Annotated in this window: 184 protein-coding genes, 1 tRNA gene, 2 pseudogenes and 2 riboswitches (2 of these 189 cut by a window edge); of the genes and pseudogenes, 65 read left to right on the top strand and 122 right to left on the bottom strand. The window is 59.2% G+C overall.

The features are described 5' to 3' along the window. Both FFV09_RS12490 and FFV09_RS12485 read right to left on the bottom strand, forming a co-directional pair. Nucleotides 1-186 carry the 5' portion of a hypothetical protein gene (locus FFV09_RS12490; RefSeq protein WP_141448132.1) on the bottom strand. The gene continues 429 nt to the left of window position 1, outside the view, so 186 of the gene's 615 nt are visible here — the first part of the coding sequence; it begins with the start codon at nucleotides 184-186; its stop codon lies off the left edge, out of view. After that, a complete protein-coding gene (locus tag FFV09_RS12485) occupies nucleotides 183-1,112 on the bottom strand; it encodes a hypothetical protein (protein WP_141448131.1) in 930 nt (309 codons plus the stop codon). Before FFV09_RS12485 ends, FFV09_RS12490 begins: the two co-directional genes overlap by 4 nt. A 469-nt stretch (nucleotides 1,113-1,581) precedes the next feature. Here FFV09_RS12485 and FFV09_RS23765 point away from each other — a divergent pair, with 469 nt between their 5' ends. After that, the gene (locus FFV09_RS23765; RefSeq protein WP_170315013.1) at nucleotides 1,582-1,731 is read left to right on the top strand and encodes a hypothetical protein; all 150 of its coding nucleotides are present in this window, start codon (nucleotides 1,582-1,584) and stop codon (nucleotides 1,729-1,731) included. 206 nt (nucleotides 1,732-1,937) lie between these two features. On the opposite strand, the gene add is transcribed toward FFV09_RS23765, so the two are convergent. Next, nucleotides 1,938-3,023, bottom strand: a complete 1,086-nt coding sequence (add, locus tag FFV09_RS12480; protein ID WP_141448130.1) for an adenosine deaminase — start codon at nucleotides 3,021-3,023, stop codon at nucleotides 1,938-1,940. A gap of 250 nt (nucleotides 3,024-3,273) precedes the next feature. Next, nucleotides 3,274-3,837, bottom strand: a complete 564-nt coding sequence (locus tag FFV09_RS12475; protein ID WP_141448129.1) for a DUF420 domain-containing protein — start codon at nucleotides 3,835-3,837, stop codon at nucleotides 3,274-3,276. A 169-nt stretch (nucleotides 3,838-4,006) separates the two neighbouring features. On the opposite strand from FFV09_RS12475, the gene FFV09_RS12470 reads away from it, so the two are divergent. After that, entirely contained in the window at nucleotides 4,007-4,954 is a 948-nt protein-coding gene (locus FFV09_RS12470; protein WP_141448128.1) for a DUF6612 family protein, read from the top strand. A 146-nt stretch (nucleotides 4,955-5,100) separates the two neighbouring features. Here the strand turns inward: FFV09_RS12470 and FFV09_RS12465 are convergent, their stop codons facing one another. The 7 genes from FFV09_RS12465 to FFV09_RS12435 form a co-directional block, all read right to left on the bottom strand. Next, entirely contained in the window at nucleotides 5,101-5,715 is a 615-nt protein-coding gene (locus tag FFV09_RS12465; protein ID WP_141448127.1) for a C39 family peptidase, read from the bottom strand. Between the two features lie 136 nt (nucleotides 5,716-5,851). After that, nucleotides 5,852-6,274, bottom strand: coding sequence for an organic hydroperoxide resistance protein (locus FFV09_RS12460; protein WP_141448126.1), 423 nt, complete (start codon nucleotides 6,272-6,274; stop codon nucleotides 5,852-5,854). Nucleotides 6,275-6,483: 209 nt separating this feature from the next. Continuing rightward, a complete protein-coding gene (locus FFV09_RS12455) occupies nucleotides 6,484-6,762 on the bottom strand; it encodes a GNAT family N-acetyltransferase (RefSeq protein WP_141448125.1) in 279 nt (92 codons plus the stop codon). Between the two features lie 30 nt (nucleotides 6,763-6,792). After that, the gene (locus tag FFV09_RS12450; protein ID WP_141448124.1) at nucleotides 6,793-8,232 is read right to left on the bottom strand and encodes a S1C family serine protease; all 1,440 of its coding nucleotides are present in this window, start codon (nucleotides 8,230-8,232) and stop codon (nucleotides 6,793-6,795) included. Nucleotides 8,233-8,246: 14 nt separating this feature from the next. Beyond that, the gene (locus FFV09_RS12445) at nucleotides 8,247-9,872 is read right to left on the bottom strand and encodes an FxLYD domain-containing protein (RefSeq protein WP_141448123.1); all 1,626 of its coding nucleotides are present in this window, start codon (nucleotides 9,870-9,872) and stop codon (nucleotides 8,247-8,249) included. 25 nt (nucleotides 9,873-9,897) lie between these two features. Beyond that, nucleotides 9,898-10,680, bottom strand: coding sequence for an NAD-dependent epimerase/dehydratase family protein (locus FFV09_RS12440; RefSeq protein ID WP_141448122.1), 783 nt, complete (start codon nucleotides 10,678-10,680; stop codon nucleotides 9,898-9,900). Between the two features lie 196 nt (nucleotides 10,681-10,876). Then, on the bottom strand, nucleotides 10,877-13,996 hold the full coding sequence (locus tag FFV09_RS12435; protein WP_141448121.1) for a PAS domain S-box protein: 3,120 nt from the start codon (nucleotides 13,994-13,996) through the stop codon (nucleotides 10,877-10,879). A 237-nt stretch (nucleotides 13,997-14,233) separates the two neighbouring features. Here FFV09_RS12435 and FFV09_RS12430 point away from each other — a divergent pair, with 237 nt between their 5' ends. After that, nucleotides 14,234-16,645, top strand: a complete 2,412-nt coding sequence (locus FFV09_RS12430; RefSeq protein ID WP_141448120.1) for a putative bifunctional diguanylate cyclase/phosphodiesterase — start codon at nucleotides 14,234-14,236, stop codon at nucleotides 16,643-16,645. 158 nt (nucleotides 16,646-16,803) lie between these two features. Here the strand turns inward: FFV09_RS12430 and FFV09_RS12425 are convergent, their stop codons facing one another. The 9 genes and pseudogenes from FFV09_RS12425 to FFV09_RS12385 form a co-directional block, all read right to left on the bottom strand. Beyond that, nucleotides 16,804-17,562 (bottom strand): DeoR/GlpR family DNA-binding transcription regulator, encoded by a 759-nt coding sequence (locus FFV09_RS12425; protein ID WP_141448119.1) that lies wholly within the window; start codon nucleotides 17,560-17,562, stop codon nucleotides 16,804-16,806. 512 nt (nucleotides 17,563-18,074) lie between these two features. Continuing rightward, nucleotides 18,075-19,007 (bottom strand): manganese-dependent inorganic pyrophosphatase, encoded by a 933-nt coding sequence (locus FFV09_RS12420; protein WP_141448118.1) that lies wholly within the window; start codon nucleotides 19,005-19,007, stop codon nucleotides 18,075-18,077. Between the two features lie 276 nt (nucleotides 19,008-19,283). Next, entirely contained in the window at nucleotides 19,284-21,692 is a 2,409-nt protein-coding gene (locus tag FFV09_RS12415) for a DUF6055 domain-containing protein (protein ID WP_141448117.1), read from the bottom strand. 261 nt (nucleotides 21,693-21,953) lie between these two features. After that, nucleotides 21,954-23,684: pseudogene (locus tag FFV09_RS12410) on the bottom strand (glycoside hydrolase family 13 protein). Between the two features lie 467 nt (nucleotides 23,685-24,151). Beyond that, nucleotides 24,152-25,453, bottom strand: a complete 1,302-nt coding sequence (locus tag FFV09_RS12405; protein WP_141448116.1) for a glycoside hydrolase family 27 protein — start codon at nucleotides 25,451-25,453, stop codon at nucleotides 24,152-24,154. Nucleotides 25,454-25,515: 62 nt separating this feature from the next. Then, entirely contained in the window at nucleotides 25,516-27,000 is a 1,485-nt protein-coding gene (locus FFV09_RS12400; RefSeq protein WP_141448115.1) for an alpha-N-arabinofuranosidase, read from the bottom strand. Between the two features lie 780 nt (nucleotides 27,001-27,780). After that, nucleotides 27,781-29,313, bottom strand: a complete 1,533-nt coding sequence (arfA, locus tag FFV09_RS12395) for an arabinosylfuranosidase ArfA (protein WP_141448114.1) — start codon at nucleotides 29,311-29,313, stop codon at nucleotides 27,781-27,783. Between the two features lie 582 nt (nucleotides 29,314-29,895). Next, nucleotides 29,896-31,584, bottom strand: a complete 1,689-nt coding sequence (locus FFV09_RS12390; RefSeq protein WP_141448113.1) for a glycoside hydrolase family 13 protein — start codon at nucleotides 31,582-31,584, stop codon at nucleotides 29,896-29,898. A gap of 104 nt (nucleotides 31,585-31,688) precedes the next feature. After that, nucleotides 31,689-32,474, bottom strand: coding sequence for a glucose-1-dehydrogenase (locus tag FFV09_RS12385; protein ID WP_141450450.1), 786 nt, complete (start codon nucleotides 32,472-32,474; stop codon nucleotides 31,689-31,691). 328 nt (nucleotides 32,475-32,802) lie between these two features. On the opposite strand from FFV09_RS12385, the gene FFV09_RS12380 reads away from it, so the two are divergent. Beyond that, nucleotides 32,803-33,303: a hypothetical protein gene (locus FFV09_RS12380; protein WP_141448112.1), complete on the top strand. Its 501-nt coding sequence runs from the start codon at nucleotides 32,803-32,805 to the stop codon at nucleotides 33,301-33,303. A gap of 423 nt (nucleotides 33,304-33,726) precedes the next feature. Here FFV09_RS12380 and FFV09_RS12375 read toward each other — a convergent pair whose 3' ends face one another. Together FFV09_RS12375 and FFV09_RS23760 are read right to left on the bottom strand one after the other, a co-directional pair. Continuing rightward, complete coding sequence (locus FFV09_RS12375; protein ID WP_141448111.1) at nucleotides 33,727-34,206, bottom strand: SRPBCC family protein; 480 nt, start codon at nucleotides 34,204-34,206, stop codon at nucleotides 33,727-33,729. A 98-nt stretch (nucleotides 34,207-34,304) separates the two neighbouring features. Further along, complete coding sequence (locus tag FFV09_RS23760; protein ID WP_170315012.1) at nucleotides 34,305-34,475, bottom strand: hypothetical protein; 171 nt, start codon at nucleotides 34,473-34,475, stop codon at nucleotides 34,305-34,307. Nucleotides 34,476-35,163: 688 nt separating this feature from the next. On the opposite strand from FFV09_RS23760, the gene FFV09_RS12370 reads away from it, so the two are divergent. Further along, nucleotides 35,164-35,397: a COG3415 family protein gene (locus FFV09_RS12370; protein WP_141448110.1), complete on the top strand. Its 234-nt coding sequence runs from the start codon at nucleotides 35,164-35,166 to the stop codon at nucleotides 35,395-35,397. Nucleotides 35,398-35,659: 262 nt separating this feature from the next. On the opposite strand, the gene FFV09_RS12365 is transcribed toward FFV09_RS12370, so the two are convergent. Then, nucleotides 35,660-36,883, bottom strand: coding sequence for a GTP-binding protein (locus FFV09_RS12365; protein ID WP_141448109.1), 1,224 nt, complete (start codon nucleotides 36,881-36,883; stop codon nucleotides 35,660-35,662). A gap of 391 nt (nucleotides 36,884-37,274) precedes the next feature. Between FFV09_RS12365 and FFV09_RS12360 the strand changes: the two genes are divergently transcribed. Then, nucleotides 37,275-37,469, top strand: coding sequence for a hypothetical protein (locus FFV09_RS12360; protein ID WP_141448108.1), 195 nt, complete (start codon nucleotides 37,275-37,277; stop codon nucleotides 37,467-37,469). Nucleotides 37,470-37,585: 116 nt separating this feature from the next. Here the strand turns inward: FFV09_RS12360 and FFV09_RS12355 are convergent, their stop codons facing one another. Then, entirely contained in the window at nucleotides 37,586-38,737 is a 1,152-nt protein-coding gene (locus FFV09_RS12355) for an MFS transporter (protein ID WP_141448107.1), read from the bottom strand. A 156-nt stretch (nucleotides 38,738-38,893) separates the two neighbouring features. Here FFV09_RS12355 and FFV09_RS12350 point away from each other — a divergent pair, with 156 nt between their 5' ends. Beyond that, on the top strand, nucleotides 38,894-39,793 hold the full coding sequence (locus FFV09_RS12350) for a LysR family transcriptional regulator (RefSeq protein ID WP_141448106.1): 900 nt from the start codon (nucleotides 38,894-38,896) through the stop codon (nucleotides 39,791-39,793). Nucleotides 39,794-39,877: 84 nt separating this feature from the next. Here FFV09_RS12350 and FFV09_RS12345 read toward each other — a convergent pair whose 3' ends face one another. The 3 genes from FFV09_RS12345 to FFV09_RS12335 form a co-directional block, all read right to left on the bottom strand. Beyond that, nucleotides 39,878-41,215 carry an ABC transporter substrate-binding protein gene (locus tag FFV09_RS12345; RefSeq protein ID WP_141448105.1) on the bottom strand — a complete coding sequence of 446 codons (1,338 nt, stop codon included), beginning with the start codon at nucleotides 41,213-41,215 and terminating at the stop codon, nucleotides 39,878-39,880. Between the two features lie 151 nt (nucleotides 41,216-41,366). Then, entirely contained in the window at nucleotides 41,367-42,206 is an 840-nt protein-coding gene (locus tag FFV09_RS12340) for a carbohydrate ABC transporter permease (protein WP_141448104.1), read from the bottom strand. Beyond that, complete coding sequence (locus FFV09_RS12335; protein WP_141448103.1) at nucleotides 42,207-43,067, bottom strand: carbohydrate ABC transporter permease; 861 nt, start codon at nucleotides 43,065-43,067, stop codon at nucleotides 42,207-42,209. Between the two features lie 169 nt (nucleotides 43,068-43,236). Between FFV09_RS12335 and FFV09_RS12330 the strand changes: the two genes are divergently transcribed. Then, nucleotides 43,237-45,111, top strand: a complete 1,875-nt coding sequence (locus tag FFV09_RS12330; RefSeq protein ID WP_170315011.1) for a cache domain-containing sensor histidine kinase — start codon at nucleotides 43,237-43,239, stop codon at nucleotides 45,109-45,111. Nucleotides 45,112-45,159: 48 nt separating this feature from the next. Then, the gene (locus FFV09_RS12325) at nucleotides 45,160-46,491 is read left to right on the top strand and encodes a response regulator transcription factor (protein ID WP_141448101.1); all 1,332 of its coding nucleotides are present in this window, start codon (nucleotides 45,160-45,162) and stop codon (nucleotides 46,489-46,491) included. Nucleotides 46,492-46,811: 320 nt separating this feature from the next. Here the strand turns inward: FFV09_RS12325 and FFV09_RS12320 are convergent, their stop codons facing one another. After that, on the bottom strand, nucleotides 46,812-48,503 hold the full coding sequence (locus tag FFV09_RS12320; RefSeq protein WP_170315010.1) for a methyl-accepting chemotaxis protein: 1,692 nt from the start codon (nucleotides 48,501-48,503) through the stop codon (nucleotides 46,812-46,814). A gap of 516 nt (nucleotides 48,504-49,019) precedes the next feature. Here FFV09_RS12320 and FFV09_RS12315 point away from each other — a divergent pair. Together FFV09_RS12315 and FFV09_RS12310 are read left to right on the top strand one after the other, a co-directional pair. Continuing rightward, a complete protein-coding gene (locus FFV09_RS12315; RefSeq protein WP_141448099.1) occupies nucleotides 49,020-49,538 on the top strand; it encodes an antibiotic biosynthesis monooxygenase family protein in 519 nt (172 codons plus the stop codon). Between the two features lie 378 nt (nucleotides 49,539-49,916). Then, nucleotides 49,917-52,271: a UvrD-helicase domain-containing protein gene (locus FFV09_RS12310; protein ID WP_141448098.1), complete on the top strand. Its 2,355-nt coding sequence runs from the start codon at nucleotides 49,917-49,919 to the stop codon at nucleotides 52,269-52,271. A gap of 211 nt (nucleotides 52,272-52,482) precedes the next feature. On the opposite strand, the gene FFV09_RS12300 is transcribed toward FFV09_RS12310, so the two are convergent. The 14 genes from FFV09_RS12300 to FFV09_RS12230 form a co-directional block, all read right to left on the bottom strand. Next, complete coding sequence (locus FFV09_RS12300) at nucleotides 52,483-55,641, bottom strand: alpha-mannosidase (protein ID WP_141448096.1); 3,159 nt, start codon at nucleotides 55,639-55,641, stop codon at nucleotides 52,483-52,485. A 32-nt stretch (nucleotides 55,642-55,673) separates the two neighbouring features. Continuing rightward, entirely contained in the window at nucleotides 55,674-56,426 is a 753-nt protein-coding gene (locus FFV09_RS12295) for a sugar phosphate isomerase/epimerase family protein (protein ID WP_246098326.1), read from the bottom strand. After that, entirely contained in the window at nucleotides 56,423-57,364 is a 942-nt protein-coding gene (locus FFV09_RS12290) for an aldo/keto reductase (RefSeq protein WP_141448095.1), read from the bottom strand. Before FFV09_RS12290 ends, FFV09_RS12295 begins: the two co-directional genes overlap by 4 nt. A 63-nt stretch (nucleotides 57,365-57,427) precedes the next feature. Next, nucleotides 57,428-60,676: a glycoside hydrolase family 2 TIM barrel-domain containing protein gene (locus FFV09_RS12280; protein ID WP_342782049.1), complete on the bottom strand. Its 3,249-nt coding sequence runs from the start codon at nucleotides 60,674-60,676 to the stop codon at nucleotides 57,428-57,430. Next, nucleotides 60,676-61,977 (bottom strand): glycoside hydrolase family 125 protein, encoded by a 1,302-nt coding sequence (locus FFV09_RS12275; RefSeq protein ID WP_141448094.1) that lies wholly within the window; start codon nucleotides 61,975-61,977, stop codon nucleotides 60,676-60,678. Before FFV09_RS12275 ends, FFV09_RS12280 begins: the two co-directional genes overlap by 1 nt. After that, nucleotides 61,974-62,939 (bottom strand): carbohydrate kinase family protein, encoded by a 966-nt coding sequence (locus FFV09_RS12270; protein ID WP_246098325.1) that lies wholly within the window; start codon nucleotides 62,937-62,939, stop codon nucleotides 61,974-61,976. The genes FFV09_RS12275 and FFV09_RS12270 overlap by 4 nt, the downstream gene beginning before the upstream one ends. A gap of 41 nt (nucleotides 62,940-62,980) precedes the next feature. Then, on the bottom strand, nucleotides 62,981-63,982 hold the full coding sequence (locus FFV09_RS12265) for a LacI family DNA-binding transcriptional regulator (RefSeq protein ID WP_141448093.1): 1,002 nt from the start codon (nucleotides 63,980-63,982) through the stop codon (nucleotides 62,981-62,983). Nucleotides 63,983-64,044: 62 nt separating this feature from the next. Further along, nucleotides 64,045-64,881, bottom strand: coding sequence for a carbohydrate ABC transporter permease (locus tag FFV09_RS12260; protein WP_141448092.1), 837 nt, complete (start codon nucleotides 64,879-64,881; stop codon nucleotides 64,045-64,047). Nucleotides 64,882-64,901: 20 nt separating this feature from the next. Continuing rightward, nucleotides 64,902-65,786 (bottom strand): carbohydrate ABC transporter permease, encoded by an 885-nt coding sequence (locus tag FFV09_RS12255; RefSeq protein WP_141448091.1) that lies wholly within the window; start codon nucleotides 65,784-65,786, stop codon nucleotides 64,902-64,904. A gap of 88 nt (nucleotides 65,787-65,874) precedes the next feature. Next, on the bottom strand, nucleotides 65,875-67,164 hold the full coding sequence (locus FFV09_RS12250) for an ABC transporter substrate-binding protein (RefSeq protein ID WP_141448090.1): 1,290 nt from the start codon (nucleotides 67,162-67,164) through the stop codon (nucleotides 65,875-65,877). 633 nt (nucleotides 67,165-67,797) lie between these two features. Continuing rightward, on the bottom strand, nucleotides 67,798-68,469 hold the full coding sequence (gene bshB2 / locus FFV09_RS12245; protein WP_141448089.1) for a bacillithiol biosynthesis deacetylase BshB2: 672 nt from the start codon (nucleotides 68,467-68,469) through the stop codon (nucleotides 67,798-67,800). A gap of 115 nt (nucleotides 68,470-68,584) precedes the next feature. Beyond that, a complete protein-coding gene (locus FFV09_RS12240; RefSeq protein ID WP_141448088.1) occupies nucleotides 68,585-68,929 on the bottom strand; it encodes a YojF family protein in 345 nt (114 codons plus the stop codon). Nucleotides 68,930-69,485: 556 nt separating this feature from the next. Continuing rightward, nucleotides 69,486-72,164, bottom strand: coding sequence for a copper amine oxidase N-terminal domain-containing protein (locus FFV09_RS12235; protein WP_170315009.1), 2,679 nt, complete (start codon nucleotides 72,162-72,164; stop codon nucleotides 69,486-69,488). Between the two features lie 255 nt (nucleotides 72,165-72,419). After that, nucleotides 72,420-73,661, bottom strand: coding sequence for a DUF445 domain-containing protein (locus FFV09_RS12230; protein ID WP_141448086.1), 1,242 nt, complete (start codon nucleotides 73,659-73,661; stop codon nucleotides 72,420-72,422). Nucleotides 73,662-73,849: 188 nt separating this feature from the next. On the opposite strand from FFV09_RS12230, the gene FFV09_RS12225 reads away from it, so the two are divergent. From FFV09_RS12225 to FFV09_RS12210, 4 genes are all read left to right on the top strand, one after another. Further along, complete coding sequence (locus FFV09_RS12225) at nucleotides 73,850-74,548, top strand: hypothetical protein (protein WP_141448085.1); 699 nt, start codon at nucleotides 73,850-73,852, stop codon at nucleotides 74,546-74,548. A gap of 76 nt (nucleotides 74,549-74,624) precedes the next feature. Beyond that, on the top strand, nucleotides 74,625-75,164 hold the full coding sequence (locus FFV09_RS12220) for a hypothetical protein (protein WP_141448084.1): 540 nt from the start codon (nucleotides 74,625-74,627) through the stop codon (nucleotides 75,162-75,164). Nucleotides 75,165-75,495: 331 nt separating this feature from the next. Continuing rightward, complete coding sequence (locus FFV09_RS12215) at nucleotides 75,496-75,846, top strand: MarR family winged helix-turn-helix transcriptional regulator (RefSeq protein ID WP_337190048.1); 351 nt, start codon at nucleotides 75,496-75,498, stop codon at nucleotides 75,844-75,846. A gap of 151 nt (nucleotides 75,847-75,997) precedes the next feature. Further along, the gene (locus FFV09_RS12210; RefSeq protein WP_141448083.1) at nucleotides 75,998-77,524 is read left to right on the top strand and encodes an HD domain-containing phosphohydrolase; all 1,527 of its coding nucleotides are present in this window, start codon (nucleotides 75,998-76,000) and stop codon (nucleotides 77,522-77,524) included. A 40-nt stretch (nucleotides 77,525-77,564) separates the two neighbouring features. On the opposite strand, the gene FFV09_RS12205 is transcribed toward FFV09_RS12210, so the two are convergent. Continuing rightward, on the bottom strand, nucleotides 77,565-78,119 hold the full coding sequence (locus FFV09_RS12205; RefSeq protein ID WP_141448082.1) for a TetR/AcrR family transcriptional regulator: 555 nt from the start codon (nucleotides 78,117-78,119) through the stop codon (nucleotides 77,565-77,567). A gap of 100 nt (nucleotides 78,120-78,219) precedes the next feature. Continuing rightward, a complete protein-coding gene (locus FFV09_RS12200; protein ID WP_141448081.1) occupies nucleotides 78,220-80,952 on the bottom strand; it encodes a YhgE/Pip domain-containing protein in 2,733 nt (910 codons plus the stop codon). A 317-nt stretch (nucleotides 80,953-81,269) separates the two neighbouring features. Here FFV09_RS12200 and FFV09_RS12195 point away from each other — a divergent pair, with 317 nt between their 5' ends. Beyond that, on the top strand, nucleotides 81,270-82,862 hold the full coding sequence (locus FFV09_RS12195; protein WP_141448080.1) for an ATP-binding protein: 1,593 nt from the start codon (nucleotides 81,270-81,272) through the stop codon (nucleotides 82,860-82,862). Nucleotides 82,863-83,026: 164 nt separating this feature from the next. On the opposite strand, the gene FFV09_RS12190 is transcribed toward FFV09_RS12195, so the two are convergent. Both FFV09_RS12190 and FFV09_RS12185 read right to left on the bottom strand, forming a co-directional pair. Beyond that, nucleotides 83,027-83,284 carry a DUF6953 family protein gene (locus tag FFV09_RS12190; protein ID WP_170315008.1) on the bottom strand — a complete coding sequence of 86 codons (258 nt, stop codon included), beginning with the start codon at nucleotides 83,282-83,284 and terminating at the stop codon, nucleotides 83,027-83,029. Between the two features lie 82 nt (nucleotides 83,285-83,366). Continuing rightward, nucleotides 83,367-83,702: a DUF4870 domain-containing protein gene (locus tag FFV09_RS12185; protein WP_141448079.1), complete on the bottom strand. Its 336-nt coding sequence runs from the start codon at nucleotides 83,700-83,702 to the stop codon at nucleotides 83,367-83,369. Nucleotides 83,703-83,927: 225 nt separating this feature from the next. Here FFV09_RS12185 and FFV09_RS12180 point away from each other — a divergent pair, with 225 nt between their 5' ends. From FFV09_RS12180 to FFV09_RS12170, 3 genes are all read left to right on the top strand, one after another. Beyond that, nucleotides 83,928-84,353, top strand: coding sequence for a MarR family transcriptional regulator (locus FFV09_RS12180; RefSeq protein WP_141448078.1), 426 nt, complete (start codon nucleotides 83,928-83,930; stop codon nucleotides 84,351-84,353). Nucleotides 84,354-84,500: 147 nt separating this feature from the next. Then, complete coding sequence (locus tag FFV09_RS12175; RefSeq protein WP_141448077.1) at nucleotides 84,501-85,139, top strand: nitroreductase family protein; 639 nt, start codon at nucleotides 84,501-84,503, stop codon at nucleotides 85,137-85,139. A gap of 36 nt (nucleotides 85,140-85,175) precedes the next feature. After that, nucleotides 85,176-85,469: a putative quinol monooxygenase gene (locus tag FFV09_RS12170; RefSeq protein ID WP_141448076.1), complete on the top strand. Its 294-nt coding sequence runs from the start codon at nucleotides 85,176-85,178 to the stop codon at nucleotides 85,467-85,469. Between the two features lie 105 nt (nucleotides 85,470-85,574). Here the strand turns inward: FFV09_RS12170 and FFV09_RS12165 are convergent, their stop codons facing one another. From FFV09_RS12165 to melA, 3 genes are all read right to left on the bottom strand, one after another. Next, nucleotides 85,575-85,913, bottom strand: coding sequence for a hypothetical protein (locus tag FFV09_RS12165; protein ID WP_141448075.1), 339 nt, complete (start codon nucleotides 85,911-85,913; stop codon nucleotides 85,575-85,577). Between the two features lie 123 nt (nucleotides 85,914-86,036). Beyond that, nucleotides 86,037-87,095 (bottom strand): C40 family peptidase, encoded by a 1,059-nt coding sequence (locus FFV09_RS12160; protein WP_141448074.1) that lies wholly within the window; start codon nucleotides 87,093-87,095, stop codon nucleotides 86,037-86,039. Between the two features lie 308 nt (nucleotides 87,096-87,403). Continuing rightward, on the bottom strand, nucleotides 87,404-88,735 hold the full coding sequence (melA, locus tag FFV09_RS12155; protein WP_141448073.1) for an alpha-glucosidase/alpha-galactosidase: 1,332 nt from the start codon (nucleotides 88,733-88,735) through the stop codon (nucleotides 87,404-87,406). Between the two features lie 1,177 nt (nucleotides 88,736-89,912). Here melA and FFV09_RS12150 point away from each other — a divergent pair. Further along, nucleotides 89,913-90,752: an AraC family transcriptional regulator gene (locus FFV09_RS12150; RefSeq protein ID WP_141448072.1), complete on the top strand. Its 840-nt coding sequence runs from the start codon at nucleotides 89,913-89,915 to the stop codon at nucleotides 90,750-90,752. Between the two features lie 146 nt (nucleotides 90,753-90,898). On the opposite strand, the gene FFV09_RS12145 is transcribed toward FFV09_RS12150, so the two are convergent. Further along, nucleotides 90,899-91,684, bottom strand: coding sequence for a helix-turn-helix domain-containing protein (locus FFV09_RS12145; RefSeq protein ID WP_141448071.1), 786 nt, complete (start codon nucleotides 91,682-91,684; stop codon nucleotides 90,899-90,901). Nucleotides 91,685-91,980: 296 nt separating this feature from the next. On the opposite strand from FFV09_RS12145, the gene pyk reads away from it, so the two are divergent. After that, complete coding sequence (pyk, locus tag FFV09_RS12140) at nucleotides 91,981-93,396, top strand: pyruvate kinase (RefSeq protein WP_141448070.1); 1,416 nt, start codon at nucleotides 91,981-91,983, stop codon at nucleotides 93,394-93,396. Between the two features lie 172 nt (nucleotides 93,397-93,568). On the opposite strand, the gene FFV09_RS12135 is transcribed toward pyk, so the two are convergent. After that, on the bottom strand, nucleotides 93,569-93,898 hold the full coding sequence (locus tag FFV09_RS12135; protein ID WP_141448069.1) for a hypothetical protein: 330 nt from the start codon (nucleotides 93,896-93,898) through the stop codon (nucleotides 93,569-93,571). A gap of 548 nt (nucleotides 93,899-94,446) precedes the next feature. Here FFV09_RS12135 and FFV09_RS12130 point away from each other — a divergent pair. Next, nucleotides 94,447-95,772, top strand: coding sequence for an N-acetylmuramoyl-L-alanine amidase family protein (locus FFV09_RS12130; protein ID WP_141448068.1), 1,326 nt, complete (start codon nucleotides 94,447-94,449; stop codon nucleotides 95,770-95,772). 202 nt (nucleotides 95,773-95,974) lie between these two features. On the opposite strand, the gene FFV09_RS12125 is transcribed toward FFV09_RS12130, so the two are convergent. After that, nucleotides 95,975-97,627 (bottom strand): ATP-binding response regulator, encoded by a 1,653-nt coding sequence (locus tag FFV09_RS12125; protein ID WP_141448067.1) that lies wholly within the window; start codon nucleotides 97,625-97,627, stop codon nucleotides 95,975-95,977. A 260-nt stretch (nucleotides 97,628-97,887) separates the two neighbouring features. After that, nucleotides 97,888-99,399 (bottom strand): methyl-accepting chemotaxis protein, encoded by a 1,512-nt coding sequence (locus FFV09_RS24350; RefSeq protein WP_141448066.1) that lies wholly within the window; start codon nucleotides 99,397-99,399, stop codon nucleotides 97,888-97,890. Nucleotides 99,400-99,753: 354 nt separating this feature from the next. On the opposite strand from FFV09_RS24350, the gene FFV09_RS12115 reads away from it, so the two are divergent. Next, nucleotides 99,754-101,418 (top strand): DEAD/DEAH box helicase, encoded by a 1,665-nt coding sequence (locus FFV09_RS12115; protein ID WP_141448065.1) that lies wholly within the window; start codon nucleotides 99,754-99,756, stop codon nucleotides 101,416-101,418. Between the two features lie 736 nt (nucleotides 101,419-102,154). Here the strand turns inward: FFV09_RS12115 and FFV09_RS12110 are convergent. From FFV09_RS12110 to nirB, 5 genes are all read right to left on the bottom strand, one after another. Next, nucleotides 102,155-102,643: a DinB family protein gene (locus tag FFV09_RS12110; RefSeq protein ID WP_141448064.1), complete on the bottom strand. Its 489-nt coding sequence runs from the start codon at nucleotides 102,641-102,643 to the stop codon at nucleotides 102,155-102,157. Between the two features lie 164 nt (nucleotides 102,644-102,807). Beyond that, nucleotides 102,808-103,572, bottom strand: a complete 765-nt coding sequence (cobA, locus tag FFV09_RS12105) for a uroporphyrinogen-III C-methyltransferase (RefSeq protein ID WP_141448063.1) — start codon at nucleotides 103,570-103,572, stop codon at nucleotides 102,808-102,810. After that, nucleotides 103,569-104,540 (bottom strand): formate/nitrite transporter family protein, encoded by a 972-nt coding sequence (locus FFV09_RS12100; protein ID WP_141448062.1) that lies wholly within the window; start codon nucleotides 104,538-104,540, stop codon nucleotides 103,569-103,571. Before FFV09_RS12100 ends, cobA begins: the two co-directional genes overlap by 4 nt. A 68-nt stretch (nucleotides 104,541-104,608) precedes the next feature. Further along, nucleotides 104,609-104,971 (bottom strand): nitrite reductase small subunit NirD, encoded by a 363-nt coding sequence (nirD, locus tag FFV09_RS12095; protein ID WP_141448061.1) that lies wholly within the window; start codon nucleotides 104,969-104,971, stop codon nucleotides 104,609-104,611. Further along, nucleotides 104,968-107,472, bottom strand: coding sequence for a nitrite reductase large subunit NirB (gene nirB / locus FFV09_RS12090; protein WP_141448060.1), 2,505 nt, complete (start codon nucleotides 107,470-107,472; stop codon nucleotides 104,968-104,970). Before nirB ends, nirD begins: the two co-directional genes overlap by 4 nt. A gap of 356 nt (nucleotides 107,473-107,828) precedes the next feature. Here nirB and FFV09_RS12085 point away from each other — a divergent pair, with 356 nt between their 5' ends. From FFV09_RS12085 to FFV09_RS12065, 5 genes are all read left to right on the top strand, one after another. Beyond that, nucleotides 107,829-108,422, top strand: a complete 594-nt coding sequence (locus FFV09_RS12085) for an ANTAR domain-containing response regulator (protein ID WP_141448059.1) — start codon at nucleotides 107,829-107,831, stop codon at nucleotides 108,420-108,422. 12 nt (nucleotides 108,423-108,434) lie between these two features. Next, on the top strand, nucleotides 108,435-109,511 hold the full coding sequence (locus tag FFV09_RS12080) for an anthranilate phosphoribosyltransferase (RefSeq protein WP_141448058.1): 1,077 nt from the start codon (nucleotides 108,435-108,437) through the stop codon (nucleotides 109,509-109,511). A gap of 93 nt (nucleotides 109,512-109,604) precedes the next feature. Further along, nucleotides 109,605-109,919, top strand: coding sequence for an ArsR/SmtB family transcription factor (locus FFV09_RS12075; protein ID WP_141448057.1), 315 nt, complete (start codon nucleotides 109,605-109,607; stop codon nucleotides 109,917-109,919). A gap of 81 nt (nucleotides 109,920-110,000) precedes the next feature. Next, nucleotides 110,001-110,429: a DMT family transporter gene (locus FFV09_RS12070; RefSeq protein ID WP_141448056.1), complete on the top strand. Its 429-nt coding sequence runs from the start codon at nucleotides 110,001-110,003 to the stop codon at nucleotides 110,427-110,429. Between the two features lie 37 nt (nucleotides 110,430-110,466). Next, entirely contained in the window at nucleotides 110,467-110,952 is a 486-nt protein-coding gene (locus FFV09_RS12065; RefSeq protein ID WP_141448055.1) for a DMT family transporter, read from the top strand. A gap of 96 nt (nucleotides 110,953-111,048) precedes the next feature. Here FFV09_RS12065 and FFV09_RS12060 read toward each other — a convergent pair whose 3' ends face one another. The 3 genes from FFV09_RS12060 to FFV09_RS12050 all read right to left on the bottom strand — a co-directional run bounded on the left by FFV09_RS12060 (nucleotide 111,049) and on the right by FFV09_RS12050 (nucleotide 113,970). Beyond that, the gene (locus tag FFV09_RS12060) at nucleotides 111,049-112,230 is read right to left on the bottom strand and encodes an AbrB family transcriptional regulator (RefSeq protein WP_141448054.1); all 1,182 of its coding nucleotides are present in this window, start codon (nucleotides 112,228-112,230) and stop codon (nucleotides 111,049-111,051) included. Nucleotides 112,231-112,737: 507 nt separating this feature from the next. After that, on the bottom strand, nucleotides 112,738-113,460 hold the full coding sequence (locus FFV09_RS12055) for an SDR family oxidoreductase (protein ID WP_141448053.1): 723 nt from the start codon (nucleotides 113,458-113,460) through the stop codon (nucleotides 112,738-112,740). A gap of 60 nt (nucleotides 113,461-113,520) precedes the next feature. Continuing rightward, nucleotides 113,521-113,970 carry an SRPBCC family protein gene (locus tag FFV09_RS12050; protein WP_141448052.1) on the bottom strand — a complete coding sequence of 150 codons (450 nt, stop codon included), beginning with the start codon at nucleotides 113,968-113,970 and terminating at the stop codon, nucleotides 113,521-113,523. Nucleotides 113,971-114,142: 172 nt separating this feature from the next. Between FFV09_RS12050 and FFV09_RS12045 the strand changes: the two genes are divergently transcribed. Continuing rightward, a complete protein-coding gene (locus FFV09_RS12045; RefSeq protein WP_141448051.1) occupies nucleotides 114,143-115,042 on the top strand; it encodes a DUF6597 domain-containing transcriptional factor in 900 nt (299 codons plus the stop codon). 163 nt (nucleotides 115,043-115,205) lie between these two features. Continuing rightward, nucleotides 115,206-115,829 carry a PH domain-containing protein gene (locus FFV09_RS12040; protein ID WP_141448050.1) on the top strand — a complete coding sequence of 208 codons (624 nt, stop codon included), beginning with the start codon at nucleotides 115,206-115,208 and terminating at the stop codon, nucleotides 115,827-115,829. A 397-nt stretch (nucleotides 115,830-116,226) separates the two neighbouring features. Here the strand turns inward: FFV09_RS12040 and FFV09_RS12035 are convergent, their stop codons facing one another. Then, nucleotides 116,227-116,769 (bottom strand): DUF3238 domain-containing protein, encoded by a 543-nt coding sequence (locus FFV09_RS12035; protein WP_141448049.1) that lies wholly within the window; start codon nucleotides 116,767-116,769, stop codon nucleotides 116,227-116,229. Nucleotides 116,770-117,034: 265 nt separating this feature from the next. Here FFV09_RS12035 and FFV09_RS12030 point away from each other — a divergent pair, with 265 nt between their 5' ends. Beyond that, nucleotides 117,035-117,469 carry a hypothetical protein gene (locus FFV09_RS12030; protein ID WP_141448048.1) on the top strand — a complete coding sequence of 145 codons (435 nt, stop codon included), beginning with the start codon at nucleotides 117,035-117,037 and terminating at the stop codon, nucleotides 117,467-117,469. A gap of 72 nt (nucleotides 117,470-117,541) precedes the next feature. On the opposite strand, the gene FFV09_RS12025 is transcribed toward FFV09_RS12030, so the two are convergent. Together FFV09_RS12025 and FFV09_RS12020 are read right to left on the bottom strand one after the other, a co-directional pair. Continuing rightward, entirely contained in the window at nucleotides 117,542-120,034 is a 2,493-nt protein-coding gene (locus FFV09_RS12025) for an MMPL family transporter (protein ID WP_141448047.1), read from the bottom strand. 43 nt (nucleotides 120,035-120,077) lie between these two features. Next, the gene (locus FFV09_RS12020) at nucleotides 120,078-120,689 is read right to left on the bottom strand and encodes a TetR/AcrR family transcriptional regulator (RefSeq protein WP_141448046.1); all 612 of its coding nucleotides are present in this window, start codon (nucleotides 120,687-120,689) and stop codon (nucleotides 120,078-120,080) included. Nucleotides 120,690-120,873: 184 nt separating this feature from the next. Here FFV09_RS12020 and FFV09_RS12015 point away from each other — a divergent pair, with 184 nt between their 5' ends. Then, the gene (locus tag FFV09_RS12015; protein WP_141448045.1) at nucleotides 120,874-121,419 is read left to right on the top strand and encodes a GNAT family N-acetyltransferase; all 546 of its coding nucleotides are present in this window, start codon (nucleotides 120,874-120,876) and stop codon (nucleotides 121,417-121,419) included. Between the two features lie 142 nt (nucleotides 121,420-121,561). Here the strand turns inward: FFV09_RS12015 and brnQ are convergent, their stop codons facing one another. The 4 genes from brnQ to FFV09_RS11995 all read right to left on the bottom strand — a co-directional run bounded on the left by brnQ (nucleotide 121,562) and on the right by FFV09_RS11995 (nucleotide 125,918). Next, complete coding sequence (gene brnQ / locus FFV09_RS12010) at nucleotides 121,562-122,974, bottom strand: branched-chain amino acid transport system II carrier protein (protein ID WP_141448044.1); 1,413 nt, start codon at nucleotides 122,972-122,974, stop codon at nucleotides 121,562-121,564. A gap of 180 nt (nucleotides 122,975-123,154) precedes the next feature. After that, nucleotides 123,155-123,826, bottom strand: coding sequence for a GntR family transcriptional regulator (locus tag FFV09_RS12005; RefSeq protein WP_141448043.1), 672 nt, complete (start codon nucleotides 123,824-123,826; stop codon nucleotides 123,155-123,157). 168 nt (nucleotides 123,827-123,994) lie between these two features. Next, nucleotides 123,995-124,552, bottom strand: a complete 558-nt coding sequence (locus FFV09_RS12000) for a hypothetical protein (protein ID WP_141448042.1) — start codon at nucleotides 124,550-124,552, stop codon at nucleotides 123,995-123,997. Next, nucleotides 124,536-125,918, bottom strand: a complete 1,383-nt coding sequence (locus tag FFV09_RS11995) for an AAA family ATPase (protein WP_246098561.1) — start codon at nucleotides 125,916-125,918, stop codon at nucleotides 124,536-124,538. The genes FFV09_RS12000 and FFV09_RS11995 overlap by 17 nt, the downstream gene beginning before the upstream one ends. Before the next feature lie 174 nt (nucleotides 125,919-126,092). On the opposite strand from FFV09_RS11995, the gene FFV09_RS11990 reads away from it, so the two are divergent. The 3 genes from FFV09_RS11990 to FFV09_RS11980 all read left to right on the top strand — a co-directional run bounded on the left by FFV09_RS11990 (nucleotide 126,093) and on the right by FFV09_RS11980 (nucleotide 132,351). Further along, nucleotides 126,093-128,138 (top strand): hypothetical protein, encoded by a 2,046-nt coding sequence (locus FFV09_RS11990; RefSeq protein ID WP_141448040.1) that lies wholly within the window; start codon nucleotides 126,093-126,095, stop codon nucleotides 128,136-128,138. Beyond that, a complete protein-coding gene (locus tag FFV09_RS11985) occupies nucleotides 128,135-131,416 on the top strand; it encodes a DEAD/DEAH box helicase (RefSeq protein ID WP_141448039.1) in 3,282 nt (1,093 codons plus the stop codon). The genes FFV09_RS11990 and FFV09_RS11985 overlap by 4 nt, the downstream gene beginning before the upstream one ends. 497 nt (nucleotides 131,417-131,913) lie before the next feature. Continuing rightward, nucleotides 131,914-132,351 carry a GNAT family N-acetyltransferase gene (locus tag FFV09_RS11980; RefSeq protein WP_141448038.1) on the top strand — a complete coding sequence of 146 codons (438 nt, stop codon included), beginning with the start codon at nucleotides 131,914-131,916 and terminating at the stop codon, nucleotides 132,349-132,351. A 255-nt stretch (nucleotides 132,352-132,606) separates the two neighbouring features. Here the strand turns inward: FFV09_RS11980 and FFV09_RS11975 are convergent, their stop codons facing one another. The 5 genes from FFV09_RS11975 to FFV09_RS11955 all read right to left on the bottom strand — a co-directional run bounded on the left by FFV09_RS11975 (nucleotide 132,607) and on the right by FFV09_RS11955 (nucleotide 137,928). Next, nucleotides 132,607-133,443, bottom strand: a complete 837-nt coding sequence (locus FFV09_RS11975) for an endonuclease/exonuclease/phosphatase family protein (protein ID WP_141448037.1) — start codon at nucleotides 133,441-133,443, stop codon at nucleotides 132,607-132,609. A gap of 177 nt (nucleotides 133,444-133,620) precedes the next feature. Further along, nucleotides 133,621-134,088, bottom strand: a complete 468-nt coding sequence (locus FFV09_RS11970) for an Lrp/AsnC family transcriptional regulator (RefSeq protein WP_141448036.1) — start codon at nucleotides 134,086-134,088, stop codon at nucleotides 133,621-133,623. Between the two features lie 57 nt (nucleotides 134,089-134,145). Then, nucleotides 134,146-134,850: a response regulator gene (locus FFV09_RS11965; protein WP_141448035.1), complete on the bottom strand. Its 705-nt coding sequence runs from the start codon at nucleotides 134,848-134,850 to the stop codon at nucleotides 134,146-134,148. Beyond that, the gene (locus tag FFV09_RS11960; protein WP_141448034.1) at nucleotides 134,840-137,533 is read right to left on the bottom strand and encodes an ATP-binding protein; all 2,694 of its coding nucleotides are present in this window, start codon (nucleotides 137,531-137,533) and stop codon (nucleotides 134,840-134,842) included. The genes FFV09_RS11965 and FFV09_RS11960 overlap by 11 nt, the downstream gene beginning before the upstream one ends. Before the next feature lie 161 nt (nucleotides 137,534-137,694). Next, nucleotides 137,695-137,928 carry a hypothetical protein gene (locus FFV09_RS11955; protein WP_141448033.1) on the bottom strand — a complete coding sequence of 78 codons (234 nt, stop codon included), beginning with the start codon at nucleotides 137,926-137,928 and terminating at the stop codon, nucleotides 137,695-137,697. A 93-nt stretch (nucleotides 137,929-138,021) separates the two neighbouring features. Between FFV09_RS11955 and FFV09_RS24555 the strand changes: the two genes are divergently transcribed. The 6 genes from FFV09_RS24555 to FFV09_RS11925 all read left to right on the top strand — a co-directional run bounded on the left by FFV09_RS24555 (nucleotide 138,022) and on the right by FFV09_RS11925 (nucleotide 146,034). Next, a complete protein-coding gene (locus FFV09_RS24555; protein ID WP_141450444.1) occupies nucleotides 138,022-138,102 on the top strand; it encodes a potassium-transporting ATPase subunit F in 81 nt (26 codons plus the stop codon). Between the two features lie 73 nt (nucleotides 138,103-138,175). Next, on the top strand, nucleotides 138,176-139,861 hold the full coding sequence (gene kdpA / locus FFV09_RS11945) for a potassium-transporting ATPase subunit KdpA (RefSeq protein WP_202111897.1): 1,686 nt from the start codon (nucleotides 138,176-138,178) through the stop codon (nucleotides 139,859-139,861). 31 nt (nucleotides 139,862-139,892) lie between these two features. Continuing rightward, nucleotides 139,893-141,923 (top strand): potassium-transporting ATPase subunit KdpB, encoded by a 2,031-nt coding sequence (gene kdpB / locus FFV09_RS11940; RefSeq protein WP_141448032.1) that lies wholly within the window; start codon nucleotides 139,893-139,895, stop codon nucleotides 141,921-141,923. A 235-nt stretch (nucleotides 141,924-142,158) separates the two neighbouring features. Next, on the top strand, nucleotides 142,159-142,725 hold the full coding sequence (gene kdpC / locus FFV09_RS11935) for a K(+)-transporting ATPase subunit C (RefSeq protein ID WP_141448031.1): 567 nt from the start codon (nucleotides 142,159-142,161) through the stop codon (nucleotides 142,723-142,725). A 69-nt stretch (nucleotides 142,726-142,794) separates the two neighbouring features. Beyond that, entirely contained in the window at nucleotides 142,795-145,140 is a 2,346-nt protein-coding gene (locus FFV09_RS11930) for a universal stress protein (protein WP_141448030.1), read from the top strand. 129 nt (nucleotides 145,141-145,269) lie between these two features. Beyond that, nucleotides 145,270-146,034, top strand: a complete 765-nt coding sequence (locus tag FFV09_RS11925; RefSeq protein ID WP_141448029.1) for a hypothetical protein — start codon at nucleotides 145,270-145,272, stop codon at nucleotides 146,032-146,034. Between the two features lie 382 nt (nucleotides 146,035-146,416). Here FFV09_RS11925 and FFV09_RS11920 read toward each other — a convergent pair whose 3' ends face one another. Beyond that, nucleotides 146,417-147,724: a hypothetical protein gene (locus FFV09_RS11920; RefSeq protein ID WP_141448028.1), complete on the bottom strand. Its 1,308-nt coding sequence runs from the start codon at nucleotides 147,722-147,724 to the stop codon at nucleotides 146,417-146,419. A 306-nt stretch (nucleotides 147,725-148,030) separates the two neighbouring features. Beyond that, the gene (locus FFV09_RS11915; protein ID WP_141448027.1) at nucleotides 148,031-148,876 is read right to left on the bottom strand and encodes an AraC family transcriptional regulator; all 846 of its coding nucleotides are present in this window, start codon (nucleotides 148,874-148,876) and stop codon (nucleotides 148,031-148,033) included. Between the two features lie 162 nt (nucleotides 148,877-149,038). Between FFV09_RS11915 and FFV09_RS11910 the strand changes: the two genes are divergently transcribed. Beyond that, nucleotides 149,039-149,698, top strand: a complete 660-nt coding sequence (locus FFV09_RS11910) for a ThuA domain-containing protein (RefSeq protein ID WP_141448026.1) — start codon at nucleotides 149,039-149,041, stop codon at nucleotides 149,696-149,698. Nucleotides 149,699-149,738: 40 nt separating this feature from the next. Continuing rightward, nucleotides 149,739-150,842 (top strand): Gfo/Idh/MocA family protein, encoded by a 1,104-nt coding sequence (locus FFV09_RS11905; RefSeq protein ID WP_141448025.1) that lies wholly within the window; start codon nucleotides 149,739-149,741, stop codon nucleotides 150,840-150,842. A gap of 278 nt (nucleotides 150,843-151,120) precedes the next feature. Here the strand turns inward: FFV09_RS11905 and FFV09_RS11900 are convergent, their stop codons facing one another. From FFV09_RS11900 to FFV09_RS11890, 3 genes are all read right to left on the bottom strand, one after another. Continuing rightward, nucleotides 151,121-151,711 (bottom strand): GNAT family N-acetyltransferase, encoded by a 591-nt coding sequence (locus tag FFV09_RS11900; protein ID WP_141448024.1) that lies wholly within the window; start codon nucleotides 151,709-151,711, stop codon nucleotides 151,121-151,123. A gap of 118 nt (nucleotides 151,712-151,829) precedes the next feature. After that, entirely contained in the window at nucleotides 151,830-152,591 is a 762-nt protein-coding gene (locus FFV09_RS11895; protein ID WP_141448023.1) for a tetratricopeptide repeat protein, read from the bottom strand. Nucleotides 152,592-152,762: 171 nt separating this feature from the next. Then, entirely contained in the window at nucleotides 152,763-153,383 is a 621-nt protein-coding gene (locus FFV09_RS11890) for a peptide-methionine (S)-S-oxide reductase MsrA (protein ID WP_141448022.1), read from the bottom strand. A gap of 404 nt (nucleotides 153,384-153,787) precedes the next feature. Here FFV09_RS11890 and FFV09_RS11885 point away from each other — a divergent pair, with 404 nt between their 5' ends. Beyond that, a complete protein-coding gene (locus tag FFV09_RS11885) occupies nucleotides 153,788-154,663 on the top strand; it encodes an aldose 1-epimerase family protein (protein WP_141448021.1) in 876 nt (291 codons plus the stop codon). 110 nt (nucleotides 154,664-154,773) lie between these two features. Here the strand turns inward: FFV09_RS11885 and FFV09_RS11880 are convergent, their stop codons facing one another. Then, nucleotides 154,774-155,238: a MerR family transcriptional regulator gene (locus FFV09_RS11880; protein WP_246098324.1), complete on the bottom strand. Its 465-nt coding sequence runs from the start codon at nucleotides 155,236-155,238 to the stop codon at nucleotides 154,774-154,776. A gap of 248 nt (nucleotides 155,239-155,486) precedes the next feature. Between FFV09_RS11880 and FFV09_RS11875 the strand changes: the two genes are divergently transcribed. Next, nucleotides 155,487-156,392 carry an SDR family NAD(P)-dependent oxidoreductase gene (locus FFV09_RS11875; RefSeq protein WP_141448020.1) on the top strand — a complete coding sequence of 302 codons (906 nt, stop codon included), beginning with the start codon at nucleotides 155,487-155,489 and terminating at the stop codon, nucleotides 156,390-156,392. Between the two features lie 204 nt (nucleotides 156,393-156,596). On the opposite strand, the gene FFV09_RS11870 is transcribed toward FFV09_RS11875, so the two are convergent. Then, entirely contained in the window at nucleotides 156,597-157,694 is a 1,098-nt protein-coding gene (locus FFV09_RS11870) for a threonine aldolase family protein (RefSeq protein WP_141448019.1), read from the bottom strand. 150 nt (nucleotides 157,695-157,844) lie between these two features. On the opposite strand from FFV09_RS11870, the gene nudC reads away from it, so the two are divergent. Continuing rightward, nucleotides 157,845-158,702, top strand: coding sequence for an NAD(+) diphosphatase (gene nudC, locus FFV09_RS11865; protein ID WP_246098323.1), 858 nt, complete (start codon nucleotides 157,845-157,847; stop codon nucleotides 158,700-158,702). A gap of 467 nt (nucleotides 158,703-159,169) precedes the next feature. After that, nucleotides 159,170-160,102: a cation diffusion facilitator family transporter gene (locus FFV09_RS11860; protein ID WP_150233991.1), complete on the top strand. Its 933-nt coding sequence runs from the start codon at nucleotides 159,170-159,172 to the stop codon at nucleotides 160,100-160,102. Nucleotides 160,103-160,811: 709 nt separating this feature from the next. Here the strand turns inward: FFV09_RS11860 and ribD are convergent. From ribD to FFV09_RS11845, 3 genes are all read right to left on the bottom strand, one after another. Beyond that, a complete protein-coding gene (gene ribD / locus FFV09_RS11855; protein ID WP_141448017.1) occupies nucleotides 160,812-161,909 on the bottom strand; it encodes a bifunctional diaminohydroxyphosphoribosylaminopyrimidine deaminase/5-amino-6-(5-phosphoribosylamino)uracil reductase RibD in 1,098 nt (365 codons plus the stop codon). Between the two features lie 6 nt (nucleotides 161,910-161,915). Further along, the gene (locus FFV09_RS11850; RefSeq protein ID WP_141448016.1) at nucleotides 161,916-162,704 is read right to left on the bottom strand and encodes a GTP cyclohydrolase II; all 789 of its coding nucleotides are present in this window, start codon (nucleotides 162,702-162,704) and stop codon (nucleotides 161,916-161,918) included. A gap of 277 nt (nucleotides 162,705-162,981) precedes the next feature. Beyond that, nucleotides 162,982-164,073 (bottom strand): FAD-dependent monooxygenase, encoded by a 1,092-nt coding sequence (locus FFV09_RS11845; protein ID WP_141448015.1) that lies wholly within the window; start codon nucleotides 164,071-164,073, stop codon nucleotides 162,982-162,984. Between the two features lie 308 nt (nucleotides 164,074-164,381). On the opposite strand from FFV09_RS11845, the gene FFV09_RS11840 reads away from it, so the two are divergent. Continuing rightward, a complete protein-coding gene (locus tag FFV09_RS11840) occupies nucleotides 164,382-164,705 on the top strand; it encodes a winged helix-turn-helix transcriptional regulator (RefSeq protein ID WP_141450440.1) in 324 nt (107 codons plus the stop codon). Between the two features lie 837 nt (nucleotides 164,706-165,542). On the opposite strand, the gene FFV09_RS11835 is transcribed toward FFV09_RS11840, so the two are convergent. The 3 genes from FFV09_RS11835 to FFV09_RS11825 form a co-directional block, all read right to left on the bottom strand. Continuing rightward, nucleotides 165,543-165,860 (bottom strand): DMT family transporter, encoded by a 318-nt coding sequence (locus FFV09_RS11835; protein ID WP_141448014.1) that lies wholly within the window; start codon nucleotides 165,858-165,860, stop codon nucleotides 165,543-165,545. Beyond that, a complete protein-coding gene (locus FFV09_RS11830) occupies nucleotides 165,857-166,213 on the bottom strand; it encodes a DMT family transporter (protein ID WP_141448013.1) in 357 nt (118 codons plus the stop codon). Before FFV09_RS11830 ends, FFV09_RS11835 begins: the two co-directional genes overlap by 4 nt. 71 nt (nucleotides 166,214-166,284) lie before the next feature. Further along, nucleotides 166,285-166,419: riboswitch (guanidine-I (ykkC/yxkD leader) on the bottom strand. Between the two features lie 182 nt (nucleotides 166,420-166,601). Further along, entirely contained in the window at nucleotides 166,602-167,357 is a 756-nt protein-coding gene (locus tag FFV09_RS11825; RefSeq protein WP_170315007.1) for a thermonuclease family protein, read from the bottom strand. A gap of 230 nt (nucleotides 167,358-167,587) precedes the next feature. On the opposite strand from FFV09_RS11825, the gene FFV09_RS11820 reads away from it, so the two are divergent. Continuing rightward, nucleotides 167,588-168,160 carry a 5' nucleotidase, NT5C type gene (locus FFV09_RS11820; RefSeq protein WP_141448011.1) on the top strand — a complete coding sequence of 191 codons (573 nt, stop codon included), beginning with the start codon at nucleotides 167,588-167,590 and terminating at the stop codon, nucleotides 168,158-168,160. A gap of 228 nt (nucleotides 168,161-168,388) precedes the next feature. On the opposite strand, the gene FFV09_RS11815 is transcribed toward FFV09_RS11820, so the two are convergent. Both FFV09_RS11815 and FFV09_RS11810 read right to left on the bottom strand, forming a co-directional pair. Then, entirely contained in the window at nucleotides 168,389-169,210 is an 822-nt protein-coding gene (locus tag FFV09_RS11815; RefSeq protein ID WP_141448010.1) for a methyl-accepting chemotaxis protein, read from the bottom strand. A gap of 235 nt (nucleotides 169,211-169,445) precedes the next feature. After that, nucleotides 169,446-170,810, bottom strand: coding sequence for a right-handed parallel beta-helix repeat-containing protein (locus FFV09_RS11810; protein ID WP_141448009.1), 1,365 nt, complete (start codon nucleotides 170,808-170,810; stop codon nucleotides 169,446-169,448). A 184-nt stretch (nucleotides 170,811-170,994) separates the two neighbouring features. Here FFV09_RS11810 and FFV09_RS11805 point away from each other — a divergent pair, with 184 nt between their 5' ends. Further along, entirely contained in the window at nucleotides 170,995-171,384 is a 390-nt protein-coding gene (locus FFV09_RS11805) for a hypothetical protein (protein ID WP_141448008.1), read from the top strand. Between the two features lie 208 nt (nucleotides 171,385-171,592). Here FFV09_RS11805 and pxpB read toward each other — a convergent pair whose 3' ends face one another. The 6 genes from pxpB to FFV09_RS11775 all read right to left on the bottom strand — a co-directional run bounded on the left by pxpB (nucleotide 171,593) and on the right by FFV09_RS11775 (nucleotide 182,366). After that, on the bottom strand, nucleotides 171,593-174,187 hold the full coding sequence (pxpB, locus tag FFV09_RS24490) for a 5-oxoprolinase subunit PxpB (RefSeq protein ID WP_342782112.1): 2,595 nt from the start codon (nucleotides 174,185-174,187) through the stop codon (nucleotides 171,593-171,595). A 933-nt stretch (nucleotides 174,188-175,120) separates the two neighbouring features. Then, entirely contained in the window at nucleotides 175,121-176,014 is an 894-nt protein-coding gene (locus tag FFV09_RS11795) for a LamB/YcsF family protein (protein WP_141448007.1), read from the bottom strand. Nucleotides 176,015-176,259: 245 nt separating this feature from the next. Next, nucleotides 176,260-177,882 (bottom strand): extracellular solute-binding protein, encoded by a 1,623-nt coding sequence (locus tag FFV09_RS11790; RefSeq protein ID WP_141448006.1) that lies wholly within the window; start codon nucleotides 177,880-177,882, stop codon nucleotides 176,260-176,262. Between the two features lie 75 nt (nucleotides 177,883-177,957). Next, nucleotides 177,958-178,854, bottom strand: coding sequence for a carbohydrate ABC transporter permease (locus FFV09_RS11785; RefSeq protein WP_141448005.1), 897 nt, complete (start codon nucleotides 178,852-178,854; stop codon nucleotides 177,958-177,960). Nucleotides 178,855-178,887: 33 nt separating this feature from the next. Beyond that, nucleotides 178,888-179,784, bottom strand: coding sequence for an ABC transporter permease (locus tag FFV09_RS11780; protein WP_237401769.1), 897 nt, complete (start codon nucleotides 179,782-179,784; stop codon nucleotides 178,888-178,890). Nucleotides 179,785-180,095: 311 nt separating this feature from the next. Next, nucleotides 180,096-182,366 carry an AraC family transcriptional regulator gene (locus FFV09_RS11775; RefSeq protein WP_141448003.1) on the bottom strand — a complete coding sequence of 757 codons (2,271 nt, stop codon included), beginning with the start codon at nucleotides 182,364-182,366 and terminating at the stop codon, nucleotides 180,096-180,098. Nucleotides 182,367-182,959: 593 nt separating this feature from the next. On the opposite strand from FFV09_RS11775, the gene FFV09_RS11770 reads away from it, so the two are divergent. Then, the gene (locus FFV09_RS11770; protein WP_141448002.1) at nucleotides 182,960-183,556 is read left to right on the top strand and encodes a hypothetical protein; all 597 of its coding nucleotides are present in this window, start codon (nucleotides 182,960-182,962) and stop codon (nucleotides 183,554-183,556) included. A gap of 52 nt (nucleotides 183,557-183,608) precedes the next feature. On the opposite strand, the gene FFV09_RS11765 is transcribed toward FFV09_RS11770, so the two are convergent. Together FFV09_RS11765 and FFV09_RS11760 are read right to left on the bottom strand one after the other, a co-directional pair. Continuing rightward, the gene (locus tag FFV09_RS11765) at nucleotides 183,609-184,211 is read right to left on the bottom strand and encodes a lysozyme (protein ID WP_141448001.1); all 603 of its coding nucleotides are present in this window, start codon (nucleotides 184,209-184,211) and stop codon (nucleotides 183,609-183,611) included. Between the two features lie 481 nt (nucleotides 184,212-184,692). Next, nucleotides 184,693-185,034 carry a sigma-70 RNA polymerase sigma factor region 4 domain-containing protein gene (locus FFV09_RS11760; RefSeq protein ID WP_141448000.1) on the bottom strand — a complete coding sequence of 114 codons (342 nt, stop codon included), beginning with the start codon at nucleotides 185,032-185,034 and terminating at the stop codon, nucleotides 184,693-184,695. Between the two features lie 136 nt (nucleotides 185,035-185,170). Between FFV09_RS11760 and FFV09_RS11755 the strand changes: the two genes are divergently transcribed. Beyond that, a complete protein-coding gene (locus FFV09_RS11755; RefSeq protein ID WP_170315006.1) occupies nucleotides 185,171-185,350 on the top strand; it encodes a hypothetical protein in 180 nt (59 codons plus the stop codon). A 104-nt stretch (nucleotides 185,351-185,454) separates the two neighbouring features. On the opposite strand, the gene FFV09_RS11750 is transcribed toward FFV09_RS11755, so the two are convergent. The 6 genes from FFV09_RS11750 to FFV09_RS11725 form a co-directional block, all read right to left on the bottom strand. Beyond that, nucleotides 185,455-185,784, bottom strand: a complete 330-nt coding sequence (locus tag FFV09_RS11750; protein WP_141447998.1) for an iron-sulfur cluster biosynthesis family protein — start codon at nucleotides 185,782-185,784, stop codon at nucleotides 185,455-185,457. 23 nt (nucleotides 185,785-185,807) lie between these two features. Beyond that, on the bottom strand, nucleotides 185,808-186,575 hold the full coding sequence (locus FFV09_RS11745; protein ID WP_141447997.1) for a hypothetical protein: 768 nt from the start codon (nucleotides 186,573-186,575) through the stop codon (nucleotides 185,808-185,810). A gap of 434 nt (nucleotides 186,576-187,009) precedes the next feature. Then, the gene (locus FFV09_RS11740) at nucleotides 187,010-187,540 is read right to left on the bottom strand and encodes a hypothetical protein (RefSeq protein WP_141447996.1); all 531 of its coding nucleotides are present in this window, start codon (nucleotides 187,538-187,540) and stop codon (nucleotides 187,010-187,012) included. Between the two features lie 34 nt (nucleotides 187,541-187,574). Continuing rightward, entirely contained in the window at nucleotides 187,575-188,102 is a 528-nt protein-coding gene (locus tag FFV09_RS11735) for a hypothetical protein (protein ID WP_141447995.1), read from the bottom strand. Between the two features lie 236 nt (nucleotides 188,103-188,338). Beyond that, nucleotides 188,339-190,657, bottom strand: a complete 2,319-nt coding sequence (locus tag FFV09_RS11730) for an S-layer homology domain-containing protein (protein ID WP_141447994.1) — start codon at nucleotides 190,655-190,657, stop codon at nucleotides 188,339-188,341. Between the two features lie 253 nt (nucleotides 190,658-190,910). Beyond that, nucleotides 190,911-191,360 (bottom strand): hypothetical protein, encoded by a 450-nt coding sequence (locus FFV09_RS11725; protein WP_141447993.1) that lies wholly within the window; start codon nucleotides 191,358-191,360, stop codon nucleotides 190,911-190,913. 523 nt (nucleotides 191,361-191,883) lie between these two features. Here FFV09_RS11725 and FFV09_RS11720 point away from each other — a divergent pair. Further along, nucleotides 191,884-192,108: a hypothetical protein gene (locus FFV09_RS11720; protein WP_141447992.1), complete on the top strand. Its 225-nt coding sequence runs from the start codon at nucleotides 191,884-191,886 to the stop codon at nucleotides 192,106-192,108. Between the two features lie 145 nt (nucleotides 192,109-192,253). On the opposite strand, the gene FFV09_RS23750 is transcribed toward FFV09_RS11720, so the two are convergent. Together FFV09_RS23750 and FFV09_RS11715 are read right to left on the bottom strand one after the other, a co-directional pair. Beyond that, a complete protein-coding gene (locus FFV09_RS23750) occupies nucleotides 192,254-192,409 on the bottom strand; it encodes a hypothetical protein (protein WP_160441776.1) in 156 nt (51 codons plus the stop codon). Nucleotides 192,410-193,106: 697 nt separating this feature from the next. Further along, nucleotides 193,107-193,367, bottom strand: a complete 261-nt coding sequence (locus FFV09_RS11715; protein ID WP_141447991.1) for a M23 family metallopeptidase — start codon at nucleotides 193,365-193,367, stop codon at nucleotides 193,107-193,109. Nucleotides 193,368-194,267: 900 nt separating this feature from the next. Here FFV09_RS11715 and FFV09_RS24610 point away from each other — a divergent pair. Beyond that, nucleotides 194,268-194,507: pseudogene (locus FFV09_RS24610) on the top strand (YhfM domain-containing protein); the annotation flags it as partial. Nucleotides 194,508-195,162: 655 nt separating this feature from the next. Then, nucleotides 195,163-196,443 (top strand): MFS transporter, encoded by a 1,281-nt coding sequence (locus FFV09_RS11705; RefSeq protein ID WP_141447989.1) that lies wholly within the window; start codon nucleotides 195,163-195,165, stop codon nucleotides 196,441-196,443. 54 nt (nucleotides 196,444-196,497) lie between these two features. Here FFV09_RS11705 and FFV09_RS11700 read toward each other — a convergent pair whose 3' ends face one another. The 6 genes from FFV09_RS11700 to FFV09_RS11675 all read right to left on the bottom strand — a co-directional run bounded on the left by FFV09_RS11700 (nucleotide 196,498) and on the right by FFV09_RS11675 (nucleotide 202,753). After that, nucleotides 196,498-197,289, bottom strand: coding sequence for a carbohydrate ABC transporter permease (locus FFV09_RS11700; protein ID WP_170315005.1), 792 nt, complete (start codon nucleotides 197,287-197,289; stop codon nucleotides 196,498-196,500). 17 nt (nucleotides 197,290-197,306) lie between these two features. Beyond that, nucleotides 197,307-198,179 carry a carbohydrate ABC transporter permease gene (locus tag FFV09_RS11695; RefSeq protein WP_141447987.1) on the bottom strand — a complete coding sequence of 291 codons (873 nt, stop codon included), beginning with the start codon at nucleotides 198,177-198,179 and terminating at the stop codon, nucleotides 197,307-197,309. Between the two features lie 87 nt (nucleotides 198,180-198,266). Then, entirely contained in the window at nucleotides 198,267-199,529 is a 1,263-nt protein-coding gene (locus tag FFV09_RS11690; protein WP_170315004.1) for an ABC transporter substrate-binding protein, read from the bottom strand. Between the two features lie 4 nt (nucleotides 199,530-199,533). Continuing rightward, nucleotides 199,534-200,247: a DUF1868 domain-containing protein gene (locus FFV09_RS11685; RefSeq protein ID WP_170315003.1), complete on the bottom strand. Its 714-nt coding sequence runs from the start codon at nucleotides 200,245-200,247 to the stop codon at nucleotides 199,534-199,536. Nucleotides 200,248-200,475: 228 nt separating this feature from the next. Further along, a complete protein-coding gene (locus tag FFV09_RS11680) occupies nucleotides 200,476-201,468 on the bottom strand; it encodes a LacI family DNA-binding transcriptional regulator (RefSeq protein ID WP_141447984.1) in 993 nt (330 codons plus the stop codon). A gap of 442 nt (nucleotides 201,469-201,910) precedes the next feature. Beyond that, complete coding sequence (locus FFV09_RS11675; protein WP_141447983.1) at nucleotides 201,911-202,753, bottom strand: AraC family transcriptional regulator; 843 nt, start codon at nucleotides 202,751-202,753, stop codon at nucleotides 201,911-201,913. A gap of 115 nt (nucleotides 202,754-202,868) precedes the next feature. Here FFV09_RS11675 and FFV09_RS11670 point away from each other — a divergent pair, with 115 nt between their 5' ends. Next, nucleotides 202,869-204,851, top strand: a complete 1,983-nt coding sequence (locus FFV09_RS11670) for a beta-galactosidase (RefSeq protein WP_141447982.1) — start codon at nucleotides 202,869-202,871, stop codon at nucleotides 204,849-204,851. Between the two features lie 50 nt (nucleotides 204,852-204,901). On the opposite strand, the gene FFV09_RS11665 is transcribed toward FFV09_RS11670, so the two are convergent. Further along, a complete protein-coding gene (locus FFV09_RS11665; RefSeq protein ID WP_141447981.1) occupies nucleotides 204,902-205,228 on the bottom strand; it encodes a winged helix-turn-helix transcriptional regulator in 327 nt (108 codons plus the stop codon). Nucleotides 205,229-205,405: 177 nt separating this feature from the next. Between FFV09_RS11665 and FFV09_RS11660 the strand changes: the two genes are divergently transcribed. Next, nucleotides 205,406-206,314 carry a DsbA family protein gene (locus tag FFV09_RS11660; RefSeq protein WP_141447980.1) on the top strand — a complete coding sequence of 303 codons (909 nt, stop codon included), beginning with the start codon at nucleotides 205,406-205,408 and terminating at the stop codon, nucleotides 206,312-206,314. A 42-nt stretch (nucleotides 206,315-206,356) separates the two neighbouring features. Continuing rightward, the gene (locus FFV09_RS11655) at nucleotides 206,357-206,659 is read left to right on the top strand and encodes a monooxygenase (RefSeq protein WP_141447979.1); all 303 of its coding nucleotides are present in this window, start codon (nucleotides 206,357-206,359) and stop codon (nucleotides 206,657-206,659) included. Between the two features lie 137 nt (nucleotides 206,660-206,796). Here the strand turns inward: FFV09_RS11655 and FFV09_RS11650 are convergent, their stop codons facing one another. After that, on the bottom strand, nucleotides 206,797-208,131 hold the full coding sequence (locus FFV09_RS11650) for an APC family permease (protein WP_141447978.1): 1,335 nt from the start codon (nucleotides 208,129-208,131) through the stop codon (nucleotides 206,797-206,799). A gap of 246 nt (nucleotides 208,132-208,377) precedes the next feature. After that, nucleotides 208,378-208,486, top strand: a riboswitch (guanidine-I (ykkC/yxkD leader). 95 nt (nucleotides 208,487-208,581) lie between these two features. Between FFV09_RS11650 and FFV09_RS11645 the strand changes: the two genes are divergently transcribed. The 4 genes from FFV09_RS11645 to atzF are packed head-to-tail and all read left to right on the top strand — an operon-like array spanning nucleotide 208,582 to nucleotide 215,318. Continuing rightward, complete coding sequence (locus tag FFV09_RS11645; RefSeq protein ID WP_141447977.1) at nucleotides 208,582-209,301, top strand: urea amidolyase associated protein UAAP1; 720 nt, start codon at nucleotides 208,582-208,584, stop codon at nucleotides 209,299-209,301. Then, on the top strand, nucleotides 209,298-209,972 hold the full coding sequence (locus tag FFV09_RS11640) for an urea amidolyase associated protein UAAP2 (RefSeq protein WP_141447976.1): 675 nt from the start codon (nucleotides 209,298-209,300) through the stop codon (nucleotides 209,970-209,972). The genes FFV09_RS11645 and FFV09_RS11640 overlap by 4 nt, the downstream gene beginning before the upstream one ends. Further along, nucleotides 209,965-213,576, top strand: a complete 3,612-nt coding sequence (gene uca / locus FFV09_RS11635; protein WP_141447975.1) for an urea carboxylase — start codon at nucleotides 209,965-209,967, stop codon at nucleotides 213,574-213,576. The genes FFV09_RS11640 and uca overlap by 8 nt, the downstream gene beginning before the upstream one ends. Then, nucleotides 213,573-215,318 (top strand): allophanate hydrolase, encoded by a 1,746-nt coding sequence (gene atzF, locus FFV09_RS11630; protein WP_141447974.1) that lies wholly within the window; start codon nucleotides 213,573-213,575, stop codon nucleotides 215,316-215,318. Before uca ends, atzF begins: the two co-directional genes overlap by 4 nt. A gap of 243 nt (nucleotides 215,319-215,561) precedes the next feature. Here atzF and FFV09_RS11625 read toward each other — a convergent pair whose 3' ends face one another. After that, nucleotides 215,562-216,401 (bottom strand): AraC family transcriptional regulator, encoded by an 840-nt coding sequence (locus tag FFV09_RS11625; protein ID WP_141447973.1) that lies wholly within the window; start codon nucleotides 216,399-216,401, stop codon nucleotides 215,562-215,564. 186 nt (nucleotides 216,402-216,587) lie between these two features. Here FFV09_RS11625 and FFV09_RS11620 point away from each other — a divergent pair, with 186 nt between their 5' ends. Next, nucleotides 216,588-217,712 carry a glycoside hydrolase family 88/105 protein gene (locus FFV09_RS11620; protein ID WP_246098534.1) on the top strand — a complete coding sequence of 375 codons (1,125 nt, stop codon included), beginning with the start codon at nucleotides 216,588-216,590 and terminating at the stop codon, nucleotides 217,710-217,712. Between the two features lie 609 nt (nucleotides 217,713-218,321). Here FFV09_RS11620 and FFV09_RS11615 read toward each other — a convergent pair. From FFV09_RS11615 to FFV09_RS11580, 8 genes are all read right to left on the bottom strand, one after another. Then, entirely contained in the window at nucleotides 218,322-219,050 is a 729-nt protein-coding gene (locus FFV09_RS11615; RefSeq protein WP_141447972.1) for an HAD family hydrolase, read from the bottom strand. Nucleotides 219,051-219,149: 99 nt separating this feature from the next. Beyond that, on the bottom strand, nucleotides 219,150-219,509 hold the full coding sequence (locus tag FFV09_RS11610) for a hypothetical protein (RefSeq protein WP_141447971.1): 360 nt from the start codon (nucleotides 219,507-219,509) through the stop codon (nucleotides 219,150-219,152). A gap of 65 nt (nucleotides 219,510-219,574) precedes the next feature. Then, nucleotides 219,575-220,210 carry a pentapeptide repeat-containing protein gene (locus tag FFV09_RS11605; RefSeq protein WP_141447970.1) on the bottom strand — a complete coding sequence of 212 codons (636 nt, stop codon included), beginning with the start codon at nucleotides 220,208-220,210 and terminating at the stop codon, nucleotides 219,575-219,577. 211 nt (nucleotides 220,211-220,421) lie between these two features. Beyond that, nucleotides 220,422-221,813: an MATE family efflux transporter gene (locus tag FFV09_RS11600; protein ID WP_141447969.1), complete on the bottom strand. Its 1,392-nt coding sequence runs from the start codon at nucleotides 221,811-221,813 to the stop codon at nucleotides 220,422-220,424. 272 nt (nucleotides 221,814-222,085) lie between these two features. Next, nucleotides 222,086-222,730: a MarR family winged helix-turn-helix transcriptional regulator gene (locus tag FFV09_RS24130; protein ID WP_246098533.1), complete on the bottom strand. Its 645-nt coding sequence runs from the start codon at nucleotides 222,728-222,730 to the stop codon at nucleotides 222,086-222,088. A 194-nt stretch (nucleotides 222,731-222,924) separates the two neighbouring features. Beyond that, a tRNA-Leu gene (locus FFV09_RS11590) sits at nucleotides 222,925-223,008 on the bottom strand. A 78-nt stretch (nucleotides 223,009-223,086) separates the two neighbouring features. Then, the gene (locus FFV09_RS11585) at nucleotides 223,087-223,314 is read right to left on the bottom strand and encodes a helix-turn-helix domain-containing protein (RefSeq protein ID WP_141447968.1); all 228 of its coding nucleotides are present in this window, start codon (nucleotides 223,312-223,314) and stop codon (nucleotides 223,087-223,089) included. Nucleotides 223,315-223,506: 192 nt separating this feature from the next. Then, nucleotides 223,507-226,044, bottom strand: a complete 2,538-nt coding sequence (locus FFV09_RS11580) for a LamG-like jellyroll fold domain-containing protein (protein WP_141447967.1) — start codon at nucleotides 226,042-226,044, stop codon at nucleotides 223,507-223,509. A gap of 357 nt (nucleotides 226,045-226,401) precedes the next feature. On the opposite strand from FFV09_RS11580, the gene FFV09_RS11575 reads away from it, so the two are divergent. Further along, nucleotides 226,402-227,127, top strand: coding sequence for a hypothetical protein (locus tag FFV09_RS11575; RefSeq protein ID WP_246098532.1), 726 nt, complete (start codon nucleotides 226,402-226,404; stop codon nucleotides 227,125-227,127). Continuing rightward, nucleotides 227,124-227,273, top strand: coding sequence for a hypothetical protein (locus tag FFV09_RS23745; protein ID WP_170315002.1), 150 nt, complete (start codon nucleotides 227,124-227,126; stop codon nucleotides 227,271-227,273). Before FFV09_RS11575 ends, FFV09_RS23745 begins: the two co-directional genes overlap by 4 nt. Nucleotides 227,274-227,617: 344 nt before the next feature. Here FFV09_RS23745 and FFV09_RS11570 read toward each other — a convergent pair whose 3' ends face one another. Then, nucleotides 227,618-230,686 carry the 3' portion of an alpha-L-arabinofuranosidase C-terminal domain-containing protein gene (locus FFV09_RS11570; RefSeq protein ID WP_141447966.1) on the bottom strand. The gene runs 879 nt beyond the window's last position, so 3,069 of the gene's 3,948 nt are visible here — the last part of the coding sequence; its start codon lies off the right edge, out of view; it ends in the stop codon at nucleotides 227,618-227,620.

Raw genomic sequence — 230,686 nt, 5'->3', positions numbered from 1 at the left:
CAGCAGCGCCAGCAGCAGGGCCACCCATTTACCGAAGCCAAACAGCGGCATCGCCTTGTCCAGTCTGGACAAACCGTAAGCGATGAGCAGATAGCCGACCGGGTCCAGCAGCAGATCGAAGCCGATCTCGATATCCATCAGCACGATCAAAAGGCCGACAAAAATATTACGAAAAGCCGGTTTCACGGGCGATCCCTCCTTGCAAGCACGAACTGGCGTACCTGACGTTCGTCGGGCTGCGGCATGGTTTCCGCGAACAGCGGCAGGGAGCCGGACGTCCCGGGTCCGTTTCGGGTCCCGGCTTGGGCTGCAACTTCGATTTCGACGCGCGGCATGATCGCGTACACCGTCGCCCAATCTTCGTCGCCGCGTTCGAGCAAGGCATAACTCAGCACGGCCTGCTCCCCTGTCCGCAGCACCGCCGGAAATTTCGCCTGTTCGAGAGGAACGCCGTTTGCCGACTCGCCTTCGGACGCTGCCGGCTGACTCGCCGCGCTTCCCGTGCTCCAATACAGCTGCAGCTGTCCGCCGCCTGCCGCCCGGGCGCCACGGTCGACGCCCGTGACGCGCAGGTCGGTCTCGGCCCGGATCGTCGACTGTCCGGCTCGTTCGCCCGATCCGCGCGTCTCCGGCACCGACAAAGCCTCGGTCGCCTCCGTGTACGGATACACATACAGCTCTCCGATCGGTTCGGTCGAGCGGCTTCCGTCCAGATGCCTTACCTCGACCGTGTCGAACTTGATCGGCTTGTCGTCTTCCTCCCATGCCCCGAACCGAATATCGCTGGCCGATTCCCGTTCGAACCGGACCGCATACTGGACCAGTTCCTGATTCCGGTACGTGCCGCGCCACGAGACGCTGACCTCCGCCTGCTCCAGCCCCGGCAGGCTCACCTCGACGATACTACCCGGATCGTCCTCCTGCCGGTTTTGCAGCGCGTACAGATGGATAATCGCTCCTTCCCGGTTCTCCGCTTCGATATAATGCGTAAGAAACACCGGCTTCTCCAGCTGTCCTTCCCGGTAATACGCGAGGTTGAATGCCCAACAGGCCGTCAAGGCCACGGCAAGCCCGGCAAATATCCAATAAAATGTTGTGCGATTGCGCAGCAAGAAATTCCCCTCTCCGGAAGCTCCGCTTCCCTCTGTTATCTCGATAGACGTGCCGGGACGGCGGTTCGTTACGCGGTCCGGGGCGGCGGGCGGCGAGCCGGGCAGCGGCAGCGCCGCTTTGGTTCGCTGCGGCTTTTTTCGGCTGACTCCGGTCCTGCGCTTTGATCTGCGCCAGTTCGGCTCGGTCCTTTAGGTTCACTTTGATCTGCGCCAGTCCGCTCCGACGCTCGTGGTTCGCTTCTGTTCATGCAGCCTCGCTCCAGTCCACGCACACGCTTTCCAGTCCGCCACGCTCCGCCTTACTCCGACGCATTTTCGTCAAATTTGAACGATCTCTGTCGGTTTTCTCTTTTTTTTGCTAGATCGCTCGTTGCATTTTGTTAAAAAGTATGGATAATAGGGAATAGAAGATGTGATAATGATTATCATTCCTGCACGGCGACTTTATTTCAAAGGAGCACACAATCGTATGCAACCATCGACTTCCAGAATGAATCTCACCCTCGACGATTACCTGGTTCTGCTCAATGTGGCCGTTCAGGTGGGCGACAAGAAATGGCAGAAAGAAATCACGCGCAAACTTGAACGCATCATGCGTTTTGAAGCGGCGAAAGCCTAATAAGCAGCACCCCAAGAAGCGGACCCATGCCCCGCATCGCGAAGAACCGGAACCTCCCGCGGGAGATTCCGGTTCTTTTTTTTGCGCGGCCTTGGCCGGCGCTTGCAGCGCGGGACGCCGGCTGTTGGAGCGGGGCATCGGCTCTCGCGGCGCTTGGCGTGCGCTTCTTGGGAAGCGGCAGGCGCTTCCCGCCGCGCCCCCCCGGATCAACCGGCCGCGGAGACGGAAGAAGACGCAGGCGCCTGCGACGGCTCGATGCCAAGCTGCGCGAAGCCGTCGAGGACGTCCGCGCGCAGGCGGGCTTTCTCTTCGGGCGGCAGGAACGCCGCGTCGACCCCGTTCAGGATAAGCGCGGCGATCTCCGGCAGCGTGAAACCGAACTTCTCGATCAGCACCGTATATTCTTTGACGAGCGACGTATCGGAGACGGTCAGGTTGTCCGTGTTGATCGTCAGCTTCAGCCCGGCGTCGAAATAGTCGCGGATCGGGTAAGTCTCCCAGCTCTCCATCGCTTTGGTCTGATAATTGCTGACCGGGCACATCTCCAGCACGATCCCGAGCTCGCGTACGCGCTCCAGCAGCGCGGCGTCTTCCCGCAGCCGTACGCCGTGCCCGATCCGCTTGGCACCGAGCCGCAGGATCGCTTCGCGGATATTGTCCGCGCCGCCCGCTTCGCCCGCGTGGATCGTCACCGGCACGTCCAGCAGCTGCGCGTATTCGAACACGGCCCGGTGCAGATGGGCGGGGAACGCCGCTTCCGGCCCGGCCAGATCGACGGCCACCAGTCCCTCGTCCTTAAAAGCAGCCGCCGCTTCGATCACTTCCAGGTTGACGTGCGGCGAATGATGGCGCAGGCAGGCCGCGATCCCGCGCGAGACGACGCCGAATTCGGCTTCGCCGCGCCGGAGCCCGCGCAGCACGGCCGCGATCACGTCCCCGCAGCTCAGCCCTTCCGAGCGGTGCAGCTGGGGGCCGAACCGCACTTCGATATAACGGCAGTTCTGCTCGGCGGCCTGTTCGACCACTTCGTAGGCAATCCGTTCCAACACGTCCGCTTTATGGAGAAAACCTGCCACAAAATCGAATTTTTCCAAATATTCAAGCAAACTCCCGCATTCTCCCGTCACTTTCATGAAAGGAGTCAGCTGTTCAAAACCGGCGACAGGCAGCGGGATGCCTTGTTCCGAAGCGATTTCCCATAACGTGGATTCTTTGATACTTCCGTCCAAATGCAGGTGCAGATCGACTTTCGGCAGCTGACGGAGTTGTTCCGGCAATTGGTTGTGCAGCATGACACTTCCTCCTTTTCGGTTCGGCGCTTTGGATCGGCATACAGGGTCGGCGGTAGAATGGAGTCAAAGATATTGTCATGTTTTATATCATAACGAAGCTGACATCGGCAACTCCCTTTTTTTTCGCAAAAAGAAAACCGTCTGCCGGTTCGCCCCAACCGGAGCCCCGCCGAATTTTTGACCGTTTAACAAAAAGGCGCACCCGCGAGAAGCGGATGCGCCTTGCTGCGGTCCCTGCGGACCTTGTGCGTCAATAATACGGAGCCATGAACAGATACACGATGACGCCCGTCGAGCTGACGTACAGCCAGATCGGCATCGTCCAGCGGGCGATTTTGCGGTGTTTCTCCACCTGCATCGTCCAGCCGAACACGAGCGTGAACAGCGCCAGAGGAACGATCAGCGCCGCCAGAATGCTGTGCGAGATCAGGATGAAGAAGTAAATCGGACGCAGGATGCCTTCTCCGCCGTATTTCGCCGTCTCCGGGGAAATATAGTGGAACGTGAGATAAGTCACGAGGAACAGCAGCGTCGAGGCAAAAGCGGCGAGAATAAAAGCTTTGTGAATCGGCACGTTCTTGCGGATGATGGCGATCAGCGCCGACACCAGGAAGATGAACGTAAAGCTGTTGAAGATGGCATTCAGACGCGGGAAAATGGAGAGGTCGAAGTGTACGCTTCCCTGGTAGCCGATCGGTGAAAAGAACAGCAGCAGGATGATAATGTTCGCAACGACGGAAACGGTAATGATCAGTCCGGCAAAGCTGCGATTCGTGGTCGGACGGTATTTCTCGTTTTCCTTGGGTGAGCTCATAAGGTTGCATTCTCCTTCGGATTTGTCGTTAACCATTATATCGCGTCAAAGCTTTAATGTTAAGTGACAACAATTTGAAATGTTTGCGACAAAAAAGTCATCCACTTTTTACTTCACGAGCCTAAAATGGTAAGGTAAGAAGTAACGCACAAGTCGAAAGGGGATCATCATGTACTCGGCAAAACCTAACCGCAATCGGCACTACCTGGTCAACACGCTCAAAATGAGCGCTTTGTCGCTGCTTCTGTTCTCGGCAGCCTGCACGGCGGACAGCGAAGCGACCGATCCGGGAAAAGAAAGCAAACCGTCCGGCGAAACGACGCAGACGGCCGCCTCGGTCTACGACCTGGCGTTGAAGCAAGCGCAGGAACTCGAGAGCTACACCGTCGATTCCAAGACGAACTACAAGGTCGAACAGACCGCGGCGGAAGGCGCCAAAGCGCCCGATCCGATCGAGACGGCTATCGAAATCGCCGGCGACGTGATCGCCAAGCCGGAGACGCAATACGGGCTGAAGATCAACACCCTGTCGCAAGGTCAGCAGGGCACGACCGAGATCTACGCGGCCGGCAGCGAACTGCACGCCAAAGACTCGGCCGGAACGTGGAGCACCCAGAAGCTCGAAGGTTCGGAAGAAGAGCTGTCCGTCACGACGGAAATGCTCGATCCGGCTCCGCTGATCGAAGAACTGGGCGAGTACAAAGACAGCCTCAAGCTGACGGAAGACGACGCCTCGTACACGCTCGCGCTCGAAGCGAGCGGCGAACAAGCCGGCGCGCTGATGCAAACGGCGCTCGGACGCCAGCTCGGCGATTCCGAACAGTCCGCCCCGACCGCGGATCTGTTCAAGAGCGGAGCGGAAGGCACGGTCAGCTACAGCCTGGTCGTCGACAAAAAGTCGAACCAGCTGACCTCGTCCAGCGTCAAAGTCGATACGACGCTGCTCGTGAACAAGCAGGACCTGCATATCGTGGCCAATTCGGACGGCGCGTACTCCGCGCAGAACGAAGTCGGCGAAATCGCCGTTCCGGCCGAAGCGACCGCGGATGCCGCGGCTTCGGGCACGGATGCCGCGACGGACTCCGCTGCCGAAGAGACGGAGACATCGGGCAAATAACCGATGCCGCGCCCGCTTCTCCCACGGGAGAACGCGGAGCCTTCGCAGCCGAATCACACATAAGGCACCAACCATCAGGCACCATGGAAAAGGGACTGTCCCCGCCGGGTTTACGGCTTCGGGGACAGTCCCTTTTTGCTGCGGGCTTACCGCTGCGCCTCGTCCCCGCCTTCGATCGCAAGCGCCACCATCGTCAGCACTTTGCGATGCGCGGCATAAGGAACCTGCCGTTCGCGGCTGGCGGCGTGCGTGCCGTTCGAGTAGCGGGTGCCCGCATCGTGCACGAGGAGATGCTCCGTCCCGTCGTCTTCGATGCGGTAGCCGCAGCCGACCGTCCAATGGTAATCGAACAGCGGCCGGTCCCGCCAGCGCAGCGCAAACCACTTGTCGAACTTGACCGCGACGGGGCGGCCCGCGTCGATCTCCGCCCGGTAAGCGGCGAAGCCGCTCAGACGCCGCGTCACGGCGCGCCCGGGGCGGCCGCTCTCCCGCAGTCTGGCGTTCAACTGCCGGCGCAGGCCGAGCGCGAGCACCGACGCCCCCATGCCGAGCGGCGTGCCGAAGCAGGCGGCGTACATGGCGTTGACCGCCTCGGCCGGGTCGGCGGGCAGACGCCGAATAGCCGCGCCGCCCGCGGGCAGGCGGCTTTCCCAGAAGCGGATCAGGCCCGCGATCGCCGCCGGACCGCACGCCGAAGCGGGAGACCGGATTCCGGTCTCCCACTGGGTATAAGGCTGGATGATGACTTTGTTCTGCCGCATGCCTCGTCCTCCCGCGGGACCGCAAGGCTGCCGGGTCCCCCGCTTCCGCTTCGATAGGCGCCGACGCTCCGCTGCATGCCCGGAGCGCCGGCGGTTCGGCCCGAAGCTTGAGCCGTGTCTGACCGATGCCTATAGATTAAACGATATTCAGAGTCACATCAATGTTGCCGCGAGTCGCTTTGGAGTACGGGCACACTTGGTGAGCCGCTTCCACGAGCTTGTGAGCCGTTTCGGAATCGACGCCCTGGATGCTGACATTCAGCGTAACTTCGAGCTTGAAACCGTTGTCCGCCGCGTCTTTGAGGATCGACACGTCGCCGGTTACGCTCGTACCCGTCACTTCTTTCATGCGCTGCATGCGAATGACCATGTTCAGGGCGCTGTCGAAGCAGGCCGTGTAGCCGGCAGCGAACAGCTGCTCGGGGTTGGTTCCGTCGCCGCCCGGGCCGCCAAGGCCTTTCGGCGTCTTCAAGCTGATGTCGATGATGCCGTCCGAAGAAGTAACTTTGCCGTCGCGGCCCCCTACTGCTGTTGCTGTTGCGGTATACAATGCGCTCATGTGAATGATCTCCTTTTTCGTTTCGAATTTTGGTGTGATGCCGATTTCCGATTTAAGTTGTTTACAATCTAATTGTATTCTATTTATATAACGATGTCAACGTGTTTTGCCTTTTTGTTCCCTTCTTTTTTTGTATAAAAAAAAGCCCCGGCATCCGCTTAGGCGAATGTCGAAGCCGGAAGTTCTGCGGCCCGAACCGGATCAGCGGCTCAATCCCGCTGCCAGACGTCGTTGTACTCTTCTTTGCGTTCGAACAGGGCGGCCGCGAACGGGCAGACCGGATCGATCTTGACCCCGTTCTCCCGCGCCGCTTCCACGACTTTCCCGACCAGCTTTTCGCCCGCATGCTGTCCGCGCATCGATTCCGCCACAAACGTATGGTCGATCATCCAGACTCCGTCTTCCCGCGGCATGTAGGTGACTTTGCCCACTTCCTTGCCGTCTTCGGTCATTACAAAAGATTGTTCCTGCTGTTCGATGTTTGCCATTTCGCATTCTCCTTCGTTGGGCGGTTCCCGTTATTGGGACTCTCCGCTGATGATTTGCAGTTCGTCCGCCGCGTCGCCTTGTCTGTAGCCGACCTGGTACACCAGATCGTACGCCACCGAAGTCGCGCCGTCTCCTTCGCGCTCGTCCGCCGTGATCGACACGTACACGGTGACGGTCTCGTCCGTGTTCTCCACGCCGACGCAGTAGTCGAGGTAGACGCCGAGCGTATCCGCGTAGCCGGCTTCGAAATCTTCGAACGACTGTTTCTTCTGCCAGGTCGGCCCGAGCAGGTCGTACGCGGTCCGGTAATCTTCCAGCGAGACCGCGTCGTAGAACGCGTACAGCACGTCTTCCGCCGCGTATTCCAGATCCGTGCTGTCATAGACAGGATCTTCGCCTTCGAGGCCGTAATCTTCGCCGATTCCGGCATCCTCGCCGCTGCCGCCGCTCTCGCTTTCCGGCGTCGGCAGCGTGTCCATCGGATCGTCGGACCAGCCGCGCGCCGACTCGACGATGCTGACGACGGGAATGCTGAAGCCGATGCCGCCTTCGTCCGTTACGGCCGAATTGATGCCCAGTACCTGTCCGGTCGTCCGGTCGACGAGCGGGCCTCCGCTGTTGCCCGGCGCGATCGGGGCGGAGATCTGGTACAGCCCTTCGTAATAGTACGGCGCGATATCGAATGTGCGATCGACGCCGCTAACGATCCCCGTCGTGACGGTGTTCTGCAAGCCCAGCGGGCTGCCGAGCGCCAGCACTTCGTCGCCGATCTCCGCTTCGGCTTCAAGCTTGAGTTCAAGCGGCTCCACGCCGGCCAGGTCGGCTACGCGCACGACCGCCACGTCCGTCTCTTCGCCGATGCCGATCACCGTGCCCGACATTTCTTCGGAGCCGGACGTCGTGACCGTCACGTCCGTAAAGCCGGACACGACATGGGCATTCGTCAGGATGTCGCCCCGGTCATTGTACAAAAAGCCGGAGCCGATCGAGCCGTCGGACGTTTCGATCATCACGACCTTTTCGCCGACGGAAGAGATGATTTCCTTGAGCGTCGGTTCGCCGGGCTCGCCGCCCTGCCCGGCAAGATCGCTGCCCTGCCCGCTGCCGGAAGACGCCTCGCCGCCCTGCGACCCGCTGCCGCCCTCGCCGGGTACGGCAGGTTCGGCGCCGGCCTCGCTGCCCGCGTCCGTGCCCGTATCCTGGCCTGTATCTTGACCCGCGTCTTGGCCGGAGTCCTTGTCCGTTCCGGACTCCGGCGGCTGCTCTGTCGCGTCTGTCGCGGGCGCATTCGACGCCGAGGTGCCCCCGCTGCCGGGCGAAGAAGCCGCCGCCGAAGCGGAAGTCGCAGCCAGCAGCGCGCCTTCCCCGCCGTGCGCCGAATAGTTCCGGTGAATGGCGTAAGAACCGGCGGAACCGGCCAGCACGATGGACGCGCTGACGATCAAGCTGATTAACGTTTGCTTTTTCAACGCCGCTTCCCCCTCTACTCTCTATACCAGCTCACGGAATCGATGACGATGATCGCGTCTTCGCCCGCGGATTTCACTTCGTCCGCAAAAGACGCCGTTTCGCCCGGCTTCAGTCCGCCCGGGCGCACTTCCGTCCAGTCCTCACCGAGAAACGTCCCCTGCGCGTCGTAAGCCCGGAACTCGACCAGCAGGTCGGACATCGAAGTGTTCGACACATTGGTCAGCGTGCCCGAGAAAGCTACCTTGCCGCCTTGCGCCCGCTGCCCGAAATCGCTCAGCTTCAGTTCGCCCGTTCCGGCCTGCAGCTCGGAACCGAGCAGCTCGATCAGTTCCCCGGCCGAGCCGCCGCCGCTGTCGGACGCAAGCGACGAGATCTCTTTGTCCAGTTCGATCAGCCGCTCGGCTTCCGGCACGTAACTGCGGGCTTCGTCGACGACCGCGGCCGCCTCGTAATAGCTGCCGCTCGCGATAGCCTGCTCGGCCTCGTCCCCGCCGATCTTCACGATCCGGTCGGTGATCAGTTCGAGCACGGGCGCTTTGTCCCGCGCCGGATAATCGGCCGCCGTGCGCATCAGCCCGCCCAGTTCGGCCAGGCTGTCCGCGCGCTCCGCGTCGCTGCGGATGCCGACCAGCTCCATCTTCTCGCGCAGCTTGTCGAGCTGCACCCGCAGCCGGTCGTAGGCGCTGCCGTTTAAGCCGGCAAGCTCGCGCTGCACTTCGTCCAGCACGGCCGAAGCGCCGGCCGCGTCCTTCTTGCCGATCAGCCGCTGGGCGTCGGTCAGCCGGTCGTCGAGCCGGCGGATCGTCCGGACCGTGTCCAGGTCGGAACGGATGCCCGAATCGTTCGGCCGCTTCGCAAGCGCCAGGCTCAGCTTCGATTCGGCGATCTCGTAATTGCCGCCGAGCGCGGCATCGGCCGCCGAACGCTGGATTTGCGTCGTCTCGGCGCTCACGTCGCGCTCGTAGCCCGTCTGCCAGACCAGCGCGCCGGCCGCGCAGACGGCCAGCAGCGTCGGCGCGACCCAGGCCGCGGCTTTGCGCCCGCCGCTTGGGCGGGCAGAGCCGCTGCGCCCGGCCGAACCCGACCGGTCCCGGTCGGCCGGAGCCGCGTACGCGCTTCGGGCCGGCCGGGCGTCCGGCGAGACCGGACGCATCTGCGGCGGTTCTTCTTCGCCTGCGCCTGCACTGTAGCGGCCCGGCGCCGGGGCGTCCGGCTTCGCTCCGCTCTGGGTCAGCCGGACGGCGATCGGCTCTTCCGCCACCGGCGGCGGAACGGCTGCCGCGCCGAAGTCCCTGCCTCGTCGGTCGAACGGGTCCCGGGCGGACTCCGTTCCTGCCGCTGCGGGCCGCGCTTCCGGCCGGTCGGCCATGCTTCCCGCGCCTGCCGCTTGCGGCGGTTCGCCCGCGCCTCCGGCTTCCCGCCAGTCGCCCTGGCTCCCTGCTTGCGGCCGTTCGGCTACGTCTTCCGCCTGCGGCCGTTCGCCCACACTTCCCGCTCTGGCCGCATCTCCGGCTTCCCGCCGCTCGTCCGCAATTCCGGCTTCCACCGGCCGGCCTACCGCTTCCGGCTGCTTCGCGCCGCAGCTGCTGCAAAACCGGCTGCCTGCCGGCAGCTCCGCCCCGCATTGTATGCATCGCATCCCGCTTACCCCCTCGCTTCGCCGGTTACCGGCGCGTGATTCCGCCGCCCTGGAGCGGCAGTTCGTCGTCTTTCAATTCGCCGTACAGCCGCTCCGCTTCTTCGCGCAGCGCTTCCGCGTCGTCCTGCGGCTCGTAGCCGATCAATTCTTTGAGATAACCGATGTCGTAATAATTGTGCGCATTGGCCGACGTGCCGTACAGGCTCAAAAAATCGAAGGAAGGGTCCGCGTCGACGCAGCAGGCGAACAGGGAAGCCAGATCCCGTTCGGAAATCCAGATCTTCAACGCCCGCTTCGACGCCGGCGGCCGGTTGCCCGGGTAGTTGCCGATCCGGACGTTGATCGAGGAGATGCCGTGCTTGTCGGCGTACAGCCGTCCCAGCAGCTCGATGTAGCATTTGCTCAATCCGTAGAAGCTGTCCGGCCGGTACGGATCTTCCGGCTCCACCCGCTCTTCCGCCGAATAGAAGCCGGTCGCATGGTTGGAACTTGCGAACACGACCCGGCTCACGCCGCATTCCCGCGCCGCTTCATAAATATGGTAAGCGCCCGTCACGTTGACGGGCAGCACTTTGCCCAGAAAATCTTCGTCGTCTTCGGCCCAGCCGATATGCAGAATCGCGTCCATGCCGCGCGCCGCTGCCCGGACCGCGTCGGGGTCCGTCATGTCGAGCGCCGCGATGCCGCGCCCGGCGTCCGCTTCCAGGTCGGTCGCGGCAATCTCGTACCGGCCGGTCTCGCGCAGCTTGGACGTGAGGCTCCATCCGACTTTGCCGGATGCTCCGGTAATCAGCAGTTTTTTGTTCAACGGACCTTCCTCCCTTGCACGTTGCAGATTAAGCATCATTACCCACAAACCGGGCGCTTGGCGACGCTCCCGGCAAACTTTATGCGCCCCTTGCATGCCGCCTTGCGGACGCGGGAGTCATCGGCCGGTCCCCGAACGCAAAAAGCCGCTCCGAACACGCCCGGGACGGGCGTTCGGAGCGGCTTGGCCGCCAGGTTCAGACGCCCGTGCGGGCGATCCGGATCTTCCATTTTTCGACGAGCGATTCCACTTCGGCCGCGAACAGCGGCTTGCCGACGAAGTCCTGCATGCCCGCGTCCTGGCACCGCTTGCGGTTCTCCCGATCCGTAAAAGCGGTAACCGCCACGATCGGCGGCTTCTGGCTGCCCCGCATCTCGCGGATTCGCCGGGTCGCGGCGACGCCGTCCATCTCCGGCATCTGCACGTCCATAAATACCAGATCGTACGCATGGCTGGACACCGCTTCGACGGCTTCGCGGCCGTTCACCGCCAGATCGCAGACGCAGCCGAACTTGATCAGCATCTCTTCGAGCAGGCGCCGGTTGACCGGATGGTCTTCGGCGATCAGCACGCGCAGCGTCTCTTCCGCAGCCGCGAACGACGCCAATTGTTCCGGCGCGTCGTTGTCCGAGACCCGAAGCGGCAGAGCCAGTTCTTCCTTGCCGCCGATCGCGTCGGGCAGTTCTTCTTCCGGCACGTTGAGCGGAAGCGTGAAGTGGAAGTTCGAGCCTTCCCCTTCCCGGCTCTGCACGCCGATGAATCCGTTCATCAGCTCGACCAGCTTTTTGCAGATGGCGAGCCCGAGACCCGTGCCGCCGTATCTCCGGTTGATCGAAGGATCGATCTGGGAGAACGACTGGAACAGCAGGCCCTGCTTCTCCGGCGCGATGCCGATGCCCGTGTCGCGCACCGACACTTCCAGCGTCAACCCGTTCGGATGATGGAAAAATCCAGGCTCGATCGTGATCGACACGCCGCCCGCTTCGGTGAACTTGATCGCGTTGCTGACGAGGTTCACCAACACCTGGCGGAACTTGGCCGGATCGCCGATCAGCACTTCCGGCACGGAAGGCGCGACTTCCGCGTTCAGGATCAGCCCTTTCTCCAACGCCCGCGGCGAGAACAGGTCGATCGCCTGCTCCAGCAGATGGCGGACCTGCATCGGCTCTTCTTCGAGCGTCATTTTGCCGGCTTCGATTTTGCTGAAATCCAGAATCTCGTTCAGGATATGCATCAGGCTCTCGCTGCTCTGGGCGATGATCTCGACGTACGAGCGCTGCGAATCGTCGAGTTCCGTCTCGCCGAGCAGCGTCGTCATGCCGATCACGCCGTTCATCGGCGTGCGCAGCTCGTGGCTCATGATCGCGAGGAACTCCGATTTGGCCCGGTCCGCGCGCTCCGCCGATTCCTTGGCGCGAATGATCTCTTTCTCGCCGGTAATGTCGGTGAAGACGACGACCGCGCCTTTGCGTTCGCCCTGATCGTACAGCGGAGTCACGCGGTACGACGCGAGGAAGCTCGACCCGTCGCTACGCCAGAACACCGAATCGATGTCCTGATGCGATTCCCCCGTTCGCAGCGCGCGCATAAGCGGCGAATCGTACGGATCGTATTCGATGCCGTCCGGGCTCGTCTGCTGGATCGTCGCCAGATTCAGCCCCTTGATCGCTTCGTTCGGACGCGAACCGAGCATCTCCGCGCCCGCCGGATTGATAAATACGAGTCCCCCTTCCAGATCCGTCCCGAAGATGCCTTCGGAGACGGAATTCAGGATCAGCGTATGCTCGTAGCTCAGCTTCTCGATCTGCGCCAGATGCCGCTTGCGTTCGGTAATATCGCTTGCGATGCCGTAAGCGCCGACGATGCGGCCGTCGACGATGATCGGCGTGTTCGTGATGCTGACATCGATCAGACTCTCGTCTTTGCGCGTGAGGCGGGCTTCGTACGTCTGCGCTTCGCCGCGCTTGACGCTGTCGAAGCCCGCTTCGACGCGGCCGCGATGCTCGGGCACGGCCAGGTCGGCGATCGGGACGCCGATCAGTTCGCCTTCCGCGTAGCCGGTCAGCTTCTCCTGGCTGGCGTTCACGGTCACGTACCGCCCTTCCAGATCATAGGCGTATACGCCGGACGGGTTGTAGTCGAACAACGACTTGTAGCGCTGCTCGCTCTCGCGAATCAGGTTCTCGATGGTCGCCTGCTGCGTGATGTCCTGGGTCATGCCGACTAGGCGCAGCGCTTCTCCGCCCGGCCCGCGCCACAGCTCGTACTGGCTGCGAATCGTCTTGACCGTGCGGTCGGACAGGATAACCCGGTACGTCACGAAAGGTTCGGCTTCTCCGCGCAGCATGCGCTCCGTATAATCGAGCAGCTTCGCCTGATCGGACGGATGCAAAATACGCAGCAGCGACTTCGGATAGCTCTCGTCCTGTTCCAATTCCCCTTCGAAAATGCGCATCGTTTCTTCCGAGTAATGGATGCGTTCTTCCGCCAGGTTCCATTCCCACGAGCCGATATGCGCGATCCGCTGCACTTCGTCGAGCATGTCCTCGAACATTTTGCGTGTGGTTACGTCGCGGCCGATGCCCATGATCGTGTCGGGTTCGCCGGCGCGTCCCTTGAGGATGCGGAACATCGTCTCGAACCACAGGTACCGGCCGTCTTTGTGCTTGATGCGGCGCATGAAGATCTGCCCCTGCGCATCCCGGGTCTTCAGGTTGGAGACGGGATTGACATCGTCGGCATGGTAAAATTCCGATCGGTGCCGGCCGACCATTTCTTCCGGGTCGTAGCCGATCAGCGTCTTCACCGAAGGCGACGCGTACAGCAGGAAGCCTTCCATCGAAGTCTGGGTAACCAATTCCCGCGTGCCCTGCATCAGCACCTGGTAAGCTTCGCTGTTCTCCATCAGTTTCTGCCGGTCCTGATGCTCGGTCGTCACGTCGAGCGCATGCACGACGAGGCAGCGTGTGCCCGGCTCGCGGGCGATATCCAACTCGGACACGTGAAAAGAGATCCAGACGAAGCTGCCGTCGCTTCGGCGGCATCTGCGCTCGAATTCGCGGGGCTGCTGCGGATCGGCCAACGTTTCGAGTATTTCCGCATCGATCTTTTTCGATTCCGGCGTATCGCCGCCGAGCAGATGATCCGCGCATTCGAGACCCTTCAGCGCGTCGGCCTCGCAGCCGAAAATCCGGCCGAACTTGGCGTTGGCGTACAGAACCCGCCCCCTGCCGACGGCCAGAACGGCGATGCCGACCGGAGACTGCTCGTAAATTCGTTCAAAAATCGGGTCTTCCCGTTCCGGCTGCTTGCTCATTGCATTCCCCTCGTTCTGCCGCAGATTCGGCCCCGGCTGACCGGATTCTCCCGCCGCCGGCTTTCCGCGCACGGTCGTTTTACCAATAGTATACAATTATTTTTTTCAAATCCAAACCCTTTTTCATTGTCGAATTACGTCGAAGAGTTTGAAGAATCGACTCGTTTCATCTATCCGTTTGCCCGCTTCCCGTCGATATAAGAACAAGGACCTTAACACGAAACGAGCTGAAAAAGGATGAGCAACTACTCCAAGATGATTATATTGAACGAATACTTTGCCGCAGCGGGACTTCTCTGCTCGATCATTGCCTGCGTGATGATTGCCGTGGTGACGGTCGGCGGCGTTCATTCCCTCAAGGATTTGTCGACGCGCGAACGCCTGCCCCAACTGCTTGCGATGGCCGCCTGCTTCGGCGGAACGGTGCTGTTCGGGACTTTGTCCGTGCTGCCCGTTCCGGCCGCTTCCTACGAACCGGTCTATTTGCTGTTTCCTCCCGCGGCCGGCCTGCTCATCTGCCTGCTGGCCCTTCGGCTGACCGGCGACGCGGAAGGCTGGAAAGGCGCCGTGCACTTTGTCAGTACCTCGGCGATCCTGACTCTCTCGATTATGGCATTCAATTACTCGAATGTATTCATTATTTTCGGACGGGTCGATCTTCGGCCCGAAGTGCTGCTGACGGCGGCGATCGGCCTGTTCTCGGCCCTGTTCCCGCTCGTGCGCCTGGCGCTGCTCGTCTCGCGGCGAACGGGACGCATTCTCGAACGGTTCCCGCCGGCCGGCCTGCTGTTCTCGGCCGTCGGCATCACGATCACCCCGGCCGTCATGACGCTGTCGGCGCTGCCCCCGGACATCGATACGTCCATGGCCGGCGCGACCGACCATCTGGTGCCTTACATTCTGCTGTTTGCGGTAGCGGCCGGACTTATGATTCTGACCGACCGCTACCGGGAAGAAGACGCGGAACGCAAATACCGGGAGCTGCAGGCGACCGAGACGCATTATATGTCGCTGTTCGCCCATAATCCCGACGCCGTGTTCGCGCTGGACGACGGCGGGCGCATCGTGGACATGAACGGGCGGGCCCGGGAGATGCTCAGCCGCCTGCCCGAAGGCACGGACCTGCATATGCTGACGGAATGGACGACGCCCGACCAGCAGGACAAAATTCTCGATCATTACGAGAAGGTGATGCGGGGACTGTCCGACGAAATCGACATCAGGCTGCATGTCGAAGGCCGCGAATCGGAGACGTACCTGAATCTGACGTCGCTGCCGATCCTGATCGAACGCCGCTTCACCGGCGCTTACAGTATCGCCAAAAACATAACGGACAGCAAGAAAACCGAAGAAAAGATTCGCCATCTCGCTTACCACGACGAGTTGACCGGCTTGAACAACCGCAAGTATATGCGCGAACATGTCGATCGGTTGACGCTGGACATTTCGGCTTCGCCGTTCCATCTGTTCTTTATCGATTTCGATCGCTTCAAGAAGATCAACGATCTGTTCGGCCACGAATTCGGCGACAAAGTTATCGCCCATGCGGCCCGGATTCTGGCCCGGGAACTGCCGGAAGGCACGCTGCTGTCCCGCTCGACGGCGGACGAGTTCATCGCCGCGCTGCCGGCCGGCCTCGATCCGCTCGGCGCGGCCCGGCGGATCAGCGAACAATTCTCGCTGCCGTTCCGGATCGGCCAGCAGATGGTCAGCCTGACGGCGAGCATCGGCATCGCCCGCTTCCCCGAGGACGGAGCGGACAGCGACACGCTGTTCAAGCATGCCGATCTGGCGCGCTTCGACGCCCAGAGCCGCGGCGGCGGACGCTTCGCGTTTTTCGACCGCAGCCGCGCGCTCGAAAATCACGAGCGGCTGATCCTCGAACGCGACCTGCAGGCCGCGATCGAATACGGCGACCTGGTTCTGTTCTACCAGCCCAAAGTGGATATCCGCACCGGCGAGCTGGTCGGCCTCGAAGCGCTCGTGCGCTGGAAGCATCCGAAGCTCGGCATGGTCCCTCCGCTCAAATTCATCTCGATCGCCGAGGAGACCGGCCTGATCGTGCCGCTTGAGCGCTGGGTGCTGCGCACCGCCTGCCTGCAGATGCAGCAGTGGATGCGGGAAGGGCACCCGCCCGTTCCCGTAGCGGTCAACCTGTCGCAGATCCATCTTATGCAGACCGATATCGTCGAGAGCATCCTGTCGACGCTGGCCGAGTTGAACTACGATACGAAGCTGCTGGAACTCGAAGTGACCGAGAGCGCGATGATGAACAACGAAGAACAGGTCATCGAGATTCTAGGCCGCCTCAAGCAGGCCGGCATCTCGATCAGCCTGGACGATTTCGGCACCGGTTACAGCTCGCTGAGCTATTTGCAGATGCTGCCGATCGACTGCCTGAAGATCGACCGCTCGTTCATCAAAGGCATCGCCACGCACGCCAACAGCCTCGCCATCGTCGAGATGATTCTCAGCATGGCCCGGCAGCTCGACCTTCGCATCATCGCCGAAGGCATCGAGCACGAAGAACAGGTGCAGCTGCTGCGCGGACTGCGCTGCTTTACGGCCCAGGGCTTCTATTACGGCAAGCCGGTCGCGGCCGAAGACTTCTACGCGCTCGGCTTCGATCAGCGCAAGCTCGGTTCCTGAGCCGGCTTGCACAAGCCGCTCTCCCGCACGACCCTGCTGCATCAAAAGGCCGCCCGGCGTCAATCGACGACGCGGGCGGCCTTTTTGCCGCGCGGCGCCGAACGGTTCTCCATCCGCTCTCCGCGACGCCACAGCTCTGCAAAAAAAAGAAAAATCGCTCAATACAGCACTTCGACGCCGCCAAGCTCCAGCCGCTCCATCCATTCGTCCGACGGACGGCGATCCGTGACCACATAATCGACGGCGCCCAGATCGAACAGCTTGACGAACGCCACCTGGTCGAATTTGGTATGGTCTGCCAGCAGCACCGTTTTGCGTGCCTGCTTCAGCATCACTTTTTTCAGTTCGCTCTCGGGCTCGTTCGAATCGGTCACGCCGTATTCGGCCGACAGTCCTTTGCAGCTGAACAGCGCCGTATCGACGACGTACTTCGACGCCGTCTCGTTCGCGACCGCGCCGACCAGCGAGTTGGAATGCGGGCGCAGCGTGCCTCCCGTCGAGATCACCGTATGGCCAAGCTTGGCATACTCGGTGAAAATAATGCTGGAATTGGTAATGACGGTGAGATTTTTTTTCGTATTCCCCAATTCCCGCAGCGCTTCGAACACGGTCGAGCTCGGATCGGCCATCAGCGTATCGCCGTCGGACACGAGCCGGGCCAGCTTGCGGGCAATCTCGTTTTTCTCCGGCAGGTTGGTCGTGTGGCGGGTCTGATAAGACAAATCTTCGTTCGTATGAATATTCAGCACAGCCCCGCCGTACGTGCGCGTGACCATGCCTTCCTTTTCCAGCTTCTCCAGATCGCGGCGAATCGTCTCTTCCGTCACCTCGAACAGCGAGCTCAGCGCCGCCACGAATACTTTTTGGTCCCGGCGCAAAAATTCGATAATTTTCTCCCGGCGTTCAAATCCCAGCATATGCAATCTCCTCGCTTCTTTCGTTCGTCTCTTGCGTGGATCGACCGTTTGGCGGATACGCCCGGCCCGTTTCTGCGCGTTGTTCGTTCTGTTTTCAGTATAGGGGATGAAAGGTTGCGGGAAAAGCGCAATCGGCGCGGGCAGAAGAAGACAGAGTCCGAATTAGCTGCGTGAGCGCACTTGTTTTGAGACGTTTGCCGGGGAGGCTTCGAATAACTGCGCAGCAGCCGTGATTTGGCGTAAAAAAACACGATCCGGCGCGCATAACGGTCGATGAGTTGTCGTCAGGCCGTTATTTGAGCAAAATCGGCCGATCGGGCGAAAATAAGTGGATCTGTGCCGTTATTTTCGAGTAGGGCGATGCGGCTGCCTCGTTCCAACAAAACGCAAAAAGCGGCGTGTGGCACGCCGCTCCTTGCTTGATCGAATATTTAATTGCGGCGGTAACCGCCTGCCACCTGCTGCCCCGGTTGCACGCGGGCAGCCGAAGCGCTCAAATCCTCAAGCGAAGCTTACGCTTCTTCGAAAGCTTTCGTCAGAACCGGTACGATCTGCGATTTGCGGGAGACGACGCCTTTGAGCAGCGCTTTGTTGTTCTCAAGCGTCACGCCGTAGGCGCGTTCCACGGCATCGGTCTTGCTGCCGATCGCGATCGCGACGGAGTCGTTGTTAAGGATGTCCGTAATCGCCAGAACGAACAGGGACAGTCCTTTGTCGACGATCTTTGCTTTGAGCGCTTCTTCGAGCTCGGCCTGCTGCAGCAGAACTTCGTCCACGTCGACCGCATTGATCTGCGCGATTTCGACTTTGCTGCCGCCCATCGTGAATTCTTTGGCATCGATGGAGATGAGGTCCTGCGCCGTCTTGCCGCTCAGGTCGGCGCCGGCTTTGAGCATGTCGAGGCCGTATACGTCGACGTCCACGCCCGCGATTGCCGCCAGTTCCTTGGCTGCCGCCACGTCCTGCTCGGTGCAGGTCGGCGATTTGAACAGCAGGGAGTCCGACACGATCGCGGACAGCATGAGGCCCGCGATTTCTTTGCGGATCTCGACGCCGTTCTCTTTGTACAATTTGTTCAGGATCGTCGCGGTGCAGCCCACAGGCTCGGCGCGATAGTACAGCGGGTGAGCCGTCTCGAAGTTCGCGATGCGGTGATGGTCGATGACTTCAAGCACATGCGCGTCCGTGATGTCCGCCGCGCTCTGCTGGCTTTCGTTATGGTCGACGAGAATGACGCCTTCGGACTGGTCTGCCACCGTCTCCACGAGACGCGGAGCTTCGATACCGAAATGCTTCAGCGCGTACGCCGTTTCGCCGTTAACTTCGCCCAGACGGACCGCTTCCGCGTCCACGCCCAGCTGCTTTTTCAATTCCGCGTACGCGATTGCCGAAGCGATCGTGTCCGTATCCGGATTCTTGTGACCGAAAACCAATACCTTTGCCATGGTTTAACGCCTCCTCTGAACTTATCTCCTGAATTCCGATGCTAATTATATCATTAATTCCCGCACCGTAACACGTCGATTGTCGGCGTTTCACAAAAAAGGAACGTCGAGCGCGCAGAACCGTCGGTTTCTCCGATTAAAAACCGACCTGTTCGGCGCTCGTCCGGTATCCGGTCAGCGTCCGTCAGCGCTCGCAGGTATCCGGTCAGCGCCCGCTGCTCCGCGCTTCCGACCGCCACGATCCGCCAATCTCCGGCCGATCACTCCGTCACTTCGTCAATTCGTTCCTCGCTCATAGCCGCCGTCGCTTTTTTTCGCGTATCCGTCTTTGAACGTGTTCACGGAAGCCTGCACGCTTTGGTAGCCCGAGAATGCTCCGCTGGTGAGCGTGTAGCCTTGATCGTCGAAAAAGTCTCCGTACGTCACGGCATCGCCCTGCGCTCCGCCGTGGGCGCTCCGGCTCCCGCCTCTAACGAGCGAGAGGCCTTTCACGACGGCATTCCCGCCGATCTCGTAGTAGCCCGAGGCTTGGGCGCTTTCCAGAACCTGCCCGCTGCCGGATACGACCGCTTCGCCGCGGACGATTGCCTGGCCGCCCACGCGCGCCTGGTCCTTGACCAACGCCGACTCGTCGACGATCGCGTACCCGCTCACGACGGCGGACCCTTCGACCCGGGCGCCGCCCTGCACGAGCGCGTGGTTCGTGATGCGGGCGCTGCCGCCGACCTTCGCTTCGCCGCGCACGACGGCTCTATCTTCGATGCGCGCCGTGCCTTTTACGACTGCCCGGTCAAGCACCCGGGCGTTCGGACCGACGTAGACACTCTCGTCCACGCTTGCGCCGTTGGCGACGAAGCCTCCGCCGTTCGGATGCGCAGATCCCCCATCCTCCGCGAACCTATCTTCTGCGTCCTCCGTGAACGTATCTTCCTCGTCCTCCGCGAACGTATCTTCCCCGTCCTCCGTGAACGTATCTTCCCCGTCCTCCGTAAACGCATCTTCCCCGTCCACCGTGAATCTATCCTCCGCGTCCTCCGCGAACGTATCTTCCCCGTCCTCCGCGAATCTATACTCCGCGTCCTCCGTGAACGTATCCTCTGCGTCCTCCGCGAACGTATTCTTCACGACCGGATTCTTCGCGACCGTATGCTCCGCGCCTCCCTCGATCCCGCGCGTTTGCGGCTGCGCCCCATCAAGCTTGAGCGTATACGGATACTGGGGCTTGGACTCGAACGGTACCTTTTTTTCGGAAAAGGCTCCGTTCCAGCTTGCGATCCCGATCTTGACAGCGCTCATGCTCTCAAGCGTAGGCGTGGCCGCCACGCTGACGTACGCTTTCTCCCCGGCGTGCACCGTCAGTTCGGCCGAGCCGCCGCTTTCGAAGGACTCGCTGTAGCGGCTGACCCCGCTTGCGTTCTCGGCGACCAGATACGCCGTCCAGCCTGCGCCGGGCGTCTGGGTCGATCCGTTCAGCGTCGCTTGGACCGAGACCGAAGTCTGGCCCGCCGGTATCGTCGCGTCGAGCGGAATGACGTTGTAGCCGGCGGCCTGCGGGGCGCGTTCGGCCGGAACGGCATACGTGTTCGGCTCCCCGCTTACGGCGTTCAGCATCGTGTACAGCTGCTGCCAGTAGATGCCGCCATGCTGCAGCTGCTGCTTCACCTCGTTGTTGTACACTTTTTTCTCGCGAAAATCGAACGTGGCCATATGCGCGGCATAACGTCCGATCGCGGTTTGGATATCGGTCTTGGAATTGGTGCGCGCGAGCAGTTCGTAGAACGATTCCTGCAAATTGTCCGGATTGCCCGAAGCCAGCAGTTGGGCGACGAAGCCGGTGCCGTACCCGGCCAGGTCGTCCGGATTCTCTTCCAGATATTTCAGGATCGGCCACGCTTCGTAGTAGGCGCGTCCGTTGACCGGAGTGAGCGAAGACGCGGCCAAATACGGGAACGTCAATTCCGGTCGGCCCGTCGATCCGCCGCGCTTGTACAGCTGGCTGACGACGTATTCTTCGCGGAACCAGTTGGCGACAGGTTCGTACCACGGACCGAGGTACCCACTGTGTCTCCAGCTGTTCTGACCGTGCGCGAACTGGATCGCATGGCCGAGTTCGTGCGGCAGGACGGAATCGCCGCGCAGCGCACCCGGCGCCGCCATGATGTACGGATAGCCGTCGGAATCGATACCGGCGAACGCCCAGCCTTGTTCGTACTTCGGAAGCCCGGTCTCCATAACGATCACGTTCATCTTGTACGTTCGGGCCGGATCGGCTGCCCCGTTGACCGAAGCCAAAGACGGCCGCATCTTCAGGACGTCCACATAGACTTCCCAGCAGGCTTCCAGCGTTCGCCCGCTTTCTTGGAGCAGCTCCGGCGTGACCTGTTCATGCTTCCCGCCGTTTCCCCACAGAATTTGAAAATGTTCCGTCTCGTAATGGTTCGCGTTCGCGGCCGACACAGTCTGCCCGTCGTTGCGTACGCCGCGCACGGCGTGGGCGGCTGCGGACGTACCCGCGTCCGCTTGGGCCGCGATCTGCCGCGCGCCGGATACCGGCACACCCTCGGCCCGGGCCGGAACGGCTGCCAGACTCCCTGTCACGGCCAGCAGCGCGGTCAAAGCCGCTACCCCGCTTCTCCTCCATTTTTGTTCGACTTTTCGATCCGTGCGGAAATTTCTGCTGTCCATGATTTCATCCTCCTCTGTAATAACGACAATTTTCTTCTATTATTATCATAATTCGACATGAATATCATCGAATTCTTCCTATATATCGTCACGATTCGACATAACGGTAATAGAATAATAAAAGAAAATTAGAGGAAAAATATAGGTGTAAACGACTGGTAATTTTATTGCATACAGACGGGACGGACCGGACCCCTCCGTTACGCTCCGATTCGTTCGATCAGGGAAGCCCGATGCCCGCGCGGCGCCGCCTTTGCACGTTTATTTGCCCGGAGCAGGCTTCAGTCCCCCGAAGATCAACGCTTCGTACGGACGCAGCGTGCGCGGAACGCCTCCGGCCGCGCCGCTGCCCGCTTCCGCTCCGTCGTCCGCCGCATAATTGCCGAGCAGCCGATACGCCGAATCGAGGCAGACGCCGATATCGTCCGGCAGTTCGAACTCCGCTTCCCGGTCCGAAAAATTCAGCAGCACCAAGCCCTGGCTTGTCTCGTTCCGGCGCACGTAAGCGAACACCTGCTCATGTTCTTCCAGCAGCGACGCGTATTCGCCGTGGACGATCACGTCCGCATGTTCGCGGCGCAGGGCGATCAGGCTGCGGTAATAGTTGAGGACGGAATCCGGATCGTTCTCCTGCGCCTGCACGTTGATCTCGCGATGGTTGGGATTGACCGGCATCCACGGCTCGCCGCCGTCCGTAAAGCCCGCCTGCTCGCCGTCGGTCCACTGCATCGGCGTGCGCGCGTGGTCGCGCGTACCTTCCAGCACGCGTCGCTCCACTTCCTTCGGATCTTCGCCCTGCGCCGTGCGGGATTCGTAATAATGCCGCGCCATCTGGTCGTCCAGCTGATCGACCGACTCGAACGGATAATTCGTCATGCCGATCTCTTCGCCCTGATAGATAAACGGCGTGCCCCACAGCGTATGCACGAGCGTGGCGAGCATCTTGGCCGATTCGACGCGGTACTGCCCGTCGTGGCCGAAGCTGGACACCATGCGCGGATGATCGTGGTTGCTCGCGAACAGGCCGAACCAGCCGCGGTTCAGCAGTTCTTTTTCCCATCTCGCCACGATCTCCTTGAGCTCCGGCAGCTTCCAGTCCCGTTCCTTGAACGAGTCGTTCGGATCGGTCCCGATGCTCGGCGATTCCATCATGAAGATCATGCTCAGCTCCTGCCGGTCGGGGTCGGTATAACGCGCCACGTCGTCCATCGAGACCATTGAAGCTTCGCCTACCGTGACCGTGCCTTCTTTGTGCGAAAAGCCTTTCTCGTTCAGCTCCCGCAAATACTCGTGCACGTGGGGACCGTTCTTGAAATGCTTGTAGCCGCTGCCTTCGAGCTTGCTCTCGTCCGTGTCGGGCAGCCGGTGGTCTTTGGAGACGACGTTGATCGCGTCCAGCCGGAAGCCGTCCACGCCTTTGTCCAGCCAGTAGCGGACCAGAGCCTGAATCTCTTCGCGCACTTTGGGGTTGTCCCAGTTGAGGTCGGGCTGCCGCTTGTTGTACAGATGCAAATAATATTCGCCGCTCGCTTCGTCGTATTCCCAGGCGCTGCCGCCGAGGTAGGACGTCCAGTTGTTCGGCGGTCCGCCGTCCGCTTCACCCGGACGCCAGATGTAGTAATCGCGGTACGGATTGTCTTTGGAAGCGATGGACTGCTTGAACTAGCGATGCTGGTCGGACGTGTGGTTCAGAACGAGGTCCATCCACAGGTCCATGCCGCGCGCATGTGTCTCCCGCAGCAGCTCTTCCCAGTCTTCCATCGTGCCCATCAGGGGATCGATTTCGCGGTGGTTGCGAATATCGTAGCCCTGATCGACGCGCGGCGACTCGTAGACCGGACTCAGCCAGATCGTATCGACCCCGATCGAGCGAATATAGTCCAGCCGCGACACGATGCCCGGCAGATCGCCGCTGCCGTCTCCGTTCGAATCCTGAAAACTGCGAGGAAATACCTGATAAACGACTTTTTCTTTCCATGATTCGTGCTGCATGTAGGGGCTTCCCCTTTCTGAAGGTGGAGTGAATGGATAGAGATCGATCGGTGCAGGAACGGGCTGCGAAAAAAAGGACGGCGTCAAATGAAATACACGTTGAATGAAAGTTGAATGAAAATTGAATGAGAGTAGAAGGAAAATCGAATATTATGAAGCGGCTTCCGAAAAGAAAGTCCTATCGTGTGTAAGATATACCCGCTATAGAGCAAGCTTAAAAGGGAGATCGCTAAAATTCGAACAAAAAATCGGAGCGAATATCGGGCAATAGAATATCGGTATGAAAAAAAATGAGAAAAAGCCTCCCGTCCGCCGGGGGCGGAATGGGAGGCTGGCCGCTTGGAGGCGGCGGTGTGGGCGCCGAAGGGGCGGGAAGGGCGATGCGGGGCGCCTGCTTCGGCGCGCGGGCAAGGGCGGGGCGCTTGCTTCGGCGCGCGGGCAAGAGCAGCCGCGGCCGGTCGGCGGCGTTACTCCGCCGCCGACACCGCGAACAGGCGGCTGCCGTGCGGCGGGAGCTGCGCCCGAAGCATGCCTTCCGGCGCGGCTTCGCTTTGCCGCGCCCAGAGATCGCGGACGCGCGCATCCGGCGCGGACGCAATCTCGCCAAGGGCCAATGCGATCTCGGCGGGTTCGTCGCCGAGATTGAACAGGCCCACGTTCAAGCCGCCGTCCGGGCGGCGCGAAGTCCAGATCCGGACACTGTCCGGATCGCCGGCGCGCCGCGGCAGCGGGCGCGGTTCATGGCCGTCCCGCGAGACGGCCAGCACTTCGTCGTTGGTGAGCAGCGACAGGGTCCACTCGTCGTTGCTGCGCAGTTCGCCGCCGAACATGAGCGGCGAGCGGAACAGGCTCCACAAGGTCATCATCGTGACCTGCTCATCGCGGGTAAAGCGCGTCAGGCGGTCTTCGTCCCCGCCGTCGACGCTGCGAATGCCGATCCGACCGAGCGGCAGCATGTCGCAGTCCGGGAAATGCCCCGGACCGACGTGCGGCGCCCAGGCTTCGCAGCGTTCGAACATGCCGCGCAGCAGGAACCAATGGTCCCAATAATCGTCGGTCATGCGCCACAGATTGGCATGCCCGATCAAATGCTCGGCCCGGTCGACGTGCGCCGGCCCCGGCGACAGGCTCAGCACCATGTCGCGGCCGCAGCCGTCGATCGCGCGGCGGATCAGTTCGACTTCGCCTTCGTGGTAGCCGTACAGGCGCGAATCGGCGATATCGTCGACTTTGACGTAGTCGACGCCCCACTGCGCGTACAGCTCGAACAGCGAATCGTAGTACGCCTGGGCGCCTTCCTGCGCCGGATCGACGCCGTACATGTCCGTGTTCCACGGACAGATCGAATTGGGATGCGCGATCTGCCGGGCGGTGACGTCCGTGCCGAGAATCTTCGTATCGGCATGTACCGCCTGCCGCGGGATGCCGCGCATGATATGGATACCGAACTTGAGCCCCAGCCCGTGCACGTAATCCGCCAGTTCCCGGAATCCGCCGCCGCCTTCCGCCGAAGGAAACCGGTTCGTCGCCGGCATCAGGCGGGAATATTCATCCATCTCCAGCGGCACGAACGGCCGGTAGCGCGAAGAATACGCGCCCGGTTCGTACCATTGAATATCGACGACGACGTATTCCCAGCCGTGGGCTTTGAGATGTTCCGCCATATAGTCCGCGTTGCCGCGCACCTCTTCTTCCGTAACGCTTGCGCCGTAGCAGTCCCAGCTGTTCCAGCCGAGCGGCGGCGTCTGCGCGTAAGCATGATGCTTCATTGCGAGGTCTCCTCCTTTGCGTGCTGCTTGTTGGCCTGTCCTCTTGCCCTGCCGTCTTGCGCTTAACCCTGAATCGTCAGGACTGTCACCGACATCGGCGGCAGCTCCACGTTGAGACTGCTGCCTTCGCGCTTGAAGTTCTCGAACGGCTGCGGCGCGATCGTGTCCGGCTGCTCGAACGTATTGTGCGCGTCCATGCGGCCTGCTGTCAGAACGCGTCCGCTTACCGCGCCTTCGGCTCCGATGCCGCGCAAGTCAAGCGTCAGGCTGCTGCCTGCCGTCGGGCTGACGTTGCACAGGCTGATATGCACGGCGCCGTTTTTGCGCGAAGCGGAGACGCTGACCTGCGGGATCGAATCGCCGTTCAGTTCGTAATTGGGCGTCTCCACGGCCATTTGCAGCACGTCTGCATCCTGGTGCACCTTGAACATTTCGAACACGTGATACGTCGGCGTAAGCAGCATTTTGTCGCCTTGGGTCAGAATCATCGCCTGCAGCACGTTGACCATCTGCGCGATATTCGTCATTTTGACGCGTTCGTGATGGTTGTGGAAAATATGCAGGTGCAGCCCGGCGACCAGCGCGTCGCGCAGCGAATTTTGCTGGTACAGGAAGCCCGGATTGGTGCCCGGCTCGCTCAGGAACCACGTGCCCCACTCGTCCACGATCAGCGCCACTCTTTTCTCCGGATCGTACTTGTCCATGATCGTCGTGTGGCGGGTAATGAGCTCATCCATGTGCAGCGACTTTTTCATCACTTCGAACCAGCCGTTCTCGTCGAAGCCGAGCGCCGATTTTTTCTCTTCCCAGCTGCCTTCCATCGTGTAATAATGCAGGCTGAGCCCGTCCATGTGGCGGCCCGCTTCGCGCATCAGCACTTCCGTCCAATGGTAATCGTCGACGTTCGGTCCGCCCGCGATCTTGAACAGCTTGTTGTCGCCGTAATTGCGCGAATACGTCTGGTAGCGGCGATATTCGTCGGCGTAATACTCCGCGCGCATGTTGCCGCCGCAGCCCCAGTTTTCGTTGCCGACGCCGAAATATTTCAGTTTCCACGGCTTGTCCTGCCCGTTCTCCTGACGCCATTTCGCCATCGGCGATTCGCCGTCGAACGTCATGTACTCGACCCATTCGGACATCTCCTGCACCGATCCGCTGCCCACGTTGCCGCAAATATACGGTTCGGTCTCCAGCAGCTCGCACAGCCGGAAAAACTCATGCGTGCCAAAATGATTGTTCTCCACCACGCCACCCCAATGCGTATTGACCATCCGGGCGCGTCCTTCGCGCGGGCCTACGCCGTCTTTCCAATGATATTCGTCGGCAAAACAGCCTCCCGGCCAGCGCAGAACCGGAATGCTGAGGTTTTTGAGCGCCTGCAGCACGTCTTTGCGGATACCGTCGATATTCGGCGTCTCCGAATCTTCCCCGACCCACATGCCTTCGTAGATGCAGCGCCCCAGATGCTCCGCGAACTGTCCGTAGATATTGCGGTCGATCTTGCCGAGCGTCACGTCCGCGTTAACGATTACCGATGCCTTTGTCATGAAAAATGCCTCCCTGGCGATCCCCTGCGGGATATTATGTTAACTTGTACGTACCTTTGATCGTCTGATGAGAGCAAACGTCCGAGCCGTGCGCCTGAGTGTTCCGCTATGTGCCTTTTTGTACTTCTTTGTGCCTCTTTGTGTTTCTTTTTGCCTCTTTGTGCTTCTTTGTGCCTTTTTGCGAAAAGAGTTCAGCCGTTCCTGCCGAGCCAAATAAGCGGGCGGCTGAAAATGTAGTCTTTTCGTCAACATTTCCTCCAAAACCGCAGCCTTTTCCGCAAAATGTGAGCATTCAGTCAACATTTTAAGCCAAATACGCTGTTTGAGCGGCTTTTGGTCCGAAAATGTGATCATTACAGCAACATTTCTGCCAAAACCGTCGTTTTCCCTGCAAAATGTGAGCATTAGGTCAACATTTCGCGCCGAGCATGCTGTTTGAGCCATTTTGGCTGAAAATATGGTCCTTACATCAACATTTCGCGCCGAGCCGGATACGCCATCTGAGCGGCTGCTCGGTTTTACCGGCGCAGAACAACGGGAATATGCCCGCAGCGCTTCGCGTGATCCGAAACGATTGCCGGCCTGTTCCCTGTTCCTGCCCTGCCTTGCCGCGCAGGGATACGGTTTCCCGATCCGGAAAACCGTATCCCGCGCGATCTTACCCGCTGCCGGCTCGGCCTTACCCGATCCTTGCAGCTATTCCTGCCTTGCCTTGCCCTGCCTTGCCCTGCCTTGCCTTGCCCTGCCTTGCCCTGCCTTGCCCTGCCTTGCCGGGCGCGATCAGCCGCGCTTGCGCAGGCGAATCACGTTCCACGACGCTTTGGCCAGACGGCCGCTTACGATGCCGTCTTTGAGCTCGGAAGCGCCGCGGTTATGCGGAGCGACTTTCTCGCTGTCGGCCGTGTTGACGGCTTTGAGGTCGTCGTTCTCCAGCACGATATGTTCTTCGATCGCATAACCTTCAAAGCTGCGCACGTCGCACGTCAGGTCGAGCGCTTCGGTCAGGTGACGGTTGAGCGCGAAGATCGTCAGCGTGTCTTCTTCTTCGTTATGCACGACGGCGGTATCGAGGTACGGCACGTCGGTATAGTCTTTGGCGTCGTACTTCGGCGAGTCGACGACCGGCTTGAGCGAGACGCCGCGTCCGTAGATGGAAGCGTGCAGGTACGGATAGTAGATGGTCTGCTTCCACGAACGTCCGCCGTTCTCCGTCATGATCGGCGCGATAACGTTGACGAGCTGCGCGAGGCAGGCCGACTTGACGCGGTCCGCGCGGCGCAGGAACGTCATCAGCATGCTGCCGACGAGCAGCGCGTCTTCGAAGTTGTAGACGTCTTCGAGCTGCGGCGGCGCCACGCTCCACGGATTGCGGTCGATCTGCGCGTCCGCTTCGTTGGAGTGGTACCAGACGTTCCATTCGTCGAAGCTGAGCTTCATCGTTTTTTTGCTGCGTTTCTTCGCCTTGATAAAGTCCGTCGTCGAGATAACCGTATGGATAAAGTGGTCCATGTCCATCCCGCGCGCCAGATAGTTCGCCGAGTCGTCGTCGCGGTTGCCGTAATACTGGTGCAGCGAGACGAAATCGGCCACTTCGTACGTATGGTCCAGCGTGTCCGCTTCCCACGAAGGGAACGTCGGCATGCCGGTGCTGGAGCTGCCGCAGGAGACGAGTTCGATATCCGGATCGATCAGGCGCATCGCTTTGCCCGTCTCCAGCGCGAGACGTCCGTACTCTTCCGCCGTCTTGTGCCCGATCTGCCACGGTCCGTCCATTTCGTTGCCGAGGCACCACATCTTGATCTTGTGCGGCTCCGCGAATCCGTGGCTTTTGCGCAGGTCGCTGTAGCGGCTTCCGCCCGGATGGTTGCAGTATTCGACCAGATTGCGCGCGGCGTCGATGCCCCGCGTCCCGAGGTTGACGGCCATCATGACGTCGGTGCCGGCGTCTTTGGCCCAGCGCATGAACTCGTTCGTTCCGACGTAGTTCGGCTCAAGCGTGCGCCAGGCGAGTTCGAGGCGTTTCGGGCGGTCTGCGACCGGTCCCACGCCGTCTTCCCAATCGTAGCCCGAGACGAAGTTGCCGCCCGGATAACGGACGATCGGCACTCGCAGGTCGCGGATCAACTGCTTCACGTCGCCGCGGAAACCGTGCTCGTCGGCGGTCGGATGGTCCGGCTCGTAAATGCCTCCGTACACGGCACGGCCCAGGTGTTCGATAAACGATCCATAGATGCGCTCGTCAATCTCGGAAATGCGGAACGCCTTATCGACGATCATTCTGGCTTTCAGGTTAGATGCTGCCAATCTGCTCATCCTTTCCATCTGCAATTTAATGAAGGCTCCCTGCGATTGAAACGCTTACAATTCATGTCGAACCGCTAATCCGGATGAGCCTTTTCCGTGCTCCGATGCCGTCTTCGCGGGCGGAAGAACCTTTACGCACCCAATGTATCACGCATGTCCGTACAAGTCAATTCTTATATGAATCATTAATATTTGTATTAATAATCGAGTGATGAGCGCTGCCTGAACAGTTAACGAATCGTACAAACGCTATTTCACGATTTTGGCTTATTTTTAAAAACCAACGAATCCTCAGCACGCTATTTCGGCACACAAGCCTTCTTTTCCACTCAAACGGCAGAATAGCGCTTCGACGATTCGTTAGAACTTCTATTGGATCAAAAATAGGCATTTAGCGATGTGACGATTCGTTAGAACCGGACAAGACGATCCAACTCCGCAAAAAAAGGCCGCGTCCGCAGGGTACTCCTGCTGCCGCAGCCTTTTCGCTGTTACCGACTTGCGTTTATCTGATTTTCCCGGTCTTTCCGGTCTTTCCGGTCTTTCCGGTCTTTCCGGTCTCGCAAAGGATTGCTGTTCACTCGTAATCCCTTAACCCAACCGATACACCGCCGCCTCATAAGGCCGCATCTCGAACGTGTGCGCCTGCACTTCGCCGGGTTCGTAGTTGCTGAGGATCAGCTCGCGCGGGCGTTCGCACAGCCGCTCCGGGCAGTGGAACGTCGGCGTGCCGCCGAAAAAGTTCAGCACGATCATCAGCGTCTCGTCTTCGAACGTGCGCGTGTACGCGTAGATGTCTTTGTCGAGCGGCAGCAGCAGGCGGTATTCGCCGTAGAGCAGCGTCCGGCTGACTTTGCGCAGCTCGATCAGCTTCTTGTAGTAGTGGAAGACCGAATTCGGGTCGGCTACGGCCGAAGCGGCGTTGATCGCCTCGTAATCCGGCGCGACGCCGATCCACGGCTCGCCGGTCGTGAAGCCCGCTCCCGGCGAAGATGCCCACTGCATCGGCGTACGGCCGGCATCGCGGGTATTGCGCCTCGCGATCTTGAGCGCTTCTTCTTCGACCATGCCGCTTTTGCGCGCATGGTCGAGGAAGTTCAGCGTCTCTTCGTCGCGGAAATCGGCCGCCGTTCGGAACACGCCGCCGACCATGCCGAGTTCTTCGCCCTGATAGATGGACGGCGTGCCTTCGAGCGTCATGAGCAGCGTCGCCAGCATCTTGGCCGACAATTCGCGGTATTCGCCCGTATGGCCGAACCGGCAGACCGAACGCGGCTGGTCGTGGTCGGCGAGGTAGTTGGCGTTCCAGCCCTGATCGTGCAGCACGGTCTGCCAATGGCTGATGGCGTTCTTGATATCGAGCAGCGTCCAGGACTGCGTCGTCCAGCGCGCGATGCCCTGGGACGCATGGCTGAGCAGCATATGGTCGGAGTTGAGCACCATGTTCGCCTGGCCCGGCTCGTCGCCGATCGAATCGAGCGTCTGCGACGGATCGAGGCCCGCCGCTTCCCCGATCGCCACGATATCGTAGTCCGCGCCGAGTTCGTCATGCAGTCTTTTTACAATTCCGTTTACCTTGTCCAGACTTGAGAACATCTGATACGCCCGCTCAACCGGCAGATGCTGCGAATTCCCGGTCTCTTCGTCGTCGTGGCCTTCGGTCTTGACGACGTGGGCGATCGAGTTGAAATGGAAGCCGTCCACGCCTTTGTCCGCCCACCATTTGACGATTTGGTACGCTTCTTCGCGCACCTGTTCGTTCTGCCAGTTCAGGTTTGGCTGCCGGTGGCTGTACAGATGCATATAATATTCTTCGGTATCGGCGTCGAACTCCCACACCGAACCGCCGAAATACGAACCCCAGTTGTTCGGAAAGCCCGACCCGCGGCCTTCGCGCCAAATATAATAATTGCGTTTGTCGCTTTGCTTGGAAGAGCGCGATTGCTCGAACCACGGATGTTCGTTCGACGTATGGTTCAGCGGCATCTCCAGCATGATCTTCATGCTGCGGCCGTGCGCTTCTTCCAGCAGCCGGTCGAAATCGTCCATCGTGCCGAACTTGTCCATGATTTTCCGGTAATCCCGAATATCGTAACCGCCTTCATGGTCGGGCGAATCGAATACGGGCGTCAGCCACAGCACGTCTATGCCGAGTTCCTGCAAATAATCCAGCTTCGAGAGCACGCCGGCCAGATCGCCGACCCCGTCTCCGTTTGCGTCCATGAAGCTTTTGATATAGATCTCGTAAACGACGCTTTCTTTCCACCATTTCGGATTCATCGGGTGTTCCTCCTTCCGGTTTGCGAAGCAAAAAAAGCGAAAGGGCTGCCCTGTATATGCCAGACGCCTTCCGCTTCCTTTCATTTACATAGATCGTACGCCAATTATCCTTTTCCGCCTTGGAACGAAGGATATTTGGTCATGCCTCCGTCGGCAAACAGCGTGATACCCGTCACGTAGCTGGATTCCGACGACGAGAGCCAGGCCGCGACCGCGGCAATTTCCTCGGGTTCGCCTACGTAACCCATCGGAATCATGCTCTCGACCTGTTTTTTCTGCTCGGGATCTTCGAATTTCTTCTTGTTGATCGGCGTATTGATCGCACCGGGACCGATCGAGTTGACCCGGATGCCTTTCGGCGCGTACTCCAGCGCAAGCGTCTCGGTCATCATCTTGACCCCGCCTTTGCTCGCCGCGTAATGCACGAAGTGAGGCCATGGAATGATCTCGTGCACGCTGGACATGTTGATGACCGTACCTTTGATGTTATGTTCCAGCATGTACGCGATCGCTTCGCGGCTGCCGAGGAAATAGCCGGTCAGATTGAGATTGATGACCTGATTCCAGTCTTCGAGCGACAGCTTGTGCGATTCGACTTCGTTCTCCTTGCCGGCGTTGTTGATCATGATGTCGAGTCCGCCGAACGTATCGTGCGCGGCCTGGATCAGCTTTTTGACGCCGTCTTCTTCCGAAGAACTGGCCTGCACGTCGATCGCTTTGCCTCCGGCTGCCTCGATTTCCTTGATCATGTCTTCGACCCCGTCGTGATTGCTGTGGTAATTGATGACGACGTTCGCTTTCTCGCGGCCGAGCCGCAGAGCGATCGATTTGCCGAGGCCCGATGCGGCTCCGGTGACGATCACCGTTTTTCCTTCCAGATCCGGATACATAACCATCCCTCCTCTTCTCCTTATTAGTACCCCGCTGTCCGCCGCAGAAACTTTCTTTTTTTTGCTATCGCTTTTATCCGAAAAATTACCCCGGGTTAAGCTTGGGTTAATATTCGGCGGTTATAGTAAGGGTAGAGAGAAGCTTCAAACACCTCCCACAACGCACATAGACGGACGACCTCCATATAGCGATAGCGACATCGCAGCGGCATTCAAGCACGATCAGGCAGTCCCGACGGATTGAACGGTCAAGACAGATCGAACAGCCAAGACAGAGGAACGAACAAGCACGAATCCATGAACCTATTCCGGAAAGCGAGGCACCTCGATGAAAACCATGAAAAAACCCGGCACGAAAAGCGCCGAATCGCGCAGCGCCAAGCTCTTGATCAAAAAGGCCGACCTGCCCGCCAGACCCCGCATCAATCTCAAAAGAATCTGGATCGTCGGCACGCTCGCGCTCGGCATCACGCTCGGCAGCAGTCTCGGCGGCGGCAAAGTCGAAGCGGAAGCGGTCTACCGCGATACGCCTCCTTCTTCGAGCGACGAGACGACCGGCGGCAAAGAAGCTTTCCTGTACGCGCTCGGCGCCCAGGACGAACAGCAGGTGTACGACCTGATGTACGAAGGCTTGTCGCTGCGCGAAATCGCCGCGCTCCGCGGCGGCAGCGAACAGCAGCTGATCGCCCTGCAGGTGCGGGAACTTGCGCAGCAGCTTGAGCAGCGCCTGGCCGACGGCCAGATCGACCAGGAAGCTTACATAGCGTACAGAGCCGAACTGCCGGAGATCGTGGCAGCGAGCTTGTCGTCGAGCATGGCGGGGGCTTGAGGGGTAGAACCGCCGGCGGGCCGGCGGCGGTGAGGCGGATTGAAGCCGCGGCAGCGGGGCGGAGTGAGCCGCGGTAGTGCGGGGCAATGGCCGGCGGGCGGCAGCTCGGCGGGTTGAAGCCACAGTAGCGTGATCAGGGAGCCCGCAGAGGCGGGACCGGGGAACGGCAGGCCGCATGAAGCGGCTCCTTCGCGACAAAATCGAAAAAGAGCCGAAATAAGTGCTTAACTACACTTATTTCGGCTCTTTTTTGGCTTTTTTCACAATTAACGTCCTGGCGACACTTAATCGGCTGCTTTTGCCCGCGTCCCACTATTTTTCCGCAAAATAAGTGTACTTACGCACTTATTCCAAAAACAGGCCATGCGCGCGCAAAATTAACGACGTTTTCGCAGTTATTTCCACGACTCGCCCGCACCCGCCTCACTCTGCCATGCCCGGCTGAACGAGCCGCACGCCGAGGCGGCGGGTCAATCCTTCGATACAGTCGGCCATCACCCGGTTGTGGTTCCACACGAACGCGGGACGGAAAAAGGGCGCCCACAGGTTCATCCAGCGCTTCTTCGTCCGCACTTCCCACGTATAGCGGACGCGGGTGCAGTCGCCGACCTGTTCGAACTCCAGCCGTCCGCTGCCTTCGAGGTGGCCGTCGGCGCGCAGTTCGATCAGGTTCGGGCTGCGCTTCTCCACGATGCGTGCGGTAAAAGCCAGCTTATACAGCATCCGGCTCCGAATCACGGTCAAATATTCGTCGCCGATCCCGTCGCCGGAAGGGCCCGATTTGATTTTGCGAATGCAACAGCCGCGCCACCAATCCGCCTGTTCCGGTTCTTCGATCAGTCTCCACAAAGCTTCCGCGCTCGTCTCCAACATCCAGTCGCTGACGAATCGGTATCCGTTCATGGCTTGTCGCCTCCCGACGCTTGAGTCTCTTCCCTTCATTAACACCAAGCGAGGAAATTGAACATCCGGGAGCCAACGCTTTCTGCTTCTGACCAGTTCTAACCATTAAGCCAAAAGACGGCTGTAATAAAAACAAGTAGTACAATTGCAAAGCTCAAACTTGCTAAGAAGATATCTGCTTTCGGCGCAGCCTTGTTAATTATTTTGAGCGACTTCCATACAAAAACAAAGCCAAAAATGCTCACTAAAATCATCGAAATAATATCCATTTTAGGCATCATCCTTTATTTCAAATAATCCGTCTGTGTCCAACTCCATGTATCTGAGCTTGGAATCGCATTTTCATAACCATATTCTACACTTAAACTAATAGAAGGTTCTTTTGCAAAAGAGAATTCTCCTGAAGGGTTTACACGAAGACGTTTGTGGAAATAATTAGAAACCATTGAGCTTGTGACAACATTTCCACTATAATCATGTCCACGTTGTAGAGTAACTGTTGCCCATCCTTTATGTTCCTGAGGTCTACCGTTACTAACTAGATTAGCTACCCATCCAATACCTGTGCCTGGTTGAATATCTTCGAATCCGCTTTGTTGGACAAGTAATTTTTAATTTTTTCATTTACTTACTCCCATTTTTTTAATTAAAAATTACTATTACTATATTAGCCCAATTCAAAAAAATAATCATTGATAAATCAATTACAAAATGTTTTGAAGAACCAAACTTTAAATAAAATAATTCCTTTTCTTCGAAAAATTTATATGACAATATGCCCTTTTTTCTGGAGTTATTCGTACGTATACTCGCATCTAACCATTCAAAGGTCAGTTCTTAATCAAATTAGGCGCGTATTCGAGTGATTCGAGTGATGAATCGATCACTTTAGTAAAATCGTGAAGTTACAATGAAGAAAAAATCCGAGAACATGGAAGTGAGCAGATTTTAGCTGTTTTGCTGCATCTGGAAGGGAGAGCGTTACAAGAAATTGCGGACATTTTGCACCAGACTCGCCAGACGATTGGCGAATATGTATGCCGCTACCCAAACGGTGGCTTAAGCAAGCTTAAGTTGTATCATTCTCCGGGCAAACCACTTTTACACACACCCCAAAAGAAAAAACAATTAGCCGAAGCCCTAAAAAACCAAATTGCAGATGATCTGGGTTTTGAAGTAAAAGGCACTTAGACGTTAAAACTTGTCAACGCTTACGTAGAGATGAATTTTGGCCAAGTATTCACCGGAGATGAAGCTGGTGGAAGGCTTGTAGAAATGGCTGAAAGGCGATATGATCCACAATGTTTTTTATCCTAAAACCCACAAAATCCGTCTAGCTGTACGTCGGTTTATGAAGCAGGTCAACCAGAATGCGCAAGAAGTGATCGATCTGCTTTGTTTGAATGTCTAATTATTTAATTCAATTTATATGGATTGAAATTGAAGACATGCTCTAAGCCCTAACCGGTTTGAACGGATTCGGGAACGTCTGCCAATCCTGCTCCAGCTCCGCATCGGTCAGCAGCGCCGCATCCAGCGACCGTTCGATCGCTTCCCGGTCCATGCCGATGCCGATCAGTACAAGCTTCGTCACGCGGTCGCCCCAGCGGTCGTCCCAATCCGGGGAATTCTCCAGCGATTCGCCTTCGCCGAAATAGAACTCCCGCTCTTCCGGCGTCAGCGCCGAGACCCACATGCCTGCGCTCGTGAATTCTTTCGAGCGGCCGGCCTGGCTGAACGAATACGCTTTGCGGTTGTCGAACGCCATCCAGACGATGCCTTTGGAACGCACGACCGCTTCCGGCCAGCGCGCCAACCAGCGGCCGAAGCGTTCGGGATGGAACGGCACTTTTCTTTTATACACAAAAGAATGAATCCCGTACTCTTCCGTCTCCGGCGCATGTTCTTCCCGCTCCAGCTCCTGAATCCAGCCCGCCGAGACGCTGGCGCGTTCGAAATCGAACTTGCCGGTGTTGAGAATCTCCGCCGCATCGACCTGCCCGTTGATGGAGCGAATAAAGGTCGCCGTCGGCTGAAGGCTGCGCAGCACCTGTTCCAGACGGTCCAGCTCGGCCGGTTCCACCAGATCGCATTTGTTCAAAATGAGCACGTCGCAGAACTCCACCTGTTCGACCAGCAGGTCGACGATGCTCCGTTCGTCTTCCGCCTCGACTTCCTGCCCGCGATCCCGCAGCTTCTCGCGCGATTGGTAATCGGTCCAGAATTCCGCCGCGTTCACGACCGTCACCATCGTATCGAGCCGCGTCAGCTGCGTCAGGTCGATGCCGTTCTCCTCGTCCACGTAGCTGAACGTCTGCGCTACCGGCACCGGCTCGCCGATACCCGTCGATTCGATCAGGATATAGTCGAAGCGTCCTTCTTCCGCCAGCCGCTCCACTTCCGTCAGCAGGTCTTCGCGCAGCGTGCAGCAGATGCAGCCGTTCGACATCTCGACCAGCTTCTCGTCGATCCGCGACAGTCCGCCGCCGCCCCGGATCAGGTCCGCGTCGATATTCACTTCGCTCATGTCGTTGACGATCACGGCGACCCGGAGTCCGGTCCGGTTGTTGAGCACATGGTTGAGCAGCGTCGTCTTGCCGGAACCCAGATAGCCGCTGAGAACGGTAACGGGGATGCGCCGGTCTTCGCCTGCCGGTTGTGCGTAAGATTGGTTCATGGAGAGTTCACGCTCGCTTTCAAAAAAGAATGGGTGGAAAAAGAAGCTGGGCCGCAGGCTTGTATCTTGGGAGTGCGAGTTGGCTACTCGATATTAATCGTAATTATTACGATTAATATCGTTACCATCTTAACCACTTCCCCGCCGGCTTGTCAACGGAAGGTCGGAGAACGGGAGTTGAATAAGGGTTGAGTGATGGAGCGCCCGAATCGAATAACGGCGAACGGGAGTGAAAAGATTGGAGAACGACGATCCGCGATAGGGGTAAAAGAATTAGGAAGACGAAACTTGCCCCTGCTGCCGTAACGAAAAGGCACGGACTATCGTTCAATCGGAAACGGCTGCCTTGAGATTGGCCGATCAAAATTCGTTCGAAATAAGGAGGATTTCCATGAAACTGCCCGAACATTTCCGTCTGCTCGACTATATCGTATTTTTCGTTGTCGTTGCGGGTCTCGGCATCCTCAACATCATGTCTCCCGGCCCGTGGCTCGCTCCCGTGATTCTATCGATTGCGGCCGGGATTGGTGCCAGCCTCGTACTGGGCACGTTTACGAACGTGGTGTTTAGACGGCATCGCAAGTAGACGGTGCCGTTAGAATCCCCGACATCCCGACATCCGCAAACAGCCAAAAAGCGCACGCAAAGCGTACGCTTCTCCGGGGCTCTCCCGGGCTGCCCCAGTCCCTGCCCTCTCCCGATTCAATCCGCCCGGCGGGCGTTCGCGCCGCCGGTCATCTTCCATTGAACTCCCATCATCGCCGCAATCATGACGAGCAGCAGCGACAGCGGCGCGGCAAATGTGCCGGCGGCATCGTGCAGCAGCCCGATCGCGAGCGGGCCCAGCGCGCCGATCACGTAGCCGCCGCCCTGGGTCATCGCCGCCCAGCCGCCGGCTTCTTCCGGCGACTTCGCTTCCGCGATCGGCAGCATCAGCGCAAGCGGGAACAGTCCGCCGGCGCCGAGGCCGAGGCTGACGGCGGCCAGCAGCGCGGGAGCGCCGGCCAGCAGCAGGACGATCCCGGCCAATTCGAACGTGCTGCACAGCAGCAGGACGATTCTTGTCTGCCCGAACTTCGCTACGATTCCGGGCACGATCAGCGATACCGGAATCTGGATCAAGGCGAACACGGTCAGACATACGGCGGCTTCGCCCGGCGTATAGCCGAGACTGACCGCGATCGGCGCGATCCACGCCGTCACCGAATAGAAGATGCCGGCCATAAGGCCGAAGAACAGCGTCAGCCGCCTCGCCTGCCGGCTGCGCAAAGGCAGCGCGTACGGCATCCGCGCGGCCGATTCGCTGCGGCGGCGGGCCAGCGCCGCCCAGATCAGCAGCGCCGCCAGGCCCGGCAGCGCCCAGATGGCCAAAGCGAACGGCAGATGCTGCCCGCTGCGCTCGTACAGCGGCACGGACAGACCGGACGAGAGTGCCGCTCCGGCTGTCATCGCCGCGGAATAGACGCTGACGACCGCGGGATGGGCGGGGAAATATTTCTTGATAAAAGCGGACAGCAGCGGACCGGCCAGGCTGATGCCGATTCCGCCGGCGACGGCTGTCATAATCAGCAGCGATACCGATTCGCCGATGCCGCGGAGCGCCGTCATGCCCGTAATGAGCAGCAGCGCTGCCCAGATCGTGCGTTCCAGGCCGATCCGGCCGCTGATACCCGCCGCAAGCGGCGCGAACAAGCCCATGCACAGCACCGGCAGCGTCGTCAGCAGGCTCGCGGCGGTGCCGCTCATGCCGAGATGGCTCTGGATCGTGGCGAGCAAAGGCGCAGCCGAAGTCATCAGCGGACGCAGGTTCAACGCCGCGACCACAATCGCCAGGATCAAATAAATTTTTCTCATCTTCCACGCCTCCTTTGTACTCCATCGAATTTATGCCGAATCGACAAGATGCCGAATCGACTTCGACCTCAGTATAGGCACCGCATAATGATTGATCAATCCTATTATTTTTATTATTATGATAGTAAAAAACTATGATTGGAGCGAAACCGACGTATGGATACGCGCAATATCCGGTATTTTCTCGCCGTATACGAGCATCTGCATTTTACGCGGGCCGCCGAGCAGCTCGGCATCTCCCAGCCGACGTTAAGCCAGCAGATCCGCGCGCTCGAAGCGGAAGTCGGCATTCCGCTGTTCGATCGGATCGGCAAAAAAGTCGTCGTTACCGAAGCGGGCAAAATGCTGAAACATTACGGCACCAAGATGCTGCAGGCGGAAATGGACATCCAAACGGCCGCGACGGAACTCCGCTCGGGCAGTCAGGGCGAGATTCGCCTCGCGGCGCTGCCTTCGGATCTCGATTTTCGCCTCGTGCCGCTGTTCGTCCGGTTCAAGACCAAATACCCCGACACGCGCCTGCAGGTGATCTCGACCATTTTCGCGTACGAGGAAGTGCTCGGGCACAAGGTCGATCTGGGCATCGGGCTGCAGGGTCCGGCAGACGACCGGCTCACCCGTATTCCGCTCTGCTCGGAGCCGTACGGCCTGCTCGTTCGCGCAGGCAGCAAGCTGGCCGGCCGCAAACGGATCACGCTTGCGGACCTGCGCAGCCATCCGCTCGTCATGTATCCCAAAGGCTACGTGGGCCGCGACCTCGTCGACGAGACCTGCCGCAGGCAGGGCTTCGAATTGACGACGGCGATGGAGACCGATTCGGCCGTCTCGCTGCTCCAGCTCGTGTCCGCCGGGATCGGCGCGGCGGTGCAGCCGGTCGGACTGATCGGGCAGAACGGCGGCGCTTACCCGGATATCGTCGCCGTGCCGCTCTCCGGAGAAGTGCCGGTGCGGCATCTGGAACTGACCTATTACACGGATCGGTTCCTGACCGGCGCGCAGCGGGAACTGATCCGCTGGTTGACCGACTTTTTTGCGCCAATGAGACCTTTGCCCTGATTGCTCCGCCGCCTCTTCTGCATAGAAAAAAGCTCCCGAGACCTGGGGTCCGGGAGCTTTTCGGCGTGCGCGGTGTCGTTTCGCTTACTTTTTAGCCAATTTCAGAACCGTTTCGTCCATCTGTTTGAACAGTTCTTCCTTCGTGATCTTCTTCGCTACATAGGCTTGCATCAGGGCGCCGAATTCCTGGCTTGTGCCGTCCGGCAGCTTAGGCCACTGCCAACCGAGCGTCTTGTCGGCCTGTACGTATTCCTGGATGCCTGCGGCAATGTCGCCGAGCTGTTCCGGTTCGTACGTGATCGTCTTGAGCGCCGGGATGAATTTGAATTCTTCGACCGTGTAGCGTTTGCCTGTCTCGGATGTCACCATCCAGTTGAGGAACTTTTTCGCTTCTTCTTTGTTCGCCGAGTCTTTGTTCACGACCCAGTTGTTCGGCACGCCGACGAAGATGTTGTCGTTCAGCGCGACGTCGTCGTTGATCGGCATCGGCAGGATGCCGATTTCGACTTCCGGATCGATTCCGTCGATCTGGACCTGCGTCCAGTTGCCCTGCTGCGTCATCGCTGCCATGCCGGAAGCGAATTCGGTCATTTGCGTGTTGTAGTCGGTCGTCAGAGGACGATCGTTGCTGAATTCCATCGTCAGATCGACGAGGTCGATCCACTGGTTGAAGATTTCGTTGTCCGCTACGGACGTCTTGCCTTCTCTCCAGTCGGCGATGAACTTGTCCGGATCGGCCTGCTTGGCATACGCGTCATTGACCAAATGCTGGCCGATGACCCACCATTCCTGGTAGCCGTTCTCGAACGGCACGATGCCGGCGTCTTTGAGCTTCTGGGCCGCTTCGCGCAGGGCGGTAAGCGTCGTCGGAATTTCGGTGATGCCCGCCTGTTCGAACAGCGCTTTGTTGTACAGGAAGCCGTACCCTTCGATGTTCATCGGCAGGCCGTACAGCTTGCCGTCCATCGTCATCGGATCTTTGACGTTGTCGGTCAGATCGGCTACCCACGGCTGATCGGACAGATCTTCCATACGGTCTTTCCACAGCTGCGCTTCGTTGTAGCCGCCGTTGTTGAAAATGTCCGGCTCGTCGCCCGAAGCGAACTTCGCTTTGAGGGCCGCGCCGTAATCCGCGCCGCCGCCGACCGTTTCGATCGTGATGTTGACGCCGGTTTCTTTTTTGTATTCGGCCAGCAGTTTCTCCATCGCGTCGGCGATTTCGACTTTGAACTGGAACATCTTGAGCGTAACGTCGGAAGCCGGCGCGTCGCCGTCTCCGCCCGAATCCGTCGTCCCTGCCGTCGTGCCGGTTCCTCCGGTCGCGCCGGTCTCCGGATTCGGCATGGCGCCTCCGCCTCCGCAGGCGGCGAGCAGCGAAACCATCAGCAGCAGCGCCATGGTGAGAAAGCTCGTTTTTTTCATGTGTACAGCCTCCCTTTTGTGTGTGTTGAAGCTTTTTTGTGCAATTCGTGCCAGATCTGACCCGCTCTTCCCATTCGTGCGGCGAGCGATTACAATAAGATTGCTTTTATGTGATATTGCGACTTGCCAGGGTATAGGGGGTACGGTTGGATCAACCTTTGACCGCGCCTGCCGCGATGCCGGCAATGATATGCTTTTGCAGCGCGAGGAAGAAGATGATGATCGGCGCGATGCCCATCAACAGTCCCGCGAGCGCCAGATCCCACTGCTTCGTATACTGCGAGAAGAACGCGTTCGTGGCCAGCGGAATCGTGCGCAGATCCGCGTTGCCCCCGACGATCAGGAGCGGCAGCAGGAAGTCGTTCCAGATCCAGAGCGTGTTCAGGATGAACACGGTGACGATCATCGGCTTGAGCAGCGGCACGACGATTCGGAAAAAGACGCCGAACGGTGAGCAGCCGTCCATGATGCCCGCTTCCTCGACTTCGATCGGTACCGATTTTACGAAGCCGTGGAACAGGAAAATGGTCAATGAAGCGCCGAAGCCGAGGTAACAGATGATGAGTCCCGGCAGGTTGCCGGTCAGATTCAGGTTGGCCGCGACGCGGACCAGCGGAATCATGATCGACTGGAACGGAATGACCATCGCGGCGACGAACGCCATGAACACGATGTTGTTGAAGCGGCTCGGGTGCCGGACCAGCCGGTACGCGGCCATCGAACAAAACAGCGCCAGCAGCACGTTCGCCAGAATCGTAATGACGAGCGAGTTGGTGAAAGCTTTTGGAAACTCGAGGATTTCCCAGGCCCGCGTAAAGTTGTCGAAGGTGACCGCTTTGGGAAGCGCGGCCGAGTCCTTGAGAATGTCGGCGAACTTCTTGAGCGAATTGACGACGACGAAGTAGAACGGAACGAGGAACAGCAGCGCCAGCAGGACGGCGATCACTTCAAGCAGCAGCGTTCGTCCGGAATATTTGCGACCCGTCTCCATTTAGGACTGTACCTCCCTTCTCTTCGTGAACCAGACTTGCAGCGACGAGACGGCGGCGACGATGACGAAGAACAGAAGCGCTTTCGCCGTGCCCAGTCCGTAGTTGCTGTTCGTGAACGCCTCGGTGTAGATGTTGAGCGCCAGCGATTCGGTCGAACCGAACGGCCCGCCTCTCGTCAGCGACAAGTTGAGGTCGAACATTTTGAAAGCGTTGGACATCGACAGGAACAGGCAGACCGTGATAGCCGGCATGATCAGCGGGAACGTGATGAAGCGCAGTTTTTGCATATACCCCGCTCCGTCGATCTCCGCCGCTTCGATCAGCGAACGGTCGACGTTCATCAGTCCGGCGATGTAGATGATCATCATGTAGCCGGCCGCCTGCCAGACGAACACGATGACGATGCCCCAGAAGCCGGTCGCTTCCGTGCCGAGCCATTCAAGGTTGAAAAAGCCGATGCCGGTCGCTCTGCCGACGGCCGCGAAGCCGCGGATGAAGATGAACTGCCAGATGAAGCCGAGCAGCAGGCCGCCGATGACGTTCGGGATGAAGAAGAGCGTCCGCAGCAGGTTGCGCATCTTGAGCGGCTGCACGAGCAGCAGGGCGAGCAGGAACGCGATCACGTTGGTCAGGATAACGACCGCCAACGTAAATCGAATGGTGAACCAGAAGGAAGCCCAAAATTTCGTATCCGCGAACATCGCGGTAAAGTTGCGTGCCCCTACCCAGTTCACCGTAACCGCGACTCCGTTCCAGTCCGTGAACGAGTAATACATGCCCAGGAAAAACGGGATGACGACGATAACGACGAAGAAAAGCAGCGACGGACCCAGAAATACGCTCTGCATCAGTAAATTCATCCAGCGCTTGCGTCCTGCCAAAGTGGTGCACCTCCCGTTTCGGTCTTTATTTAAGCTGTGCGTTTATTATATGCTGAAGAAGAAAGCGCTAACATGGAAAGAAATGACGAATACAGTGGACTATATTGACCTGCTCCGTCATTCGGGGTCCGGGAGAAAGGAGAGCCGTATGTTCCGCCATTCCATCCGCAGCAAATTGATCGCCTTTTTGGTCTTCGCCACCGCTCTGCCCATCCTGCTCTCCGCTCTGGTCGCCTACAATTTGACGAAGGAAAACGTCAAGCGCAGCGCGATCGAGGACAACGCCAGCCTGCTCTACCAGGGGCAGACGAATATCGTCAATTATCTCGATACGGTCAACAAGCTGTCCCTGCAAATTTACGACGAGTCGGTCTACGGCGACACGCTGATCGACATTATGCTGTCCGGCTCGGACGAGCTGGAAGCCGGCCTCGACCGCAACGACGTCATGGGCGCGCTGCGGCGAACGTATTATTCGATCGACGGGATCTATCAAGTGTTTTTGCATATCGACAAAAGCAGCAATTCGTATCTGTATTACGCGGGCAAACCGTACGGGCCGACCCGGCAGGACCAACTTCCGGAGTATCGCAAATGGAAATCCCAGGCGTTCGCCGACGTGACGCACCGGGCCGGCACCTACCGGCTGCGCCCGGAGAACGAAGAACGCTCGACGGACGTGTTCACGTTCAACCGCGTCGTGTACAATATTCCGCGCAAAGAAAAAGCCGGGCTGCTGGCGATCGACGTGCGGATCGATTTCCTCCGCTCGCTGACCCAGCGCCTGGCGGCGGAAGGCGAGCAGGTGTACATCGTCGACCGCGAAGGACGGCTGATCGTCGGCCCGCCCGACCGGATCGGCCAGAAGCCCGAGCTGAACGGGCTGGACGAGGTGCTGGCGGCGAGCGGCGAATCGGGCTATACGGTGCAAAAAGACGGCAAGGACACGTTCCTGTTCTACGAGCGGGTCCGAAGTCCTCTGGCCGACTGGCTGATCGTCAAAAGCGTCGATACGGACACGCTGTACCGGCGCGAGCGCCAGATTCTGCTGCTGAACGCGGCGGTCGGCGCCCTGTCGCTGATCGTGGTCGTCGTGGCGACGGCGTTCATCTCGCTCAAGTTCACCCGGCCGATCCGCAAGCTGATCCGCGGCATGCAGCAGGTGGAGTCGGGCGGCCAGCCGCTGGAGCTGGAGACGGAGCGCACCGACGAATTCGGCGTGCTGTCGCGGCGGTTCGAAGGCATGGTGCGGCGGCTGAACGATTCGATCCTCAAGCAGTACCGCCTGGAGATCATGAACAAGACGAACCAGCTCCGGGCGCTGGAAGCGCAGGTCAATCCGCATTTTCTCAACAATGCCCTCCAGTCGATCGCGACGCTCGCGCTCAAAAAAGGCGACCGCGACGTCTACGGGCTGATTACTTCGCTCGGGCGCATGATGCACTATAATATGCATGTCGGCGACGCTTTCGTGCCGCTGAGCCGCGAGATCGAATACGTGCAGGATTATTTGGGCCTTCAGCGCCACCGGTTCCAGGGCAGCTTCCGGTTCTCGCTCGAAATCGAGCCGGAAGCGCGAAACGTGCAGGTGCCGCGCATGATTCTCCAACCGCTGGCGGAAAATTATTTCAAGCACGCGGGCGAGACGTTCGAGCGCGAAGGCGTGCTGCGCATCCGCGCTTTCCTGCGCCGGAGCGGCGAGGAACTGCCGCTGCCGGACTGGACGGAAGCCGAAGCGGCCGCGAACGGCCGGACGCCAGGCGAGCTGATCGTGATCGTGGCCGACAACGGCCCGGGTATCGAACCCGAACTTCGGCGCGAGCTGCAGGCGATGCTCGACCGGCCGCTCGTGTTCGGACAGAACACGGAGTCGGCGCATATCGGACTGCGCAGCGTCGGCGACCGGCTCCGGCTCTATTTCGGCGACTCCGCCGCCGTCTTCCTCAGCCAGGCGCTCGACGGCGGCCTGCAGGTCACGCTGCGCATCCCCCTGTTCGCCGAAGGCGAATTCCGCAAGCCCTGAGTCGATACGACCGTTAACGATTATGCACAGAAGGAGAAGCGATCACCTATGAAAGTACTTATCGTGGACGACGAGACCCATGTCAGGGAAGCCATTCGCCTGTTGATCGATTGGGATCGCTATGAACCGGCCGAAGTGCTGGAAGCTTCAAGCGGCCGCGAAGCGGTCGCCCTGATCGAGAGGCACGCGCCGCATATCGTGCTGACCGATATGATCATGCCCGCCGGAGGCGGCATTGACCTGCTGGAGTGGATCAGCCGCAGCGCGCCGGATACGAAGACGCTCGTCATCAGCGGGCACGGCGATTTCGATTTTGCCCGCCAGACGCTGCGCTACGGCGGCATGGATTACCTGCTGAAGCCGATCGACGCCGACCAGCTCAACGACTCGTTCTCGCGGGCCGTCCAGAGCTGGATGGCGAGCGAGTCCAGCCGGCGGCAGATGCTGGCGCAGACGATGGAAGTGAATCGGTTCAAGCCGCTCTACCGGGACAAGCTGTGTTCCGATATTCTCGGCGGCCCCGCGGCCCGCGAGAGCGCGGAGCGGGAATTCAGCGGCGAATTCGAGCTGCTCCAGCCTGCCGGCACGGTGCGCAGCGCCGTGATCCGGATGGACGAGGACTCCCCGCTGCTGATCAAGTACGCGGGACGTACGGAGCTGCTCTATTTCACGCTGGTCAACGTGGCGAACGAAGTGCTCGGCCGCGGCCACGACGGCTATGCGTTTCGCAATCTGGGCCGCGAGCGCGAAGTCGCGATCTTCTTCTGGAACGGCGCCGCGCACGCGGGCGAGCGGCTGCTGCGGACGAACGCGGGGCTCGAAGCCGTACTCGGCGAACCGCTGCATTTCGGGCTCGGCGGCTGCGCCGACGGGCTGTGCGACGGGCTGCGCGCGTCGTATCTCCAGGCCGAGGAAGCGCTGAAGAAGCGCCGCACGGCCGCCTCGGAGAAGATCGCGCCGGGCGCCGGTGCCGGCAGCGGCGCGGAACCCGACCTGCAGGGCGACCGCTACATTCACGCGTTCGAAGGCGCTTCGGCCGGCGGGCCCGGCGTCATGGAAGAGATCGCGGCGCATATTCGCGAACATTACCGCGAAGAGCTGTCGCTGCAGGACCTGGCGGACCGTTTCTTTTTGAGCCGCGAATACATCTCGCGCCGGTTCAAGCGGGAATTCGGCGAGAACGTCTTCGACTATTTGGCCAACGTGCGCCTCGAACGCGCCAAACGGCTGCTGCTCGACTCGGAGATGACGGTCGTGCGGATCGCCGATCTGGTCGGCTACCAGGACGAGAAATATTTCAGCCGTGTGTTCAAAAAATCGACCGGCTTCGCGCCGAACGAGTTCCGGCGCGAAGCCGGCACGCCAAAAGGCAGAGGGTAACCTTCTCCTTCTCTGCGCAGGCGCGTGCGTCCGAACCTAGAGAAGGCAAACTCAAGAAGGCAAACCTAAGAAGGTAAAAGCAAAAAAGCCGCGGCGCTCCGGTCTTCGTCCGCGTTCCTCTGAGGGAACGCGGACGAAAATCGATAGCGTGCGGCTTTTTGCGCTGTGCGGCAAGGCATTCTTCATACGGAATATAAGTGCGAAGAACAGCCTTCCTCGCTGTTGAAGAGCGGCCTTCCGTCCTGTTGAAGAAGGGCTTTTCTTCGTGTTGGTGTTGGTGTTGCTATGGCTGTCGCCGTTCCTGTCCGCAACGTCAGGCGTCAGACGCGGAACTGGCCGATCTCGCCCTGCAGTTCGCCGGACAGGCGGCTCAGCACTTCCGCCGAAGCCGATACTTCCTGCATCGAAGCGAGCTGCTGCTGCGAAGCGGCGGCCACGCCCTGCGAACGGGCCGAGATGTCCCGCGACAGTTCGGTCATGTCCCGCTCGGAGATCAGCGTCTGCTCCATGCCGGCCGATACCTGCTCGACGGCAGCGGCGGCTTCCTGCATGCGGCCGGTGATCTGCTGCAGCGAATCGTAGATACGGTAGAACGACTCGCCGGCCTGATTGGCCGTCTGCGCGCCGCCTTCGACTTCGCGCGATCCGTCCTCGATCGCCCGCACCGCTCCCTGAAGCTTGTCGGCGATGCCGCCGAGAATGGATTCCACCTCGGCCGCGGCCGTGCGGGACTGCTCGGCCAGCTTCTTCACTTCTTCGGCGACGACGCCGAAGCCCCGGCCGTGTTCGCCGGCTCTTGCCGCTTCGATCGAAGCGTTGAGCGCGAGCAGATTGGTCTGCCCGGCAATGCCGCCGATCGTCTGCACGATCTCCGAGATCCGCTTCGATTCGCGTTCCAGTTCGTTGACCGCTTCCGAAGACCGGCCCACGGTCTCCTGGGCGAGGCGCATCCGCTCCATCGTCTCGCCGATCAGCTTGGTGCCTTCCTGCGCGCCTTCGAGCGCCAGAATGGAAGCGCGCGAGACGTCCGACGTCGTGTCGGCGACGCGGCGCAGATTATGCCCGCCGTCTTCGAGCGCCAGCTTGTTCTCGTCCATGCCGGACATTTGGCGTTCCGCTCCGCTTGCGACGTTCATGATCGCGGCGGTGACGTGGTCGGCCGCTTCCGCCGCCTGTCCCGAATTTTTGAGCAGCATGTTCGAAGCGCCGGACACCTGCTCCGAACTGCTGCCGATTTTGACGATCAGGCCGCGCAAATTATTTTTCATCAGATTGAACGCGTCCGCCATCTCGCCGATCTCGTCGCGGTTCGACACTTTGAGGTCTTCTCCGCGCAGATCGCCTTCCGAAATCCTTTTCGCTTCGGCTGCGATCCGCGATACCGGACGCGCGATTTTGCGGCCGATCAGGAAAGCGATCAGCGAGCCCAGCAGCAGTCCCGCCGCGACGAGAACGATGATGATCGTCTCGATGCTTCTGACGTCCGCCGCGGTGTCCGCGATCGACGCTTCCAGCTGCGCGCGCTGCACGTCTTCCAACTGCTGCGAACGTTCGGCCAAGGCATCGGCCAGCGGCACGCATTCCGCTTCGACGACGCGCGTATATTCCGCCAGGTTGTTCGCCTGCTTGAGTGCGATCAATCGGCTGCCGACTTCGTCGTACTGCGTCTCAAGTGCGCCGATCTCGCTCAGCAGAGCCTGCGACTGCACATCGACCAGCAGCGTGTCCAACCGGTCGAGCTTGGACAGCATGTTGGCTTTGTTTTGCTGGAACGAATCCACATGGTCTTCATTACCCGTAATGAGGTAGCCGCGCAAATTTTTGGCCTGAGCGGTCGCTTCGTATTTGACGTCGGCGATCGTCTGAATCTCTTCCACGCGCCGGTCGATAAGGTCGTTGTAATTCCGGTGTACCTGTTCGACTTCGTAGAAACTGAAAGAAGCCAGGAAAAGCGTAATCAGCAGCACTCCGGCAAAACCCGCGTACAATGTCCGTCCGATTGTCATTTTCATTCTTTTTTCCCGCCTTGTCCGTGAATTTGGTCGTTCGTTCATTCGTCGGCAGGCGGTAAGAAAAAAGATCTTAGAGCCTGCTGTTGGTGCGTTGGCCGTTGCGTTGACCGTATGGAATGCGAGGCTGCCGACTTCCTGCCCGGCCGAATCCGCCAAGGGAAAGGCCGTTCGAACAACGAATCGGACTCGCTTATGTACTAGGACATTTGGTGTCTTCCCGTCTCCGTTATCTATGGTTATTTAGACTCAATATTTAAATTTGAAACAAAAGAATGCGGCAAAGCATAATTCACAGAAATGGTTCCTTGTACCTAATTTATGCCTGAATTATTCATTTATTCTCTCCGCGCGCTTACTCTGCGTTCGATCCGTATGCGCGCCCACGGAACCCGCTCCGGGGCCCGGCGCTTCCCTGCTGCCCGTTGCGGGTATTATGATAGAGAGAAGTCATAAGGCTGCACATTGCTAAAAGATCCGATCTCGACTATATTCCGATGCAAAGGCAGGTTGATCGTTATGTTTCTGTATCTGTTCCACGGCACGCTGCCGGAAGATCCGCAGCTCGATAACGTCTATACGCTGAACGGCGAAGACGAACCCGTTTATCTGTTCGAAGCGGCCCATCCGTTGGAGACTTCGGTCGATTCGCGCTCCGCTTACCAGGCGATCGACAGCGCCGGCTCGTTGAACGGCGGCTTTGCCGTCCTCAACAACATTCCTGTCAGCGAAGACGGAAGAAGCGCTTTTGAAGAACGGTTCCTCGGCCGTGCCCGCCGCGTCGAAGACATGCCGGGCTTCGCCGGCATCCGGGTGCTGCGTCCGCTGCAGGGCGACACGTACGTGATCCTGACGATCTGGCAGGACGAAGACAGCTTCAAGAGCTGGCAAAGTTCCGAGTCCTACAACCACGCCCACAAAAAGCGCGATACGTCCGAAGGCATCACGCAGCAGCGGCCGGAAATTTTCGCCCGCCCGTCGTTCGTGACCACGTACCGGATCGCGCCTTCGGAACCGGGCCGCGCGGCGGAATGCTGATCGGCGGCACGCCGGCGGCTTCGAGCATACGCTTTTTCTGAATACGGACTCAAACGAAAGTTCGGCCAAAAGCTCCCATAAAAGTTCGGCAAAAAAACCTTCGCGGCTGGCTGCGAAGGTTTTTTTTGCGGGCTTCGGCGCGGAAGCCGAAGTCCGAGTGTTTCCGTTGGATACCGGAGAGGAAGCCGAAGCCCACGCAGCCCGGTTCCGGCCGGCAGACAGCAGCCTCGGCCGCAGCCGCGCGAAAACGGCAAAAAAACGACCGATTCCTTTGACGCTTTCGAAGGGCGCGTGATACATTTATAGAATCGGAATTTTGACGGAAACGGACGCCGGATCAACAAAACGGAGCGAGGAGAACGAACAGTGGAGAAAGCGATGACATCGAGATTTGAGAACAAGCCGTTCGGCGTATCCTCGGGGAAAGTGCCCCGCGCCGAGATCGCCGCGCCGGGCGGGCGCGAGCCGAACCGGCCGGGCGGAGACCGCGGCGAGCGGGACGCCGCCTATTTCCGGCTGCTGGAGCAGTCGGGTATCCGCCTCAACCCGGCGCAGGCCGCGGCGGTGCGCTGCACCGACGGACCGCTGCTGACGCTTGCGGGCGCAGGGTCCGGCAAGACGAGCACGCTCGTCTGCCGGACCGGCTACCTGCTCGACGTCTGCGGCGTCGATCCGTCCGGCATCCTGCTGCTGACCTTCTCCAGCAAGGCCGCGGCGGAGATGCGCGAGCGGATCGCCGGGCTGCCCGGCATCGACGCCTATGCGGCCGGACGCATCCAGGCCCGCACGTTCCATTCGTTCTGCCTGTGGCTGCTGTTCAGCCAGGGCATGCAAAAAGAAATTTTCGGCGATACGCGCCGCCAGCATATCCAACTGCAGCAGCTCATGCGCGAGCTGAGCCTGCAGGATGCCTATCCGCCGGAAAATCTGCTGGCGCTGCTGTCTTCCTACAAAGTCAACCTGATGACGGCCGACGACCTGCCGGACAAAAGCGATACCGACCGCCAGATGAAACGCATCCTGCTGCGCTACGAAGCGTGGAAAGAAGAGACGGGCCGGATCGACTTCGACGACGTGCTGACCGGCGCCCACGCGCTGCTCAAGCAGCGCCCGGAACTGCTCGACCGGCTGCGCCGCCGCTTCACCCACCTGATGATCGACGAGTTCCAGGACACGAACCTGCTCCAGTACGAAGTGGTCAAGATGATCGCCGCGCCGCGCAACAACCTGATGGTCGTCGGCGACGACGACCAGACGATCTATTCGTTCAACGGCGCCCGCAGCGAATTCATTCTGGAATTCGAGAAGCTGTATCCACGGGCGCGCATCGTGACGCTCGATATCAATTACCGCTCCGTGCCATCGATCGTCGGCCTCGGCAACGAAGTGATCCGGCACAACAAGATGCGCCGCAGCAAGACGCTGCGCGCCGCGAACGGCGGCGCCCTGCTGCCGGCTTATATGCGGCCGGAGTCGGCCGACGACGAAGCGACGGCCATCGTCGACCATATCAACCGCGAAGTAGCGGCGGGACGCCGGAACTACGGCGATTTCGCCGTGCTGTACCGCTCTTCGAGCAGCAACCGCGCGGTGCTGGAGCAGCTCGTCATTCGCGATATTCCGCATATCGATTACGGCGACGGGCGGCTGCTGTACGAGCACTGGCTCGTCAAGCCCGTGCTCGACCATATGCGGCTGTCGATCAACCGCCGCGATTTCGACGCGATGCCGAGCGTGCTGCCCACGCTGTACATCGCCCGCGACAAAGGCATGGCGCATATTCGCCAGACGGACGAGGCGCGGCCCAAAAAAGGGCCGCTCGTCCATCTGCTGACGCTGCCCGGGCTGAAAGAATTCCAGCTCGACAAGATCCGCCAGCGGCTCGAAGTGATCCGCTCGCTCAAAGGGCTGGTCCCGGCCGCCGCGGTGACCCAGATCCGCCAAAGCTTCTACGACGCCTATATCCAGGCGGGCGAGCACAGCGAGCAGACCTCGCACCGCGAGATGCTCAAGGAGATGCTCGACGAACTGGAGACGTCGGCCGGACGCTTCGATTCCATCGTCTCGTTCCTCGCCTTCGTCGACGACATGCTACTGCGCAACCAGCAGACCGCGGCCGTCAAATCGCAGGCGCAGGGCAACCGGGTCGCCCTCATGACCATTCACAAGTCCAAAGGCCTGGAATTCCCGGCTGTCTTCCTGATCGGCGCGTCCGAAGGCACGCTGCCGCATGCCTCCGCGCTCGGCGCCGATTCACTGCGCGATACGCGCGTCGGCCTCGAAGGCGAAGCCAGCTACGCCGAGGCGCTCGAAGAGGAGCGCCGGCTGGCTTATGTCGCCGTGACCCGGGCGAAAGAGCAGCTGTTCGTCAGTTCGCCCGCCGTGCAGCGGGGCAAGAAAGCCGCCGTGTCGCGCTTTCTCCTGTCCGCTTTCGGACAGGAGACCGCGGCTTCGGACGCTGCGGTCCGCGCCGAATACGGCGGCCGGCGGGGCGGAGCGCCCGACCCGGGCCGGTTCGGCAAGGTCCGCGCCGACCGCTTCGGCCGCAGCGGCACCTCGTCCGCGGCCGAGGCGCCGGTCCGGACGCAGAGCGTGCCGGCGTGGCTGTGCACGTCCGGCTCCTGCGTCGCCTGGACGCGGATCATGCACAGCAAAGACATGAACGCGGCGCACAAGCCGTGCCCGCTGTGCGGATCGCCGATGAGAAAAGGACGCAAAGACGTCCCCGTCTGAATGCCGGCTTCGATTTCGACCCCGAACTCGGGTTCCGCATCCGCTTCGGCTTCAGGCTCCGCCCCGAATTCGGGTTCCGCTTCGGCTTCGATTTCACGCCGCAGTTCAACCGACGCATACAAAAGCCCGCAGCCGCCGATTCCGCGGCCTGCGGGCTTTTCTCATGCTATCGAGATTCGGAGCAGGCGACTCTCTAGCCCGGCACCGGGCATCAAGATCCGAACTGCACGAGGAACGTTCTGATCTCGTAAGGCTGCAGGTCGAATACCGTGTCCGGCGCGACCTCTTCCCCGATCGGGCGTTCCATCAGGTCGCATTCGCGCAGCGACAGCACGGCGTAATCGCTGAGCAGCCGCAGCGGGGCGCGCACGCCGCCGAACTCGTGCAGGCGCACCACGACGCCGTCGTGGTCTTCCGCTTTTTTGACCGCGTCGATCATGACGTTCGGCGCCGACGGACGCAGCAGCGACCGCGGCGGCTGGGCCGGCAGGCCCGGGCGGGCGGAGAGCGGGTTGTTGAGCGCCCACGCTTCCTGCACGGTGCCGCCGGCATACCAGTCGCCTTCGTGCGGATACAGCGCATAGACAAAAGCATGTTCGCCGATATCGGCGTTCGGGTCCGGGTTGACCGCGGATTTGATCAGCGACAGCCGCATGACGTTGTCCTTGATGTCATAGCCGTATTTGCAATCGTTCAGCAGGCTCACCCCGTAGCCGCGTTCGGACAGATCGGCCCATTGGTGCCCGACCGATTCGAAGCGCGCCCAGTCCCAGCTGGTGTTCCAATGCGTCGGCCGCTTGACGTTGCCGAACTGGATATCGTAAGTGGCTTCCGTGGACCGGACGTCGACCGGGAACGCGACTTTCAACAGCTGCTGATGTTCCTGCCAGTCGATCCGGGTATCGAAATCGATTCTGCGGCTGTCGGCGTACACGGTCATCCGCTGTTTGACGGTAGACTGCCCGTACTGCCAGTTGAATTCGACGACGGCGGCCAGCGGACCGGTCTCGATCAGCTCCGCGGAACGCAGATCGGAAATTTCGCGCATTTTTTCCTTGTAAAAAATATCGATGTCCCATGCGTCGAACTGCATCGGCTTGTCTTCGAACACCTGCAGTACGTTGCCGCGGCTGTCTCTGGCCAGCACTTCGCGGCGGTGGTCCCGGTCGAACAGGCGGATCAGCTGCCCGGAATCGTTCCATTCGATCTCGTAGTGCGGCGTGCCCAGCACGCGGCCGGACAGGCTGAACGGAAGGTCGGCCTGCGCTTCCTGATCGTGCTCCGGCGCCTGCGCATCCGGTTGGCCCGCGTACAGCACGGCGGCCATCCCGAGCGCCGGCACGCCGGGCGATTCCACGATCCAGCGTTCCGGCGAACGCTGCGAACGCAGCCCGCGGCCTTCCGAATCGGTCCATACGCTGCCGGCCGGAGCGGCTTCGGCGTCCAGCACGATACGGTCTTCGCGCGTCCACGTCGAACTGTTAAAGATCGTCAGCGCTCCCGCCGCGTCGCGATTTCCCGTTTTGCCGGCGGCTTCGTTCCAGACTTCCGTGGCGATCGCCAGCGCTTCGGCGTATTCCGCGCGGCTGTCTGCGTACACTTCCGCGATCGAAGAACCGGGAATGATGTCGTGGAATTGGTTGCGCAGCAGAATCGTCCAGCCTTCGTTCAGCTTGCCCTGCGCGTACAGCTCCCAATCCCGGCCGGCGAGAGCGGCCAATACGCTCAACCATTCCGTTTCCCGGTACAGCAGTTCCAGCTTGCGGTTCATTTTTTTGTTATGCGCCTGGCTCGTGTACGTGCCGCGGTGGTATTCGAGATACAGCTCCCCGTCCCACACATGTACGTACCGGTCCGTTTCTTCCACCGTTTGAGACAGCCGCCGGAAATATTCGTCGGCACGGCCCGTTTTGACATTCGGCAGTCCCGGCATCCGGTCGAGGCGTCGGCGCATCTCCAGCATCTCCCGGTTGACGCCGCCGCCTCCGTCTCCGTAGCCGTAGGACAGCAGCAGTTCCTGATTCACTTCTTTGTCCTGATACGCGTCCCACGCGCCTTTGACCGTCCGGGGCGTAATCAAGCCGTTATACGTGTAGAAAAACGAGTTGGCGTCTTCCCAGTCGTCGGGCGTCGTAATAAAATGCGTTAGCACTTCGGAACCGTCGATCCCTCTCCATTTGAAGCTGTCGTGCGGCATCCGGTTGAACTGGTTCCAGCTGATCTTCGTCGTCATGAACGTGTCGAAGCCCGACTTTTTCAAAATTTGCGGCAGTGCCCAGCTGTAGCCGAACACGTCGGGCAGCCAGAGATACGTGCTCTCCGCGCCGAATTCCTCGCGCATGAAGCGGGTGCCGAACAGGAACTGCCGGACGAGCGATTCCCCGGACGTCAGGTTGCAGTCGGCTTCCAGCCACATGCCGCCGCCGATCTCCCAGCGCCCTTCGCGGATCCGTTCGCGGATCTGCTCGTAGATTTCGGGATAATCTTCTTTGATGTAGGCGTACAGCTGAGGCTGCGTCTGCAAAAAGACGTAATCCGGAAAACGCTCCATCAGCCGCAGCACGGTAGAGAATGAGCGGGCGCATTTCTCGCGGGTATGCTTCAGCCTCCACAGCCAAGCCACGTCGATATGGGTATGCCCGATGCAGGTGACCGTAACCGGATGGTGCTTGTGCATTCCATTCAGCTCCGCATCCAGCAGTTCCCCGGCCCGGTAGACCGACTCGCAGTACGCGTCCGAACCCGGCCGCGACCAATCCACGAGCAGGAAAGCGCGGTCCAGCGCTTTGAGCAGCGCGATACGGTCCGGACTGCCGGCTTCCAGCGTCTGAACCGTCTCCAGCACGGCACGGCCGCTGTAATAGAAATCGTCGATCCGTTCGTCGATCCAGCACACTTCGGCCCGTTTGATCGCATGAATCTTGTCGCGCGGCGGACCGCCGCCTTCGAGTCCCGACCACAGCCGAATATCCATCCGGCCGGTCGTCCCGGGCGAATCTTCCGGCAGAAACACCTCTTGGTGATTCGAATCGACGCCTTGATACGGCGCGCCGTTCCAATAGAAGAGCGACTCGAATCCGTCGTTGTTGCCGCCGCCCGTCTCGCCGAAATCGAAGCGGCCGACGATCGTTCTGCCTGCCCACTGCGCGGGAATATCTACGCTGCGGCTCAACCAGATATAACGGTCGCGGCCGGTCCACGTCTCGCCGGTGCCCAGTTCGAACGAAGGGGCATCCCCCGGCGGACGGGCGCCAATCGTTCCGTCTGCGTCTTCGGCGGCGGAGAAGCGTTCTAACGGCAGGGCATCGCGGTAACGCGTCTCGCTTACTTCGCGCAGCCTGGCTTCAAGCTTGGATTCCGTAAAAAACATAGTCAGCCTCACCTTCATTCGTGGATTTGGACTTACAGCTGTTCTTCCAGTTTCAACAGATTTTCCAGGCTGAGCGCCAGGCTGTCCAGCGGACGGCCCGGGCAGTAATCCTGCTCGACGGCGAACCATTCCACGCCGCTTTGAAGTCCCCAGCGCAGAATCGGAGCGAAGTCGATCACGCCCGTGCCGATCTCGGCGAACGTTTGCCGGTCGTCGTCGGTCATGTCTTTCAAATGCAGGATCGGCATGCGGAATGCGTACTTTTGAATGAAGGACAGCGGGTCCTGACCGCCTTTGAGCACCCAATACGTATCGATTTCCGCATGGATGGCAGGATCGTCGAGCAGATAGTCAAGCGCGAACTTGCCGTCGATCGACGTATGGAATTCGAAATCGTGATTGTGGTAGCCGACCCGGTACCCCGTGCCCGCTACCCGCTCGGCCACTTCCAGCAGATCTTTTTTCACACTGCGGTAGCCTTCCGGATTTTGCAGCCCGTCCGGCAGCGAATGGCAGATGAAGTCGCGCGTTCCGAACAGATCGGCTTCTTCCAGCACGGCGTCCAGATCGTTTTTCATCCGCTCCAGCCCGACGTGCATGCCCGCGGTCTTCAACCCCAACTCCCGCATGAGCGCCGAGATGTCCCGGGCGGAGTTGCCGTGCAGCCCGTCGATCTGCACCGCTGCCCAGCCCATGCGGCTCAACTCTTTGAGCACGCTTTCGAAGTCCGCTTTCAATTCGTTTCGCACCGTATACAGCTGGGCGGCCAGTTGATGTTTGATCACGATTCGATCGCCTCCTTTTTGAGATCCAGCCATTCGACTTCCGCGGCGGTCAACGGCAGGTTCATCGCTTCTACCGAAGAATCCAGCTCGCTTTTGCTTCTCGGGCCGATGATCGCCGCCGTCGGAAACGGCTGATGCAGCACGTAGGACAGCGCGATTTGGATCGGCGTGACGTTTTTGCGTGTCGCCAGTTCCACCGCGCGCCGGTAACGTTCCCAGTTCGGCTCGCTGTAATAGACGTCGACCATTTCCGCGTCCGACCGATCGTCCGGCTTGAACTGTCCCGAGAAAAAGCCTCCGGCCTGGGCCGACCACGACAACAGCGGCAGCTGGCTGCCTGTATGCCAGTCGCAGGTGCGTTCGTCGGCCGAGACGCAGCCTTCCCAGCGCGGCCGGTTCGGCTTGGCCAGGCTCAGGTTCGGGCTGCTGAACGCAAAGCCGGTCAGGCCGTGCGATTCCGCGTACCGGTTCGCTTCGCGGATTCGGTCATGCGACCAGTTGGAAGCGCCGATCGCGCGAACCCGCTTCGCTTCCAGATGCGCGTTCAGCTCTTCGACGATCGGTCCGACCTCGACGGTCGGATCGTCGCGGTGCAGCGCATACAGGTCGACGTAGTCGGTGCCCAGTCGCTCCAGACTTTCCAGCAGGTCTTTGCGGATCGCTTCGGGATTGACCCGCGGACCCGGGCTTCCGTCGTCGTGATGGGCGCCTTTGGACAAAATGACGACGTGTTCCCGCAGCTTTTTTTCCGCCAGCCACTGTCCGAGCAGCTGCTCTCTGCCCCTGTACTGATGGGCCGTATCGAACGCATTGCCGCCGGCTTCGATATACGCTTCCAGCATCGTCCGCTCCGCTTCTTCCAGCTTTCTCAAATCGCCCGTGCCCATCATCAACCGCGAAATCTCCTTGTCCACTCCCTGAATGCGCATGCCCTTCATTCCGAACCCTCCTTCTGATTGGAAACTTCCGCTTGCGACGTGCCTGCCGCTCCGTCTGCCGTCCTATTCGTCTTCCCGGAACACCGGGATCAGCCGCACTTCGAAGCGGAACGCTTTGTCGTTCAAGCGGTACGCTTCCGCAAGTTCCGGTCCGCACGAGTTCGAACCGACCCCGCTCATCTTGTAATCCAGATGGACGATCGTTTCTTGTCTGCGCTTCAATTCCCACGTATGCGAAGCGGCGGTCAGGTCTTCCGGCGCGTAATGGGACGCATTGAACGAAAACGGCGCTTCCGCCGCAAATCGCAGTCCCATACCCTGTTCGTTCGATACGACCGCCCATTCCGTCCCGTACCGCGATCCGTTCTCCTGCGGCATGATATACGATTCGAACATGCCGTCGACCGTCGACGCAAACCGGCCTTTCCTGACGCTCTGCCGTTTGTCGACGTAGCTCTCGTGCGGTCCGAATCCCCGGTACTCCACCTGCTCCATGCCTGCGGGCAGCGCAAGCCGCAGCCCGAATCTCGGCAGGTAAGGCAGCGTCCCCCGCTCGTCGAACTTCATATCGGCCCGCAGCACAATCTCGCCGGCCCCGTTCACCGTCCAGACCGCTTCCCCGGTGAGCAGCGGATACCGCGAAACGGCGGTCAGCGCAAACGAAGTGCGGATCTTCACTTCGCTCTCGCCCGTCTGCTCCCACCCGCACGCGTAGACCTTGGTGACGGCCCGGTCGTAGCCTTCTTCGATCCATTTCTCCTTGACGTGCATGTCGTTGTCGATCGGCGCCCGCCAAATCGCGAATCGCGCCGGGCTGTCCAGCAGCTCTACGCCGTGTCTGGACATCCGGCTGACGCTGCCCTGCCGCAGATCGAAGGCATGCGCGAAATCGAAGCCTTCGATCGTCAGCACCTGCCCTTCCTGCTGCGCTCGAACGGCCGGTATCGGCGCGAAGGCCGGCGGCCGTTCGGCGCTGCGTTCCCCCTGCGGAGCAGCGTCCGATTCGGGCGCCGATCCGAGCGTCGTTTCGGGCGTCGTTTCGGCCGTCGATTCGAGCATCGTTTCGGACGAGGATTGGGGCGTCGATCCGAACGCCGAAGACGGCTCCGTCTCCCATTCGAACTGCGCAAAAGCCAGTTCGTAGCCCGCTTCCGCCCAGCCGGTATCCGCGTTCAGCCGGCACGACAAGGTCAACAGCCGGCGTCCGGCCGGGCCGCCCGGCAGATCGTTCTTCGCTGCCGGTTCCCGCGCCGGCAGACCGTTCGACGCCGCGTCGCTGCGCGGAGTCTCCGCTGTCTCCGCCGGCTGCGCGGACAGTCCGTACGGCAGCCGGACAGACTCGGTGCTCCCCGGCGCGGCACTCAGGCCCAGCCGGCCTTGATCGACGAGGCGGTCGCCCTGCCGGATCTGCCAGAACAGCTCCAGATGCGACAGGTCGACGAAGTCGTACCGGTTGGTCACTTCCAGTTCGCCGCGTTCGGGATGCGCAGCCTCGATCGCAATCGGGGCCATAACCTGCTTCAGCTCCAGCAATCCCGTATGCGGCAGGCGATCGGGCGTGACCAGACCGTCTATGCAGAAATTCCCGTCGTTCGGCCGATCTCCGAAATCGCCGCCGTAAGCGAAGAACGGCACGCCTTCCGGCGTTTGCGTCCGAATTCCGTGGTCGCACCATTCCCAGACGCAGCCGCCCATCAGCTTGGGATGACGGTAGAATACGTCCCAGTATTGGCGCAGGTCGCCCGGTCCGTTGCCCATCGCGTGGCTGTATTCGCACAGGAACATCGGCTTGGTCTTCTCCGGGTCGAGCGCGTAGGCTTCGATCTCCTGCGGCGACGTATACATGCGGCTCTCCACGTCCAGACTTGCGGTATCCGGATCGCCTTCGTAATGCGGCGCCGCGCCTTCGTAATGGATCGGAATCGAAGGGTCCCGGCTTCGAATCCATTCGGCCATCGCAATAGGGTTCGGCCCGTACCCGGATTCGTTGCCGAGCGACCACAAGACGACGCAGGCATGGTTCTTGTCCCGTTCCACCATGCGGACAGCCCGGTCGACGAAAGCGTCCCGCCAGGCGGGATCGCGCGCCAGCGCGTGAAACCCGCCGCCTTCGAAGCCGCCCGCGCTGCCGATGCCGTGGCATTCCAGATCGGCTTCGTCGATCAGGTAGAAGCCGTATTCGTCGCACAGCTGCAGGAAGCGCGAATCGTTCGGATAATGCGCGGCGCGGATCGTGTTGATATTATGCCGCTTCATCAGCTCCAGATCGCGGATCATATGCGGCACGGGAATCGTCTGCCCGAGCTCCGGGTGGGCGTCGTGCCGATTGACGCCTTTGAGCTTCACGGCTTGCCCGTTGATCCGGAAGACGCCGTCCGTGATCGCGATCTGCCGGAATCCGACCGCAAAGCGCAGCACTTCTTCGCCGCCGTACACGCAGAGCGTGTACAGATAAGGCCGTTCCGCGTTCCAGAGCGTCGGGTTCGGCACTTCGAAGCGCAGGCTGCCCTGCCCGTCGATGCGGGCGCGGTCGGTCGCGACCGCGCGGCCGGAGGCGTCCCGGAGCACGGCCCGGGCGTCCAGCGGCCCCGTCGCGTCGATCCCGGTCGTCAAAAAGGCCGTGCCGAACCCTTCCGCGAACGCCTGCTTGTTGAACACGTCCCGAATATGCACGGGATCGCGGGCAAGCAGATAGACGTCGCGGAAAATGCCCGAATACCGCCAGGCATCCTGATCTTCCAGATAAGAGCCGTCGCACCATTTGAGGACCATGACCGCGATCCGGTTGCTTCCGCCCTTCAGCAGCGAAGTCACGTCGAATTCGGCCGGCATCCGGCTGCCCTGGCTGTAGCCCGCGAAGACGCCGTTGACCCACAGATAGAAGCAGGCGTTCACGCCTTCGAACACGAGATGTTGGGCTGTGCCGTTCCATTCGTTCGGCACGTTGAACGTGCGCAGATACAGTCCGGCGGGATTGTCGTCCGGCACGTAAGGCGGGTCGCACGGAAACGGATAGTTCACATTCGTGTATTGAAGCCGGTCATAGCCGTGCATCTGCCAGCAGGACGGAACGATCAGCTCGTCCCAACTGCCGTCGTCTCCCGATTCCGCGTAAAAATCGTCGGGCACGTCCGAGACGCGCCCGTAATAGCGGAATTTCCAGTTTCCGTTGAGCGTCCGGTAGCGCGAAGAACGGCTACGCCTGCCGGAATCCGCCGATCGGTCGTCCCCGTAAGGGATATAGAACGACCGGGGTCTTGCCCGGTTCACTTCAAGCACGTTCGGATCTTCCCAATAGCGCGGGATCGGCATCAGTGCTTCTCCTCCTTTTTCGGCTCGAAAAAGCCTTTTGCGATCAGGCGCAGCATGAATTCGCCGAACAGGCTGTTGGCCCAGGCGAACCAGGGACGGGTGTACTCGGCCGGATTGTCCGCATGGAATCCTTCGTGCATGAATCCGGTATCCGCGTCCGTCCGCTGGAGCTGCTCCAGCACTTCACGCACTTCCGCTTCGCTGTCTGTCGTAAGCCCCTGCATGATCAGGCTGATCGGCCAGATATAACCGGCCGGCGTATGCGGGCTTCCGATCCCTTTGGCGGATTGGCCGGCGTAATAGTAAGGATTGTCTTCGCTCAGCAGAAAAGCGCGGGTGTTGACGTAGACCGGGTCTGAGGCGTCGGCGTAGCCGAGATACGGAATCGACAGCAGGCTGGGCACGTTGGCATCGTCCATCAGGTTGAAGTTGCCGAAGCCGTCCGTCTCGTAGGCATAGATCCTGCCATACTTCGGATGCAGCACCGTGCCGTACGTCCGAATGCCGAATTCGATCTCTTCGCGCAGTTCCGCCGCGAGCAGCGCGCCTTCCGGATCGTTCCATACGTCGCGCGTGATCTCTTCGACGTAGCGAAGCACGACGACCGCGAACATGTTGGACGGGATCAGGTAGCCGAACGTGCACGCATCGTCGCTCGGACGGAAGCCCGACCAGGTCATGCCCGTGTAATTGACCGGCATGCCCATCCGGTTGTTGCGCAGCGTATCGCTCGGCGGGCAGTCGGTGCGGGCGAACCGGTACGGCGAATCCTGCCCGTGCCTCTGCTCCGTTTTCCACAGCTCGATCGTCGTATGCACGGCCGAGCGGAAAGCGTCGTCGAAAATTTCCGTGCGGCCGGTTTCTTTCCAATAGAGATAAGCCAACTGCAGCGGATAGCAGAGCGAATCGATCTCGTATTTGCGTTCCCAGACCCACGGACTCAGTTCGGTCAGGTCCTGATCGTACCGCTGATCGTTGGCCGCCTCGTTGAACGCGTTGGCGTACGGATCGAGCAGCACGCAGCGGATCTGGGAGCGGATCGCGCCTTCGAACACGCCCTGCAGCTCTGCGTCTTCGGCCGCAAGCGGCAGGTAGGGCCGCAGCTGCGCGCTGGAATCCCGCAGCCACATCGCCGGAATATCGCCCGTAATGACGAAGACGGACCGGTCGTCCAACGTCCGGGTCGTCGTCTCCAGCGTATTCGGGTAACACTTTTTGAACATATCCAGCAGCTTCGGATACGCCGCAAGTTCGGTCTCTGCCGCTTGCAGCCGCGCGGTTACGGAATCGGGCAGTCTCATGCCAAGCCTCCTCTCTTCTCCGCAAAGGCAGGTTCGTGCTTGCGGATAAACTGCTCCAGTCCCGCCAAATCCGGCAGCCCCGTGCTGCCTCCGTACGCTTCGACCGACAGCGCCCCGCAGGCGTTGCCGTACTTCAGGCTCGTCTCGGCGTCCATGCCCGACAGATAGCCGAACAGATAGCCGGCATTGAAGCAGTCTCCGGCGCCCGTCGTATCGACGGCCCGCACCGGATAAGCCGGACGGCGGAACGACGTGCCGTCCTGCATCGCGGCCGCTCCCCGGGAGCCGAGCTTGATGACCGCGTGGCCGCAGTATTGCGAGAACAGCCGCAGGCTGTCTTCGACCGCTTCGAATCCTGTATAATGAAACGCTTCGGTCTCGTTCATCAGGAAGATGTCGAACTGCCGCATCAATTCGAAGATGCTTTTGTCCCATTCGCCGGATTCGTCCCAGCCGACGTCGCAGGACAGCGTCACCCCTTCGGCTTTGAGCTTTTTGGCGGCGGCCATGAACGGTTCGTGATTGCTTCTGCCGCGGTATCCGGTCATATGGACATGCCGGCCGGCCGACACTTGTTCGAGGTTCAGATCTTCCATGCGCAGTTCCTTGTTCGTGCCCGCGTACGTAATGAACGAACGGTCCGTCTCCGGATTGAAAGCGATCGAGATGCCGGTCCGCTGGGTGGTACTCGTCCGAATCTGTCTGGTATCGATACCAGATTGCGAGAATTGTTCCCGGATATGACGACCGTACAGGTCGTCTCCCAAAATGCCGTTAAACGCGACGCGCAGCCCGAGCTTGGCCAGAGCGAGCGTGAATATCGCCGCTCCTCCGCCCACGTTCATCGTGACGTCGTCCACGTACACTTCCTGTCCCGGCAGCGGAACCTCGCTGCCGCCCACGACCGCAAGATCGATATTGGCATCCCCGATCACCACCGCGTCGAATTTCCTCAACGTCATCCCCCTCTTCCCGTCCGCTTTTCTCTAGGCTTTGGAGCGGGTCAGCGTGCTTTGCAGCTGTCGCGAACGACCAACCGGTGCCGGAGCACGGCATCTTCCCGCGAAGTTTGGCCCGCGATCAGATCAAGCAGCTTCTCGATCGTCACCTGGCCCATTTCCCGAATCGGCTGCTCCATGGAAGTGAGGCGCGGGCGCACGAGTTCCGTCAGCTGACTGCCGTCGAACCCGATCACCGACACGTCTTCCGGAACTTTCAAGCCTTTGTCGTGCAGGCAGTTCATCGCGCCGACCGCCATATCGTCGCTGGCCGCGAACACCGCCGTAGGCAGTTCCCCGCCGCCGCACATATCTGCCATAAGTTCGTATCCGCTCTGCGTCTTGTAATCGCCGAACCGGACGTGCCCCTGCTCGATCGCGATGCCGTTGTCGTGCATCGCCTGCATGTAGCCGGCGTAACGGCCCTGGCCCGAAGTGACGTCGCGCATGTCGCCTCCGATAAACGCGATGCGCCGATGGCCCAGCCCGATCAGATAGCCGGTCGCTTCGTAAGCGGCGGCGCGGTCGTCGATGATAACGGAGCCGAACTTTTGATCGTTCGGTTTGACGCTCGAAAAAATAAGCGGAATGTCCATTTTATCGATGAATTCCCGAATTTCGTCGTTCAATTTCTCGTGCATGACGATCACGCCTTCTACGCGCATCTCCTTGAACACCTGCAAATATTTGTACTCTTTGTCGATGTCTTCGATGATGTTGCAGACGATCAGGTTATAGTCGTTGAGGCTGGCCGTTTTTTCGATATTGCTCAAAATGGTGGCGTAGAAACTCGAAGTCACGTCGGGCACGATGACCCCGATCAGATTCGTTTTTTTGCGAACGAGGCTTCTCGCGATATGGCTGGGCGTGTAGCCGAGCTCGTCGATCGCTTTTTTGACCCGCGCTTTCAGGTCGTCTTTTACGTATTTCTCGCCGTTCAACACTCGGGAGACGGTAGTCACGGATACGCCCGCTTTTTGGGCCACGTCTTTGATTTTCGGCGCCATCTTCGTGTTCCCTCTCCTTTCCGGATGTGGGGCCTAAGCCCGTAAAATGTGTGGAGCCGCGTTCAGCTTTTGACGGCGCCTTCCATGATTCCCGCGATGAACTGCCGGCTGACGAGCAGGAAGAAAATGATCAACGGAACGGTCGCGAGCAGCGTGCCGGTCATGACCATCGAATAATCGGCCGTATGCACCGACTTCAACTGCTGCAAAGCGAGCATGAGCGTAAATTTGGACGTGTCCGTCAGCACGATCAGCGGCCACAAGTAATCTTCCCATACGCCCATAAACGTCGTGATCGCGAGGAAAGCCAGCGCCGGTCTCAGAATCGGCAGCGCGATATGCCAGTACAGGCCGAATTTGTTGCAGCCGTCGATTCTGGCCGATTCCAGCAGATCGTCGTGGATCGCCAGCGCGTACTGCCGAATCCAGAAGATGCCGAAAGCGGTCGCGATACTCGGCACGATCAGCGCTTTGTAGCTGCCCAACCAGCCGAGTTCCTTGATGATGATAAACTGCGGAACGAGCAGCATCTGCGCCGGAATCATCATCGTCCCGATCATGAGGAAGAACAGGAAGCGCGAACCGGGAAACTTGAATTTGGCAAAAGTAAAACCCGTCAAGGAATTGAAAAACAGCTGCAGCGTCGTGCTCAGCACCGCGATGAACACGGTATTGGCGAACGCTCGCATGAAATCCATGTTCTCCATAACCTGATTATAGTTGGTCATAAAATAACTGCCAAATGTCAGTTTCGGAGGAAAAGCGAAAATCGCGCTCGTTTGGTTCGTCGACATTACGACCAGCCAATAAAACGGGAAGATGGATACCAGCACGCCCAACATCAGAAACGTATAGAAAAACGCTTTTTGTATCTTTTTCGACCCGGTTGCACCGTTCATTTTTCCTGCACCTCTTTTCCTCAGTCGTCGGCTCTGTTAAAGAACTTCCAATTCATCAGCGACAACAACCCGATGATGACGAACAAGACCCATGAGACCGCCGCCGCGTATCCGTAATGCTGGTAGGTGAACCCTTCCCGGAACATGTACAGCACGATCGTGTCGGAGCCGGGATACGGAGATTGGGTGCCGGCCAGAACCTGCGGTTCGGTGAAGATCTGGAATCCGCCGATCGTCGACATCATGACGGAGAACAGAATGATCGGCCGAAGCATCGGCAGCGTGATTTTGGTAAAGCTCTGGAACAGGGTCGCTCCGTCAAGCTCGGCCGCTTCGTAGAGGTCTTTCGGAATTTTTTGCAGCCCCGAGAGAAAGATGATCGCGTTGTAGCCCATATATCTCCAACTGATCATGGACGCGATGACGACCCGGACGCCGAAGCTCGAATTGAACCATTCCACTTTGTTCAACCCCAGTTCCTGCAGCAAAAAGTTGATCAGTCCGTATTCGTTGCCGAACAGCGATTGGAAGATGATGACGACCGCCACCATCGCCGTGATATTGGGCAGGAAGAACGCGATCCGGAAAAAAGATTTGAACTTGATGATCGACAAGTTGATGACGTAAGCGACGACCAGCGCGCAGACCAGCATCGGACCGTTGCCGAGAATCCACAAAACGATATTGTTGACGAGCGCCTGCCAGAACGTCGGATCTTTGAACATGTAAACGAAGTTGCTGAATCCCACGTAATTCATCGTCCCGATTCCGTCCCAATCATGCACCGCCAGGTACATGGAAAAGAAGATGGGAAACACGGAGAAGATCAGGAACAGAATGTAGAACGGAGAGATAAACAGGTACAAGGTTCTGCTTTTGTAGATTTCCTTGAAAAGGTTCCCCACTTTGACCCCTCCCGTAATTCAATGAGGCGGGGAATATACATTCCCTCGCCCCATCGCCGATTAGATTGGTATGCCTCCCTGCATCGAATTAACGGGAAAGCTGGCGTTTGATCGTAGCCTGCGCTTCTTCCCACGCCTGCTCGGGATCTTTCTTCTGGGTGTCGACCGAGCCAAGCGCGTCAACGATCGTCGTGCCGACCATGTTGTCCTGCGGATCGGTATGGGCCACTTTGACGTCTTTGGCGGCTTCGCCGAACACGGTGCTGAGATCCTGGCCGCCGAAAAATTCGTTTTTGTTGACCATGTCCGGGCTGTCGTAGATGGACGGCGTGGACGGATAGTTGCCGAATTCTTTGTAAGCGGTCAGCAGGTTCTCGGGACTGACGAGGAAGCGGATCACTTCATACGCTTCTTTCGGGTATTTGGACGTCTGCAGGATGCCGAAGAACGAACCGCCCTGGTTGCCTACGCCGCCCGGCGGATACGCGATATTCCATTTGCCTTTCGTGTCCGGCGCGGCGCTGACGAGATCGCCGACGGCCCACGAAGCTCCGGTGAAGGAAGAGACTTTGCCGCTGTTGATCGCCGCGTTTTTCTCGGAATCGTTCGAGTACGGGAACGTCAGGCCGGCCTGGTAAGCTTTGACGGAATCGTCCCACGCTTTTTTGATATGGGCCTGATCGCCGATATAGTTGCCTTCCGCGTCGAAATAATTGTCGCTGCTTTGGCCGATGATCGACCGGTACATGTCGGCGATCGTGCCGGCCTGCGAGCCGGTGGCGTCTTTCACTTTTTGCAGCGTCGCGAAATAGTCGTCCCACGTTTTCACTTCGTTTTTGATATCGTCCGGCGTGCTCGGCACGCCCGCTTTCTCGAACAGGTCGGTCCGGTAATACAGCACGACCGGAGCTACGTCGATCGGCAGGCCGATCAGGTATTTATTGTCCGCGCTTGCGGCCATGTTCCATTTCCAGTCGAGGTAGTCGGGCTGAATGTCTTTGGCTCCCTGGTCGTACAGGTTCACGAACTTTTCTTTGTACGTCACCATTGACGAGACCCAGCTGTCCATCGCCACGATGTCCGGGCCGTCTCCGCCGCCGGCGATCGTCGTTTTGAGCTTCGTCAGGTAGTCGTCGCCGGAAGGCAGCTTCTCGGCCTGCAGATCGACGTTCGGGAACTTTTTGCGTGCGGCTTCGATCGTGGAATCGGAGATGGCCCCGTTCCAGTACCACAATTTCAACGTCACCTTCTGGCCGGATGCGTCTGTGCCCCCGCCGCTTGAAGCGGTCGAGCCGGAAGTCGCGGACCCTCCGCAGGCACTGATGACGAACATGAAGCAAAGCGACAGCATGAGCATGGAAAAAGTTCTGAGTTTCATCGTTTGATTCCCCCTGTTCTTCTGTGTTCGAGACGGAATGACATGTGCGACGGATTTGGCCGGTTCAGCATGCGGGAGAGGATGGAGATCGATTGCGCTTGCCCGGGGTTTAATACGGCATCACCACCTTTTTGGCGTAAAAAACGATGGAAAACATCGGCGAGAACATATTCTGGTATCGATTCCAGATTGGCGTGCAAAAGGTTTGAAAAAGATCGGCAGCAGATGGAAAGTACGATTTGCGAGGATAATAACAGGACGTTAACCCGGCGGTAAAAGAACGGTAAGGAGGCGATAAGAGAACGATAAGAAGACACTAAGAGGACGGAGAGAATTTTCTGAAACCGATACCAGAAACGGATGCCGTTTGTGTTACCGCTTTCATTTTGAGTTCAGTATAATCCGTCTTTCCGCGTTTTACAACCTGTTTTTATTTAAAATTTTAGAAGCGCCAATCGGGCTTGGCCGCGGCCGGGAAAAGACCCGGGGCAAGACCTGAACCTTATAGGCATGTATGCAAAAAAACCTCCGGCACCGCTGCGTACACGGCGTCGGAGGTCGGACGAACCCGTTGTGCGAACGACATCTTTGCCAGACGGCAGGACGCTTTTCGTTTGCGGGAACGAACCTTTTTTAACTTTGCGGATGCGGGTCGAACTTGTACGTCCAGAACTTCTCGGTCGCAAAACGTTCGCGCAGCACCGGGTCGTGAATCGAGTGTCCTTCGAACACCGGATCGGTATGGAACTGCGATTTGTGCGCCTTGATCGAACCGACTTTCTGTTCGAGGAACAGCGTGATGTCCACGTGGACGTCGGCCGGTCCGAGCGCGCGTTCATGCCCTTTGGCAAAAGCGACCACATGCACTTTCGGCCGGTCTTTGGGCTTCATCGCCTGGACGACGCGCACGACGGCTTCGCCGCAGGCGTCATGGTCCGGATGCACGCTGTATTTCGGGTGGAACGTGAGGATCAGCGACGGATTGAGTTCCTCGATCAGCTCGCGCAGCTTGCCGTCGAGCAGGTCGCGATCTTCGAATTCGATCATTTTATCGTGAAAACCGAGCGTGCGCAGATCGGTGATGCCGATCGCCGCGCAGGAAGCGTCGAGCTCCGCCCGGCGGATCGCCGGCAGCGTTATGCGGTTGGCGAACGGCGGATTGCCGAGGTTACGGCCAAGCTGGCCCATCGTGAGGCAGGCGTACGTAACGGGCGTCCCGTTTTGCAGGTGATAGGCGGCCGTGCCCGAGACGGTGAAAGATTCGTCGTCGGGGTGGGGAAATACGATCAAAACATGGCGTTCCACGGGATGTACCCGCTCCTTTCCGAATGCGGCGCAAGCCGCTTTGATGGAATGACAGTGTGAACGTGAAGCGTAAAGGTCGCAGCGGACGAGGCGGCCCGGAGCCGCCGAATCATGCTTAGAAAGGTTCCGGGCTCAGCATGAGGCTGACGACCAGTTTGCCGTCGCGGTCGTTGCCGGCGAGAACGGCCCGTTCCGTCTCGCTTTCTTCGTAATGCGTCAGTCCTTCGGCGTAGATCCAGCCTTCCGGCATCTTCAGGCCAACCCGGTAAGGACCGGTTCCGGAGATCGAGCCGTTCGAGTAGCTGACTTTGACGTTGCGGATCATGTTCGAAGCGACGAGCTTCGAACGGTCTTGCTCGAACGTATAGGCGCCGTTGGTGAGCTCAAGATGCAGGTAGAGCTCGCGGTTTTTCAATTTGTCCAACAGCTCTTGGACGGCTTGCGGTTGAATCGGCAGCATCGGAGTCTTCCCTTCGGTTTAGAGTCGTGAACGATGAAATACGATGAAAATCGAACCGACTTTCATTATAATATAGCCGGCCAGACGTGACAAACGGCAAAAGCCGGACGACCCGCTGTCGGGACCGTCCGGCTTCGGCTTCCAAGCTTACACGGTCCGGTCCGGTTCGCCGACTTTGAACCGGTCGACCATTCGCTCCGGCTCCGCAGCGGAACCGCGCATGCGATCGATCGGGGCGTCAGGTCGCGGCTCTCGACGCCCCGCCTCTCGCGCGTCAGCTTGGTCAGCGGCGCCACGATCCGATCATGCGGAGACGAAGTACACGACCGAACGAGAGCGAAAATAAGTTCAAAAGCGGGTCTGCCGGTTGCCGACGGGATTTCCGATGTGACCAGTTTAGGACATCGCCTGCTTGCTTACAATCCTTTTTTTTGGGCGCCGGGCGCTGCCGCTGCGATTCGATACGCAAAAAAAAGAAGCTTCCGGACTATATCCGGAAGCTTCCTGGCGAAGCGGGAGACCGCCTTCTGCGCGGTCTGCGCTTCCTCCGCGCCTGTTAGTTCGTCAGGGAGAAATCGTTGTTGACGTTCTCGGACAGCGCGTTGCCGGTGGCGCGAACGCCGTCGGCGACCGAGAGGACGAACGCGCGATACTGCACGCCGGCCTGCAGCGGATTGTTGAACGCGTCACGGTCGGCGTTGACCGTGAAGGTCACGTTGCCGCCGCTCGAATATTTGGCGCTCGACGCCGGTACGGCGTTCGCCTGGCCTACGGTGAAGTTGGCCGCGCTGGTCGTCGGTACGAGCATCACGTTGTAGTAAGCCGTGCCTGCCGCGTTGGTCGGAGGCGTGAAGCTTACCGTTACCGCAGGGCCGCTGGCGGACGTTCTGACGTTCGTCGCCGCCGGCACGCCGGCTTCGCTCAGCGAGACTTCGTTCGAACGGTCGGACAGCACGTTGGCGCCGGTCTTGGACACGGTCAGGACGAAGAAGCGGTAAGAGCCGTTGTTCGAGATAACGCCGCCGTTCACGTCGCGGCTGCCGGCGTTAAGCGCCTGGCGGATCGGACCTGTGCCCGTCGTCGCGACCGGCGTATAAGACGTGGCCGCATTGGCATTGGCCAGGTTATATGAACCGGATTGGTTCGAAGGCACGGCCAGGATGCGGTATTCGTTCACGTCCGCCTCGTTCGCGGAGCGGTTGAACGTCACTTCCACGTCGCTCGCGTTGCCCGTCGAGCTGTTGACGGCAGCGGCGACGTTCGTCGCGCCCGCCACGGCGGAACCGTTCGACAGCGTCACGGCGTTCGAAGCGCCCGACAAAGCGAAGTTGGCGCTGGAGTTCGAGGCGCCGCTGCCGACCGACAGCACGAGCACGCGGTAAGCGACGCCGTTGCGGATCGGTTCGCCGTTCACGTCGCGGGTCGCCGCGTTCAGGAACGTGCTTTGGTTCGAACCGGTGCGCGGCAGCACGGTGTAGTTGGCGGCCGGCACGCTTACGGCCGAAGCCAGATTGAAGTTCGAAGCGCTGGCCGATTTCACGACCAGAACGCGGTATTCCGAAATGCTGCTCTCGTCGGAAGCGCGGCCGAACGTCACGAGCAGGTCGCGGCCGTCTCCGGAGTTGCCGGAATCGCTAAGCGACGGAGTCAACGCCGTGCCGACGTTGTTGCCGCCGAGCGTAATCGGCTGCGAGACGCCCGACAGCACGTTCGTGCTGGTCGACGTGCCCGAACCTACCGTCAGGACGAACACGCGGTAAGCAGTGCCGTTGCGGATCGCGTCCCCGTCGCTGTCGCGGGCGGAAGCGTTCAGCGTCTGGGCCAGGTTGCCGCCGGTCTTGTTGATGGCGGTATAGTTGGCGCTGGTAGTCGCGTTGGCCGAGTTGATGTTGAACGAAGCCGCTTTGGCATCCTTCACGACCATCACGCGGTACTGGCTGACGTTGGCTTCGTTCGCGGCGCGGTCAAACGCTACGCGAAGATCGCGTCCGTCCCCGTAATCGCTCACGTCGCTCAAGGCTACGTTCGACGCGGATACGTCGGAACCGGACGTCGCGAGCGTCACCGAAGCCGATCCGCCGGACAGCGTGTTGTTCGCCGCCGTGTTCGAAGCGCTCACGCCCATGACAAAGGTCGTGTACGGCACGCCGTTCTGAAGCGGATTGCCCGCGGTATCGCGGCTCTGCGCGGTCAGCGTTACGCTCGGCGAAGCCGGTCCCTTCGCGACCGTCGTATAGTTCTGCGCCGGCACGGCATTCGCCGCCGCCAGGTTGAACGAGGCCGCGTCGGACGTTCTTACGACGAAGACGCGGTAGCCGGACAGGCCCGTCTCGTCCTGGGCTTTGGCGAAGCTGACCGTCAGGTCGCGTCCGTCGCGGTAGTCGCCGACGTCGGCCGCTTTGACGGCGGTCGCCGTACCGACGGCCGTGCCGCCGCTCAGCGTGACGGCCGAAGAAGCCGAAGAGAGTTCAACTTGTCCGCCGGCATAGTTGTTGCCGATGGCTGCCGCGTAGACCTGGTAGGCCTGACCGGCTTTGAGCGTCTCGCCCGTGCTGTCCGTCGTTCTCGACGTGAGCGTCACGTTCTGGTTGGCGCCCGTAGGCAGCACGGTCGTGTAGTTGTTCGCGGCCGATTTGGCCTGCGCCGCCGTGAACGGCGTGCCCGACTTCACCACGAACAGGCGGTAATGGTCGACGTAGGCTTCGTCCGCGGACTTCGTGAACGAGACCTGCAGGTCGCGTCCGTCGCCGTACTGGCCGAGGCTGCGGGCCGTGACGGAAGACGGAGCCGTCAGCTCGGCCGTCGTCGTGATGATGACGCTCTGCGAAGCGGCGTTCCAGCGAACGTCCTGGCCGAGCGATTCGCCGATGAAGCGCAGCGGCACGACCGTGTTGCCCTTGATCGCTTTGGCCGGCACGTCGAGCGTGACGCTCCGTCCGTTGACCGTGGCGGCTTTGGAGCCGATCTTGAGCACGATCGTGTTGCTGCCTTTGTAGGCGGTGATCGTCTGGGTCTTCTGGTTCCAGTTCACCTGCGCGTTCAATCCCTGGAAAATGCTGCGCAGGGGAGCGAGCGTCCGGCTGCCCTGGGCAATCGGAGGCTGGGCCGATTTCAGTTCGACCCCGTCAATGAAAATTTTGATATTGGTTGCCGCGTCTGCAGGATGAGGAAGCGCCGCAGGCATGAGCAGAGCCCCCGCAAGCAAAGCTGCACTGATTTTTTTCTTCTTGTTCATTGTCATTCATTCTCCCTTCCGAAAGCTCGGTTGGATTTTTTGGATCTCTTTTTTCTTTAATCTTAGTAACTGACGCATGAAACAAGAGAAAAGTTGCCAAAGTCTCCGAATTTCTGCCAAGCAAATTGATAACCGGGCTCCAATCCCGCGTCCCGCCTTCGCCGGCGCCTTTCTGCCGAAGCAGCGCGCCAACGCCAAAAAAAAGCTTGCCGGGTACGCCGAGGCGTACGTCCGACAAGCTTTTCGGGCGTGGAATCAGAACAATTGAATAACGGACAGCACGATCCCGACGAGGAAACCGCACACCGCGCCGTTGACGCGAATCCACTGCAAATCTTTGCCGATCTTGTCTTCGAGCATCTCCACGAGCTGCGCATCGTCCATCCGGTCCACGTTGTCGCGCACCAGCTGGCCGATCCGGTAATGGTTGCTCTCGGCGAGCTGCACGATCGCGCCGCGCGTCTTCTCTTCCCACATTTCGATCCGCTCCGGATCGGATGCGATGCCGCGAACGGCAGCCGCGTACAGGCGGAACACGATCCGCCCGCCGTTGACGCGCTCTTCCTCCGTTTTGGCCAGCGCGAATTCGCGCAGCTTCTCCAGATTCTCGCGGATGAAGGCGGCGGTCGCTTCTTCGTGCAGCACTTCCAGCACCTGACCGCGCACGTATTCCAGCTTCTCTTCGTCGCCGACCGCTTCGAACAGCTTCACGCGCACTTCGCGCAAAATCGCCAGCCGCTGTTCGCCGTAAGGATCAAGCAGCGAATCGATGCCCGCCACGAGCATCGTCTGGATCATGGAGCCAAGCTTGTCTTCGTTCACCATGCCCGCGAACGCCTGGAAAGCGAACCCGGTAAATCCGCCGACTTTCGCGTTGGACAGCTGCTCCATCGCGAGCGTGCCCATCGTGTCCTTCGTCTCCGGACGCGCCGCCCACGCTCTCGCTTCGCCGAGCGCGTAATCGAACAGCTTGATCTCGTAGCTGTCGTTCAGCACTTTGGTAAGCGCGCGGTCGGCAAGACCCGCCGCGTCCATGCCGCGGATGTAATTCTCCGCCGCTTCCCGCACCGGCTCGACCGCTTTGTCGAGCGGCAGCTTGGCGATCGCTTCCGCCGCGTAATCGAGCACCTGCAGCCGGGTGCGCTTGCGGGCCATCAGGCGGGTCAGCATGCGCGAAGCGCTGTGAATGAGGTTGAGCTTGCGCAGCTGCCGGATGATGCTCTCTTTATTGAGCAGCTGCGTCTCCATCGCGGAGACGAGCGACTCCACGATGCGGCTCTTATTCTTGAGCAGCAGAGACGTATGCGGGATCGGAATGCCCAGCGGATGCCGGAACAATGCCGTCACGGCGAACCAGTCCGCCAGGCCCCCGACGAGACCGGCTTCGAAGCCGCCGATCAGCAGGAACGTCCATACGTTCTCGGGCAGGAACAAGCTGATCACGAAGCCTGCGGCCATCACGATCAGCGAGATTCCGGCCAAATTTTTAGATCCCATTGTCATCCCCCTGCTTCCTTGAAATCTTATGCCTGTTTTCCAAACCTTGTCCTCGCGCACGCGATCGACGCGATTCCTTATTCATTTTAGTACAGCCGCTGATTGAAACGCAAAAAAGAACTTTATAAAAGAGTAGGGAAGTCCGGATACCGACAGGCCCGGTCACGACGAAAGGATGGGATTTCGCCATGGATCATATCGTATTCACGACTTTCAAGCAGGAGGAGCCTTTGGCCGCGGTGCTCGAACGCTTCCGGGAACACCCGGTGACGGACGACTACTCGGTGCTTCAGGCTGCCGTCCTGCGCAAGACGTCCGGCCGGATCGGACGGGAACGCGATGAACGCTTCGCGGAAGACGAGACCGGGCCGGACCATCTCACGAACGATCTGATCGATTCGATCGTGTCCGTCATGGGCGGACCGATCGGCACGCTGATCGGCGGTTATGCCGGTCCGCTGCTGGACGCCGACCTGAACGCGGCCCGAATCGTCGACGAATTCGGGATGCTGGGCGCGATCGCCGCGAAGCTCAACGAGAACGAATGGTCGCTGCTTGCGCTTGTACGCGAACATAACGAGATCAGCCTCAGCAGCCGGCTGAACGCGCTCGGAGCGAGCGCCGTCGTGCGCAAAGACGCCGCGCTGGTCGCCTACGAGGTGATGAACGCGCGCGCCATTCGCAGCGAATGGGAAGAACGCCACGGCGCGTTCGAGACCGAATCGGCGGACGACGCGCTGCGCGAGAGTATCCGCAGCGAACTGCGCGAGCGCGCCAACCGCGGCTCGTTCGAGGAAGAACAGTCCGTGCGCGACCGGCTGCGCGGAGATTTCGACTATTTGCAGAGCAAAGTCGACAGCCGCCAGACCCGTCCCGGCAGACCGTAAGCGCCGGAACCCGCCGCACAAGCTTTGCCCGAATCGCCCAATCCCAATCGCCTATCCCACAGGAGGTCGTTCACTGATGAAAAAATGGGGATCGCTGTTTCTCTCCCTTGCCCTGCTGAGCTCCGCGGCTCTGCCGGCTTCGGCTTTCGCGGCTCCGGCTGCTCCGGCCGCTTCTACCGCCCCTGCGCCGCAGGAACAAACGGAAGCCAGTCCCGAGCAGATCGAAGCGCGCGATTATATGGATCGCATGGACGCGATCGTACAGTACGAAGACAAGGCGGCGGACGCGTTCAACGCGGTCGGCTACGTATCGGCGGCCAATCGCAAAGACGTGTACACAGCCATGAACAACGTCATCATCCCGAACTACAGCAAGTTCTATTACCAGTTGAAGCAGATCAAGCCGGCGGGCAAGACCTTGTCCGACCTCCACGCTTATTACCTCCAGGGCGCTTCGCTCCAGCTTCAGGGCATGCAGCTGATGAAGAAATCGCTGTACGGGGCGAAGATCAACTGGACCACGTACAAGCAGGGACAAGCGAAGCTCAAATCGGGCAAAGCGAAGCTGGACGTCTTCACCACCCGCTTCCAGACTTACGTGAACAACCTTAAATAACGCGCCGATCCCGATTTGTACCGGGTCGGCCGTTACCGGCAGACCGCCGCGGCGGTCTGTTTTTTCGCGCGTCGGCTTTTTTCTTTCGTCCCTGCACTCTTCAATTTTTGTCGAACTTTACCGAAATATAGCGATATATTGGATTTTTTTCGATTCTGGCGTATAGTTTATTGCAATTATGTTGTTCGAAATATAAAATGCTAAAGAATCTATCAATTTGATGAACGAAAGGATCGGTTACGTTATGGATCAACAACGGCTCGCGCTCGACTCCCACCTCTGTTTTTCGCTTTACGCTTGTTCCCGGGCCATTTTCCGGATGTACCGGCCTTTGCTCGACGATCTGAATCTGACTTACCCCCAATATCTGGTCCTGCTCGTCCTCTGGGATTGCGAAGAGAGCAGCATCAAGGAACTGAGCCAGGTGCTCAGCCTCGATTCGGGTACGCTCACGCCGATGCTCAAGCGAATGGAAGCGTCCGGTCTGCTTGAACGCAGCCGCTCGCTGGAAGACGAACGGATCGTTACCGTGCGCATTACCGACAAAGGCCGCGAACTCCAAGACCGCGCAAGCTGCATCCCCACTTCCATGATCGAATCGAGCGGGCTTGACCTGCAGCAGATCAACACGCTCAACGAAACGATTCGAACGCTGATGGCAAGCGTCGACAACTACCGGTAATCCCCTTTTTCGACGCCGACGCGCCGCCCGATTCCTCCGCCCCGTTCATTCTTGTCGATCTCTACCCTCTTTGCTGTAACGGACGCGGCACCTCCGGCCGATAACAAGAGTGAACTTTGTTTTCAGCTTTTTTTAGAAAAGAGGAATCTCAATGACCGAATACCGGCGCTTTTTACGCCGGCTTGTGCGGAACTACATCGTCGGGTCGGTGCTGGCCGTTCTCTGCGTCGGAGGGGCCGTGATTTCGTCCGCGCTCAAACTGCCGATCGGCGGATTTGACCGCATCTTTATCGTGCTGCTCGTCTCCTTCCTGGTAATGATCTCGCTCGAGCTGCTGACGTTCGCCCGGCAGGTGCGCCCGATCCGCGGGCTGTTCCTCAAGGAGCATCCGTCGCTCGACGAAATCCGGGACGCCTACGTCCAGATCCACCGGCTGCCCGCGCTGTCCGTCCTGCGCATCATGGGACCGCATATGCTCGGCTTGTCCGTTCCCGCCATCCTGCTTACCCTATGGTTTATCCGCATCGGCTGGATCGAACTTCCGGTCTATTACATCGGCATTGCCGCTTCCGGCGCCGTCCTCGTGGCGGGCATGCACGCGCTGATCGAATATTTCCTGACCGACCAGGCGATCCGTCCCCTGCTCCAGCTCGTCAGCGAGACCGGCGAGCGCCTGCACGGCGAACGGGTATCGCTGGACGGCCGGGTTATCGTCTCGACGCAGCGCAAGTTCCAGCTCAGCGCGTTTTCGATCGGCGCTTTTCCGCTGTTCTTTTTCGTGCTGGCCACGCAGATCCGCCTGACCGTTACCGGCTCGCCCCTCGTCGAAGATTACTGGCAGTGGGCGTCGCTCATTCTCGTATTCGGCATCTTCTTCTCTTCGCTCGGGGCCTGGCTGCTCAGCCGGAGCGTCCGCCAACCGATCGCCAATCTCGAACAATCGCTGCGCGCGGTCCGAACCGGCGATCTCGACGTACGCGCGTCGGACCTGTATTCGGACGAGTTCTCGCGGCTCGTATCCGGCTTCAACCACATGGTGCAGGGCCTGTCGCAGCGCCAGCGGATCAACGAACAGCTGCTGCAAAGTTACTTCTCGACGCTGGCCGCGGCGCTTGACGCCCGCGACACGTACACGGCCGGCCACTCGCAGCGCGTCGCGGAATATTCGATGCTGATCGGGCGCGGAGCCGGACTCGGGCGCGAAGAGCTCGACCTGCTGAACAAGACGGCGCTGCTGCACGATATCGGCAAGATCGGCGTGCGCGACAACGTGCTGCTCAAGGACGGCCGGCTGACCGACGAAGAGTTCGAGCAGATCAAGAAGCATCCGGCGCTCGGCGAAGAGATCCTCAAACGCGTCGAGCCGCTGGAGATGATGGCACCCCTGCTGCCCGGCGTGCGTTCGCACCACGAGCGTTACGACGGGCACGGCTATCCCGACGGGCTGGCCGGCACCGACATTCCGAAGTTCGGCCGCATCATCGCGGTCGCCGACGCTTTCGACGCGATGACGTCCGATCGGCCGTACCGCAGCGGCATGCCGCTGGAGAAAGCCATCTCGATCATCTCCGAAGGCAAAGGCACGCAGTGGGACCCGTATTACGCCCAGATTTTCGTCGACGCTTTTTATCAGGAAAAAGAAAAACCGGAAGCGCCGCCTTATCGGGCGGAAGCTTGACCGCACGCCGCCGCTTCGCAAAAACGCGCCGGACGCCGCCCTATAGGGCGAAAGCGTTCAGCGCGTTTTTGATTTGGGCCGGCGTCAGCGGCTCGTACAGGTCTTCCCAATCGCGGATCAGCTGCAAATACGTCCGGTACACGAGAAAAGCGATCATTTTCGGTTCCAGCCGAAAGGTCTCGCCTTCGTCCGCATGCCGCCGCACGAGCTGCTCGATATAGCGGACGATGCCTTCTTCGAGCGCGGTTCGCATATCCAGCAGACCGTGCGCGCCCGACTGCCGGGCTTCCCGGTAGATGCCGACCAGCAGCCGATGCCGCTCCCTGAGCGCGATCACGGTGTCGAACATCCGGTCGATGTCTTCGCTCAGCGGCTGCCCCGGCAGACAGGCCCGGTCCGACTCCGCCAATAGATCTTCCAAAATGTCTTCGACGATGGCCAGCAGCAGCGCTTCCTTGTTCGCAAAACAGTCGTAGATCGCGCTTTTGCTCACATGCGCCGCTTTGGCCACGCTCCCGATCGTCGTTCCGCGGAATCCGAAGCGTTCGAAACACAGTATGGCCGCTTCCAGAATCCGGCGTCTTTTCACTTCCATCCCGGCCCCTCCTCTTTGTCTGTTCCTATAAAAAAACTTCCCGCGAAGACGATTTCTCGTTCGCGGGAAGTTTGGCGTGCAGCGGCCTTTCGCTTCTCCGTTACACGGTCGAAGGCGTCAGGCCCTGCTCTTCTTCGATCCCCGTCTTGATCCGTTTGCTGCTGAATAGGAACACCAGCAGAGCCAATACGAGGAAGACGGCTCCGAATGCGCCCACATGCGCCAGCTGCGTCCAGAAGTAGCCCCAGTCGTTGCCCAGCGATACCGCTTCGCGCAGGGCGCGAATGCCGTAAGTCGCCGGCAGGTACGGATTGATCGCCTGGAAGAACGCCGGCGTCAGCACTTTCGGGAACGTGCCCGCGCTGCCGCCGATCTGCGCCAGCAGAATCAGGAAGGCGATAAACTGGCCGACCTTGCCAAGCGCCGCGAACAGCAGGAACAGCAGCGACAGGAACGTCAGGCTGAGCACGAACGTGATCGCGTAGAAATGCCACAGGCTCTGCACATGCAGCCCGACGATCCCGATCAGCACCGCGTCGAGAATCGCCGCTTGCAGCACGGCCATGAACAAGATGACGCTGAATTTGCTCAGGAACCAGGCCCAGCCGGAACGCGGCCGGATCTGCGGCGTCTTGAGCGGGTAGACCGACGAGAACATAAGCGCGCCGGCAAACAGCGCAATTGTCATCATGTAAGGCGCAAGCCCTTCGCCGTACTCCGTAATGTCATGGTTCACGTCGACGTGCTTCACTTCGGTCGGCTCCGCGAACATGTCGTACGTCTTGTCGTCCGAGCTGACGTCGCCGGCTTCCTTGACGCCGTCGGCCAGCGACGTGTACAGCTCGTTCGTGCCTTCCTTAAGGTCGCCGACGCCGTTGTCCAGCGTCACCGAGCCGTCCGCCAGTTGATCGGCTCCGTCTCTAAGCTCGCCGGTCGCGCCGCCGAGCTTGCCCAGGCCGCTGACCAGTTGGCCGCCGCCGGTCTTGAGTTGGCCGAGGCCGCCGACGAGGCTTTGCGAGCCGTCCTTGAGCCGGTCCGTACCGCTGACCAGCGTGGACGAACCGGCTTTGAGCTGGTCCGCCCCGCTGACCAGGGTCGAAGCCCCGCTCTTGAGCTGGTCCGCTCCGCCGACCAGCGTCGACGAGCCGTTCTTCAACTGCTCGGCTCCGCTTACGAGGCTGGCCGAGCCGTCTTTCAGTTGGCCCGCTCCGCCGGCAAGCGTCGCGGCGCCTTCGGCCAGCTGCTTCGAGCCGGCTTCGGCTTCGCCGAGCTTGCCCGACAGCGTGCCGAGCCCCGCGGTCAGCTCTTTCTGCCCGTCAAGCAGATCGGAAGAGCCCTGCACGAGCCGGCTCTGTCCTTCGGCCAGCTGACCGACCGCGGACTGGATCCGCTGCGAGCCTTCGTTCAGCTGCGCCACGCTCGAAGCCAGCTTGTCCAGCTGGCCGAGCGATTGTTCCAGCTGCGAAGGCGAAGCGCCTTCTGCGGCTGCGGCCGCTTCGCCGGAACCGCCGGCGCCTGCCGCCATCAGCGACAGCAGCTGCTGCTTGTCGGCATCCGGGATGGTCGCGCTGCCCTGGATATAGGAAGCGACCGCTTCCTGCTGCTGCTTGATCCCGGCCGCTTTCTGCTGAAGCTGCTGCTGCGCGGCGCCCAACTGTTCGGCGGCGGCAGAAGCCTGTCCGCCGAGTCCCTGCACCGCTTCGTTCAGCTGCTCCATGCCCGCCGTGAACGGCGTCAGCTGCTCCTGCAGCTGCTGCAGTCCGGCGTTGGACTGGCCGAGCCCCTGATTGAGCTGCTCCGCCCCGCTCTCCAACTTCTGCGAACCGCCGGACAGCGTATCCGCGCCGGTCTTCAACTGCGTCAGCCCCTGATCGAGCTTCGCCGCGCCGGTCTGCAGACCGCCCGCTCCGGTCTGGAGCGTGCCGAGACCGTCGTCGAGCTTGCGTGCTCCGCCCGACAGACTGCCGAGGCCGTCGTCGAGCTTCTGCGCTCCGCCCGACAGCGTGCCAAGCCCGTCGTCGAGCTTCTGCGCTCCGCCCGACAGCGTGCCGAGACCGTCGTCAAGCTTCTGCGCCCCGCCCGACAGCGTGCCGAGCCCGTTGTTGAGCTGCGCCGCGCCGGACGCCGCGCTGACGATGCCCGCGCTCAGCGTGCCGGCACCGGTCTTGAGGTCGCCGACGCCTTCCTGGAACGTCACGCTGCTTGCGGCGAGCTTCTTCAGATTGTCCTTGAGTTTCTGCGAACCTTCCGCCAGGTCGGCGGCGCCGTCGTCCAGCTTCTTGGCGCCGTCGTCGGCATCCTTCAGCCCGTCGACCAGCTCGCTCAGGCTGCTGAACACGGTCGTGGCGTATTCCTGCGTCACCTGCTTGGCGATTTCTTCGTTCACTTCCTTGATTGCCGATTTGGCGATCTGCGCCGAAGAATAACCCATGCCCGCGTTCGTGTAGTAGTCGAGGTTCATCTTCTTCGGATCGGCGTTCAACAGCGTGGAAGCATTCTCGGAAAAATCCTTCGGCAGCTCGATCACCATAATATAGTCGCCGGCGCTCAATCCGTTCATGGCGGCGGCTTTGTCGGACACGACCCATTTGAACGAATCGTTATCTTTCAACCCCTCGACGAAGTCCTTGCCCACGTCGAGCCGTTTGCCTTCGTAATCCGTGCCGGCATCGCTGTTGACGACGGCCACGGACAAGCGGTCCGTATGGCCGTAGGGATTCCAGTACGCCGACAGGAAAAAGAGGCCGTACAAGCCCGGAACGAGCAGCATCGCGGCTACGGTAAGCATCGTCATCCGATGCTTCAAAATATTTTTCCATTCCGATTTAAACATTGCGGGGTCCTGCTCCTTTCCTTAGCTGATTGACTAAAAAAACATTTCGGTCATTCGGTACTGAAGAGAAGTATATCACATTTTACATAGAATACAATTAGTTTTTTTCAGTTTTTTTCAAAAATCTTTCATCATTTTCGCCTTCTTTTTTATCGGAAAATAACGGGTCAACGCTTCGCTCTTTTTTACATTAATAAGTATTTTTTCATTTTTTTGATTTTTTTCAATTAACCTTGCTTATTCCTGTCTACTTTTCCTCTAATTCCGGTGCTATAATTGCCGTATGTGGAAAGTATGATCAAATGAGGTGAGTTCCGTTGAACCCGGAGACCGAACAGGAACTAAAATATAAAGTACTGGCTGAACTGCTGCCGGGAATGTTGTCCAGCGAGACTCCCGCCCAGCTTATCGAGCACGTCTTCGCCTGCGTAAGCAAACATTTCAATCTGGACCTGCTGCTGAACTATTGGGTGGAAGAACGTTTTCCCTACCGGCTGCAGCTGATCCATCACCGCGGCGTGACGAACGGGGAAGCCGAAGCGCTGCTCTCGCTCGACCAGGGACAGACGATCTGCGGCACGGTCATCAAGTCGCACAACCCTTATATCTGCGAACGGATGCAGGACACGACGGACTTCCAGGGGCGCATTCTGCGTCAGATGGGGCTTCAGCGTTATGCCTGCTTCCCGCTCGTCGTACTCGATACAGACCGTCCGTTCGCGCTGGGCTTCGGTTCCCGCAGCGGCGACCGTTTCGATCCCGTCGAACTGGAAGTGCTGCATCTGATCGCTTCGCAGCTCGTGCTCGCTTTCGGGCGGATCGGACGGTTCGAAGAACTGGAACGGCAGAACGCCGTGCTGGCCGACACGAACCGCTTCCTGTCTTCGTCGGAGAACCGCTTTGCCGCGATCTTCGCCGCAAGTCCCCATCCGATGCTCATCACGACGCTTGCCGAGCGCGAGATCATCGAAGCCAACGACGCGTTTTTGCTGCTGCTCGGCATTACGCGCCTGGACATGGACACCCGCTACGGCGAGCTGATTCGCGGCAGCGACCTCATGCGGCAGATTCCGGAACCGGACGAATCTTCGACCGTGCCGGAAGGCATCAGCCGCGAAGTGACGTTCACCAACCATACCGGCGAAGAGAAAGTGTGCATCCTGCGCACCGTCAGACTCGACTTCAACGGCGAACTGCTGCTGCTCACCATGATCAGCGACTTGACCGAGCACAAGCAGTACGAGCATGAGCTTCAGCGGCTGTCCCAGCTGCATCTGGTCGGCGAAGTGGCGGCCGGCATCGGGCACGAAGTGCGCAATCCGATGACGACCGTGCGCGGCTTCCTTCAACTGATGCTGATGCAGGGCAAGAATACGCTCGAACCGGCGTATCTTCAGGTCATGATCGAAGAACTCGACCGCGCCAATCAGATCATCACCGAATTTTTGTCGCTCGCCAAAGACCATATGGTCCAGCTCAAGCGCGAAAATCTCAACGATCTCATTCGAAAAATCCTGCCCCTGATCGAAGCCGACGCTTCCGTGACGGGCAAGATGATCACGACCCATCTGACGCCGGTGGAATCGATCGAGATGGACAACAAGCAGATCACCCAGCTCATTCTCAATTTCGTGCGCAACGCGCTCGAAGCGACCGGCGAAAACGGCTGGATTCAGCTCAAGACGTATATGCAGGAAGACCGCGCCGTTCTCGTCATCGAAGACAACGGCCCCGGCATCCCGCCCGACGTCGTGGAGCAGATCTGGAAGCCGTTCTACACGACCAAAGAAAACGGCTCCGGCCTCGGCCTCGCGATCTGCTTCAGCATCGCCAACAAGCACGGCGCGTCGATCGACTTGTCGACCGGCAAGGAAGGCACCGCGTTCTACGTCCGTTTCCGGACGACCTGACGACGCCGCGACGCGACTGCGGCAAGGCATTCCTCAAGGCATGCCTCGCCGCAGTCGGAACGCTGCGCTTCCGGGCGTCCCGTCCCGCTCCACACCAAAAAGCCGCCGGAATCCCGGCGGCTTTTTGGTGTCCGATTGCTATTCGACTGCGCGGATCTGCTCCGCTATCCGATCCAGGCCCACATGAATCCGTCCCGGTCCCAGGCGATCTGTCCGCGATGCAGCTTGCGGAATTCTTTCTTCACTTCTTTTTCCAGCGATGCGTTGCCGTTCTCGTTGACAAAAATGAAGCTTTCGCCAAAGTGTTCGCGAACATGCGCGATCGCTTCTTCCTGCCTCAGAATGCCGCGAAAACGAATCTCTTCGACCATCCATTCGGCGACTTGACGGGCTGTCATGCCCGCCTGCTGTTCCTCGCTCATGCGTATCCTCCTGCTTGCGCCAAGTGCTCCCGCATAGCGGGAAACGACCGGCTTTTCCTCTTACTATACCCGATCTTCGTCCTTATTTCAGGATTTCGATGTTGGGCATAAGCGGAAGCGGCTGCATCTTGCCGTTCACCGCGTTCAGCACGCCGATGACCAGGTAAGCGATAGCGGCGAAGCCGAAGATCGGCATCAGAATCCAGCCGATAAACGGAATGAGACCGAGCACGAGGTTGCCGGCTATGACGACCAGCAGCAGAAGAAGGCCCTGATTGGCGTGATACATGGCGAAGCGGGAATTGCGCGCGGCGAGAAGCGGCAGGAAGAACAGGATGTACGACAAGGCCGCGATCACCTTGTTGTCTTCGAAATCCTGCGAGCTTCCTTGCCGTTCGTGCGGATGTGGGGTTTGCATGGTTAATCTCCTCTCGAATGGGGAATGCGGGATGTGGGGTGGCCTGAAAGTCGAAGGAAGCGCCGCCTGTTGTCTTAGCCGATATACGCCTTCGGAAACATAGGGTTTCATTTTCTTTATGTAAATTTTTAATTATAAGCTTGCTTTTTCTCAGTGGACGTTTTATATTAGTTGACGGGTCAAACATTGATGGATCAAGCATCACCGAGAAAGGGGAGGATACGCATGTGTCCGACCACGCCCGAATCTTGCATTCTGGAGAAGCTCCAGCTGCTTAACACCCGGGTCAGTACCGCATTCTCCGGCTGCGCGGGCATCAGCGCTTCCCGCTTCCGGCTGCTGCAGGAGCTGTTCACGGCCGAAGAGATCGGCCAGAGCGCGCTGCAGAAGCTGCTCGGGATCGACGGAGCCGCCGTCACGCGCCATCTCAAGCAGCTTGAGACGAACGGCTTCGTCACCCGGCGCAGTTCGCCGGAAGACAACCGGATCACGCTCGTCCGGCTCACCGAGCACGGACGGGCGCATATCGACGGATTTTTGCAGGAGAAGTCGCTGCTGACCGAGAAGCTGCTGGCCGGCTTCGACGCGGACGAACGCCTGCTCCTTGCGAATATGCTGGAGCGGATGCACCGCAACGCCGAGAGCCTGTAACCGATACCGGATCGGGCCGCGAACCCCGTTCCCGCCTCCGATTCGGCCGGACCGAAAGTTCTTTTTTACAGGAAGTTCTTTTTACCGTTCAAACCTATAAACGATCGGCGTACGCGCCGCAAACTTAACCCAAAGGAGCTGTCTCCCATGAGCAGTGTACAAAAAACCCAAGATTTCCTCGAAGTTCTCAAAAGCCGCCGTTCCGTTCGTTACTATGATTCCTCCGTCAAGATCAGCCGCGAGGAAATGACGCAGATGCTCGAAGAAGCGACGCTCGCGCCTTCGTCCGTCAACATGCAGCCGTGGCGCTTCGTCGTCATCGAGAGCCCGGAAGCCAAAGCCCAACTGCTGCCGCTCGCCAAATTCAACGGCAACCAGGTTGAGACGTCCGCAGCCGTCGTCGCCGTGTTCGGCGATCTGAACTTCACCGATTATGCCGAAGAAATTTTCGCCAAAGCCGTATCGCTCGGTTATATGCCGGAAGACGTAAAAAACCAGCAGCTCGCCGCTTATCTGCCGCTGTTCGACGCGATGCCGCTTGAAATGAAACGCGATTCCGTCCTGATCGACGCCGGCCTGGTCTCCATGCAGTTCATGCTGGTTGCCCGCGCGCACGGTTACGACACCAACCCGATCGGCGGTTACGAGAAAGAACAAGTCGCCGAAGCTTTCGGCATGGACCCGAAACGCCATGTACCGATCATGCTGATCTCGATCGGCAAAGCGGCCAAAGAAGGTCATTCTTCGGCCCGTCTGGACATCGCCCGCACAACGGAATGGCGCTAAGCCGTTCCTCTCAATAGACCCGAGGAGGAATTCACAATGATTATCGTTCATGCCACATTCCACGTTAACCCGGCCAAAGAAGCCGAGTTCGTCAGCAGCCTCACTCCGCTTATCGCCGCTTCGCAGGCCGAAGAAGGCAACATCTCGTACGATCTGCACAAAGCGGTCGGCCGCGAGCACGTCTACACGATGGTCGAAGTCTGGCGCGACCAGGAAGCGACCGCGATCCATAACAAAAGCGAACACTTCACCGCTTTTGCCGCTACGGCAGCCGAGTACCTGACTGCTCCGCTGGATATTCAGGCTTTTGAAGGACAAGCACTGTCCTAAGCGCCTCTTCCAGCCTTTCGCATACCAAAAAAGCTTCGACCGCCTTGGCGGTCGAAGCTTTTTTGTATGTCCGGAAGCAACTGATCTCGGCGTCCGGCGCTGCGCTTAGTAGAACCGGCGTCCGGCTTCGGAACGGCCGGCGTCGCGGCGCTGCTGCTGTTGTCCCTGGAAAGCGTTGACCAGCAGCGCGATGCCGCTTGCGAGGTGCATCGCCCAGCCGAGGAACGGGACCCAACCCAGCGCGGAAGTGACGAGGCCGACGATCGGGCCGTAATACGGCACGCGTTCGCGCACGGCCAGTACGAGCGTGACCAGATGGAGCAGGAACATGAATCCGAGCGCGCCCCAACCGGTTGCCAGTACGAACCAGCCGCCGAGAACGGGAATCGCCAGCAGCAGTTCGCAGGCCGCCGCGACCAACATCAAGATTCTCGATACTTTCATTTGTTTTCTCTCCTGTTCGATTGTGGGATAAAAGCCTGTTGAAAGCTTCTCATGCCCTCTTTTACGAGGGCTTTGACAATCGGTTTCTTTTTTTTGATCTCTCTTTTTGACCGTTCCGGATTTTTAATCGTTCAGGTAGCGGCGGGCCGCGGAAAACTCGTTCGCGTACCCGGCCGTGGCGATCGGAATGATCTCCACCGTTTTGCCTGCCTTGGGCGAATGCATCATTTTGCCGTCTCCGACATACATCGCGACGTGGTGCACTTTGCCTTTGCCGTTATTGTGGGCAAAAAACATCAGGTCGCCCGGCTGCAAATTCGCCTTTGTTACGGCTTTACCCGCCAGAGCCTGCTCCGAAGCGTCGCGCGGCAGCGCAATGCCGGCGTAGGCGTAGATCGCGCCCGTGAAGCCCGAGCAGTCGAAGCCGTACGCGGACGTCCCGGCCCAGAGGTAAGGCAGGCCGAGGAACGCTTTGCCGGTGTCGACGAGCTGCTGCCCGGTCGGCCGGTCTTCCGGCCGGCCGGCGGCGACGAGCTTCGCGTCAGCCGCGGACAAGCGCGCCGTGCCGTGCTGCGGCGTGCGCACTTCGATCCACGGACCGGAGGCCGAGACGACCGGCAGCCGGGTGCCGAAGCTGACGTCCAGCAGCCGGCTGCGGCCGTCCGCTTTGTACAGCGCCGCCGTCTTCGCGCTCACGACCGCTTCCGAACCGGACGTGCCGCTCCATTCGCCGGCCGGGACCGCCTGCAGCTGCGCGGTCGGCAGCCAGCCGGGATAGCCGTAGCGGCTTTTGGAAGTCGCCTGATCCGTGACGACGACCTGCGACCAGCTTCCTCTGGCCTGCACGATCTTCACTTCGCTTCCGTACAGCGCCTGCGTCTCCGTCTTGCCGGTCAGCCATCTGCGCTTGGACGCCGTGTTCATCGCGTTCGTCCACGTCTTCATGTCGACCGGCGCCGCAAGCGAAGGAGCGTCGATCGAACGCGCGAGGCCCGGAGACTTCCACAACGTGGCGACGGATACGCCGATCACCGTCTTGGTGCGGCCCGCTGCGCCGCTCGCGGCGGCCGCCTGGGCGGAATTCGCTGCGGGCAGCGCCAGCAGAGGCAGTACAAGCAGCAGCGCGAACAGCGCGAGCAGCCCTTTTTTGCCGAAATTCGTACGTATTTTGCCGGGATTCATAGGTGTAAAAGCCCTCTTTTCTGTATGGATATGGAATAAGCCGACGATGGATTTGACCCCAGTGTACCAGAACCTCCGCGGAAAAACAGGTCAAAACGGCAAATAAGCCTGCACAAGATGTGCGGGCTTATCGCGGGTTTGCGGCTGGAGCGCAGGTACGCACGGCTCGGTGCTCGCTTGGGCCGTTCGGGAAAGGCGCCCGAAGGTGTTTGAACGAAGACGTCCGAGCCTTCGGAGCCGCCGGGATTCGGCGGATTCCGGGCCGCGCTTGTTCGCGGACTTCTTCGCGGCCCGGCGATCCGCGCTTCCTAGACGACGCTCTGCGAAGCGGTGCGCCGCTCTCCGGCGAACGCCGGCAGCCACTCGCCGTGCGCTTCGATCAGGTCGTCGCACAGCGATACGATATCGTCGATCGACAGCTCGGCCGCCGTATGCGGATCAAGCAGCGCCGCGTGGTACACATGCTCTCTTTGCCCCGTCAAAGCCGCTTCGATCGTCAACCGCTGCGTGTTGAGGTTGGTCTGGTTCAGCGCCGCGAGCTGCGGAGGCAGCGCGCCGACATAGGTCGGGTTCACGCCCGAAGCGTCGACCAGGCACGGCACCTCGACGCACGCATCCTGCGGCAGATTCGGGATCAATCCATTGTTCATGACGTTGCCGGCGATCTTGAACGGCTTGTCCGTCTCCATCGCTTCGAGAATGTACGAGGCGTATTCGACGCTGCGCTCGTGGGTCAGCGATTCGCTCTGCATGAGGCCGTCGCGCACCTCGCCCCATTCGCGGATCTGGTTCACGCAGCGGCGCGGATATTCGTCCAGCGGAATGTTGAAGCGTTCGATCAGCTCGGGATAGTTCTTTTTGATAAAGTACGGGTGGTATTCCGCATTGTGCTCGGACGACTCCGTCACGTAATAGCCGAACCGGTTCATCAGCTCGAACCGCACCATGTCGCCGTGCTTCTCCTGCTGCTTCTCGGCGGCGAGCCGCTTGATTTCGGGATACAGGTCCTCGCCGCCTCGTGTCACTTCGAGCAGCCAGGCCATATGGTTGATGCCGGCGATCTTCGCGCGCACATTCGTCTGATCAATGCCCAGATTCTCGAACAGCGACGGGATGCAGTGCTGGACGCTGTGGCACAGCCCGACCGTCTTGATGCCGCCCGCCGTGTTCATGACGCTCGTCAGCACCGCCATCGGGTTCGTGTAGTTCAGGAACCAGGCGTCGGGACATACTTCGCGCATATCCGCGGCGATGTCCAGCATGACCGGGATCGTGCGCAGATTGCGGAAAAGACCTCCGATTCCCAGCGTATCCGCGATCGTCTGGCGCAGCCCGTACTTCTTAGGCACCTCGAAATCCGTGATCGTGCACGGATCGTAGCCGCCGACCTGAATCGCGTTGATGACGTATTTGGCTCCTCGCAGCGCTTCTTTGCGATCCGTGTACGCTTTGATCCCGCACTGGCTGCCTGCCGTGTTCTTCATGGCACGAAGCAAGGTCTCCGACTCGCCCAATCGCTGCGGGTCGATGTCGAACAAAGCCAGCTCGAACCCTTGAAGCGCCGGCGTCATCATGATGTCTCCCAGTACGTTCCGTACGAAAACTGTACTCCCCGCGCCGATAAACGTAATTTTCTGCATGTGGGTAACCTCCTGTTTTTGGCTTCCGTTTCTGCTTTTACTATAACGTTAGCGCTTACAGGAGGACATGGAGTAATGGCAGGTTTGTTTGTTATAATGTATGAAGAAACATCGTCGCCTTCATCAGCGACTTCCAATCAAAGGATCGAAAGACGGAACGCTCCACCCGACTTTCGATCCTCTCCCGGGAGCGATTCCGATCAGACGATGTTTCGTGGCTTCGTTGCGGGGTTTTGCCAAACTCCTCAAGCGACCAGGATTAGGTCCACTGGAGCGATTCCAATCGAATTTGGCAAAAGCGGCTACATCGTCGCCTCTATCAGCGACTTCCAATCAAAGGATCGAAAGACGGAACGCTCCACCCGACTTTCGATCCTCTCCCGGGAGCGATTCCGATCAGACGATGTTTCGTGGCTTCGTTGCGGGGGTTTTGCCAAAATCCTCAAGCGACTACGATTAGGGGAAAGAAAGACGGACGCTTCAACCGACTTTCCTTCCCTTCCACTGGAGCGATTCCAATCGAATTTGGCAAAAGCAGTTACATCGTCGCCTTCATCAGCGACTTCCCATCAAAGGATCGAAAGACGGAACGCCCCACCCGACTTTCGATCCTCTCCCGGGAGCGATTCCGATCAGACGATGTTTCGCAGCTTCGTTGCGGGGGTTTTGCCAAACTCTTTTAAAAAGGGCGCCATCTTGGACCGGCTATAAATCGTTCCGCCGTCCAGGCCACTCCGGCCGCCTAGTCGGCCCGCTCGACCCTGACCTTGGGTTGTCCCGCCGCAACCCCGAGCTCGCCGCCAAGCCGCCCGCTCCTCCAAAATGTGATCATTTCATTCACATTTCGTATCAAAAACAAGCCGAATCCCATAAATGTTGACTTTATGCTCACATTTTCTCGCCAATCCGTCTCATTCCGGCGATTTTCGGCAAAAATGTGTTCATTTGGTCAACAAATCGCTTTTCTCAGGGCAAAAAAGCCGGAAATGTTGACTTTATGACCACATTTCAAATCGACAGCCGCATGGCCGCATCTTGCATCCCACATTCTGCGTCCTGCGTCCCAAACCCTGAGTCCTGCATCACCCGTCTCACATCCTGCATCCCAATCCTGCATCCTATACCTGCATCACCCATCCCAATTCCCGATCCCGCCATTCCCGAAAGGAGATCGCTCATGCCCGCCGAACAATTCACCCATACGTCCGAAGAAAACCGCATGCAGGGCGAAGTGTCGCTGCTGTTCTACGGCCGCGAAATCTGCGCGCCCAACCATTCCTGGGGCCCCGGGCTGCGGGACGCCTACATCCTGCATTACATTCATCGCGGGCGGGGCGTCTTCCGCTCGGAAGGCCGCGAGTACGCGCTCGGCCCCGGCCAGGGCTTCCTGATCCTGCCCGATACGCTCGTGCACTACGAGGCGGACCCCGACGATCCGTGGGTCTACGTCTGGTTCGGGCTGCGCGGTCTGCATGTCCGCGCGCTGTTGGAGCGGGCCGGGCTGACGGCCGGCTCGCCCGTGTATACGGCGGCGGACGGGTCGCCGCTCGAGAGTCTCTACGCCGGGCTGCTCGAGGTACGCGAGCGGCCCGGCGGCGACCTGCTGGCGCAGGCGGAGATCTACCGCCTGCTGGCCGCGCTGGTCGCAGGCGCGCCGGCTTCGACGGCGCGCCCGCTCGCGCCTCCGCGCGCGAGGGAGGCGCATCTGTCACGGGCGGCGGCCGTGATCGAGAACGGCTACAGCCGCAAGCTCGGCGCCGAAGACATCGCAAGCGCCGTCGGGCTCGACCGGACGTATCTGTCGAGCCTGTTCAAGGACGCGTACGGCGTTCCGCTGCAGACGTTCGTGCTGCAGTACCGCATGCGCCGCGCGCGCGAACTGCTGCGCAACCATTCGCTGTCGGTGAGCGACGTGGCCCGGTCGGTCGGCTATCCCGATCCGTTCCTGTTCTCCAAAATGTTCAAGCGCGTCTGCGGCGTGTCCCCTACCGCCTACCGCGAACAGCCGGAAGCCTGAAGGCCGGCGGTCCGGGCGCATATCCGCCGGTACGCGCATTCGCCGGTGCACGCATTCGCCGGTACGCGCATTTACCGGTACGCATATCCGCCGGTGCGCGCATCCACCGGTACGCCGGGGCTGTTCGAGCCGTTCGGGGCCGCATTCTACCCGTCCCGCCGCCGGTCTTTGAGCAGTTCGGACGGCGAACGTCCCGTAATCTTCTTGAACATGCGGTAAAAGTACGAAGCGTCTTTGTAGCCGAGAAACTCGGCGATCTCGGCTGCGTTCAGCCGCGATTCTTCCAGCATGTAGACGGCCCGCTTCATCCGCTGCCGGTGCACGCATTCGCTGATCGTGCGGCCGGAAATTTCCTTGAACAGCGAAGCGGCGTAGTTGGGCGTGCGGTCGATGGTTTCGCCCAGCACTTCTTTGGTAATCTTTTCGCGATAATGGCGCTCGATGTACCGCTTCATCTGTTCGACGTGCCGCTGCTTCTCGCCATGGATCTGTCCGCGGTCGTATTCCCGGCTGATGTCGATCAGCAGTTCCGTCAGGATGGACTGCGCCATCAGTTCGTAATACGACGGCCGTTCGTTCCACTGCTCGCGCAGCACGCGAATCCGGTCGTGCACCGATTCGTAGCGCCCGAGACGCCGCTTGTACGGATGTTCGCGCCGCAGCAGCGGCAGCACGCCTGCGTCTTCGGCCGACACCGTAAAACCGACGACCGTTTTGGTATGCGACAGCGTCGGCACGCTTTTTCCGTAATAGGGCGTGTGCGCCGGTATGAGCAGCACGTCGCCTCTCTCCATCAGATGGCGCTCCCCGTCCACCCAGTAGATACATTTTCCATAGGTGGCGAGCGTAAGCATATGACAATCCCGACCGTTCTCCGCCTGTTCGTACCATTGCGCTCCGTTGTCCTGATAGACGTGTTCCACTCTCGGCATAAGGACTTCCTTTCTACCGTACTATGTTTCCTACATTGTACTATATGTCATTTCATCCTGCCTGCCGCAGCGGTACAATACAGACAAAAGGTTGTTGAAAGCGCCAATCAATCCGCCCAAAGCGGGTAAACAATAAAGAATGGCCCGGTCCGCCGACCGATTGTACGCACCGAAGACCCTGTGCGAAACGACCGGCTGACCGAAATCTGCCCGACGCCAAACCGGTGATCATCCTTGAGCTTCGGGGCGGACAACAACCCCTGAAGCTCAAGAAAACGAGGAGGCTTTTTCCGAAAATGAAAACGAAAATTGTATGTACGATGGGACCTGCTTGCGATACGGTCGAGATGCTCAAAGAAATGATCCAATCCGGCATGACGGTGGCCCGCCTGAACATGGCGCACGGCGAACCGGCCGACCACAGCGAACGCATTCGCAAAGTGCGCCAGGCCGCGGCCGAGCTGAACACGTTCGTTCCGATCATGATGGACATCAAAGGTCCGGAAGTGCGTATCGGCAAACTGCTGGAAGAATACGTGCAGCTCGAAGCGGGCGCCGAACTGATCCTGACGACCGAACCGGAAGTGCTTGGCACGGCGGAGCGTATCGGCGTCAACTATCCGAAGCTGAACGAAGACGTGCATGTGGGCGACCGCATCCTGATCGACGACGGCCTGATCGCCCTCGACGTATTCAAGATCGAAGGCGGCGAGATCTACTGCCGCATCCTGAACGGCGGACGTCTCAAACCGCGCAAAGGCGTCAACCTGCCGGGTGTCAAAACGAGCCTGCCGGGCGTCACCGAGCGCGACGTGATGCATATCAACTACGGTCTGAGCGAAAACGTTGAAATTATCGCCGCTTCGTTTGTCCGCAAAGGCGAAGACATCATGGAAATCCGCCGCATTCTGGCCGAGCAAGGCGCAGAGCATGTGCAGATCATCTCCAAGATCGAGAACCAGGAAGGCATGGACAACCTCGACGCGATCATCGAAGCGTCCGACGGCATCATGGTCGCCCGCGGCGATCTCGGCGTGGAAGTTCCGGTCCAGGACGTGCCGGCTGCCCAGAAGCTCATGATCGACAAGTGCAACCTGGCCGGCAAACCGGTCATCGTGGCGACGCATATGCTGGAGTCGATGCAGGTGAACCCGCGTCCGACCCGTTCCGAAGTCAGCGACGTGGCGAATGCCGTACTTCAGGGCGCGGACTGCGTCATGCTCTCCGGCGAATCCGCGGCGGGCAAATACCCGCTCGAATCGATCCGCACGATGGCGGCCGTCGCGGCCAAAGCCGAAACGATGATCGACTACGACGTGCAGTTCAACAGCAAACGCGCGCTGCACCTGAACGACATCACCGAAGTGGTGAGCCAGAGTTCGGTGAACGCTTCGCTCGTACTCGACGCGGCGGCGCTAATCATTTCGACCGAATCGGGCTTCACGGCCCGCATGATCTCGAAATACCGCCCGAAAGCTCCAATCATCGCGGTGAGCCAGAATGCCAAAACGCTGCCGAAAATGAGCCTGCTGTACGGCGTCGTGCCGATGCAAGGTCAAGCCGTCACGAGCACCGACGAAATGTTCGAAGTCGCGACCAAAAACGCGCTCGAAGCCGGTTACATCAAGTCGGGCGATACCGTCGTCCTGTCGGCGGGCATCCCGATCGGCCAGGCCGGCAACACGAACGTCATGAAAGTTCAGCAGGTCTAACCCGGTCCCTCATTATAGAAAATAGAAAAAACCCCGCTTTCCGTATAGACGGAAAGCGGGGTTTTTAGGTATCCGGCGGCTGTGCCGCCTGTAAAGGGTGACGCGACCTCCGCGCCGGGCGAACCCGAAGCGAAAGCTGGATACCGGCCCGGCGGAATCGCCGGAGAAGGATTTATTTGGTTGTGGCGGCCTTTTTGCGGCTCGGCTTTTTGCGTGCGGCGACTTTCTCCGCGGCCAGGCGTTCGATTTCGTCGACGCGATCCTGTTCTTCGACGCGCTTGCCTTCGACGATCTGGGCTTTTTTCTCCCGGATTTCTTCGGTCACGAGTTCCTGCTTGCTCGAATCGCTGATCGTCAGGTAATGTTCGAACGCTTCGGGATACATGAACGTTTTCTCTCCGGTTTCATCGGCGAATTTGACGGTAACTTTTCCTTCGCCGTTTTCCGTTACCGTCCCTGGTCCAAAGCTGTTATGCAGAACCTTTTCATTCGTCAAATCCATTAAAGTCCATCTCCTCTTGTCTTTTCCATTTGGCAAAAAGCATGTTTCGTTCGCACCCGACGCCTCGGACACGATCGAAGCGGTTCATTCGGGTTAGGCTGCTGCCGGTTATTGTTGCTCCTGCCGGTTTGAGTTTTTAGATTTGGATTCTGCTTGCTTGACGTCTTATCCGCTTCGCCTTGCAACCGTCGGCCAAAGGCCGAATAGTCCGGGAGAAATGGATAAAGCTTTTCTTTTAACCTTACCCTATTTTCGGTCCAGTTGAAACAGCTGTGCCTTTTATTGCGAACAAACTTTCGTTTTCTCAAGGTTTTCTCGAAACTTTTCGTCTCTTTTCTGAGTCTATAGGACCCTTTTTCAAAAAAAGTGCATCTTTTTGCTCCGGGATGGGTAAAATAAGACGAAACTCTGGACAAACGGAAACTATTTTTAGCCTTTTCGATTTTTTGCTATCATTTCTTCCGTCACCTGTGGGCAACACCCGATAACAACCGGACCCCAACATCCAGACGCATTCTAGAAAACAGAAACAATTCGGAGGTACATACATGAGCGGATTATCCAGGCAAGACCTTGCGCACGATCGCGCCATTCCACAAGACGCAGACGCACGCGCTGCCGACACGAACGCCCGTCGCGCCGCGCGCCTCGGCGGCCTCGCTTCGCTGACGGTGGCTGCGGGCATCGGCGGCATGCTCCTGCTTCCGCCGGAATCGGCCCATGCGGCAGGCGCTTCGTATCAGGCCAAAGTCCACACCGACTCGCTCAACGTACGCAGCACGGCAGGGCCCGACACCCCGGTCATCGGATCGCTGCGCAGCGGCGACGTCGTTACCGTCACGGACGAGCGCCTCGGCTGGCTCAAGGTCGAGAACGCTTCGACGTCCGGCTGGGTCGCCGGCTATTACCTCAAGCGGGAAAACGGCAGCGCCGCTTCGGCGGTCGTCACGACCGGTTCGCGTTCGTTTTCGGCGAAAACGGCTTCCGCGCCGTCGGCTTCCTCGTCCGCGGGCGGCTCCGCCGTCTCGTCCGGTGACAAAGCGCTCGTGACCGCGAATTCGGTCATTATCCGCAGCGGTCCCGGCCGAAGCCACGACCTGCTCGGCTCGGCCAACCGCAACGACGCGGTCACCGTAATGGAGAGCCGCGGCGGCTGGTCGCGTATCAAGACGTCTTACGGCGCTTACGGCTGGATCTCGACCGACTATCTTCAGGGCGGAGGACGGGCCGTCGTCAAAGCGGCCGTCCAGACGCAGAAAGCGGTCAAGGTCAGCACGGCTGCCGCGCGCAGTCCCAAAGCGGATACGTCCGATATTCAATCGGGCAGCCTGCAGGGCAAACTGATCGTGCTCGATCCGGGCCACGGCGGCAACGATCCCGGCACGGTCGGCACGACGTACGGCCTCGTCGAACAGGAGCTGAACCTGCAGACGGCGCTCTACGTGCGCGATTACCTCGTCTCGCGCGGCGCCCGCGTCGAGATGACGCGTACCGACAGCGGCCAGCGGCCTTCGCTCGCTTCGCGCTCGCAGCTCGCGCCTTCGCTGGGCGCCGACGCTTTTGTGAGCATCCATTACAATTCGGCGCTCAGCGCCTCGGCCAACGGCACACTGGTCTGCTTCTATTCCGAAGCCAAAGATTTGAAGCTGGCCCGCGCCCTCGAAGCGCCGCTCAAAAGCGGCAGCGGCATTCGCAGCAACGGCCTCGCGTTCGGCAACTTCAAAGTCATCCGCGAAAACAGCGTGCCGGCCGTCCTGCTCGAAATGGGCTTCCTGTCGAACGCGTCCGACGAAGCGACGATCTCGAGCTCGGACTACCAGCGCAGCGCGGCCAAGTCGATCGCCGACGGCCTGCAGCTCTACTTCTCCAACTGATTCGCGGCGTCTCCGTTCGAAGCGACCGAACCGGCCGGGACGCGGCTCCACCGGGGTTCGCTCGGTTCACTCGGTGCGGGTACGCCCTGCTTTCCACTGTCAGCCTGCGTTCATGACAAAACCCGCCTCTCTTTCGCAGAGAGGCGGGTTTTTCGGCTTTTTATGCGGTTGGGGCTGCCGGGTTCGGATTCAGGTTCCACCTTCAGCCCTGCGGCTTCACCGCGGCAAGCGCGCTGTAGAGCTGAAGCCGGCGCAGCGGCTTGAACACCGTAAAGCGCACGCTGTCGAGATCCGGCAGCTCCGGCACCGTGCCGAGCGGCGCCAGCAGCGCGATCGGCGGAGCATCCGGCAGGGAGGCGATCCGCTCCAGCAGTTCCGGAAAGTGCATGTCGAGCAGCACGAGATCGAACGATTCGCGTTCCAGCAGCGCCAGCGCTTCGCCGGCGGAGCGCGCGCCCGAAGCCGAAGCCTGCCAGCCGTCCAGCAGCCGCTCCAGTACCGCCAGCGCCGACAGATTGTCGTCGACGATCAGAACGCGCAGCCCCTGCAGGCGAAGCGGAGCGGCCAAGCCCAGGTCAAAATCGGTGTACGGCATAAAAGAAAGCACGACGATGAATTCCGTTCCGAGACCCGGCTCGCTCACCACGTCGATATGTCCGTCCATCAATTCGATCAGGTTGCGCGTAATGGCCAGGCCGAGGCCCGTTCCGCCGTAATGCCGGCCGCTCTCCGGGCCGTGCACCTGATGATACGTCTGGAACAGTCCGTTCAGCTTGTCCGCGGACATGCCGATTCCCGTATCCCGCACGGAAATCCGGAGGCATACTTCGCCGTCCGTGCACGCTTCGGCCTGACGGACGGTCACGAGAATCTGTCCGGCATGCGTGAACTTGACGGCGTTGCCCAGCAGATTGAGCAGGATCTGCCGCAGCTTGCCCGCGTCGCCCTGCACGAACATCGGCAGTCCGTCTTCCACGTCGAGAATCAGCTCCACCTTTTTCTCGATCGCCCTCGGCGCCATGAGCGAAGCGACGTCTTCGATCGTCGACGCGGGATCGAACAGCGACACTTCGACGCTCTGCTTGCCCGCTTCCAGCTTGCTGTAGTCCAAAATATTGTTGGCCAGCGTCGACAGGAAATCGTTGCTGGAGCGGATCATTTCGAGAAAATGCTGCTGTTCCTGCGTCAGTTCGGTCATCGCCATCAGCTCCGACATCGCGATGCTGCCGTTAAGCGAATTGCGGATCTCGTGGGTCATGAACGCCAGAAAGTCGGCTTTTTGCTGCGTCGACTGCCGCGCGGCCTGCGCTTCGCCCCGATACGATTCGGCCAGTTCCTCGATACGCTTCTTGTCTTCGGCGAGCCGGTTCAAATGCTCCACGTCCACGGCGACTCTCCGCTCCAGTTCGACGATATACGACAGGAACAGCGCCATCGAAGTCAGCAGTTCCAGATCTTTTTCGGAAAAAGCACCCGGAACGCCGAGCGCCGCCAATCCGCCGAAGTTACGGCCGTCGGGATACGAGATCGGAAATCCGATCAGCGAATAATCGCCGAACGTGCGCGTCGCGTATTGGTTATGGGTGAGAGGGTGGCGGGACGTTTGGGGGATGACGAGGGGGAGGTTCCAGTTGTTGTCGGTCCACTTCTCAAAATAGGCTGGGTCGAATCGGATTTCCTGTCCTTCGCGAACCAGTTCCCTTCTGTTGTTGAACGCTTTGACGACGGTGCTGACGGGTCCTTCGTTCGATACGACCATGACCGATTCGGCCGCAAGGCTCCAACTGAGCAGGCTTACGACATGTTCGGCGGCCTCGACGAAATTTTCGAAAAATTTATGTTTGCCGATTGCCATTCTGTCACCTCCGACCGATCGAACTCAATGTGCATGCAGCAGCAGCCGGCGCAAAAGAATGAATCCATCAATGATTTGCGTACAGACTGTAAGTAACTGTATTTCTTAAACTATAACCTAAAATGGGACCAAAAAAAACGCCCCAAGCCGCGCGAAAAAAATTATTTCGGCGGATTTGGGGCGCTGCTTCACTTGTCGGAGTCGGCACCGGAGTTTCCAGCGCGGCAGGGATTTGGGAGTCCCTGCCGCTGCTTCGCGTTCTAGCGCAGAGACTCGGCAAACTCGACCAATTCGCCGGCCTGCGCCCGAATCTCGACCACGGCGGCATTGACCTGCTGCGTCATCGCGGCCTGGGCGCCGGTCAGTTCGGCCATCGCCCCGATATTGTTCAGGATGCGGTCGATCTGCTCCTTCATCTCGTTCAGGCTGCTGCCGATATTCCCGGTCGCTTCGGCGCTGTTGACCGCAAGCTTGCGCACTTCGTCGGCGACGACCGAGAAGCCGCGGCCGAATTCGCCCGCCCGCGCCGCTTCGATCGCCGCGTTCAGGCCGAGCAGGTTGGTCTGTTCGGCCACTTCCTTGATAAAGCTCGAAATGTTCTGCGTTTCTTCCGCGCTGTTCTTCGCCCGGTTGGCCGCTTTGGTCGATTTGTTCTGCATCTGGACGAGCGCCTGGGCGCCTTCGGAGATCGAATCGACGCTTGCGACCACTTCCCCGATCGAACGGGACAGCAGGTCCAGCTTCTCGCTGACGCGGTCGATCAACATCTCCTGATTGCGCTCGAACGTCACTTCGCGCAGCGTGCCCGCAAGGCGCAGCGGGACGCCCGATTCGCTGCGAATCGTCGCTCCGTTCGCGCGGTACCACCGGTACTGCCCGTCCTTGTGGCGCAGCCGGTACTGCTGGTCGAGCTGCGACCGGCCGCTGTAATCGTTCAGGTAATCGGCCAGGCCCTGACGGGCCGAGGCGGCATCTTCCGGGTGCAGGCGCGAAGCCCAGCTGTCGAGCACGTTGGGCAGCTCCTGCTCGCTTGCATAGCCGAGCATTTTGCGGAACTGCTCGGAGAACCAGATCTCGTTCTTCGGGTTCACCGGATCGCCGGCGATGACCGTCATGTCCCAGGGCGCTTCGGTCAGCGCCCGGTTGATCAGGTCGTAGCGGGTGACGAGGCTGTTCAACTCGTTCTCGCGCAGCGTCTTCTCGTGAATATCGAACAAAGCGCCGGCGATCCGCAGCGGCACGCCGCTCTCGCCGCGCGTCGTCGTGCCCGTGGCGCGGAACCATCTATATTCGCCGCTCTTGAGCTTCAGGCGGTACTGGACGTCGTAAGGCGTTCGGCCGGTCCGGTCGACGAGGTGATCCGCCAGCGCGGCGACGACCCACTCCTGCTCTTCCGGGTGCAGCCGGGAAGCCCAACTGTCCAAAATGTTCGGGAAATCGCTCTCGTTCGCGTAGCCGAGCATCCGGCGGAATTCCGGGCTCCAGATAAAGGTATTGTTCGGATTGACCGGATCTCCGGCTACTACCGTCATGTCCCACAATCCGACCTCGATCGCTTTGGAGACGAGGTTGAGCCGGAGTTCGGAATCGGCGGCCCGGGCGGACGACAAATCCAGCACGGCGTTGAGATTTTCGGCAATTTCCAGCACTTCCGCGGAAGCTTGCCCCGGTTCCAACTTGTCGCCAAGTCTGCCCTGCTCCGCCCATTTTCTTAGTTCCCTGCTCGCCTCTAGCAGCGAGTCGACGCGACCGGTTGCAGCTGTTTTAAACAATTTCCGTTTCCCCCTTTGATGTTCCGGCACGCGGCGGATCGATTCCCGCTTTGCACGATAGCCGTTCGGCCATAAGCGGCCGTCAAGCCGGCAGCCAAGCCAGTAGACTCAAGTATACCTCACAATGGTGTCCAAAAGATTATCCAGCATTCCGAAATTTGTCGAAAATTTGGTTGAAATGTAGGTCCGCGCAAAAAGAAAGAGGCGATTCGCAAGTGTTTGCGTCAACGTACTGTTTATATGGAGCATTCTGTGCTAGACTTGTAAGTTGCATCACTTCGTATTTTTTTGTGATATTCTCCGCTGCAAGCCAGCGGCATCCCATAGATTTTTCTCATATAAAAAGGAGCCATCATGACATTTAACGATTTGAACCTGATTCCTTCCATTCTCAAAGCCCTGCAAAAAGAAAACTACACCACTCCGACGCCGATCCAGCAGCAGGCGATTCCTGCCGCCCTGGAAGGACGCGACGTGCTGGGCTGCGCCCAGACCGGTACCGGCAAGACGGCGGCTTTCTCGCTGCCGATCATCCAGCGTCTGTCGGCCAAAGCGCCTGCCGGCAACAAACGTCCGATCCGTTCGCTGATCCTGACGCCGACGCGCGAGCTGGCGATTCAGATCTACGACAATATCCGGGCTTACAGCCTGTATACCGAGCTGCGCAGCCAGGTTATCGTCGGCGGCGTCTCGCAGACTCCGCAGGAGCGCGAACTGCAGCGCGGCACCGATATTCTCATCGCGACCCCGGGCCGCCTGCTCGACCTGATCAACCAGAAGCACGTCAACCTGGATTCGGTCGAAATCCTCGTGCTCGACGAAGCCGACCGGATGCTCGACATGGGCTTTATCCGCGACGTGCAGAAGATCATCGCGAGAATTCCGGCCAAAAAGCAGACGTTGTTCTTCTCGGCCACGATGCCGCGCGAGATCGCCGATCTCGTCAATTCGCTGCTCGTCAATCCGCTCAAGGTCGAAATTACGCCGGTCTCTTCGACGGTGGACCGGATTCGCCAAGCCCTATACCGGGTCGACAAGCCGAACAAGCAGAAGCTGCTGACCGACATCCTGAAGGACACGTCGATCGAGTCCGCCCTCGTGTTCACACGCACGAAACACGGCGCCAACCGCGTCGCGCGCCTGCTTGACCGCTCCGGCATCTCGGCGCAGGCGATTCACGGCGACAAGTCGCAGAACGCCCGCCAGGCCGCGCTGAGCAACTTCAAGAACGGCGCGACGCGCGTGCTGGTCGCGACCGACATCGCCGCCCGCGGCATCGACATCGACGAGCTGTCGCACGTCATCAACTTCAACCTGCCGAACATTCCGGAGACTTACGTGCACCGGATTGGCCGTACCGGCCGCGCCGGACGGGACGGCATCTCCATTTCGTTCTGCGAAACGGAAGAACTGCCATACCTCAAAGACATCCAGAAGCTGATCGGCAAAACCATTCCGGAAATCAAGGATCATCCTTATCCGATGACAGGCGCCACCGCTTCCGACGACGAGCCTGCCCCGCAGGGCGGACAAGGCGGCGGACGCGGTCGCGCCAAAGGCGGCGCGCAGCCTGCCGGCGCCAAGAACGCGGCCCGCGGCGGCTCGCAGCCGGCCGGTGCCAAAAGCCCGGCCCGCCCTTCCGCGAAGCAGCCGGCGGCTAAAGCGCCGGCCAAAAACGGCGGCCAGCCGGCTGCCGCCAAGCCTGCGGCCAAGGCCGACGCGCAGCCAAGCGCGCCGAAAAGCCGCCCGGCCGGCTCCGGCCAGCCGGTCCGCGCGAACGGCAAGCCTGCCGGCGCTGCGCAAGCCGGCGGCGAAGCGAACCGCAGCCGCCCGGCGAGCAAGCCGCACAGCGGCCCTCGCGCAGGCGCGGACGGCAAGCGCCCCCGCACGGGCGGACGCCCGCAGCCGGGCACCGCAGCTTCCGCGCGTTCCACGAGCAACCAGAAGTGGAAAGACGGCCAATGGGCGGCCGAGACCCTGTACCGCTCCAGCTTCGGCCTGTCGGGCGACAAAGCGTAAACGCGCAGCCTGATTCGGCTATGGCGTAACCTTCGGAGCGGCGGAGGCTCTTAACATCGACAGCCGTCCGCCTCCGTCCGATTGCTGCCCGAACGAACTTTTTCAAAAGCGCGTCTTTCGGACGCGCTTTTTGCCGTACCCTTTTTCGAGCCTTCCGTCTCTAATACGGCCGTTTATTTCCGCAGAATAAAAGAATCAGACCATGGGCCTCTCAACGAGGCTCCATGTGTCTGATTCTTTTTTGCGTCAACGGCCGGGGCTTGAACGATGATGTTGGTTCAAAGTTCTCCAAGTCCCGGCTTTCTCTTCCTGTACCCGATCCAAAAGTCATGAAGAGAATCATAGAGGAGATCGCTCCTTTTTTCCAAACCGGGCATGATTGCAGTTCAACGAGCAGACTCCGAGTTTTTGCATAGATCTCATTTACGAGTCGCTAAAAAGCATATAGAGCCGTATCCCAATCCGGAGTTTGATCAAGTGCTCGCTTTCTTAAAAGAATGCTTTTTGAGTCAGGATCATCAAATTGTACTCGTCCCTCACAATTGGAGTTATCACGAAAACCTTCACCGGGAAAAAGCGCTTCAATACTTTTCGGCTTTTTTTGACCATGTCCTTTTATCTGTAGTCGATGAGACCGCAGAAGTTACATTTTTGACCGTATATTAACACACCCAAAAGGCTCCGCCCCCAAGGGCGAAGCCTTTTTGCCAGGCCATGCTGCCGGCCAAGCCGCCGCTTACATGTACAGCATCGAAAAATGCAGCTCGTGACCGCGCTGCTTCAAGTAATTGTAGAGCTGCGAGCGGTGGTGGAACAGATGGGTCAGCGTCTCGATCTGCCACTGGATCTGCGTATGCCCCTGATCGGCGTAGAACGCTTTGGTCGAGCGGGTCATCCACTCGTGCAGATCGAGCGACAGCAGATACGCTTTGTACTGCTCGAAGCTGTCGCGCAGGGCGGAGGCCAGAAGTTCGGGATCGAACTCGTCGTTCAGGCTCTCTTCGACGGCGCCCACTTCTTCGGCTCCGGCTTCGCGCATGATCGCCAGATCGCTGCGCGGCACGAGCGCCAGATGGCGCACCAGTTCGGACAGCGAACGCATATTGTCTTGCGGGCGGTAGCTCCAGTCTTCGGGGCGGATCAGGCGGATCAGGGCTTCGCCGGTGCGGACTCCCGTCTCCAATTCATCCAGCAGGTGATCGCGGATTTGCAGCGCCTCGTTCATCTTATCGTCTCCTTTTGTCCGTAAACGCACGGTTGTTTGTCCTACTCTGTCTTTTCTCTACTATAAAAGAAAAAGCGGATACGAACAAGTGTTTGTTACCGTGCGCCGCAAAATACGGCAAAAAGGACCCCGCCGCAGCCGGGTCCCCGCCATACTTCGCCTTCTTATACGATCCGCTGCCGGCCAAGTTCCGCCGGATACAGCAGATCCCGCACGCCGACCGTGTCGCCCACGATCAGCATCGCCGGATTGCTGACTTTCATCGCCGCGGCCAACCGGGCGATACTGCCGAGCGTGCCGGTCACGACCCGCTCCGACGAGGTCGTCGCGTTCTCGATCAGCGCGGCCGGCGTGTCCGGCCCGCGCCCGTGGCGGATCAGCTCGCCGCTGATCTCGTTCAGCTTCGAGACGCCCATGTAGATCGCCAGCGTATCGGCGCCGCAGGCGAGCAGGTCCCAGCGGATCGGCGTATCCGCTTCGCCGCAGCGGCTGCCGGTCACGACGGCGAACGAGGCGGCCGTGCCGCGATGCGTCAGCGGGATGCCGGCCGAAGCCGACGCGCCGGCGGCGGAAGTGACGCCCGGCACGACTTCGAACTCGATGCCCGCTCTCGCCGCGGCCAGCGCTTCTTCGCCGCCCCGGCCGAACACGAACGGATCGCCGCCTTTGAGCCGGACGACGCGGTGCCCGACTTTGGCGTAATCGACGATCAGGCGGTCGATCTCTTCCTGCGTCAGCGCGTGGCGGCCGGGCGCTTTGCCGCAGTAGATCTTGAGCGTGCCGGGCGGGCAGTAATCCAGCAGCTCGTCGCTGACGAGGCGGTCGTACAGCACGACGTCGGCCCGTTCCAGGCGGCGCAGCGCTTTGACGGTAATCAGCTCCGGATCGCCGGGTCCCGCCCCGACGATCGAAATCAGCCCCCGGCTCATCGTCTGTCCTCCAGCGAGGCGGCGCGGAGCGGTTCGGCGTAGACGAATGTGCCCGCCGCGGCCGGTAAGGCAGGGCGGACTGCGGCGGCCGCGGAGATCGGCGTACCCGGCGCCGCGGACGCTGCGTGTGTCAGGCTGCCCGCAGACGGGGATTGCTCCGGTTCCGCCGCCGGGCTGCCGGTTCCGCCCGATTTTTGCCCCCAATAGAGCAGCAGTCCGGTCAGCAGCGCACCGCCGACGAAGTTGCCGAGCAGCACGGGAATGCCGTTCCAGACGAGCCATTCCATGCCGCTTACGTTCGCGCCGAGCAGCATGCCCGCCGGAATCACGAACATATTGACGACGGTGTGCTCGAAGCCCTGTCCGAAGAAGATGAGGATCGGCAGCCACATCGCCGCTATTTTGCCACCTGTCGATTTGGACGTCATCGCCATGACCGCGCCGAGCGTCACCATCCAGTTGCAGAGGATCGCTTTGACGAAGACGAGCAGCATGCCGCCTGCGCCGAGCGCTTGATAGGCGGTCGTCTTGGCTTCGCTGGCGCCGACGATCGTCGCGATCAGCGGGTTGGACAAGTCGCTTCCCGCTTTCGTGGCCACGAACACGTAGGCGAGCGCGTACAGGCCGCAGCCGATCAGATGGCCGATGATGACCCAGCCGTAATTTTTGAGCATCGCTTTGACCGTCGTTTTTCTCTCCAGCACGGCCAGCGGGATCAGGGCAAAACTGCCGGTGACCAGCTCCAGTCCCAATAAGACGATGATGACGAAGCCGACGGGAAACAGCAGCGCGCCGACCATCGGTATGCCCGTCTGCGCCGATGCCGTCATGGCAAGCGTCGTCGCGCAGGCCAGAATCGCCCCCGCCAATCCGCTTCGAATCAACAGCTGCGACGTCGTCAATTCCGCTTTGGCCTTGCCTGTGTCGATCATCGTTTGCCGCACTTCGGCCGGTTTGACGTAATCCATCGGTATCCCTCGCTTTCGGCTATGAAAAGGCTAGATTGTGAACAGATTCGGCTGCGAAAAAACCGGATTTACGCGATATGGCTGTCTCGTCCTTCGTCTTCGGTCTCTCCGTTCAGGGTGAGCAGAATCGTGCCGTCGGCTTCGACTTCGGTCCGGAACGTCGTGACGCAGCCTTTGTCGGGATCGAGCGCTTCGCCGCTGCGCAGGTCGATGCGCCAGTCGTGCAGCGGACAATGGACGACCGGCCCGCAGACCATGCCTTCCGACAGCACCCCGCCTTTGTGCGGGCAGCGGTTCTCCACCGCCAGCACTTCGCCGTCCGAGAGCCGGAACAGCGCGATCTCCAGTCCGTTGATATTCAGGCGGCGCGATCCCTGCGGATCGATGTCGCTCAATCGGCCTACCCGTACTTGTTCCGCTGCGTGGCTCATGCCGATTCCTCCTTGTCCGATGCGTTCCGGCTGTCCGATTTCCCTTGCGTACTTCCTTCGCCCTGCGCCGAAATGGCCGCGGCTACCGGGAGACGCTCGAAATTTTTGCGCAGTTCCGGCTCGCTGACGATCTGTTTCCACGGATCGACCGTCCGGTCCAGCGTTTCGCGCAGTCGGGCATGCAGCGCTTTGCGCTCGCCTTCGTCGCTCAGCACCTGCTTGACGTGCTCCAGGCCGACGCGCTCTACCCACGGCGCGGTGCGCTCGTTCCACGTCGCGTTTTCCCGATAATATTGAAGGAACGCGCTCGCCCACTCTTCGACCTCGTCGTCCGTTTTCACGAAGCCGAGCAGGTCGGTCGCCCGGACGTGGATGCCGGCATTGCCGCCGACATGCAGCTCCCAGCCGCCGTCGACCGCCACGACGCCGAAGTCTTTGACCGTCGCTTCCGCGCAGTTGCGCGGGCAGCCGGAGACGGCGAGCTTCACTTTGGCCGGTGCGTTCATACGCTCGAACGCTTTCTCGAGCCGGACGCCCATACCCATCGCGTCCTGCGTGCCGAAGCGGCAGAAGGTCGAGCCGACGCACGTCTTGACGGTGCGCAGCGCCTTGCCGTAGCCGTGGCCCGAAGGCATGTCCAGCGCTTCCCAGACGCCCGGCAGGTCTTCCTTCTTCACGCCGAGCAGATCGAGGCGCTGTCCGCCCGTGAACTTGACGAGCGGCACGTCGAACTTCTCCGCGACTTCGGCGATCCGCTTCAGCTCGGTCGGCGACGTGACGCCGCCGTAGATGCGCGGGATGACCGAATACGTGCCGTCTTTTTGAATATTGGCGTGATACCGTTCGTTGGCGAAGCGGGATTCCTTCTCGTCCTTGTATTCCGTCGGCCACAGCATGCCCAGATAATAATTGAGCGACGGCCGGCACTTGGAGCAGCCTTCGTCGTTGTTCCATTCCAGCACGTTCATGACTTCCTTGACCGTCTTGAGGCCCATGCGCTTGATCTCGGCCACGATCTCGTCGCGGCTGTGCGTCGTGCAGCCGCAGATGCCTTCCTTCACCGTCACCGCGGCGTCGCCGGCGTATAATTGAAGCAGTCCTTCCACGAGCGGCTTGCAGCCGCCGCAGGAAGCGGACGCTTTGGTGCAGCCTTTGATCTGGCCGAGGCTGTTGCAGCCTCCGTCGATCGCGGCGACGATATCGCCTTTGGAGACGCCGTTGCAGCCGCAGACGATCTCGTCGGTCGGCATGGCTTCGAGCCGCGCCGCCGCACCGCCTCCGGCAGCAAGCGCATCCGCGGGCAGGCCGAGCAGCAGTTCCTTTTCCCGTCCGGCGATGCTCTCTCCGCTCTTGATGAGCGAGAACAGCGCGGCGCCTTCGCCCGTCTCGCCGAACAAGACGGCGCCGATCAGCCGGTTGTCGAGAATGACGAGCTTTTTGTACACGCCTTCGATCTCGTCCTGGTACCGGAGCGCCCGAGCGCCTTCCGGCTCGGTGAAGATGCCTCCGGAGAAGACGTCGACGCCCGACACTTTGAGCTTCGTCGAAGTGACCGATCCGGCGTAGCCTTCGACCGGCACGCCGGCCAGGTTCTTGGCCAGCACCGCGCCCTGTTCGTACAGCGGCGCGACGAGTCCGTAGGCGATGCCCCGGTGCTGCGCGCATTCGCCGACGGCGTACACGCCCGGCAGATTGGTGCGCATATGGTCGTCGACGACGATGCCGCGCTCTACGGCAAGGCCGCTGCGCTGCGCCAAAGACACGTTCGGGCGTATGCCGACCGCCATGACGACGAGGTCCGCTTCGAGCATGCTTCCGTCCTTGAACAGCAGTCCCTTCGCCCGCTGCTTGCCGAGCACCGACTCCGTCTGCTTCTTGAGCAGGAACTTCATGCCCTGCGCTTCAAGCTCCTGCTGGAGCATGATCGAAGCGGGACGGTCGAGCTGGCGTTCCATCAGGTATTCGTTGATATGGATGACGGTCACATCCATGCCGAGGTTCAGCAGGCCGCGCGCCGCTTCGAGGCCGAGCAGGCCGCCGCCGATCACGGCCGCCTTCCGGTGCTTGCGGGACGCTTCCTGCATCGCCTGGCAGTCCTTGATGTCGCGGAAGCCGATGACGCCTTCCTTGTCGGCGCCGGGAACCGGCAGGATGAACGCGTTGGAGCCGGTCGCCAAGATAAGTTCGTCGTAGTCCGCTTCGATGCCGCCTTCGGCGTACACCCGGCGGCGTTCGCCGTCGATCCGCGAGATCGCCTGTCCCATATGGAGCGTAATGCCGTTCTCCCGGTACCAGTCGAGGTCGTTGATGACGATCTCTTCCAGGCTTGCGCCGCCGGCCAGTACCGAAGAGAGCATGATGCGGTTATAGTTCGGATGCGGCTCCGCACCGAATATGGTAATGTCGTATAAGTCCGGCGCCAATTTGAGCAGATGTTCGATCGTGCGGACGCCTGCCATTCCGTTGCCGACCAGCACCAGCTTTTTGCGTTCGTTTGTCATATGGAATCGCTCCTTCCAGAGAGGGAAATCGGGATTGGACGAGATAGGCTTGCGAGACGGATGTATCGGACGGAAAAACGCAAACAGCCCGCTCCACCCGCTTCGGAAAACATACGTTTCCCGTTGCTTGTTCAGGTGAGAGCAGGCGCCATTGCCGCTTCAATCGGACACATCGTTGTATCCGTATCATTTCTTGAGTCCGACTATACCGGAAGATGATTTACATGTCAACAACTTTGACATTAAAAAATTGATTAAGTAAAATTGTCGACAAAACGCCATTTTTCATGTTATATAAAGTCACACACGCAGCTTAGACCTGACGGAAAGGATTCTGAATATAAGGAGAGTCGTCCATGCACAGCCTATTGATCGTGCACCATTCTTCCGCGGCCGCCGATTCCGGCAGGGACGAAGCGGGGCCTGCCCGCCTGCTCGGCGGATGCGGCTATTTGATCGAATCGGCGGGCACGCGCGAAGAAGCATTCGACCGCGTCGGCGCAACGGATGCCGCCGTGCTCGCGCTGCCCCTGACGGAAATGAACGGCTGGGCCGATCTGTTAATGTCCCGCAAGACCGTGCCTGTCCTCTGGTGGTGCACATCCGCAACAGCCGACCTGTCCGTCTCCGCCTGCGAAGACGACGTGCGAATCGACGGCATCCTCTCTCCTTCCATGCAGCCGTCCGAAATGCACTGGATTTTGCATTTCAGCGCCAGGCGATGCTACGAGCGGGCCCAATGGGCCAAAGAGCGGGAGAAGCTGCTCGCCCGGCTCGAAGAACGCAAATGGATCGATATGGCAAAAGGCATTCTGTCCAAGACCAAAAACATTTCCGAATCCGAAGCCTACGACGTGCTGCGCAAGCAGGCCATGAACGAACGCAAACGAATGGTGGACGTCGCCACCTCCATCGTCAAAGTCTATCAACTTCTCCACGAACCGTCCTAAGGAGGCGCAGCGATGATCGATCTGTTAAAAGAAGTGGCCCGCGGCAAGCGCGGCGCGCGGGATCTGAACTACGGCGAATCGCTGGAAGCGGCGGAAGCGATCCTCGGCGGCCGGTCGACCCCGGCCCAGACCGGCGCTTTCCTGATCGCCGAACGGCTGAAGCTCGAAAGCGTCGAAGAGCTGGAAGCTTTCGTGTCCGTCTGCCGTACACAGGCTTACCGCGAATGCCGCAAGCCCGGCATCGACTTCGCGGGGCCGTACGACGGCCGGCAAAAAACGTTCTGGGCGTCGCTGCCGACCGCGTTCGTGACGGCCGCCGCCGGCGTGCCGGTGACGCTGCACGGCTCCGCGCCGCTGCCGCCCAAATACGGCGTCGTGCTGCACGACATTCTCGGCGCGGCGGGCGTCGATCCGCTTGCGCTGAGCCGCGCGGACGCGATTGCGGCCGCGGACCGGAGCGGCGTCCTGTTCGCCGACTCCGCCAAATGGTGCCCGCCGCTCGGGCAGCTGCACGGCATCCGTCAGGAACTCGGTATGCGCACGCTGCTGAACACGGCGGAGAAATTGGTCGATTACGCCTGCTCGCCGTATCTCGTGCTGAGCGTGTTCCATAATACGGTCATCGACCGGCTGGCCCGGCTCGTGAGCCGGCTCGGCTACCGCAAAGCGCTGATCGTCCAGGGCGTCGAAGGCTCGGAAGACGTGTTCATCCATCGTCCGACGCGTATTCATACGGTAGAAGACGGCCGGTGCGAGCTGGATCTGCTCGATCCCGAGACGTACGGGCTCGATACGGAAATGCCCGAAGAAGAAGGCGAATGGACGGCCCGCCGCCAATTCGAGACGCTCGAAGCGGTGCTGCAGGGCGGCGGCCATATGGCGTATTACAATCAGACGCTGCTGAACGCGGCGGTGCGGCTACATCTGGCCGGAGCGGTCGGCTCGGTCGAAGAAGGCGTGTATACCGCCAAGCCGCTGCTCGACGACGGTTCGGCGTGGCGGGCCTACGACACGTGGAAAACGGCGCTGCGCGAAGCGGCTCCGGCCGGTCGTCCGTCCGCGCGGCAGGCCGGAGTCCGCAACGGCTGACGGCGAGGCTGGCGGCGAGACTAACGACAAGAGTGGCAGCGAAGCGGAGGTCCGACTTGACTTATCGCGAAATCTCGATATATAATTTCCGGTATGAAAACTATCGATATTTTCAAAGCTTTATCCAATGAGACCCGGTTGAGCATGCTCGGTTGGCTGAAAGAGCCTGAGAAACATTTCCCCGCGCAGGGCGCGCATATTCCCAAAGGCGTGAACTTTGCGGGCGGCGTCTGCGTCGGCGATATTCAGGAAAAAGCCGGCCTGTCGCAGTCCACCGTGTCCAGCTATCTGAACATGATGCAAAAAGCGGGTCTGCTGGAGTCTTTCCGGTACGGACAGTGGACGTATTACCGGCGCAACGAATCGGCGATCCGCGAGTTGGCCGAACATATCCGAACGGAGCTCTGAGCCGCGAAGAGTCCGTTCTTTTTTCGGACCTCACATATCGAATTTTCTAGATATTTAATTATTGGAAAAAGGAGAACTATTATGCGCCCCATTTACTATCTGCTGGCTCTTCTCGCCGGCGCGGCCCTCAGCTTCGAAGGGGCGATCTACGCCGAACTCGGCAAATCGATCGGACAGGTCGAAACGAGCTTTTACAACTTTGCGATGGGCACGATCATCGTCGGCCTGCTGTGGCTCTTTTTCGGAAAAGGCGATATTACCCATGTGCGCCGCGCGCCCAAATGGTCGCTGCTCGGCGGTCTGCTCGGCGTCGTCTACCTCACTTCGATCGTCGTCAGCGTCCCGTTCGTCGGCGTCGGCGTCACGATGGTCGCGGTCATTATCGGCCAGCTCATCATGAGCATGGTCATCGAACATTACGGCTGGCTCGGCAGCGAACCGACGCGCGTCAACAAGGAGAAAATCTTCGCCGTGCTCGCCATGACCGTCTCGCTGCTGCTCATTCAATAAGAACGTCGACCGACACGAATTCCGGGAGGATCCACCTATGGGAATATTTATGATTTTGTTCACGCTGCTCGGCGGCATTACGCTGAGCGCGCAGTCTTCGATCAACGGGGCGCTCAGCCGCAAGGCGGGCACCCTGGAGACGACTTTGCTTACGTTCATTACCGGCACGCTGTTTCTCGCGATCTTCATCCTGTTCTTCGGACAGGGACATCTGCTCGCCCTGCTGAACGCGCCGAAATGGCAGTTGAGCGCCGCTTTTCTGGGCACGCTCTATCTGCTGCTGACCGTCATGGCCGTGCCGAAGATCGGCGTCATCGCGGCCAACATTGCCGGCATCGCCGGTCAGCTGCTCGCGGGCATGCTGATCGACCATTTCGGCTGGTTCAACAGTCTGGAGATTCATCTCGACGGCAAAAGAATACTGGCGCTGGTCTTCATGGTCCTGGCTCTGTACCTGATCTACCGGGGCAACAAGCGCTCGGCGGCGGAAAAAGAACTTCGTTCGCGGACGAACCCCGCCTGAAGCCGGCGGAGAGCAGCGGGCGCCGCTTAATCGGCGATCCGCAGCCCGATTCGACAACCAAAAGCACCTTCGGAATCCGAAGGTGCTTTTGGTCGTTCAATCGTCGAACTCCTGCCTTGCGCGGCGGGCCGTTTCCGGTTCCGGCGGAAGTTCGGCCGGCGCAGACGGTTCGTCAACGCCGTCCGCTCCGCTTCTGCGGTCCGTATACCGGAACAGCATCCGCAGCAGCGGCGGAACGGCGAAGAAGATGAAGAACGTCCGGAACAGCTGGTACCCGGTCACGGTCGACAGTTCCGCGCCGATCGAATGGGCGATGACGCCCATCTGGTCCATGCCGCCCGGCGCCAGGCTGAGGAGCGCGGTCGCCGGCGTGACCGGCTGCAGCTTTGTCAGCAGCACGGTCAGGCCGAACGAACCGGCGATCAGCAGCAGCCCGCTGAGCAGGCAGAGCGCCAGCGTCCGCACTTTATGGCGGATCTGCGCGGGCTTCAGCAGCGTGCCCACGTAAGTGCCGAGCGCCAGCTGCGCGGCGGCCGTCAGGGCATGCGGCAGTTCCGGCGCCTCGAAGCCGGTCGCCTGGAGCAGCGCCGTCCCGAACGCCGGGCAGAGCAGGAAGGCGGTCGGGAACCGGACCTTTTGGCCGAGCAGCGCGAGGAGCACGCAGAGCGGAGCGTACGCCAGCGCGTTCGGGAACAGGGCGCTCCACGGAGCGTCCGCCCGAACGGCGGCCTGCGCGGCATCGCCGGCCTGTTCGCCGAACAGCGGGCTGTAGATCAGCAGCGGAATGCTGACGACGATCAGCAGCAGCCGCACGACCTGGTTGACGGTGACGAGCGTCAGGTCGACGCCTTTGGTCTCTTCCGCCAGCACGACGATCTGCGACAGCCCGCCGGGGACGCTGCCGAGCAGCGACGTCTTGAAGTCGGTGCCGGACAGCCGGCCGATGACGTAGGCGATGCCGGCGCACAGCAGCAGAAGCAGGAACGTCATCAGGATCATGTACGGCACCTGCGAGCCCATCGCGCGCAGCGCTTCCCCGGTCAGCGCAAGGCCGATCGTATAGCCGATCACGATCAGCGCGCCGTTGCGGATCGGCGACGGCCACGCGTAGCGCGTCTTGAGCAGGTTCGAGCCGATCAGCGCCGCGAACATCGGACCGAGCAGCCACGGGACCGGCAGGCGAAGCCGCTCGAACAGCAGCGCGCCCGCAAGCGAGATCAGCAGGGCAGCCGTCAGCCGCGGCCATAGGCTTTTGGCGGGCATTTTCAAGGTATTCATGCGTATTCCTCATTTCCATACGGCACAATGCACAATTTGTTACGGTGAACCCGTTGTTACTAGTATACCCTTCCGCGCCCTTTTTCCCCGCCTGCCGCCGTACACGCCGGCCGCTGAACAGACCAAAAAACGCCCCGGCGCATGCCGCCGGGACGTCATTCTGTGAAAAAAGGGGCGGTTCGATCCCTTTTTCGCATCGGTCGATCTTTCTTCGCATGATTCGATCCTTCTTTGCATCCTTCGGTCAGTCTTCGCATCGTTCCATCATTTTCCGTATCATTCTTCGTATCCTTCAATCCTTCGTCCGATCGCTCCAACGAATCCTGAACACGCTATTTGCCCAATAACCCGCTTTGTTCCAATCTAACGAATCGGGATCACGCTATAGGCTCACAAACGGCCCAAAAAAGGCCGCAAAACACCCCATAACGCCGGCACGATTCGTTAGATGGCGCAAAAAGCGGAAAATCGGCAAATAGCGCTATGAGGGTTCGTTACCCCGAGGTTTTACCAGGGAATCTCGCCGTTCTCGTCGAAGAATCCGCCGGACGGGCCGTCTTCGCCGATCAGCGCCAGCCGCGCCACCGTGCCGGCGGAATGTGCGACGGTCCGGGGACCGCTGTTGTTGTTCATGTCGGTCGCCGTATACCCGGGGTCTACCGCGTTGATCTTGAGCGAAGTTCCCGCGAATTCCTTGGCGAACAGGACGGTGACGGCGTTCAGCGCCGTCTTGGAACTGTTGTAGTCCAGCGAATTCGCTCCGTAATGTTCGTGGGTCGGATCGCTGTTGAACGTCAGGGAACCGAGGCCGCTCGACACGTTCACGATCCGGCCGAGCGGCGCCTGCCTGAGCAGGGGCAGCATCGCTTGAATAAGCTGGATCGGTCCGAACACGTTCACTTCGTACACGCTGCGAATCTCGTCCATCGTCTGCTCGCTCGGCACGTTGCCGCCGGCGCCGATGCCCGCGTTGTTGACCAGCACGTCGAGCGAAGGCGTCCGCGCGCCGATCTGCTGCGCCGCCGCCCCGATCGTTGCCGGATCGGCCGCGTCGATCCGGACGTATTCGGCTTCGATGCCTTCTGCGCGCAGTTTGTCTACCGCTTCCTGCCCTCTGCGTTCGTCGCGTGCGCCCAGAAATACGAAATACCCCTGCCCGCCGAGCTGCCGGGCCGTTTCGTACCCGATGCCTTTGTTCGCTCCCGTAATCAATACCGTCTGCTTCTGCATATGCGCTGATCTCTCCCTCTTCGATGACTCCAGGCTTCGTCTGTGCGTCCGCTTCTTTTTTTACCAGCCGAAATTCAGTGTCTGCCCCGTCTCGCACCACGTCTTGATCGAACTGAGCACCATCGGCCATGCGCCGCTTGCGTTGGCGAAGCCCGGATGGTCCTCGCTCCACTCGTCGTTCACGAGCGTCAGCTTGGTGCAGCTCCCCGCCGGTTCCAGTTCGAACGTGATCCGCGTGAGCAGTTCGGCGTGGTTGTCGTAATACGACGGACCCGGATGTTCGGAATAGCTGAGTTTGCGGCCCGGTTCGAATTCCAGAATCTCTCCGTATACGTGTACGGTGGACTCCCCTTCGCTGCCCGGTCCCGCGTATTCGAACGGAGCGCCGACCTCGAACGACGACTTGAGTTCCGATCCGAAAAAGGCGGCTCGCGTGCCTTCCGGAGACGTCAGCGCTTCCCATACTTTGTCCGGCGATGCGTTTACGTAAATCACGTATTCCAGCTTCATGTTCGCATTCCTCCTCTGGGGTTGTAGGACGGATAGACCACCATAATACCGCTCGCGCCTGTCCGGTCCGCCGTGCTACAATCAGTCTATAATGAAGAACAGACATTCGCATAGTAAAAACGCGACAGGCTGACGATCGGACTTTTCACCCAATTTCCGCAGGAGGTGCAAGATGACGTTCAACAACGGATTCGCCGCCAAAAGAAAGACCGGGGAAGCGCCCGACAGCAAGGCTGCCGCTCCGCGCTCGCCTTTTTGCGATTATTCCGAACCGGGGCTCGGCGTGCTGAACCCCGCGTCGGGCCGGCAAAACTTCCGCCTGCTCCGCTACGATCCCGCGCCGGAACTCGCTCCGTTCGTGCTCCACTACTGGACCGTGGAATGGGAACTGCCGGGCGGGCGTTCCTACGTGCAGGAGATCGTGCCCAATCCGTGCGTCAATCTCGTTATCGAGCCGGGACGCACGTTCTGCTTCACGCCTTCGGCGGAAAAATTCGCCAAGTCCCTATCGGGCGCGGGCCGCGTATTCGGCGTCAAATTCCGGCCCGGCGGCTTCTATCCGCTGCTGCGCGAACCGCTCTCGCCGCTTGCGGGCATGCCGATTCCGGTGGAACGGGTGCTGGATGCCACGGCCGCGGAACTGGAAGAAGCGCTGCGGACGCGCAGCAGCGAAGAACTGATCAGCATCATGAACCGGCTGCTGCTCGACGCCGCTCCGCACTTCGACGCCGACGCCCAACTTCTGTGCCGGATGATGGCCGCCATCTCGTCGGACCGGGAACTGACGAAGGTCGATCAGCTGTGCGAGCGGTTCGGCATCGAAAAGCGTACGCTTCAGCGCCTGTTCAACCGCCGCGTCGGCCTGGCTCCCAAATGGGTGATCCGGCTGCAGCGGCTGCAGGAAGCGGCCGAAGCGCTGGATCGGGGCGCCGCCGACAGCCGGCCTACGCTGCTGCATCTGTCGCACGAACTCGGCTACCACGACCAGACCCATTTCGGCAAAGACTTCAAGACGGTCGTCGGGGTGACGCCGGAAGCTTACGCGCTTGGCGGACGGGCGAAAACGGAATAACCGTTCTGCCGCCCCGGACGTCTTCGGGCGAGGCTCCGGCGAGGAAGCGCGCGGGGCGGCCCCGAGTCTTTCCTTCCCGGCAGGCATCGGTTAGAATAGGGGCGCACGGATACATAGGCCGACACGGCCCACAACCCAACCCAGATCGAAAGGTGGAATTTTTTTGGCCCGCAACATTTTCTCACGCGTCACTTCGGACCTGACCGGAATGTCCGACATCTGCAAAGTCATCCCTCCGTCCGATTTTGCCAATTCGCAGGCTCAAGCTTACATTTTTAGCGAAATGAACGAGAAGCTCTATTTCCTGCTCAAATCGTCCAAAGACGAGTACGCGTTCACCAACATCGGCATGATCCATATCGACGGGCAAAAAGCGACCAGCAGCAAGCGGCAGGTTCTGCGCTACAACTATTTCGAGAACACGCCGACCGACGTCTTTCTGGAAACGGCCGGCACCGTCGATCTGGACGTGGAAATCAAGTTCACGATGGGTCCTTCTTTTTCGATCGACGTGGTCAAAGCCCATCTGGAACCGCTGATCGCGCTGTACAAAATCCTCACGCTGATCGGCATGACCAAGACGGAATACGCGCGCCACTGGGCGCTGGTCGAGCGCAGCTTCGAGCACAGCCGCGACGCCGTGGGCCGTCTGTCGGGCACCGGCAGCGCCAGCTCGGAGTACCGGAACATTCTCCAGCACGCGCAGTCCGAACTGCTGGCCGCCTACGACAAATACCATCCGCAGGAGTACGACGCGGCATTCGAGCTGTATCTTGCGGGAGAGTGACCGCCGGATCGGCGTTTGGTCAACCCGTTAAATCTTTCTTATCCAAAAAAAGGACCCGGCCTGTAGCCGGGTCCTTTTTGCGCGCCGAATGTCGCGCGACGTTTAATGTCTTGCAAGCTGAATCGGCTGTTTCATAGGCTAGTTCGTACAGATAAATTCTTAGATCCCCTCTAATACTTTCACTTTTAAATCAGAAAAATGCTTTCGTACGATCCATTTTCTTCTTAATTATCTTCTGAATTGGATCTAATAGCCTTGAATTAAATATTATTTGCTATCAAAAACAATCAGGCAAGCGTTTATACCCTGCCTGATTGTGGAATATATCGTTTTAAGTTAAGGAAGCAGCTTAGATCAGAGACATTTATCGATTTTTAAAACACTTTAATACTTTTATTTAAATCATGTTCTTCCGGCGGTGCAAGGCTTGCCAAGATCCGCTGTTCAAACGAGCATAGGATTCATAGCAAGGAAACCCATCATGCGTTCCGCTGATATTTACTGTACCCTTTTTGTAGACTGTAACCATATACGTGTAATTAATCGCTGGGGCAAAAGGCTCAAATGGGTTTTGAGAATCACAAATGCAACGAATTTGGATGCGATCATCTGCTGCTCCAGTCATTTTAGAACCTGCAGTTACCAAGGAATGACGAATAGTAGTTGGACTTTGCTTATCTGTTTGATCAAATTGATATCCGGTTTTTGTATTGATGGTATAACGATGAGTTTCACCTGTATCTGTAAAACCATTCCATGAAGCTCCATTATTATCAAAGTTGAAGGTCAGGTATTGCTTGGTACGAAATCGAACTGTATCAGAACTCGAAAAACCACGATTGTCTCCTCCGTACCAAGCTTGGGATGTTGGTGTAGGAACACCAGGTACATAAGCATCTGCAATAAAAGTTTGGATTTTAAGTGCTACGCTAAATGCCATTTTAAATTCCTCCAGATAAGTGTATTCAATAGAAACTCTATGAAGATGCCTTCTTTAAAACTTATCTTCTGGTTTTAAAGAAGTTAATAAAGTTTCTCTTGTACTTAAAAAGGAGTCGAATATGTCAATCTACAACTTTTTTAAAAAATAATTATTAAACTCATTCATTAATTTTTTGCTTGCTTGAATATTACTTTCAAATAGGAGGCTTCGTTGACGCATGCTATAATTAATTTAAATTGTTAAAAGATTAGGAGGTTTATTAATGTTTATACTAGCCATGATCATAATCGGATTGTTATCCTATCTTGCCGGTTTAAGTAGTTACTTATACTTTCTGAAGGTCATTTACGATCAGTCTCTTGGATCCGAGATTGCTTTTGTGATTTTTGCAACTCTTTTAGGCTTTATTCTTATTGCCTATCCAGCTTTTATGGGAATAGTATATGCTGTAGACCAGGTGGCAAAAAAGTTCAAGTTACTTCTATATCCATTAGCCTGTATTGCAATTTTCTTTATCCCTACTCTTTTGATTTTATTGATCTGGGGCGGAGTTTCTCCGTTTTCTGATGAAGCTTTACTATTTTATTTCTTTTATATATTTTCCGGGCTCGTTTTTGGTATAGGTTATTGGCTGATTCAAAAAATGAATTTGGGTCGTGTATTTAAATCGAAAACAAACAAAAAAACGAGCCTTTAGAATCAATTCTAAAGGCTCGTTTCGTATTTCCGGCATGTTATTTGAGTCCGGCTCTTGTCCAGCCTACATTGTTCAGCGCCCTCTCGCGGCTTCCGCCGCTTCCTGCGCTTCCTGCGCTTTCAGCTCTTCGAGCAGCTTGTCGCCTTCGACGTCAAGGTTCGGCAGGATGCGGTCGAGCCATTTCGGCAGCGCCCACGCTTTGTCGCCGAACAGCGACATGACGGCCGGAACGAGCGTCATGCGGATCACGAACGCGTCGATCAGGATGCCGACGGCCAGTGCGAAGCCGATCTGCTTGATCATGATGTCGTGCGTGAAGATGAAGCCGGCGAACACGGCGACCATGATGACGGCGGCCGCCACGACGACGCGGCTCGCCTGGCCGTAGCCGTGGATGACACTGTCGCTGCCCCGGCGGCCGTGTACGTAGGACTCGCGCATGGACGAGACGAGGAACACCTGATAGTCCATCGCCAGGCCGTACAGAATGCCGGTCACCATGATCGGCATGAAGCTCAGGATCGGACCTGCCGTATCGAACGCGAACAGGTCGTGCGCCCAGCCCCATTGGAACACGGCAGTCGTGATGCCGAACGTCGCCAGGATGCTGAGCAGGAAGCCGACCGTCGCCTTGATCGGCACGACGATCGAACGGAACACGAGCAGCAGAATGATCAGCGACAAGACGACGATGATGCCGACGTAGATCGGGAACACTTCGGCGAGCTTCGCCGACATGTCGATATTGACCGCCGTCACGCCGGTTACGCCGAGCGTGATGCCGTTATCGGTCGCAAGCGCCGACTCGTCGTCGCGCAGCGTCGTCACGAGGTCGCGCGTCTCGGCGTCGTTCGGTCCGGTCTTCGGAATGACGCTCAGCAGCGCCAGCTTGCCGTTCTCGCTGATGCCGAGCGGCGAGACGACCGACACGTTGTCGACCTGCCCGATGCCCTGCGTCAGCGCGCCGAGCGTCTGCGGCGTCACGTCTGCGCCGTTCGCCGATTCTGCGACGATCAGCAGCGTGCCGTTGAAGCCTTCGCCGAAGCTCTCGGAGATGGCGTCATAGCTCTGGCGCTTGGCCGTATCGAGATCGGCCGAAGCCGCGGACGGAATCGCCAGATCCATTTTGAGAGCCGGAATCGCCGCCACGCCGAGCACGGCGACGATCAGCAGAATGACCGGCCAGCGGAATTTGATAACGCCGTGAATCCAGCGCGCTTTCTCCTGCTTGTCGGCGCGGGAAGCCCGCAGGGCGGCATTTTTCTCGCGCGCTTTGCGCGAGCAGATCCGCTCGCCGATCAGGCCGAGCAGCGCCGGCAGCAGCGTGAGCGCGATCAGGACGTTCAGCAGCACCGTCACCGAAGCGACGAGCGCCATCGTGCTGAGGAAGCCGATGCCGATAACGAGCAAACCGCACAGCGCGATAATGACCGTCAGGCCCGCGAAGAAGACGGCACTGCCCGCGGTACCGACCGAACGGCTGGCCGCTTCCTTGGCGCTAAGCCCCTGGTCGAAAATAAGGCGGCGCTGGCGGTTGATGATGAACAGCGCGTAGTCGATGCCGACCGCGAGGCCGACCATCAGCGCCAGCACCGGCGTAATGGAGCTCATGCTGAGGAACGAGGAGAACGCGTACGCGCCTCCGACTCCGATGCCGACGCCGAACAGCGCGACGATCAGCGGCAGGCCGGCGGCGATGACGGAACCGAGCGTCATGATCAGCACGATCGCCGCCACGACGAGGCCGTAAATCTCGTTGGTGCCGACCGGAATGTCGAGCGGCAGCAGCGATTCGCTCGGCAGCGCTTCGACGCCGGTCTCGCTGGCGACGGCTTCGACCGTGTCGATCACCGATTCCTTCACTTCGTCGGACACGGCGGACTGCTGCACCGTGAACTGGAACTGGAACAGCGCCGCGCTGCCGTCGTTTGCGATCGTCACGCCGATGACCGGCATGCCGTCCACGACGAGCGGCGTGTACGGCGGCCGTTCGGCGCCGGGCTGAGCGGCGCCTGCGCCCTGCTGGGCGGCGGCATCGCTGCCGGCGGCGCCTTCGGCTGCTCCGGCTTCGCCGGCTTGAGCGGCACCCGCGCCCTGCTGGGCGTCGGCGTTATCCCCGGCAGCCCCGCCGGGGGTCTGGCCCGCCGCGGAAGCCGCGTCGCCGGCGCCGGCCGGCGCGCCTTCCGTGCTCTGCGCGGCCTGGGCCTGCGCCTGGGCCATCGCCTGCGCGGCCAATTCGGGCGCGTTCAGAATCTGGTCGAGGCCGTAGACTTCGTCGACCGCTTCCCGGATCGCCGCCAACCGTTCCGGCGTATTCAGGCTCTCGCCTTCGGGCGCGACGAACACGACGCTGCCCTGCCCGCCGGAAGCTTCCGGCTGCACTTCGGCCAACTGGTCGAGCACTTTTTGCGACTCCGTGCCTTCCAGCTTCATCTCCGAGCTCACGCTCACGCCGTTAAGGCCCAGCATCGCGATCACGATCGCCAGAACGACGACCCATCCCCCGATAAACAACCAGGGCTTGCTGTAGGCGGACTTGCCGATTTTATACAAAAACTTGGACACTAGGGCTCGCTCCTTCTATTCGCGCATCGGACAAGTCCGATCGTCAGAATCCGTTTTTCAAATAATCGAACGTGGTGCGCAAAAACTCGTCAAACGTCGCTTCTCCCGGCTCGCCGGCCTGTTCTTCTCCGGGAATGCGCACATTTTCCCCTTCGAGGATCGACAGCACCGCCCCGAACACCGCTCCGGCCAAAATATGCGTGTAGCCCGGCGGATAATGTCCGGCGTAATTGCGGTCCAGTTCTTCCTGCGCCGCTTTTTGCAGCCGCTGCAGGACGATCAAGACGTACGGCTCAAGCGTGGGGTATTCGCGGGCCATCCGCAGCAGCTGCCGCAGATTGCGCAGCAGTTCGGCCGTGAACTGCATCCGCGACCACTGCTCAAGCGCTTCGAGCGGAGCCATGCCGGCCGGGACTTCGACTTCCCGCAGCACGTCGCTTCGGCCGCTGCTCAGCGAGAGCACCGCCATCGCCACCGCTTCTTCCTTGCACGAAAAATGGTTGGCGAACGTGCGCCGGGAATACCGCGCGCGCTGCACCGCGTCTTCGATCGTGAAGCCGTCCAGCCCTTTCTCGATCGCCAAGGCATACGAAGTCCGGGCCAGCACATGCCATGTTTCTTCTTTTTTCATATCGCGCAGGCTTTGTTTGGTCATGCAAATCCTCCTTTCTTCGCCGCAAGCTTTTCAGGTTTTTGCAGAAATGCTTCAAAACAAGCATATCATTTCATTGCCCAATGTGCAAAGTTACCCAATCGGAACCGGATTTCTCTTTTTCCGCGCGCCCCGGTATACTCGGTTTCAAGGAAGACTTACCCTGAGAGAAAGAAGGAGACTGCCCATGCAGCGGATCGAGACGGAGCGATTGATTTTACGCAACTTTGCCGGAAAAGACGCCGCCTTTTTGCTGGAATACGCGGCGAACCCGCAGGCCACCTGCTTTTTGGACGAGCGACTGCCCGACTTCGAAGCGGCCGCCCTCAAAGTGCTGGAGAAAAGCCGGGACGACGCGCAGATCGCGGTGTGCCTCAAAGAAAACGATCGTCTGATCGGCGAATTGTTCGCCATGAAGGAAGAGCCGGATACTTATTCCGTCGGCTGGAACTTCAACCCGCGCTACGAAGGCCAGGGCTACGCCGGCGAGAGCACGCGCGCGCTGCTGAACCATCTGTTCACGCAGATGAATGCCCGGAGGCTGTACGCTTACGTCGAAGACGACAACCGCAGGTCGCAGCAGCTGTGCGAACGGCTGGGCATGCGCCAGGAAGGGCTGTTCCTGGAGTTCGTCTCGTTCACTTCGAACGCGGACGGAACGCCCAGGTACGAGAACACCTTCCAATATGCGCTGCTGAAAAAAGAATGGCTGCTCGCGCAGCAAAACGGCTGAACGCCGGGCGCCGCTGCACACGTCAAAAAACCGGGTATCCGACTGCGGTCGGTCCCGGTTTTTGGCATGCTGTTTTCGATCTGCTTTTTCGTCTGCTTTTCTGTCTGCTTTTCTGTCTGAACACGCTCCGTACGCGGCGCGATCAGCGGCCGTGCGACGTGCCTTTGCCGTCCCGAACGGAAGGCGTGGGCTTGGCGGAAGGTTCGGATGGGGTCTCCCGCGCGGTCAGTCCCTGCGGCCGGCCGGTGAATCTGGCGACGAGGGCGCCGCCGATTCCGCCGACCAACGCGGGCAGCAGCCAACCGAGGCCGAGCGCGTGAAACGGAAGGATTTCGCCGAACAGCCGCTCGACCGCGCCGATCTCGAAGCCGGCCGCTTTGAGTCCGTCGAACAGGCTCACGAGAAACGTCAGCAGCATCGTGCCCTGGTACACTTCGTTCCGCCCTTTGAAGAGCGGGTGCAGGAACGTCAGCAGCACCAGCGCGATCACGAGCGGATACAGCATCATGAGCACGGGCACGGACACTTTGATCAACCCGTTGAGGCCGATGTTGGCGACGAGCGCGCTGAACGCGGCCAGCGCTACGGCAATCTTTTTATAGGAAAGCTTCGGATACAGCCCGTGGAAAAACGACGCGCAGGACGTGATCAGCCCGACGCTCGTCGTCATGCAGGCCACCGTGATCATCAGTCCCAGCAAAATGGACCCGTACGCGCCGAAATAATGCGACGAGACGGCGGCGAGAATATCGGCTCCGTTGCCGAGCACGCCAAGCTTGCCGACGCTCGAAGCGCCCATATAGGCCAGCGACGTATAGATGAACGCCAGCAGCACGCCCGCGATCAGAATCGCTTTGGCGCAGGCGCCCATAAGCGAGCGGCGTCCGGTGACGCCGCGGTCTTTGAGCGCGTTGACGATGATGATGCCGAAGATGGTCGCCGCGAGCGCATCCAGCGTCAGATACCCTTCCTGGAAGCCTTTGAAAAACGCGTGCGACGCATAGCTCGGGTCCGGCGTCCCAAAGTTCGCGATCGGATAGAGAAGCGCCGCCGCGACCAGCACGCCGATAAAGGTCAGCTTCATCGGCGTCAGCACCCGGCCCACGATGTCGATGATCCGGGTCGGATTCAGCGACAGCAGGCAGGCGACGCCGAAGAACAGCACCGTGAAGACCGCAAGCGCCAGATGATGCGAATCGGCGGCCGGCAGCAGCGGCTTCACGCCGATCTCGAACGAGACGCTGCCGGTGCGCGGCATGGCGAAGAACGGGCCGATCGCCAGATACAGCACGACGGTGAAGATCAGTCCGAACGTCGGATTCACGCGGCTCGACAGCCCCCGCAGATCGCGCTCGCCCGAGAAGACGAAAGCGGCGACGGCAATCAGCGGCAGGCCGACCCCGGTGACGAGAAAGCCCGCGTTGGCGGACCAGACGTTCTCGCCGGCCATCTGGCCGAGCATCGGCGGGAAAATCAGGTTGCCCGCTCCGAAGAACAGGGCGAACAGCATGGAACCGAGAATGATAACCAAAGACAAAGGCGCTTTGCGCGACATAATAAAAAATCCTCCAACCGTGCAGCCCCGCGCGTCGAATCCGGTTCGCGGCAGCCTTCCGCTGCGGAAAGCGCCAAACCGGTCCATTCATCGGGCGAGGCTGCCCGCTTAATTAGTGAAAACGTTCGTGTTCGTGCAGGCGGCGAAGACGCGAAGAACACGCTTAACGGAAAAACGATCTTAACGTTCGTTCTCCCGCAGCGCTTCGTCGTACGCGTCGATCGCGCGCAGCCAGTTGCCCCGCACGAGGCGATTGACTTCGGCCGGGTCGCCCTGCTCGAAAGCCTGCAAAATGTCTTCGTGTTCGTCGACCGACTTGAGGCTCAAAATGATCGAATTATGGAAAAAGAGTCTGCGAATATGGGCCTGAAAAGTCGAAATCGTGTTGGCGATATACGGATTGTCCACCAAATCGACGACGAAGCCGTGGAACTCCTCGTCCAGTTTCAGCGCGTAGTGGGAGTCTCCTCGCCCGAGCGCTTCGCCGAATTCGGCGTTGATCTCGCGCAGCGACTCGATCTCGCGCGCCGTGACTTGGGGCAGCGCAAGCTCGGCGGCGAGCGCCTGAAGCACCGCAAGCGGCGGCAAAATCTTGGCGACGTCCCCGCCGTCCACCGCCGTCACCTGCGTGGATACGCCGGGATTCATCTCGACCAGCCCTTCGACGCTGAGCAGCTGCAGCGCTTCGCGCACCGGCGTCCGGCTGACGCCGAGCGCGGCGGCCAGCTCGCTGTCGTTCAGCTTCTCGCCCGGCTTGAGCGTGCCGTCGATAATCCATTCCTGAAGCTGCCGGAAAGCGCGCTGCTTGGCGGTCAGGGGATTGGGCATGGAAAACCCTGCTGGAATCGGCATGACTTCCTCCTTCATTGTTAACATGTCGTGACAAGATTTTCTCATTATAGCTTTTGGGGCTGCGTCATGCAATATATTGCATACGGTTACATGGGAATTATTTTGCAAACAAAAACCGCTCCGGCTGCATGCCCGGCATGCGCATGTCTCCGAAACGGCCTATGACAATCAAATAAAATAACGCAACTCGTATTTGTCCTTGCAGTCGACGAAAGCGACAGGCAGCCCTTTTTCGTTCACGTAAGAAGCTTTCCGGCTTTTATGATCCGCCTTTTTCTGGACGTTTTTACGCGGATCTCTGCTGAAAATAATGTATTTGGTCTCCAGGCTCCTCGTATCGACTCCCGGATAATGCATATCGACGAGTCCCAGCAAATAATCCGCAAACAGTTTGCCCGCCCGAAGCTGCTTGACGCCTTCTTTGGCGTTTCCGGACTTCAATTCGATGACCAACAGATATAACCGGTCGTCGCACTTGCAGAACACGATCGCATCATTTTTCATTTTGACGTTGGACACGTCTTGAAGAAACGGAAACGGCTCCAAACCCCGATTGTCCAGCGACAAGGCGCATACCTGCCCGGCTCCCAAAATCGTCACCTGCCTGCAGCGGGTCTGACGGGTCGCCGTGTCCGGACTGGTCTCGAGTATCGTCAATGAAGACGAAGGATCAAGCTTGTAACGAGGATGAACGACCTCGTTCAGGACCTCAATCAGATTCCGCATGCTCTTCATTCTCCATAAGTGCATAGTAAATTTCATCATTGGAATCATTGTACTGGTTGATTACTTCGTTGAACGTCTCGGCGATGACGCCTTCGCGTTCGTTGACTTCCATTTCCGCTATGGTATGATCCGCAAACATATACGCTCCGACATTTTGCGGCTCAAGAATCTGTTTCGCGGTGTATCCGAACTTTTGCATAATATGTTCTTTGTTCTCGAAGTCGTTGGAGAGCATGATCAGATTGTTGAATTCTTTGACAATATAATCGCTGTGAGTGGACAAAATGACACGCAGTCCGCGATTCGTCGCCTCCGCCAAAATCCGCGCCAGCTTGCGTTGATTGTCGGGATGAAGATTGAGTTCGGGTTCGTCGATGATCAGGGTCGCGCCGGGGACAGCCATATGGTTGAAATAAAAGACGAGTCCGAACAGCGTTTTGGCTGTCGAAGACGAAGTATGCAGGCCGATTTTGAAATTGTCATTGGCTGCTTCCGCCGAATCCGATACATACTGAATGCCTGTGTCGTCAAGTACGTAGCTGCCTTTCAGGACAGTTTCCTGAATTTTCAAAGCCAAATCCGAGAAAGAGCTTTTTTGTCTTGCATAAAACGATAAACGGTTCAAAAAAGTAAGGTAATCCGAGATCGGTTTGGCGTACATACTGATTTCTTTCTTCAGGTCGAAAACCAGGGAATCATGGCGAACTTCGGATGTTACTTTGCGCAGCAGTTCGTTACGGGAAGCATTCAACTCTTTATAAAATAAATTCAACCCCGCCCGTTCGGCCGGAAGCAGAAAAGCATCGCTGTATAAGTCCTTGAATATTAGTGTGTTAAAAAAATGTCTGATTCCAAAATTTAATACGTAAGAGAAAGTAACATCGTCCAAATCTTCAGTTCCCTTTTCTAACTTGACTTCCGCCATAAAACTTTTGGCCGGCTTGGTGATCTGACCTGCCGGTTGTCCGTTAAGACCCCATTGATGTTCAAACTTTTCATCGAAGACCTCTTTTTTGATGTGTTCGACGTTTTGGCGTAAAGTTATTCTGGAATCGGTAAACCCATCTGGTTCCGCATTCAATAGGTCCGGCAAAGAGCGCGTGAGCTCCTCAGACCAAGCCTCTTTTACCTCGTTGTGTTGATTTAACGCATTTTCAAGATCCACTTCCGCAATCCCGCTGCTTTTTAATGCTTTTTCGTCTAAAAAATTGATACCGGTTTGGAACTTTTTATCAAAAACATTGTACAAAACATAACTCGCATAGGTTTTCCCCGCATTATTTTCTCCGCAAAACAGCATTAAGTTATGAAGCGAAACGCTGCCGCGGTTGATCGGACCTACCTTTTCAAACTCAACTGATAACACCAAATTCCGCCTCCCTTATCGGGTTTTTCGCGCAAAGACTCGTTACTCTCCATTATATCGGTCTCTCTTCGAAAAAACAGCTTGGGAAATCGTATCGGGGTACAGACGTTCGCCGTCCCATGCTATAATAGGCGGACGACAAAAACAGAGTACTTTACGGGAGACGATTGAGGCATGGATGCGAACACGACGTTCACCGACGAACAATGGAACAGACTCGTTCAGGGCGTTGCGGAAGCTTTCGACGACCTGACGTTAAAAAGAGGATTTCAATACGAACGCATGGGCAGCGTTCAGCAGCTGGCCGTGTCCGAAGAACGGCGGCTGGAAGCCGAAGTCAAAGAAGGCGACGGCGTCTGCCGGGTCGACGTGGCGCTCGATTTCGCCGGCGGCGGAAGCTGCGACTGCAAAGACCGCAAGCCGTGCCGGCACCAGGCGGCCGCGCTGATGAAGCTGGCCCGCCTGCGCGGCCGGCCGGTCTCGGCGCTGGCCAACGCCAGCGCTTCGGCGGCGAAAGCGAAGCGCGAAGCGGACGCGGCGGCCGGAAATCCGGCGGCGGATCGCGCCGACGGAGGCGAAGCGGCTCCGGCGGCGAGTACGGACCCGACGGGCAGCGGCCGGGCCGGACAGACGGGCACGGCGGCGATCGAGCCGCCGGGCAGCCGGGCCGAAGCAGGCCGCGACAACGCGGCTGCGGACGGTCGGCAGGCTCGAACGGCAGCGCCGCGCAGCGATAGCTCCGACGCGGAGCGCGCCGATCAAACGGCGGCGGCTCGGCCGGACTTTCTGTCCGACGACCCGTCCGTCGGCTCGGCCGGCGACTTCGCAGGCGGCGCGCCGGGGAAAAAGCCGGGCGTCGAAGAAGCCGCGCTGCTCGCCGCTTCCGGCATTTCGACCTGGAACCGTCGCTTCGAAGAAGCGGCTTCTTCGCTGAACGGCCGCACGCGCAACCCGAAATTCGCGGAACTGACGCTCCAGCTCGCCTTCGCGGACATGCCGCCGTTCAAGCCGGGCATCGAAGCGTTATACCGGCTGAACGCGCATCTGTTCGTGCTGCGGACGCTGAGCGCGCCGACCGGTGCCGGGCTGTCCTCGTCCGGCTACTTTGCGCATCTGGCCGTGTCCGACACGGCATCCGGCATGGCCGGCCTGCTGGCCGCTCCTCTTCCAGACCGGGACGACCCGCAGGTGCGTGAGCGGCTCGGCGAGACGCTGCATGCCGTGCGCCGGCAGATGCTGACCGAAGGCCGCGAATCGGAGCTGTTCTCGACCGGCTATTACGGGCTGCTGAACGGCTGGGCCGCGCCGGAAGCGGGCTTTGCCGCTCGGGCAGGCGCCCAAGCGGGCAGCGGACACGCCGAAACGGCGGTGGAAATGCCCGATCTGTTCGCGCTGGATCACGCCGTCCCTGCGGACGACCCGGCTGCTTCGCTCGATCCGGTCGATCCGGAGCAGCTGCGGAAGCTGGCGGAAGAACGGCGCGATTTTTACGAATCCGAACTGCAGTATTTGATGGACGAAGAGCGGGAGCTCGGGCGGGCGCTGAACCGTCAGGCCTGGCTGGGCGCGAACGCCTGGAGCCGGTTCTGCCTCGGTCAGGATGACCAAGCGAGAGCGCTGCTTGGCGAAGCCGCGGACAAGCCGTATTTTTCGCCCAAAAAACTGCCCGACTTCCTCTCTCCGCTCGCCCGCGCGGGCGAATGGGATCGGCTGACCGATTGGCTGGAGACCTTCGGCCCGCTGCTGGAGCGCGCACGCGCCAACCTGACGGATTACGGACAACTGTGGGACCGGGCGATCGCGCATCGGCCGGACGCCGAAGCTCGCATGTGGACGACGCTGCAGGGCATGCTGCCGCACGCGTCTTCGCTGTACGAAGCCAAGCTGCTGGAACGAAGCAACTGGGACGGCTGGATGGACTATCAGCTGTCGACCGGGGCGGAGCCGTCGAGCTTCAAAGTGGCCGACTTCGCTCCGATCGAGAAAAACGCGCCGCATCTGCTGCTGCCGTTCTACCATCAGGCCGCCGAGCGGCTGGTCGAGCAGCGCAGCCGGGACGGCTACAAGGGCGCGGTCCGCCTGCTCAAACGGCTGGAGAAATTGTATCGGAAAATGAAGCGCGAAGATCGCTGGGAAGCGTTCATGGAATCGTTTAACGCCCGCTACGGGCGGCTGCGCGCGCTTCAGGAAGAATTGAAGAAAGGAAAATTGATGCTATGAACGCAGTCATGGAGACCGTTACCGTACATGCGGTACTGAGCGAATACGGCGACGCCCTGCTCTACGGAACGAAGCCGACTTACGGCGCCGTGCCGGGGTTGTATTTCAAGCAGCTGCTGTTTGCGCGGCATGAAGAATCGTTCTACGGCACCGAACTCGAGATCCAGACCAGCGGCGAGATGGATCTGGTGCTGCTGCCGGCGGAAATGGTGCTGTCGTTCTTCGCGGACCGGCCGCTGCTGAAGCATGTCGACTGGTCGTTCGAAGGCGACGCGGAGCTGCTGGCGCAAAGCGCGCCGGCGCTTGCCGCAAGCATCGCGAAACGGGCTTACAAGCCGGACTTCGGAGCGTACCGTTCGGGCAAATTGCAGTGGAAATGGGATCGGCATGCGCTCAAGGAGCGCGGGATCGCCGCGGTGCTTGCCGCGCTCGACCGGGGCAAGATTCGCGCCGCGGGCGCCGAAGCGGGAGAACGCGAAGTCCGCAAAACGCAGAGCAACGAAGAAGCTTACGAGGAAGCGATGTTCGGCGGACGCGGCGAGGAAGAAGCCGAAGCCGAGGAATCGTTTATGGCGGGGCTGCGCGCCGCCTATTCGGCGGCCGTGTTCCAGCGCCGCTACGGTTCGGAGCAGGCGGCGCTCGATCTGCGCCGCGAGCATCCGAAGCTGTTCGACCGCGGCGCTTCGGCGGCGGGGCTGGACGAAGACGCGTGGCTGATCGCGGTCGGCTGGCGCGAAGACGCCATGCCGATGCGCCCGGTCGTCCGGTTCCTCGAACCGGACGAAGACCGCGACAACTGGAGGCTGGAACTCGCCCTCCAGGACAAAAAGGACGAGACGTCGCTCGTCCCGATCACGCTCTCCGACGTCGGCGTCGCCGCCGGCAGTTGGCCTTCGGCCTGGGAGAAGCATGTGCGCGAACGAAGCGCAGAATGGCTCAAAAGCCTGCGGACCGGTCTGCCGACGCCACGCGTGGCACCGGGGACGGACATTCTGTCCCGCACGATGAGCGGACCGGAAGCGTGGCAGTTCCTGACGAAGGACAGCCCGCGGCTGCTGGACGCCGGATGGCGGGTGCTGCTGCCGGCCTGGTGGCAGGCGGCGAGCAAGAAGAAGCCCAAGCTCAAGGCGCGGGTCAAGGAAGAAGAAGGCGGCGACGAGAAGAAAAAGGGCGGCAAGTCCGTGTTCGGACTCGATTCCGTCCTGAACTTCGATTGGCGGATCGCGATCGGCGACGCGGAGTTCAGCGAAGAAGAATATCTGGAGCTTGCGGCGCGCAACGAGCGGCTCGTGCAGTTCCGCGGCGAATGGGTCGCGCTCGATCCGGTGCTGCTGACGCAGATCAGCCGGGCGATGAACGGGCTGGACAAGTCCCGCGGCTTGTCGTTCCAAGATATTCTTCAGCTGCAGCTGCTCAAAAAAGCCGAAGAAGACGGCGAAGCGGAAGAACGGGCCAAAGCCGACGCGAACGCGCGGCTGGAGATCGAAGTGCAGCTGACCGGCCATCTGGCCTCGCTGATCGACCAGCTCGGCCAGAAAGACGCCTGGCCGGAAATCGACCTGCCGCAAGGGCTGCGCGCCGAGCTGCGGGGCTACCAGCGCGAAGGCTTCGGCTGGCTCGCTTTCCTGCGCCAGCTCGGGCTCGGCGCCTGCCTGGCCGACGACATGGGCCTCGGCAAGACCGTGCAGCTTATCTCGTATCTGCTGCACGTCAAAGAAAGCCGCGCCGTGGCCGCTTCGGGCTCGGGCTCGGGCTCGGGCGAAGCCGCGCGAGGCCGCGCAGGCGCAGCCTCGCGCGGCGCGGCTTCGGAAGCCTACGCGGATGTCCGCACGCCGCCCCGCGCAGGCGCTCGCGGAACCGGCGCGGCGCAGCCGCGCTCCGCTTCGGCCGGGCCGGCCGGTCCCGCCGCTTCCGGCTGGCTGCCTCAGGACGACGGCATCATCCGTCCCGGTTCCTATCCGCTCGAAGCTTCCCTGATCATCTGCCCGACGTCCCTGCTGGGCAACTGGCAGAAAGAAATCGCGCGCTTCGCGCCGGATCTGCGCGTCATGCTGCACTACGGCAGCGGACGCCGGACCGGCGAAGCGTTCGCCGCGGCGGCTTCCGACGCCGACGTGATCCTGACGTCCTACGCGACGTCCGCTCTCGACCAGGACCTGCTGCGCGGCTTCAACTGGCTGACGATCTGCCTCGACGAAGCCCAGACGATCAAAAACGCGCAGACGAAGCAGTCTACGGCGATCCGCAGCTTCCGCGCGCTGCACAAGATCGCGCTGACCGGCACGCCGATCGAGAACCGGCTGTCCGAGCTGTGGTCGATCTACGACTTCATGGTGCCCGGCTATCTCGGCGGGCCGAAAGCTTTTCAGGACCGGTTTGCGAACCCGATCGAGAAAGAGCAAAACGAAGAAAAGATCGGCGAACTGCAAAAGCTCGTCAAGCCGTTCATGCTGCGCCGCAAAAAGAAAGACCCGAATATCCAGCTGGACCTGCCGGAGAAAAACGAGATGAAGACATATATCCATCTCACCCCGGAGCAGAGCGTCCTGTACGAGCAGGTCGTCAAGCAGCTGCTCAAAGAAATGCCGCAGCTTGAAGGCATGAAGCGCAAAGGCGCGATTCTGTCCGCGCTGACGCAGCTCAAGCGGCTGTGCGACCATCCGGTGCTGACCGCGGGCGAATCGACCGCGGCCGAGCCGGAAGACGCGCCGGATCTCGATACGCTGATCGAGCAGTCGGCCAAGCTGTCGCGGCTCGTCGCGATGGTCAAAGAGCTGCGGGCCGAAGGCGAGCGCTGCCTGATCTTCACCCAGTACATCGGCATGGGCGAAATGATGCAGCGCGTCCTCGGCGAAGAACTCGGCGAGAACGTGCTGTACCTGAACGGCAGCACGCCGCGAACGATGCGCGAGCGCATGATCGAGCAGTTCCAGGCGCAGGATCAGCCCGCCGGCGAGACGACGGCCGTATTCATCCTGTCGCTCAAAGCGGGCGGCGTCGGCCTCAACCTGACGGCGGCCAATCACGTGTTCCACGTCGACCGCTGGTGGAACCCGGCCGTCGAGAACCAGGCGACCGACCGGGCTTACCGGATGGGCCAGACGAAGGACGTGCAGGTGCACAAATTCATCTCGATCGGCACGCTGGAAGAGCGGATCGACGACATGCTGGAGAGCAAGCAGCAGCTCAGCGACAGCGTCATCGCCGGCTCGGAAGGCTGGATCACCGAGCTGTCCGACAACGCGCTGCGGGATCTGTTCACGCTGCGGCAGGGCTGATCGGACCCACGCAAGCGACCGGACAGAGCTCGGACAGAGGGCGGACAGAGGGCGGACAGAGCTCGAACCGTCGGCCTGGCTTGCCTCGGACCGGCGATTCATGAACGTCTGTCTCAAATCCGAAAATGTGTGCATTTCGTACACATTTTCAGCAGAAAACGCTGCTCTCGCGCGAAATGTTGTCATTCTGATCGCTTTTTCGCTTCAAAAGGCTCTTATCCCGGAAAAGCTTGCAAAAATGTGAGCAAAATGATCCCTTTTTCGCTTGTCCGTCGTTTTTTCGGTCGAAAAGTGATCATAAAGTCAACTTTTATGCGGGTGCGGAGCGGGTGCAGAGCGATTGCGGAGAAGTAAATCTCGATTTCGCATGATTTTGCACATTTCCGCATGATCTTGCACGATTTCGATCCTTTTCCAACCGTTTTCTTGTTCGCCAACCGATTGCCGTTCCCGTGTGAACCGATGCCAAGCCCAATCCCGACAGAAGGAGCCTTACCATGACCCAACCGGAACATTCGCACGACATTGTCCTCGCTTACGAGGTGCCCCAGCCCGACGAATATATCGAACTGCGCGTCGCGGCGGGTATGAGCACGCGCACGCCGGAAGCGGCGCGCCGCGGCCTGCCCAATTCGCTGTTCGCGGTCACGCTGCGCGAAAACGGCCGGCTCGTCGGCATGGGACGCGTGCTCGGCGACGGCGGCTGCGCTTACCTGATCTCCGACATCGTCGTGCATCCGTCCATGCAGCGCCGCGGCCTCGGCCGACGCGTCATGGCGGAGATCGAGCGCTATTTGGAGAAAAACGTGCCGCCCGGCTCGTTCGTCAGCCTCATCGCCGACACGCCGGCCGACGCGCTGTACCGCCATTTCGGCTTTATCGACACGGCTCCGGCTTCGATCGGAATGTATCGTCCGAGCCGGCCGAAAGCCTGAGCACCTCAGCCGCATCCAAGCCGAAAGGCCCGGCTCCATGCCGGCCCCAAATCCGGAGCGCCGGCCCTTTAATCCAGGCCCTGAACCGGTCCTCACTCATCTTGCCCCGTTGTTGACCCGGTCCTGACCCGGTTGTCGGCCGGCCCAAGGCTCTACCCTGTTTTCTTCATATTTTCTCCATGTTTGCTCCATGCCAAAAGCCCCCGAAGCCGCGGAATCTATCCGCTTTCGAGGGCTTTTTTTCACGCCTATGGCTTATTCCAGCTCCGCCGCCACGCCGAAATGATCCGACACGACCGGGCCGTTGCGGCCGTCGAGCACGACTTCGGACTTCTTGACGGCGACCGGGCGGCTGGACAAGATGTAGTCGATTCGCAGCGGGCGCTCGTTGTCGGACCAGCCGGCGATCGCTTTGAGCACGGTCGAACCTTCGTCTTTTTCCGCGGCGGCCGTGTGCAGATCGCACCAGCCGCGCTCCATGACGTAATCGTAGCCTTCGCCGCGGATCTGCGCCACGTTGTTAAGATCGCCGAGCAGATACAGCGGTTCGCTGCCGGCCCGAAGCTCCGCCAACACGTCTTCGGTCCGGTCCCATTGGCCGCGGAACGGTTCGATCGCGTCGTTCCACCAGCCGTAATGGCCGCTTGCCGCCCAGAACGCCCGCTCCGGTTCGGCCTGCGCGGACGTGCGAACGACGAGCAGGCGGCGCGTCTTGTGGTTGTGATAATCTTCGAGCGCCGACACCCGGGCGCAGAACGCTTCCGTGATCGGCATCCGGCTCAGTACGGCCAGACCTTCGTCGTAACGGCCGAACGTGGCGTGCGTCGGAATCCACGTCCAGTAATAAGGCGTCTGCAGGCGCTCCAGCAGCGCGAGCACGAAATGGCCTTCGCGAATGACGAGCCCCGCTTCTCCTTCGACGTAACGTTCCATCGACGGACCAGACGCCGGGGCGCCGTTCATCGGCTGGTTGATCTCCTGCAGGGCCACGACGTCGAAGCCGCGCTCCCCGATAAATTCGGCCAGTTGGTCGAGCTTCTCCAGCTGGTTTTCTTCGTGCCACGAGTGGGCGTTCAGCGTCAGCAATTTCATCGGTATCCCCCGCATTCTTGAATGTTCCGTCTCTTTTCGACCTTACCAGTGTACCACACGCACAAAAACCGGAAGCGCGACCGTTCGGCTCCGCTTCCCGGAAAGGGACGAAGCCGGCGTGACGCATCTTCCGGTTTTTGCATAAAAAGCGCGCTGCCGCACTCCGGCTTCTCAGGACTAAAGCTGCCGGCTCTGCTCAAGCTCCGCAGCGTTCGGAGGCAGCATGGGACGGGAAGCGACCGGCGAAGCCAGCACGACCGACGTCTGCACGCTGCCGAAGTCCATCAGGCGATCGACCAATTCTTTTAACCCCGGCGTACCGGCAACGGCAGCCTGCAGGAAATAGCTGGCATTGCCCGTCACCCGGTGGCATTCCACGATGTCCGGTTCGGACTGGGCCCACCGCTCAAACTGCTGCGCGGGAATCCGAAGATCGGAAATTTGCAGCACGAGCCGCGTATCGCGGCCTACGGCCTGCGGAGACACGCGCGCCATATAGCCTTCGATCACGCCGCGCTCTTCCAGCCGGTGCAGCCTCTCGGCCACGCTCGGACGGCTGAGCGACAGCTCCTGCGATAACGACGTTACGTTCATGCGAGCATTTTGCTGCAGTAATCTCAGAATCTTTACATCTAAAGCATCCATTCCCCATCACCCTATTCCGCATTGCGAATTTAAGCGTTGAAACGTTTCTCCATTATATCATTCCTGAACCAGGAAGCGGTATCCGACTCCAGGTTCGGTTACGATCAGCCGGGGCTGGGACGGATCTTCTTCGAGCTTTTTGCGCAGATGCCCGATATAGATTCGCAAATAGTGACTGTCGCCTTCGTCGTGCCGGCTGCCCCAGACCTGCTGCAGCAGTTGGCGCTGCGTGACCACTTTGCCCGCGTTGTGCGCCAGCGCTTTCAGCAAATCGTATTCGGTCGGCGTCAGCTTGACCCGCTCCCCGTGCCGTTCGACGATGCGCTGCGCCAGGTCGATCGCAAGTCCCCCGCTGCGAATGACCGGCTCTTCCGCCGTCTTCAACGCGTGGCGCAGCGCGACGCGGATCCGCGCGACCAGCTCGCCCATGCCGAACGGCTTGGTCACGTAATCGTCCGCCCCCGCGTCCAGCGCGGCGATTTTGTCTTCTTCCCGGTCTTTGGCCGTGAGCACGATGACCGGGACGACCGACCATTCGCGGATGCGTTCCAGCACCTGCATGCCCGTCAGGTCCGGCAGACCCAGATCGAGCACGATCAGCTCCGGCGCGTGCATCGACGCCTGCAGCACGCCTTCTTCCCCCGTATCCGCTTCGTGCACCGCGTACCCGTGCGCGGCAAGCGTCACGCGAAGCAGCTTGCGGATCTGCGGCTCGTCGTCCACGATCAGGATGCGCGCGCCCGCTCCGTTCTCATTCGTCATCGTTCATTCCCCTCTCTGCGCCGGGCCGAAAGTCATGCCCCGCTTCCGGCAGTTTCGGCGTGTCCGCGGCCGGCAGCCGAATCGAGACGATCGTCCCGGATCGGCCGTCCGTTCTCGGCGCGGCAGTGATCGTGCCTTCGTGCAGGTCGACGATGCCTTTACAGATGGCAAGGCCCAGACCCGTCCCCGACACCTGCCGCGTGGAATCGGACCGGTAAAACTTCTCGAACACGCGCTGCCGTTCCCCTTCCGGGATGCCCGGCCCTTCGTCCGAGACGGACAGGATCAGCATACCGCCCTGCGCCCGCGCTTCGAGCCCGATCGTGCTGCCGTCCGGCCCGTACTTGATCGCGTTGCCCAGTACGTTGCCGAGCACCTGCTCCAGCAGCACCTCGTCGCCCCGCACCATCGGGAGGTCGTCCGGAACGCGGAGCGACAGCTCCCGGCTTCCGCGAATGTCGCGGATTTGCGCAAGCGACACCCCGATCAGGTCCTGCACATCGCACCATTCCCGGCGCAGCGTCAGCATGCCGCTCTCCAGCCGCACCATCCCAAGCAAATTCTGCACGAGCCGGTTCATGCGCATCGCGCCGCTACGGATCGTCTCCAGCAGCTCCATCCGGTCTTCCCGCGAAAAAAGGTCGTCGTTGTCGATCAATCCCGTCGCCGAGCCGACGATCGTCGCAAGCGGCGTTCGCAGCTCGTGCGACACCGAATCGAGAATCGCGGTGCGCAGCCGTTCCGATTCGGCCGTCAGATGCGCAAGCTTCGCTTCTTCGGCCAGCTTGAAGCGGGCGATGGCCGCGGCCGCCAGGTCGCACAGCGCTTCGAGCAGCCGCTGCTGCTCGCCGGTCAGTTCGGCGTCGCTTCCGTCGCCCCGCTTGGGCAGCCGGACGGCCAGCACGCCGTACGTCCGCTCCTCGGTGCGCAGCGGCATGTAGCGGCCCGGCAGCTCGCGCAGCGTGTTCGATCCCCGGCCGGCGGCTTCCCCGTCGCCGAAGACCAGGCCCGCCACGACGTCCTCTTCCCGGGCTCTCTCCCCGCCGTCCCCGTGGTCGGAAAATCCGCCCGAAGCGTGTACGCGGCGCAGGCGACCGTCTTCGTCGGGCAAATAGACGGACGTCTCGGCTCCGATCGTCTGCGACAGCTGGCGCGCCATGCCGTCCAGCAGCGACGAGACGTCGGAGACCGCACCGATCTGGCGGCTGAACGCGTACAGCGAAGCCGTGTGCTCTTCGCGCTGGCGCGCGTGCAGCAGCTGCTGCTTGAGCCGGCCGGCGAGGCTTGCCGTCAGCGCAGCCACCGACAGGTAGACGCCGAACGAGATCAGGTAGCGCAGATCGGACACGGTAAAGCTCAGCTGCGGCGCGACGAAGAAGAAATCGAGCGCCAGCACGCTCGCGCCGGCCGCGAACAGCGACGGACCGAGCCCTCCGTAGACCGCGAACAGCAGCACGGGAAACAGGTAGATCAGCGCGATGTTGACGATCTCCAGCACCGCCGCGTACCGCAGCAGCACCGCGGTCATCGCCGCCGTCAGCAGCGTGATGAGCACGTAGGACGCCCAGCCGGGCAGCCCGCCGGGCGGCAGCTTCGCCAGTCGGCTGCCCGGGTCCGGCCGCTCCGCGCTTCCGGCCGCCGGCACGACGCGAATCTGGATGCCGCGGCTGCCGCGCACCAGCTCCTCGGCCAGCGTCCGGCGCAGGCGCAGCCCGCGGCGCGGCCGCAGCGTCTCCCCGACGAGGATCTGCCGGATATGATGGCGTTCCGCGAAACGCAGCAGTTCCCCGCTCACGCTGCGCCCGTCCCGCACGGCGACTTCCGCGCCCAGCTCTTCGGCCAGGCGCAGATTGCGCTCGGGATCGCCTTGAAGCCGAGGCGGCGCGCCGAGAGTGCGCTCGGGCTGTTTGACGTGGACCGCGATCCACGACGTCTTGAGCGCCGCGGCGGTCCGGCGGCCGATGCGCAGCAGTTCGGCCGTCGACGGGCCGCTGCCCACGGCGACCATGACTTTCTCCGCCACGGACCACGGCTCGGACGAATCGTCCCCGCGGCCGTGCAGGTACGCGTCGAGCCGGCTGTCCATCCGTTCCGCCGCAAACCGGAACAGCATCTCGCGCAGCGCGGACAGCGACGCTTCGCTGCGGGGCGCAGCCCCGCCTCGGCGCATAATCTCTTCGGGCGGCGCGTCCGCGATGCGCAGCACGTCCGCCTGTTCGACGAACGCGTCGGGCACCGTCTCCGTCAGGGGGCGGCCGCAGATCCGGCCCGCCAGTCCGTTGAGACTCTCGACGTGCCCGATATTCAGCGCCGCGTAGACGTCGATGCCGTTCAGCAGCAGCGTCTCGACGTCCATGTACCGCTTGAGCCGCACGGCCCGTTTGGCGTTTCTCGCTTCGAGGCGGTCCACGACGACCAGCCCCGGCTTTTCTTCCAGCAGCGCGTCCACGTCCAGGTCGCCGCCGCGTTCCGGCGCGGCCGGCAGGTCCGCATGCCGCAGCAGGTCCAGCGTGTCGGGATACTGCGCTTCCGCACCGGATACGGCGCAGCGCACCGCGACGCCGGCCGCCGCTTCCCGGATCGCCGCCCGCAGCATCGACTGCGTCTTGCCCGAACCGGGAGCCGCCCCGATAAACAACGTCAATTTGCCTCTGCGAAGTCCTTTTTTCTCCAAGTCGTCCACGTCTGCTCTCCTGTCGGCCCGAAGGCCTGCTTTTCCGTTCGCTTCAAGTATAGAGCATCCGGCAGCGCAAGAAGTGAATGTAAGGTTACACCCGCATAAAAAAGATATAAAGATGTGCCGCAAACGTGTAAAAATCGCGTAAAAATAAGCGATAATCGGAGTTAAACTTCGTAAAACGGAGTTATATCGATCATTAACATCTCCAGTTTAAACAAAAACCGTTCAAAAGGCCTATAAGGCTTTTTTTCGCGTTCGGCCCGTTTTACAGACAGAGCCGGCAGGACTACGATACGAGACATGAATCGCGAGACCGAATCCAGCGTTCCGGCCCCTGCCGCCGGCGCTTCCGGCCCGATATCCTGCATCCGAAGGAAGGTTGAATCCATGACCGACATGTTAATGATCGCCGGCTTCGCCGTTATGACGCTGGCCGCTCTGGGCCTCTCCGCCTGGTCCGGCCGAGTGATCCGGGAAGGACGTGAAGAGCGATGATCGTGCTGCTCGCGGGCCTCGTCGCCCTGCTGTTTCTGTATCTAGGCTACGCCCTGATCAACCCGGAAAAGTTCTGACCCCCGGCATCCGCCGAACGTGCAAGCGCAAGAATCGAAATTGTTCGTCGGTCTTCACCGGCCGACCCATCAGATGGAGGGAAGTTTTGTGACTACTATCAGCATCCTCGCAATCGCCGTCACGCTGCTGATCGCCGCAGCGTTGGCGAAGCCGGTCGGCCTGTACCTGGCGGCGGCGTTCGATTACGGCCCCAATCGGCTGAACCGGATCTACGGGCCGTTCGAACGGCTCATTCATGCAGTCAGCGGGATCCGCGAAGAAAATCAAAGTTGGAAAACGTACGCCGCTTCGCTGGTCCTGAGCAACGCCGTCATGATCCTGCTCGTGTATCTGGTGCTCCGCTTCCAGGGGCTGCTGCCGCTGAACCCGGCCGGCATCGCCAACATGGAACCGACGCTCGCGTTCAACACGGCGATCAGCTTCATGGCCAACACCGACCTCCAGCATTACAGCGGCGAGAGCGGCGTCTCCTACCTGTCGCAGATCAGCGTGCTCGTCTTCGCCATGTTCGTCTCGCCGGCCACCGGCCTCGCGCTCGTCATGGCGTTTATCCGCGGCTTGACGGGCCGGGCGCCCGGCAACTTTTTCGCCGACCTGATCCGTGCCCTGACCCGCGTGCTGCTGCCGGTCGCTTTCGTATCGGCACTGCTGTTCGTCTTCATGGGCGTGCCGCAGACGTTCGAACCGGCCGCGACGGCCACGACGCTCGAAGGCGCGCAGCAGACGATCGCCCGCGGCCCGATCGCTTCGTTTCTCGCGATCAAGGAATTGGGCAATAACGGCGGCGGCTTCCTCGGCGTCAACTCGGCGCATCCGTTCGAGAATCCGAACGGGCTGAGCAACCTGCTGCAAATCCTGCTCATGCTGCTCGTCACTTCCGCGCTGCCGTTCGCTTACGGCAAAATGGCCGGCTCGATCAAGCAGGGCCGCGTGCTGTTCGTCTCCATGCTCATGCTGCTGCTCGTCATGACTACCGTGTCGCTCACCGCCGAAAGCGCAGGCAACCCGGCGCTGAACGCGCTCGGCATCGAACACAGCCAGGGCTCGATGGAAGGCAAGGAAGTGCGCTTCGGCGAAGCGCAGTCGGCTTTTTATTCCGTCATTACGACGGCGGCCGAGACCGGAGCCGTCAATACGATGCATGACACGCTGACGCCGATCGGCGGGCTCGTTCCGCTGGCCAACATGATGCTCAATACCGTCTTCGGCGGCATGGGCGTCGGCTTCGTCAACGTGCTGATGTACGCGATCATCGCCGTGTTCCTGTCCGGCCTGATGGTCGGGCGCACCCCGGAGTTCCTCGGCCGCAAAATCGAAGGCAAGGAAATGAAGCTGATCGCGGTCACGCTGCTGATCCAGCCGTTCCTGATTCTCGTGCCGACGGCGATCGCGCTCGCCCTCCATCCGGAGACGATCTCGAATCCCGGCTTCCACGGGCTGACCCAGGCGCTGTACGAATACACGTCCGCGGCGGCCAACAACGGCTCCGGCTTCGAAGGACTGGGCGACGCCACTTCGTTCTGGAATATCTCGACGGGCATCGTCATGTTCTTCGGCCGTTACCTGTCGATGGTGACGCTGCTGGCGGTAGCCGCTTCGCTGGCTTCCAAGAAGCGGGTCCCGGAATCGTCCGGCACGTTCCGCACCGACACCGCGATGTTCGGAGCCGTCTTCGTCGGCATCGTGCTGATCGTCGGCGCGCTGACGTTCTTCCCCGCTCTCGTACTCGGCCCGATCGCCGAGCAGCTGACGCTGTAAACCTCTTAATTAGAAATGGAGACGCTGATTTATGGATAAGAAAAAGACCATGCTGAGCGGGGAGATCGCAAGCGCCGCCCTGCGGCAGTCGTTCGTGAAGCTCGATCCGCGCATCATGCTGCGCAACCCGGTCATGTTCGTCGTCGAAATCGGATTTCTCGTCACGCTGCTGCTGTGCTTCGTGCCGGACGCGTTCGGCGGCACCGTGCCGCGCTGGTTCAACGTCGTCACCTCGGTCATCCTGCTGCTGACGCTGCTGTTCGCCAACTTCGCCGAAGCGCTGGCCGAAGGCCGCGGCAAAGCCCAGGCCGATTCGCTCAAAAAAACAAAGCAGGACGTCGCGGCCAACAAAGTGTCGAGCGGCGGCGCGATCAAGGTCGTGCCGGCGTCCGAACTGCGCAAAGGCGACTTCGTCGTCGTGACGACCGGCGAGATGATTCCGGGCGACGGCGAAGTCGTCGAAGGACTCGCTTCCGTCGACGAATCGGCGATCACCGGCGAATCCGCCCCGGTCATCAAGGAAGCGGGCGGCGATTTCAGCTCCGTCACCGGCGGCACCAAAGTCGTCAGCGACAAGATCAAGGTGCGCATCACCGCCGATCCCGGCGAATCGTTCCTCGATCGGATGATCTCGCTCGTCGAAGGCGCGAAGCGCCAGAAGACGCCGAACGAGATCGCGCTGAACACCGTGCTCGTCAGCTTGACGCTGATCTTCCTGATCGTCGTCGTCACGCTGCCGTTCCTGTCGGGCTTTCTCGACATTCAAATGGAAATCCCGATTCTCGTCGCCCTGCTCGTCTGCCTGATCCCGACCACGATCGGCGGACTGCTGTCCGCGATCGGCATCGCGGGCATGGACCGGGTCACGCAGTTCAACGTGCTGGCCATGTCCGGCAAAGCGGTCGAAGCGTCGGGCGATATCAATACGATCATCCTCGACAAAACGGGCACGATCACGTTCGGCAACCGGATGGCGAGCGAATTCGTCGCCGTTCAGGGCAGCCGCGAAGACGAGACGGCCTACTGGGCTTCGGTCAGCTCGCTGCAAGACGAGACGCCGGAAGGCCGTTCGGTGCTGGAATTGATGAAAAAGAACGGGTTCGTCTACGACGAAGAACTGGCCGAAGGCGGCGAGTTTATCGAATTCAAGGCCGAGACGCGCATGAGCGGCATCGATCTTGCCGACGGCCGCAAAGTGCGCAAAGGCGCGGTCGACTCCGTCAAGCAGTGGGTACTCTCGCAGGGCGGCTCGATTCCGGGCGACCTCGAAGCGAACGGCGCCGCGATCGCGACGGCCGGCGGCACGCCGCTTGCCGTCGCCGTGGACGAACGGATCTACGGCCTGATCTATCTCAAGGATACCGTCAAGCCCGGCATGCGCGAGCGGTTCGAACAGATGCGCCGCATGGGCATCAAGACGATCATGTGTACCGGCGACAATCCGCTGACCGCCGCCACCATTGCCCGCGAAGCGGGCGTGGACGATTTTATCGCCGAGAGCACGCCGGAAGACAAGATCGCCGTCATCCGCCGCGAGCAGGCCGAAGGCAAGCTCGTCGCCATGACCGGCGACGGCACGAACGACGCGCCGGCTCTCGCCCAGGCCGACGTCGGTATCGCCATGAACAGCGGCACCGTCGCCGCCAAGGAAGCGGCCAACATGGTCGACCTGGATTCCGATCCGTCGAAGATCATCGAAGTGGTCGCGATCGGCAAGCAGCTGCTCATGACGCGCGGCGCGCTGACCACGTTCAGCATCGCCAACGACGTCGCCAAATATTTCGCGATCATCCCGGCCATGTTCATGGTCGCGATCCCGCAGATGCAGGCGCTCAACGTCATGCGGCTCGATTCCCCGCTGTCGGCCATCCTGTCCGCGCTGATCTTCAACGCGATCATCATTCCGATGCTGATTCCGCTGGCGATGCGCGGCGTGGCGTACAAGCCGATGAGCACGAGCCGCCTGCTCGGCAAAAACCTGCTGATCTACGGCCTCGGCGGAGTCATCGTGCCGTTTATCGGGATCAAGCTGATCGATCTGGTCGTTCAGGTGTTCATCTGAAGGATTTGACGGCCCTGACGGATCTGACGGCCCTGACCGACCTGACCGATCGTCGAACAAAACCATCTCCGTCGTTACAACCCTCGCAATCGATACGGCATTCGAAATCGATGCGATATTCAAAATCGATCAAACATTTAAAATCGATCAAACATTCAAAATCGGCGGTTCGTCCGGCCTTGTTTTCCTAACCAAGTGCCGGCGCCCGCCCCCATTATATTGGAGGATACCTTTTATGCGAATCATATGGGTGACGCTGCGCACTACTTTTTCCGTGGCGATTCTGTGCTGCCTCGTCTACAACGTCGCCGTCTGGGCCGTGGCCCAGGCCGCCGCGCCGGACAAAGCGAACGGCAGCCTGATCGAGAACGCCGAAGGGCAGGTCGTCGGCTCGCGCCTGATCGGCCAGAACTTCGCCGAACCCGGGTATTTCCACGGCCGCGTGTCCAGTATCGACTATGACGCGAACGGCTCCGGCACGCCGAACTACGCGCCGTCCAACCCGGACCTGCTGCTGCGCGCGGAAGATTCGGTCGCCGCCTGGCAGACCGAAAATCCCGACGTTCCGGTCTCGAAGCTGCCGGTCGACCTGATCACCAACTCCGGGTCGGGCCTCGATCCGCATATCAGCCCGGCTTCCGCCGAAGCCCAGGTGCCGCGCGTCAGCGCCGCGACCGGCATCGCGGCGGACAAGCTGGAGCAGCTGATCCGCGAGCATACGCAGGGCCGTTCGCTGGGATTGTTCGGCGAACCCGCCGTCAACGTGCTGGAGCTGAACCTGGACGTCGCGGCATCGCGCTAAGCCAGGCATGCAGGCCTAGGTGCACGGCCGACGGCCGACCCGCAGCTTCAATCGGAAGGAAGAATGCCCATGCCCGACTTCAAACGCAAATCGCCGGAGGAGATTCTGGAGTCAATCCACGCGCTGTACAACGGCCGGCTCAAGATTATCATCGGGGCCATCTCCGGCTCCGGCAAGACGTACCATATGCTGCGCGACGGGCAGACGCTCAAGGATCAAGGCGTCGACGTCGTGCTGTGCGCCGTGTCTACCATGCGCCGGCCCGAGACGATCGAGCAGCTCGAAGGACTCGAACGCGTGCCGAGCATCCATTGGACCGGCCGGGACGGCGCCGAACGCAAAGACCTCGATCTGGACGCGATCCTGCACCGCAACCCGGAAGTGCTGCTGACCGACGGCCTCGCGCATCGCAACCGCCCCGGCGCTCCGAACCGGTCCCGGCTGGACGATATTCGTTTTTTGCTCGGAAAAGGCATCAGCGTTATCGCCACCGTCAATGTCTACGAACTGCAGGGCGTAACCGAAATGGCGCGCAAACTGATCGGCATCGACGTCAAGGAGACGGTCCCGTCCGATACGCTTGAGCTTGCCGACGAAGTGCGCCTGATCGACGTCACGCCGGAAGCGCTGCTGGCGCGGATCGAAGACGGCCTGCTGACGAACATGCCGGACAAAACGCTGTTCAACCGCGGCAATATCGGCGTGCTGCGCGAACTGACGCTGCGCCTCGTCGCCGAAGGCGTCAACGGCAGCCTGCTCAAATACCGCGATCAGCAGGGCTATACCGGCGCTTCGGGCACGACCGAGCATATTCTCGTATCCGCCCAGTACCATTGGAACGGTTCGATCCATATCCGCCGGGGCCAGCAGATCGCGCAGCGGCTCGGCGGGGAATTGTCGGTCGTCACGTTCGTCAATCCAGGCGAACGCCTCGGACCGGAACGCGAAGAATTCCGCCGTTCGATCCGCAAGCTGTGCGAGAAGATCGGCGCCAAGCTGCATGAAGTCAAAATCGGTTCGCGCCGCGAAATCCCGCCTACACTCGTGCGGGTCGCACTGGAACAAAACGTGTCGCGCATCGTCATCGGCCACTCCAACCAGACGCGAACCCAGGAATGGCTCAAAGGGTCGATCGTGGCGGAAATGGTCAAACTTATGCGCAACGTGGACATGTTCGTCGTCGCGGACCGCTCGACGGGCGGCGGCGAGCGGATTCTGCCGACCAAACGCAAAGAGCCGCTCGGCGATCCCGCCGGCCCGTACCGGCGCCTCAGCGAAGAACAGGCCGGACGCCGGATCGAAGAACTCAAGCGCGGCCGGTTCAAAGTGTACATCGGAGCCGCTCCCGGCGTCGGCAAGACGTATACGATGCTGCGGGAAGGCAATATTTTACGCAAAAAAAAGATCGACGTCGTCGTCGGCCTGCTGGAAACGCACGGGCGGCGCGAGACGCAGGCCCAGGTCGGCGAACTCGAACAGGTGCCGCGCTTCGTCTTCGCCTACAAAGGCGCGCAGCTCGAAGAAATGGACGCCGACGCGATCATCGCCCGCAATCCCGAAGTGGTGCTCGTGGACGAACTGGCGCATACGAACGTGCCGGGCAGCCTGCAAAAAAAACGCTACGAAGACGTCATTCGCATCCTGAACGCCGGCATCTCGGTCATCTCGACCATGAATGTGCAGCATCTGGAGAGCCTGAACGACAGCGTGGAACAGCTCACCGGCGTGCGCGTGCGGGAGACGGTGCCGGATTCCATCCTGCGCCTCGCCGACGAAGTCGAATTAATCGACGTCACGCCCAAAGCGCTGCAGGAGCGGATGAAGGAAGGACGAATCTACGCGCGGGAAAAAGTGGATCAGGCGCTGGGCAACTTTTTCAAAACGGGCAATCTGATCGCGCTGCGGGAACTGGCGCTGCGCGAAATCGCGGACGACGTCGACGAACGGCTGGAATCGTGGGAACGCAGCGCTTCGCTGCGCGGCCCGTGGCGGCGCGAGGAAGTCATCTTCGTGGCGATCACGCTGAGCGACAACGCCGAACGGTTGATCCGGCGCGGCTTTCGGATCGCGTACCGGCTCAAAGCGCCGTGGCACGTCTGCTACATTCCCGACGGCGGCTGCCCGGAAGCGCGCGGGCGGGAGCGGATCGAACAGCTCCAGCGCCTGACCCGCCGCCTCGGCGGGCAATTCGATCTCGGAGAGCGCGTCACGCCCCGCCGGCTGCACGAAGAACTGCTGCTCCGCGCCGACGCCCGCCGCTGCACCCAGCTCATCGTCGGCCAGTCCCGCCGCTCCGCCGCCTATCGCCTGATGTTCGGGTCGTTGACCCGCCGCCTGCTGCGCACCGCCCGGCATATGGACCTGCTCGTCGTGGCGCGGTTCGACCATGCGGCGCAGGTGAAGCGGGAAGAATGAGGCGGCCGGGGTCGGGCGCTGCTTCGGCAGTCTCCCGATTCCGGCAGCAATCGAGTGAAACGGACCGCGTCCGCGCAAGCGGCGCAGCCCCATGCGACAGAAGTCCAAACCAAGGAGGAGAAAGTCAGGATGAGCGAACGAAAGTTGTCGGGCATCGAGCTGTTTGCGTTTGACGTTATGGAAGAGACCGGTGCGGGCGAGCCGCGCAGGAGCATCCGCCGGTACGGCCTGCTCAAGCTGTCCTGCGGGTCGGCCGCCGGCTATGGCGCCTGCCTGCTCTCCGAAGGCTTCGCCCCGGCCGATCCGGTGCGGTGGAGCGCCTGCTGCCGCCGGCTGCGCGGCCTGACGCCGGGCGAAGCCGCGAGCGCGGCCGCAGCGGACCGCTGGGGCGAGTGCGAGCACCATACCGCGCAGTACGCGCTGATCGGCCGGGCTCTGGCCGATCTGCTCCGTGCGCAGGAGACGCGCCGGGCCAGCGCGCGGCTCCTGATCGGCCTCGGCGCGGCCGGCCTGCTGGGCGGCCTCGCCGCCCGGGTTGCGGGGCGCGGGGCCGACGCGCTGCGCGGGCCGGCTGCGGGCGGCCGCGCCCACGGCGGCTATGCGCCGCTGTTGTCCGCGCGCCATGCGGCGGACGCCGGGGTCCGCGCCGTGCGGGGCGCGGCGGCAGCCGCGCACGGGCGCGCGGAGACGGCGCCGGCGGGGTCAGCCGGCGGAGCGCAGGCGGCCCGCGAGGCGGGCGCGGCGTTTGGCGGGCGCGCAGCCGCCGAAAGCGTTCGCGGGCGCGCGATCTCGCCGGACGACATGCCGGAGCAACTGCTCGCTGCCGTCGCGGCGGAACGGCCGTCTTCGTTCGATCTGATGGATCGGGCCGATGCGTATTGCGCCTGGTTTTGACGACTGCCGGAGTATCCACGGCTTTTCGCCGCAAGAAAGAAGCCTGCGCCCCGCGCAGGCTTTTTCCTGCGCCAAAATAACTGCCTGTAAGCAGTTATTCCCGCCATCTCGTGATCCAAATTCAAAATAGCTGCCTATATCCATCTATTTCGCTCCCGACAGCCGAAAAAGCCGTATCCCGGCAGAAACAGCTGTATATCCGCAACTAATCAAGCAAAATCACCTTTTCCGCGCCTCCCTCGCCCTCTTCCTCCTCTCCAGCCGCGAAAAAACCGCCGTCTCCGGAGAAGACGGCGGTTTTGACAGGGTTTACCCGCCAGAGGGGTTCCGGCAGAGAAGGAATAGCGGTTGCGACGTTTGGTTCAGGCGTTTGATTCAGCGTTTAGTTCAGCGTGTAGCGCGACAGCTTTTTCTCTCCGGCTTCCAGCGTGTACAGTTCGCCTTTGCCGGCGTAGTAGAAGGAGTAGCCTTTGACGCGGTCCGCGCCGGCGTTCATGTCGACTTCGTAGTTCGCTTTCAGCGTTTTGGCGTCGAGCGCATAGAATTTGCCGTCTTTTTTGCTCGTGACGGATACCTCTCCGCTCGGCGAAGGCATCATCCACAGGTCTTTGCCTTCGAGCGCTGCGGCTCCCGTCCGTTTGTTATGGATGTCGTACGCTTCGAATTTCGTGCCTTTTTGCAGGATGAATCCGCTGCCCGTGGCCATCACGTTGTCGCCTTTGGCCAAGGAGCGCTCGAACGTTTGCTTGCCTTTGGCGTCGAATCCGACCAGCTTCCGCTTGGTGTCGATCGTGTCCGGATCGATCTCGATCACTTCGCCTTCTTTGCCGGGTTCGATTCTTTCTTCGTACGTTTCGATCACCGTGCCGCCGTCTTTCAACGAATATATGGCAGGTTCGGAACCCATAGTGCGGAAGTCATGGAAAAGGTTCTCGTATTCCGACATCTTCAGTTTCAAGACAGGTTTCGACAGCGCGTTTATGCTGGCGTAGAGCTTCAACGAATCCATGTCTCTGCTCATGACCTGGCCGTTGCTCAGCATTCTGAAACCATCGGAACCGGTCACTTTCTTCTCGCTTTTGAGCTTGCCATCGCTGCCGAACGTGTGGAACGTCGTGTAGCCTTTCGCTTTTTTCGTTTCCTGCACGGTATTCTCCAGAACGATATCTCCGTTTGGCAGCACGGTCAGGTCACCGCCCACGTCCACTTTGACCGGCGTCGTCCATTTCAGTTTGCCCTTCGCATCGACGGCGCGGATCGTATAGCTTTTCTCTTCCGACTTTTTGCTCAGGAAGTAGACGTCGCCGTTGCTGCCGTAATAGAAGCTGCCGCCGGTCAGCACTTTGGTATCGCCCCGGAAATCGTAAGCCCAGTTGACCTTGTCGCCGCTTTCGCGGTCGACGGCCTGCGCGATAAACGAATTTTCGCCGCGTTCGGCTCTGAAGTTCACGTTGCCTCCGCCAAGCGTCGCCCAACCGAACAGGCTTTCGATGCCCCGGTCGCCGGGAATTTCGTATGTCCAGTCCGGATCGGCCAGGACGTTCGTCGGGACGGTCGTTGGGGCGTTGGTCGAAGCGTTGGTCGAAGCGTTTGCCGGGGCGGTCGCCGCGGCGGCCACGCCTGCGCTTGCGCCGGTAAATCCGATGACCAGGGCCATGCTCAACATTGCGGGTTTGAATGGAATGTTCATAATTTGTTCCTCCTGAGTGAGTCTGTTTTTTTGGTTCTGCATAAGAGACGGCCAACGCTGCCGAACGGTTCGCTAAATTTCAAAATTTTCTTTTAAAGTACATATTTGGATGTTGGCTCGGCAGTTAATCTAGGTCGCACGGAGAAGGCCGCGGTCGTTTTCACGGCCTGCACGCCTTCCTGCGCCTCGTTACAAAGACTCCCCGCACCGCCGAACGGTTCGCAATTTTCGCTTTTTTTAATTCCCGAATTTCCATTTCATCTAATAGCCTGATAGCCTGACCTAGCCCAAATAGCCCGACGCCGCCTAATACCGCAAATCGGACGGCGTCCCTCCCCGAAGCTGCCGGAACACCCGGTTGAACGTCCGCACATTGCCGAAGCCGCATTCCAGCGCGATATCGATCAGCTTGGCGTCGGTGCCCACGATCAGACGTTCCGCGCGGCCGATCCGCAGCTCGTTGAGGTAGGTGTTGTAGTTCATGCCGGTCACATTTTTGAAAAAACGGGAAAAATGGAACACGCTCATCCGCGCCCGATCCGCCCCGTCTTGAAGCGTGAGCGGCCGCGTGTAATGACGGTCCAGATAATCGAGCAGCTCCTGCGTCGTCTTGAGATGGGCGGCCGCGCGGGCGCTGCGCCTGCGGCCCGGCCCGTCCGCCGACGCGTAGCGCAGTGCCAATCCGCACAGCATGTGCAGCAGTCCGGTAATGACGGCATCCGACTGCTCGCGTCCCGCCTCTTCTTCCGCCGCGATCCGCTCCATCACCCCGGCCAGCTCCCGCAGCGCTTCTTCTTCGAACGGCGAACGCTCGCCCGTATCCGAATAGGGGATAAAAGGCGACCGGATCGCGCCTTCTTCCGGCCAACCCGCCGCGCTGCCGATCAGCCGGGGATTGAACACGACCAGAATGATCTCCGACTCGCTTTTGCCGCTGTCGTAGTAATGAATGTCCCCGCTGCCGCAAAAAGCGAATTCGCCCGCCCGCAGCGTCCGAGTCTCCGAATTGATCCCGACCTGAAGCGAGCCTTCGCTGACGTACATAAACTCCAGGTCATGATGCCAATGCGCCAGAAAATCGATACTGCGCACTTTGGAGATCTGGACCGGCAGACCGCTGCCGTAGATCCGGTTTTCGTGAAAAGCTCTCATCGCCGCGCCTCCGTTCTTGTGTTCGAATAGGTGCATATTAGCAAAAATCGTCCACTCCCGCAACGAAAATGGCGCGCTTCATGTAAGGGCTTCCTTTACAATGGGAGTGTAGTCTTATATCAGCGGATTGCCTATTCTTATACGAGACGGGAGATCGATATCATGAGCAAGCAGGCTTTGATCGTAAGCGGAGGCTGGGACGGACACCAGCCGAAGGAAGTTGCCGACCTTTTCGCCGACATTCTTCGCCAGGAAGGTTTTGAAGCGGAAATTGCCTATACGCTGGACGCTTTTCTGGACGAAGAACGCCTGATGAAGCTCGACCTGATCGTGCCGGTATGGACGATGGGCGAGATCACCAACGAACAGCTTCAGCCGGTGCTGAAAGCGGTGGAATCCGGCGTCGGCATGGCGGGCTGCCACGGCGGCATGTGCGATTCGTTCCGCAACAGCGTCGAGTGGCAATTTTTGACCGGATCGCAGTGGGTGGCGCATCCGTTCAACGACGGCGTGGAGTACGAAGTCCGCATGACGCGCACTTCTTCGAGCCCAATCGTGGACAATATCCCGGACTTCACCGTGAAGTCGGAGCAGTATTACCTGCACGTCGATCCGGTGGTGGACGTTCTCGCCACGACGACGTTCAAAATCAGCGAAGGCCCGCATTCCGCCAACGGCGAAATCGTCATGCCGGTCGTCTACACCAAACGTTGGGGCGCGGGCAAAGTGTTCTACAACTCGCTCGGCCACCAGGTGAACATTTTCGATATTCCGGAAGCCAAAGAACTGATGCGGCGCGGCCTGCTGTGGGCAGCCCGCTGAACGTGAAGTTATTCCAAACGGACGAGAGGCGGAAACTGCGATGCGCAAAGTAAAAATCGGCATCATCGGCTGCGGCAACATCAGCGGCATCTATCTGGAAAACCTGACCCGGACGTTCGCCAACACGGAAGTGTTCGCGATCTCCGATATCAGCGAGGAGCGAATGGCCGCGGCCGCGGACAAATACGGCATTGCGAACCAATGGACGGCCGAGCAGATTCTGGAGAGCGCGGAGATCGAGATCGTGCTCAACCTGACGACGCCGGGCGACCATTTCCGTATCTGCCGTCTGGCGCTGGAGCACGGCAAACACGTCTATGTGGAAAAGCCGCTCTCCCTGTCGCCCGAGCAGGGCAGCGAACTGGTGCATCTGGCCCGGGAAAAAGGACTGCTGCTCGGCGGAGCGCCGGACACGTTCCTCGGCGCCGGCCTGCAGACGTCGCGCAAGCTGATCGACGACGGCTATATCGGCACGCCGATCGCGGCGACCGCGTTCATGCTGGGCCACGGCCACGAGAACTGGCATCCGAACCCGGCGTTCTATTACCAGGCCGGCGGCGGCCCGATGTTCGATATGGGGCCTTATTACCTGACGGCGCTCGTGTCGCTGCTCGGCCCGGCGCAGACCGTGGCGGGGATGACGGCCAAATCGTTCGAGCAGCGCACGATCACGAGCGAGCCGCGGTTCGGCGAGAAGATCGACGTCGAAGTGCCGACGCATATCGCGGGCACGCTGCGGTTTCGCGGGGGCGCGGTCGCGACGATGATCACGAGCTTCGACGTCTGGAGCAGCACGCTGCCGTTTATCGAGATCTACGGCACGCAGGGCACGCTGATCGTGCCCGATCCGAACAACTTCGGCGGTCCGGTGCTGCTGCGCCCGGCCGGCGGGAACGAGTTCAAAGAGATTCCGGTCGTGCACCAATACGCCGAGAACAGCCGGGGACTCGGCATCGCCGATATGGCCCACTGCATCGTGAACGGCGGCACGCCGCGCGCAAACGGCGAACTCGCGAACCACGTGCTGGAGATCATGCACGCGTTCCACACAAGCTCCGACAGCGGCGTCTACGCGGAGCTGTCCACGACCTGCGAACAGCCCCGACCGCTGCCGACCGGCCTGGTCAAAGGGTACGTGGAGTAGGCGGCGGAGCGCTGAATGGCGCTGGCGCTCGTGCAGCCGTGCCAAGCGGCTTTGCGCGGCTGGGTGAGGAGCTGCGGCGAGCGGCTGCTTGAGCGGCAAACGCCGCGAAGATCCGCCGCACGCCGCCGTATGGAAAAGACAAAAAAGCCTGAACCGCCGGCGCTTTCTCCTGCCGGTCGTTCGGGCTTTTTGGCGATGCAGAGCGGCGAGGCGGCGCGCGATAGGGCCGGTGCAAATAGCGCGGCGCCTCCGCTGCCCGCCGCCGGCAGAGCGGCGCGTTACTCCGGCGCGCCGCCGAGCGGCTTCCGCATCGAATAATGCGGAATGCCGATCTCTTCGAAGCGCTCGCCTTCGCGCGCGTAGCCGAGCTTGTCGTAAAAAGGCGCCGCCGTCTCGCGGGCGTGCAGCACGATCTCGCCGTACCCCTGCCGCGCGGCCAGCGCTTCGGCAAACCGCACCAGCTGCCGCCCGGTTCCGGTGCCGCGCAGCGCTTCGTCGACCGCGACCTGCTTCATTTGCAGCGCCCCCTCGCCTGCGGCGCGCAGCAGCAGCGTGCCGACCAGCCGCGCTTCGGCTCCGCCCCGCCGCCGGGCAAAAGCGCCGATATGCAGCGCGGCTTCCTCGCCGGACAGATCGTCGTCCGCGATGCTCAGCCCGAGCGGGCGGCGCAGCACTTCGTCGCGCAGCTTCAGCGCAAGTTCGTATTCCGCCGTGCCGAACGCAATCCGGCGCACTTCGATAACATCGGCGCCGAGGCCGTGATCCGCGTCGGCGGGCTGACTGTTCGGCGGAACCGTGCCGGCGGGAGGTTCGGCGGAAGTGCCGGCGCGGTGCGCCGGGCGGTCCGCCCTGTTTTCTTTTTCCGTCATGGGATCGGTCTCCTTATGCAAAAGCGGAACGAAGCGGCTGCTTCGTCCCGTTTTTTTATGCTCTTTTTCGCTTAATGAATGCTTGATGATCGGGAATCGGGCTTCGCCCGGCCCGCCCTTAACGGTCGGTCTTGCCGCGATCCTGCGACCTGCCGCCGACCCGGCCGTCGTACGATCTGCGATCGCGCGCCCGGGCCATGCACTGCTGCGCTTTCTCGTACTGGCGGTCGCGCTTGTACAGCTCCGCCAGCTCCAGATTCGCTTCCCGGTCTTCCGGATCGATCGCAAGCAGCTTCTCGAACACGGCCTTGCTCGCGCCGTGGCGGCGCAAATCTTTGTAAATCAGCCCTTTGTTGAACAGCGCGTCGGTCGAATTCGGATTGATGTCCAGCGCCCGGTCGAGCTGCTCCAGACATTTCGAATACGGTTCCCACAGCTGGTAATAGACGACGGACAGATGCACGTGCGCCTCTTCCAGCATCGGGTCCAGTTCGATTGCGCGCAAGTAGCAGGACTTGGCTTCCTTGAGCCGCGTCGTGCGTTCGCATATATAAGCCAGCACCGACCAGCTGTCCGCGGATTCCGCGTTCAGCATGAGCGCGCGCCGCGCCATCGCTTCGGCTTCCTCATTTTTGCCGCGATTGGCGTATACCCGCGCTTTGCCGGCATACGGATTGGCCCAGGTCGGCCGCATCTTCATCGTCTGATCGAACAGTTCCAGCGCGCCGCGCGAATCGCCCAGCATCAGCCGGCAGCGCCCGAGATAGTCGAGAGTCACGGCATCCATTCCTTTTTCCACCAGCGCTTTTTTAAAATAAAAATCGGCATTCCTGAAATCTCTACGGTTGTAGCACTCGATGCCTTTGTCGAAATGGTTCATGCGGATCCCCTCCCCTATGCCACGATTGTACCCGAAAGTGCAAAGCCACGGGAAGTTTACACGCGAATTTCCGAGAAAAAAGACAACAACCCATAGGGTCACGCTCAGAAATGCGCAGGCAAAGCCTATGAGAAGCGCCCGTGCGATCCGTTAAAAATAGCCCGAACCGCCTCAGTTTTCACCTTTCCCGCTGCTTCTGCTGCGCTGCCCGGCACCGTTTCTTTGCCGCTTCTTCGCTTCGTACCGCTGGTGCTTCTCTTCCGCCGGGTAGAAAACGCCGAGCGGACGCAGCGCGGTCAACTCGCGGCTGCGCCCTGCATCCGCCGGCTCGCTCCGCACCCGCTCCATCGCCGCCCGCTGTTCTTCGCTTCGGTAAAACAGGATCGAACGGTAGCGGGAATCGTCCGGCTTGTAGCTTTCGATCGCTGACGGATTGTGCTCGCCCCAGAACTTTCGGAGCAGCTCCTCAAGCGAGACGATCCGCGGATCGAACTCCACTTCGACCGCTTCGGAGTGCCCGGCGAGGCGGCGATGGGTCGGAACCGGCGGCGGGTTCTCGCCGGGGTCTGCGGGCGGGACCCCGGCAGGAGCCGCAGGCGAATCCGGCTGCGGTAAAGCAGGCGGGGCTTCGCCGGGAGCCGCGGGCGGGGTCAAGACGGACGGCGTATCGCCGCCGCAGTAGCCCACGCGCGTGGCCGTGACGCCCGGAACCCGGGCGAAACGGTCTTCCGGTCCCCAGAAGCAGCCCATGGCGAAGGTCAGCTGCTCGCGAATCGGGGTTGGTTCGGTCATGACGGATACCTCCTGTCGGGATTGGATCTACGTCGCGGCGCCTGGGCGGCAGTCCGCAGGCGGATGTCGGATGTCGCGTGTCGCCGGGAGACGCTTGATCGGCTTATTGGAGGCGAGGTTACGCTGCCAAAAAGGCAGCGTAAACGCCTTTTCGCGTCCTTTTTCAACGCTACATTGCCGAAAAAGCAGCGTAACCGGTCCACTCCGGCTTAACCTCTCTACCCGCACCCGCTCCGCGCCGAGCACGCCGGCGAAGTCCCCCCAGTCGCTTTTCCCCATTATAGCCATTCTGCGCGTCCGCCGCCCGCCCGCAAGCGCCGAAGGCGTTTTTACGGCGGTGCTTTTTTTGCTACACTAAAGGCAGTTCAAGCTTCACAAAATCATTCACCCGGAGGGAAGAACCTATGAACGCAATTTTAAGCAGCGACACGGCCACGGTCGAGATCAAGCCGCTCGGCGCGGAACTGGTCAGCTTCAAACGCACAGATACGGGCCTCGAGTACATGTGGAGCGGCGACGCCGCTTTCTGGACAGGCCGTTCGCCGGTGCTGTTCCCGATCGTCGGGTCGGTGTACGAAGGCAAAATGCGCGCCGAAGGCGGCACGTACGAGCTCAAAAACCACGGTTTCGCCCGCAATCGCGAGTTCCGGCTCGTCGAATCGGACGCGGCGCGGGCCGTGTTCCATCTGTCGTACGACGACGAGACGCTTGCTATGTACCCGTACCGATTCGCGCTCACGCTCACCTATACGCTGGAAGGTTCGACCCTGCGCATCCAGTACCGGGTGGACAACGACGACGACAAACGCATCCATTTCCAGCTCGGCACGCACCCCGCGTTCAACTGCCCGATCGGCGGCGAAGGCGATTTCGAAGACTATCGGTTGGAGTTTGAACGGGAAGAGACACTGGAACGCTTTTTCGTGACGGGCGGCAATATCCAGATCCCGGACAAATCGGAGATCGTTTTGGAAAAAGGAACCGTACTGCCGCTGACGCGCGCGCAGTTCGAAGAAGGCGCCATGATCTTCCGCGACGTCAAATCGGAACGCGTGGCGCTGAGAAGCGACAAAAGCGAGCGCAGCGTGACCGTCTCGTACGAAAACTTCCCGTACCTCGGCGTCTGGCAGCCTCAAAACGCGCCGTTTCTCTGCATCGAACCGTGGCACGGCCTCGCCGACGCGGACCGCTTCGACGGCGAACTCAAAAACAAAGAGCTTGCCGTCGGACTTGAGCCGGGCGAGTATTTTGAAGCGGCTTTGGTGATTGAGGTCGGTTGATCGGGATTGATGGATTGAAAATAGGTCTACCGATTCGAAGGCACGGCCATAGCTCCGAAAACCGCTTCTTCCAAACAAGAGGAAGCTGCGGATTCGGAGCTTTTTGGCATTCACCGAAACTTGCTGCCTCGCTTCGCCGGCAATCCCGGCCCTTTCTGCGGGTCGGCGTCGCAATCGCTTTCGTTCAGCAGCGTGCCCTGCGACAGCTTGAGGTCGATAAAATCGACGATCGTTTGCAGCGAAGACATCTGCTTCAGCACTTCGGCCCGGTACTGCCGGATGCGCTCGAACGCTTCCGGCGTATCGGCGAGGTCTCCGGTGCGGGACATGTCGAGATACGGCTTCATTTCCTCCAGCGGCATGCCCGTTTTTTTGAGGCACAGGATCAGCTTCATCGTCTGCACGTCGCTCTCGGCATAGATGCGGTGGGTGTTGGCTTTGCGCTTCGCTCTCGGCAGCAGCCCGATCTTCTCGTAATAACGGATCGTGTCTCCCGGCAGGCCGGTCAGCTCCGCGGTCTGCTTGATCGTGTATCCTTCTGTCGTCTCCGCCCGGCGGATCGTTTGTTCGGTCAAGTGCTATCGCTCCTCTTGATCGGTTGATGTTCGTTGAACCGAGTATACCGTTTAATGCAGTCTCCAAGTCAAGAAGCAAAACACCGTTTGCGGACTTGTGAGCCAGTCTCCAAGTCAAGAAGCAACACACCGTTTGTTGACTTGGAGCTGGCTCCAAGTCAACAAGCAGCACATCGTTGTTGACTTGGAGCTGGCTCCAAGTTATATGCTGTTCTCCATGATCGAATAATCGAATGGAGGCATGCAGCATGAAAGATACTCATACCGCCCCGACAGCGGGCAGAACGGCCCTGATCACCGGTGCCAACAACGGCATCGGCCTGGAACTGACGCGCAGGCTGCTGGCCGAAGGCTGGGACGTCGCCGCGCTGATCCGTTCGCCGTTTGCGGCGGAGGACGAAGCAATCTCGGCGGCGATCCGCGCAGGGCGGCTGCGGGTCTACACCGCGGAACTGACCGATTACCGGCAGTTGGCCGCGGCGCTGAAGCGTATCCGGCATGAGGAGACGGCGATCGACGTGCTGTTCAACAACGCGGGCGGCAGCCTGGCGGAGCTCGAATTTTCGCCGCAGGGACGCGAAAAGCATTACGAGCTGCAAACGGTCGTGCCGTACATTCTCTACCGCGAGACAAAAGAGCTGCTGCTGCGCGGATCGCTGAAGACCGTGATCGGCACGTCGTCAAACGCGTTCGCCTATACGAAGAAGTTCGATCCCGACAAGCTGGCCAAGCCGGGCACGTTCAAGCCGCTGACGGGTGCGTACGCGGACACCAAGCTTGCGCTGTCACTCTGGACGCAGGCGCTGGCCCCGGCGGAAGCGGCGGACGGCATCCTGCTGCGCAGCGCCGATCCCGGCCCCAACAACACGCTTCGCAAAGGCAAAAAATCCGGCCTCCCGCTTCCCGTCCATTATCTGATGCGCTTCTTTTTCGCTCCGCCGACGCAAGGCGCCGGGCGGCTGCACGAAGCGGCTTTTGGCCCGTATCGCGGCCAGACCGGCGTGCTGATCGACAAAAAAGGAATCGTCAAGCTCAAGTTTGCCGATCGGGCGCAGGCCGTGCTCGGCAACGTGGACCGCATCTACCGCGAGGAATTTCAAATCTTGATGCGTGAAAATAAGACTGACGCTGCGGCGTCAGCAGCGCCCCTGTAAGATGGAGAAACCTATCATGCACCGCGGGCACGGCGGCATCGCTTCCCGTCCGAACGAGCGGCAGCTCGAATTCGAATGGTAGAAAAAGCGCGCCAAACAGCCGCCGCGATCAGGTTCGATACCTGATCGCGGCGGCTGCTTCTTTTTCCGGAATCTACCCTTGAAGCGGCCTTGATCCGGTCCTGACCCGGTCCTGATCCGGTCTTAGCCCCGGACTTCCGAGAGCCGACGGCCCAGCCGTTCGATCGCTTCGCGCAGCCTGCCGGCAGGTACCGCCTCGTACGAATCGCCGATCGACACTTCCGTCGAGCACGACGCTTCGCCGTTGTCTCTAAGGTAGGCGGCCAATCCGATACCGGTCTCGGCCTGCACCTCCGCGACGACCGCTTCGCCGACTTCCGCCGGGACGTCGAAGTACAGATGGAACATGTTCGACACCGGCACTTCCGGCAGCGTGCGAATGCCCGGCTGTGCGTTGTACAGCGCCGCCAGTTCCCGCGCTTCCCCGTAATAGCGTGCCATCCGCGGCAGGCGCAGGTCGAGATAATACTCCGAGCTGAGAATGTACGGATACAGGCTGATCAGGTCGCCGCCGTGCCGTCTTTTCCACACTTTTGCCTGTGCCGAAAGGTCCGCGTCGCCGACCAGCATCGCGCCGGCAATCCCGCCCACGCCTTTGTAGAAGGAGACATAGACGCTGTCGAACAGCGCGCAGACTTCTGCCGCCGTTTTGTCGTAATGCGGCAAAATCTCGAACAGCCTCGCACCGTCCAGATGCAGCGCGATGCCCCGTTCCCGGCAGTAGGCCGAGATCGCTTCAAGCTCCGCGTACTCCGGCAGTTGGCCGCCGATCTCGCGCTGGGGCAGTTCGAGCAGCAGGCAGACGACGGAATCCGGCATCTGCTGCACGTCGTCCAGCGTAATGAGCCGATCTTTGTCCGCCAGCAGCACCGGCTCCAGATGATGCAGCTCTTTCAAGCCGTCCTGCTCGTGGATCTCCAGGTGGCAGAGCGGGTGATAGGCGACGGTCCTGCCGCCTTTGCGGTCGCTCCAGATGCGCAGCGCGATCTGCTGGGCCATCGTGCCGCTCGGGAAAAAGACAGCCGATTCCTTGCCCAGCATCCGCGCAAGCTTGCGCTCGAACTTCTCGATCAGCTCGCCGCGGCCGTACATATCGCTCGGGGTGTCCGCGTCGACGCCTTTGAGGGCGTCGAGCAGCACGCCTACGCTTCGCGGGCCGTTCCCCGCCGTACGGTACTCCGCCTGCCGAAACGTCTCGCCCAAATTCAACGGTTGATTCATGCTGAAAAATCCTCCTTTTCGCGAAAGGTTCACGAGGGTTCGCTTCCGCTTGTCTGATACGGATATTGTACGCCTCTTGCTCCGCCTTCGCTATCCTCTCATAATAAGGAAGACAAGCTTGACCATTCCACTCCGAAAGGTTCTGTTACCGTGACCCTGTCCAAACCGAGCATCTATGACCGTTACCTCCCCGCGCTGAGCGCGGAACCTTCGGATACCCCGGCTTACTGGTTCGTTTTCCGGTCGAATACCGGCCAACTGCTCCTGAGCGACCGGGCAGGCCTTGACGCCGTTCCGAGCGCGCAGCACGCGGAGACGCTCGGCTTTACGCCGGTTCGTTCGCTGTTTCTCGGCCTGCTCGACGGCGCTCCCTGCTACGCTGCCGAAGCGCCGGACGACGCCGAGCCGCCGGAAGGGTTCGCTTTCCATTCGCTGCGCCCGCTGTACGACAGGATGGACGAAGACCTGTTCCATGTCGCCGGACGCGCGCTGCAAATGCTGAATTGGGACGATACCCACCGGTTCTGCGGACGCTGCGCAGCGCCGCTTGCGCCTGCCGGCCACGAACATGCCAAAGTGTGTCCCCAATGCGGACTGCGCCATTATCCGCGTATCTCGCCCGCCGTCATCACCGCGATCCTCAAAGACGGCAAGATTCTGCTGGCGCATTCGGCCCGTTTTCCGAACAAAATGCACGGGTTGATCGCGGGATTCCTGGAAGCCGGCGAGACGCTCGAAGACTGCGTGCGGCGCGAGACGATGGAAGAAATCGGCCTGACGCTCGGCAAGATTCGCTACTTCGACAGCCAACCGTGGCCTTTTCCCAATTCGCTTATGATCGGATTCGTGGCGGAGTACGAGAGCGGCGAGATTACCGTCGACGGCGAAGAAATCGCGGAAGCGAACTGGTTTGGCCCGGACGAGCTGCCCAATATTCCGCCGAGAGGCAGCATCGCGCGCCGAATGATCGATTGGTACGCGGAACAATACGGCAGCCGGCCAGAATGAGGCAGACCCCCGGATACGGTGGACGATTTGCGCTACAGGCCGGTCGGGGAAAAGATTCGCCGGTCCGGCGCACCGCTGTCTAGGGGTACGTTTGAGAGGCACGTTTGAGGAGAATAAGAGAAAACCGTTTTCGCTCCATAAAAAAAGAATCGGCGTCGGCGTGTTCCGCTTCGCCGATTCCGGGTACATATAACGAGGGCGGTTCTGCGGCGCAGTACCGCGCAATACCGGGGACGCCAGGCGCTTTCCCGCATGTTTTCCTACATAATGCAGCATCCGTTCCACGGCAATCCGCCTGCCAAGCCGGGATGCCCAAGTCTGTTAAGTCCAAATCTGTACGTCCAAGTCTCCATCATTCGATCCACAAGGAGGAATCGTTCGTGGCTCAAGCCAAACCGTCATCCGAACTGCCGCCCGAAACGCTGGGTGCGTTAATCAAAAAAGGCAATACGTCTTCCGCCGTCGCGATGGCCGGCAATGCCGTACTCGCCGCCGCCAAAGGCGCAGCCGCGGCCTTCACGGGCAGCGGCGCGATGTTCGCCTCGGCCATGCACTCGCTCGCGGACGCCGTGAACCAAGGCTTCGTGTTCGTCGGCAGCGTGCTGTCCGAACGCCGTCCGAGCCGCCGTTTCCCGGTCGGCTTCGGGCGCGTCATCAACATTTTCTGCATGATCGCGGTCATCGTCGTCACGATCATGGCGTACGAAACGATCCACGAAGGCATCCACCTGCTTCAGCATCCGGCCGAAGCTTCGAGCGGCTTCTGGATCAACGTCGGCGTGCTGATCCTGAACATCGTCGTCGACGGGGCCATCCTGATCAAGGCCTCGAAGGAAATTCTCAAAGAAGCGCGAGCGCCCAAAGCGTCGGGCTTCGCCCTGCTGCCGGCCGCGTTCAAAAACGTCGGCCGCGCCGCCCCTCCGACGCGCCTCGTGTTCTATGAAGACATCGTCGCCGTGCTCGGCGCGTTCTTCGCGCTCGTGGCCGTCGTCGTTATCGCCTTCACCAACTTCGCATTGATCGACGGCATCGCGACGACGCTGATCGGCGTGCTGATGATCGCTGTCGCGTTCCGCGTCGGCTACGACAACATGATCGGCCTGATCGGCGTCTCCGCGCCGCAGGACGTCGAAGACGGCGTCTCGTCGGCCATTCTCGGCGATACCGACGTGCGCGACATCGAGAGCATGCGCATCATTCAGGAAGGCCGCTACTACCACGTGGACGCCGTCGTGGAACTGCGTACGGGCCTGACGCTCGGCGAAGCCGACGACATCAAGCTCCGCATCCAGAAAGAGCTGACGACCAACCCCGACATCGCCGACGCGGCGATCTCGATCGTCGAAGACGACGGCCAGACCAGCTGGAAGCGCCGGGAAGCCGATCTCGAGAAAAACTAGGTCGCTTGCGCCGGAGTTAGGGCAGCGGAGTTGGACACGTGGGTTCGGCCGTATGCGGGCGTTGAGTTCGGGTACCGGGTTCGGGCAGCGGGACTCAGGCAGCGAGTTCGGGTACCGGGTTCGATCCGGTACCGCGCAAAAGCAGCCGCCGCGGTTTCCGATCCGGCAAATCGCGAGGTGCGGACGGAGATGCCGTTCGACGCGCGGGATCGGGATCACGCGGGATCGAGCTGATCGTGAAATTAACGTCCTGACGACACTTATTCGAGCGAAAAAGCTGTCCAAAGGCGATTAATTGCGCAGGAACACTTATTTTGCGGAAAAAGAAGGTTTTCGGCGTTTGGGCGAACAAATAGCTGCTCCTACGCAGTTATTTGCCTCCGCGCAGACAAAACGGAGAAAATAACTGTTCTCAGGCAGTTATTTTCGGCAGTACGGCAGTACGGCCGTATAAGTAAAAGGCCGATGTTTCCCGGAAGGGAAGCATCGGCCTTTTTGCATCTCTGTATCGCCGCTCATACGGGATTCGAACTTCGCATCCGTGCGGTTCGAACTTCGCATCTGACCGGTTTGAACTTTCCGTCTGCCGGGTTCGAACTTCGAGTCTGCTTCGTTCGGATTTCGCCTCTATAAGATCCGAACTTAGCGTCCGCCCGGTTCGAACTGTCGCGCCTGTCCGGCTTCCACTTCGCCCATGCCCGGTTCGAACTTATTGCTTCGGAAAATAAGCCTCGAACTTCAGGTCCGGTCCGAGCGGCTCGGCACGCAGGCCGGTCAGCTGCACGGCCTCGTTCATGTCGGAGATGCCCAGACCTTCGATAAAGGTCGGGGCGTCCTTGCCGCCGACAAGCTTAGGCGCCATGTACAGCACGAGCTTGTCCGCAAGGCCCTGCTCGACGAACGAAGCGATCACCTGGCCGCCGCCTTCGACGAGCAGCGAAGAGATCTCGCCCGCGCCAAGCGCGTCGAGCACCTCGTTCAGGTTCACTCGCTCGCCCGATGTCTCGATGACGCGCACGCCGGCGGCTTCGAGCCGCTTGCGCTTATCCGGATCGGCCTGCGATCCGGTGAAGATCCACGTCGGCGCTTCGCCGTCCGTGATCACCCGGGCATGCTCCGGGATGCGCAGCGTGCTGTCCAGCACGACGCGCAGCGGATTGCGACCGCCGGGCAGCCGCGTATTCAGCTGCGAATCGTCGTGCAGAATCGTCTGCACGCCGACCAGGATCGCGCCGCTCTCGTGGCGCAGGCGATGCACGTCTTCGCGGGCTTCCGCGGACGTGATCCAGCGGCTGCTGCTGCTGCGCGTCGCGATCTTCCCGTCCATCGTCACGGCCGATTTGACCGTGACGAACGGGCGCTTGCTGACGATGTAGCGATTGAACACTTCGTTCAACCGTTCGGACTCTTCGCGCAGCACGCCTTCGATCACTTCGATGCCGGCATCGCGCAGAATTCGGATGCCGCTGCCCGCGACGAGCGGGTTCGGATCGGGCGCGGCCACGACGACGCGCGCAAGCCCCGCCCGCACGATCGCTTCGGCGCAGGGGCCGGTGCGGCCATGATGCGAGCACGGTTCAAGCGTGACGTAAATCGTCGCGCCCCGGGCATGGTCGCCGGCCATGCGCAGCGCGTGAATCTCCGCGTGCGGCTCGCCCGGCTTCAGATGGGCACCGATGCCGACGAGGCGGCCGTCGTTGACGATGACCGAGCCGACGAGCGGATTCGGCGCGGTCTGACCCTGCGCGGCGCGCGCGTTCTCAAGCGCGAGGCGCATATATTTTTCGTGAAGGGACCGTTCGTTCATGCCTCGTCAGTCTCCTCCTTCGACGGCCGGAAGTTCCGCCACGCCTTCGATCGGGTTTTGCGTCGCGAAGTGGCCGGACCGGCTGACCTTCGTCCGCAGATACTTCTCGTTGAACTCGGACACGTCGCCCCACAGCGGCGTGCGCCCGGACACGTTCATGCCGGAAGCTTTGAGCGCTTCGAGCTTGCGCGGGTTGTTCGTAATAAGCGTGACCGGCAGCGGGCGCAAATATTTCAGCACGCCGATCGCGCCGTCGTAATTGCGGGTATCGTCTTCGAAGCCGAGCGCGAGATTCGCTTCCACGGTATCCATGCCCTGTTCCTGCAGCACGTAAGCCATCGCTTTGCTGAACAGGCCGATGCCGCGTCCTTCGTGGTTCGCCAGGTAGAACAGCGCGCCGGAGCCGTGCTCCACGATCATCTTCATCGACTGGTGCAGCTGGTAGCCGCAGTCGCAGCGCTTGCTGCCGAAAATGTCGCCGGTATGGCAGATGCTGTGCATGCGGATAACGGCGTCGTGCGAATGCTCGAAATCGCCGTAGACCAGAACGCTGGACTGCTGGCCTTCGGCCAGATCCATCGTCGGCAGGCTGCGAATCAACGCTTCGGCGGACATGTCCTTGCCGCCTTCGGGTTCTTTCATCCAGCTGTACCAGCGGAACACGATCGTCTCGCCTTCCAGATTGACCGGAAGCGTGATCGGACCGACCAGCACGTAGCCTTCCTTCGGATTCAGAACGGAAGGAACATGATGAATTCTGTCTTTGAGCATGAAAGCTGCGCTGTTGTTCAGCATGGTGACACATCCTTATTTTCGTATTGGTGAAGACGGCGGCGTGCAGGCGGGCTGCGGCTGAAGCGGCAGGTGCGCTGCGACGGATCGCCGTGTTTGTGATGCATAATAACCGTGCTTCGAGACCGGTAGTCGGCCTTGTCTGGAGCTTCCTCTCCAACTATTCGCACGCAGTCCCGACTTGGATCACCTTTGCCAAAAAGAATTTAAAATTTTCGGTATTCCGAAGTCGGATTTCTTCAGTTTATCGCCGTTCTGTTTATTATCGACCAGTTAATTGTTAAATATTAAAATTTTTAGCATATCCCTGTTCCATCACGAGCTGTTCGCGCTGCCGGCGTTCCACGTCGCCGCGCCGGCGCTGCTCCAGCCGTTCGAGCGGCAGGCTCGTATCCTGAAGCTGCTCCATGCAGACCAGCAGTTCTTCGTGCAGTACGTCCGCGTCCGTGAGCGCTTCGTTCAGCCCGAAAGCTCCGGTAGGCGTCATCGTATGCGCCGCGTCGCCGATCAGCACGAGGCCCGGCCGGGCCCAGCGTTCCGAGCGGCTGCTGAAAATGTCCAGCAGCACGAAGTCCTGCCACGACGTGATATGGGCCCGGACGCTCGACTCCAGCTTCGGAAAAGCCTGAATCAGCGTATCGGTCAGTTCCTCGAACGGCCGCTTGCGCAGTTCCTTGTACGAATCTTCCCGGATGTTCCAGCCGACCTGGACATAACCGCGCGCCTGCGTGAACAGATGCAGCTGCTGGCCGTTCTGGATCGTCGAACACATGACCGGTTCCCAATCGGCCGGCGCCGGAATTCTGGCCCACAGCAGGTCGTAACCGTGTCCTTCCGTACTGGACGTTATGCCCGCATGCCGGCGGACAGACGAATACCGGCCGTCCGCGCCGACCACGATGCGGCTGCGAATCTCTTCGTCGCTGCCGTCCGCTCTACGGATCTTGACGCCGGTGTAACGGCCGTCTTCGCCCTGCAGCAGGCCGCGCACCGTCGTGCCGGGCAGGTAGGCAAAGTTCGGATACGCGGCCGCTTCGTCCAGCATCGGGCGCAGCAGATCGGCCTGCGGAATATGGATGCCCACGTTGCCGTTCTCCGTCTCCGGCAGGATCGTCTTCACGACGCGCCGATTGTCCCAGTATTCGAGCCGGATTAGCGCCAGCACCGCTTCCGGCGCTACTTTGTCCAGCAGCCCGTGCTTGCGCAGCACGCGCTCGCCGTCGTTATTCAATATTTCTCCGCGAAAAGAAGGCCCCGGAGACGACTGCTTCTCGATCAGCACGACGTCCGCCCCGCGGCGCGCCAGCAGGCACGCCAGCAACGTCCCGGCCGGGCCTCCGCCCACGATACAAATTTCGGTATGTCGTTCCATCTTTTTTCCTCCGATTGCGGATGCTCCGACAGGAACAGATACGCGGTAGTGCAGCTTATACGCGCATGTGCGTACATTACTTTATGTAACCGAGTATATTTAATAAATGGTACGAAGTCAAGTTTTAATTATTACGAATTGTAAGCTTGTTTATTTTAATCACTCCTGTATAATAAAGTGGAAAGCACCGCCTACCTTCAACCTTGCACCGCCCGCACGTTCGGGCTTATGAACATAGATTTCCCGACCGACTTTTCGCAAGCGTCCCATCAATCCAACTACGGAGAGTGATTCCCTTGGCAGCAGAGCTGAACCAACTGTGCCCGAGATTCGAAAGAGCCATCGAGCTGCTCAGCAAACGCTGGACGACCCTGATCATTTATCGCCTGCTGGACGGCCCGCGCCGTTTCGTGGACATCGAGACTTCCCTGTCCAACCTGAGCGGCAAAGTGCTGTCCGAGCGCCTCAAAGAATTGGAAGAAGCCGGCATCGTGCTGCGCACCGTCTATCCCGAAAAGCCCGTGCGGATCGAATATTCGCTGACCGATATGGGCCGCGACCTTGCGCCCGTGATGGACGACATCCAGGGCTGGGCGACGCGCTGGATCAAGATCGAGCAGGAGCAGGTCTAATCCCGTACAGCGTCGTCAAAAAAGTCCGTGCGGCGTTCTCGGCCAAGAACGGCGTTGACCGAACGCGGCACTTCCGGCAGAGCTGAACAAGAAAAAGAGACGTCCCGACGGGACGTCTCTTTTTTGTGGTCGTTTGGGCGGCAAAGCGCAAGGGCGGCAGAAAAGGTTGAGTGCCAAGACGCGAGGCCGGCGATCCGGGTTCCCCGCCATGCAGCCGTATGACCGAGCGCAGCCCAGCGCGAATGAGTCGGGGTAACGAATCCTGATGCGTTTAAGCGACGTTTTCCTACTACGGCCGGTTTTTAACGAATCCTGGTAACGTTAAACGACCTTATAGCTCGATGTCTACTTTTAACGAATCCTGATATCGTTAAACGACCTTATTGTGCCAATGTCTATTTTTAACGAATCCTGATGTCGTTAAACGACGTTATTGTGCCAATGTCTATTTTTAACGAATCCTGATATCGTTAAACGACCTTATTGTGCCAATGTCTATTTTTAACGAATCTATATAACGCTATTTCCAAAATCAAGCGTGTAAAAGCGCCTTTTACCCGAAATAGCGACACTACGATTCGTTAGCGGCTCAAAATTCGCGAATCCGGCCATATAGCGTTATGACGATTCATTAGCCCGGACCGAGCTACGTCGGGAACTCGCCTTTGGCGCCGATTCGCAGAAATCGGCGGTCGGTCCGTCGGACACCTCCGGCGAGTCGACGCCTACCTCGCCTTTGGCGCCGGGCCGCAGCCGACCCAAGCCGGCCGCCTCCGGCATTCGGCCCTCAGTCCCTCTACCCTCCCAGCGCCTCGCCCTCTCCCCGAATCGCCCCTGTCACCCGCTTACCAGCTTCAGCCCCACTGCCGAGCCCAGCACCAAAGCGATGCACGCGAGGCGCAGCAGGCTGCGCGATTCGCCGTAGAAGACCATGCCCAGAATCGCGCCGCCCGAAGCGCCGATGCCGGTCCAGACGGCGTAGGCCGTGCCCATCGGCAGCGTCTCCATCGCCAGACTCAGCAGGACGAAGCTGAGTACGAAGCCGCCCGCCATGAGCAGAAAAGCTTTGATACTGCGCTCTTGATGCAGCTTGTTGATCATCAATACGCCAAACATCTCGAATACGCCGGCCAGAATCAAAAAAGTCCAGTTCATGAATGCACGCCTCCTTTTCCGTTATGCTTGCTTCCGCTCAGCAGTTTCAAGCCGATGACGCCAAGCAGCAGCGTACCAATCAGAATCAGTTTGGACGGCTGAACCTCCGCGCCGAGCAGCACAATTTCCGCTACGACGGTGCCTGCGGTGCCGAGTCCGACGAACACGGCGTAGACGGTGCCGACCGGCAGCGTGCGCGACGCGGCGATCATCAGGTAGAAGCTGATGACGATCGCAATGCCCGTCGCCAGCCATTCCCAGAGCCCTGCCGCATGTTTGAGCCCGATCACCCAGCCGACTTCGAACAGGGCGGCGACGATGACGGACAACCAGATTCGGTTCGTATTTTTCATGGATACATCCTCCTTTTTCAACCACCGTGAACGCAAAAAAGCCCGAGAGAATAAACCGCTTGTCGCAGTTCATCTCCCGGGCTTTTGTCCCTCCGTGGCGCGACAGGTTCGTCAAACGGTCATATGGCCGGCCGACGCGATCCTGTCGCGGTCTTCTCTCGGACCTGTCCGGCCGTTGCGGCCGCGGAACCCTAGAAAACATTCGCTCATGTGATTGTTCCCTTCATTATACACAACCGTCCCCCGGGGTCAACCGGTTCGCCGGTCTGATTCAGATCGGGTCGGATCAGGTTGTGTCGGTTCAAGCCGGGTCGCTTCAGGTCGAGTCGCGTCAAGCCGGGTCGCTTCAAACCGAGCCGAGCCGGCGCAGCATGCGGACTTCCGCTTCTCACCGCGCCGCTTCCGGATGGAAGCCGCGGTTGTCGGCGTAGCCGTCGATGCTCCATACGCCGAGCTTTTTGCGCTTGGCTTCGTTCTGGATTTCGCGGAAAGACTCGACGTATTTATCGTTCGGCTTATAGACGACGACGCGCGCGAATCCCTGCTCCAGCATCTCTTCGTTGACCAATTCGCCGTCCAGATAGACGTAGGCCAGCATCCGGTCGTATTGATCGCGCGGCTCGTCGTCGAATTCCAGTTCGACCGTTTGTCCGGTCAGGCGCTTTTTCGCGTATTCGCTCGCTTCCGGTCCGAACGGCTGCACGGCCGTGCCTTCTTTTTTCGTCTCCGGCGTGTCGATCAGCAGCATGCGCACGCGCTCGCGGCTGCCGTCTTCGAAGTTCGCGATAAACGTGTCTCCGTCGACCGTACGCTCCACTTCGGCCGTGACCTTTCCGTCGGCGTCGGCCGAAGGCTGGTCGTTCCCGTCCGGCGAACCGTTCTGCGGCGCGTCTTCGGACTGCCCCGTCGCGTCGGACTGTCCCGCTGTGCCCGGCTGCGCGTTCTCTATCCGCGGCGTCTCGCCGCCGCTGTCCAGCAGACCGCCCAACAGGCCGCGACCCGTATCGGTAAACAGAAGTAGACCGAGCACGATCACGGTGGCGAGGATCGAGTACAGGCTGCGTTTGGGCTTGCCACCGCCGCCGCCGCTTGGCTGACGATTTGACCCGGAGCCGCCGGGGTTCGGATGGTTTGGGGGTGTCATCGGCGTTCCTCCGTTCATCAAGTTTTTCCAAAAGAGTCTCCGGCCGCCTGCGCGGCGCGTCGACGCTCTAGGGTTCATACCCTTTTTTTCGGCAAAAGGCAACCTTGAACACGCGAAAAACCTGCAAAAACACTCCTGTTCTTTGCCATCGCGCGTCAACTTCGTTACAATGCAAGTATATGTAATTTTGCGAAAGCCATCACTATTTTTTCAAGCGGGAGAGGACTATCATGAGCAAAAAAATCGTAGCCATCGACATGGACGACACAATCTGTCATCTGGTGCCGAGGGCCATTCATTACCATAACGCCGCGTATCCGGACCTGCAGCTGACGATCGACCAGGTACTCAGCTTCGATCTCAGCAGCATCTGGCACCCGGAATGCAGCGAGGAGATTTTCTTCGGGCGGCCGAAGCTGTACGAAGAACTTGAAGTGTTCGACGAGCATACGATCGAGGAAGTTCGCCGGATCAGCGAAGAACACGACGTCATTATCGTCACGGCGGCGCGGCCGACGGCCGTTCCGGAGAAGTGGGCCTGGCTGCAGCGGCATATGCCGTTCATCCCGTTCGAGAACTTCTTCGTCGCCAAGCGCAAATCGCTGCTCGAATTCGATCTGCTGATCGACGACGGACCGCATAATCTGCTCGCCGCGCGCGACGCCGGCAAACGGACGATCGGCATTCCGAGACCGTGGAACCTCAAGCTTCAGGACGAGTTCCTGATGAAAGGTTCGTGGGACGGCATGGGCGATCTGGTCAACCACGTGCTGTCGGGCCCCGGCTTTCCGGCAAAAGGATAATCCGCTGAACCGACCGAGCCAACTGAACCGACCGAACTGACCGAGCCGACCGAGCCGACCGGCTTCCCGCTTCTGCCCCGCCGCGCTCGAAACGCAAAGCTTGCAATCGGCGGCGGGCGGGACGTGGAAGACGCGGCAGATACGACAAAAGCCCGAACCCAAGACGTTTCCACGTCTGCCGGTTCGGGCTTTTTTACACGCAATAAGATTCCGTTTCTAAAAAAAGATCTACAGCTGCTTGGCGAAATCGTTCAACTTGAGCGCCATTTCGCGAATCTCTTCGATCATCGCCGACAGCTGCTCCGTCGACTGCGCCTGATCCTGGCCCGTGCCGGCGATACGCTCCACCGAACCGCTCATCTGGGCCGTCAGCTTTTTGAACGTGCCGAGCGTGTCCCGGATGCTGTTCGTCGAAGTCACCGTCTGCCCGGACAGCTTGCGGATCTCGGACGCGACGATGCCGAACCCCGCGCCTTTGTCCCCGGCATGCGCCGCTTCGATCGCCGCGTTGATGCCGAGCATATGCGTCTGGTCCGCCACTTCCTTGATCATCCGCACGACGCCGTCCGCGCCGTGGGCATTCTGCTCCGCTTCCCGCGACAGGTCCAGCAGTTCGTGCGACACCTCCGCCAGATTCCCCGATCCTTCCGCGATCTGCGCGATCCGCTCGTTCGCCTGGCCAAGCGCGCCCGCGATCCGGTCGGCGATCTCGATCAGTTCGCTGTGTCGGCGCACCTGAACCGCGATGCCGCCGATAATGCGCCCGGACGCGTCTTTGACCGGCGTCGCCGTGCCCGTAAACGCAAACCCGTAAAACTCCGCCGGCACTTCCGCGCGCAGCGGCCGATCGTCGCGAATCGCCTGCATCAACGGCTCTTGCTGCTGCAGCAGCTGCCCCGGCTGGATCTTCAAATCGATATGCGCACCCGGCCAATAGGCCGTAAACTGTTCGTTGTCGCACAGCGCAATGGACACTTCGACGGGCAGAGCCGCTTTGAGCAGAGGGATGACCGCGGCCAACGTATCCAGGGAATCGATTCCTTTTGTCATAAGGGGGTTTCCTCCAAAAAGTATTTTGCCTTAATTTGTTAGATCAACCGAGCCTGACAGCAAAAAGAGGAGCGCATAAGGAGCTTGGAAGGATACCGTTCAAGCGGCGTTCGGGATAGGCCGCAAATGTTTTGAATGTAAAATCATGCTACAGGATCGCCCCGCAAAGGACAAGGTGCGATCGAAGCAAAGTTACCCTGCCGAAAGAGGCAATTCAGGCGCAAATCGCGCCCGGCTATTCGTAGGCGCCGCGGCTCGGGCGTCCTCCGCTTCCGGTGCCGCGCGGAAGGCCGTCCGGATCGGGAGCCGCGGCCAACACCGGGTCGGCGATGCCGGAACGGGAAGCGGGCGAACCGGCCTGCAGCCGGAAACTGCCGGATGCCGGGTCCGCGAACAGCGGATCGGCGAACAGCGAATGGGCATCGCCTCCGGAACCTTTGACGTAGGCGGCGAAGCCGGTATACGTTTTGTTTTTCCACGTCCAGGTCGCCTGCTTGGCGTTCGGCGCAAAGTACAGATTGTCATCCATCCGGCTGCCGACGTTCTCCGCGTATTCGTTGAGGATCAGCGCTTGGGACGCGGACGCGGCAAAAATATTGTTGCGAATGATATTGTTTCTGACGTCGAACTGCAGATACAGCTGGCCGGTGCCCCATTCCAGCGTGTCGTTGTACGCGACCGTGTTGCCGGTGACGATGCTGTCCGTCGTCGAACCGCGATCTTTGTCGTAGCCGCCCATCGCGATGCCGGTCATCGCGTTGCGGACGACCACGTTGCTGCGCACGATGATACCCGAAGTGGACCGTCCCGAGTGTTCGGACGCGATCTCGATGCCGATATCGTTGCGTTCGGTCCGGTTGTGCTCGATCACGATATCCCGGCCGCCGTCGACGTAGATGCCGCCGGCCGAATAACTGCCGTTCGGAATGCTGCGGCCGTAGGACGGATTGCGCACCGAAGTGCTGTCGGTCACCGTGTTGCCGCGGATCACGCCGTCCCGGGCCTGGTCGTACCGCTCGTCCGGCGACGTCCCTTCGAAGCCGATCGCGTCGATCCCGATATTGTCGTTGTCGTGCACCCGGTTGTTCTCCACGACGAACTGCTCGACGTTGCCGTTCAGCACGAGCGCTTCGCTGGAGCCGAGCGTCAGCCGGTACAATTCGTTGCCGGCAATCGTCAGGTCGGAGATCGAAGCCGGCGCTTCGGTGCCGTACACCGCGATGCCGTGCGCGTCCCGGCCCGCAAGCTCGCGGCCGACCGGCGCTGCCGTGCTGCCGATATCGTGGATTCGGTTATCCAGCAGGCGGACGCCTTGGCCGGCTCCGTGTACATGGATACCGATCGGCACGCGATCCGCTTTCGACGTCTTGTAATTGCGCAGTTCGAGGCCGCGGATCGTCACGCGGCTGGCCCCGTCCAGCTCGATCAGGCTGCCGGTGCCTTCGACGGACAGGTTCGTGCCGTCGAGCACCGCCGTCTCCGACGGATAGCTCGCGACGGTCAGGCGCGCGGCCGATCCCGCCGCGCCCGGTTCCCCGGCGAGCCTGAGCCGCTGTCCATACACGCCGCCGCGCATATACACGGTGCCGCCGGTCTTCATGGCGGCATCCGCGGCGCGCTGCACGGTCTTCCACGGGCGAGCCTGCGCGCCCGTACCGGTCTTGTCGCTGCCGGACGGCGCGACGTAGTAGTAAGGCGCGGAGTCGGCGGCTGGTGCGGCGGCGGCTGAGTCGGAGGCGAGCGAAGCCGCGGCTGGGCCCGAGGCGGCGGGGACAGCCGATGGAGTGGCGGCAGAGGCGGAAGCCGACAGCGACGCGGTGGCGGGGCCCGAGGCGATGGCCGGCGGCGCAGCGGAGGTTGAGCCGGCGGCAGCCGGAGCAGCGATAGGCTTCGCGGCCGAGGAAGAAGCCGAAGACGGCGCGGCCAAAGCCTGCAAAGCGGTGCTCGCCGAGGCCGACGTCATGTCGGCAGAATGGGCGGCGGAAAGCGGCGCGGCGCAGGCATTCAACGACGCCGCGGCCAGCGCAGCGCTCGCGGCGGTGGCTACAAATTTTAGAATATTGGGCAAAAAAGGTTCCTCCTTGGGTGCTCTCGATTGGCGCAAAACGCCGTATCTCTCTAAGCTGCGGCGTGATGTCGTTTATTTCATTTTATCGGTATATGAGAAGAATTAATAATTAAATCCGTAAAAAGAAAAACGGCTTGCAGGTGGATCGGGCCGGTCGGAGAGCGTCGGGCGGTTTTTGGTTTTTGCAAACCCTATGCCGTCAAGTCGGAGCAGGCCCTGCTTGAAATAGACCTGCGTTCCGCTTCTTTGAGGCAAACGGAGCGGCGAAACGCAGAACGCGAATCCGCACGCGACTGCCGACGCGACCGAATCTTCTAGCGGCTGCGCAGCCGAACGGCGATCCGAAGCCGTTCCATTTCCCGCTCGCGTTCCATGTACAGCCGCTCCGCTTCTTCCAGCGAAATTTCGACGAAGCGAACAGACTGCCCCGGACGAAGCTGGGCCACGACGCGCAGATCGACCGCGGCGATCTGCGCGATCCGCGGATATCCGCCCGTCGTCTGCCGATCGGCCGTCAGCACGATCGGCCTGCCGTCCGGCGGCACCTGCACCGTGCCCGGCGCGACCGCTTCGGAGATCAGCTCCAGCGGCTGCTCCAGCCCAAGCGTCGGACCCGACAAGCGGCAGCCCATCCGGTCCGACTGCGGAGTGACGCCGAAGGCGGCGCCAATTAGCGCCTCGCGGCTCGCCTCGTCGAAAAGCGCGTAATGCGTGCCGCGGGTGAAACGGACGGCGGCGGTCGAAGCGGCCGCGGATTGGCCGGCCGCGGAACGCGAAGGGTCCGAGAGCGCAGCGGCCGCCGGACCCGAGGAGCGCACAAGCTCGGAAGCAGATTCGGATCGCGCAGCGGCAGAACCGGCCGCGACGGCACAGGCAGGCTTGGAAGCAGCCGCTCCAAAGCGGCCAGGCTCGTCGGAGGCTGCCGACTGCGCAGGCGCGAATGCCGCCGCTTGGGCAGGCGCGAATGCGGCCGCCGCTTCGGCAGGCGCCGGGGTCGCGGCCGGAACGGCGGCCGCGGGGAAGCCGGCCCAGTCCGCAAGGCCGGCGATATAGCCGTGCGCGGCGTGCCATGCCGCCGCGGCGAAGTTCGCTTCGGGCCCGATTTCGCCCGAAGCCGGGCGCGCAGCGGCCATCGGCGTCCGCGCATGAAGGACGTCGCCCGCGCGCAGCGCGCGGCCTTCGAGCCCGCCCAGGCCGGCTCGAAGATCCGTGCTTCGGCTGGATAGCGCCTCCGGCGCGCCGAAGCCTCCCGCCAGCGCAAGATACGCGCGGCAGCCCTGCACGGCCGTGCCGAATTCCAGCACGGCCCCGGCCCGGACGGTGACGGGCCGCCACATCGGCAGCGGCTCGCCGCCGATCGTAGGCGCCAGATCGGCGCCGGTCAGCGCGATCCGCGACTCGCGCTCGAAGCAAAGCACAGGTCCTGTCAGCGTAATCTCAAGCGCGGCTTCGCTCTCGGCGTTGCCCGCGAGCAGGTTCGCCGCGCGCAGCGCGTACGCGTCCATCGCGCCGCCGGCCGTGACGCCGTACTGCTGGTAGCCCGGACGGCCGAGATCCTGCAGCGTCGTCTGCAGCCCGGGCTTCAGCACCGCGATAGCCGGCAGCTCCGCGCCAGAAAGTCCTCTACTGACGGACTCCCCGCCTGCATCTACCTGAGCCGAAGCCGACTCCGAATCAGCCGTAGATTCCAACTCGGCGGCAGGTTCCGCCAGATCGAGCACAGGCTCCGGCACGGAGCAGTCTTCGTAATCCCCGTTTTCAAAGCCGATCTTCCCTTGGAAGCCGACGTCAATTTCGGCACCGACGTCGGCGCCGACACCGGCACCCGCCTCCAATTCAGCCTCCCGTCTGTTGTCCTCCCCGTTATCGGCAGCAGGCCCCGTATCGGCATGCCGCAGCCCGGCATCCGCCAGCTCCGCGTACTTCTCGGCCGTAATTGGCCAAAACTTCACCCGATCGCCCGCCTGCAGCAGGCTCGGCGGCATGCGATCCGGCCGGAACAAGGCGACGGGGGTCCGCCCGATGATCCGCCATCCGCCGGGCGTGGATATCGGATACACCCCGGTCTGCGCTCCCGCAATCCCGACCGCTCCGGCCGGCACGGACATACGCGGCGTAGACAGCCGCGGAGCGGCAATCCGCTCGTCCATCCCGCCCAGATAAGGAAAACCGGGCGCGAATCCGATCATGTACACCGGATACTCCGCGCCGGCATGAATGTCCACGGCCTGCTGCTCCGTCAGGCCGTTGCGGTCGGCGACGAACGCCAGATCCGGGCCGTGTTCACCGCCGTAGAGAACCGGAACGTCGACCGTCCGGGTCTCAAGAGCTTCTTCGTTAATGTCCACCTCGGAGAGACGGTTTAACCAAGCTGCGGCAAGACCGGACACGGACAGCCAATCTGCGCGCTTCGCGTCCGCCTGTCCCGTTTTGCCGTGAATATGTTCCGGCACGCCGAGCCGTTCCGCCGTGCACAGCGGATCGTAAAAAATCGTCACCGCCGCAAAAGAAGGCACCGCTTCGATCATCCCCGGCAGCGGGCGCTTCTCCAATCGCCGCATCAGACGCCGCACGTCTCGCTGCACCCCGGAAGAAATTTCCGTTCCCAAAACAACCCGAAGCGCCGTTTCCCCCAACGGTTCGATCTTCAGGCTCCGATCTTGCCCGTCTTCGAGATCCGGCCGGCCTTCCCCGCTTGCGGACGCTTCGTTCGCGCTCCTCGGCAGCGATTCACTTGGTGTGCCGGATTCGTCGGGTCCGCTTGATCTGCCTTGCTTGCCTGGTCTGATTGGTTTTATGGGTGTGCTTGGTCCGCCCGTTTCATTTGGTCCGACTGATTCTCCTGGTCCACTTGTTCGGTTTGGTGTTCTTAGTTCGCTTGATCCGCTTGGTGTGCTCGGTCTGCTCATTTCGCTTGGTTGGCTCGCTTCGCTTGGTTCGCTTGGTTCGCTTGGTTCGACTGGTTTTTCTGTTGCGCTTGGTTCGCTTGTTTCACCTTCCCGACCGTCAACTTCCCGCCCGCCGCCTTCCCGATCCGAACGTCCGCTGCCCGTGCCTGCTCCCATGTCCATGCTCCGCCTCCTACACTCGTCTTCCTTCCTCTTCCTCTTTATCTTTCTCTTTATCTTTCTCTTCCTAATCTTCCTCAACGCTCTTTTGCAAGCCGATTTCTTCCTGCCTTCTACCCGCCATTCCGTTTGAAAACAAATCCGCATTACCTTCCTGATCTGCTCAAACCCACTCAAATCCGCTCGGACCTGCTCAAATCCGTTCTTTCCCACCCTTCATCCAACGAAAAAAACGAACAAGCCGCGAAATAACTGCACAGATGCAGTTATTCGCGTACGCCTTACACCCCACGAACAAATAACTGCGAAAATGCACTTATTTCGCTCGAATTTGGTTCCAAATCCGCTCAGGAGCCGAATTAAATGTATCTAGGCACTTATTCGTCTAAACACTCGCTTTTCGAGGCAATTAGCTGTATTGGCGCAGCTATTTCCCAAAAAGCGTCTCTGCTCTGCCTGATTGCGCCTTTCTTTGCCTGCTTGCCCAAATCTACTCTGTGTGATTGCACTTTGTCGCATCTTCCCGCAGCCTGCCTTGCTCTAACCACCGTTCCCCGCCAAACACCGCATGGCTCCGTCTCGTCCAGCTGCGCCCGGCCTTGCTTCTCTTTGCCTTGGTCTGCTCTACCTTGTCGCATCCTACACCGCTCTATTCCGCCTTGCCCTGCCTTGCCCTGCCTCACCCAGCTCCGCGCTACTCCGCCTCGCCCTAACTCGCCCTGCGCCGCTCCCCCGCATCGCCTCGTCCGCGCCTGCTCCGCGCCCGCGCCCATCCTAAGCGCCGCCAGCCGGCCGCACTTCAATCCCGGCGGCTTCGCAGGCGGCCCGAATTCGCCGGGCGAATTCCAGAGCGTGCGCGCCGTCGCCGTGCAGGCAGACGCTGTCGGCGCGCAGCGGCACGTCTTCACCCTCCGGGGTGGAGACGCGCCCTTCGAGCGCCATGCGCACGACCCGGGCCGCCGCTTCGGCGGCGTCGCCGATCAGCGCGCCGGGCAGGCCGCGCGGCACGAGCGAGCCGTCCGCGCGATAGCCGCGGTCCGCAAACGCCTCGTGCGCGGCGTTCAGCCCGAGACGCTCGGCGGCGCGGGTCGATTCGCTGCCCGCCAGGCCGAGCAGCGTGAGGGCCGGGTTCGTCCGGTATACGGCTTCGGCGATCGCTTCCGCCAGATCCGCCCGGGCCGCGGCCATGTTGTACAGCGCGCCGTGCGGCTTGACGTGCCGCAGCGTTCCGCCTTCGGCGCGCACGATCGCTTCGAGCGCGCCGATCTGGTACACCGTCATGGCGTAGACTTCGTCCGCCGAGACGTCCATGTTCCGCCGGCCGAAGCCGGCCAGGTCCGGCAGCCCGGGGTGGGAGCCGATCGCCGCGCCCGCTTCCAGCGCCAGCCGGACCGTCCGCCGCATGACGGACGGATCGCCGGCATGGAAGCCGCAGGCGATATTGGCCGACGTGACGTACGGCAAAATCTCGGCATCTCGTCCGAGCGTATAAGCGCCGAAGCTTTCGCCGAGATCGCAGTTGAGATCGATCCGGGCAGCCGGACGATCTGCCGGACCGCCCGGCGTCGGTCGGTCCGCTCTTTTTTCGCTTGTCGGTCGGTCCGCTTTTTTTTCGCTTGTCGATCGGTCCGCTCTTTTTTCGCTCCATCCGGAATCTTGTTTGTCCATCGGCTTGACCTCCTGTTCAGACTTTTGCAGCCTGCTTGAATGGCTCGCTCTTGGCCTTCCCATTTATCGGGCAGCGGTGGCGATATCCGATTGCCCGCTGCGCAAAGTACCCTTGAAATACCGCCATTATAACCGCACGGCGAATCTTCCTCAATGTTTCCCCGCTTCGGCACGCAAAAGCCCGGATTCTCCATGCCCCACATGGAGAATCCGGGCTTGCCTGATGCTTTTTCCGCGATCACGATTTACTTATACTGCCCCGCATCAATCGCTTCCTGCTTCTCGTCCAGGATCTCCTGGTAGCCCGCGTCGAGGTACTGCTGCTTGGCTTCCTCGTACAGCTTGTCGAACTGGTCTTCGGGCGCCAGGGCGACTTTGAGGTACAGTTCCTGGAACAGGACGTTGAGGTCGGCTTTGTAGTCGTTCACGTTCTCCAGCACGACGGTGTAGAGCGCATCGGGCGTGCGGAATTCCGCGACTTCGTCGTAGTATTTGACCAGGTCTTCGACCAGGTACTCGTGGCCCGGAGGGGACCAGCTGCGTTTGTTCGCGGCAAGGGTCGTTTCCGGGTCCGGATACTGCGCCGTCTCGGTGACGAGTGCCCAGTAATCTTTGTTGTTGTTCTGCGCGAGCACGGATTCGCCTTTGAAGTCCGCGTCGCGTACGGCGATGCCTTCCGCATCGAGCTTGTAGTTCTCGCCTTCGACGCCGTTTTGCAGGAAGAACAGGTTCTCCGGCTGGCTCATCCAGTCCAGGTACATCCAGACGGCGGCGCGTTCCATGTCGGTCGACTCGTAATTGATGCCCATGATCATGCCGAACGGCCAGTACGCGCGTCCCTGCGGCTCCAGCCCTTCCGGCACGCCGGCATGCGGAGGCACGATGGCGAACTCGGCGTCCGGGTTGTTTTTGAGCGTCGCTTCGAACACGTCCGTGTTGTTGGTCAGATACGTGCCGTACGTACCCGTTTTGCCTGCCACGAATTCGGCTTTGATCTTGGAATCGTCGTCGCGCAGATAGAACTCGCGGTCGATCAGGCCGTTGTTGTACTGGTAGTTCAGATTGCGCAGATAACGTTCGGTATCGACCGTCGTGAAGTCCGCCACGGACAGGTCGGAATACAGCGCCCGGTATTTCTCGTCGAACGGCCAGTCGCGGAACGCGTAATTGTAGTTGAACGAGTTCTGGATCAGGCTGCCGCCTGTCGTGCCGAGTCCGGCTTCTTTCCACTTTTTGAGCATGTCGTTGTATTTTTCGAGCGAAGTCAGGTCTTCCATCTTCATGCCGACTTCTTCGACCCAGTCTTTGCGGATGATGCTCGTAAAGTTGTCGGCATTCGGCCGGGAAGCGAATACGAACGTGTTCTTCTCGTCGATGATGCCGTACTGCTCGATCGTCTCGCCCATATTGGCCCAATAGGTCGGCGCGTAATTTTTCACTTCTTCGTAGTTCAGTTCCTGCAGCACTTCTTCGCCGTAATAAGCGAGTGCCTGCGGCATATCATAGTGGAAAATCACGTCCGGCGCTTTGTGCGAAGCGAGCAGCTGTTCGAAATCCGTCACTTCGCTGCTGCGGGTAATCGGAACAAAGTTAACGCTTACATTGTATTTGTCGCCAAATTCTTTTTGAATCCACCGGGTATAGAAGTTGTCCGTCACGTTCCAGCCTTCGAAAGCGCGCTCGTACACCGGAATGTCGAGGCTGACCTTTTCCGGGAAACCGCCCGAATAATCCGCGAACCCTTCGGCCGGCGTCGCCGCCGGCGAACTGGCCGCTTCTTTGCCGCCTCCGCCGCCGCATCCGGCCAACAGTCCGGCAAGCGCAAGACCGGTCACGAACAGCGAAGCTTTTCTTTTCTTCCGACTCATACATAGACCCCCTTATTTTGTCGCAGCACATATTCGCCCTGCACCCTTACGACTCTTTTTTGCGGAAAATACGACCTACTCTTTCACCGCGCCCAGCATCGTGCCCTGCACGAAATACTTCTGCACGAACGGATAGATGCAGATGATCGGAATCGTCGCGAACACGACCACCGCCGCTTTCATGACTTCGGGATTGCTCAGCGTCACTTCGGTCGCCTCCAGCTGGAAGCTTTCGGTCGCCTGCACGATCAGGTAATACAGCTTCAACTGGAGCGGACGCAGGTCGATATTGTGCTTGATGTAGAACAGCGCGTCCTGATACGCATTCCAGCGGCCGACCGCGTAGAACAGCGACAGCGTCGCCAGAATCGGCTTGGACAGCGGCAGCACGATGCTCCATAGAATCCGGAAGTGGCCGGCTCCGTCGATCCGCGCCGATTCTTCCAGGCTGACCGGCACGCTGTGGGTGAACGTCGTCTTCATGATCAAGAGATTGAACGCGCTGAACGATAACGGCAGCACAAGCGACCAGATCGTATCGAGCATGTTCAGGTTGTTGATCAGCATGTATTCCGGGATGATGCCGCCGCTGAAATACATCGTGAACAGGAAGATGAACGTCAGCGTCGAGCGTCCTTTGAGCTGTCTGCGCGACAGCGGATACGCCGCGCACACCGTCACGATCATCCCGAGAATCGTAAACATGACGGTGACGAGAACGGACACGTACAGCGAGCGCAAAATGCTGGCGTCCGCGAAGATTTTGGCGTATGCCTCAAGCGAGAAGCCTTTGGGAAACAGAAACACTTTGTTGGCGATGACGTAGGCGTCTTCGCTGAACGACTTGGCAACGATATGCATGTAAGGCAGCAGGCAGATCAGGGAAATGATGACCAAGGCGGCATGGATAACGAATCCCCAGACGTCGAAGCGCTTCTTGCTGCCGACCGGAGCGGTATTTGCGGCTTTCATCGTGTGGCTCCTTTCTTCGAAAGGGAAGGCGGATTACAGCAGTCCGTCTTCGCCCATTTTCTTGGCGACCCGGTCGGCCGTCAGTACGAGCACCAGTCCGATCAGCGCCTGGAACAGTCCCAAGGCGGTGGCCCGGCTGATGTCTCCGCCCTCGATTCCCCAGCGGTAGACAAGTACCGGAATCGTGGTCGTGAATTCGGTCGTGGCCCGGTTCAGCAGGGCGTAGATCCGTTCGAACGAACCGCCCATAACGCCGCCCAGGCTCATAATGAGCAGGGTCACGATCGTCGGCCGGATCGAAGGCAGCGTGATGTTCCACATCTTGCGCCAGCGGTTCGCGCCGTCGACGGTCGCCGCTTCGTACATTTCCGGGTTGATGCTGCTCATGGCGGCCAGATAGATGATCGTGCCCCAGCCCATACTCTGCCAGATGCCGATCGCGAGATAGCTGATCAGCCAGTTCATGTCGTCTTGCAGGAACGGAATCCGGTCTCCGCCGAGCGTCACGATCAGGTTGTTGATCATGCCGTTGCCTTCGCCGAGCAGTTGGTACGCCATTGCGCCCACGATGACCCAGGACAGAAAGTGCGGCAGATACAGCAGCGTCTGGTTGACCCGCTTGAACAGCACGTTTTTGACTTCGTGCAGCAGCAGCGCCAGGAAGATCGGAACCGTGAAGCTGAAGATCAGGTCCATAATGTTCAGCAGCAGCGTGTTTCGCACCGCCCGGGCAAAATCGGGCTTGGCGAACAATTCCTGGAACACCTCCATGCCCACCCACTCGCTGCCCCAGAACCCTTTGGCGATCTTGTAGTCCTTGAACGCCAGAACGAGGCCCGCAAGCGGCGTGTATTTGAAGAGAAGCACCAAAGCCAGCGGAAGAATGAGGAGTATGTACAGCTGCCAGTCGCGGCGGAGATAGTACATCATCCCGTATCGGTCCTTTTTAAGTGAAGCGGTTTCATTTCGTGTTTTGGTTACGCTGATTCCCTTCATCTTTTCACCTCCCGTCTCCCTTTTTACCATCCGTCGCCGGTGATGTGCCTATCATAGCGTCCGTCTTCCGGATCGGTAAACGACGAGTGTTGACGATGGGTGCCATTTTTGATCCAGGCCGCGCCGCTGCAAGGAATTGTAGGCGATTCAGGATCATTTTCGGACGTCGGGATCAAAAATGGCAGTGGGCGAACAGCAGATTTCCGGGTAAAAAAAGGCTCGAACATCCGCTCCGGCTTCGGACTTCACGACACGCGGTTCTTGAGTTTGTACGCGCTTGGCGACAACCCTTCGAACTTTTGGAAAAATCGGTTGAAGCTGCGCGCGTTCTCGTACCCGACCTCCGCCGCAATCTCCGTAATCGTCCGTTCGCCTTCGAGCAGCAGCGGCTTCGCTTTTTCGATCCGCAGCTTGTTGAGCGAGTCGATCAGGCTGGCGCCGGTCGCTTCGTAGACAACTTTACGCATGTACGAGTAGCTGATGCCGATCTCCCGGGCCATGTCCTCGAACACGACTTCCTCGCAGCAGTGTGCGCGCAAATATTCGGCGATCCGTTCGCCGTGCGAGCCGGTGTCCGCTTCGGGCCTTTTTTGCGCCGACAGAATGTCTTCATAGAACCCGCGGACGTAAGCCTGCAGATCGTCCAGCGTATCAAAAGACGCGATCGTCGAATACACGCTGCCGCGTCCGGCGACGATCCGGGCCGCCTGGCTGCCGTTTTCCTGCAAATGCTTGATCGTCACGCCGACCAGCTGGTTGTAGATGAACAAAATGTTGTCGTGCGAGACGTACTCGGCCGCCCGAATCTCTTGCGCGATCCGCTCCAGCTCTCCCTGCACCCGGCCTGCGTCCCCTTCGTCCAGAAAATTGAGGATGCGGCGTTCGCTGCACTCGGGATACATGTATTTCGGGTCCGGCCGTCCCTGCGCGCAGCCGTAGTGTATCCCTTCGCTGCCGGCAATCATGCGCCGCTTGAGCGCTTCGAGCGCTTCGGCGGCCAGATCCGGCACGCGCGCCGAGCCTTCCGCCCACCGGCTCACGCCGATCGTGACCGTATGGCCGAGCAGTTCCGACGCCTGCCGCTGCACTTGTTCGAGTCTCGCATGAAGTTCGGCATGACGCTCGTCGCCTTCTTTCGCCCGGTCGTTCACGACCAGCGCGAAATACCCGTCGCCCCGGTACAAAAAGTAGGCGGCCGGACCTTGTTCGAACAGACCGTCGCAGGCGGTAGACAGCAGATGCCGATGGTAGCTGCGCGTCTCCGAGTTATGCTTGCTCACGTAGCCCCGGTAACCGTCGATCGAGATCGAAGCCACGAGAAAATGCGGATACGGGAAAAGATCGCCGAGTGGACCGTGCGCTTCGCCCCGCAGCAGACGCTGGACGGTCAGGCTGCGCGTGTCGCGCTCGCGTTCGCGCAGCAGCTCGTGCAGCTTCGATTCCTCGCCCTGCATCCGGCGAAAAGCGGTGTCCAAAAACGCGAACTCGTTCTGCCCGGGAATGTCCAGATAGCCGCGCAGATTGAACTTCCGCACCAGTTCGCGCGCGGGCCTCGACAGCCAGGCGGCGAGAAACAGCGTGGCGAACGTGCCGACGAAGATCACGACGACGGTCAGCAGGATAATGCCCCGCTGCTGGGCGTGCGTCCGGGTGAGCATCTCCTGCACGGAATACGTGCTCAGATGCGTCCAGCCGAACGGCTCCGACTGCGTCCAGGCGTACAGTACCCGTTCGCCGCCGGCCGTCTGCCGAAAGGCGTAGCCTTCCCGGGCCGCTTCGCCCGCCAGCTCGCCGTAAAAAGGCAGCCCGGAAGCGTCCGTCAGCAGCCGGCTTTTGTCTCCGTGCGAGACGACCGTCCCTGCCGCGTCGATCAGGGCGTAATCCGTATTCGCCGCGTTCGACGACGACAAATAATTTTCCAGCTGGCTTTCGCGCAAATTGACGACGATCGTGCCCCGCGTTGTCGTCGACAGCCGGCTGAGCGGCAGTACGTACGAGACGACCGGAACGCCCGACGCCAGCGTGCGCGGATACCACACGCCGCCGATGCCCTGCTGGTCCTTGAGCGCCTGTTCGATCCAATCGAGCGGCTCGTACCGGCTCAGCCGGGTAATGCTGCGGTCTGTCGAGACGACGTAATCCGAATCTTCCAGATAGAAAAAGGACGAATAGACCCCTTCCGCCCGCCGGTTCAGGTTGGTCAGCTCGCGCATCACCGCCATCGCGCGGCTGATATTGCCGTAATCCGCGCTCAGCGCGTCGTACGTCGGGAACGCACGAATCCGGTCGAACGTGCCCGTGGCGGACAGGCGGACCGTATCCTGCGACAGGCTGTTCAGCGCGCTCTCGTTCAGCCGGCGGCTGGCGACAAGCTCGGCAAGCGACGATTCCGCCACTTCGCGCTGCGAACTCCGCAGGCTCTGCTCGCCGCTGTACCACGTGAGAATGCTGGCCGGAATGACCATGACGATGAACAAAATGCAGGCCAGCTGCAGCGTCATCGGGAAACGTTTCAAGATAACCCCTCCGATCTTTTTTGACGAAAACGACACTTAATTAACTATTTGGTAACGCTTACAAAATTAAATTTGTTAATGACTCCCTCATATATTAATTTATCGGGGTCTGGTTTGTCCACGGAATGATTCTTTGTTTATTCGCTTTATTGCGTTTTTTGCAGATTTAAGAAAGATTCAGGTCAAGATCATCTCTGAATTCGGCCGAAAGAGTACAAGGGTCGATAAAATACACTCGCAAAAAGACCGACACGGCGCCGGTAGGCGTACGTCGGTCTTTGGCAAGATCAACTTTAAATTTTTTAATCATCTTACCGTTCTCATTTTCCACTTTCAAAAAATAGGCTTCTTCCTACTAAAAATAGTCCCAATAAATACTTTTTCTTCATCAAAATCATTCCTTTATAATTTAGTGAACTAATTACATAGAAAAAAATTACATCCGAAGTATTATCAATATTGTAACCTGGAATGTAATTGAACTGAGACTCTTTCGAATGATATTCTTTAATAGTTATATAACGAACCATTTTTTAACAGAAGCAGCTTCTAGAAACTCATACTATCAAAAATATAAACCAGGAGGGTAGTAGATGAGAAAAATATTATTAGCTTGTGTGATGGTCGTGTCAATATTAACAACAGCTTGTGAACATACCGAAACGACGTCGACCCCGTCCACTTCCCCTGCAGCCAAGTCTGACACAAAAGAAGTTCCTGCATCAACAGAGACGTCAGAGGACGTTGATCCAAAAATCATCACACTGGACAGTGCAACCGAAAAATATTTCTACGGAACTTGGAAGGTTGAGAAATTGTTAGGGTTTGCAAATTCCTATAATGATGCTTCTAAATATCCTACCGGTCAAAAGTTTATCGGAGATCAACTTGTAATTGAAAAAGACTATTTTTCATCAAAAGGACTTAAAAACGAAAAAGATTATCAATACGAACTAAAAGACCCCTTATACAGACTTATGGATAACTTTGAGGACGCAGACTCTTTTTATCGAACATATAAGATTGATATTCCAAACTGGAATATGAATGATAAGACAAAAGTAATAACTATATCTGATCCTTCAACGAAAATGCATATACCTGTAAGTTTAAGTTTTTTTATTATTAATAACGACAGACTTATCTTGTTATCAGAAGCAACTATTTTTGAGCTAAAAAAGGTTAACTAAGTAAAAGGGTCAGCCCAATAGCTGACCCTTTTTGTACTGTAGATTGATTAAATTACAGGGTGTATACGGGATATTGATGCGTATACCGCGCATTCTTACAGAACAAAGCCGCTTCTTCATTTCGTCTGCGTTGAAGATTTCGATCATAGGAGAAGGCTTTGCTGACCAGCTTCGAACAAGTTGTGATTTCCGTTGAGGAAATCGGACCCGAAAAAGTAGGATAGATCTGCTTGTGGGCCAGCATCGCTTGCACATCCTCGCTTACCAACACGCCGGGACCGCCATTAAACGCAAGCGAGACTAACGCATCGAACTGGGATTGCGAAAACTTACAGCCTGCAGGCAAGTCCAAGTTATTGACTGCAGCTACTGCTTTTGCTGTATCCTTGGCAAAAAACGTATTGGCCTGCGTTCGAGAAATAGGAGACGTATAATTCAGATTCAACGAGTGAGTCAACGCATTTGCTTGTGCTTGCGTCAGAAGAGAGTCATTGGGATTCCCGGTTTTGTTTCTGCTATACGTTTTATTTTTTGTAATCAAATGTCCCCAACCAACTGTTGGATACCCAGAAGGATCTGCGTAAAACTTCAAAGAAAATCCCTCATGCGATTTGATAAGGGTCGTTCCACTTGTACCCAAAGATTGATTTGCCATAATAGTCACTCCCGATCTTATATTTGTAGAAAAACAATAGGGGGAATCATAGACAGAGCCCCATTCCCAAGTGCTCTGTAATGCCGTATTGCCTTCTCATCTATAAAGGAGAGAGGAATCACTTATTACAACCAACCATTAATCGCCTAGAAATAAACTTTTACAATATAATAATATGGGCACAATCCGAAAGACATTTTGCAAAAGAAGCCTTTATATATATTCAAAATAGTGACACGAGCAAGTTGAAGTTTTTTAGATAGATAAACAATAAAGGCAGCTGCTCAATTAAGCCGCTGCCTTTCTATATTTAATGATCATTCAGATTGAAGGATGGCTATTAGCTCTGTAATTAAAGTTTGTACCGCGTCCTCCTGATTAAGGCGCATATACTTTGCTAAACGTTTAATCTCCCCATCGAATGCTTCAATGATTTCTAAAGTAGCTTCTTGATCATGGTGTTTAACTCGCTGAAGCAAGATTAAGAACTCAGTGTCTGACAAAGATATTTCAGGGACTTTCTCTTCCACTTGCTCACCGCCTGTTGAGTCACCTGCATTTCTTTAGCTAGTTCCTTTTCCGTTTTATCATTTACAAAGAGTTCATAAATGATGGCTCTGCCCTGCGGGTACGGAATGAGTTGAATAGCTTCATGTAAACCCATTTCTTCAATGAGGTTTGTAGGATCAACCCCATGTGTTTCTTTTTGAATATAGTCAAAAACAAGTTCATTTCTCAACCGTTTTCTTTCATAGTACTGCAGCCGCCAAGCTGCTTGCCTTAACTTTTTGCGATACTCTTCAATTACCAAATTAGATGGCATATTATTCCTCCTTCTTCGTCTATATATACTATGGAGTATTTATGGGAGATTTTACAACCTAATAAGGAACGTTCGTTTGTTTTTTCAGGTTGTTTTTATCCTCTAAAATTTTCTTTGTTTATAAGGAGGGATTCAAATGACTATAGAAGAAATGTTATCGGCTGTAACAAATGTAGGATTTCCTGTTGCATTGAGTCTTATGTTATTAAGATATGTATTGAAAAACTTCGAAGAAAAATTCGAGAAATTAGATAAGTCATTGCATGAACTCACAATTTCTATCCGAGAAAAAAAAGATGACTCAACATTAAGTTAAAAGAAAAAGCCGCTTTCCAAAAACATTGGAGGCGGCTTTTTCCCTGTTTTTAATTTCTTTTGAGTACTAAAACTAAACCGGGAATGCTTCCTGTCTCTTTTCACTCAAACCGGCTGAACGCGCAGATCCGTAATCCTCAGATCCCGGCTGAACACCGATCCGTCGCTGGACAGCTTGAATGACGGGTAGCTGCGATCCGCTTCAAGCTTCATGACCGGATCGAACTGCTGCTCCTGCTGGCGGTCGGTCCAGAATTCGAAGTCTTCCGCTTCGACCTTCACGTCCGTGTCCCACGGCTTGTCCGCGATCTGGATCGTCACGATGCCGTTACAGCCGCAGTTGATCGTATCGTAGATGAGCCGGAGACTGCCGGGACGTCCACCGAGCTTTTCCTGAAGTTTGCCTGTCGTATATTCGTCCATTTGAATGCGCATGGTACATCCCTCCTGCTGTTACTTTACCCGTTTTGGAGGGTGGTGTCAGGTGTGAAGGCCGCTTGTTTATTCAGGCCCTCTTGAATCCGGCGGATTTTCGCTGTGAAGTCCGCTACGCTTTCTCCAGGCATATAATTTTCGCCTGCGGCCGACGCAGGATCCGAACTTTCATCGGCAGCTGCGGCTAATTCGGCTCCGTAACCCGAATCCAACGCGTTGACCGTGCCGTTCTCTACGTTAAAGATCCCCTGATAGACGCCGGATACGCGATATAGCGAGTTATTTGAAGGATCTTTTCCTTTTTTCAAAAACAGAAGATGCTTGGCTCCGATTTCAAAAGAAACCCGGTCCTCGCTCCAAACGCCTTCTTGTTCTTCCGGCGGAGAAGCCCCGTAGATAACGATCTCTTGAACATTGGAATTGGCCTCGGTCACGTCTACCGCCGCGGCCGTATAGCCGAGAAAGTGATCGCCGGATCCCTTGCTGCGGGTGCCGGTAATCTCGACTTCGGCGATCAGATCGGCAGAAGCCGTCAGTTCTTGAAGGGAACGGTAAGAAACAGCGATGCTTGCGGATTGGAAAGACCCTCCTTGGGCCGCCGGCTTGTGCGGAGTCGGAGTCGAACTTGGGGCCGGGCCAGTCTGAAGTTGATTGAGGAAAATCAGACCCGCAGCGAACAGGACTGCCGCAGCGGCTGCACTGATTTGATATTTGAGTCTTCCATTTTCAGTTCTTTGGTGTTGGCTGTTATTTGGTATCTGTGTAAAACTATCCTCTAATTTGCTATGCATTTGTAAATTCCACCTCTTCATAGTAAGATGTTTTAAAAAAAAGCAGGTGAATGTTATGGAAAGTGTATCTTTATTTTTTCTCACGCTCGCTGTTTTTGGTTTTTCTCACTTTTTTCTTAGTAAAAAGATTTGTAAAACCAAAAAGTATATGTCAGATACAACGGGTTATCCTTTATATAAGTGGACGATCATTGGTTCGCCCCTACTTGCAATTGTTATTCTCGTTTTCGTTAATCGCCCTTTTGCTTGGATTCTTCTAGTAATCACAATTGCTTTTGCTAGTTGTTCCGTCCTCGAGCTAAGATATATTCCAGGCTCTCGGAGGCATATCGTTTCATTGATTATGGTAGGGCTATCTATCGTCGCGACGATTCTATTTGCTATCTAAAGTTTAAATTCGTTCCAATAATCTACTCATCCCTAATATTTTTGTGTTAAAGATCACTTTGCTTCCAATGTTCTTTTTTGTAATTTTCAAATTCCTCACGATCGACAGCAACGTGCTCGTAATCTTTACTTCTAAGGAACTCTTGTACTCGTCTCAATTTGACCAGTACTTCTTCAGTAGAATAGAATATAGATCCTTCTTGCGATGCCTCGAACTCTATTAGAATCCTCGAAAAACGTACCATTTCATCCAAATTGCCACCTGTACAATATTCAAAAAGATATACACTATATTGGAGCGCCTTCAATTCTTCTGTTGTAATCATTGGATTACGAATACATTCGAGCATTCTAACCTCATACATAATTTTCATCATTTCAAAACCACCATACTTTTTCAAAACTTTGAGACCATCTTTAATAAAGCGGGCGACTTCCGGCGAAGTTGTTTTTTGTAAATATACTTCGGCTTCATCTTCGGAAATATCCAAAGGTCCTATTCTTCTCATCGTAAGGACGAAGTAACAAAGCTCCATGATAATCTCACTTAAAACCGTCAAAATCTCTGTTCTTTTCATCCGATCTCCTCCTCCTCTTCTTCTTTCCCACCACTTAAAAACGAGGATCATTCTTCCAACCTTCTCTTTTATACTGTTCAAATTCCTCTCGACTGACGGCTATAGTGTCCTGATCCCTAATTCTAAGGAAATCCAGCGTTGTGACAACTCTTTTCACTACATCTTCAGAAGAACGAACAAAGGATACTTCTTCTGAATATTCGAAGTCCAGTATGACTTCAGAATAACGAATAACCTCTTGTAAATCTTCCTGCTGACAATATTCAAAAAGATATACACTGTAATGAATCGCTTTTAATTCTTCTGCACTGAGGTTTGGATTTCGCATACATTCAAGCATTCTTGCTTCAAAAAACATCTTCAGCGTTGGAGAAAACACGTACCCTATTTTCAAAATTTTAATGCCCTCTTTAATAAAGCGGGCGACTTCCGGCGAAGTCACTTTTTGCAAATGGACTTCTACTTCATCTTCCGAAACGGCGATCAGCCCTATTCTTCTCGTGGTGAACGTAAAATAACAAAGTTCCATTACGACTTCACTTAAAATATCAATCTTCCCCACTCAATCATCTCCCTGATTCTTTATTCTGGGATAATAACACGTGTTTATTAATAAAGCTGTAGTAGTCTGACTTGTATTCAAGTATTATAAAAAGCCCCTTTCGCAGGAAATTCCTACCTAAGGGGCTGGCCTATTCGTTATTGTTTGATGTCTGGATCGCTAAATTTGTACGTGCCCGTTAGTATCTGGCCGACCTGAGACGTGCCGAAAGTCCTGACTTAGTTTAAGCTCGGAGCCTATTCAACCGCCTTCACTGCTGCTGTAGCTTCCGAAGCGGCTACATTGCCTTGTTTACCGTTGGAATCCTTGGCCGTGACTTGGAACACCAGCGGTTGACCGATAACGGCTCCCGTTACCGTATAGGAGCGGGAAGTTGCATTTTCGATCGGATGTAGAAAAGGTCCGACCATATAATACCATTGATAAGTGCTGAGATCGGAATCCTCCAAATTCACTTTGCTAAACTTGTACGTGCCTGTCAGCGTTTGGCCGACTTCGGGCGTGCCGGAAATGGTAACTTCGCTGACGGACGGCGCTTGGTTAGTAGCTTTGATGACGGAAGAAAAACCCAACTGCTGGATGCCTGTCTGACCTTTGGCGTCTTTGGGTGTCACTTGAATCATCAATGTCTTATTTACATCCTCGGAGGTCGGTACATAGGACGCCTGGTCTGCTCCGCTGATTCGTTCTGTGGTATTGTCTGCGTCATCGCTTACCCGGTACCATTGGAAGGTTGTGCCCAGTTCATCGTCGCCGTCGGCATCGGTGAATGTGTAGGTGGCCGTCAGTTTGATTCCGACTTCCGGAGTACCGGTAATCTTAACGTTGGAAACCGTTGGCGCATGGTTAGCCGCCGTTACCGCTGCTGTAGCTTCCGAAGCGGCGATATTGCCTTGCTTGCCGCGGGAATCCTTGGGCGAGACTTCGAAAATCAGCTTTCTGTTAATAAATCCCTCAGTTACCGTATAGGAGCGGGAAGTTGCGTTTTCGATCGGAGACCAAAAAGGTCCGTCCATGTAGTACCATTGATAAGTGCTGAGATCGGAGTCTTCCAAGTCCGGGTCGCTAAATTTGTAAGTGCCTGTCAGGGTTTGACCGACTTGAGGCGTTCCGGAAATTCCGACTTCGCTGACGGACGGCTCGTGATTCACGTCCGTCACGGCGGCAGTAAATTGGGAAGCAATAGACATGCCGATCCGCTGATGGGAATCCTGAGGCGTAACCCGGAAACTCAGCTGTTTGCCTACGTCGTTGGCGGTCAGGACATAGGTTTTGCCGGTAGCGCCTTCGATCAGCGTCGGAGAGTGGTTGGGCTCTATAGAGTACCATTCGTACGTGCTGTGATCAGAGTCTGCGGCATCCCAAGCGTTAAATGTATACGTGCCTGTCAGGGTCTGGCCGACTTGAGGCGTTCCGGAAATTCCGACTTCGCTGACGGACGGTTCATGGCTGCCTTCCTCTACAAGTCCGGAAATTACGATTTCGGCTGCGCCCTGCTTATTGCGGGCATCTGTTGGCGTGACTTCGAACGCAATTCGGTAGCCCACGTCTTCCTGAGTCAGCTTGTAAGAATCTCCGGCGGCTGTGAGGATCTGGGAGCGGGAATTATCGCCGTTCAATCTATACCATTTTAAGGAAGTGCCGCTCTCGAGATCCCCGTCCGCATCCTGATATACATAACTGCCGACAAGCGTACTGCCGACTACCGCTTCTCCGGTAATTTTCATCTGGGAAACGGTAGGCGCCTGATTTGTTGGTACCGGTGTGGGTGCTGGTTCCGTCGGTACAGACACGATCGGAGCTGGTGTCGGAGACGGCTCTGGAGCAGGCGTCGGCACAGGAATTGGTGCTGGCGCTGGTGTCGGCACAGGAGTTGGCGTTGACGTTGGAACCGGTGCCGGAGACGGTGCTGGCGCGGAAGCTGCTGCTTCTTTCGCTTTATAGGTGCGAACCGCGATCATCGCTGCTTCCTGACGCTGACTAACAGCGGTTGGATTGAATTTATTGCCGGTGCCTGCCATCAGACCCGATTTAACGGCACTTGCTACATAGCGAGAAGCCCAATCGTGAATAGAGCCGGCATCTTCGTATTGATTCAAAAGATCGGAACTCTCTTCTAGAGGAAGGTTGAGTGACTTAACGATAACGACAGCCAACTGCTCGCGCGTCAGCGTTTCTTTGGGATTGAATTTTCCGTTTCCGCTGCCAAGCATAATTCCCGCTTTTTTGACAGCTTCAACGTAAGGCGCGCTCCAGTACCCTTTGGGCACGTCTTTAAAAGAAGAATTAGCCGAAGGTGTTAACGGAAGCTGCAGCAGCTCGACAATTACTTTTGCCATTTCTTCGCGTGTAATCTGGATATTGGGACGGAAGTTGCCTTCGGCATCTCCGGAGAACAAATTCAGCAGCTTTGCTTGAGTAATGGCATCGCGCGACCACGCAGACGCCTTGTTCAAATCTTTGAATGCAGGAGCACTTTCCGCGTGAGCACTTAAAGAGCCCAGCATACTGGCTGCAACAAATAGGGATGCTAATGCTTTTTGGGTAGACTTCAAAAACTTTCCTCCTCGATTATCTGGCTCGATATAAAAATACTGATCTTATATCGGAAAAAGATTTTAAATTTTTTATAGTTTTGTTCTGTAAAATCCATAAATTCCTCCGAACCGCTGGGTGTATTTTCCGCTGTTCGTAAACCCATGCTTTTAAGCACATGGGAAAGCGCCGTTCTACCTAAGATTGCTTCACTTGTAACAAAAAAGGCCCCATTTTATAGGGACCCTTTAATAAATATGTGTTTCGAGTGGATCAATCTAGATCATATTTGGCCAAAGCTTCTTGCTTCATTTTCTCATGTACCGGATCTCCTTCAATTTCCAAAGCATTAAATGAATTCTCTACATTTTCATTCAAATCAAATGTGCCGTTTTTCATATTGATCACGCCATATTGACCTAAGGTATTATCCTTTAAGAAAACCAAATACTTCTCTCCCTCTTGAACATCTTGATAATCTGCAATTGAGCGAATTATTTTCTCTCCGTCTTTGCTGATGATAATAGATATCGGTTCAACAAATTTGATTTTTCCATCCTGAACCGCTTGATCAGGATCTTTAATAACCTGTTCCACTTTGAAATCAGTTAAAGTATAAAAATCTTGAATTACGTTATCATCATAATAGGTAGCCTTATGCTCACGTTCCTCAAATGGAAGAAGAGGCGTTCCTACAACGATCACATCCGCAACTTTTTCCAAAGCATCTACATTGTAAAAACCAATGTAGCTGGCTTCTTAAATAACGAATTGTACCCATAATTAGTAATAGAATCACTATAGTAGGCGACTCTTTGACCCGTAGTAGGTCCTCCTGGGTAGTGGTCTGCATTAGCCTTTTGTGAAAAAGTAGATACTGCTAGAAAAGATAAAACCATAACTGCAATATAACTTTTTTAATTTTAATTGGATCTTCACCGTAACGTGTCTTTGACAATTCGAATAACAAACACAACCCGATCTATCAAATTAAAATGCGCAAAATCTCAAGAAATTCTCCCTTGTAGACGTTCTTTTAAAACGATACAAATCAGGTGAATAAATTCAAGGACATGTAATGGTAAGGAGCCGATAAGTAAGCAAGTAAAATTTAAATTTAAAATAATATTGAATTTAAGGTAACGAATGTTTAGTTTTTTGCGTTCTTAACAATAAGGATTAAATAGAAAGGAATTTGAATTTGAATACGTCCGAGCAAAATTTTGAAGAGAGGAGGAGAACGATTATGTCTCATAAAAAAAGAAAAAGGAACAAAACTGGTATCTTAATAGGTTCAATTTATTGTATTGGTTTGTTCATATTTCTAATTCAGGCCCCCCCTGGAGAAGCTCCGAATAATCCTTATTGGTATTATGCCATGATTCCTCTGGGAGCCCTAACCATCACCTTTTTGTTTGATCATGTTATTAAATTTGATGTTTTTGATATTTCCAAAAAAAAAATAAGTTGACTGGAGTGTTCTTAAATGAATAAATTTAAAATTGCAAATTCAATCTTTGCTGGAGTCATAATTTCCACTTCTATTAAACAAAATCATTCTTTTTTGAATACAAAAGAGAACCAGTAAGGCTGGTTCTCTTTTTGCATTTAGTTCATTACAGCGTGCCGGTTAGTGCAAACTTCAGTACCATGAGCAATACAGCCGAAACGGTATAGCGGCCTTCTTTACTTTCCAGAAACCCTTTTGTCCACCGTCCAATGTCTTTAATCGCGTCATTACATTTACGAATAAACACTTGTAGTCGATTCATCTTATTTCCCTCCTTCCCCTTTCTTCAGATCCAATATAGGTTGACCGCGGCTCGACCCAACATGAACGACGTAGTCACCGCAGCCAACAAAGCAATTCTCTATCCTTTGTTCATGTTCAACATAGAATAAAATGCCGATACATGATTTCAGGGTTTTCACTTCCAAGCTGAATCTTCATTTTTGAAGCTTATACATCATATGTAGAAGAATTTGATTTATTCTCTTTAGTACGTCGTGCCTTCCACTGCCGATCTGTTGGCCGGATCCCAGCCGCTTCGCCAAACTTCACGCAGCCCAAAAAAGAACGGCTCGTATTTGAGCCGTTCTTTTAAGCTTGCTTATAGTGCTGAATGTACGGACTGTACAAGCTTTACAGCAGATGCACCGCGTCTTCTTTATCTGTTGGCAGGTAACCCTCATATACAATGTGGGATCCGACCAGCTCGCTTATAAGCTTTTCAGGATCGTAATCCGGATCTTTCAGCAGTTCATCCCGTATATCGGCCACGGCTACATATTCCGGAAAAATAATATGGCCGTTTTTCGTTTAGGCGATGATATGATCCTCGCCATTGGTAATCCAGACTTGAGGATGCTTTCGTTTCTGGACTTTCAAATACGCCATAATCTCTTCGGCCGATCGGATCGGCAACGTGGTAACGTCCGTCGGCTTCATAGCGGTATCCCGAATACATATTATTTCCCTCCAACGAACGGCAGCGGATCAACCGGATTGCCGTTGATGATGATTTCAAAGTGCAAGTGCGGCCCCGTGCTTCCGTCTGTAGATCCGCGTTCTCCAATCGCGCTGCCAGCTTGTACAGTATCGCCTACGCCCGCAATCAGCTTGGACAAATGGCCGTACGTCGTAACGTACCCGCCGCCGTGGTCAATCCGGATATACTGTCCATAGCCGGCTTTTGGATTGCTGGCTTTTTGCCAGGCGCTGAAGATCACCTTGCCCGCTTTAGAAGCCGGAACCGGCTCCCCGGTCGAACAGCCAAAATTGACGCGGCATGCAGTTTTTGTTTGCCGTTAATCGGATGCGTCCGTATGCCGAAGTTCGACGTTACGGCTCCGCTGATCGGACGTACAAACCCATTCTGGCCGGCTTGCGGAACTTCGATTACGTTATAGCCTTGCTCGACGTACATCGTGGCATACTTCATGACTTCCGCGACATACGCCGGATCTCGGTTGTAATTGTGTACCGCGCCCTCGATATTCCCGCTCGATGCGCCGCTCTTGCCTAAATAATGGGCCGCCGAGAAAATCGCGTCTTCTATGGCTTACCGTATTTTTCAGCGGCAGCCTGATAGATCGGCAAGAACTGCGCCGGAATATCGGATTCGCCAAAATTGGATATACTGCCCGGTCCCCAACCAAATCCACCGCTGTTCACTGCTTCCTTCCTTCAGCGGCAGCAGCTCCACTCCCGTAACGACGGTTTTCATGGCTGTCAGCGTGCCGCGGCGTTCCTCCGCTTGTAGCGTCTCTTCCTGGAATGTTTGTTATTCTCGATCATAGAAACACAAGAAACAAACCAACGGATATTGTTGTTTCTTATAGTCATGTAGAATATGAAGGCTAGAATGCTATCTTGATGAAAAGAGGTCTTACTATTGAGAATAATGTTTCGAACAATTGTGATCATCGGGTGTATTTTTGTTTTCACTGCATGTTCCGACCGAAATACTGAAGGAGCACCTCCACCTCCAGTAAGAGCTGATTCTAAAATGACTCTTAAACAAATTGTTGAAGAAATACAAAAGCAACAAATAACTGAAATCAATATTTTCAAGTCAGAGAGGCACGGCTTCATAGGTAGTGTGTTACTAAAAAAAACTATCCAATGACGAAGAATTTTCTGTTATCGTTCAATCTTTGTCGACGGCAAGCCAGCAGTTGGGTATAGCGGATACAAAAATTCCCGATTATGATTGTGTTATTTCTCTGAACAATAATACATCTGTTTCATTTCATTACTGGATCAATGCTGAGGATAAGCAAGGTATGTTAGCGAACGTAAACGATACAGGGATTACTTACACAGTGGCGCCAAATTCTGTCCAGGACTTGCTTCAACTTATGGAATGAGTCTAAAACCTTCACAAATAGACGTCCATTTGTAATCGTACACTTTCCCAGACACTTCAGGTCAGCAGATTAAAGCCAAATTCAGTCCCCAGTCATGCAGTTAAAAACAAAAAAACGGCTCGTGTTTGAGCCGTTCTTTTAAGCTTGTTTATAGTGCGGATTGCACAAGTTTTATGGTTATGGATGTTTGCAGCACTAATCCTTTTTATGATTCGTCAAAATATAATACCCGAGCTTAGTCACTAAATAAAAACTAAAAATCACGATAAGAGTTCGGGAGATCACGTATCCGTCTAACGCCAACTGGTATCCTCCTGAAATAAAAAATTCGCTATTAAAGGTTAAATACAAAGCGGCAACAATAGGCAAAATAATAAGAAGAAACGCTAAAGGTCGTAAATTTCTGTTCATCAAACTTCACCCCTTCATTAACATTATACCAGACGAATTTAAAATTATTTTATGTTTTAAGTATATTTTACAATAGGGGCACGTCCATATAGAAAACCGGTCTGGCTAGGCCGATTCTATTTTCCGATAAGAAGTGTTCGATATGAGAAAATCAGCCGTCCGGAGATCGATTCGTCCTTCACCCGTCACGCCTTTTCATATACCATAGAAGAAAATCCACGGCAGACGAAAAGGACCGATTTCTATGAACCCGACAAAAGCTTTATCCAAGCAGCAAGCGTTAATCGATAGGTACGCCCAGTCCCCGGAGAAACAGCGACAGCTGTACCGCCGGACGCTGGTTACGGTCATTTTCTCGCAAATCTTCGGCGGGGCCGGGCTCGCGGCCGGGGTCACCGTAGGGGCGCTGTTGGCCCAGGACATGCTTGGCACGGACAACTTCACGGGCGTTCCGACGGCTCTGTTCACGCTGGGCTCGGCGGCGGCGGCTTTTGGGATTGGGCGCTTCTCGCAAAAGTACGGGCGGCGCCTCGGACTGGGGCTCGGATTCGTGGCGGGAGGCCTCGGCGCGATCGGCATCGTGCTGGCTGCCGTCATGGGCAGCGCGGCGCTGCTGTTGGTGTCGCTGCTGGTCTACGGGGCCGGGACGGCTTCCAATCTCCAGGCGCGTTACGCCGGGACGGATCTCGCCGAACCCAGGCAAAGAGCCACGGCGGCCAGCATGGCGATGGTGTTCACGACGATCGGGGCGGTAGCCGGTCCCAATCTGGTCGGGGTCATGGGCGACGTCGCGGTGTCCATGCAGATCCCGCGCCTGGCCGGGCCTTTTGTGCTGGCGGCCGCCGCTTACCTGTTGGCCGGAGCCACGCTGCTGCTCTTTCTTCGGCCCGATCCGCTGCTCGTCGCCAAAGCGGCGGCACTCCGGCACGTACCGCAGGCGGGCACCCCGCCTGCCGCCGCTCAAGGCAGCCGCAGAGGCGTGACGATCGGCGCCTGGGTCATGATCCTGACCCAGATCGTCATGGTCGCGATCATGACGATGACTCCCGTACATATGCGGCACCACAGTCACGGACTGGCCGAAGTCGGCCTCGTAATCGGGTTTCATATCGGGGCCATGTATCTGCCTTCCCTGATCACGGGAATGCTGGTGGACAAAATCGGCCGGACCGCGATGGCCGCGGCATCCGGCGTCACGCTGCTGCTGGCCGGGATTACCGCTGCGCTGGCGCCCGCCGATTCGATGTTCATGCTGATCGTGGCGCTCTCGCTGCTGGGATTGGGATGGAATTTCGGATTGATCAGCGGAACGGCAATGGTCGTGGACGCGACGACTACCGCCAACCGGGCCAAAGTCCAGGGGTCCGTAGACGTCCTGATCGCTCTGGCCGGCGCTTCCGGCGGCATCCTGTCGGGAGTCGTCGTCGCCTATTCCAGCTATGCGGCGCTTTCTTATGCCGGAGGATTGGTGGCATTGTTGCTGCTTCCGCTTTTGCTCGGCCTGCGTCCGAAATCGATACGCTAAACGACAAAACGCCCTGTTCAGGGCGTTTTGTTTTTCCCACGAAAGCTATAGGTGTCACGACTTGGTCAGGCCGCTCAAAGCGCCCGAGACAAAATGTTTCTGGAAAACGATAAAGAGGATCATCGGCGGAAGCGCTCCGAGCATGGCGACGGCGGAAGCGGCGTTCGGATAAGAATTTTCGCTGAAAAAAGTCGTAATATACGTGGTGATCATGCGCATCTCCGATTTTTGCAAAAAATACAGCGGAAACAGATATTCGTTATAGGTGGCAATAGACGTGATGATCGCCATGCTGGCCGTGACGGGACCGAGCAGAGGCAGAATCATTTTATAAAAGATGGAAAAGCTGCGGCAGCCGTCGATTTGGGCGGCTTCGTCCAATTCTTTGGGGATCGTTTTGATAAAATTCGTGTACAGGAAAATGCACAAAGGCAGGTGGAAAGCCGTCGACAAGACGATGATGCCCCAATATGTGTTGATCGCGCCGAGCTGAAGCATCGTTTTGTACAGCGGCACGATCAGCGTCACGCTCGGAACCATCATCACGCCGATAAAGATCAGGGCGGCGGTATTCGTGATGCGGTTCTGAAGCCGGGCGAGCACGTAGCCCGTCAGAGAGCCGACCGCAAGCGTCAAAGCGACGGTGCAGAACGTAACGAGGAGCGTATTCATCAGCACGGCGTAGAAAGCTCCGTCTTGCAGCGCCATCAGATAGTTGTCCCAATGAATGTCCCGCGGCAAAGCCCATTTGATGCTGAGATCGCTTTTGGCTTTGAACGAGGCTACGACCGACAGATAGATCGGGATCAGATGAAAAGCGATAATCAACAAGCCCGTGACGTTCAAGAAAAGCTTCTCTTTTCTCATAGATACTCCACTTCTTTGCTTCTGAAATAGGCTCTGAGCAAATAAGCGACCGCAAAGATGATCAGCACGAGCACAAATCCGACCGCCGAGGCTTGTCCGGCATTTTGATTCCAGAAGTACAGATGATTGACCAGAAAGCCCAAAGAGTAAGTGGCATTGCCGGGTCCGCCATTGGTCAGGGTGACGATCATGTCGAACATTTTCAATCCGCCGATCGTGTCGATAATGAACGTTGTCGTCATGGCCGGAACCAGCAGCGGAAGCGTGATGCGCCGGAACATCTGCCACCTGCCCGCGCCTTCCACAAGGGCCGCCTCGCGCAGCGAATGCGGGATTCCCTGCAATCCGGCCAGATAAATCAGCATAGTGACGCCGATATTTTGCAGGGCAAACGAACCCGCAATGATAAAAACGGCCCGATTGCCGCTGCCCAGCCAGTCTGTCCGTTCCACGCCGAACAGACCCAGCAGCTCATTGATGGCGCCGTCGTTGTATTGAAACATTCCGTACATCATGTAGCCCATGATGATGCCCGCTATGATCGACGGCAGATACACGAACAACCGGACCGCATGGTTAAGACGGAACGATTGATTCACGAACAAAGCGTAGGCAAGCCCCAGCACATTTTGGATCAACGAGCAGGCCACGCCGTAGATCAGCATATTTTTCAAAGCGATCAGGAAAATGGGGTCCGCCCCGATCTCCCTGAAGTTGGCGAAGCCGACAAAGTCGAAATCCGGGGAAAACCCGTCCCAGTTCGTGAGCGAGATCCGCATTCCGTTCACAAACGGAAAAAGATGAAAGACGGCGATCAGCAGCGCGGCCGGCAGCAGCATCAGATACATGTCCCAATTTTTAACTCGCAACGGTATTCACTTCCCGACTTTTTAAAATGAGAGCCTGACGGACAGGGCAGCAATCTGCTGTGTCTGTCCGCAAGCTCTGGTGCGCAGTCAGTCGTTCTGGCTTCTCAACCGGACGGCATTGCTTCGCATCGTCTGCACGGCGTCATCCGGCGTCATCTGACCCGATACGAGACCGGAGCCGACCTGCTGCATAATGCTCCACATGCCTCCGGGCAAATAAGACCGATCGAAGTAGCCGTTGATCGGCACTTTCGCATATTTGTTCAGATCATCCGTCAGCATTCCCATATCGCTGTTCACATCGGTGAATCCCGCCACGTTGACTTCGACTTCCGCAAGCCGCTTGACGTTGTCCGGCTTGGCCAGATAATCGACAAACCGGATCGCCTGCTCCCGATGTGCGGAATCTTTCCAGACGCCGATCGCCGTTCCTTCTCCGCCTACGAAAAACGGCCGGTCGTCCGAATAATAGGCGGGCAGGGGAGCGATGCCCAAGTCGGCTTCCGGATTGAACTCCAGAATCGATTTGATGCCGCCCCTGAATTTGAACGCGACTTCGTTTTTCGCTATCGCTTGATCGACGCTTTCTTCGGTCGCGGTCAGCACGTCTTCGTTCAAATACCCTTTTGCTTTTAACTCGGTCAACATCCCGGCGATCAAGGTCCATTTCTGCCAATCGAACGTGCCCTCTTCCAAGGCGCGGCTGTCATCATGCGAAGGGCTCGTAATATACAAAGGCATGGATAGATTGTTCAGAAAACTGGCAAACGACCGGGGATCTTTGCCCCACATGCCGATCGGCGTAAATCCGCTGCTTTTGATCTTCTCGCATGCGTCCAGAAAATCTGTCCACGTCTCGATTTTGTCGATATCGACGCCCGACTTTTCCAGCACCGTTTTGTTGGTCATCATCCCGTCTTGAGCAATCGTCATGGGCAGGACATAGACCTGGCCTTTATCGTCCGCGATGATCGGCTTGAACGTCTCTTTGATCCCGCCGAACCAGGGACGATCATTGAGCGGCGTCAACAAATCGCCGTACCGTTCCACGGACCATCCGTGCGTCGTCCACAGATCCGGCAGATCGCCCGAAGCCATCTTGGCTTTCATCAGAGCTTCAAAATCCGCGCCCTGACTCGAAATATCGACCGCGATACCGGGGTTCTCCCGCTCGAAGCCCGCAGCGATCTTCTGCAATTCGGTTAACGAATGCTGTCCGAGGTTGGACATGAATTCAAGCGTGACCTGCTGCGAATCGTCCGAACTTCCTGCCTGCCGCGCCGAATTTCCGGAACATCCGGCCAGCAGAATCATCATGGCCGTCAAGCCGGCGCCGATCCTCTTTTTCATAAGCTTATTCCTCCTCGAATGTGGGGCGCCCGGCTTCCAGCAGGGCTCTGGCTTCCGGCGTAAACGGTACATACCTCGACACGTCCCTGAAAATCGTATAGATCGCGGGTCCGGTATGCACGATAATCGGCGGGTCCGCCGCATCGATCGTCAGCTGCCCGCACAGCTCGCCGATGTGACGTTCTTCCTCGGGCGTCAACGGCTGCACCACGTAAGCAAACGTAATATGAAACCGATAACGGTCATGGTTCGGGAACTTCACGCCGGTCACTTCCGCAAGCCGGTCCCTGAACTGCCGCAGCCGCTCGGCGGTCGCCGGGTCGGCCGGCCGAAGCCAGATGCGGCACGCATCGAAGCTGTCCACCGTCATGGCGAACGATTCCGGCACGTCGACTTCCTGCCATTTTCGAGCCAAAAAAACGTCGGTGTCTTCGAGCGATGCCTGCGTGCTCAGATGCCGGGACCAAAGCGCTTGTTCCCGATTGTGATCGCACAGCAGTTCGAACACGGTCATATGCACGGACTCCGGCGGCAGAAGCGCGAACCGTGCTGCGAAAGGCAGCCGGCGGAATATCGCTTGAACGTGGGCAATTTGCTGCATGACGGTCTCATTTCGGGTTAAATCGCATACGATCGTGCTGCCCGGGAAGTCGTTACGGCTTCCGTCTGCATTGAACTTGCGGTTCTCCACCGCATAAGTCGGATAAGAGTTGTCCACTTTCCCATACACCTCGCTTGATCGAATTGGGCTTTTCCGGGGATTGCTGTACTTTTTTATGACACCGGTGTCATTATGCGCAAACAAGCGCTGCTTGGCTCCTCCTTCCTAGGATAGGTTCACTGTAACGCTGTTGTATAAATTACGATCAAGATTTATGTAATATTTTCTTATTAGTGAAATTAGCCACTTAACAAGCGGGACGCTATCGGAGCGATAGCTGTCGGGTTATTTTACGCTTTGCCGAATGACGAGCTGCGGATCGACTTCGACCGATACCAGATCGGTGTCGCCGTCGATGATTTTGTCTACCGTCTGCACAATTTGTCTCGCCAATTCTTCAAAATCCTGTCCGACCGTGGTCAGGGGAGGATAATAATAATTCGAAATCGGAATATTGTCGAACCCGATAACTGAGACGTCGCCCGGAATGGTCAAGCCATGACTGTATATCGAATGGTATACAGCCACCACTTTCTCGTCCCCCGATACGAAAAACACTTCCGGCAGCAGGTTTTGCTCGATTTTCCAATCGACGAACCGCTTTATTTTCTCGAATTCGTTCATATGATACACCACTTCCAACAAATCGAGCGAGATGCCCTGCAGGCGGTACGCTTCAACCATCGCGTTCGCCCGCTCCCGATTGACCGCCATGTCGGCGCCAAGCAGCAGGCAGATCCGGGTCAGGCCCCGTCCGAACAAATAGTCGGCCGCGTCCAGCATGCCTTTGCGGTTATTGTTGGATACGGAAAAAGCGGCCTGTTCGTGCTTCTCGACCGATACGAACGGAATTTGGTTGTCCAGCGCAAGTTGGACCCGTTTGTCATTCTCCTCGATGTATAACAAGACGACCGCATCGACATAGCCGCTTGACGTTTCAAGAATGGAGTTTTTCAGATCGTTGTCGTCGTAAATGACTTCGTGCAGAATCGTATACCGGTTCTGGGCAGAGACGCTCGTTAGATAAGAGAACAGGATATCCAGCCATTTGGTCGTATTCTGATCGCGATTTTTGCGCACCGAGATCAGCAGCGTTTTGTGCGTCTTCGTATTCAGGTTCTGCGCGTACAAGTTTGGCTTGTAACGGGTGTCGGCAATGACTTTGAGCACCTTGTCGCGGGTAGCCGGCTTGACGTTCGGTTCGTTGTTGATGACTCTGGAGACCGTTTTGATCGACACGCCGGATAATCTGGAAATATCCCTTATCGTATATTTCAACGAGATGCAGCTCCTTTTTCCCTCATATATCTGCGCATTTTCCGAGTATAGGCAAGGTTGATACCGTTGTCAATTCGGAGCGGAGTAAACGCCAAGAGTCAGTCACCGGCGCTTGGCTTCGTACGTAACAGCATACCCGACGAATGTTGTCTTTTTGAACACATTTCCTGCGATTTCTCGGCCGATTCGCAGTAATATTGCCTTTTTGAACACATTTTTGCTGCAAAAGATCGTTTAACCGCTTTTTCGGCTCAAATTGTTGCGCTAATGACCACATTTCGGGCAAAAGATCGAGCAAATGAAGAAAAAGCGAGCAAAATGAGCACATTTCACGACACAAGCCTCAAGTCCAAATTCACGACACAAGCCTCAAACCCGAATTTCGAATCCCGAAACCCGAATCCCGAACCCCGAAGAAAATAGCCGCGCTCCACGCCCCGGATCAAGGCTTTCCGCCGCTCTGCCGGAAAGCGCCGGGCGTGACGCGTTCCAGCTTCTTGAACAGCGCTCCGTAGTAGCTGCTTGATTCGAAGCCGACCCGCCGCGCGATCTCTTCCATGCCGAGCTGCGGGATGTCGAGCAGCAGCTCTTTGCTTTTGTTCACCCTGACCTGGTTGACGTAGCTCATGGGCCGGACGCCGGTCGTCTTCTTGAACAAATGGCAAAAATATTCCGGCGTTACGCCGATCTCTGCGGCAAGCGCCTGCAAAGGGATCGCTTCACCGTAATGCCGCTCGATATAGTCGAGAGCCGGCTTCAACCGTGCATACTGCTGCCCGACCGTCTCTTTGCCTTCGACGGACACGCGCTGCAGGATTTCGGTCAACAACGTGTACAGCACCGCGGAACAAGCGAAATTGCGGAGCGTTCGTTCCTGCGGCGCCGCGGCGGCCTGCAGCAGTTCGCGCATTCGCTCCGACAGGGAATCGGGCGCATCAAGCGTGTAGACGGACGTCCCGACGATGCCGACCGTATCGAACAGATTCGCCGCGCCGCTGCCGTCGAAGATGATCCAGTCGACTTCCCACTGCCCGGATATGGCACGATATTCGTGTTTTTGCCCGGGAAACAGCAGCATGCCCATGCCCGGCTGGATCAGGTGTTCGGCGGTGCCCAGCTTGAACCTGCCCGTGCCGCTGCGGCATTGAATCCATTGGTAATCGCGGATGCCCGAATCGCGAAAAACGGGTTCTTGTTCATGCTGCAGGCCAATGCCGAGCAGGTACACGGGCAGGCGCTTGTCCCGGGCGGACAAGACGGGGAACAGAGGTCTGGGACGGGACATAAGAGCGACGCTCCTTCATCTTAATATCGGGATACCGGATTAATTATTTGAGATTTCCAGTCTAATCGGGTTCCCCTATAATCGCAATATCTTGATAGAAGAAGGAGACTGCGCGATGAATATCCAGATAGGGATCGATTATTATCCGGAGCAGTGGAGCCGGGAATTGTGGGAAAGCGATGCCAACCTTATGCAGGAGACGGGCGTGTCTACCGTGCGCATGGCGGAGTTTGCATGGAGCCGCCTGGAGCCGGCGGAAGGCGATTACCGGTTCGAATGGCTGGACGCGGCGATCGACACGTTCGCTTCGCGGGGCATGCAGATCGTGCTGTGCACGCCCACCAACACGCCGCCGAACTGGCTGACGGCCCGTTATCCGGACGTGCTGCCTCTGGACGAGCAGCTTCACGTCGTCCGCCCCGGCGTGCGCGGGCACCGCTGCAACAACAGCCCTTCCCTGCGAAGAGTAGGCTCGGCATTCGTGGAAGCGATCTCACGTCGTTATGCGAAGCATCCGGCCGTTATCGGCTGGCAGATCGATAACGAGATGCATGACCAGGAGTGTCATTGCGACACGTGCAATCAGGCTTTTGTCGCTTGGCTGCGGCAGCGTTACGCGGACCTCGAAGAATTGAACCGGGAATGGGGAACGGTCGTCTGGAGCGGCGAATACGGCGATTGGGCCGAGATCACGACGCCGATCGGCGGCGGCAGGCCGATGAATCCGTCCTACATGCTGGAGTACAAACGGTTCTGCTCGGACAGCGTCGGCCATCTGCTGAACTGGCAGCTTGAGATTTTGCGCCGCAACTGCCCGGAGCAGTTCGTGACGCATAATATGTGGCAGTATCCCAACACGCTCGATTATTACGATCTGCATCGGGAACTGGACTTCGTCTCGTTCGATTATTATCCGAATGAATTGTATCGCGATTACGGCGACCGGTTCCCGAGAAACGGAGCGCTCACGCTGGATCTGGTCCGGGGCATCAAGCGGCAGGGATTCTGGGTCATGGAGCAGCTCAGCGGAGCGCAGGGCGCCTGGATGCCGATTCAGCGCACGCCTTATCCCGGCCTGATTCGGGCCCGTTCCTGGCAGGCGATCGCTCGCGGCGCCGACCGGATCGTGCATTTCCGCTGGCGCAGCGCCACGGTCGGCGCCGAGCAGTTCTGGCACGGCTTGATCGACCACAGCAACGTGCCCGGCCGCCGATTCCGGGAATTCGCCCAACTGACCCGCGAAGTGAACCGGCTCGGCGAACGGCTCGGCGGTTCGGTCGTCGCGAATACGGTGGCGATTCTCCATTCGCACGACCAGCATACGGCACTGTCCCTTCAGGCTCAGGCCGAAGGCGGCATGTCCTACATCGACAATCTGTCCTCAATGCACAATGCCTTTCTCAAAATGGGCGTAGGCACGGATGTGATCAACTGGACGGAACCGCTCGACGGGTACAAGATCGTCGTGGTCCCTTCCCTCTTCTTGTTAAGCGAAGAAGTGGCGCGGCGTCTGGAACGATTCGCGGAGCAGGGCGGCACCGTCGTACTTACGAATCGCACCGGCGTCAAAAACATGCGGAACGTATGCGAGATGCGCCCTCTCCCCGGCCTGCTGGCGGAAGCAGCCGGGGTCGTCGTGAGCGAATACGACGCGATCGGCCGCAGCGAGCATGCGATTCGCGACGCGCAAGGCCGCATCTTCGCCGCGCAGCAGTGGTGCGACCTGCTGGAACTGCGCGGAGCGCAAGCGATCGCGTGGTACGACAACGACTTCTACGAAGGAGTGCCCGCGGTGACCGTCAACGCGTTCGGCGCCGGCCAGGTCTACTATGTCGGCACCTGGCCGGAACCGGCCTACTTCCATGCGTTGTTCGAAGAACTGCTCGCGCAAACAGGGCTGGCGCCCGGACTCCGTCTCCCCGAAGGAGTCGAGCTGTCGGTTCGAACCAAAGGCGAAGCCGCGTTCCGGTTCCTGATCAATTTGACGAACGAGCCGCGGGTAATCGAACTGGACACGCCTTGCGTCAGCCTGCTGACCGGCGAGCGCTTGGAGCGGCAGCTGATCCTTCCGGCGCTGGGCGTGGACATTTTGGAGTAATCTTTTTCGGGAAAATGGATTGGGCCTGCGTACAGCATGTACTAAAACCCTCACTTCCCCAGATGCCGGTCGCCCCAACCGACGATCGCTTCGATCAGCGGGACCAGTTCGCGGCCGGACTCGGTCAACGAATATTCGACCCGAAGCGGCACTTCGGCAAAAGCTTCGCGCCGTACGACGCCGTGGGCGATCAGTTCTTTCAGCGTATTCGCGAGCGTGGTTGCCGTAATGCCGTTCAGTTCTCTTTTCAACGCGTTGTAGCGGATCGTCTCGTTCCCGGCGAGAACGGCCAAAAGAGGAAGGTTCCACTTGCCTCCGATGACTTGAAAAGAAAACGCGGCCGGGCACAAACTTTGCATGTCGGAATCGTATTTCATATTTTTCGCTCCTTTTTGAGAAGTTCTTGTCCATAAGTTCTTCCGGGTTGTTAGCCCAAGTATCTTGAGGGATACCTGGTATGAAAAAAGACAGTAATTGAAGTTCAAATCCCAAGTCTTATAATAATACCATGTAACCTAAAGAAAGCTAATAACCTTCATAAGGAGAATGCAGGCATGAAAACGAATCCGAATACGGTATGCGATTTAAGCACAGGCGAATGCGGACCGAGCGACGAAGAAGCGATCCAGCGGCTCGATTTCTCGCCGCAAACGTCCAAGCTGACGCTCCATTACGTCACCGATCCGATCTGTTCCCACTGCTGGGCGCTGGAACCGGTACTGAACCGTTTTCAGCTCCAGTACGGACATCATTTTGAATTCAACGTCGTCATGGGCGGACTGCTCCCAAGCTGGAACGGTTTTGGCGACCGGGCGAACGGGATTCGGCAGCCGTCCGACGTCGCCGGGCATTGGAGAGAAGTCGGCGAACATTCCCGCATGCCGATCGACGGCAGCTTGTGGCTGGATCATCCGATCCAATCTTCTTTCCCTCCGTCCCGCGTGTTCAAAATCATTCAACAAAACCATCCCGGCAAAGAACGGGAATATCTGCGCAAGACCCGCGAGCGGCTGTTTGCTTTCAACGAAAATATCGCCGAAGAAGCCGCGATGATCCGCCTCGTCGACGAGATCGGCCTGAACGGCCGGGACCTCGTCGCGCAGGCGGCCGAGGAATCCGCCCAGACGCTGCTGGAAGAAGATTTTGCCCTGGCCGCCCGGCTCGGGGTCCGCGGTTTTCCGACGATCGTCATGATGAACGAAGACCGTCAAGGCGTCAAAATCGTCGGGGCGCAGCCGCTTGAGACCTACGTCAAAGGTCTTGAATCTGTGTTGAACAAACCGGTGATCCCGGCCGAAGTTCCGGCTCTGTCGGACTGGTTCTCGGGCAAAGAGCATCTCTTTTCCAAAGAAATCGAAGTGATGTACGACCTGCGGCCGGATCAGGCCGAAGCGTTCGTCGCCGAGCAGTTAAGCGGCCGGTCGCCCCGTATTCGGCACGTCTTGGGCGAACTGTATATCTGACGACCGTCCTCCACGAGACGCAAGAGAAAGGGGTCATCGACCATGAGCGTTATTCTGCAAATCGATTTCGAATATGCCGGACCTTACGGCGACGAAATGGCCGAAGCTTTCAGGGAAATGGCCGAAAGCATCAACGAAGCGCCCGGTTTCCGGCAAAAGATCTGGACCGAAAACGCAAGCACCGCCGAGGCCGGCGGTATTTACCTCTTCGACACGGAAGCAAACGCCGCAAGCTACCGGGACTTCCACCTGCGGCGGCTCGCCGGCTTCGGAATCGACCGGGCCAACGCCAAAATCTTCGCCGTAAACCGGCGGCTGTCGGCGATCAATCATTTCGATCTCTGAGGCGCCGTACCGCTGCAACCGCAACCGCCTGAATTTTCAAGCAAAAGCGCTCAAACCAAAACGCTCAAGTCCAGACCGCGGACTTGAGCGCTTTTTGTTTTCGAATTCCTTTTCCCCGGCAGTCCGTCCGTCTCCGTTCACACCGAACGTTCGGGCGCCGCCGCGGCCGCTTTGTCGAGCGACGAGAACTTCACCCGCCGCACGGCGTAATAGACAAGCCCCACGATCAACCAGCCGGTGCCGAGCAGCAGCGAAGATCGGCCGAGCAGCGTAATCAGGTACAGGACGAACAGCGAACCGAACAGCGGACACACCAGCCGAATCAGCAGGTCGCGCGGCGCGCGCTGTTTCTCACGAACGATATAGTGCGCGATCACGGAAATATTCACGAACAGGAACGCGGTCAAAGCGCCGAAGCTGACGAACTTGATCGCCGTCTCCAGACTGATGAACAGTGCCGACAACGAGATCAGGCTCATCAGCAAAATGTTGAACACCGGCGTGCGATATTTGGCGTGCAGCGAAGCGAACGGCTTGGGCAGCAGCGACGTACGGCCCATGACGAGCAGCAGCCGGGTCACGGTCGTCATGGACGACATGCCCTGCGACAGCACGGAGAAGATAATGACGAACGTGAAGATGCCCGCAAGCAGCCCGCCGCCGATCGACTGCATCAGTTCGTAACCGGCCGAGTCCACGTGGGTATACGCGAAGTTCGGATAGATCTGCTGAATCAGGTAGGCGGTGATGAAATAGAGCAGCCCGGCCGTCACCACGATGATGAAAATGGCGCGCGGGATCGTCTTCTTCGGGTCTTTGGTCTCTTCCGCCATCGTCGTGATCGAATCGAAGCCGAGGAACGAGAAGCAGACCAGCGAAGCGCCGGCCAGAATAGTCGAGAAACTGACGCCCGACGAGGCGGGGAACGGGTTCAGCCCGGCGCTGACGCCGCCCGCCACCGCTTTGTACACGAGCATGCCGCAGAATCCGGCGATAAAGAGCAGCTGCAGCAGGACGAAGATTTTGTTGATGTTGGCCGACGTTTTGATGCCGATGATGTTGATAACCATGACGATCAGCGTCAGCAGCACGATCCAGACGGCGGACGGCACGGAAGAGAACTGCGCATGCAGGTTCACGCCGAACATCAGCACCGCGACGATGCACGAGAACAAATAATCGAGCAGAATGGCCCAGCCGACGACGAAGCCGAGAAACGGGTTGATCGCTTTGGACACGTACGTATAGGCCGACCCCGACACGGGAAACGCTTTGGCCATCTGCCCGTAGCTCAGCGCGGTGAAGATGATGGCGACGAACGCCAGCACGTAAGCGGCAAGCAGCATCCCGCCGGCCCCTTCGTGCAGCACTCCGAAACTGGTGAAGAAGATCATGGGCGACATCCAGGCCAGTCCCATCGTGACAACATGCGATAAAGACAAATCTCTTTTTAACGTGATTTCTTTGGACATGTGGATCCACTCTCCATTCGGGATTGTCTCTGAGCATGCCGGAATCATGTGTCAGGTTTTCTGCGTCTTTCAGAGTAGACCGACTATAACAAGCTTCTTTTTCGTTTGTAAATAGGAACATTCATTCGCATTTAATATCTAAACCTAACATAAAGATTATAAAAACCGACTTTTACGCTGGATTTCGAAAAAAACCTTGCTCGACTCGTCACCTTATGTTAATGTTTGTGACACACCAACTGCATACAAATTGTTTTCTAGGGTTCCGGGTGCTGTCTAAGGCCGACTGGTCCGAGAGAAAACGCATCGGCCGCAATCATTCCGATGTCCACGGCGGGACAAAAGCCCGGGAGAAACGTCAAAGCGAACAGCTTTGACGGTTTCTCCCGGGTTTTTTGTTTTTCCCGCTCCCCTGTTCCCGTTCATATTCAGATTCGAGGAGGGTTTCGCATGGAGGCATTCACGATTCAGCCGGGCGGCAAATGGTCCGGCATCATCGGAAAAGGAAAACGGGTTCGGTTCGAAGCCGCCGGCCGTCAGGCCAATTTGTCCGCGCTGCTCTACTCCGCGGCCGACTCCGCCGAACGCTACAACATGCCGGATACGTTAAAAGCGCAGCACACGGCCTTTTTCACGGCGGGCCACGTACTTATGAGCGATCAGGGCCGCGTGCTCGCCTCGATCGTCGAAGACACGGCGGGCTGGCACGATCCGCTTGGCGGCTATACGACCCGAAGCGCCACGGACGACCGCTACGGCTTCACCCGCTACCAGCAGCAGCGCAACGATTGGCTGCGCAGCGGAGCGGAGAATTTCACGGTGGAGCTGTTCCGCAGCCGTCTGACGGCGCGCGACCTGATTCCGCCGGTGAACCTTTTTTCCAAAGTGGTGTGCGAACTCGACGGCAGCATGCGCTACGCCGAGCAGGACACGGAAGGCCGCAGCGTGACGCTGCGCACGGAGATGGACGTGCTGTTCGTCTTCTCCAATACGCCCAATCCGCTGAACCCCTCCCCTCTCTATCCGGACGCCGCGATTGCGATTGAAGTGAGCGAAGCGGCGCCGGTCACGGATCAGGACCTTTGTGTCCGCCACTGCCCGGAGAACCGCCGCGCTTTCGAGAATACATGGCAGGCCCAGGCGCTGCTGAGAGGAGCGAACGTCCAATGAACACTTACGAATTCGTGCCCGCCCTGAGCCCGCTGCGTCCGGAAGACGCGGTCTACTCCCATATCATTCCCGCCGGCGACGGCTGGCTGCACGACCTGCTGCCGGGGCAGACGCTCCGCCTCGTCGATCTGGAAGGCAATCAGGCCGTCGATACGCTGTTCTACGCCAGCGAAGATCCGGCCGACCGGTACAGCGCCATCCGCACGATTACCGGGCAGCGGAATCTGTACCTGACGACCGGCTCCGTACTCAAAGCGGAATCCGGCCGCGATCTGCTGCGGATCACGGCCGACACGTGCGGACGCCACGACACGATCGGCGGCGCCTGCTCCGCCCAGAGCAACACCGTTCGCTATTCGCACGACACGCTGCCGATGCACAACTGCCGCGATACGTTCATGCTCATGCTGGCCGGACGGCCCGAATTTACCAAACGGGATCTCGCGCCGAACGTCAACTTCTTCATGAACGTGCCGGTGACGCCGGAAGGCGGACTGTCTTTTGCCGACGGCGTATCCGGTCCGGGCCGCTACGTGGAACTGGTGGCGCTCTGCCCGGTCACCGTGCTGATCAGCAACTGTCCGCAGCTGAACAATCCGTGCAACGCCTACAACCCGACACCGGCGCAGGTATTGATCTGGAACGACCAAGGAGGCGAAGCCCATGTTTAACAAAGTGATGATCGCCAACCGCGGCGCAATCGCGGTGCGCATCCTGCGCACGCTCAAGAAGATGAATATTGCGTCGCTCGTCGTGTACACGCGGGCGGATCGCGACAGCCTGCACGTGGAGCTGGCGGACGAAGCGGTGCTGATCGGCGAAGGTCCCGCCAAAGAAAGCTACATTAATGGAGAGCTGATTCTGCGGACGGCTCTGGAGCACGGCGTGGACGGTATCCATCCCGGCTACGGCTTCCTGAGCGAGAACGCTTCGTTCGCCAGAGCGTGCGCCGAACAGGGAATCGCTTTTATCGGGCCGGAGCCGGAGCATATCGAGCTGTTCGGCCTGAAGCATACCGCGCGGGCGATGGCCGAAGCGGCGGGCGTTCCGCTGCTGCCCGGCACCGGCTTGATGGAGAATCTGGAGGAAGCGGTGCTGCATGCAAGGCGCATCGGTTATCCGATCATGCTCAAAAGCACGGCCGGAGGCGGCGGGATCGGCATGCGCATCTGCGAAAACGAAGCGGAGCTGCAGGAGTCGTACGCTTCCGTCACCCGTTTGGCGGCGGCCAACTTCAACGACGGCGGCGTCTTTTTGGAAAAATACATCACCCAGGCGCGGCATGTGGAAGTGCAGATCTTCGGCAACGCGCACGGCGAAGCGGTGGCGCTCGGCGAACGCGACTGCTCCGTGCAGCGCCGCAACCAGAAAGTCGTCGAAGAGACGCCGGCTCCGCGGCTGCCGGAAGACGTGCGCCGGCGCATGCTGGAATGCGCGCGGATGCTCGCCGAAGCGGCGAAGTATCGCAGCGCGGGCACGGTCGAGTTTCTATACGACGCGGCTTCGGAGCAATTTTATTTCCTCGAAGTGAATACGCGCCTGCAGGTGGAACACGGCGTGACCGAAGAAGTGCTCGGTCTCGATCTTGTGGAATGGATGGTGCGCGAAGCGAAGCACGATCTGCGGAACCTGCCGGATCTCGTGCGGCGTCCGCAGGGACACAGCCTGCAGGTACGCCTGTACGCCGAAGACGCCGGCCAGGATTTCCGGCCGAGCGCCGGAGTGATCGACGACGTGGTCTGGCCGGCGGGCGCCCGCGTGGAGACGTGGATCGCCAAAGGCGTCGACGTAACGACGCTGTACGACCCGATGCTGGCCAAGATTATCGTGCATGCGGACGATCGGGACGCGGCAATCGAGGCGATGATCGCCTGCCTCGGCGAACTGCGCGTCTACGGCCTCACGACGAACCAGTCGTACGTGGCCGCCCTGCTGCAGGAGCCGGATTTCCGCGGCGGGCAGGTCCATACCGGCATGCTCGCCGGCTTCTCGCCGCTTGAACGCGCGATCGAAGTGATCGACGGCGGCATCCAGACGACGGTGCAGGACTACCCGGCACGCACCGGCTACTGGGATATCGGCGTCCCGCCTTCGGGACCGATGGACGCGCTGTCGTTCCGGATCGGCAACCGGCTGCTCGGCAACGAAGACGAAGCCGCCGGCCTGGAGATGACGTTCCGCGGCGGCAGCTACCGCTTCCGGGATACGATCCGGTTCTGCCTAACCGGCGCTGCCATGACCGCGGACCTCGACGGCGTGCCCGTCCTGCCGTACGCGCCGACCGAAGCGCCGGCCGGCTCGGTGCTGACCGTCGGCGAAGCCGCCTCGGGCATGCGCACTTACCTGCTCGCCGCCGGCGGGCTCGACATTCCGCTCACGCTGGGCAGCGCCGCAACCTTCACGCTTGGCGGCTTCGGCGGTTACGGCGGCGGCGCGCTGCGCCCCGGCGCCGTGCTGCGCGTGAAGCCGTCCGCCGGCAAGCCGCTGCCTGCGGCGGCGGCGGCTTCGCGGCCGGCCGTGTCCCGCGAATGGACGATCGGCGTCATTCCCGGCCCGCACTGCACACAGGAATACCTGCTGCCCGCTTATCTGGACCAGCTCACGGATACGACGTGGGAAGTACACTTCAACAGTTCCCGCACCGGCGTCCGGCTCGTCGGCCCGGCGCCGCTGTGGGCCAGGGAAGACGGCGGCGACGCCGGCCTGCACCCGTCCAATATCCACGACAACGCCTACGCGGTAGGCGCGCTCGACCTGACCGGCGATATGCCGATCATGCTCGGACCGGACGGTCCGAGTCTCGGCGGCTTCGTCTGTCCGGTGACGACGGCTTCCGCCGAACTGTGGAAGCTGGGCCAGCTTCGCCCCGGCGATCAGGTCGCGTTCCGGCTGATTACGGTGGAAGAAGCCGAGCAGCTGTGGCAGGAGCAGGAGCAATTTCTCGCTCATCTGCCGCAGGGCGCGCCGCTTCCGGTGCTGCCGGAACGCTCAAGCGGCCAGTATGCGCCGCTGCTCGCCCATGCGGAAGACAATCGCCGGTTCCCGATCACGGTGCGCGGCTCCGGCGACGAGAATATTCTGGTCGAATACGGCGCGCGGGAGCTGGATCTGCTGTACCGGTTCCAGGTATACGTCCTCATGCAGGCGATCCAAGATAGCGGCCTGATCCCCCACAAGGAGCTGACGCCCGGCATTCGCTCGCTGCAAATCCATCTGGACCGCTCGCGGATCTCGGTCAAGGAAGCCGCGGCGCGGATCATGGAGCTGGACCTTGCGCTTCCGCCGCTCGATTCGATCGAAGTGCCGTCGCGGATCGTCAAGCTGCCGCTGTCGTGGGACGATCCGGCAACCCGGCTTGCGATCGAGCGGTATCAGCAGAATGTGCGGCCCGATGCGCCGTGGTGCCCGAGCAATCTGGAATTCATCCGCCGGATGAACGGACTGGAATCGATCGACGAAGTGGCCGAAGTCGTGTTCAACGCTTCGTATCTGGTCATGGGACTGGGCGACGTCTATCTCGGCGCGCCGGTCGCCGTGCCGCTCGATCCGCGGCATCGCCTCGTGACGACCAAATACAACCCGGCCCGCACCTGGACGCCGGAGAACGCGGTCGGGATCGGCGGCGCCTACCTGTGCGTCTACGGCATGGAAGGACCGGGCGGCTACCAGTTCGTCGGCCGCACCGTGCAGATGTGGAACAAAATCCGCCATACCGCAAACTTCGAGCCGGGCAAGCCGTGGCTGCTTCGCTTCTTCGACCAGATCCGGTTCTACCCGGTGTCCGAAGAAGAACTGCTGCGGATGCGCGAAGACTTCCCGCGCGGCGACTTCACGGTCGATATGGAAGAGACGACGTTCAATCTCGGCGATTACCTCAAGTGGCTGGCGACGATCGAGACCGATTCTTCCGTCTTCCGCGATTCCCAGCAGTCCGCTTTCCAGCAGGAAAGAGAATTGTGGAAGACGCTCGGCATCGCCGAGCACGTATCCGAACCGGAGGTCTCTTCGGGGCAGGAAGCCAATGCCGTGCCGGAAGGCAGCCTCGCGGTGAACAGCGCCATGTCCGGCAGCGTATGGAAAGTGCTCGTGGAACCGGGCCAATTCGTGCACAAAGACGAGACGCTTATAATAGAAGAAAGTATGAAAATGGAGTTCCATCAGATCGCGCCGTTTAGCGGCATCGTCACTTCCGTGACCGTGTCGCCCGGCGACCAGGTTCGTGCCGGCGACTGCATCGTCACCATTCAATCCGACCAAGAGGAGGCGGCTTCATGACCGGATCATCCATCCCTGCCAAACTTACGATCGACGTGCTGCTGAGCGGCTATCGCAGCGGGTTGTTCACGCCGGAAGACGTCATCGCCGCCGTGATCGCGCGCGCCGGGCACACGACCGACAAGAACATCTGGATCCTGCCGCCGACGGACGAACGGATCCGTCCTTATCTGGACCGGCTGCACTCACTGAATCCCGCAGACCATCCGCTGTGGGGCATTCCGTTCGCGATCAAAGACAATATCGAAGCCGCCGGCTGGCCGATCACCGCGGGCTGCCCGGATTACGCCTATACGGCCGAACGCCATGCAGGCGTGGTGGAGCGATTGGTTGCCGCCGGCGCGATTCCTGTCGGCAAAACCAATCTGGACCAGTTCGCTACCGGTCTCGTCGGCACGAGAAGCCCCTACGGAGCGGCCCACAACGCTCTTCGGCCGGAGCTGATCAGCGGCGGCTCAAGCTCGGGCTCCGCCGTGGCCGTGGCGCTGGGCCAGGCCTCTTTCTCCCTCGGCACGGACACGGCCGGTTCGGGCCGCGTGCCGGCCGCGCTGAACGGGCTCGTCGGCTACAAGCCGGCCGTCGGCGCCTGGCCTTCGCGGGGCGTCGTCCCCGCCTGCCGCAGCATCGACTGCGTCACCGCTTTCGCGAATACGCTGGACGACGCGGAAACCGTCGACCGCCATATTCGCGGCCGGTTGGAAGACGATCCGTATTCGTTCGATCGTCCGCTGGCGCCGGCAGCCCTGCCGAAACGCTTCCTGCTTCCGGCCGATCCGCCGACGTTCTACGGACCGTTCGAAGCCGAATACCGGGCGGCGTGGGAACGAGCCAAAGCGATGATCGCACAGACCGGCATTCCGGTCGTCGAGATCGACCTCTCCATGCTGGGCGAAGCGGCGGCGCTGCTCTACGAAGGCCCGCTCGTGGCCGAACGCTGGTCGGACCTCCAGCCGTTTATCGAGGGACATCCGGGTTCGACCCTGCCCGTGACCGAGACGGTGCTGCGCACGGGCGAACAGGTTTCTTTTACCGCGTCCGCCCTGTTCCGCTCGCAGCACCGGCTCGCCGAGATCCGCCGCAGCGCCGATACGCTGCTGCACGAAGCCGTGCTGATCCTGCCGACCGCCGGCGGCACGTGGACGCGGGAGCAGGTCGACGCCGATCCGATCGCCACCAACAGCCGGATGGGGCTGTACACGAATCACTGCAACCTGCTCGATCTCAGCGCGCTCGCCATTCCGGCCGGCGAAGCCGCGCAGCGCCTGCCTTTCGGCATTACGCTGTTCGCCCGGCCGTCCGAAGAAGCGAATCTGGGCGCCGCCGCCCGGCTGATCGAACGGGAAACAAACCGCATCACCGTCGCGGTATGCGGCCTGCATATGCGGGGCATGACGCTGGAGCCGCAGATGATCGGGCTGGGCGCGTCTTTTGTAGAGACGGTCCGCACCGCTCCGGCGTACAAGCTGTACCGTCTGCCGACCTCGCCGCCCAAGCCGGGCCTCGTCCGGGTGCATGCAGGCGGCTCCGCGATCGAAATGGAGCTGTGGAGCATGCCGCTGTCGTCGTTCGGACGCTTCACCGCCGACATTCCGGCTCCGCTCGGCATCGGCCGAATCGAACTGCAAGACGGACAGCTCGTATCCGGCTTTGTCTGCGAAGCGTATGCGGCGCAGGAAGACGCCGACATTTCGCAGCACGGCGGCTGGCGCGGCGCGCTGGCGGCCGTCGAGGCGGCGCTGTAACCGCGATTCACGGGAGATTCCCGCATGATTTCCGATAGCCGACCGCGTAAAAGCGTTTCACGCAAAGACGGTTCCGACACTCATTCGACATGGGCGGGAACCGTCTTTTTGATTTGTTTTCCGGCAGTTGTTCCTGATTTGTTTTCCGTCAGCTGTTCTTGTTTTCCGGCAGTTGTTCTTGTGTTCCGCCTGCTGCCTGCCACCTGCCGTGATCCGGCCTTTTTTGCTCAAAAACACTCGTCTTCAGCCCTCTTTTCGATAAAACAAAGGCGCTCGCCCCGTCACTTCCTTGAACACCCGCCCGAAATGCGTCACGCTGCCGAAGCCTACTTTGCTCGCGATCACTTTCACTTTCAGCGAAGAATGCAGCAGCAGCGCGATCGCTTCTTTGACCCGGACGCTGTTGACGTACTCCACGAACGTAAAGCCCGTCGCCTCCTTAAAAGAACGGCTGATGGAGTAAGGACTCATGTACAGCCGCTCGGCCAAGTGCTGCAGCGTCAGCTCTTCCCGGTAATGCGCGTTGATGTACCGCACCACCTCGAAGATCCGCTCGTGCGCCGGATTCGCGGACGCCGGCTGTTCGCCGCCCTGTTCGGGCAGCTGCCGGCAGCAGGCGATCAGCAGTTGGACGATCAGCGCGCGGGCGTAATCCTCGTACCCCGGACGCTCCTCCCGCACCTCGCGGACCATCTCGGCGGACAGCGCGTCGATAGCGGACGGATCGTAGCTTCCCTGCCGCAGCAGCACGTAATCGCGCTCGAACAGCGGGCGCAGCGCAGGGATTCGCGCCGCGCCGCCGACCGCCGCCAGATGACTCTCGTGCACGTTGACGACGAGCCGTTCGTAATCGGGCGTGTCCGCGTTGGTCGTCCGGTGCAGCACGTTCGGGGCGACGACGACGATATCCCCGGCTTCGATCACGAACGTGCGGTCTTTGATAAAAAATTTGCGCTGACCGGACAGCATATGGAAAAACTCGTACGTCGTATGGAAATGGCTCGTAAACATCTGGTAGCTCGTCCCGCTGCGATAATGGACGAGAAACGTTTCTTTGCCGTTGTCGTAATACAGCTCCCGCATCTCTTGTGCCTCCTCTCGCCCCTGCTTTTCTCCATTATATCGACCTGTCGCAGGTGTGCAAGATTTAAGAGGAATACCGATCAATCGGCAAAATACGTACCGTTCGTTGTGCTACGATGGACTCGTATAGAGCGCTTACATCAGCGTAGGCGGACTGCCCAATCTACCGAAACGGAGCGAAACCCGATGAAACTGCACACCCCGACCGAACATTTAAAAGAGTTGATCGAACGCGTGACGACGTACACCCTCGACATGGATCTCACCTGGGACTGGCCGTGCGGCGTCGCTTATTACGGCGTCAGCCGGGCGTACGAAGCGACAGGCAACAAAGCGTATCTGGAACGGATGGAGACGTGGGTGGACGAATACATCGAAGCGGGCCTGCCGCCGGTATGGACGGTCAACGCCTGCGCGATGGGCCATATGCTGCTGACGCTGTACGCCGAGACGCAGGAGCAGAAGTATCTGGATCTGATTTTGAGCAAAATCGATTATCTGGAGCGCGACGCCCTGCGTTTCGGCGATCGGGTGCTTCAGCATACGGTATCCGCCAAAAACGATTTCCCCGAGCAGGCCTGGGCCGACACGCTGTTCATGGCCGCTTATTTCCTGCTGCGCGCCGGCGTCATGCTGGACCGCAAAGACCTGATCGACGACGCGCTGCACCAATATTTCTGGCATATCAACTACTTGCAAGACGAAGACTCCGGGCTGTGGTATCACGGCTATAACAACGTCAATCGGGATCATATGTCCGGCCTCCACTGGGCGCGCGCCAATGCGTGGGGCGCCTACACGATGTCCCGCGCGGCGCGCGGACTGCCCGAAGCGTACCTGTATCCGCCGATGATGCACATCTGGAGCTCGCTGCGCGACCAACTGGCCGCAATCAAAAAGCTGCAAAAAGACGACGGCCTCTGGGGCACGATCCTCGACCGTCCGGACGCCTACGGCGAAGTGTCCGCGACCGCCGGCATCGCCGCCGCGATGATCGTGCAGGGCAACCCGCTGCACGGCAAATACGTGCGCCGAGCGCTGGACGGCGTCATCGCCAACATCTCCGATACCGGCCGCGTCCTGAACGTGTCCGGCGGCACCGCCGTCATGAACGACCTCGACGGCTACCTCGGCATCGACCGCAAATGGGCCCAGGGCTGGGGCCAGGGCCTCGCCCTTGCCCTGCTGACCGCCGCGCTGGAAGACGCGGAGGCGGAGGCGCGGCGGTCGGGGCGGGATGTGGCGGAGCGGGAAGCGGGCAGCATCCGCGAAGAGACGGAGCGAAGTAAGCGTCAGGCTGAGGACGCCTAGCGAAAAGCGGCGCGGCGCGCACGCCGAAAAGCCCGCCAACGGATCACCGATCCGTTGGCGGGCTTTTTCGCTGCGTTTTTCGATTTTAACGGACCGTAGGACCGTACAGCCCCTCCCGCTACCGAAACAGCCGAATGACTGTTTAGGGCGGCGCAAATGTTGTCTTTTTGATCACATTTTCCTCGTTTTTCTAACTAATCCGCATTAATGTTGTCTTCTTGATCACATTTTTGCCGTATAAGGCTCCAAATCCGCTTTTTACGTCTGAATTGTTGCCCTAATGACCACATTTTTGCGAAAAGATCGAATATATGCGTAAAAAGCGTACAAAATGATCACATTTTCGCTCCCGCATCATTCTACCGGGCCAGTTCCCGGCGATCGGAACGATTGGGCTGGTCGGAGCGGCGATGATCGGGCTGCTGAAGATCAACAAACATGCAGCCCGTTAGAGACAAGAACCTATCGCCAAAGACGCTTTCCAGACTCTCGGACATGGAAAAGCGGCAGACCTCTTTACAGAGGCGCCGCTTTTGAATAAAGCCCTTTTGGAGCTTTTGGCATGCCGAGTCTTGATTCCATACTTGGCGGTGCAACCGCTACTCGTGCTCACTCGCGCCCGCCTTCGTGCCCGCTCTCGCAAATCCCCCGAATCGTCGCCGCGATCGAATCGCCTTCGGCGATCCTGACGTCCGGCTGCGCGCCGCCTTCCGGTATGCGCTGCCCGCGGCGGTCGATCCAGATCGACTTCCAGCCGGCGCCTTTGGCTCCGACGATGTCGTTGGCGTACGAATCGCCGACGTAATACGTCCGCTCGCGCTCAAGCCCAAGCGTCTCCTCCGCATGACGAAAAATCCGCCGATCCGGCTTCATACACCCGAGTTCCCCGGAGATGAACACATGCTCCGGCTTCACCCAGGCGTATACGCCGAGCCGCTCGACTTTGCCGCGCTGGTGCTCGCCCGGGCCGTTCGTGATGACCCCGATCTTCATCCCGAGGTCGCGGCAGTAATCGAGCGCCTCCCTGATGTCGGGCGTCAGTCGAAGCTCCTGCTGCGCCGCCGCGTAACCGTCCTGAAAACCGAGCGCTTCCACCCGCGTAATCCCGATCCCCATCGCCTTCATCGCTTCCGTGATCCGGTACACCTGCATATCCTCAAGCGTCATCTCCCCGCGCACCGTAAGCTCGAACACCTCGTCGCTGAATTTGCGGTTGTGCCGGTACAGATCGTGCAGCGGCAAATCCCCATGCTCGGCAAAATTCCGCTCGAACGCCTGCCTGAACGGCAGCATCTGGTCGTAGACGGTATCGTCAATATCGAAAATAAAACTGTACATCCGAAAGTTCCTCCTTCCGCTGCCCGGTAATATCCGTAAAGGTAAATCCATTCACTTGAATCCTGCATTACGGAACGATACCCGATTTATTAAACGGTTTTATTCCGTCCACAAAGCAGCCAAAATAAACACGACATATAAGAGCAGCACGATCGAAATGGAACAAAGGGGAACGATCCATAACAGAGGGGTTTTGAACTTTTTTAAACGGAAATTGATTTTCTGATGACGCGGAAGCAATAAAAAGTTCATTTTTTCGATAATGGCTTGCCGCTCGGCTTCATCCTTCTCCACAATTTGGCTCCAAAGCAGATCATACTGTTCCTTGGAACCACTTTCTTTGCGCTCCTCATCCACGAGACCCATATAACCCTCCAGTATCATTATTTTTAACGCTTTGACGATAATGATTTGTTGGTTCGGACATGTTTTTAAAAAGCTCTTGGATGATTTGCTCATTAAGTCATTCCAGTGTAACCGATATTCGGAAGAAAAAAGTAACACGCACCGCCTTCAGTCCACGCTCAGTCCACAATCAACCCCAGCAGCCCCACAAACACCGAAGCCTGGGAAGACGAGATCCGGCAGCCGGCCAGGTCTTCCGGGTTGACGGTCAGCGAGTCGAACGTGGAGCTGCTCAGGTCGGTGCCGCTCAGTTTGACTTCGGACAGGTTGGCCTGATCGAGCTTGCACCGTTCCCATTGAAAGTGCTGCACGGACGCGGCGTAGTAGTCGCTGCCGATCAGGGAGCAGTCTTCGAAGCGGACGGACTTGAACTTGACGAGGCGGAAGTTGGCGTAGTCCGCGATGCAGTCGGCGAACACGACGTGCTGCATCCGGCCGCCGCCGAAGTCGCTGCCGATCAGCCGGCAGTCGCGGAATTCTACCCGGTTGAGAAAAATATCCGCGAAGTTCACGTTGGAAAAATCGCAGCGGTCGAACAGGACGTCGGTGAATTCCGTTTCGCGCAGCGCGGATTCGGAGATCGTCATCTGTCTGAAAATCACCCGGTCGAACGAAGCCCGATCGGCGTCGAACCCGGTCCATTCCGCCTGCTCGATCAACCGGTCCGCGATTTCGGCCCGGGACTCCACATACACGTCCGTCTCCGCTTCCAGCTGCTCCTCCCGAAGGCGGGGCGCCGTTATTTTCTGCGTCATCTGCTTCTCTCCTCTCGTATACCGTGTATCGTTCCTGTCTTGCGCTGGCCTGATTGTATCACACGTATGTAAAAAGAACCGCGCGCCCCGACGTTTGCACGTCCGCAGCTGCACGGTTCTTCTGCCGTTCGGGATTCATTCAAGCCGAATGCCGGGGTCTGCCTTATTCCGGCTTCGGCCCCTGTATCCGACCCGGTACGTGGACAACGCACTAGATCAGCTTATGCCGATACCATTTGTTGCCCATGAACCGCCAGACGAACACGCCGCCGCGAATCGCCCATTCGGCGTTCATCGCAATCCAGACGCCGAGGATGCCCATGTCCAGCACGATGCCGAGAATGTAGCCCAGCACGACGCGGAACAGCCACATCGACAGCATGGACACGAGCGAGGTGAACTTGGCGTCTCCCGCCGCGCGCAGCGCCGACGGAATCATGAAGCTGATCGACCACAGCGGAATCTGCGCGAGCGCGTTGACGAGCACGATCAGGAAGATGTCGTCCACGATCTCTGCCGGCGGATTGAACAACCCGACGAGCGGATAGAACAGCGCCATCACGAGCACGGTCATCAGGACGTAAAAAACGGAGCCGAGCGCGACGAACGATTTGGTCAGCTTTTTCGCATCCTTCAAATCCCGCCGCCCGATACACTGTCCGACGACCGTGATCAGCGTCAGCGACAGCGCGTTGGCCGGAATCTGCATCACGCCGGCCAGCGAACCGCTGATCGCGTTGGTCGCGATCGCGTACGTGCCCATGCTGACGATGAAGATTTGGGTCAGGATTTTGCCGCCGTTGAAAAACATCTGTTCCGCCGCGAACGGCATGCCGATGCCCAGCACTTTTTTGAACATATCGAGCCCGACGTGGAAAAAATCCCGGATACGCAGCCGCAGTTCGGCGTCGATCCGGATCAGGTAATAGACCGCGCAGGCCGCCGCCAGGTAGCGCGAGATGTTAACCGACAGCGTCATGCCGAACACGCCCATATCGAGCACGTTGATGAACAGCAGGTTCAAGCCGACATACGGCAGGTTCATGACGAGCGACAGGGCGAGCGAAGCCCGGGAACGCCCGATGCCGCGCAGCGCGCCGCAGACCGCTTCCACAAACGCAAGGCCCATATACGAAAACCCGCTGCCGATCATATAGATACGCGCCAGTTCCTTGACCGCCGGTTCCGCCGAGCCGAACAGCAGGTTCAGCAGCGGATTGTGGAAGACGATCATGAACAAGCCGATAAACAGCGCGAGGACCGAGACGACCGAAGCCGCTCCGGCCGTCGCTTTGGACACCATGATCGAATTGCCGCTGCCTTTGTACTGCGCGACGACGACCGTCCCGCCCGTGGCGACCGCCACGAAGATGCTGAGCAGGAAAATGTTCAGCGAATCGACCATGTTGACCGCGCTGATCGCGTCCACTCCCGCCGAACTGATCATCGCCGTGTTGATCATATGCAGCCCGACGATAAACACCTGATCGACGAGCAGCGGGACGAACAGCCCGATGATCTGCCTGTAATCGATCGACCGGCCCGACAAATATTTCTCCAGAAGCCTGACGCCCCATCCCGTTCGTATGCCGCTTTCCGCCATCTCCAACCCTTCTTTTTCACGTATTTTGACCGCTTGCTTGTGCCAAACAAAAAAACGCCCTGCTCGCCGATGCGGCCGTAGGGCGTGACTGACTTCTCGTAATCGTTCCTTGCGGATGCCGAAGCGGCATCCCGCCCGCGAAATCGGCTTGCAGCAAGCCGCGTGCGACCCTGGGTCAGTTCCGCCACGTGTGCAAATATATCACGATTCCGCGCAAAGGACAAGGCGTTCGGACACGCGGAAATCTCCGCTATCCGCTTGCGAGGCGCGGGTTACAGCCTCGATTTGACCTGCTCCAGCAGCGCATGCAGCGCTTCCGTTTCTTCCGGCTTCAGCCCTGCCGTGATCCGCTGTTCGAGTTCGACGAACATACGGTCGAATTCCGGGATCAGCGCTTTCGCTTTCTTCGTCACGTACACCTTTTTCTGGCGCTCGTTGCCTTCGGGCACGATCCGCTTCACGTACCCTTTCTTCTCCAGCCCCTGCAGCATGCTGCTGACGCTTGCGCCGGTCCGGTTAAAATGCTTGGCCAGCTCGTTCTGGATGATGCCGTCTTCCCGGAACCGGTAGATGTGGCCGAGCATCTGCCCCTGCTGCGCGTTCATGCCGAGCTCGGCCAGCCTGCCGTCCGATGCCGACTTGAGCTTCGTCCCGATCTCGCGCAGCAGATCCGACACCGGCGTCGCCGCTTCCGCTCCATCGCCCGTTTCCCGGCCGGATTCGTCCGCCCGTCCCGCCGGCTCCGGCGAATGCGCCGCAGACGGCTCTGCCGCGGGATCGCTCCCATCCGGAGAACCTGCGCCGCCGGCCTTTTCCAGAGCGGCCAGCTCCGCCTGTTTGGCTTTTTTCGCTTTGGCGGCGTTTTTCTCGCTTTTGGACTTTTTCGTCTTTTTCGAAGGTCCGTCTTTGTCGCTCATGCTCGATCGCCCCTTCCCGGGTGCTTGCGGATTGTAAGGTTAGATCCCTATACTGTAGATCCTCATACTGTTAGAAGGCTAACTATGTCAAGACTATAACCGTCGGGGATCTGACTGTCAAACGTCTGACCACGCAAAAAAAGGCCCGAACCTTCGATTATCCATCGAAAATTCGGACCTTTTCTTAAAAGGGATGCGGTCGAGAGGACTCGAACCTCCACGGGGGTTAGCCCACACGGACCTGAACCGTGCGCGTCTGCCAATTCCGCCACGACCGCATATCTTGATGGCTGCGATTACCTCGCGAGCACAAGAAATAATATATCACGATCCGAAGAAGTTGACAAGCATTCTTGTTAAACTTTTTTGAGAATCTCGTTAATTTCCTGTTCAAGCACGAGATAACGATGGGTACTGCGCATGATCGGCACCTTGGTCAGCTTGTTTTTGTCCACATACACTTTCATCTGATCCTTGGTCAGGCCAAGCAGGCTGCCCGCTTCCGTAACCGTCAGCACCTGTTCGTTGCTTGTCGCATTGAACGTCTTTTTGACCTTTAGATTCCAATCCTGGAATGTACTCAATAGATCGACCTCCTGTTTAGGAAAATGTGAACGCTCGGGTATGAATCTCTCTATTATACCACACTGCGGCGATCTAAAGGGTTAAATAAAAAAACAGGAAGGAACGGCAGCCCGCTTCTTCCTGTTTCCGTTCGCGTTCCTGTACCGAAAGCTCAAGCTTCCCAAGTGTTCCGGCGGCGTTCCCTTTACGATTTACTTCGCCGGCTGGGCCAAAGCTGCCGCCTGCTCCGGCGTCAGCGCGCCTGCGTACACGTTCAATTCGTCCAGTTGGCCTTTGAACGCGGCATCCCACCAGTTTACACCGAGGGCGAACGTGCGGTTCGCGCCTTCCGTGAACAGGTCCGGGAAGCCGGTGCCGGAAAACTTGCGCTCGCCGTCCACGTACACGGTCAGCGTGCCTTTGTCGACCGAGAACGCCAGATGCGACCAGGTGCCGGCCGGAATCTTCGTGCCGGTCACGCCGTCGTACCAGCTGGCGCTGCCGGACCAGAGCATCGTCTGGTCGCCGACCGAGCCTTTGGGCAGCAGGCTCAGCCAATGCGTCTCGTCTTTGGCGCCAAAGAACGTCGGCGTGAAGGACGTCAGCTGCTCCGGCTTCACCCAGAGCGAGACGGAATACGACGCGCTCTCGATCAGGTTGCTTGGCAGGCTCACGCCCGAAGCGCCGTCCAGCACGAGCGCTTGTCCGGCGGCGCCGTCCGCGTAGCTGACGCGGCCGCCTTCTTTGCCGATCCGGTCGCCGATGACGGTGCCGGCCGCGAACGCGCCCTGGCCGTCGGACAGGTTGTTCTCGAACGAATAGGAAGCCGTCAAGGCGGCATTGGCATACGGCACGACGGTAATGTCGAACGTGACCGCCCTGCTCACGCTGCCTTTGACGATCGTCGCGGTCAGCACGGCCTGGCCGGCCGGTTCGCCTTCGGCCGGACGCGTCACTTTGCCCGTCGAAGAGACGACGCCTTCTTCGGAACTGCTCCACGAGATCGACGTGCCGCGGCTGCCGACGGTCGGCAGCTTCAGGTCCGCGGTGACCCGGCTCGTATCGCCGAGCGTCAGACCTGCCGCCACGTTCGCCACGACCTGCTCGTCGTTCAGATCGGCCAGGCGCGTGCCCCACGCCGATTCGCCCGACTCCGATACCGCGGTGAACGTCATGACGTTCGTTTGCGATACCGGGTCCCACTGGCGCAGGAAGACGCCGTCGAATTCTTCGCCGCTGAGCGTCAGCTTGGCTTTGTTGTCGGCGTTTTTGCGCCATTTGCCTTCAAGCGCGCCCGTGACCGTGCCGTCGTCATTGAGCGTGATCGACTCCGGTTCCTCGATCGCGCCGGAATAGGCTTTGCCGTGGTTCACGTAGCGGTAATCGCCGGCGATCCCGTCTTTTTTCACCTTGTCCAGCGTTTCTCCGCCATACCGGTACGGCGCCACGACCGGCCAGCCGTCCTTGTTCATGAACATCTGGTGGATACGCAGCTCGTGCAGTTCGCCCTGCTGCGGGAAACGGGTATGGAACACGAGGAACATCTGCCCGTTCTTGTCCGTGTAGACGGAGTTGTGTCCCGCCGAGACGTATCCGTAACCGGCGCCCGTGCCCGGATCGCCCGCTTCGCGTTCGAACAGGAAGTTGCCGATCAGCTTGTTGCCGATCTCGGTATTCTCCGTGGCCGCCGGCAGCACCGCGTTCTGACCGAGCGAGTCGGTGTACGGGCCGTCGATGTTCTTGGAGCGGAATACGCGCATATTATAGCCGCCGTCCGCGCCCAGCCAGCCGTAGGTCACGTACAGATAATACTGGCGCGTGCTTTTGTTATATTCGATGTACGGGCCTTCGCCCGATTTGCCGTACCCGCCCGCGATCTTCGTGCCGAAGTAGCGGTCGATCGGGCGTCCGTCCTTGGTCGTGCCGTCTTTGCCCGGGAAAATAGGCTGGCCGGTCTTCGGATCGATCTCCAGCAGGAAAATGCCGCCCGACCACGAACCGTACGTCATCCACAGCTTGCCTTGGCTATCGTAGGAAAGAGCGGCGTCGATCGCGTTCGGATACTGTTGGTTGTTGTACGAACCGTCCGCATTGAACCAGTCGTCTTTCTCGCCGGCAAGCTTGCCTGCCCCGATCAGTTCGTCGATATGCGTGCTGGTCCACTTTTTGTTCACTTTGCTGTCTTTGTCGTACGCTTCGTTCTCCGTAAAGCCGGAGTAGACGACGGTGCCGCCGTACTCGTACGGACCTTCGATCTGCTTGGATACCGCAAAGCCGAGCGCCGAGCGGATATAGGTCGAAGACGCGCTGTAATAGGTCATGTACGCGCCTTTGGAGCCGTCTTTGTTCACGTAGTCCTTGTTCCAGAACACGTCCGGCGCCCAGACCGAGAAGCCGCCTTTGCTGTCCGAATCGTTCTCTCCGGCCCATGCGAACGAACCCGCCAGGTTTTTGGACAGATCGCCGTAGATGGCGTTGCCCGGCGTTTTGTAACCGTTTGCAAAAGAAGTCCAATGCATCAGGTCGGTCGACTTCGCCGCATCGATATGCGAACCGAAGACGTAGAACGTGTCGCCGTCCTTGACGATGGAAGGATCGTGCACGGAGACGTTCGAGAACGTCGGAGGCGTGTCGGACGACGTCCCTGCCGCCGAGGCGCGCATATCGGGGCCGCAGCCGGCGGAGACCGGCACCAGCAGGGCGAGCGACAGCAGCAGTACGGAACTTCGGGTAAACTTGTTGCTTTTCATGTACGTATGTTCCTCCTTCGGATGTGGGATTCAAGAATGATAGCGGTTGCATGAAGATACTTTTAACCTTTTCGCCGTTCTTTGCCGGTATCCTTCTTGTTTTCGAAAATAAATAACAAAAACATTAACTAAATAAGCCTAAACATTTAGTTTTGCACTCTATTTTGCGATATAACTTGCTTTAGATTAACTTTTTTGTATTCGAAAACGTATTTTATGAGTCTTCGTTTCACTTTATTCTTTACCTTCTGCGGCTTGTCGTTTGTTCAGCCTTTTTCCACACGGGTATTAGTAGAGAGACCGAAAAACATTTGTATAGACATGCAATTAGGCAAAAAAGCAAAAGGAGCGGATTCCATGTTCGGTTTTGCGGATCTGGTCTCGCTGATCATATCGGCATTTATCATTTTGCCCGTCGTCGTTTTTCTACGCGAATCGGGTTACCTGCTCGGCAGCCTGCTGTTCGGCGTGCGCAATCCGCGTATCACGTTGGGGTCGGGGCCGCGTCTGTTCAAGCTCGGGGTGTTGGACGTGCGCCGCCATTACCATCTGTACAGCTGGTTCTCCTACGACGAGATCAGGCGCGAGAGCCGGGGTGCTTACGCCTGCCTGTACGCCGGGCCGATTCTGGTCAATCTGGCGCTCGCTTTCGTCCTCAACGCCCTGCTGGCGAACGGGATCATCGATTCGCAGCAGACCTTTTGGGAACGGCTTATTTTTTACGCTTTCTATTACGCCCTGTTCGACGTCATCCCGATGCGCACGACGAACGGCAAGCCGAACAACGGCATGATCATCTACGAGATGCTGCGCTACGGCAGACGGACCGGATACAATCACGAACCGTTCCTGCCTTCGACGAGCGAGACCGAGCAGCATTACCGGGAGCAGATGGAGCAGTATGAGGAACTGGCCAAAGAAGATCCTCTTCTACAGCGAAAAAGAGATCGGCGCCTGCGGCGCATGGAGACGGCGAATCGGATCGGCATTCCGGTCGGGCGGAAAAAGAAGCCTGCCGAGCCTCCGAATCCGGATTCGGAAGCGCCGCCGGGTCGGCCGGGCCGCGGGGACGGGGAGGAGTGAGCGGGGCGGGTTCGCGGGTAGGCGGACAAGGCGCGGGCGGCCGAGACGCGGGCAAGCAGGGCGCGGGGCGGGTTCGCGGCCAGGCGGGCAAGGCGCAGGGCGGCCGAGGCGGGGCTAGCGGGGTGCGGGCGACCCGGCGGGTATAGCCAATGCCTGGCCGCTCCATGCTGCGCACGCGCCAAAAAGGAGACGGGGATTTCCCCGTCTCCTTTTTGGCGCTTTTCGCACCTTTCCAACTCCGTTCCTGCGTCTCTCCCGCCCCGTGTGCGAAGGAAGCGAATCGTAACGAATCCTCATACCGCTATTTGTCCATTTTCCGCTTTTTCCGCTATCTAACGAATCGTCATATCCTTATTGAGCGCTAACAGGCCGTTTTGGGACGAATTCGAGCCGATAGCGTGATGACGATTCGTTAGTTTGGATAAAAGCGCGCTGAGGCGCAATATAGCGTGTGCAGGATTCGTTAGCGTGACCACCGCCCCGCCAAACGCTACACCCGTCGTTCCAGCACGACGACGCTCACCGAGTTCGCCGGCAGCTTCAGCACCGCCGTGCGGCCCGTTCGGCCTGTCCCGCCCGTACCTCCTGCGGCTTGGCCGGAAGCGAAGCCGTCCACGCCCGTGCCGTCTTCTAGCGCGAAGACACTCTCGACCGGCACGACCGGCTCTCCGCTTTTTTTGTTCACGTTCGGCACGTGCAGCAGTGCCGGATCGCCCGTCAGCGTCACGAGTTTGGCTTCCGCCGCGACTTCCAGACCGTCGAGGTTCAGACGCGTGTTTTTGTCCACGCCGTCGGCGTTGACCAGCTTGACGTAGACGTGCCCGGCATCCGCCGTCACGGAATGGAATACGTCGCGGTTGTAGGCTTCCAGCTTGTAATCCAGCACTTTGCTGCGCCATCCGCCGGCCGGATCGGCGTACGAGCAGATCAGGTTCCGGCCGCGCGGGCCGCCGAAATCGACGGTGATCGCATACGGACGCCCGTCTTCAAGCCCTTCGTAGTTCGCCGCCCGCAGGTTGCCTGCCGCCGTACTGGACGAATAATCGCCGAGCGTATAGCCTTCCACGCCCTGCTTGTGCACTTTGAGGCCGGTCGCGGAACCGCCGTAGCCGATCGCGTACTCCAGCACGTCTTTGCGATCCGGCGAGATGTCGGTCAGGCCGACGCCGACGTAGAAGCCGTCTTCGCCCGAAGCTTTGGAGGCGATCACTTCGACCGTATACCCGGTCCACTCTCCGCTCGGCACGTACAGGCCGTTCAGGCCGCTGCTTTGCGGCTTGAGCACGAGGCCGCGCCCCGCTTCAAGCGCATAGCCGGCCGAGCCCGGGATGACCTGCCAGACCGGATCGAGTTCCGCCGCCTGCGTAAAGTCCGTCTCCAGCAGCACCTCGCCGCTGTCGCTTGACGTCACCGTGACGCGGCTTACCGTCACTTCCGCCCGACCCGCCGCGACGTGGATACCGCCGCGCGGAATAAGGTCGACCGGCTGGCCGCCGCGGTACGTCGAGAACGAAGTCGGCAGCACGCGGTCGCCCAAATATTTGGCGAACATCTGCTGCACGTAATAGTTCGGCGTGAACCAGACGCTCTCGTCGTCGAACCAGATGCAGTCCGGCGTCCATCGGTAGGTGCCGTCGGTAAGCACTTTGTTGAACAGCGGCGCATAGGCGGCCAGCCGCACGACGTCGGCATTGTTCTCGAATCCGGTCATCACCGCGGCTTCCGCCACGGCGCCCGCCAGCGTGTTTTTGTCCGTGGACGCGTATTCGCCGACGAACACTTTGGACGTGGCCGGCCAGTCGAGGCTGCCGTCTTCGTTGTAGGCGCGGAAATAATAATTGTAGCGGTCCGCGTTTTCCAGCAAATATTCGTTCGACCGATAGTAATGTTCGTCCGCGATCGTGTCCATATAGTTCGGCTGCTTGGCGTACCAGGACACTTTTTCCGAGATGACCCGATCCCGATCCGCGAACTGCACGTCCGCCGAACCTTCCAGGCCGCCGCTCAGGAACTTCCAGCCCTGTTGGTACGCGTCGTCGTCCGCCTGCGCGCCCACCGTGGAGATGATGTGCAGCTCGCGGTCCGGATAATGCTCGGCCATGTACTCGTCGATCCGGGCTTTGAACACTTCGAAGTTGGCAAAAAACTCCGTGCCCCAGTTCTCGTTGCCCACGCCCAGATAGCGCAGGTCGAACGGAGCTTCGTGCCCCATTTTCCGCCGCATCGCCGCCCATTCGTTATGCTCGAAGTCCATGCCGATCGCGAAATCGATCAGATCCGTGAAATTGCGGATGTACTGGTCGCGCAGTTCGCCGCCGGCCGGATGCGCGTAGTCGGAACGGGCCTGGCACAGCACGCCGCACGCCATGACCGGCAGCGGGGTCGCGTTCAGGTCTTCGGCCAGCTGGAAATATTCCATATAACCGAGGCCCATCGTCATCATGTAGCCCCACACGTTGAAGTTTTCTTTACGCAGCTCGATGTCGTTGACCGAATCTTTCCAATCGTACACATTGTCCCAGATAAAAGAACCTTCCGAAATGCAGCCGCCCGGGAACCGCAAAAACTTCGGATGCATCCCCGCCAGCGCTTCCACCAGATCCCGGCGCAGCCGGTAATTCGGGTTGCCGAGATAGTTGGCGCGCGCCGAAGGCGAACCCGCTTCTTCTGCCGCACCCCATACGCCGCGCGGCACGAGCGACACGAGTTCGATCGAAATGTCGCCGTCGAACGTCAGCGAGAGCTGGCCGAGCACGTTCCGGGAGCCGGTGAGCACGAGCGTCGACAGCGCGCTGCCGTCCGCCGGGTAAGGCACGCCGTATTTTTGCCACGTATCGCCGCCTTCGACCGCGAACGTGACGACGTCGCTCGCCGCTTCGCCGTCCGGCCCTTGCAGCTGAAGCGTGACGGAGCCTGCCTGCGCCGCTTTGGCCCACACGGTAAAATCGTACGCGGCGCCTTCCCGAATAGGCATCGCGCACCCGCCGTTCGTGTCGTTGAAGCCGCGGTTGTACACGGTCGCGCCGTCCGCGACGGTGACGTAATACCCGTTCACGTCGGGATCGGAGGAACCGAGGAATTGTCCCAGCGTATCGGTGCTGCGCGGCGTCATCTTGTCGATATCGCCGTACCACCACAGCAGCGGCTGACGGTTGCGGCCGGTCGAGCAGCCGCATTCGCCGGACGCGTGCGAATACGTATCGAACTCGAACGCTTCGAACGAGCGGTTCTGCACCATCTCCGCATAGATGCCGCCGTCGGCCGCATTGTTGATGTCTTCGTAAAAGAGCCCGTACATCACTTCGCTGACGTCGACTACGCCGTCCAGCGTCTCTTCGCCGTGGATCGTCACCGTATACGGAGGCAGTTCCGGCGGAAGAACGGAGACGTCGAAGCTGCGCCGTACTTCGCTGCCGCCGACCTCAAGCGCTGCGGTGAGTGTCGCGGCCTGCGGGCTGCGCGGTGCGGAGGACGGAGAATTCGAAGCCGCCCCGCCGCCCGCTTCCTGCGTGCGCGCGCCGGTGTCCGGCCAGATCCGTCCGTCGCCCGACACGAATTC

The sequence above is a fragment of the Saccharibacillus brassicae genome (assembly GCF_006542275.1).
Lineage (GTDB): Bacteria > Bacillota > Bacilli > Paenibacillales > Paenibacillaceae > Saccharibacillus > Saccharibacillus brassicae.
Note: the sequence above shows the minus strand (reverse complement) of the source record. Positions and strands in the feature narration are given on the sequence as shown.

Excerpts from the sequence above, each read along its gene's own strand:
- FFV09_RS11925 (WP_141448029.1), top strand. The coding sequence starts at position 145,270 with ATGAGCGAACGAAAGTTGTCGGGCATCGAGCTGTTTGCGTTTGACGTT.
- FFV09_RS11835 (WP_141448014.1), bottom strand. The coding sequence starts at position 165,860 with ATGAACTGGACTTTTTTGATTCTGGCCGGCGTATTCGAGATGTTTGGC.
- FFV09_RS23750 (WP_160441776.1), bottom strand. The coding sequence starts at position 192,409 with ATGAATCGACTACAAGTGTTTATTCGTAAATGTAATGACGCGATTAAA.
- FFV09_RS11915 (WP_141448027.1), bottom strand. The coding sequence starts at position 148,876 with ATGAGAGCTTTTCACGAAAACCGGATCTACGGCAGCGGTCTGCCGGTC.
- FFV09_RS12085 (WP_141448059.1), top strand. The coding sequence starts at position 107,829 with ATGCACAGCCTATTGATCGTGCACCATTCTTCCGCGGCCGCCGATTCC.
- FFV09_RS12115 (WP_141448065.1), top strand. The coding sequence starts at position 99,754 with ATGACATTTAACGATTTGAACCTGATTCCTTCCATTCTCAAAGCCCTG.
- cobA (WP_141448063.1), bottom strand. The coding sequence starts at position 103,572 with ATGAGCCGGGGGCTGATTTCGATCGTCGGGGCGGGACCCGGCGATCCG.
- FFV09_RS12145 (WP_141448071.1), bottom strand. The coding sequence starts at position 91,684 with ATGCCGAGAGTGGAACACGTCTATCAGGACAACGGAGCGCAATGGTAC.
- FFV09_RS12175 (WP_141448077.1), top strand. The coding sequence starts at position 84,501 with ATGAGCAGTGTACAAAAAACCCAAGATTTCCTCGAAGTTCTCAAAAGC.
- FFV09_RS12470 (WP_141448128.1), top strand. The coding sequence starts at position 4,007 with ATGTACTCGGCAAAACCTAACCGCAATCGGCACTACCTGGTCAACACG.
- FFV09_RS11625 (WP_141447973.1), bottom strand. The coding sequence starts at position 216,401 with ATGCGGGAGCTGTATTACGACAACGGCAAAGAAACGTTTCTCGTCCAT.
- FFV09_RS12100 (WP_141448062.1), bottom strand. The coding sequence starts at position 104,540 with ATGGATTACGTCAAACCGGCCGAAGTGCGGCAAACGATGATCGACACA.
- FFV09_RS11580 (WP_141447967.1), bottom strand. The coding sequence starts at position 226,044 with ATGAAAAGCAACAAGTTTACCCGAAGTTCCGTACTGCTGCTGTCGCTC.
- FFV09_RS11885 (WP_141448021.1), top strand. The coding sequence starts at position 153,788 with ATGAACGCAATTTTAAGCAGCGACACGGCCACGGTCGAGATCAAGCCG.
- FFV09_RS12340 (WP_141448104.1), bottom strand. The coding sequence starts at position 42,206 with ATGGAGACGGGTCGCAAATATTCCGGACGAACGCTGCTGCTTGAAGTG.
- FFV09_RS12150 (WP_141448072.1), top strand. The coding sequence starts at position 89,913 with ATGCCCGCCGAACAATTCACCCATACGTCCGAAGAAAACCGCATGCAG.
- FFV09_RS12380 (WP_141448112.1), top strand. The coding sequence starts at position 32,803 with ATGAAAACCATGAAAAAACCCGGCACGAAAAGCGCCGAATCGCGCAGC.
- FFV09_RS11875 (WP_141448020.1), top strand. The coding sequence starts at position 155,487 with ATGAAAGATACTCATACCGCCCCGACAGCGGGCAGAACGGCCCTGATC.
- pyk (WP_141448070.1), top strand. The coding sequence starts at position 91,981 with ATGAAAACGAAAATTGTATGTACGATGGGACCTGCTTGCGATACGGTC.
- FFV09_RS11780 (WP_237401769.1), bottom strand. The coding sequence starts at position 179,784 with ATGATGTACTATCTCCGCCGCGACTGGCAGCTGTACATACTCCTCATT.
- FFV09_RS11610 (WP_141447971.1), bottom strand. The coding sequence starts at position 219,509 with ATGAGCAAATCATCCAAGAGCTTTTTAAAAACATGTCCGAACCAACAA.
- FFV09_RS11965 (WP_141448035.1), bottom strand. The coding sequence starts at position 134,850 with ATGACGAATGAGAACGGAGCGGGCGCGCGCATCCTGATCGTGGACGAC.
- FFV09_RS11645 (WP_141447977.1), top strand. The coding sequence starts at position 208,582 with ATGGAGGCATTCACGATTCAGCCGGGCGGCAAATGGTCCGGCATCATC.
- FFV09_RS12280 (WP_342782049.1), bottom strand. The coding sequence starts at position 60,676 with ATGCCGATCCCGCGCTATTGGGAAGATCCGAACGTGCTTGAAGTGAAC.
- FFV09_RS12265 (WP_141448093.1), bottom strand. The coding sequence starts at position 63,982 with ATGGCGCCGAAAATCAAAGACGTGGCCCAAAAAGCGGGCGTATCCGTG.
- FFV09_RS11755 (WP_170315006.1), top strand. The coding sequence starts at position 185,171 with ATGACTATAGAAGAAATGTTATCGGCTGTAACAAATGTAGGATTTCCT.
- FFV09_RS23760 (WP_170315012.1), bottom strand. The coding sequence starts at position 34,475 with ATGGATATTATTTCGATGATTTTAGTGAGCATTTTTGGCTTTGTTTTT.
- FFV09_RS11605 (WP_141447970.1), bottom strand. The coding sequence starts at position 220,210 with ATGACGCAGAAAATAACGGCGCCCCGCCTTCGGGAGGAGCAGCTGGAA.
- FFV09_RS11655 (WP_141447979.1), top strand. The coding sequence starts at position 206,357 with ATGAGCGTTATTCTGCAAATCGATTTCGAATATGCCGGACCTTACGGC.
- atzF (WP_141447974.1), top strand. The coding sequence starts at position 213,573 with ATGACCGGATCATCCATCCCTGCCAAACTTACGATCGACGTGCTGCTG.
- FFV09_RS12315 (WP_141448099.1), top strand. The coding sequence starts at position 49,020 with ATGTTTCTGTATCTGTTCCACGGCACGCTGCCGGAAGATCCGCAGCTC.
- FFV09_RS11810 (WP_141448009.1), bottom strand. The coding sequence starts at position 170,810 with ATGAAGACCGGCGGCACCGTGTATATGCGCGGCGGCGTGTATGGACAG.
- FFV09_RS11910 (WP_141448026.1), top strand. The coding sequence starts at position 149,039 with ATGAGCAAGCAGGCTTTGATCGTAAGCGGAGGCTGGGACGGACACCAG.
- FFV09_RS12400 (WP_141448115.1), bottom strand. The coding sequence starts at position 27,000 with ATGACAAAGGCATCGGTAATCGTTAACGCGGACGTGACGCTCGGCAAG.
- FFV09_RS12065 (WP_141448055.1), top strand. The coding sequence starts at position 110,467 with ATGGGAATATTTATGATTTTGTTCACGCTGCTCGGCGGCATTACGCTG.
- FFV09_RS12035 (WP_141448049.1), bottom strand. The coding sequence starts at position 116,769 with ATGGCATTTAGCGTAGCACTTAAAATCCAAACTTTTATTGCAGATGCT.
- FFV09_RS12260 (WP_141448092.1), bottom strand. The coding sequence starts at position 64,881 with ATGAACGGTGCAACCGGGTCGAAAAAGATACAAAAAGCGTTTTTCTAT.
- FFV09_RS11660 (WP_141447980.1), top strand. The coding sequence starts at position 205,406 with ATGAAAACGAATCCGAATACGGTATGCGATTTAAGCACAGGCGAATGC.
- FFV09_RS12070 (WP_141448056.1), top strand. The coding sequence starts at position 110,001 with ATGCGCCCCATTTACTATCTGCTGGCTCTTCTCGCCGGCGCGGCCCTC.
- FFV09_RS11980 (WP_141448038.1), top strand. The coding sequence starts at position 131,914 with ATGACCCAACCGGAACATTCGCACGACATTGTCCTCGCTTACGAGGTG.
- nirB (WP_141448060.1), bottom strand. The coding sequence starts at position 107,472 with ATGACAAACGAACGCAAAAAGCTGGTGCTGGTCGGCAACGGAATGGCA.
- FFV09_RS11760 (WP_141448000.1), bottom strand. The coding sequence starts at position 185,034 with ATGCCATCTAATTTGGTAATTGAAGAGTATCGCAAAAAGTTAAGGCAA.
- FFV09_RS12445 (WP_141448123.1), bottom strand. The coding sequence starts at position 9,872 with ATGCGATGCATACAATGCGGGGCGGAGCTGCCGGCAGGCAGCCGGTTT.
- FFV09_RS12135 (WP_141448069.1), bottom strand. The coding sequence starts at position 93,898 with ATGGATTTGACGAATGAAAAGGTTCTGCATAACAGCTTTGGACCAGGG.
- FFV09_RS11785 (WP_141448005.1), bottom strand. The coding sequence starts at position 178,854 with ATGAAAGCCGCAAATACCGCTCCGGTCGGCAGCAAGAAGCGCTTCGAC.
- FFV09_RS11620 (WP_246098534.1), top strand. The coding sequence starts at position 216,588 with ATGAAACTGCACACCCCGACCGAACATTTAAAAGAGTTGATCGAACGC.
- FFV09_RS12365 (WP_141448109.1), bottom strand. The coding sequence starts at position 36,883 with ATGAACCAATCTTACGCACAACCGGCAGGCGAAGACCGGCGCATCCCC.
- FFV09_RS12390 (WP_141448113.1), bottom strand. The coding sequence starts at position 31,584 with ATGAATCCGAAATGGTGGAAAGAAAGCGTCGTTTACGAGATCTATATC.
- FFV09_RS12430 (WP_141448120.1), top strand. The coding sequence starts at position 14,234 with ATGAGCAACTACTCCAAGATGATTATATTGAACGAATACTTTGCCGCA.
- FFV09_RS12225 (WP_141448085.1), top strand. The coding sequence starts at position 73,850 with ATGGATCATATCGTATTCACGACTTTCAAGCAGGAGGAGCCTTTGGCC.
- FFV09_RS11850 (WP_141448016.1), bottom strand. The coding sequence starts at position 162,704 with ATGCTGAACAACAGCGCAGCTTTCATGCTCAAAGACAGAATTCATCAT.
- FFV09_RS11615 (WP_141447972.1), bottom strand. The coding sequence starts at position 219,050 with ATGTACAGTTTTATTTTCGATATTGACGATACCGTCTACGACCAGATG.
- kdpC (WP_141448031.1), top strand. The coding sequence starts at position 142,159 with ATGCGAATCATATGGGTGACGCTGCGCACTACTTTTTCCGTGGCGATT.
- FFV09_RS11600 (WP_141447969.1), bottom strand. The coding sequence starts at position 221,813 with ATGGCGGAAAGCGGCATACGAACGGGATGGGGCGTCAGGCTTCTGGAG.
- FFV09_RS11900 (WP_141448024.1), bottom strand. The coding sequence starts at position 151,711 with ATGACGGAAAAAGAAAACAGGGCGGACCGCCCGGCGCACCGCGCCGGC.
- FFV09_RS12240 (WP_141448088.1), bottom strand. The coding sequence starts at position 68,929 with ATGCTGCCGATTCAACCGCAAGCCGTCCAAGAGCTGTTGGACAAATTG.
- FFV09_RS11675 (WP_141447983.1), bottom strand. The coding sequence starts at position 202,753 with ATGTCCCGTCCCAGACCTCTGTTCCCCGTCTTGTCCGCCCGGGACAAG.
- FFV09_RS11975 (WP_141448037.1), bottom strand. The coding sequence starts at position 133,443 with ATGAAATTGCTGACGCTGAACGCCCACTCGTGGCACGAAGAAAACCAG.
- FFV09_RS12345 (WP_141448105.1), bottom strand. The coding sequence starts at position 41,215 with ATGAAAAAAACGAGCTTTCTCACCATGGCGCTGCTGCTGATGGTTTCG.
- FFV09_RS12235 (WP_170315009.1), bottom strand. The coding sequence starts at position 72,164 with ATGAACAAGAAGAAAAAAATCAGTGCAGCTTTGCTTGCGGGGGCTCTG.
- FFV09_RS12455 (WP_141448125.1), bottom strand. The coding sequence starts at position 6,762 with ATGGCAAACATCGAACAGCAGGAACAATCTTTTGTAATGACCGAAGAC.
- FFV09_RS11845 (WP_141448015.1), bottom strand. The coding sequence starts at position 164,073 with ATGGAACGACATACCGAAATTTGTATCGTGGGCGGAGGCCCGGCCGGG.
- FFV09_RS11765 (WP_141448001.1), bottom strand. The coding sequence starts at position 184,211 with ATGGCAAATCAATCTTTGGGTACAAGTGGAACGACCCTTATCAAATCG.
- FFV09_RS12110 (WP_141448064.1), bottom strand. The coding sequence starts at position 102,643 with ATGAACGAGGCGCTGCAAATCCGCGATCACCTGCTGGATGAATTGGAG.
- FFV09_RS12375 (WP_141448111.1), bottom strand. The coding sequence starts at position 34,206 with ATGAACGGATACCGATTCGTCAGCGACTGGATGTTGGAGACGAGCGCG.
- uca (WP_141447975.1), top strand. The coding sequence starts at position 209,965 with ATGTTTAACAAAGTGATGATCGCCAACCGCGGCGCAATCGCGGTGCGC.
- FFV09_RS12130 (WP_141448068.1), top strand. The coding sequence starts at position 94,447 with ATGAGCGGATTATCCAGGCAAGACCTTGCGCACGATCGCGCCATTCCA.
- FFV09_RS24130 (WP_246098533.1), bottom strand. The coding sequence starts at position 222,730 with ATGAGCGACAAAGACGGACCTTCGAAAAAGACGAAAAAGTCCAAAAGC.
- FFV09_RS11860 (WP_150233991.1), top strand. The coding sequence starts at position 159,170 with ATGGCCGGCAATGCCGTACTCGCCGCCGCCAAAGGCGCAGCCGCGGCC.
- FFV09_RS11670 (WP_141447982.1), top strand. The coding sequence starts at position 202,869 with ATGAATATCCAGATAGGGATCGATTATTATCCGGAGCAGTGGAGCCGG.
- FFV09_RS24555 (WP_141450444.1), top strand. The coding sequence starts at position 138,022 with ATGATCGTGCTGCTCGCGGGCCTCGTCGCCCTGCTGTTTCTGTATCTA.
- FFV09_RS12030 (WP_141448048.1), top strand. The coding sequence starts at position 117,035 with ATGTTTATACTAGCCATGATCATAATCGGATTGTTATCCTATCTTGCC.
- FFV09_RS12325 (WP_141448101.1), top strand. The coding sequence starts at position 45,160 with ATGAAAGTACTTATCGTGGACGACGAGACCCATGTCAGGGAAGCCATT.
- ribD (WP_141448017.1), bottom strand. The coding sequence starts at position 161,909 with ATGAACGAACGGTCCCTTCACGAAAAATATATGCGCCTCGCGCTTGAG.
- FFV09_RS11955 (WP_141448033.1), bottom strand. The coding sequence starts at position 137,928 with ATGTCGGTCATGGATTCAACCTTCCTTCGGATGCAGGATATCGGGCCG.
- FFV09_RS11690 (WP_170315004.1), bottom strand. The coding sequence starts at position 199,529 with ATGAAAAAGAGGATCGGCGCCGGCTTGACGGCCATGATGATTCTGCTG.
- FFV09_RS12460 (WP_141448126.1), bottom strand. The coding sequence starts at position 6,274 with ATGAGCGCATTGTATACCGCAACAGCAACAGCAGTAGGGGGCCGCGAC.
- FFV09_RS11820 (WP_141448011.1), top strand. The coding sequence starts at position 167,588 with ATGAGCAAAAAAATCGTAGCCATCGACATGGACGACACAATCTGTCAT.
- FFV09_RS11740 (WP_141447996.1), bottom strand. The coding sequence starts at position 187,540 with ATGAAAAGAACAGAGATTTTGACGGTTTTAAGTGAGATTATCATGGAG.
- FFV09_RS11890 (WP_141448022.1), bottom strand. The coding sequence starts at position 153,383 with ATGACCGAACCAACCCCGATTCGCGAGCAGCTGACCTTCGCCATGGGC.
- FFV09_RS12425 (WP_141448119.1), bottom strand. The coding sequence starts at position 17,562 with ATGCTGGGATTTGAACGCCGGGAGAAAATTATCGAATTTTTGCGCCGG.
- FFV09_RS12385 (WP_141450450.1), bottom strand. The coding sequence starts at position 32,474 with ATGTATCCGGATCTGGAAGGAAAAACGGTGATCGTCACCGGAGCCGCA.
- FFV09_RS11790 (WP_141448006.1), bottom strand. The coding sequence starts at position 177,882 with ATGAGTCGGAAGAAAAGAAAAGCTTCGCTGTTCGTGACCGGTCTTGCG.
- FFV09_RS12350 (WP_141448106.1), top strand. The coding sequence starts at position 38,894 with ATGGATACGCGCAATATCCGGTATTTTCTCGCCGTATACGAGCATCTG.
- FFV09_RS11985 (WP_141448039.1), top strand. The coding sequence starts at position 128,135 with ATGAACGCAGTCATGGAGACCGTTACCGTACATGCGGTACTGAGCGAA.
- FFV09_RS12230 (WP_141448086.1), bottom strand. The coding sequence starts at position 73,661 with ATGGGATCTAAAAATTTGGCCGGAATCTCGCTGATCGTGATGGCCGCA.
- FFV09_RS12320 (WP_170315010.1), bottom strand. The coding sequence starts at position 48,503 with ATGAAAATGACAATCGGACGGACATTGTACGCGGGTTTTGCCGGAGTG.
- FFV09_RS12165 (WP_141448075.1), bottom strand. The coding sequence starts at position 85,913 with ATGAAAGTATCGAGAATCTTGATGTTGGTCGCGGCGGCCTGCGAACTG.
- FFV09_RS12310 (WP_141448098.1), top strand. The coding sequence starts at position 49,917 with ATGACATCGAGATTTGAGAACAAGCCGTTCGGCGTATCCTCGGGGAAA.
- FFV09_RS12300 (WP_141448096.1), bottom strand. The coding sequence starts at position 55,641 with ATGTTTTTTACGGAATCCAAGCTTGAAGCCAGGCTGCGCGAAGTAAGC.
- FFV09_RS12170 (WP_141448076.1), top strand. The coding sequence starts at position 85,176 with ATGATTATCGTTCATGCCACATTCCACGTTAACCCGGCCAAAGAAGCC.
- FFV09_RS12420 (WP_141448118.1), bottom strand. The coding sequence starts at position 19,007 with ATGGCAAAGGTATTGGTTTTCGGTCACAAGAATCCGGATACGGACACG.
- FFV09_RS12275 (WP_141448094.1), bottom strand. The coding sequence starts at position 61,977 with ATGAGACTGCCCGATTCCGTAACCGCGCGGCTGCAAGCGGCAGAGACC.
- pxpB (WP_342782112.1), bottom strand. The coding sequence starts at position 174,187 with ATGAGCAGACCGAGCACACCAAGCGGATCAAGCGAACTAAGAACACCA.
- FFV09_RS23765 (WP_170315013.1), top strand. The coding sequence starts at position 1,582 with ATGCAACCATCGACTTCCAGAATGAATCTCACCCTCGACGATTACCTG.
- FFV09_RS12335 (WP_141448103.1), bottom strand. The coding sequence starts at position 43,067 with ATGAATTTACTGATGCAGAGCGTATTTCTGGGTCCGTCGCTGCTTTTC.
- melA (WP_141448073.1), bottom strand. The coding sequence starts at position 88,735 with ATGCAGAAAATTACGTTTATCGGCGCGGGGAGTACAGTTTTCGTACGG.
- FFV09_RS11895 (WP_141448023.1), bottom strand. The coding sequence starts at position 152,591 with ATGAACCATTTCGACAAAGGCATCGAGTGCTACAACCGTAGAGATTTC.
- FFV09_RS11720 (WP_141447992.1), top strand. The coding sequence starts at position 191,884 with ATGTCTCATAAAAAAAGAAAAAGGAACAAAACTGGTATCTTAATAGGT.
- FFV09_RS12020 (WP_141448046.1), bottom strand. The coding sequence starts at position 120,689 with ATGACCAAACAAAGCCTGCGCGATATGAAAAAAGAAGAAACATGGCAT.
- FFV09_RS11870 (WP_141448019.1), bottom strand. The coding sequence starts at position 157,694 with ATGAATCAACCGTTGAATTTGGGCGAGACGTTTCGGCAGGCGGAGTAC.
- FFV09_RS12220 (WP_141448084.1), top strand. The coding sequence starts at position 74,625 with ATGAAAAAATGGGGATCGCTGTTTCTCTCCCTTGCCCTGCTGAGCTCC.
- FFV09_RS12015 (WP_141448045.1), top strand. The coding sequence starts at position 120,874 with ATGCAGCGGATCGAGACGGAGCGATTGATTTTACGCAACTTTGCCGGA.
- FFV09_RS11920 (WP_141448028.1), bottom strand. The coding sequence starts at position 147,724 with ATGAACATTCCATTCAAACCCGCAATGTTGAGCATGGCCCTGGTCATC.
- FFV09_RS12200 (WP_141448081.1), bottom strand. The coding sequence starts at position 80,952 with ATGTTTAAATCGGAATGGAAAAATATTTTGAAGCATCGGATGACGATG.
- FFV09_RS11825 (WP_170315007.1), bottom strand. The coding sequence starts at position 167,357 with ATGACACCCCCAAACCATCCGAACCCCGGCGGCTCCGGGTCAAATCGT.
- FFV09_RS12000 (WP_141448042.1), bottom strand. The coding sequence starts at position 124,552 with ATGCGGAATCTGATTGAGGTCCTGAACGAGGTCGTTCATCCTCGTTAC.
- nirD (WP_141448061.1), bottom strand. The coding sequence starts at position 104,971 with ATGAGCCACGCAGCGGAACAAGTACGGGTAGGCCGATTGAGCGACATC.
- FFV09_RS12160 (WP_141448074.1), bottom strand. The coding sequence starts at position 87,095 with ATGAATCCCGGCAAAATACGTACGAATTTCGGCAAAAAAGGGCTGCTC.
- FFV09_RS12330 (WP_170315011.1), top strand. The coding sequence starts at position 43,237 with ATGTTCCGCCATTCCATCCGCAGCAAATTGATCGCCTTTTTGGTCTTC.
- FFV09_RS11745 (WP_141447997.1), bottom strand. The coding sequence starts at position 186,575 with ATGCATAGCAAATTAGAGGATAGTTTTACACAGATACCAAATAACAGC.
- FFV09_RS11815 (WP_141448010.1), bottom strand. The coding sequence starts at position 169,210 with ATGACAAAAGGAATCGATTCCCTGGATACGTTGGCCGCGGTCATCCCT.
- FFV09_RS11930 (WP_141448030.1), top strand. The coding sequence starts at position 142,795 with ATGCCCGACTTCAAACGCAAATCGCCGGAGGAGATTCTGGAGTCAATC.
- FFV09_RS12355 (WP_141448107.1), bottom strand. The coding sequence starts at position 38,737 with ATGAGAAAAATTTATTTGATCCTGGCGATTGTGGTCGCGGCGTTGAAC.
- kdpA (WP_202111897.1), top strand. The coding sequence starts at position 138,176 with ATGGAGGGAAGTTTTGTGACTACTATCAGCATCCTCGCAATCGCCGTC.
- FFV09_RS12210 (WP_141448083.1), top strand. The coding sequence starts at position 75,998 with ATGACCGAATACCGGCGCTTTTTACGCCGGCTTGTGCGGAACTACATC.
- FFV09_RS12190 (WP_170315008.1), bottom strand. The coding sequence starts at position 83,284 with ATGAGCGAGGAACAGCAGGCGGGCATGACAGCCCGTCAAGTCGCCGAA.
- FFV09_RS11970 (WP_141448036.1), bottom strand. The coding sequence starts at position 134,088 with ATGGATGCTTTAGATGTAAAGATTCTGAGATTACTGCAGCAAAATGCT.
- FFV09_RS12415 (WP_141448117.1), bottom strand. The coding sequence starts at position 21,692 with ATGGACAGCAGAAATTTCCGCACGGATCGAAAAGTCGAACAAAAATGG.
- FFV09_RS11830 (WP_141448013.1), bottom strand. The coding sequence starts at position 166,213 with ATGAAAAATACGAACCGAATCTGGTTGTCCGTCATCGTCGCCGCCCTG.
- FFV09_RS12080 (WP_141448058.1), top strand. The coding sequence starts at position 108,435 with ATGATCGATCTGTTAAAAGAAGTGGCCCGCGGCAAGCGCGGCGCGCGG.
- brnQ (WP_141448044.1), bottom strand. The coding sequence starts at position 122,974 with ATGTCGCGCAAAGCGCCTTTGTCTTTGGTTATCATTCTCGGTTCCATG.
- FFV09_RS12435 (WP_141448121.1), bottom strand. The coding sequence starts at position 13,996 with ATGAGCAAGCAGCCGGAACGGGAAGACCCGATTTTTGAACGAATTTAC.
- FFV09_RS12290 (WP_141448095.1), bottom strand. The coding sequence starts at position 57,364 with ATGAAGGGCATGCGCATTCAGGGAGTGGACAAGGAGATTTCGCGGTTG.
- arfA (WP_141448114.1), bottom strand. The coding sequence starts at position 29,313 with ATGAGCAGATTGGCAGCATCTAACCTGAAAGCCAGAATGATCGTCGAT.
- FFV09_RS12055 (WP_141448053.1), bottom strand. The coding sequence starts at position 113,460 with ATGCAGAAGCAGACGGTATTGATTACGGGAGCGAACAAAGGCATCGGG.
- FFV09_RS11650 (WP_141447978.1), bottom strand. The coding sequence starts at position 208,131 with ATGTCCAAAGAAATCACGTTAAAAAGAGATTTGTCTTTATCGCATGTT.
- FFV09_RS12050 (WP_141448052.1), bottom strand. The coding sequence starts at position 113,970 with ATGAAGCTGGAATACGTGATTTACGTAAACGCATCGCCGGACAAAGTA.
- kdpB (WP_141448032.1), top strand. The coding sequence starts at position 139,893 with ATGGATAAGAAAAAGACCATGCTGAGCGGGGAGATCGCAAGCGCCGCC.
- FFV09_RS11750 (WP_141447998.1), bottom strand. The coding sequence starts at position 185,784 with ATGCGCATTCAAATGGACGAATATACGACAGGCAAACTTCAGGAAAAG.
- FFV09_RS12125 (WP_141448067.1), bottom strand. The coding sequence starts at position 97,627 with ATGGCAATCGGCAAACATAAATTTTTCGAAAATTTCGTCGAGGCCGCC.
- FFV09_RS11575 (WP_246098532.1), top strand. The coding sequence starts at position 226,402 with ATGTTCGGTTTTGCGGATCTGGTCTCGCTGATCATATCGGCATTTATC.
- FFV09_RS12005 (WP_141448043.1), bottom strand. The coding sequence starts at position 123,826 with ATGCCGATTCCAGCAGGGTTTTCCATGCCCAATCCCCTGACCGCCAAG.
- FFV09_RS12185 (WP_141448079.1), bottom strand. The coding sequence starts at position 83,702 with ATGCAAACCCCACATCCGCACGAACGGCAAGGAAGCTCGCAGGATTTC.
- FFV09_RS12075 (WP_141448057.1), top strand. The coding sequence starts at position 109,605 with ATGAAAACTATCGATATTTTCAAAGCTTTATCCAATGAGACCCGGTTG.
- FFV09_RS11665 (WP_141447981.1), bottom strand. The coding sequence starts at position 205,228 with ATGAAATACGATTCCGACATGCAAAGTTTGTGCCCGGCCGCGTTTTCT.
- FFV09_RS12205 (WP_141448082.1), bottom strand. The coding sequence starts at position 78,119 with ATGGAAGTGAAAAGACGCCGGATTCTGGAAGCGGCCATACTGTGTTTC.
- FFV09_RS12060 (WP_141448054.1), bottom strand. The coding sequence starts at position 112,230 with ATGAATACCTTGAAAATGCCCGCCAAAAGCCTATGGCCGCGGCTGACG.
- FFV09_RS11795 (WP_141448007.1), bottom strand. The coding sequence starts at position 176,014 with ATGGACAAACAAGATTCCGGATGGAGCGAAAAAAGAGCGGACCGATCG.
- FFV09_RS11905 (WP_141448025.1), top strand. The coding sequence starts at position 149,739 with ATGCGCAAAGTAAAAATCGGCATCATCGGCTGCGGCAACATCAGCGGC.
- FFV09_RS11990 (WP_141448040.1), top strand. The coding sequence starts at position 126,093 with ATGGATGCGAACACGACGTTCACCGACGAACAATGGAACAGACTCGTT.
- FFV09_RS11770 (WP_141448002.1), top strand. The coding sequence starts at position 182,960 with ATGAGAAAAATATTATTAGCTTGTGTGATGGTCGTGTCAATATTAACA.
- FFV09_RS12270 (WP_246098325.1), bottom strand. The coding sequence starts at position 62,939 with ATGACGTTGAGGAAATTCGACGCGGTGGTGATCGGGGATGCCAATATC.
- FFV09_RS12180 (WP_141448078.1), top strand. The coding sequence starts at position 83,928 with ATGTGTCCGACCACGCCCGAATCTTGCATTCTGGAGAAGCTCCAGCTG.
- FFV09_RS11640 (WP_141447976.1), top strand. The coding sequence starts at position 209,298 with ATGAACACTTACGAATTCGTGCCCGCCCTGAGCCCGCTGCGTCCGGAA.
- FFV09_RS12465 (WP_141448127.1), bottom strand. The coding sequence starts at position 5,715 with ATGCGGCAGAACAAAGTCATCATCCAGCCTTATACCCAGTGGGAGACC.
- FFV09_RS11705 (WP_141447989.1), top strand. The coding sequence starts at position 195,163 with ATGAACCCGACAAAAGCTTTATCCAAGCAGCAAGCGTTAATCGATAGG.
- FFV09_RS12250 (WP_141448090.1), bottom strand. The coding sequence starts at position 67,164 with ATGAAACTCAGAACTTTTTCCATGCTCATGCTGTCGCTTTGCTTCATG.
- FFV09_RS12405 (WP_141448116.1), bottom strand. The coding sequence starts at position 25,453 with ATGAAGCATCATGCTTACGCGCAGACGCCGCCGCTCGGCTGGAACAGC.
- FFV09_RS12360 (WP_141448108.1), top strand. The coding sequence starts at position 37,275 with ATGAAACTGCCCGAACATTTCCGTCTGCTCGACTATATCGTATTTTTC.
- add (WP_141448130.1), bottom strand. The coding sequence starts at position 3,023 with ATGCTGCACAACCAATTGCCGGAACAACTCCGTCAGCTGCCGAAAGTC.
- FFV09_RS12475 (WP_141448129.1), bottom strand. The coding sequence starts at position 3,837 with ATGAGCTCACCCAAGGAAAACGAGAAATACCGTCCGACCACGAATCGC.
- FFV09_RS12045 (WP_141448051.1), top strand. The coding sequence starts at position 114,143 with ATGACGTTCAACAACGGATTCGCCGCCAAAAGAAAGACCGGGGAAGCG.